This is a genomic window from Ideonella flava (assembly GCF_051857595.1).
GTDB lineage: Bacteria > Pseudomonadota > Gammaproteobacteria > Burkholderiales > Burkholderiaceae_C > Ideonella.
The window spans coordinates 166788-394188 of record NZ_JBPZHD010000002.1; the positions used below are offsets into that span (position 1 = coordinate 166788).

At 69.6% G+C, this 227401-nt stretch carries 196 protein-coding genes and 1 tRNA gene (2 of these 197 only partly in view); 136 read left to right on the forward strand and 61 right to left on the reverse strand.

Translation table 11 applies throughout. The annotated features are described in order from the left end of the window. The 17 genes from ACS5PM_RS04520 to ACS5PM_RS04600 form a co-directional block, all read left to right on the forward strand. Nucleotides 1–500: the 3' portion of a MotA/TolQ/ExbB proton channel family protein gene (locus ACS5PM_RS04520; RefSeq protein WP_439385915.1), read on the forward strand. 208 nt of this gene lie to the left of the window's left edge; 500 of the gene's 708 nt are visible here — the last part of the coding sequence; its start codon lies beyond the left edge, outside the window; the stop codon is at nucleotides 498–500. Further along, entirely contained in the window at nucleotides 490–912 is a 423-nt protein-coding gene (locus ACS5PM_RS04525; RefSeq protein WP_439385917.1) for an ExbD/TolR family protein, read from the forward strand. Before ACS5PM_RS04520 ends, ACS5PM_RS04525 begins: the two co-directional genes overlap by 11 nt. Before the next feature lie 8 nt (nucleotides 913–920). After that, a complete protein-coding gene (locus ACS5PM_RS04530; protein ID WP_439385919.1) occupies nucleotides 921–2411 on the forward strand; it encodes a hypothetical protein in 1491 nt (496 codons plus the stop codon). 128 nt (nucleotides 2412–2539) lie between these two features. Next, on the forward strand, nucleotides 2540–4600 hold the full coding sequence (locus tag ACS5PM_RS04535) for a beta-galactosidase (RefSeq protein WP_439385921.1): 2061 nt from the start codon (nucleotides 2540–2542) through the stop codon (nucleotides 4598–4600). Between the two features lie 17 nt (nucleotides 4601–4617). Beyond that, nucleotides 4618–7596, forward strand: coding sequence for a glycoside hydrolase family 31 protein (locus ACS5PM_RS04540; protein WP_439385923.1), 2979 nt, complete (start codon nucleotides 4618–4620; stop codon nucleotides 7594–7596). A gap of 26 nt (nucleotides 7597–7622) precedes the next feature. Continuing rightward, nucleotides 7623–8648, forward strand: coding sequence for a D-xylose ABC transporter substrate-binding protein (gene xylF, locus ACS5PM_RS04545; protein ID WP_439385925.1), 1026 nt, complete (start codon nucleotides 7623–7625; stop codon nucleotides 8646–8648). Nucleotides 8649–8652: 4 nt separating this feature from the next. After that, nucleotides 8653–9834, forward strand: a complete 1182-nt coding sequence (locus tag ACS5PM_RS04550) for a sugar ABC transporter permease (protein WP_439385927.1) — start codon at nucleotides 8653–8655, stop codon at nucleotides 9832–9834. After that, nucleotides 9831–10601, forward strand: a complete 771-nt coding sequence (locus ACS5PM_RS04555; protein ID WP_439385930.1) for an ATP-binding cassette domain-containing protein — start codon at nucleotides 9831–9833, stop codon at nucleotides 10599–10601. Before ACS5PM_RS04550 ends, ACS5PM_RS04555 begins: the two co-directional genes overlap by 4 nt. 95 nt (nucleotides 10602–10696) lie before the next feature. Next, nucleotides 10697–12682 carry an alpha-L-arabinofuranosidase family protein gene (locus tag ACS5PM_RS04560; protein WP_439385931.1) on the forward strand — a complete coding sequence of 662 codons (1986 nt, stop codon included), beginning with the start codon at nucleotides 10697–10699 and terminating at the stop codon, nucleotides 12680–12682. Between the two features lie 284 nt (nucleotides 12683–12966). Next, on the forward strand, nucleotides 12967–14769 hold the full coding sequence (locus ACS5PM_RS04565; protein ID WP_439385933.1) for a GDSL-type esterase/lipase family protein: 1803 nt from the start codon (nucleotides 12967–12969) through the stop codon (nucleotides 14767–14769). 99 nt (nucleotides 14770–14868) lie between these two features. Further along, complete coding sequence (locus ACS5PM_RS04570; RefSeq protein WP_439385935.1) at nucleotides 14869–17619, forward strand: family 78 glycoside hydrolase catalytic domain; 2751 nt, start codon at nucleotides 14869–14871, stop codon at nucleotides 17617–17619. A 404-nt stretch (nucleotides 17620–18023) separates the two neighbouring features. Continuing rightward, complete coding sequence (locus tag ACS5PM_RS04575) at nucleotides 18024–18656, forward strand: RHS repeat-associated core domain-containing protein (RefSeq protein ID WP_439385937.1); 633 nt, start codon at nucleotides 18024–18026, stop codon at nucleotides 18654–18656. A gap of 928 nt (nucleotides 18657–19584) precedes the next feature. Next, nucleotides 19585–22092 carry a glycoside hydrolase family 2 protein gene (locus tag ACS5PM_RS04580; RefSeq protein ID WP_439385939.1) on the forward strand — a complete coding sequence of 836 codons (2508 nt, stop codon included), beginning with the start codon at nucleotides 19585–19587 and terminating at the stop codon, nucleotides 22090–22092. Between the two features lie 166 nt (nucleotides 22093–22258). Beyond that, on the forward strand, nucleotides 22259–22570 hold the full coding sequence (locus tag ACS5PM_RS04585; RefSeq protein WP_439385941.1) for a hypothetical protein: 312 nt from the start codon (nucleotides 22259–22261) through the stop codon (nucleotides 22568–22570). A 20-nt stretch (nucleotides 22571–22590) separates the two neighbouring features. Then, the gene (locus ACS5PM_RS04590; protein ID WP_439385943.1) at nucleotides 22591–23151 is read left to right on the forward strand and encodes a GTP-binding protein; all 561 of its coding nucleotides are present in this window, start codon (nucleotides 22591–22593) and stop codon (nucleotides 23149–23151) included. Nucleotides 23152–23196: 45 nt separating this feature from the next. After that, entirely contained in the window at nucleotides 23197–23607 is a 411-nt protein-coding gene (locus ACS5PM_RS04595; RefSeq protein WP_439385945.1) for a hypothetical protein, read from the forward strand. A gap of 1 nt (nucleotide 23608) precedes the next feature. Further along, the gene (locus ACS5PM_RS04600; protein ID WP_439385947.1) at nucleotides 23609–23998 is read left to right on the forward strand and encodes a roadblock/LC7 domain-containing protein; all 390 of its coding nucleotides are present in this window, start codon (nucleotides 23609–23611) and stop codon (nucleotides 23996–23998) included. Between the two features lie 52 nt (nucleotides 23999–24050). Here the strand turns inward: ACS5PM_RS04600 and ACS5PM_RS04605 are convergent, their stop codons facing one another. The 6 genes from ACS5PM_RS04605 to ACS5PM_RS04630 all read right to left on the reverse strand — a co-directional run bounded on the left by ACS5PM_RS04605 (nucleotide 24051) and on the right by ACS5PM_RS04630 (nucleotide 30865). Further along, nucleotides 24051–24992 carry a winged helix-turn-helix domain-containing protein gene (locus ACS5PM_RS04605; RefSeq protein WP_439385949.1) on the reverse strand — a complete coding sequence of 314 codons (942 nt, stop codon included), beginning with the start codon at nucleotides 24990–24992 and terminating at the stop codon, nucleotides 24051–24053. 9 nt (nucleotides 24993–25001) lie between these two features. After that, the gene (locus tag ACS5PM_RS04610; protein ID WP_439385951.1) at nucleotides 25002–27338 is read right to left on the reverse strand and encodes a winged helix-turn-helix domain-containing protein; all 2337 of its coding nucleotides are present in this window, start codon (nucleotides 27336–27338) and stop codon (nucleotides 25002–25004) included. A 204-nt stretch (nucleotides 27339–27542) separates the two neighbouring features. Further along, on the reverse strand, nucleotides 27543–29048 hold the full coding sequence (locus tag ACS5PM_RS04615) for a nucleoside hydrolase-like domain-containing protein (protein ID WP_439385953.1): 1506 nt from the start codon (nucleotides 29046–29048) through the stop codon (nucleotides 27543–27545). After that, the gene (locus ACS5PM_RS04620) at nucleotides 29045–29206 is read right to left on the reverse strand and encodes a hypothetical protein (RefSeq protein WP_439385955.1); all 162 of its coding nucleotides are present in this window, start codon (nucleotides 29204–29206) and stop codon (nucleotides 29045–29047) included. The genes ACS5PM_RS04615 and ACS5PM_RS04620 overlap by 4 nt, the downstream gene beginning before the upstream one ends. A 78-nt stretch (nucleotides 29207–29284) precedes the next feature. Continuing rightward, nucleotides 29285–29713, reverse strand: coding sequence for a winged helix-turn-helix domain-containing protein (locus ACS5PM_RS04625; protein WP_439385957.1), 429 nt, complete (start codon nucleotides 29711–29713; stop codon nucleotides 29285–29287). Between the two features lie 63 nt (nucleotides 29714–29776). Continuing rightward, nucleotides 29777–30865, reverse strand: coding sequence for a LacI family DNA-binding transcriptional regulator (locus tag ACS5PM_RS04630; RefSeq protein WP_439385959.1), 1089 nt, complete (start codon nucleotides 30863–30865; stop codon nucleotides 29777–29779). A gap of 292 nt (nucleotides 30866–31157) precedes the next feature. Here ACS5PM_RS04630 and ACS5PM_RS04635 point away from each other — a divergent pair, with 292 nt between their 5' ends. The 5 genes from ACS5PM_RS04635 to ACS5PM_RS04655 all read left to right on the forward strand — a co-directional run bounded on the left by ACS5PM_RS04635 (nucleotide 31158) and on the right by ACS5PM_RS04655 (nucleotide 41761). Then, on the forward strand, nucleotides 31158–35033 hold the full coding sequence (locus ACS5PM_RS04635) for a response regulator (RefSeq protein WP_439385961.1): 3876 nt from the start codon (nucleotides 31158–31160) through the stop codon (nucleotides 35031–35033). Nucleotides 35034–35222: 189 nt separating this feature from the next. Then, the gene (locus tag ACS5PM_RS04640; protein ID WP_439385963.1) at nucleotides 35223–36620 is read left to right on the forward strand and encodes an RtcB family protein; all 1398 of its coding nucleotides are present in this window, start codon (nucleotides 35223–35225) and stop codon (nucleotides 36618–36620) included. A gap of 393 nt (nucleotides 36621–37013) precedes the next feature. Then, nucleotides 37014–39047 carry an elongation factor G gene (gene fusA / locus ACS5PM_RS04645; RefSeq protein ID WP_439385965.1) on the forward strand — a complete coding sequence of 678 codons (2034 nt, stop codon included), beginning with the start codon at nucleotides 37014–37016 and terminating at the stop codon, nucleotides 39045–39047. A gap of 37 nt (nucleotides 39048–39084) precedes the next feature. Beyond that, nucleotides 39085–39918, forward strand: coding sequence for a nucleotidyltransferase domain-containing protein (locus ACS5PM_RS04650; RefSeq protein WP_439385968.1), 834 nt, complete (start codon nucleotides 39085–39087; stop codon nucleotides 39916–39918). 142 nt (nucleotides 39919–40060) lie between these two features. After that, nucleotides 40061–41761 (forward strand): NAD+ synthase, encoded by a 1701-nt coding sequence (locus tag ACS5PM_RS04655; protein WP_439386842.1) that lies wholly within the window; start codon nucleotides 40061–40063, stop codon nucleotides 41759–41761. 34 nt (nucleotides 41762–41795) lie between these two features. Here ACS5PM_RS04655 and ACS5PM_RS04660 read toward each other — a convergent pair whose 3' ends face one another. Further along, nucleotides 41796–42926 (reverse strand): ABC transporter substrate-binding protein, encoded by a 1131-nt coding sequence (locus ACS5PM_RS04660; RefSeq protein WP_439385970.1) that lies wholly within the window; start codon nucleotides 42924–42926, stop codon nucleotides 41796–41798. 232 nt (nucleotides 42927–43158) lie between these two features. Between ACS5PM_RS04660 and ACS5PM_RS04665 the strand changes: the two genes are divergently transcribed. Then, nucleotides 43159–45369, forward strand: coding sequence for a winged helix-turn-helix domain-containing protein (locus ACS5PM_RS04665; protein ID WP_439385972.1), 2211 nt, complete (start codon nucleotides 43159–43161; stop codon nucleotides 45367–45369). Between the two features lie 13 nt (nucleotides 45370–45382). Here ACS5PM_RS04665 and ACS5PM_RS04670 read toward each other — a convergent pair whose 3' ends face one another. The 3 genes from ACS5PM_RS04670 to pdxR form a co-directional block, all read right to left on the reverse strand. Then, nucleotides 45383–46027: an HD-GYP domain-containing protein gene (locus ACS5PM_RS04670; RefSeq protein ID WP_439385974.1), complete on the reverse strand. Its 645-nt coding sequence runs from the start codon at nucleotides 46025–46027 to the stop codon at nucleotides 45383–45385. Nucleotides 46028–46286: 259 nt separating this feature from the next. Further along, complete coding sequence (locus tag ACS5PM_RS04675; RefSeq protein WP_439385976.1) at nucleotides 46287–46655, reverse strand: thioredoxin family protein; 369 nt, start codon at nucleotides 46653–46655, stop codon at nucleotides 46287–46289. A gap of 9 nt (nucleotides 46656–46664) precedes the next feature. Next, complete coding sequence (pdxR, locus tag ACS5PM_RS04680) at nucleotides 46665–48128, reverse strand: MocR-like pyridoxine biosynthesis transcription factor PdxR (RefSeq protein ID WP_439385978.1); 1464 nt, start codon at nucleotides 48126–48128, stop codon at nucleotides 46665–46667. 75 nt (nucleotides 48129–48203) lie between these two features. Here pdxR and ACS5PM_RS04685 point away from each other — a divergent pair, with 75 nt between their 5' ends. Next, complete coding sequence (locus ACS5PM_RS04685; protein WP_439385980.1) at nucleotides 48204–49037, forward strand: MBL fold metallo-hydrolase; 834 nt, start codon at nucleotides 48204–48206, stop codon at nucleotides 49035–49037. Between the two features lie 56 nt (nucleotides 49038–49093). Next, on the forward strand, nucleotides 49094–50080 hold the full coding sequence (locus ACS5PM_RS04690; protein ID WP_439385982.1) for a 2-dehydropantoate 2-reductase: 987 nt from the start codon (nucleotides 49094–49096) through the stop codon (nucleotides 50078–50080). Nucleotides 50081–50096: 16 nt separating this feature from the next. On the opposite strand, the gene ACS5PM_RS04695 is transcribed toward ACS5PM_RS04690, so the two are convergent. Continuing rightward, nucleotides 50097–51122, reverse strand: a complete 1026-nt coding sequence (locus ACS5PM_RS04695) for a cytochrome-c peroxidase (RefSeq protein ID WP_439385984.1) — start codon at nucleotides 51120–51122, stop codon at nucleotides 50097–50099. Between the two features lie 185 nt (nucleotides 51123–51307). Between ACS5PM_RS04695 and ACS5PM_RS04700 the strand changes: the two genes are divergently transcribed. After that, a complete protein-coding gene (locus ACS5PM_RS04700) occupies nucleotides 51308–52198 on the forward strand; it encodes an extracellular catalytic domain type 1 short-chain-length polyhydroxyalkanoate depolymerase (protein WP_439385986.1) in 891 nt (296 codons plus the stop codon). 3 nt (nucleotides 52199–52201) lie between these two features. Here the strand turns inward: ACS5PM_RS04700 and ACS5PM_RS04705 are convergent, their stop codons facing one another. Further along, nucleotides 52202–52606, reverse strand: coding sequence for a GFA family protein (locus tag ACS5PM_RS04705; protein ID WP_439385988.1), 405 nt, complete (start codon nucleotides 52604–52606; stop codon nucleotides 52202–52204). A 167-nt stretch (nucleotides 52607–52773) separates the two neighbouring features. On the opposite strand from ACS5PM_RS04705, the gene ACS5PM_RS04710 reads away from it, so the two are divergent. Beyond that, complete coding sequence (locus ACS5PM_RS04710; protein ID WP_439385990.1) at nucleotides 52774–53445, forward strand: histidine phosphatase family protein; 672 nt, start codon at nucleotides 52774–52776, stop codon at nucleotides 53443–53445. Here the strand turns inward: ACS5PM_RS04710 and ACS5PM_RS04715 are convergent, their stop codons facing one another. Then, nucleotides 53446–54330 (reverse strand): FkbM family methyltransferase, encoded by an 885-nt coding sequence (locus ACS5PM_RS04715; RefSeq protein WP_439385992.1) that lies wholly within the window; start codon nucleotides 54328–54330, stop codon nucleotides 53446–53448. 41 nt (nucleotides 54331–54371) lie between these two features. After that, nucleotides 54372–55508, reverse strand: coding sequence for a hypothetical protein (locus tag ACS5PM_RS04720; RefSeq protein WP_439385994.1), 1137 nt, complete (start codon nucleotides 55506–55508; stop codon nucleotides 54372–54374). A gap of 156 nt (nucleotides 55509–55664) precedes the next feature. Here ACS5PM_RS04720 and ACS5PM_RS04725 point away from each other — a divergent pair, with 156 nt between their 5' ends. The 3 genes from ACS5PM_RS04725 to ACS5PM_RS04735 all read left to right on the forward strand — a co-directional run bounded on the left by ACS5PM_RS04725 (nucleotide 55665) and on the right by ACS5PM_RS04735 (nucleotide 59231). Then, on the forward strand, nucleotides 55665–56687 hold the full coding sequence (locus tag ACS5PM_RS04725; protein ID WP_439385996.1) for a helix-turn-helix transcriptional regulator: 1023 nt from the start codon (nucleotides 55665–55667) through the stop codon (nucleotides 56685–56687). A 93-nt stretch (nucleotides 56688–56780) separates the two neighbouring features. Further along, complete coding sequence (locus ACS5PM_RS04730; protein ID WP_439385998.1) at nucleotides 56781–57950, forward strand: FG-GAP repeat domain-containing protein; 1170 nt, start codon at nucleotides 56781–56783, stop codon at nucleotides 57948–57950. Nucleotides 57951–58082: 132 nt separating this feature from the next. After that, a complete protein-coding gene (locus ACS5PM_RS04735; protein WP_439386000.1) occupies nucleotides 58083–59231 on the forward strand; it encodes an FG-GAP repeat domain-containing protein in 1149 nt (382 codons plus the stop codon). Between the two features lie 6 nt (nucleotides 59232–59237). Here ACS5PM_RS04735 and ACS5PM_RS04740 read toward each other — a convergent pair whose 3' ends face one another. Both ACS5PM_RS04740 and ACS5PM_RS04745 read right to left on the reverse strand, forming a co-directional pair. Then, nucleotides 59238–59573 carry a c-type cytochrome gene (locus ACS5PM_RS04740; protein ID WP_439386002.1) on the reverse strand — a complete coding sequence of 112 codons (336 nt, stop codon included), beginning with the start codon at nucleotides 59571–59573 and terminating at the stop codon, nucleotides 59238–59240. Next, nucleotides 59570–60859, reverse strand: a complete 1290-nt coding sequence (locus ACS5PM_RS04745; protein WP_439386004.1) for a PQQ-dependent sugar dehydrogenase — start codon at nucleotides 60857–60859, stop codon at nucleotides 59570–59572. The genes ACS5PM_RS04740 and ACS5PM_RS04745 overlap by 4 nt, the downstream gene beginning before the upstream one ends. A 231-nt stretch (nucleotides 60860–61090) precedes the next feature. Here ACS5PM_RS04745 and ACS5PM_RS04750 point away from each other — a divergent pair, with 231 nt between their 5' ends. The 5 genes from ACS5PM_RS04750 (at nucleotide 61091) to ACS5PM_RS04770 (ending at nucleotide 68394) form a co-directional block, all read left to right on the forward strand. After that, entirely contained in the window at nucleotides 61091–62974 is a 1884-nt protein-coding gene (locus ACS5PM_RS04750) for a sigma-54-dependent Fis family transcriptional regulator (RefSeq protein ID WP_439386006.1), read from the forward strand. Next, nucleotides 62974–64122, forward strand: coding sequence for an FG-GAP repeat domain-containing protein (locus ACS5PM_RS04755; RefSeq protein WP_439386008.1), 1149 nt, complete (start codon nucleotides 62974–62976; stop codon nucleotides 64120–64122). The genes ACS5PM_RS04750 and ACS5PM_RS04755 overlap by 1 nt, the downstream gene beginning before the upstream one ends. A 127-nt stretch (nucleotides 64123–64249) precedes the next feature. After that, a complete protein-coding gene (locus tag ACS5PM_RS04760; protein WP_439386010.1) occupies nucleotides 64250–65929 on the forward strand; it encodes a sensor domain-containing diguanylate cyclase in 1680 nt (559 codons plus the stop codon). 153 nt (nucleotides 65930–66082) lie between these two features. Next, a complete protein-coding gene (locus ACS5PM_RS04765; protein ID WP_439386012.1) occupies nucleotides 66083–67231 on the forward strand; it encodes an FG-GAP repeat domain-containing protein in 1149 nt (382 codons plus the stop codon). 11 nt (nucleotides 67232–67242) lie between these two features. Beyond that, a complete protein-coding gene (locus tag ACS5PM_RS04770; protein WP_439386015.1) occupies nucleotides 67243–68394 on the forward strand; it encodes an FG-GAP repeat domain-containing protein in 1152 nt (383 codons plus the stop codon). A 42-nt stretch (nucleotides 68395–68436) separates the two neighbouring features. On the opposite strand, the gene ACS5PM_RS04775 is transcribed toward ACS5PM_RS04770, so the two are convergent. From ACS5PM_RS04775 to ACS5PM_RS04785, 3 genes are read right to left on the reverse strand one after another with little or no spacing between them, the layout of a single operon-like run. Then, a complete protein-coding gene (locus ACS5PM_RS04775) occupies nucleotides 68437–69405 on the reverse strand; it encodes a Bug family tripartite tricarboxylate transporter substrate binding protein (RefSeq protein WP_439386017.1) in 969 nt (322 codons plus the stop codon). Next, complete coding sequence (locus ACS5PM_RS04780; RefSeq protein WP_439386019.1) at nucleotides 69402–69788, reverse strand: AtuA-related protein; 387 nt, start codon at nucleotides 69786–69788, stop codon at nucleotides 69402–69404. Before ACS5PM_RS04780 ends, ACS5PM_RS04775 begins: the two co-directional genes overlap by 4 nt. Further along, nucleotides 69785–71170 (reverse strand): acyclic terpene utilization AtuA family protein, encoded by a 1386-nt coding sequence (locus tag ACS5PM_RS04785; RefSeq protein WP_439386021.1) that lies wholly within the window; start codon nucleotides 71168–71170, stop codon nucleotides 69785–69787. The genes ACS5PM_RS04780 and ACS5PM_RS04785 overlap by 4 nt, the downstream gene beginning before the upstream one ends. Before the next feature lie 88 nt (nucleotides 71171–71258). Here ACS5PM_RS04785 and ACS5PM_RS04790 point away from each other — a divergent pair, with 88 nt between their 5' ends. Both ACS5PM_RS04790 and ACS5PM_RS04795 read left to right on the forward strand, forming a co-directional pair. After that, nucleotides 71259–72161: a LysR family transcriptional regulator gene (locus tag ACS5PM_RS04790; protein ID WP_439386023.1), complete on the forward strand. Its 903-nt coding sequence runs from the start codon at nucleotides 71259–71261 to the stop codon at nucleotides 72159–72161. 50 nt (nucleotides 72162–72211) lie between these two features. Next, nucleotides 72212–72772, forward strand: a complete 561-nt coding sequence (locus tag ACS5PM_RS04795; protein ID WP_439386025.1) for a GNAT family N-acetyltransferase — start codon at nucleotides 72212–72214, stop codon at nucleotides 72770–72772. 52 nt (nucleotides 72773–72824) lie between these two features. On the opposite strand, the gene ACS5PM_RS04800 is transcribed toward ACS5PM_RS04795, so the two are convergent. Continuing rightward, nucleotides 72825–73313 (reverse strand): VOC family protein, encoded by a 489-nt coding sequence (locus ACS5PM_RS04800; protein ID WP_439386028.1) that lies wholly within the window; start codon nucleotides 73311–73313, stop codon nucleotides 72825–72827. On the opposite strand from ACS5PM_RS04800, the gene ACS5PM_RS04805 reads away from it, so the two are divergent. The 5 genes from ACS5PM_RS04805 to ACS5PM_RS04825 all read left to right on the forward strand — a co-directional run bounded on the left by ACS5PM_RS04805 (nucleotide 73300) and on the right by ACS5PM_RS04825 (nucleotide 75916). After that, nucleotides 73300–73809, forward strand: a complete 510-nt coding sequence (locus ACS5PM_RS04805) for a GNAT family N-acetyltransferase (protein ID WP_439386030.1) — start codon at nucleotides 73300–73302, stop codon at nucleotides 73807–73809. The two genes, ACS5PM_RS04800 and ACS5PM_RS04805, sit on opposite strands and share 14 nt — an antisense overlap. A gap of 29 nt (nucleotides 73810–73838) precedes the next feature. Beyond that, on the forward strand, nucleotides 73839–74243 hold the full coding sequence (locus ACS5PM_RS04810) for a YciI family protein (protein WP_439386032.1): 405 nt from the start codon (nucleotides 73839–73841) through the stop codon (nucleotides 74241–74243). A gap of 56 nt (nucleotides 74244–74299) precedes the next feature. Beyond that, entirely contained in the window at nucleotides 74300–74710 is a 411-nt protein-coding gene (locus ACS5PM_RS04815; RefSeq protein ID WP_439386034.1) for a hypothetical protein, read from the forward strand. A gap of 92 nt (nucleotides 74711–74802) precedes the next feature. Next, nucleotides 74803–75336: a GNAT family N-acetyltransferase gene (locus ACS5PM_RS04820; protein WP_439386036.1), complete on the forward strand. Its 534-nt coding sequence runs from the start codon at nucleotides 74803–74805 to the stop codon at nucleotides 75334–75336. A 94-nt stretch (nucleotides 75337–75430) separates the two neighbouring features. Next, the gene (locus ACS5PM_RS04825; protein WP_439386038.1) at nucleotides 75431–75916 is read left to right on the forward strand and encodes an energy transducer TonB; all 486 of its coding nucleotides are present in this window, start codon (nucleotides 75431–75433) and stop codon (nucleotides 75914–75916) included. A 45-nt stretch (nucleotides 75917–75961) separates the two neighbouring features. On the opposite strand, the gene ACS5PM_RS04830 is transcribed toward ACS5PM_RS04825, so the two are convergent. The 3 genes from ACS5PM_RS04830 to ACS5PM_RS04840 all read right to left on the reverse strand — a co-directional run bounded on the left by ACS5PM_RS04830 (nucleotide 75962) and on the right by ACS5PM_RS04840 (nucleotide 81965). Then, entirely contained in the window at nucleotides 75962–77674 is a 1713-nt protein-coding gene (locus tag ACS5PM_RS04830; protein ID WP_439386040.1) for an RICIN domain-containing protein, read from the reverse strand. 174 nt (nucleotides 77675–77848) lie between these two features. Then, entirely contained in the window at nucleotides 77849–78598 is a 750-nt protein-coding gene (locus ACS5PM_RS04835; RefSeq protein ID WP_439386042.1) for a DsbC family protein, read from the reverse strand. Between the two features lie 319 nt (nucleotides 78599–78917). Next, the gene (locus ACS5PM_RS04840; RefSeq protein WP_439386044.1) at nucleotides 78918–81965 is read right to left on the reverse strand and encodes a hypothetical protein; all 3048 of its coding nucleotides are present in this window, start codon (nucleotides 81963–81965) and stop codon (nucleotides 78918–78920) included. Between the two features lie 185 nt (nucleotides 81966–82150). Between ACS5PM_RS04840 and ACS5PM_RS04845 the strand changes: the two genes are divergently transcribed. The 8 genes from ACS5PM_RS04845 to ACS5PM_RS04880 all read left to right on the forward strand — a co-directional run bounded on the left by ACS5PM_RS04845 (nucleotide 82151) and on the right by ACS5PM_RS04880 (nucleotide 88043). Further along, on the forward strand, nucleotides 82151–82645 hold the full coding sequence (locus ACS5PM_RS04845) for a nuclear transport factor 2 family protein (RefSeq protein ID WP_439386046.1): 495 nt from the start codon (nucleotides 82151–82153) through the stop codon (nucleotides 82643–82645). A gap of 65 nt (nucleotides 82646–82710) precedes the next feature. Then, nucleotides 82711–83337 carry a hypothetical protein gene (locus ACS5PM_RS04850; protein WP_439386048.1) on the forward strand — a complete coding sequence of 209 codons (627 nt, stop codon included), beginning with the start codon at nucleotides 82711–82713 and terminating at the stop codon, nucleotides 83335–83337. 1 nt (nucleotide 83338) lies between these two features. Continuing rightward, nucleotides 83339–84085 (forward strand): ubiquinone/menaquinone biosynthesis methyltransferase, encoded by a 747-nt coding sequence (locus ACS5PM_RS04855; protein WP_439386050.1) that lies wholly within the window; start codon nucleotides 83339–83341, stop codon nucleotides 84083–84085. Nucleotides 84086–84098: 13 nt separating this feature from the next. Beyond that, complete coding sequence (gene dapB / locus ACS5PM_RS04860) at nucleotides 84099–84914, forward strand: 4-hydroxy-tetrahydrodipicolinate reductase (RefSeq protein WP_439386051.1); 816 nt, start codon at nucleotides 84099–84101, stop codon at nucleotides 84912–84914. A gap of 116 nt (nucleotides 84915–85030) precedes the next feature. Then, the gene (locus tag ACS5PM_RS04865) at nucleotides 85031–85564 is read left to right on the forward strand and encodes a GbsR/MarR family transcriptional regulator (RefSeq protein WP_439386053.1); all 534 of its coding nucleotides are present in this window, start codon (nucleotides 85031–85033) and stop codon (nucleotides 85562–85564) included. A 52-nt stretch (nucleotides 85565–85616) separates the two neighbouring features. Then, complete coding sequence (locus ACS5PM_RS04870; RefSeq protein WP_439386055.1) at nucleotides 85617–86078, forward strand: thiol-disulfide oxidoreductase DCC family protein; 462 nt, start codon at nucleotides 85617–85619, stop codon at nucleotides 86076–86078. After that, nucleotides 86078–86506, forward strand: coding sequence for a hypothetical protein (locus ACS5PM_RS04875; protein WP_439386057.1), 429 nt, complete (start codon nucleotides 86078–86080; stop codon nucleotides 86504–86506). Before ACS5PM_RS04870 ends, ACS5PM_RS04875 begins: the two co-directional genes overlap by 1 nt. Continuing rightward, nucleotides 86499–88043, forward strand: a complete 1545-nt coding sequence (locus tag ACS5PM_RS04880; RefSeq protein ID WP_439386059.1) for a phytoene desaturase family protein — start codon at nucleotides 86499–86501, stop codon at nucleotides 88041–88043. The genes ACS5PM_RS04875 and ACS5PM_RS04880 overlap by 8 nt, the downstream gene beginning before the upstream one ends. Before the next feature lie 77 nt (nucleotides 88044–88120). On the opposite strand, the gene ACS5PM_RS04885 is transcribed toward ACS5PM_RS04880, so the two are convergent. The 3 genes from ACS5PM_RS04885 to ACS5PM_RS04895 form a co-directional block, all read right to left on the reverse strand. Next, nucleotides 88121–90052 carry an amidohydrolase gene (locus tag ACS5PM_RS04885; protein ID WP_439386062.1) on the reverse strand — a complete coding sequence of 644 codons (1932 nt, stop codon included), beginning with the start codon at nucleotides 90050–90052 and terminating at the stop codon, nucleotides 88121–88123. A gap of 136 nt (nucleotides 90053–90188) precedes the next feature. Next, nucleotides 90189–91166, reverse strand: coding sequence for a helix-turn-helix transcriptional regulator (locus ACS5PM_RS04890; protein ID WP_439386064.1), 978 nt, complete (start codon nucleotides 91164–91166; stop codon nucleotides 90189–90191). Then, nucleotides 91163–91393 carry a nucleotidyl cyclase domain-containing protein gene (locus ACS5PM_RS04895; protein WP_439386066.1) on the reverse strand — a complete coding sequence of 77 codons (231 nt, stop codon included), beginning with the start codon at nucleotides 91391–91393 and terminating at the stop codon, nucleotides 91163–91165. The genes ACS5PM_RS04890 and ACS5PM_RS04895 overlap by 4 nt, the downstream gene beginning before the upstream one ends. 179 nt (nucleotides 91394–91572) lie before the next feature. Here ACS5PM_RS04895 and ACS5PM_RS04900 point away from each other — a divergent pair, with 179 nt between their 5' ends. Together ACS5PM_RS04900 and ACS5PM_RS04905 are read left to right on the forward strand one after the other, a co-directional pair. Then, nucleotides 91573–91986 carry a hypothetical protein gene (locus ACS5PM_RS04900; protein WP_439386068.1) on the forward strand — a complete coding sequence of 138 codons (414 nt, stop codon included), beginning with the start codon at nucleotides 91573–91575 and terminating at the stop codon, nucleotides 91984–91986. A gap of 10 nt (nucleotides 91987–91996) precedes the next feature. Then, a complete protein-coding gene (locus tag ACS5PM_RS04905; protein ID WP_439386070.1) occupies nucleotides 91997–92404 on the forward strand; it encodes a hypothetical protein in 408 nt (135 codons plus the stop codon). Here ACS5PM_RS04905 and ACS5PM_RS04910 read toward each other — a convergent pair whose 3' ends face one another. Then, a complete protein-coding gene (locus tag ACS5PM_RS04910; RefSeq protein WP_439386072.1) occupies nucleotides 92405–94225 on the reverse strand; it encodes a sigma 54-interacting transcriptional regulator in 1821 nt (606 codons plus the stop codon). Nucleotides 94226–94489: 264 nt separating this feature from the next. On the opposite strand from ACS5PM_RS04910, the gene ACS5PM_RS04915 reads away from it, so the two are divergent. From ACS5PM_RS04915 to ACS5PM_RS04950, 8 genes are all read left to right on the forward strand, one after another. Further along, nucleotides 94490–95962, forward strand: a complete 1473-nt coding sequence (locus ACS5PM_RS04915; RefSeq protein WP_439386074.1) for a benzaldehyde dehydrogenase — start codon at nucleotides 94490–94492, stop codon at nucleotides 95960–95962. A 23-nt stretch (nucleotides 95963–95985) separates the two neighbouring features. After that, a complete protein-coding gene (locus ACS5PM_RS04920) occupies nucleotides 95986–96753 on the forward strand; it encodes a coniferyl-alcohol dehydrogenase (protein ID WP_439386076.1) in 768 nt (255 codons plus the stop codon). A 111-nt stretch (nucleotides 96754–96864) separates the two neighbouring features. Beyond that, the gene (locus tag ACS5PM_RS04925) at nucleotides 96865–98604 is read left to right on the forward strand and encodes a DUF1302 domain-containing protein (RefSeq protein ID WP_439386078.1); all 1740 of its coding nucleotides are present in this window, start codon (nucleotides 96865–96867) and stop codon (nucleotides 98602–98604) included. A 13-nt stretch (nucleotides 98605–98617) separates the two neighbouring features. Then, a complete protein-coding gene (locus tag ACS5PM_RS04930) occupies nucleotides 98618–99973 on the forward strand; it encodes a DUF1329 domain-containing protein (protein WP_439386080.1) in 1356 nt (451 codons plus the stop codon). Beyond that, entirely contained in the window at nucleotides 99973–100995 is a 1023-nt protein-coding gene (locus ACS5PM_RS04935) for a WD40/YVTN/BNR-like repeat-containing protein (protein ID WP_439386082.1), read from the forward strand. Before ACS5PM_RS04930 ends, ACS5PM_RS04935 begins: the two co-directional genes overlap by 1 nt. Before the next feature lie 14 nt (nucleotides 100996–101009). Beyond that, nucleotides 101010–103421 (forward strand): efflux RND transporter permease subunit, encoded by a 2412-nt coding sequence (locus ACS5PM_RS04940; RefSeq protein ID WP_439386085.1) that lies wholly within the window; start codon nucleotides 101010–101012, stop codon nucleotides 103419–103421. A 7-nt stretch (nucleotides 103422–103428) separates the two neighbouring features. Further along, on the forward strand, nucleotides 103429–104538 hold the full coding sequence (locus ACS5PM_RS04945) for an ABC transporter substrate-binding protein (protein ID WP_439386087.1): 1110 nt from the start codon (nucleotides 103429–103431) through the stop codon (nucleotides 104536–104538). Between the two features lie 18 nt (nucleotides 104539–104556). Further along, entirely contained in the window at nucleotides 104557–105540 is a 984-nt protein-coding gene (locus ACS5PM_RS04950) for an alpha/beta hydrolase (protein ID WP_439386089.1), read from the forward strand. Here the strand turns inward: ACS5PM_RS04950 and ACS5PM_RS04955 are convergent. Next, the gene (locus ACS5PM_RS04955; protein WP_439386092.1) at nucleotides 105512–106636 is read right to left on the reverse strand and encodes an ABC transporter substrate-binding protein; all 1125 of its coding nucleotides are present in this window, start codon (nucleotides 106634–106636) and stop codon (nucleotides 105512–105514) included. The two genes, ACS5PM_RS04950 and ACS5PM_RS04955, sit on opposite strands and share 29 nt — an antisense overlap. A gap of 237 nt (nucleotides 106637–106873) precedes the next feature. Here ACS5PM_RS04955 and ACS5PM_RS04960 point away from each other — a divergent pair, with 237 nt between their 5' ends. The 7 genes from ACS5PM_RS04960 to ACS5PM_RS04990 all read left to right on the forward strand — a co-directional run bounded on the left by ACS5PM_RS04960 (nucleotide 106874) and on the right by ACS5PM_RS04990 (nucleotide 111929). Beyond that, on the forward strand, nucleotides 106874–108547 hold the full coding sequence (locus ACS5PM_RS04960; protein ID WP_439386094.1) for an OFA family MFS transporter: 1674 nt from the start codon (nucleotides 106874–106876) through the stop codon (nucleotides 108545–108547). A 94-nt stretch (nucleotides 108548–108641) separates the two neighbouring features. After that, nucleotides 108642–109196 (forward strand): hypothetical protein, encoded by a 555-nt coding sequence (locus tag ACS5PM_RS04965; RefSeq protein ID WP_439386096.1) that lies wholly within the window; start codon nucleotides 108642–108644, stop codon nucleotides 109194–109196. Between the two features lie 97 nt (nucleotides 109197–109293). Then, the gene (locus ACS5PM_RS04970) at nucleotides 109294–109776 is read left to right on the forward strand and encodes an NUDIX hydrolase (RefSeq protein ID WP_439386098.1); all 483 of its coding nucleotides are present in this window, start codon (nucleotides 109294–109296) and stop codon (nucleotides 109774–109776) included. Between the two features lie 125 nt (nucleotides 109777–109901). Beyond that, the gene (locus tag ACS5PM_RS04975) at nucleotides 109902–110123 is read left to right on the forward strand and encodes a hypothetical protein (RefSeq protein WP_439386100.1); all 222 of its coding nucleotides are present in this window, start codon (nucleotides 109902–109904) and stop codon (nucleotides 110121–110123) included. Nucleotides 110124–110150: 27 nt separating this feature from the next. Continuing rightward, nucleotides 110151–110594: a hypothetical protein gene (locus ACS5PM_RS04980; RefSeq protein WP_439386102.1), complete on the forward strand. Its 444-nt coding sequence runs from the start codon at nucleotides 110151–110153 to the stop codon at nucleotides 110592–110594. Nucleotides 110595–110631: 37 nt separating this feature from the next. Then, nucleotides 110632–111069, forward strand: coding sequence for a hypothetical protein (locus ACS5PM_RS04985; protein WP_439386104.1), 438 nt, complete (start codon nucleotides 110632–110634; stop codon nucleotides 111067–111069). A 56-nt stretch (nucleotides 111070–111125) separates the two neighbouring features. Beyond that, the gene (locus tag ACS5PM_RS04990; RefSeq protein ID WP_439386106.1) at nucleotides 111126–111929 is read left to right on the forward strand and encodes a hypothetical protein; all 804 of its coding nucleotides are present in this window, start codon (nucleotides 111126–111128) and stop codon (nucleotides 111927–111929) included. A 59-nt stretch (nucleotides 111930–111988) separates the two neighbouring features. On the opposite strand, the gene ACS5PM_RS04995 is transcribed toward ACS5PM_RS04990, so the two are convergent. After that, entirely contained in the window at nucleotides 111989–112852 is an 864-nt protein-coding gene (locus tag ACS5PM_RS04995; RefSeq protein ID WP_439386108.1) for an amidohydrolase family protein, read from the reverse strand. 168 nt (nucleotides 112853–113020) lie between these two features. Here ACS5PM_RS04995 and ACS5PM_RS05000 point away from each other — a divergent pair, with 168 nt between their 5' ends. From ACS5PM_RS05000 to greB, 10 genes are all read left to right on the forward strand, one after another. Then, a complete protein-coding gene (locus ACS5PM_RS05000; RefSeq protein ID WP_439386110.1) occupies nucleotides 113021–113842 on the forward strand; it encodes a crotonase/enoyl-CoA hydratase family protein in 822 nt (273 codons plus the stop codon). Between the two features lie 76 nt (nucleotides 113843–113918). After that, nucleotides 113919–115796 carry a feruloyl-CoA synthase gene (locus ACS5PM_RS05005; RefSeq protein WP_439386112.1) on the forward strand — a complete coding sequence of 626 codons (1878 nt, stop codon included), beginning with the start codon at nucleotides 113919–113921 and terminating at the stop codon, nucleotides 115794–115796. After that, a complete protein-coding gene (locus ACS5PM_RS05010; protein WP_439386114.1) occupies nucleotides 115793–116563 on the forward strand; it encodes an SDR family NAD(P)-dependent oxidoreductase in 771 nt (256 codons plus the stop codon). The genes ACS5PM_RS05005 and ACS5PM_RS05010 overlap by 4 nt, the downstream gene beginning before the upstream one ends. 116 nt (nucleotides 116564–116679) lie before the next feature. Beyond that, nucleotides 116680–117840 (forward strand): ABC transporter substrate-binding protein, encoded by a 1161-nt coding sequence (locus tag ACS5PM_RS05015; RefSeq protein ID WP_439386116.1) that lies wholly within the window; start codon nucleotides 116680–116682, stop codon nucleotides 117838–117840. A 147-nt stretch (nucleotides 117841–117987) separates the two neighbouring features. Continuing rightward, nucleotides 117988–119025 (forward strand): branched-chain amino acid ABC transporter permease, encoded by a 1038-nt coding sequence (locus ACS5PM_RS05020; protein WP_439386118.1) that lies wholly within the window; start codon nucleotides 117988–117990, stop codon nucleotides 119023–119025. 1 nt (nucleotide 119026) lies between these two features. Then, complete coding sequence (locus ACS5PM_RS05025) at nucleotides 119027–120793, forward strand: branched-chain amino acid ABC transporter ATP-binding protein/permease (RefSeq protein ID WP_439386120.1); 1767 nt, start codon at nucleotides 119027–119029, stop codon at nucleotides 120791–120793. A gap of 139 nt (nucleotides 120794–120932) precedes the next feature. Continuing rightward, entirely contained in the window at nucleotides 120933–121661 is a 729-nt protein-coding gene (locus tag ACS5PM_RS05030; RefSeq protein ID WP_439386123.1) for an ABC transporter ATP-binding protein, read from the forward strand. 8 nt (nucleotides 121662–121669) lie between these two features. Continuing rightward, nucleotides 121670–123424 carry an acyl-CoA dehydrogenase family protein gene (locus ACS5PM_RS05035; RefSeq protein ID WP_439386125.1) on the forward strand — a complete coding sequence of 585 codons (1755 nt, stop codon included), beginning with the start codon at nucleotides 121670–121672 and terminating at the stop codon, nucleotides 123422–123424. Next, nucleotides 123421–123936, forward strand: coding sequence for a MarR family winged helix-turn-helix transcriptional regulator (locus tag ACS5PM_RS05040; RefSeq protein WP_439386127.1), 516 nt, complete (start codon nucleotides 123421–123423; stop codon nucleotides 123934–123936). The genes ACS5PM_RS05035 and ACS5PM_RS05040 overlap by 4 nt, the downstream gene beginning before the upstream one ends. 51 nt (nucleotides 123937–123987) lie before the next feature. After that, a complete protein-coding gene (gene greB, locus ACS5PM_RS05045; protein ID WP_439386129.1) occupies nucleotides 123988–124551 on the forward strand; it encodes a transcription elongation factor GreB in 564 nt (187 codons plus the stop codon). 24 nt (nucleotides 124552–124575) lie between these two features. Here greB and ACS5PM_RS05050 read toward each other — a convergent pair whose 3' ends face one another. Further along, the gene (locus ACS5PM_RS05050; protein ID WP_439386131.1) at nucleotides 124576–125487 is read right to left on the reverse strand and encodes a hypothetical protein; all 912 of its coding nucleotides are present in this window, start codon (nucleotides 125485–125487) and stop codon (nucleotides 124576–124578) included. A gap of 497 nt (nucleotides 125488–125984) precedes the next feature. Here ACS5PM_RS05050 and ACS5PM_RS05055 point away from each other — a divergent pair, with 497 nt between their 5' ends. The 4 genes from ACS5PM_RS05055 to ACS5PM_RS05070 are packed head-to-tail and all read left to right on the forward strand — an operon-like array spanning nucleotide 125985 to nucleotide 129531. Next, on the forward strand, nucleotides 125985–127343 hold the full coding sequence (locus ACS5PM_RS05055) for a serine/threonine-protein kinase (RefSeq protein ID WP_439386132.1): 1359 nt from the start codon (nucleotides 125985–125987) through the stop codon (nucleotides 127341–127343). Nucleotides 127344–127362: 19 nt separating this feature from the next. Next, nucleotides 127363–127992: a MotA/TolQ/ExbB proton channel family protein gene (locus tag ACS5PM_RS05060; protein WP_439386134.1), complete on the forward strand. Its 630-nt coding sequence runs from the start codon at nucleotides 127363–127365 to the stop codon at nucleotides 127990–127992. After that, nucleotides 127992–128420: an ExbD/TolR family protein gene (locus ACS5PM_RS05065; protein ID WP_439386135.1), complete on the forward strand. Its 429-nt coding sequence runs from the start codon at nucleotides 127992–127994 to the stop codon at nucleotides 128418–128420. The genes ACS5PM_RS05060 and ACS5PM_RS05065 overlap by 1 nt, the downstream gene beginning before the upstream one ends. 7 nt (nucleotides 128421–128427) lie before the next feature. Next, the gene (locus ACS5PM_RS05070) at nucleotides 128428–129531 is read left to right on the forward strand and encodes a hypothetical protein (protein WP_439386137.1); all 1104 of its coding nucleotides are present in this window, start codon (nucleotides 128428–128430) and stop codon (nucleotides 129529–129531) included. On the opposite strand, the gene ACS5PM_RS05075 is transcribed toward ACS5PM_RS05070, so the two are convergent. The 4 genes from ACS5PM_RS05075 to ACS5PM_RS05090 form a co-directional block, all read right to left on the reverse strand. Next, entirely contained in the window at nucleotides 129532–131808 is a 2277-nt protein-coding gene (locus tag ACS5PM_RS05075) for a RelA/SpoT family protein (protein ID WP_439386139.1), read from the reverse strand. A 125-nt stretch (nucleotides 131809–131933) separates the two neighbouring features. Beyond that, entirely contained in the window at nucleotides 131934–132137 is a 204-nt protein-coding gene (rpoZ, locus tag ACS5PM_RS05080; protein WP_439386142.1) for a DNA-directed RNA polymerase subunit omega, read from the reverse strand. A 53-nt stretch (nucleotides 132138–132190) separates the two neighbouring features. Beyond that, nucleotides 132191–132811, reverse strand: a complete 621-nt coding sequence (gmk, locus tag ACS5PM_RS05085; RefSeq protein WP_439386144.1) for a guanylate kinase — start codon at nucleotides 132809–132811, stop codon at nucleotides 132191–132193. Between the two features lie 7 nt (nucleotides 132812–132818). Then, nucleotides 132819–133748: a YicC/YloC family endoribonuclease gene (locus tag ACS5PM_RS05090; protein ID WP_439386146.1), complete on the reverse strand. Its 930-nt coding sequence runs from the start codon at nucleotides 133746–133748 to the stop codon at nucleotides 132819–132821. A 30-nt stretch (nucleotides 133749–133778) separates the two neighbouring features. Between ACS5PM_RS05090 and ACS5PM_RS05095 the strand changes: the two genes are divergently transcribed. The 6 genes from ACS5PM_RS05095 (at nucleotide 133779) to ACS5PM_RS05120 (ending at nucleotide 139762) form a co-directional block, all read left to right on the forward strand. After that, nucleotides 133779–134744, forward strand: coding sequence for a serine/threonine protein kinase (locus ACS5PM_RS05095; protein ID WP_439386148.1), 966 nt, complete (start codon nucleotides 133779–133781; stop codon nucleotides 134742–134744). Further along, complete coding sequence (locus tag ACS5PM_RS05100) at nucleotides 134741–135652, forward strand: PP2C family protein-serine/threonine phosphatase (protein ID WP_439386150.1); 912 nt, start codon at nucleotides 134741–134743, stop codon at nucleotides 135650–135652. Before ACS5PM_RS05095 ends, ACS5PM_RS05100 begins: the two co-directional genes overlap by 4 nt. A 154-nt stretch (nucleotides 135653–135806) precedes the next feature. Continuing rightward, a complete protein-coding gene (gene rph / locus ACS5PM_RS05105; protein WP_439386152.1) occupies nucleotides 135807–136544 on the forward strand; it encodes a ribonuclease PH in 738 nt (245 codons plus the stop codon). Nucleotides 136545–136549: 5 nt separating this feature from the next. Then, nucleotides 136550–137179 carry a non-canonical purine NTP pyrophosphatase gene (locus ACS5PM_RS05110; protein ID WP_439386157.1) on the forward strand — a complete coding sequence of 210 codons (630 nt, stop codon included), beginning with the start codon at nucleotides 136550–136552 and terminating at the stop codon, nucleotides 137177–137179. Continuing rightward, nucleotides 137179–138390 (forward strand): radical SAM family heme chaperone HemW, encoded by a 1212-nt coding sequence (gene hemW / locus ACS5PM_RS05115; RefSeq protein WP_439386159.1) that lies wholly within the window; start codon nucleotides 137179–137181, stop codon nucleotides 138388–138390. Before ACS5PM_RS05110 ends, hemW begins: the two co-directional genes overlap by 1 nt. A gap of 31 nt (nucleotides 138391–138421) precedes the next feature. Next, a complete protein-coding gene (locus tag ACS5PM_RS05120; protein ID WP_439386161.1) occupies nucleotides 138422–139762 on the forward strand; it encodes an energy transducer TonB in 1341 nt (446 codons plus the stop codon). Nucleotides 139763–139951: 189 nt separating this feature from the next. Here ACS5PM_RS05120 and metE read toward each other — a convergent pair whose 3' ends face one another. Next, nucleotides 139952–142273 (reverse strand): 5-methyltetrahydropteroyltriglutamate--homocysteine S-methyltransferase, encoded by a 2322-nt coding sequence (metE, locus tag ACS5PM_RS05125; RefSeq protein ID WP_439386163.1) that lies wholly within the window; start codon nucleotides 142271–142273, stop codon nucleotides 139952–139954. A 96-nt stretch (nucleotides 142274–142369) separates the two neighbouring features. On the opposite strand from metE, the gene ACS5PM_RS05130 reads away from it, so the two are divergent. Beyond that, complete coding sequence (locus ACS5PM_RS05130; RefSeq protein WP_439386165.1) at nucleotides 142370–143296, forward strand: LysR family transcriptional regulator; 927 nt, start codon at nucleotides 142370–142372, stop codon at nucleotides 143294–143296. A 4-nt stretch (nucleotides 143297–143300) separates the two neighbouring features. Here the strand turns inward: ACS5PM_RS05130 and ACS5PM_RS05135 are convergent, their stop codons facing one another. From ACS5PM_RS05135 to ACS5PM_RS05145, 3 genes are read right to left on the reverse strand one after another with little or no spacing between them, the layout of a single operon-like run. Further along, nucleotides 143301–144404 carry a protein-glutamate methylesterase/protein-glutamine glutaminase gene (locus ACS5PM_RS05135; RefSeq protein WP_439386168.1) on the reverse strand — a complete coding sequence of 368 codons (1104 nt, stop codon included), beginning with the start codon at nucleotides 144402–144404 and terminating at the stop codon, nucleotides 143301–143303. A gap of 49 nt (nucleotides 144405–144453) precedes the next feature. Beyond that, on the reverse strand, nucleotides 144454–145143 hold the full coding sequence (gene cheD, locus ACS5PM_RS05140) for a chemoreceptor glutamine deamidase CheD (RefSeq protein WP_439386170.1): 690 nt from the start codon (nucleotides 145141–145143) through the stop codon (nucleotides 144454–144456). A gap of 55 nt (nucleotides 145144–145198) precedes the next feature. Next, nucleotides 145199–146062 carry a CheR family methyltransferase gene (locus ACS5PM_RS05145; RefSeq protein ID WP_439386172.1) on the reverse strand — a complete coding sequence of 288 codons (864 nt, stop codon included), beginning with the start codon at nucleotides 146060–146062 and terminating at the stop codon, nucleotides 145199–145201. 313 nt (nucleotides 146063–146375) lie between these two features. Here ACS5PM_RS05145 and ACS5PM_RS05150 point away from each other — a divergent pair, with 313 nt between their 5' ends. From ACS5PM_RS05150 to ACS5PM_RS05170, 5 genes are all read left to right on the forward strand, one after another. Further along, nucleotides 146376–147011 carry a GGDEF domain-containing protein gene (locus tag ACS5PM_RS05150; RefSeq protein WP_439386843.1) on the forward strand — a complete coding sequence of 212 codons (636 nt, stop codon included), beginning with the start codon at nucleotides 146376–146378 and terminating at the stop codon, nucleotides 147009–147011. Beyond that, nucleotides 147008–147787 (forward strand): MinD/ParA family protein, encoded by a 780-nt coding sequence (locus ACS5PM_RS05155; RefSeq protein ID WP_439386174.1) that lies wholly within the window; start codon nucleotides 147008–147010, stop codon nucleotides 147785–147787. The genes ACS5PM_RS05150 and ACS5PM_RS05155 overlap by 4 nt, the downstream gene beginning before the upstream one ends. Next, a complete protein-coding gene (locus ACS5PM_RS05160; protein WP_439386176.1) occupies nucleotides 147787–148212 on the forward strand; it encodes a group II truncated hemoglobin in 426 nt (141 codons plus the stop codon). Before ACS5PM_RS05155 ends, ACS5PM_RS05160 begins: the two co-directional genes overlap by 1 nt. Nucleotides 148213–148387: 175 nt before the next feature. Beyond that, the gene (locus ACS5PM_RS05165) at nucleotides 148388–148603 is read left to right on the forward strand and encodes a hypothetical protein (RefSeq protein WP_439386179.1); all 216 of its coding nucleotides are present in this window, start codon (nucleotides 148388–148390) and stop codon (nucleotides 148601–148603) included. Nucleotides 148604–148624: 21 nt separating this feature from the next. Beyond that, nucleotides 148625–148792 carry a hypothetical protein gene (locus ACS5PM_RS05170; RefSeq protein WP_439386181.1) on the forward strand — a complete coding sequence of 56 codons (168 nt, stop codon included), beginning with the start codon at nucleotides 148625–148627 and terminating at the stop codon, nucleotides 148790–148792. Between the two features lie 33 nt (nucleotides 148793–148825). On the opposite strand, the gene ACS5PM_RS05175 is transcribed toward ACS5PM_RS05170, so the two are convergent. The 5 genes from ACS5PM_RS05175 to ACS5PM_RS05195 form a co-directional block, all read right to left on the reverse strand. Beyond that, nucleotides 148826–149755, reverse strand: a complete 930-nt coding sequence (locus ACS5PM_RS05175; RefSeq protein ID WP_439386183.1) for a hypothetical protein — start codon at nucleotides 149753–149755, stop codon at nucleotides 148826–148828. Nucleotides 149756–149833: 78 nt separating this feature from the next. Further along, complete coding sequence (locus ACS5PM_RS05180; RefSeq protein ID WP_439386184.1) at nucleotides 149834–151207, reverse strand: HD-GYP domain-containing protein; 1374 nt, start codon at nucleotides 151205–151207, stop codon at nucleotides 149834–149836. A 134-nt stretch (nucleotides 151208–151341) separates the two neighbouring features. After that, complete coding sequence (locus tag ACS5PM_RS05185) at nucleotides 151342–152196, reverse strand: ParB N-terminal domain-containing protein (protein ID WP_439386186.1); 855 nt, start codon at nucleotides 152194–152196, stop codon at nucleotides 151342–151344. 80 nt (nucleotides 152197–152276) lie between these two features. After that, nucleotides 152277–153605: a DUF2325 domain-containing protein gene (locus ACS5PM_RS05190; RefSeq protein ID WP_439386188.1), complete on the reverse strand. Its 1329-nt coding sequence runs from the start codon at nucleotides 153603–153605 to the stop codon at nucleotides 152277–152279. 183 nt (nucleotides 153606–153788) lie between these two features. Then, complete coding sequence (locus ACS5PM_RS05195) at nucleotides 153789–157883, reverse strand: sensor domain-containing protein (protein WP_439386190.1); 4095 nt, start codon at nucleotides 157881–157883, stop codon at nucleotides 153789–153791. Between the two features lie 206 nt (nucleotides 157884–158089). On the opposite strand from ACS5PM_RS05195, the gene ACS5PM_RS05200 reads away from it, so the two are divergent. The 5 genes from ACS5PM_RS05200 to ACS5PM_RS05220 all read left to right on the forward strand — a co-directional run bounded on the left by ACS5PM_RS05200 (nucleotide 158090) and on the right by ACS5PM_RS05220 (nucleotide 166480). Then, entirely contained in the window at nucleotides 158090–159214 is a 1125-nt protein-coding gene (locus ACS5PM_RS05200) for an HD-GYP domain-containing protein (RefSeq protein WP_439386192.1), read from the forward strand. 30 nt (nucleotides 159215–159244) lie between these two features. Then, nucleotides 159245–162619, forward strand: coding sequence for a PAS domain-containing protein (locus tag ACS5PM_RS05205; protein WP_439386194.1), 3375 nt, complete (start codon nucleotides 159245–159247; stop codon nucleotides 162617–162619). 94 nt (nucleotides 162620–162713) lie between these two features. Continuing rightward, nucleotides 162714–164270, forward strand: a complete 1557-nt coding sequence (locus ACS5PM_RS05210) for a methyl-accepting chemotaxis protein (RefSeq protein ID WP_439386196.1) — start codon at nucleotides 162714–162716, stop codon at nucleotides 164268–164270. 121 nt (nucleotides 164271–164391) lie between these two features. Then, nucleotides 164392–166035 (forward strand): ATP-binding protein, encoded by a 1644-nt coding sequence (locus ACS5PM_RS05215; RefSeq protein WP_439386844.1) that lies wholly within the window; start codon nucleotides 164392–164394, stop codon nucleotides 166033–166035. A 16-nt stretch (nucleotides 166036–166051) separates the two neighbouring features. Next, nucleotides 166052–166480 (forward strand): response regulator transcription factor, encoded by a 429-nt coding sequence (locus ACS5PM_RS05220; RefSeq protein WP_439386198.1) that lies wholly within the window; start codon nucleotides 166052–166054, stop codon nucleotides 166478–166480. 18 nt (nucleotides 166481–166498) lie between these two features. On the opposite strand, the gene ACS5PM_RS05225 is transcribed toward ACS5PM_RS05220, so the two are convergent. Genes ACS5PM_RS05225 through ACS5PM_RS05235 form a run of 3 tightly spaced genes read right to left on the reverse strand, consistent with a single transcriptional unit; the run spans nucleotide 166499 to nucleotide 169901 of the window. Further along, on the reverse strand, nucleotides 166499–167743 hold the full coding sequence (locus ACS5PM_RS05225; protein WP_439386200.1) for an EAL domain-containing protein: 1245 nt from the start codon (nucleotides 167741–167743) through the stop codon (nucleotides 166499–166501). Next, nucleotides 167740–168123 carry a response regulator gene (locus ACS5PM_RS05230; protein WP_439386202.1) on the reverse strand — a complete coding sequence of 128 codons (384 nt, stop codon included), beginning with the start codon at nucleotides 168121–168123 and terminating at the stop codon, nucleotides 167740–167742. Before ACS5PM_RS05230 ends, ACS5PM_RS05225 begins: the two co-directional genes overlap by 4 nt. Further along, nucleotides 168099–169901 (reverse strand): sensor histidine kinase, encoded by a 1803-nt coding sequence (locus tag ACS5PM_RS05235; RefSeq protein ID WP_439386204.1) that lies wholly within the window; start codon nucleotides 169899–169901, stop codon nucleotides 168099–168101. Before ACS5PM_RS05235 ends, ACS5PM_RS05230 begins: the two co-directional genes overlap by 25 nt. A gap of 270 nt (nucleotides 169902–170171) precedes the next feature. Here ACS5PM_RS05235 and ACS5PM_RS05240 point away from each other — a divergent pair, with 270 nt between their 5' ends. From ACS5PM_RS05240 to ACS5PM_RS05250, 3 genes are read left to right on the forward strand one after another with little or no spacing between them, the layout of a single operon-like run. After that, nucleotides 170172–170669 carry a VOC family protein gene (locus tag ACS5PM_RS05240; RefSeq protein WP_439386206.1) on the forward strand — a complete coding sequence of 166 codons (498 nt, stop codon included), beginning with the start codon at nucleotides 170172–170174 and terminating at the stop codon, nucleotides 170667–170669. A 43-nt stretch (nucleotides 170670–170712) separates the two neighbouring features. Further along, nucleotides 170713–172212: a glycine betaine ABC transporter substrate-binding protein gene (locus ACS5PM_RS05245; protein ID WP_439386208.1), complete on the forward strand. Its 1500-nt coding sequence runs from the start codon at nucleotides 170713–170715 to the stop codon at nucleotides 172210–172212. Then, the gene (locus tag ACS5PM_RS05250; RefSeq protein ID WP_439386210.1) at nucleotides 172209–173477 is read left to right on the forward strand and encodes a tetratricopeptide repeat protein; all 1269 of its coding nucleotides are present in this window, start codon (nucleotides 172209–172211) and stop codon (nucleotides 173475–173477) included. Before ACS5PM_RS05245 ends, ACS5PM_RS05250 begins: the two co-directional genes overlap by 4 nt. On the opposite strand, the gene ACS5PM_RS05255 is transcribed toward ACS5PM_RS05250, so the two are convergent. Further along, nucleotides 173478–173855 (reverse strand): PilZ domain-containing protein, encoded by a 378-nt coding sequence (locus ACS5PM_RS05255; protein ID WP_439386212.1) that lies wholly within the window; start codon nucleotides 173853–173855, stop codon nucleotides 173478–173480. Nucleotides 173856–173954: 99 nt separating this feature from the next. Between ACS5PM_RS05255 and ACS5PM_RS05260 the strand changes: the two genes are divergently transcribed. The 6 genes from ACS5PM_RS05260 to ACS5PM_RS05285 all read left to right on the forward strand — a co-directional run bounded on the left by ACS5PM_RS05260 (nucleotide 173955) and on the right by ACS5PM_RS05285 (nucleotide 182289). Beyond that, the gene (locus tag ACS5PM_RS05260) at nucleotides 173955–174320 is read left to right on the forward strand and encodes a response regulator (RefSeq protein WP_439386214.1); all 366 of its coding nucleotides are present in this window, start codon (nucleotides 173955–173957) and stop codon (nucleotides 174318–174320) included. 103 nt (nucleotides 174321–174423) lie between these two features. After that, nucleotides 174424–176268, forward strand: coding sequence for an ABC transporter ATP-binding protein/permease (locus ACS5PM_RS05265; RefSeq protein ID WP_500684343.1), 1845 nt, complete (start codon nucleotides 174424–174426; stop codon nucleotides 176266–176268). A 141-nt stretch (nucleotides 176269–176409) separates the two neighbouring features. Next, a complete protein-coding gene (locus ACS5PM_RS05270) occupies nucleotides 176410–178599 on the forward strand; it encodes a hybrid sensor histidine kinase/response regulator (RefSeq protein WP_439386216.1) in 2190 nt (729 codons plus the stop codon). Nucleotides 178600–178657: 58 nt separating this feature from the next. After that, nucleotides 178658–179989, forward strand: a complete 1332-nt coding sequence (locus tag ACS5PM_RS05275) for a GDSL-type esterase/lipase family protein (RefSeq protein ID WP_439386219.1) — start codon at nucleotides 178658–178660, stop codon at nucleotides 179987–179989. 224 nt (nucleotides 179990–180213) lie between these two features. Next, nucleotides 180214–181590 carry an NHL repeat-containing protein gene (locus ACS5PM_RS05280; RefSeq protein ID WP_439386221.1) on the forward strand — a complete coding sequence of 459 codons (1377 nt, stop codon included), beginning with the start codon at nucleotides 180214–180216 and terminating at the stop codon, nucleotides 181588–181590. A 78-nt stretch (nucleotides 181591–181668) separates the two neighbouring features. Then, a complete protein-coding gene (locus ACS5PM_RS05285) occupies nucleotides 181669–182289 on the forward strand; it encodes a UdgX family uracil-DNA binding protein (protein ID WP_439386223.1) in 621 nt (206 codons plus the stop codon). A gap of 3 nt (nucleotides 182290–182292) precedes the next feature. Here ACS5PM_RS05285 and ACS5PM_RS05290 read toward each other — a convergent pair whose 3' ends face one another. Both ACS5PM_RS05290 and ACS5PM_RS05295 read right to left on the reverse strand, forming a co-directional pair. After that, a complete protein-coding gene (locus ACS5PM_RS05290) occupies nucleotides 182293–183861 on the reverse strand; it encodes a class I adenylate-forming enzyme family protein (protein ID WP_439386225.1) in 1569 nt (522 codons plus the stop codon). Nucleotides 183862–183888: 27 nt separating this feature from the next. Beyond that, the gene (locus ACS5PM_RS05295) at nucleotides 183889–185604 is read right to left on the reverse strand and encodes a 2-hydroxyacyl-CoA lyase (protein WP_439386227.1); all 1716 of its coding nucleotides are present in this window, start codon (nucleotides 185602–185604) and stop codon (nucleotides 183889–183891) included. A gap of 183 nt (nucleotides 185605–185787) precedes the next feature. Here ACS5PM_RS05295 and ACS5PM_RS05300 point away from each other — a divergent pair, with 183 nt between their 5' ends. Continuing rightward, complete coding sequence (locus tag ACS5PM_RS05300) at nucleotides 185788–186927, forward strand: FAD-dependent oxidoreductase (protein ID WP_439386230.1); 1140 nt, start codon at nucleotides 185788–185790, stop codon at nucleotides 186925–186927. Here ACS5PM_RS05300 and ACS5PM_RS05305 read toward each other — a convergent pair. Further along, nucleotides 186920–188770 carry an AAA family ATPase gene (locus ACS5PM_RS05305; RefSeq protein ID WP_439386232.1) on the reverse strand — a complete coding sequence of 617 codons (1851 nt, stop codon included), beginning with the start codon at nucleotides 188768–188770 and terminating at the stop codon, nucleotides 186920–186922. The genes ACS5PM_RS05300 and ACS5PM_RS05305 overlap by 8 nt on opposite strands. Nucleotides 188771–189063: 293 nt before the next feature. On the opposite strand from ACS5PM_RS05305, the gene ACS5PM_RS05310 reads away from it, so the two are divergent. The 7 genes from ACS5PM_RS05310 (at nucleotide 189064) to ACS5PM_RS05340 (ending at nucleotide 198273) form a co-directional block, all read left to right on the forward strand. Beyond that, nucleotides 189064–190389: an NAD(P)/FAD-dependent oxidoreductase gene (locus ACS5PM_RS05310; RefSeq protein ID WP_439386234.1), complete on the forward strand. Its 1326-nt coding sequence runs from the start codon at nucleotides 189064–189066 to the stop codon at nucleotides 190387–190389. Between the two features lie 45 nt (nucleotides 190390–190434). Continuing rightward, a complete protein-coding gene (locus tag ACS5PM_RS05315) occupies nucleotides 190435–192129 on the forward strand; it encodes an outer membrane protein assembly factor BamB family protein (protein ID WP_439386236.1) in 1695 nt (564 codons plus the stop codon). 134 nt (nucleotides 192130–192263) lie between these two features. Further along, nucleotides 192264–193916 (forward strand): outer membrane protein assembly factor BamB family protein, encoded by a 1653-nt coding sequence (locus tag ACS5PM_RS05320; protein WP_439386239.1) that lies wholly within the window; start codon nucleotides 192264–192266, stop codon nucleotides 193914–193916. Next, complete coding sequence (locus ACS5PM_RS05325) at nucleotides 193906–194664, forward strand: MBL fold metallo-hydrolase (protein WP_439386241.1); 759 nt, start codon at nucleotides 193906–193908, stop codon at nucleotides 194662–194664. The genes ACS5PM_RS05320 and ACS5PM_RS05325 overlap by 11 nt, the downstream gene beginning before the upstream one ends. Before the next feature lie 115 nt (nucleotides 194665–194779). Then, nucleotides 194780–196648 (forward strand): ATP-binding protein, encoded by a 1869-nt coding sequence (locus tag ACS5PM_RS05330; protein WP_439386243.1) that lies wholly within the window; start codon nucleotides 194780–194782, stop codon nucleotides 196646–196648. A 217-nt stretch (nucleotides 196649–196865) separates the two neighbouring features. Further along, nucleotides 196866–197234 carry a hypothetical protein gene (locus tag ACS5PM_RS05335; protein WP_439386245.1) on the forward strand — a complete coding sequence of 123 codons (369 nt, stop codon included), beginning with the start codon at nucleotides 196866–196868 and terminating at the stop codon, nucleotides 197232–197234. 16 nt (nucleotides 197235–197250) lie between these two features. Then, the gene (locus tag ACS5PM_RS05340; protein ID WP_439386247.1) at nucleotides 197251–198273 is read left to right on the forward strand and encodes a ribonuclease Z; all 1023 of its coding nucleotides are present in this window, start codon (nucleotides 197251–197253) and stop codon (nucleotides 198271–198273) included. On the opposite strand, the gene ACS5PM_RS05345 is transcribed toward ACS5PM_RS05340, so the two are convergent. After that, nucleotides 198264–198524, reverse strand: coding sequence for a DUF3297 family protein (locus ACS5PM_RS05345; protein WP_439386249.1), 261 nt, complete (start codon nucleotides 198522–198524; stop codon nucleotides 198264–198266). The genes ACS5PM_RS05340 and ACS5PM_RS05345 overlap by 10 nt on opposite strands. 51 nt (nucleotides 198525–198575) lie before the next feature. Here ACS5PM_RS05345 and ACS5PM_RS05350 point away from each other — a divergent pair, with 51 nt between their 5' ends. Beyond that, nucleotides 198576–199577, forward strand: coding sequence for an LLM class flavin-dependent oxidoreductase (locus ACS5PM_RS05350; protein WP_439386252.1), 1002 nt, complete (start codon nucleotides 198576–198578; stop codon nucleotides 199575–199577). Here the strand turns inward: ACS5PM_RS05350 and atpE are convergent. After that, nucleotides 199570–199794 carry a F0F1 ATP synthase subunit C gene (gene atpE / locus ACS5PM_RS05355; protein WP_439386846.1) on the reverse strand — a complete coding sequence of 75 codons (225 nt, stop codon included), beginning with the start codon at nucleotides 199792–199794 and terminating at the stop codon, nucleotides 199570–199572. The two genes, ACS5PM_RS05350 and atpE, sit on opposite strands and share 8 nt — an antisense overlap. An 88-nt stretch (nucleotides 199795–199882) precedes the next feature. Then, the gene (locus tag ACS5PM_RS05360; protein ID WP_439386254.1) at nucleotides 199883–200587 is read right to left on the reverse strand and encodes a GntR family transcriptional regulator; all 705 of its coding nucleotides are present in this window, start codon (nucleotides 200585–200587) and stop codon (nucleotides 199883–199885) included. A gap of 114 nt (nucleotides 200588–200701) precedes the next feature. On the opposite strand from ACS5PM_RS05360, the gene ACS5PM_RS05365 reads away from it, so the two are divergent. From ACS5PM_RS05365 to ACS5PM_RS05375, 3 genes are read left to right on the forward strand one after another with little or no spacing between them, the layout of a single operon-like run. Next, the gene (locus ACS5PM_RS05365) at nucleotides 200702–201754 is read left to right on the forward strand and encodes an aromatic ring-hydroxylating dioxygenase subunit alpha (RefSeq protein WP_439386256.1); all 1053 of its coding nucleotides are present in this window, start codon (nucleotides 200702–200704) and stop codon (nucleotides 201752–201754) included. Continuing rightward, on the forward strand, nucleotides 201751–202701 hold the full coding sequence (locus ACS5PM_RS05370) for a PDR/VanB family oxidoreductase (RefSeq protein WP_439386258.1): 951 nt from the start codon (nucleotides 201751–201753) through the stop codon (nucleotides 202699–202701). Before ACS5PM_RS05365 ends, ACS5PM_RS05370 begins: the two co-directional genes overlap by 4 nt. 43 nt (nucleotides 202702–202744) lie before the next feature. Next, a complete protein-coding gene (locus tag ACS5PM_RS05375; RefSeq protein WP_439386260.1) occupies nucleotides 202745–203689 on the forward strand; it encodes a hypothetical protein in 945 nt (314 codons plus the stop codon). Here ACS5PM_RS05375 and ACS5PM_RS05380 read toward each other — a convergent pair. Genes ACS5PM_RS05380 through ACS5PM_RS05390 form a run of 3 tightly spaced genes read right to left on the reverse strand, consistent with a single transcriptional unit; the run spans nucleotide 203686 to nucleotide 206784 of the window. Next, on the reverse strand, nucleotides 203686–204687 hold the full coding sequence (locus ACS5PM_RS05380) for a DUF1839 family protein (protein ID WP_439386262.1): 1002 nt from the start codon (nucleotides 204685–204687) through the stop codon (nucleotides 203686–203688). The genes ACS5PM_RS05375 and ACS5PM_RS05380 overlap by 4 nt on opposite strands. Before the next feature lie 4 nt (nucleotides 204688–204691). Continuing rightward, entirely contained in the window at nucleotides 204692–205603 is a 912-nt protein-coding gene (locus ACS5PM_RS05385; protein WP_439386264.1) for an amino acid--[acyl-carrier-protein] ligase, read from the reverse strand. Nucleotides 205604–205608: 5 nt separating this feature from the next. After that, entirely contained in the window at nucleotides 205609–206784 is a 1176-nt protein-coding gene (locus tag ACS5PM_RS05390) for an acyl-CoA dehydrogenase family protein (protein WP_439386266.1), read from the reverse strand. Nucleotides 206785–206915: 131 nt separating this feature from the next. Between ACS5PM_RS05390 and ACS5PM_RS05395 the strand changes: the two genes are divergently transcribed. The 5 genes from ACS5PM_RS05395 to ACS5PM_RS05415 all read left to right on the forward strand — a co-directional run bounded on the left by ACS5PM_RS05395 (nucleotide 206916) and on the right by ACS5PM_RS05415 (nucleotide 211350). Next, nucleotides 206916–207590: an alpha/beta hydrolase gene (locus tag ACS5PM_RS05395; RefSeq protein ID WP_439386268.1), complete on the forward strand. Its 675-nt coding sequence runs from the start codon at nucleotides 206916–206918 to the stop codon at nucleotides 207588–207590. Nucleotides 207591–207659: 69 nt separating this feature from the next. Continuing rightward, entirely contained in the window at nucleotides 207660–208136 is a 477-nt protein-coding gene (acpS, locus tag ACS5PM_RS05400) for a holo-ACP synthase (protein ID WP_439386271.1), read from the forward strand. Between the two features lie 7 nt (nucleotides 208137–208143). Continuing rightward, entirely contained in the window at nucleotides 208144–208395 is a 252-nt protein-coding gene (locus ACS5PM_RS05405) for an acyl carrier protein (protein WP_439386272.1), read from the forward strand. 4 nt (nucleotides 208396–208399) lie between these two features. Next, nucleotides 208400–210916 (forward strand): glycoside hydrolase family 2 protein, encoded by a 2517-nt coding sequence (locus ACS5PM_RS05410; protein WP_439386274.1) that lies wholly within the window; start codon nucleotides 208400–208402, stop codon nucleotides 210914–210916. A 152-nt stretch (nucleotides 210917–211068) separates the two neighbouring features. Beyond that, nucleotides 211069–211350, forward strand: coding sequence for an EF-hand domain-containing protein (locus ACS5PM_RS05415; protein ID WP_439386277.1), 282 nt, complete (start codon nucleotides 211069–211071; stop codon nucleotides 211348–211350). A gap of 155 nt (nucleotides 211351–211505) precedes the next feature. Here the strand turns inward: ACS5PM_RS05415 and ACS5PM_RS05420 are convergent, their stop codons facing one another. Further along, on the reverse strand, nucleotides 211506–212141 hold the full coding sequence (locus tag ACS5PM_RS05420; RefSeq protein ID WP_439386279.1) for a Smr/MutS family protein: 636 nt from the start codon (nucleotides 212139–212141) through the stop codon (nucleotides 211506–211508). A gap of 150 nt (nucleotides 212142–212291) precedes the next feature. Here ACS5PM_RS05420 and ACS5PM_RS05425 point away from each other — a divergent pair, with 150 nt between their 5' ends. Continuing rightward, nucleotides 212292–212813, forward strand: coding sequence for a hypothetical protein (locus ACS5PM_RS05425; protein WP_439386281.1), 522 nt, complete (start codon nucleotides 212292–212294; stop codon nucleotides 212811–212813). Nucleotides 212814–212832: 19 nt separating this feature from the next. On the opposite strand, the gene radC is transcribed toward ACS5PM_RS05425, so the two are convergent. Both radC and ACS5PM_RS05435 read right to left on the reverse strand, forming a co-directional pair. Then, the gene (gene radC / locus ACS5PM_RS05430) at nucleotides 212833–213507 is read right to left on the reverse strand and encodes a RadC family protein (RefSeq protein ID WP_439386283.1); all 675 of its coding nucleotides are present in this window, start codon (nucleotides 213505–213507) and stop codon (nucleotides 212833–212835) included. 109 nt (nucleotides 213508–213616) lie between these two features. Beyond that, on the reverse strand, nucleotides 213617–214651 hold the full coding sequence (locus ACS5PM_RS05435) for a DUF3466 family protein (RefSeq protein WP_439386285.1): 1035 nt from the start codon (nucleotides 214649–214651) through the stop codon (nucleotides 213617–213619). A 249-nt stretch (nucleotides 214652–214900) separates the two neighbouring features. Here ACS5PM_RS05435 and ACS5PM_RS05440 point away from each other — a divergent pair, with 249 nt between their 5' ends. From ACS5PM_RS05440 to ACS5PM_RS05465, 6 genes are all read left to right on the forward strand, one after another. Further along, nucleotides 214901–215344 (forward strand): FKBP-type peptidyl-prolyl cis-trans isomerase, encoded by a 444-nt coding sequence (locus tag ACS5PM_RS05440; RefSeq protein WP_439386287.1) that lies wholly within the window; start codon nucleotides 214901–214903, stop codon nucleotides 215342–215344. Further along, complete coding sequence (ispH, locus tag ACS5PM_RS05445) at nucleotides 215344–216315, forward strand: 4-hydroxy-3-methylbut-2-enyl diphosphate reductase (RefSeq protein ID WP_439386289.1); 972 nt, start codon at nucleotides 215344–215346, stop codon at nucleotides 216313–216315. The genes ACS5PM_RS05440 and ispH overlap by 1 nt, the downstream gene beginning before the upstream one ends. Before the next feature lie 170 nt (nucleotides 216316–216485). Beyond that, entirely contained in the window at nucleotides 216486–217781 is a 1296-nt protein-coding gene (serS, locus tag ACS5PM_RS05450) for a serine--tRNA ligase (protein WP_439386291.1), read from the forward strand. Between the two features lie 2 nt (nucleotides 217782–217783). Then, nucleotides 217784–218317, forward strand: coding sequence for a hypothetical protein (locus ACS5PM_RS05455; RefSeq protein ID WP_439386293.1), 534 nt, complete (start codon nucleotides 217784–217786; stop codon nucleotides 218315–218317). Further along, entirely contained in the window at nucleotides 218311–222096 is a 3786-nt protein-coding gene (locus ACS5PM_RS05460) for a DEAD/DEAH box helicase (RefSeq protein WP_439386295.1), read from the forward strand. The genes ACS5PM_RS05455 and ACS5PM_RS05460 overlap by 7 nt, the downstream gene beginning before the upstream one ends. A gap of 62 nt (nucleotides 222097–222158) precedes the next feature. After that, nucleotides 222159–222250: transfer RNA gene (locus ACS5PM_RS05465), tRNA-Ser, on the forward strand. A 222-nt stretch (nucleotides 222251–222472) separates the two neighbouring features. On the opposite strand, the gene ACS5PM_RS05470 is transcribed toward ACS5PM_RS05465, so the two are convergent. Continuing rightward, nucleotides 222473–223924: a sulfatase-like hydrolase/transferase gene (locus tag ACS5PM_RS05470; RefSeq protein WP_439386297.1), complete on the reverse strand. Its 1452-nt coding sequence runs from the start codon at nucleotides 223922–223924 to the stop codon at nucleotides 222473–222475. Nucleotides 223925–224510: 586 nt separating this feature from the next. On the opposite strand from ACS5PM_RS05470, the gene ACS5PM_RS05475 reads away from it, so the two are divergent. After that, nucleotides 224511–224795, forward strand: a complete 285-nt coding sequence (locus tag ACS5PM_RS05475; protein ID WP_439386299.1) for a hypothetical protein — start codon at nucleotides 224511–224513, stop codon at nucleotides 224793–224795. A 132-nt stretch (nucleotides 224796–224927) separates the two neighbouring features. Beyond that, nucleotides 224928–225215, forward strand: coding sequence for a hypothetical protein (locus ACS5PM_RS05480; protein ID WP_439386301.1), 288 nt, complete (start codon nucleotides 224928–224930; stop codon nucleotides 225213–225215). A gap of 15 nt (nucleotides 225216–225230) precedes the next feature. Here ACS5PM_RS05480 and ACS5PM_RS05485 read toward each other — a convergent pair whose 3' ends face one another. Continuing rightward, a complete protein-coding gene (locus ACS5PM_RS05485; protein ID WP_439386303.1) occupies nucleotides 225231–226358 on the reverse strand; it encodes a polyamine ABC transporter substrate-binding protein in 1128 nt (375 codons plus the stop codon). Nucleotides 226359–226531: 173 nt separating this feature from the next. Between ACS5PM_RS05485 and ACS5PM_RS05490 the strand changes: the two genes are divergently transcribed. The 3 genes from ACS5PM_RS05490 to ACS5PM_RS05500 all read left to right on the forward strand — a co-directional run. Beyond that, on the forward strand, nucleotides 226532–226915 hold the full coding sequence (locus tag ACS5PM_RS05490) for a hypothetical protein (RefSeq protein ID WP_439386305.1): 384 nt from the start codon (nucleotides 226532–226534) through the stop codon (nucleotides 226913–226915). Nucleotides 226916–226967: 52 nt separating this feature from the next. After that, nucleotides 226968–227204, forward strand: a complete 237-nt coding sequence (locus ACS5PM_RS05495; protein ID WP_439386847.1) for a hypothetical protein — start codon at nucleotides 226968–226970, stop codon at nucleotides 227202–227204. Nucleotides 227205–227312: 108 nt separating this feature from the next. After that, on the forward strand, nucleotides 227313–227401 hold the 5' portion of the coding sequence (locus ACS5PM_RS05500) for a Spy/CpxP family protein refolding chaperone (protein WP_439386307.1). 475 nt of this gene lie beyond the right edge of the window; 89 of the gene's 564 nt are visible here — the first part of the coding sequence; the start codon lies at nucleotides 227313–227315; the stop codon falls past the right edge of the window.

A 227401-nucleotide genomic window follows, 5' to 3' on the forward strand; every position in this document is an offset into this window, starting at 1 on the left:
TGTGGACGGCGCATCAGTTCGCCGAGCTCGAGAAGCTGCTGGCCGACGACGACAGCACGCTGGCGCGCGTGATCGCGTGGATGGTCGCGCATCGCCATCAGCCGTACGCCGTCATCAGCAGTGCCGCCGCCGACATCGCATCGATGGAGCTGCGCCAGCACCAGCAGAAGGCCTATGCGCTGGCCATCGTCGCCACCGTCGCGCCCATCGTCGGCCTGCTCGGCACGGTGCTGGGCATGATCGACGCCTTCCATGTCATCGCCTACTCTGAGGGCATGGGCAATCCCGCCTTGCTGGCGGGCGGCATCTCGAAGGCGCTGGTCAACACGGCCGCCGGCCTGACGGTGGCCCTGCCCGCGCTGGGCATGCACCACTTCTTCAAGCACCGCCTGGCGACGCTGGGCCTGGCGCTGGAAAGGCAGGTCAATGCGCTGATCAACCAACGCTTCCTGCCCCAGCCGGAAACGCCGGCCCTGAGGGTGGTCCAGCATGCGCATTGACCTGGGCGAGGACGAGCAGCCGGAGATCGGCCTGATCGCGTTGATCGACTGCATCTTCTTCCTGCTGATGTTCTTCATGGTGGCGACCTCGTTCAAGCAGCCGGTCGGCGAGAAGCCGCAGAAGGAACTGCCGGTCACCTTGCCCGCCGCGCAGATGAGCCTGGATCGCGTGGGTGCGGGCGCGCCGCCCCTGACGGTGGGCGTCGACAAGCACGGGAAGCTGTATGTGGACGGCAGCAGGGTTTCGGTGCAGGAGCTGCACGATCGCCTCAAGCAGGAGGCGGCCAGCCATCCCGGCCGCCCGATCCGCATCGATGGCGATGAGATGGCGCGCTACCAGGACATCGTGCATGTGCTGGACCTGTGCCAGTTCGAGGGCTTCACCAAGATCTCCATGCACACCCGCCAATGAAGCCGCCCGTGCCAGGCTTTCCGCTGCTGATGCCGATCGCGGCGGCGGCCACGCAGGTCGCGCGTCGGCCTTACTTGTCGGCATCCGTGCTCGTCCATGCCGCGCTGCTGGCGCTGCTCTACTACTTCGGCAGCTACCAGCTCGAGCTGCGCGAGCAGGAGGAGGAAGTCGCTTCCAGCCTGCGTGCCACCAGCCAGGCCAGCGCGGCCAAGCGCCTGCAGGACCTGCAGACCATCAAGCAGTTGCTGCAGAAATCGGCCGACCGGGTCGATCCCCAGCACGAGCCCGGCCCGGCCCCTGCTGCGGTGCCGCAGACGCCCGAGCAGATGCTCGAGCAGGCGCGCGAGCTGTCCAGGGAGATCGACGCGCTCGACCAGGAGATCCGGGCCGAGGAACTGACCCGGCTGACGGGCGTGCCCCAGCCGCCGCCGGCGGCCGATCCACCGCCGGCCGCGGTGCCACGGGCGCCCGTGGCGGAAGCAGGGGCGGCGAGCGCCAACGCCGCCCCGCAGGCGAATGGGCCGCAAGCGCAGGCCCAGGCCGAGGAGAGGGCGGCCAGCGAGATGGCCGAGCTCGAAGCCAAGGCGCGGGCCACGCTGGCGAAGCGGCAGCAGCGCCTGGAGGCCAAGGCGAACGGGGTCCAGGTCGAGGGTGACAAGACTGGCACGGGCGGGGAAGGCGCCGGGAACCGTACGGGGGCCCAGGCCGACGGAAGCCGAACGGGGGCCCAGGCCGACGGAAGCCGAACGGGGGCCCAGGCCGACGGAAGCCGAACGGCGGCCCAGGCCGCCGAGGGCCGCCAAGCGGGCTCGACAGTGAGCGCCGAGATCGCCGACTTCATGGGTGCCGGCGACGGTGCCGAACGGACCTCGTCGTCGAAGAATTACTCCGGCTCCGACTTCTTCGACCGCGGCAGGAGCCAGATTCCACCGGTGGATGCCAAGAGCCTGGTGCTCGGGCGCGGACGCATGCTCGGCGCGGGCGGGGAGTATGCCAACCGCGTCTACCTGAACAGCTGGTACCTCATCGGGCCCTTCGCCGGCCGCCATGAGGCGGGCCTGTTCGACAACCCCTCGTACCCGCCCGAGAAGGCCGTGCTGCTGGACGCGGTGTACTACGGCAAGGACAAGCGCCTGGTCAAGTGGCGCTACGTGACCTCGCAGAGCTATCCGTTGGTCCCGCCCGACATGGTCGAGGATTCGGTCTACTACGGCTACACCGAGGTGCTGGTCGACGAGGCTTGCGACCTGACCGCCTGGATAGGCGCGGACGACGACGTCCAGGTCTACCTGAACGACCGCCTCGTCTGGAAGGGCGGCAACGTCAACAAGCAGTCCTACTTCGATGCCGTCTTCAACAGCGGGGCGGCCTATCTGCGCGACTACAACCGGACCGAGGGCCGGCGCGTCCTGCACTTCGACAAGGGTCGCAACAGGATCTTCTTCAAGCTGTCCAACGGACCCAACGCCGCCTACTTGTCGATGGTGCTGACGCGCTAGATCCGACCGCCGCCGGTTGACCATCCGCCGTGGACAGCGGCTCGTAGCGGGTCTTCGCTGATGGCATTGGTCTGACCGCTTGGCAAAATAGCTGATATTGGCCTGACCAAAAATCCATCAAGAGCCCGATGAAACTCAAGCGAACCCTCCTGTCACTCGCGCTGGTGCTCGCCGCGCTGAGCCCGCTCGCCGCCCGCGCCCAGAGCGCCGACGGCCGCACCGACTGGCCCGGCGCGGGCCAGCTCTTCGTCGGCACGAACTACCAGCCCTTCGACCGCACGCGGGAGCAGGTCCCGCGCGACATCGAGCGCATGAAGCAGGCCGGGATGAAGGTCGTGCGCATGGGCGACCTGGCGTGGGACGCGTTCGAGCCGGCCGAGGGCAAGTTCGACTTCAAGACCTTCGACTGGGTCATGGACCAGATGGCCGCCGCGGGCCTGAAGGTCATCATGGACATCCCGGGCCAGCCGGCGCCGATCTGGTTGCACAAGAAGTACCCGGGCGTCGACATCGTCAACGAGAAGGGCAACCGGCTCGAGCCGGTCGAGCGCTACATGGACGACACCAGCGACCCGGACTACCGGCGCCTGCTGGTGCGCCTGGCCGACACGATGACCAGGCGCTATGCGAAGCACCCCGCGCTGTTCGCCATCGGCTACAACAACGAGAGCGGCAACGGCATGGTCTCGTACTCCGAGGCCGACCGGCTGCGCTTCATCGGCTGGCTGAAGAAGAAGTACGGCACGGTCGAGGCGCTGAACAAGGCCTGGGCCACGCAACGCTGGTCGCGCCACCTGAACACCTGGGACGAGGTGCGCCTGCCCAACATCGAAGGCCCCGGTCCCTACGAGCGCTACCTCGACATGCGCCGCTTCTGGTCGGCGCAGACCATCGAGGTGCTGGATTCGCTGGAGGCGGTGCGCAGGAAGAACGTGCCCGACAAGCCTGCCATCTCCAACCTGTGGGACAGCGCCTGGCGCAAGGGCTTCGACTACCTGGCCACCTACCGCCAGTACACGAGCTACGGCGCGATGGGCTTCTATCCCGGCGACCCGCTGGGCGCGGCCTTCGAATCGACCATGATGCGCGCCGGCATGAACGCGCCGATCTGGTTCAACGAGTTCACCGCCGGCGGTCCCGGCTACTACGGCAGCAAGGGCCGCTCGCGCATGTGGGCCCACTTCGGGCTGCTGATGGGCGCCCAGGCGGTGATGCCCTGGACCTGGCACAGCCACCACGGCGGGGAGGAGCAGGCTCTGTTCGGCCTCATCGACCATGACGACCGCGCCTCGTGGAAGCTCGACGAGTTCGCGACCGTCGCGAAGGAGTTCGCGACGCTGGAGAAGCTGGGCTTCCCGCGCTTGCAGAAACCGCAGGTGGCCATCGCGTACGCGTTCGACAACGTCATCGCGACCAACCTGCCCAAGGAGGGCATCTCCAACACGGTCCGGCCCTACATCAACCCGGGCTACATGAAGCAGGCCCACAACGCCTACCAGCCGCTGTTCACTGACAACATCGACGTCGCGGTGATCCACATCGGCCACGAGGACCTGAGCCGCTACAAGCTGGTGATCGTGCCTGGCATGTACCTGCTCGATTCGGCCTCGACGGCCAACCTGCGCAAGTTCGTCGCCGAGGGCGGCACGGCCATCATGACCGCGCAGTCGGCCAAGGTGAACGACCACAACCAATGGCATGACACGCCGCTGCCCGGCGGCCTGACGGACGTCTTCGGGCTGCGCACCAACGCCTTCTACGACGCGGGCAAGCTGCAGACGACGATCGCCGGCGAGGCGGTCCAGGCCGAGCTGGGCCAGTTCGAGGTGCTGGAGCCTTCCACCGCCGAGGTGCTGGCGCGCTTCACCAATGTCGATGGCCAGTCGCCCGCCATCACGGTCAACCGCTTCGGCAAGGGCCGGGCGATCTACGTCGCGACGCCTGCGCAGCCCCAGGTGATGCGGCCGCTGTACAAGCAGCTCTATGCGAGCCTCGGCCTGGAGCCGGGGCCCAGGACGCCGGAGGGCGTCTACGCCAGAGTCGTCGACGGTCGCGTGCTCTACGTGAACACCACGGGCGACGCCAAGGACGTGGCGATCGAAGGCGCGATGAAGGGCGTCCTCTCCGGCAAGACCTGGACGGGCACGCTGCGGCTGGACCCGCTGGGGGCCGACCTGCTGCAACGATGAACCGGCTCCAACCCACCATGAAAAACGCAGACTTCCCTTCCCGCGATGTCCCGGCCGACTCGGGCCGACGAGAGTGGCTCTCGTCCGGCCTGGCCCTGGCAGGCAGCACTCTTGTCACATCCTCCGCCTGGGCCCAGGCTTCGCCCACTTCGCCGTCGGCCGGCGAGGTGCTGCCCAGCGGCCTGGATGCCGCGGGTCAGCTTCAGACGCTGCCCGTCCCGCTCGCTGAAGGCTTCGGCTGGCAGCGCGTGGCGGGCGGCGTGCAGTTCCGGGCCGGCGCCATCACCAAGAGCGTGATCTTCTACGGCGCGGCCGTGGCCCGCGTCTGCGCCCATAGGGGACGCAGCCACACCAGCCAGCCCAGCCTGGTCGTGGTCGCGAAGCCGCAAGCGCTTGCGCTGCAGGTGAGCGAAGCCGCCGACCAGCTGACGATCCAGAGCCCGGCGCTGCGCATCGTGGTGGACAAGCGCTCCGGCGCGCTGGCCTTCCATCGCCTCGACGGTGCGGTGCTGCTGCGCGAACGCGAGGCGGCCGGGATCGAGGAAGTGCAGATGGCCGGCGAACCCACCTACGCCATCGACCAGTCCTTTGCGCTCTCGCCCGACGAATCGCTCTACGGCCTGGGCCAGTACGACGACAAGTACATGGACTACCGCGGCCGCGACGTGCTGATGGTGCAGACCAACATCGGCATCGTCGTGCCCTTCATGATGTCCACGCGGCGCTGGGGCCTGCTGTGGGACGTGTATTCCAAGGGCACCTTCGCCGACCGGCCCGAAGGCGCCCGCTTCCGCTTCGAGAGCGCACCCGCCGGGGTGGATTACTACTTCGTCGCCGGCGGGTCGATGGACGAAGTGGCCGCCGGCTACCGCCACCTCACCGGCGCGGCGCCCATGCTGCCGCGCTCGGCCTTCGGCCTGTTCATGAGCAAGGAGCGCTACCCCACGCAGCAGCGGCTGCTGGAGGTGGTGCGGCGCTTCCGCGAGGAGCGCTTCCCGCTCGACTGGATAGTGCAGGACTGGCAGTACTGGGGCGGTGACAAGGACGGCACCTGGAGCGGCATGGTCTGGAACCGCGAGCGTTTCCCCGACCCCGTCGCCCTGACCCGCACCCTGCACGAAGACCTGCACGCCAAGCTGCTGATCTCGATCTGGCCCTCGGTGGGCAACGACACCGCCCTTGCCCATGAGCTCGACGCCAAGGGCCTGCGCTTCGAGCCGCTGCACTGGATCTCGGGCCGCGCCCGCATCTACGACGCCTTCAGCGAAGAAGGCCGCGCGATCTACTTCAAGCACGTCAAGAAGGGCCTGCTCGACGCGGGTGTCGACGGCCTGTGGATGGACGGCACCGAGGTCGAGGTGGGCGGTGCGTGCCACGACCCGGCGCAGGTGGAGGCCGACATCAAGCGCCTGGGCCGCAACGCCATGGGCGACTTCTCGCGCTACCTCAACGTCTACAGCCTGCTGACGACGCGCGGCGTGTACGAGGGCCAGCGCGCCAGCTCCGACAAGCGGGTGTTCACGCTCACCCGCTCGGCCTGGGCGGGCCAGCAGCGCTACGCCGCGCTCCCGTGGTCAGGCGACACCACTGCGAGCTGGGCCACGCTGCGCATGCAGATCGCCGGCGGCTTGAACGTGGCGATGGCCGGGCTGCCCTACTGGACGCAGGACACCGGCGGCTTCTTCGTCAACGCCCCCGGTGGCGAGCGCGACCCGGCCTGGCGCGAGCTGTTCGCGCGCTGGAACCAGTTCGCGGTGTTCAACCCGGTCTATCGCATCCACGGCACCTCGGTCGAGCGCGAGCCCTACGTCTTCAAGACCCTGGACCCGCCCATGTACCGCTCGCTGCTGCGGGCCGCCCGCTTGCGCTACCAGCTGCTGCCCTATGTCTACAGCCTGGGCTGGCGAACCACGCACGAGGGCTACACGATGATGCGTGGCCTGGCGATGGACTTCCCCGACCAGTTGGCGCTGCGCCGGGTCGATGACACCTACATGTTCGGCCCGGCCTTCCTGGTGCAGCCGATCACGCGGCCTATGCTGCATGCCGAGTTGCCGCCGGCTTCCACCGTGCCCACCTCGCAGCTGCGCACGCCCGAGGGCCAGCCGGGACTGGCGCTCGAGTACTTCGACGGCGTGAAATTCGACAAGCCCGCCAGCCGCACGGTGGACACCGTGGTCGATCACCGCTGGCCGGGCCCGCCGCTGGCCAACCCGCCGCCGGGGCTGGACCAGCTGGAGCGCTTCTCGGCGCGCTGGCAGGGCGAGCTGGTGGCCATCGAGAGCGGCGAGCATGAGATCGGCGTCGAGGGCGACGATGGCTTCCGCCTCTGGCTGGACGACCGGCTGGTGGTCGAGGACTGGGCTGAAGCCGGCGCACGCTGGCGCAGCACGCGCATCACGCTGCGCGCCGGCCAGGCGGTGCGCCTGCGCATCGACTACTTCCAGGCCGGCGGCGGCCGGGTGCTGCGGCTGGGCTGGCGCCCGCCCTCCGAGCTGCGCACGCTCGCCGCCCGCAAGCTGGACCCGCGCCAGGCCACGCTGCTGCCGGCCGGCAGCGACTGGTACGACTTCTGGACCGGCCGGCGCCACGCCGGCGGCCGCAGCGTCGCGCGCGCCTACGCGATCGATGAATTCCCGTTGTTCGTTCGCGCCGGATCCGTCGTGCCCTTCGGCCCGGTGGTCCAGTTCACGGACGAGCAGCCGGACGCGCCGTACGAGATCCGCATCTACCCCGGCGCCGACGCCCGCTTCACGCTCTACGAGGACGACGGTGCGACCTACCGCTACGAAGCCGGCGAACACGCGACCGTCGAGCTCGCCTGGGACCAGGGCCGTCGCACGCTGCGCATTGCTGCGCGCGAGGGCCGCTTTCCCGGCATGACGGTGCAGCGCACGCTGCGCGTCCGCTTGATGGCAGCATCGCCAGGCGGCCGAGACACAGACAAGATGGTGCGCTACACCGGCGCACCGGTGGACGTGCGATTCGAGCCCTGAAACCCGAGACACCCCAGGAGACCTGCATGAAGAACCATCCCCTGCATTTGCTGGCCGCCGCGATCGTCGGCCTGTCGTCGTTCGCGGCGCAGGCCCAGGTGGTCGGCGTGAGCTGGTCGAACTTCCAGGAAGAGCGCTGGAAGACCGACGAGAAGGCCATCAAGGACCAGCTGGCCAAGGCCGGCGCGAGCTACGTCAGCGCCGATGCCGGCGGCTCGCCCGAGAAGCAGATCGGCGACATCGACAGCCTGATCGCCAAGGGCGCGAAGGCGCTGATCGTGCTGGCGATGGACAAGGACGCGATCCTGCCGGCGCTGGCCAAGGCCAAGGCGCGCAACATCCCGGTCATCGCCTACGACCGCCTGATCGAGGCCCCCGGCGTCTTCTACATCACCTTCGACAACAAGGAGGTGGGCCGCATGCAGGCGCGCGGCGTCTTCGCGGTGAAGCCCAAGGGCAACTACGTGATGATCAAGGGCTCCCCGACCGACCCCAACGCCGATTTCCTGCGCGCAGGGCAGCAGGAGGTGCTCGACGCCGCGATCAAGAAAGGCGACATCAAGATCGTCGGCGAGGAGTACACCGATGGCTGGAAGCCTGAAGTCGCGCAGCGCAACATGGAGCAGATCCTCACCCGCAACGGCGGCAAGGTCGACGCGGTGGTCGCCTCCAACGACGGCACCGCCGGCGGCGTGATCGCGGCGCTGTCGGCGCGTGGCCTGAAGGGCGTGCCGGTGTCGGGCCAGGACGGCGACCATGCCGCGCTCAACCGCGTCGCGCTGGGCACACAGACGGTCTCTGTCTGGAAGGATGCGCGCGACCTCGGCCGGGAGGCGGCATCGGCCGCGCTGGCCATGGCGGGCGGCAAGCCGGTGCCGGGCGCGGTGAAGTGGTCGGGCGGCGAGAAGAAGCTGACGCTGGACGCCATGTTCCTCAAGGCCGTGCCCATCACCCGGGCCAACCTCGATGTGGTGATCAACGCCGGCCACATCACCAAGGCCGAAGCCTGCAAGGGCGTGAACCCGGCGGACGCGCCACCGGCCTGCAAGTGAAGCAATGCTGAAGCAATTTCAAATCAGTTCGCTGGACTTGCGCCTGTCGATCATGGCGGGCGTGTTGCTGGTCATGGCCCTGGTGTTCCACCTGGCCAGCGGCCAGTTCATCACGGCCGAGAACCTCTACAACATCGCCCAGCAGACGGCGGTCGTCGGCATCATCGCGGCCGCGATGGCGCTGGTGATCGTGGCGCGGCAGATCGACCTGTCGGTGGGTTCCGCGCTCGGCCTGGTGGGCGTGCTGATCGCCTGGCTGATGTACACCAAGGGCTGGCACTGGGTGCCGGCCAGCCTGGCCGGGCTGGCCGTCGCGCTGGCGGTGGGGCTGTACCAGGGCTGGCTGATCGCGGGGCTCGGCGTCGCCTCCTTCGTGGTCACCCTGGGCGGGCTGATGTCGCTGCGCGGGGCGGCCTTCCTGGTCGCCTCCGGCAAGACCCAGCCGGTCACCGACCCGCTGTTCCTGATGCTGGGCGGCGGCCTGGACGGAGCCATCGGCCCGCTCCCGAGCCTGGTGCTGGCGCTGGCGCTGTCGGCATGGCTCACCTTCCGTATGCTGCTGCGAAGAGGGCAGCAACGCACGCACGGGCTCACGCCGCGGGCCCTCTGGTTCGACGTGGCGGTGACGTTCGCGCTGTGTGCAGCAGCGATGGGTTTCGCGCTGGCGATGAACGCCTACCGCATAGGCGACAAGCCCGAGGGGCAGGGCATCCCGGTGCCCGTGCTGGTGTGGGCGGTGGTGGTGATGGTGGTGTCGTTCATCGTGAATCGGACGCGGTTCGGCCGCTATGTCTACGCCATAGGCGGCAACCCGGAGGCCGCGCTGCTGGTCGGCATCCCGGTGCGGCGGGTGATGCTGCAGCTGTTCCTGCTGCTGTCCGCGCTGGTCACAGTGGCGGCCATCGTTGCGGTGGCGCGGTTGAATGCGGGCACCAACTCGCTGGGCACCAACCAGGAGCTGTACGTCATCGCCGCGGCGGTGATCGGCGGCGTGGCGTTGTCCGGCGGCAGCGGCACGGTGCTCGGCACCGTGCTGGGCGCCCTGGTGATCCAGTTCCTCGAAAGCGGGCTGCTGCTGCTGGACGTGGACATCGGCTGGCGAATGGTCATCGTGGGCCAGGTGCTGATCGCGGCGGTCGTCTTCGACGTGCTGTATCGGCGCGCGACCGGGGAGCGTGTGGCATGAATGCGCTCGTGTCCATGAAGGGTGTGTCCAAAGCGTTCGGCGGCGTGCACGCCGTGGAGAACGCCAGCCTGGCCGTCCATCCCGGCGAAGTGCTGGCGCTGCTGGGCCACAACGGCGCCGGCAAGTCGACGCTGATGAAGGTGCTGGCCGGCGCGTTCGCGCACGACGCGGGCGAGATCCGCATCGACGGCCGCCCGGTGGAGATGCGCTCGCCGGTGGATTCGCAGGCACTCGGCATCGAGACCATCTACCAGACGCTCGCGCTGGCCGACAACCTCGACGCAGTGAGCAACCTGTTCCTCGGCCGCGAGCTGCTCACGCGCTACGGCACGCTGGACGACTACGCGATGGAGACGGCAGCGCGCGCCGTGTTCAAGCGCCTCAATCCGAACTTCCAGAACATCCGCGTGCCGGTGCGATCGCTCTCGGGCGGCCAGCGGCAGGTGGTGGCGATCTCTCGTGCCCTGTACTTCAACGCCCGCGTGCTGATCATGGACGAGCCCTGCGCAGCCCTCGGCCCGGAGGAGACGCGCATGGTGCACGACCTGGTGAGGACGCTGAAGGCCCAGGGCGTCGGCATCATCCTCATCTCGCACGACATGCCGGATGTGTTCGCGCTCAGCGACCGCCTTTGCGTGATGAAGAACGGCCGCACCATCGGCACCTACCGCACCGGTGACGTGGACGAGGAGGCGGTGCTGGGGATGATCATCGCCGGCCGGCTGCCGCCGGGCGTGGCGCCTTGCGCGCGGATGGAAGCAGCGTAGGCCGAACTGGCCTGGTGCCCTTGCGAGGGCTCCAGGCCGCTTGCCCGGTGAGCCCTGCGCCGTCGGGCCAACCACCAACGGAAAAGAAGGACGAGATGAAGAGCATCGTTGTGCGCGGCACCGCCGTGGTCATGGCACTGGCCTGTTCACCGCTTGGGGCGCTGGCGCAGGTCCAGCCCGCTGACGGACCGCGCATCAGCATCGCCGCGGATCAGGTCAAGGCCCGCATCAGCCCCATGCTCTACGGCCTGATGACCGAAGAGATCAACTTCGCCTATGAAGGCGGCCTCTACGGTGAACTGATCCGCAACCGCAGCTTCAAGGCCGAGGGGGGCTACGCCTACCGGATCGAAGAGCCGGTGTACTGGTCTGCCCTGGGCGATGCGCGGATCGCGCTGGACAGGAACGTCAAGCTCAACGACGCCCTGGACCTGAGCCTGCTGGTCGACGCCAGCAGCGCTTCGGCGCAGCATCCGGCCGGCGTTTCGAACCCCGGCTACTGGGGCATCCCGGTGATGCCGGAGACGACCTACACCGCGTCCTTCTATGCCCGCGCCGAGGGCGAGGCCGGACCCATCACGGTCGCATTGGCCGGAAAGGAGGGCCGTGTCATCACCTCCGCGACGGTCAACGGGGTGGGTCGGGAGTGGAAGAAGTTCGAGCTGAAGCTCGTGACCGGCCGGCTCGAAGCGTCGAAGGACAACGTCTTCACGCTCACGACGACGCGGCCGGGCAAGCTTTGGCTGCAGCAGGTGTCGCTGTTCCGCCCGACCTACAAGAACCGCCCCAACGGCAACCGGTCCGACCTGATGGAGATGCTGGCCGCGCTGAAGCCGAGGTTCCTGCGCTTCCCGGGCGGCAACTACGTCGAAGGCGATACCTTCGACCAGCGCTTCCAGTGGAAGAAGACCATAGGCGACGTCGCCCAGCGCCCCGGCCACCGCAGCCCCTGGAACTACTGGTCCACCGACGGTTTCGGCATGCTGGAGTTCCTGCTCTGGTGCGAGGAGCTGAACATGGAGCCGCTGCTCGGCGTCTTCGCCGGCTATGCCCTGCAGGGCGAGCGCCTGTCCTCGCCCGAGGACCTGGCGCCCTACGTCCAGGAGGCTCTGGACCAGATCGAGTACATCGTCGGCGACACCAGCACGAAGTGGGGCGCGCAGCGTGCGAAGGATGGCCACCCGGCACCCTTCGCGCTGCGCTACGTGGAGATCGGCAACGAGGACTTCTTCGACAAGAGCGGCTCCTACGACCAGCGCTTCGCGATCTTCTACCGGGCCATCAAGGCCAGGTACCCGCAGCTGCAGCTCATCTCCACGATGGGCAGGGAATCCACGCCTTCGCAACGGCCCGAGCTGGTCGACGAGCACACCTACGCCTGGGGCGAGGCGCAGATGTACGAGCACCTGAACGACTACGACAAGCGCCCGCGCACGGACCCGAAGATCTTCGTCGGCGAGTGGGCCACCCACCAGGGGTGGCCGATGCCCAACATGAAGGCCGCGATCGCCGATGCGGCCTACCTGGCCAGCCTGGAGCGCAATGCCGACCATGTGGTGATGGCGGCCTATGCGCCGCTGCTGGCCAACCTCAGCCACGTCGGCGGCCCCAGCCGCGACAACTCCTTGCAGTGGGCCACCAACCTGATCGGCTACGACGCGCTCAAGGCCTACGGCACGCCGTCGTACTACGTGCAGAAGATGTTCGTCGAGGCGCTCGGCGACGTGGTGCTCGACAGCCGAGGCACGGGCGTGCCGGACTGGACGAGCAACGACAACAAGACCTTCCCCGCGCTGCACTGGGTGGCGACGCGCACCGAGAAGACCGGCCGCATCCAGCTCAAGCTCGCGAGCCGCGCCAGCACGCCGCAGGACGTGCGCATCTCGCTGACGGGCCTGAAGAGCGTGGCGCCGACCGGCAAGCTCACAACGCTCTCGTCGCCCGACGGCGATGCCGGCAACAGCCTCGACAACCCGACGCGCATCGTGCCGCAGGCACGTGAGGTCAAGGGCCTGGGGCGCGAGTTCACCCTCACCGTGCCGGCGTACTCGGTGTCGGTGCTCGAGCTGGACGCGAAGTAGGGCGGCCGTGAATAGTGCGCGGCCGACGCCGTTGCCACGCTTGCGTCATCGATTCGTGACTTTGCGGTAACTACTTGAAGAAGGCCCCCCTCCTAGCATGGCTCGTCACCGATCGCGAGAGCGTCGGTTCGAACCAGGGAGTGTGGTTCTTGAGTATCAAGGCGTCGCCTTTGAAGGGTTGCTGCACCATGACAGACCGAGCTCGTTCATCCAGAACGTGTATCTCCCGGCCTTTGATGTTCGCTCTGTCGAGCGCCATCCTTTCCCTGGCAGGCTCAGCTGCCTTGGCGGCCGTCGGTGACGGCGGCCTGGCCGACCCCAACATCACGTTCGTGGGGCGCTGGGATCAGAGCAGCAGCACCCAGTACACGAGCCACTGGGACGGGGCCTACCTGACGACCCGGTTCACGGGCCGGAACGTGGCGGTCAAGCTGGCTGCGGGGACGGGTTTCAGGGCCGTGATCGATGGCGGGCCGGCGGTGAAGGTCTGGGGCTGGACCGGCAGTGCGGTCCCGCTGACTTCCACGGCGCTGGCGAACGACGGCCCGCACACGCTTCAGATCATCGCCGACTACGACACCACCGAAGTGCAGTTCCAGGGGCTGGTGCTGGACCCGGGCGCGACCACCCTGCCGATGACCGGGTCCCGGCCGTTGGTCGAGTTCATCGGGGACTCCATCACCGCCGGGCAAGGGTCGAGCGAATGGGCCACCACCGACTATGCATGGCTCACGGGCGAGGCATTGGGTGCCCTGCATACGCAGATCGCGAGGGCGGGCATCACGCTGACCGACGGGTTCCACTATTCGAACAACACCTGGCCCGGCATGGAGTCGATGTACTTCAGGGCCTGGGTCCCCGACCGTTGCGGCAACCCCCAGTGCATCCCTGACGCCACCCACCCTGCCGTGCCGGCGTGGGACTTCTCGAAGTACAGCCCCAAGCTGGTTGTCGTCAACCTGGGCACCAACGACTGGAATCTCGGCGTGCCCAACAGCCAGTTCCAGAGCGAGTACACCAGCTTCCTCGCCAACGTGCGCGCCAAGCATCCTGGCGCGGAGATCTTCGTGCTGCGCACGTTCAACGGCTACCTCGTCCCGGAGACGCAGGCCGCGGTGACTGCGCGGGTCAATGCCGGTGACACCAAGCTGCACTACGTCGACACCTCGGGCTGGCTGCTCCCGCACCCGTCCTCGGATTTCACCGATGGTTTCCATCCGAACGACACCGGCTACCGGAAGGTCAAGGACCGGCTCGTTCCCATCCTGCAGCCGTACCTCAGCACGGCGGTGTCGGTCAACGACCCGCAGTTCCGATACGACAACACGGCGAACTGGCCCTACGGTTCGCAGGGCGGCGCTTACCAGGGCGACAACCACTGGTCGAACGTCCCCAACGCGGCCTACGAGGTGCCGTTCAGTGGAACGCAGATCAAGCTCCATGGGGGACGCGCACCGCAGCACGGCATCGCGGCCGTCTCCATCGACGGAGGGGCTGAGACGAACGTCGACACCTACTCCGCCACCCGAGCCGACGGCGTCTTGCTGTGGAGCAGCCCGGTGCTCGCGGCCGGCATCCATTCGCTGAAGGTGCGGGTCACGGGCATGAAGAACCCCAGCGCCGCGGGAACGTATGTCACGGCGGATCGGGTCGACATCGTCAACGGCGGCCTGAACCTGCTGAAGAACCCGGGCTTCGAAAGCGGCCTGACGGGTTGGTCCACCTGGCCGGTGTCGGCCCCGCAGGCCTATAGCGATGTCTGGGGCCCGCGGTCCGGCGCGACCAACCTGGTGCACTGGAGCGCCAGCCCCTACCAGGTCGCCAGCTATCAAACCTTCACCGGCCTGGCCAATGGCCTGTACACCGCCCGAGCGTGGGTGAAAGGCAGCGGGGGGCAGCAGTTGTACGTCAAGAACTTCGGCGGCGCCCAGCAGACCGCCACGCTCGCCCCTTTGGACAGCTATACCGAGCTCGTCATCCGCAACGTGAATGTCACCAACGGCTACGCCGAGGTCGGTCTCTGGACCGACGACCCGTCGGGCGGCCAATGGATGATTGCGGACGACGTATCGTTCTATAAGCAATAGCCCGCTGCACCGGCGACAAGGCCGCGGCGCATCCCGCCGCGGCCTTGTCGCGCGCGATTTGCTCATGACAGGTCCGCCTTGCTTGCTGCCAAGTTGCCCATGACCAGATGCCGTCGCGCCCTCGTGGTGGCGCTGATCGTCGCCGCCCACGCCCTCGCGCACGCCGCCGGCGCGGGCCCGCTCACGATCACCGGCGCGACCACCAATGCGCGCACCCGCCCGCTGGGCATCGATGCCGAAGACATCTCCCTCGGCTGGACGCTCGGAGCGGCCGGCCGCGGCGCGCGGCAACAGGCCTACCAGGTACGCGTCGGCGTGGAGCCCGGCAGCGCGAAGGTCTGGGATTCGGGCCGCGTCCGGTCCGACCGGCAAGTCGACGTGCGCCTGCCCGCGTCGCTGGCGCTGCAGCCGGCCACCCGCTACCACTGGCAGGTGCGAGCCTGGGACGGGCAGGGCCGGCCGGGGCCCTGGAGCGAGCCGAGCTGGTTCGAGACCGGGCTGCTCTCGGCCGCCGATTGGCAGGGCACGCAGTGGATAGGCGCGCCGTTCGATGCGGCGGACCAGCCGCGCCCCTTGCTGCGCGGCACGCTGCGCCTGAGCCAGCCCGTGCGCAGCGCGCGGCTGTATGCGACCGCCCGCGGCGTCTACCAGCTCTGGCTCAACGGCCGGCCGGTCGGAGACCAGTTCCTGGCGCCCGGCTGGACGGATTACCCGCAGCGGATGCAGGTGCAGACCTACGACGTGACCGGCCTGCTGCGCAGCGGGGCCAACGTCGTCGGGGCGGCGCTGGCGGACGGCTGGTACCGCGGCAAGGTGGGCATGGGCTGGCAGGCCGTCTACGGCCAGCAACTCGCCCTCAAGGCCAAGCTGCGCGTCACCTATGCCGATGGCAGGACGCAGGACTTCGGCACCGATGCGTCGTGGCGCAGCCTGCCTGGCCCTTACGTGCGGGCCGACCTGCAGGACGGTGAGCAGTACGACGCGCGCCGCCTTCCGGATGGATGGGCCGAGCCCGGCTTCGACGATGCGGCCTGGCAGCCGGTGACATGGCAGGCCGACACCGCCGCACGCCTGGTGCCGCAACCCGACGAGCCGGTGCGCCCCACCGAAGTGCGCACGGCCCAGGCGCGCCTGCCGGCGCCGGCCGGCGCCTTCCTCTACGACGTCGGGCAGAACGTGGTCGGCGTGGCTCGCGTCAAGCTCACCGGCCGTCCCGGCCAGACGGTGCGCCTTCGGTATGCCGAGGAGGTCTACCGGCGGGGCGCGCGCCAGGGTCAGCTCTACACCGACAACTTCCGCAGCGCCGCCGTCACCGACACCTACACCTTCGCCCGCGACGAGACGGTGACCTGGCAGCCGCGCTTCACCCAGCACGGCTTTCGCTACGTCGAGATCACCGGCGTCGATGCCGAGCCCGCGCTCGCCGACGTGCAGGCCGTCGTGCTGGGTTCGGACCTGCCCGGCATCGGCGAGCTGCGCCTGTCGCACCCCATGCTCGACCAGCTGGTGCGCAACATCCGCTGGGGCCAGCGCGGCAACTTCCTTTCCATTCCCACCGACACGCCGGCACGCGACGAGCGGCTGGGCTGGACCGGAGACATCAACGTGTTCGCGCCGACCGCCAGCCGGCTGCAGGACACGCGGGCCTTTCTTTCGAAGTGGATGGACGACCTGGCAGACGCCCAGAAGCCCGACGGCAACATCCCGGCCATCGTCCCGTTCCCCGGCAGGCAGTTCGGCGAGACCGGCGTCGGCTGGTCGGACGCCTTCATCACCGTGCCCTACGCCGTCTGGCGAGCAACCGGCGATGCCCGCATCGTGCGGAGCCACTGGGCCGCGATGCGCCGCTTCTACGACTTCGTGAAGGCCAGCGCCACGGTCGACGGCAACCTGCTGGAAGAAGGCCGCGCCTCCTGGTTCTCGGGCGACTGGCTGAGCCTGGAAGGCGTGGACAGGCTGCGCGAGCACCCCACCATCGCCACCGCCTACTTCGCCGAGGACACCCGAATGATGGCCGAGATGGCGGCCGCGCTCGGCGACGAGGAAGGGGCTCGCTCGGGCCAGGTGCTCGCCGAGCGCATACGCCGCTCCTTCGCTCGTGCCTACGTCCAGGCCGATGGCCGCGTCGAGCCCGGCACCCAGACCGTCCATGCGATGGCGCTGGGCATGGGCCTGCTCGCACCGGGCGCCGAACGCGATGAGGCCGCGGCCCGGTTCGTGGACAAGCTGGCCGCCGACGACCACCACCTCAAGACCGGCTTCCTCGGCACGCCGTGGCTGCTGCCGGCGCTTTCCAGCATCGGCCGCGACGACCTCGCGATGCGCCTGCTGCTGAATGACGACTACCCGTCCTGGGGCCACGAGATCCGCATGGGCGCCACCACGGTCTGGGAGCGCTGGAACGGCATCGCCCCGGACGGCGAGTTCGGCCCCGCCGACATGAACTCCTTCAATCACTACGCCAACGGCGCGGTGGGCGACTGGATGTTCCAGCACCTCGGCGGGCTGCAGATGCTCGAGCCCGGCTACAAGCGGGCGCGGATCGCACCGCTGACGACGCACCCAGCCTTGAGCCACGCGAATGCCAGCCTGCGCACGCCCTACGGCCTGCTGGCGTGCGACTGGCAGCGCGCGGACGATCGCCTGTCGCTGATCGCGGACGTCCCTGTCGGCACCGAAGCCGAGATCATCCTGCCGGCGGCCAACCCGAGACTCGTTCGCGAGGGTCTGCATGCCGCGTCGCTTGCGCCAGGCGTGCGTCAGGCCCGCTGGACGGCGGGCGTGTTGACCTTGCTTGTCGGATCGGGGCACTACGAGTTCCTGGTGCCGGCGGGGATTCCGGAACCGTAGCGCCGCAGGACCGCGGGTCGCAGGGCCAAACGGCACCGGCTGGGGTGCCGATCCGTCGGGCTGAGCTTGCTCATGCCATTTGTTCGTCAGCTGTCGGTTAGGACATGAAACTGGCAAGCCGGGGACACTGGCGGCAGTGTCGACCTGTCCGCACGGCATTGCTCCGGGAGGGCGCGATGAATCCGGCGAGGCCTTTCGTCCGCGCGCGCGCGGCGATCCTTGTCCACGAATAACGAATGGCAGGGAGAAGAGGATGGGAAGAATCGTGCTGGGGCGCTGCTTCTTGATGGTGGCGCTTGCTGTCGTGGGCGGCGCATTTCACGTGCCCGCGCGAGCGCAAGATTCGTCAGGGTCCGAGACAGTCGTCGTGACCGGGACCCGGTTGCCGCGCGAGTCCTCGGACGATGCCAGCCGCGATTCCGCAAGTGGTCTGGCGCGCAGCGAATGACGCCTTTGGGCGAAACGTCGTGGTCAACAGCATGGGCGGGCTGAACGTCGGCTTTCCCGGCCAGTACTACGATGCAGAGGGCGGGCTTTGGTTCAACTGGCATCGGTATTACGACGCGAGCATTGGGCGGTACCTTCAATCCGATCCAATCGGGCTGACGGGGGGCATCAATACCTACACCTATGTCGGTGGGAATCCGCTGAGTCGAGTTGATCCGATGGGGTTGACGCAGTGCGACATTGATGCTGCGTGGGCTTTTGCCCAACAAACACAGAAGGATCTGAACTTCTTCGGGCTGTCTCAGCCGACGACGGCAATGCCTTCGGGCGGCTATTCGTCAGGCGGCACGCAACCGCGTGCTCAGGTCGATACGTACATGGGTGCTGTCGTGGTACATCCTGACTTCCTGAAGCCTTTGGATTTCAGCGGAGCTCGCGATCTGTACACCACGGTGATCCATGAGGTTTTGCACCCCAACTTCCCTGGCCTCAACGAGGGGCAAATCCAGATGGATGCACGGAACCGCGCCGACCGCCAGTGGGGAGGCTTCGACAAGTTCCGGCAATCGTTTTGCTCGTGCGGGAAGTGATGATGGCCTTTGCATCTGCCAATTCGTTCGTCCAATGGAGCCTCACGGGCATTGTTGCCACGTGTTGTGTTGCAGGCATGGGAAGTGCACGGGCTGCCAGTTACTACAGGGACACTGTGTGCATGGGCACGGAGTCCAGGGAGCTTGATGGCGATGCCATTCAGAAGATCGACGCCCTCGTAGAGCGAGCGGCAGCTAACCCATCTGGGGTCGCCGGCACTTTCGTTACTGTGTTCCTTAGAGGTGAGTCACTGGCGGACCTGGGTCGCGGCCTCGCAGCCGCGTCCGCATTGACTAAGAATCTCGAAGACAGAAAGCATGTGCGGACATGGCCAGCTGATCTCAAGTTCTTGGCCCATCAAGAGCAACCGTGCTCTTCGGCGCGCGTTCTGATTGAGGTGTCAGTACTTCTCAACGAAAAGCCTCTGGTCGACCCGAAACGGTAGTCGAGCATAAGGCCTCGGGGTCAGGCTTTGCGTCCTGCAGCGGCTACCCCCTTCTTGCCCTGGTAGTCCTCGTGCGAACACACCCGATCGGCCGCTTGGGCGGCTCGGGCGGCGTCATCAGCTCGCGAAGCGAGTCAAACACCTGCTTGAGCTGGTTGCGGGTGTTGCGGCTGAAGGTGTCGTGGTTGATGGCCAGTGGCTCGGTCTCCGCCTTGAGCTGAGCCAGCCGCTGGACCGGCGCGCCATGCAAGTCAGCTGGCGGCCTGTCTCGACGCCCTAGCCAGTGCCGCAAATGAGCGGCAAAGCCTGCAGACATGCGCCTTGCTGGCGTACCGCCCGATTGGACAGAGGTCCGGGGCGATCCCCGTGATCCTTCCGTTAGGAATCGGTAGGGACCCCGGCGGCGGGCTCGCCTAGAGTCGCCGCGGTCGTGACCAGGACAGACGCGCATCCACGCTCGCACCCTGGTCGAGGAGACGCCGATGAATCAGACGAACCGACGCGGCCTCGGGTGGGCCTTTCTCGCCGTGCTGGCGTTCTGCCTGTTGGCCGGCGCGGCGCGCGCGGCCTACGTGCAGCCGGTGGTCGACCGCGCGAAGCTGCCGTTGAACGGAGCCTGGAAGTTCATCAAGAGCAGCACGCTCACCGGGGCCGGGGCCACCGCCTACGACGACAGCGGGTGGCAAACCGTGACCGTGCCGCACACCTGGAACGTGGTGGCCTCGTACTGGAACAACAACCGCATCGCCGACGCCAGCAACTCCTGGTACCGCACGCACTTCAGCATCCCCTCGGGCGACGCCGGCAAGCAGATCTACGTCAACTTCGAGGGCGCCTTCCAGGTCGCCGACGTCTACGTGAACGGCCAGTACCTGGGCCAGCACCGCGGCGGCTACACGCGCTTCACCTTCGATGCCACCAAGGCCATCGTCTACGGCGGCGACAACGTGCTGGCGGTGATGGTGAGCAACATGGATTGCGCGGACTGCCTGCCCGACCAGAACGTGGGCGGGTGGAAGGGCTACGGAGGCCTGTACCGCAAGGTGTCGCTGATCAAGACCCACCGGTACCAGGTCTCGACGACGAACTACGCGTCCAGCGGCGTCTACGTCACCCAGTCGAACGTCAGCGCGTCCTCGGCCGACGTGTCCATCCGCACGGTGGTCAAGAACAACGACAGCGTCGGCAAGACCTTCCTGGTGAAGAACTTCGTGGCCGATGCCGCGGAGAACGTCGTGCTTTCCCTGCAGCAATGGGTCTGGGTGAATCCCGGCCAGAGCGTCAGCGTCACGCAGACCGGGACCGTCCCGGCGCCGCGCCTGTGGGGGCCTGCGGATCCGTACCTCTACAACGTGCACGCCAACGTCTGGGTCGATGGGGTCATCGCGGATTCGGTCAACGAGCGCATCGGCTTTCGCTCCTACCAGCTCACCACCGAGGACTTCGTCTTCAACGGGGCCTCGATGAAGCTGCGCGGCGTGAGCAAGCACCAGGAGACGGAGACGCGGGCGACGGCCGTCACCGACGCCGACCTGGTCACCGACTGGGACAACCTGCAGGACCTGGGCGTCAACTTCGTGCGCCTCGTGCACTACCCGCACGCCGAGCTGGAATACAAGCTGGCCGACGAACGCGGCCTGCTCGTGTGGGCCGAGAACGGCCACACCGGCAGCGGCGTGCCGACGGCCAACGGCGACACCATCAACAAGGAAATGGTGTACCAGAACTTCAACCACCCCTCGATCGTCTTCTGGAGCGCGGGCAACGAGGCGGACGGCATAGACGCCACCTCGCGCTACGCCACGGTGATCAAGGCGGCCGACGCTTCGCGGCCCGTGGTCTACGCCTCGAACTGGCAGCGGCCGGCCAACATCGATCTCACTTTCGACAACACCTACCCCGGCTGGTACGACGGCCAGGGCACGATCTACGACTGGATCACCGACGGCCGCCGCTGGATCTCGGAATCCGGCGCCGGCATGGTGATCACGAACCAGAACCCGGACTACTTCAACTTCGCGCACACGGTGGACAGGTACGAGCCCGAGCAGTTCGGGCAGCTGGCCAACGAGGTGAAGTTCCAGGACCTGTTCGTCAGCCGGCCGAGCCACGTCCCGGCGTTCTCGAACTGGGTGTTCCGGGACATGGGGTGCAACAAGTACAAGGGGCTCATCAACTCCAAGGGCCTCGTCACCTTCTCGAACTACAAGAAGGACATCTACTACCACTTCAAGTCGTTCGCCAAGAGCAGCCGCGTCATCCACGTCGTGGGCCCGCACTACTTCCTTCGCAGTGCCAATCCTTCGGGGCAGGGCGACGTGAAGGCCTATTCGAACGCGGCGACGCTGACGCTCACCGTCAACGGCGTCAACAAGGGCGCCCTGGGCAACGGCAGCTACAAGCACCCGAACGGGCTGGTCGTCAACAACGCCTTCCTGTGGCGCAACGCGCTCTCGCTCGGCCGCAACGACATCGTCGTGTCCGACGGCAACGGGGCTTCGGAAAGCACGACCATCTACTACAAGGGCAACGGTTCGACGATGCCGGCCGAAGGCAGCGCGAAGATCACGAGCCTGGCCTCCAGCAACTCGGCGAACCCGGCTTTCTACATCCGCACGCCACTGAAGAACCAGTACCCGATCTACCACGACTTCGACGGCACGGCAGACAACACCTTCGATGTCGTTCCTTCGGTGCTGGCCGGTGCGGACGGATGGATAGCCACCAGGCGCCAGAGCGAGCCCACGAAGGCGACCAGCGTGTCGTTCACGATGGCCACCACCGGTGACGTCTACGTGATGTTCTCCAGGCAGGCCGGCGTGCCTTCGTGGCTGACGGCCGCCGGCTTCGTCGACACCGGCGCGAGCGGCAAGTGGCGGGACGACCAGCTGCTGCTGACCGACTACCAGGTCTACAGGAAGACGGTCGGCGGCGGCACCCGCGTGACGCTCGGCGGCACGGCGGTCGACTTCCTGATCGTCGTGAAATAGCGACTCTTCTCAAGGGCCCCGGGGGCAGGCGAACCACGGGAGACGGGCGCCCGTCATCGGGGGCGTTGCTCGGTCATCAGTCCATCATTTCTTGCCCTGACGCGGCGGCTAGATTCCCGCGATGGTCCTCGCGTCGCCTCCCACCGCCGGTTCCCTCGACAGGGCATTGCTTCAACTGAACAGCTGGCCCAGGCTGACGCAACTGCCGGCACAGGCGGATCACGAGATGCTGGCGCGCGTGTGCGCGCTGCTGGCCTGCAAGCCGACGGTCGGCTTCCTGGTGCCACGCATCCTCGATGCCCCCGCGGCGCGTGTGCACGCGGCACTCGAGGCCCTGTACCGCGATGGCCACGTGCGCCTGCTCGCAGGGCCCGCCGGCGTGAGCGCGACCAGCGGCGCGAGCGGTGACCTCATGACGCTGCCCACTCGGCAGGCCTCGTTCCTCCATCGCTTGTGGCAGCGGCTGGCGCAGATCTGAGACGGGGTCGCGGCGTCGGCGTGGAGTGGAGCATCCTGTTCGTGGGGCCGGTGGGCGCGGGCAAGACGCAGCTCATCCGCACCGTCAGCGACATCGACGTGCTCGCCACCGAGGAGATCCCCAGCGACGGCACGGCAGCACGGAAGGCCACCACCACCGTGGCGATGGACGTGGGCGCGATGAGCCTGGGCGGCGCAGACCACGTGCGGCTGTACGGGGCGCCCGGGCAGCTGCGTTTCCGCTTCATGTGGGACGTGCTGCTGGAGCAGGCGAAGGCCGTGGTGGTGCTGGTCGATCACTCCAGCCCCGACTCTTGCGCGGACCTCGTCGAGCACCTGCGGGCCTTGCGGCAACGCATGGGCGGCGAGCGCAGGCCCATCGTCGTGGCAGTGACGCACGCGGACCTTGCGCCCGGGCGGCCGATCGAGATCTACGAGCCGGTGTGGCGTTCGATCTGGCCTTCCTGTCCGCCCGTGTTCGAAGTGGATGCCAGGAATCCCGACCATGTCCGCATCCTGCTGCTGACGGTGGCCGCGCTGCTGGAGATGCGCGCCCGGCTGCCGGCACACCAAGCGCTCTGAGGCGGGCAGCGCCCTTTCACACGACCAAACCAGAAGAAAAGAGGATTGAGCTTGACCGACCTGGACAGTGCATTGAAGAAGGCCGTCAGCACCGTGCCCGACTGCGTGGCCGGGGGCTACGTGGATCTCGACTCCGGGCTGCTGCTGGGCCTCATGAGCGTGGACTCCCATCCCGCGGAGATCATGGAACTGCTGGCCGCGGCCACGGCGGACCTGTTCCAGGGGCCGAACGTGCGGACCATAGAGCAGATGTTCCGCATGGCGCGAGGCCAGACCGAGGACGGCCATCACTACTTCCAGGAAGTCATCGTCAACAGCGACCACTTGATCCACGTGTTCCTGCGCGGGCGGCAGCAGAAGCAGGTCGCCGCCTTCGTCTGCCGCAAGACCGCGAACCTCGGCATGGTGCTCGCCAGGGCCCGATTGGCGATGCCGGCCCTGGAGGCGGCGCTCTGAGATGGTCAAGCCCGATATCCGCCGCGTGCGGGCCATTCTTCGTGGATTGCAGGTCTCGTCCTCCGATGTCGAGGGCTCGGCGCTGGTGTCGTTCGACGGACTGGTCATCGCCTCGGAGCTGGAGCTGCATGTCGATGCCGACCGGTTCGGTGCGATGTGTGCCTCGTTGGTCTCGCTGGCCGTGCGGGCGGCGCGAGAGGTCGATCGAGGGGAGTTGCGCCAATTGATCGTGGACGGCGTCAACGGACCGATGCTGCTGACCCGCGCCGGGGATCGGGGCGTCCTGGCGCTGGCGGCCCGCCCCTCGGCCAGCCTCGGCCGGCTGATCCTGGATTCGCGCAAGGCGGTGCTCTCCATCGAGGAGGCGTTCGTTCCTGCCGACGGCTTCTGAAGCCCCCCTTCGCCAGGCCGATGCAGGGCCGACGCGATAGGCCCGCGGGCCCTCAGCGGTCGGCGGTGTCCAGGTATTCCAGCTCCGCCACGGCCTCGGCGAAATGCGGCTCGTACTCGAGCACGGCGAGGCAGAACTTCCGGGCCAGGGACCGATTCCCCTGCATGCTGGCCTCCACCGCGTGGGCGAACAACTCCAGCACCCAGTGGTCGTCCGCCTGGGCCTGCGGCGTCTCGGCGCCGAGCGGATTCAGGTGCTTGGGCAACTGGCGCGTGAGCTTGCGGCCCAGGCGCAGCGGGTCTTCCGCGCGCAAGGTGAACTGCTGCCGGGGGCCCGCGCCGAAGAGCGAGCAGTCCAGCCGGTACCCGGCCTTCTCCCGCGTCATGCGCGTGTGGATGAGCACGTCCACCTCGTGCCGTGCGCGAAGGGCTTCGGCGATCGCCGCGGGCTCGCTGAAGGCCGGCAGGGACTGCAGCACCGCCCTCAGGCTGCGCAGGGGAAACGGCCACGCGCAGCCCAGGGCGGCCAGGCCGTGGCCGACCGTGGCGGCCAGGCCCGCGGCGCTCCAGCCGCTCTCCGATTCGCCGGTGGCGTCCTCGGGCGGAAGCAGCGCGACCACGGGAGGCGCGCTCCCGGGCCGGGGATGGGCCGCCGGTCTCGACTCATGGACAGGGCCGACGAAGCGGAAGCCCACGCGATGAAGCGTCTGGACCATGGGTTCAGGCCCTTCGTCGATGGCCTTTCGCAGGCAGCACACCGCGCGGGCGAGGGCGCCTACGCTCACGATCCGGTCCGGCCAGATCTCGTCGATCAGCTCGTCCTTGCGCACGACGCGGTGCCTTTCGCGCAGCAGGTAGACGAGCAGGGAGAAAGGCCTGGGCTCCAGCGCCCTGAGGCGCCCATCGACCCGCAGCTCCCGGGTATCGACATCCAGTTCGCATCGGCCGAATCGGTAGACAAGGTTGCCCATGGTGAACTCGCTGGTGCCTGGCATCACGCTCGTTCAGAGCAGGCTGGGCAGAGGCCAATGGGCCGTATCGACCGCGCGGGCCGGCGTGCCCGGCGATTCGCAAAGCGCGAGCAGCTCCAGGTGGCGGGGCGGGGGAGGGCCCTGGAGCAGCGCCAGGCATTGGCGCTGGCTTCGCAGCGCCTCTTCGGACTGCCCTGCCGCCAGGTGGACGCGGGCGCGCGTCGCCCAGGCGAGGGGGTGGTCCTTCAAGGGGGCGGGAACCGAGCGCAGCCTTTGCTGCGCGCCCGTGAGGTCGCCGGCCTCCGACAGCAGCCATGCGGAGTCTATGCAGGCCCAGAAGCGGGACAAGGCCGAGGCGCTCTTGGCCAGCGCCGAATCGAGCCGCTCCAGCGCTTCACGAGAGTGGCCGCGCGCACGTGCGAGCCGGGCCTGTGCCAGCAGCGCCTGCATCCTCAACTCCGCGGTGTTCAGGCGCGCGCTGGTGGCGACTCGAAGCTCCGACTCGGCTTCGTCGAGCAGCCCGGCGAGGATCAGGGCGTCGATGAACCAGGGCAGGGCCTGCTCTTCGAGGTATCCGTCCTGCGCTTCCCGGTGGGCGAGGACGGCGCGGCGCAGGTGCTGCGCGGCCAGGGCGGCGTCGGCCCGGGCGAGCGCGACGAGGCCCAGGCAGCGCCATGCATGAGGCGCCTCCGGATCGGCCGACTCGAAGCCAGGTTGCTGGGCCGCGTGGACGGCGAAGCGATGGTCGCGTGCGAGGTGGCGAACCCAGTACAAGGTGGAAAGCATTTCCAGGCTCGCAGGCCCTGCCCTGTGGATCCTCGCCGCGGCATAGGCGTCTTCGGCGTGCATCGCCGCCTCCTCCAGTCGACCCAGCCGCGACAGGATCCAGGCGCCGTTGTCGGCGGAATCGATGCCGAAGCAGCTGGCACGCAGGCCGCGGCACTGGCGAAGGGCCTCCTCGATGAGGACCAGGGCCTGGTCGAGATCGCCGTGGGCCATCGCGGCGATGGCCTGCATGTTCAAGCCGGCGATGGGCAGCATGCGGTTTCCGCTCGCCTCGCACACCTGGACCATCTGCTCCAGCACGTGGGCCATGCCGCGGTGATCGATACGCGAGATGCGCACCGAGGCCTGGAGCATGAGCGTACGCGCGACCAGATCGAGGTCGTTCTCCTGCGACGCCAGTTCCAGCGACCGGGACAGCCAGACGTCCCCCCGTTCCGGCTGCAGCCGATTCAGGTACATGCGTCCCACGTGCTGGGACACGCGCGCGGCCGTCAGGCGATCGTTCTCGCGTCGAGCATGAGCCAGCAATCGGCGTGAACGCCACAGCACGAGGGGGCTGCCCAGGTTGCTGAGGGCGTGCAGCAGGTAGACCTGTGCGGCGACGTTGCCGGGATCGAGTTCCACGGCCAGGTCGAGGAGCTTGGCCGCCTTGGACCACTGCTGCCTGGTGAGCGCCTCCAGCCCGCGCGCCAGGCACTCCATCGGCAGGGAGGCCGCGCGCAATCCGGCGTCGATGGGAGCGGGGCCGAAGTCGAACCTGTCCTTCAGGGCTGAGGCGAGTTCGCGGGCCAGACCCGCGGCGCAGGTCGCGGTCCGCTCAAGCTGTTGCGAGGCACCGCCCGACGACCACGTGATCACCGCCCTCAGTACGGCGTCGCGCAGGTACACCCGCGTGTGCACGATCGTCGTGGCGTTCGTCGCCCCGCGGATCGCCGCTTCACGCCCGGGGCGCGACACGTCCTGCACGCCTTCGAGGGCCTGCAGGACCGTCTGCGGCGACAGGAGTCGACCGCCGGCGGTCCCGCCGAGGAGGTGCACGGTCAGGGCCATCAGACCGAACTCGATCCAGGCCAGGCGGGGGTCCGCAGTGCGGTCCTCGAAGGGAAGGATCGCCAACGGTCCCGGGATCTGCGATTGCGGCTCGGGGCCGGGCGCGGCCTCCTCGGGCCGGTTGACCTCGCCGGTGAACCGGTAGCCGATCCGCGCCACCGTGCGGATGCGGCCGTGCCGGCCGGTTTCCCCGAGGGCCGTCCTTGCCTTCACCACCGCCTGCAATATCGCGTACTTCGAGACCTCGGGACGGTCCTGCCAGACCTGCGTGCGAAGCTCCTCCCACGGCACCGCACGGCGGCGGTGGCGGATCAGGTGCAGGAGAACGCTGAGGGCGCGAGGCTCGATCGTGATGAGCTCGTCGTTGCGAAAGAGGCAGCGGCGCGGGGCATCGAGCAGGAAGTCGTCCCAGATCAGGTAGGCCGGAGCGCCGCTGTCGTCCGAGGTCGCGGCAGGTGATGGAACGTGGCCAGGGCCAGGCGGGCCCGGCTGGACATCGTGGACGGGCGAGGGCTGGACGGCATATCCGTGCATGGGAAGGGCTGCCGGGACGCTTCGGGCAATGCGCGCAATGCTAACGACGGTCCTGCGACGAGCGGCTCGACGCTGTGTGCGAAATGCACGGGACCGGTGTGGGGCGCGGTAGAGCAGGCGTTCAGTGAGGCGATGGTGTCTTGGCGCGCCTGGCGGTTCGGGCCGCCCCGGTGATCACCTGCCCCGAGTCCCCAAGGCGCACGCTCACCGGGCCAGCGGCTCGATATGCAGCAAGACGCGCCGGTAGCGGGTGAGGGCGGGGGTGCCCTTGTCGTTGACCTGGACGATGACGTGGGCCGTGGCCGGGGTTTCCGTCCCGGGCACCTGGAAGCGAACGCGAGCCAGGTTTTCGGTGCCGATCGACAAGGGCGCCTTGAGCGTGCCGGCCTCGGGGTAGGCGAACCAGAGGAAGCTCAGGCTGTCGCCATCGGGGTCGGTGCTGGGGGTGACGTCCAGCGTGACCCAGTCGCCGCTGCGCAGGTGAAGCTCCGCTTCATGGGCCAGCTGCACGACAGGGGCATGGTTGGCCTCGGCCGGCGGGCGGGTCGTCCAGAGCATGCGCGCGGCGAAGTCGTTCTGGATCGCCTCGCGCCAGCGCCACAGCGTCACACCCGCATCGCTGAACTCGCGCTCTCCCGGCCTCACGGGCCGCCCGTAGGCCGCGGGCACATGGGGCCGGTAGCGGTCCACGGCATTCGTCCAGATCGGGCGGGTCTCGGGCTCGATGGGAACGCCGCCGTTGAAGCCTTGCGGATCGGTGTCCTCGCGCCGCGGTGTGTAGAGCTCGTAGCGCCCGCCCCAGCCGCCCCAGTCCGGATGCTCGGGCGCGTTCAGGCCGTTGGGGATGAGGCCGAGGAAGGAAGGGGTGTCGCCTTCCATGCCGTAGGCGACGTCGGGGTAGGCGGCGCCGAGCGGGCCGTGGCCCTGCTGGATGTGGCTGGCGATCCAGGCATTGCTGATCTGAGTGTTGTCCACGCCTTCCACCACGCGGTGGATCGCGCCCCAGGTGGCGTTGCCGTAGCCGCCCGGGCTGACGATGTAGAACAGGTCCGGGAACTCCCGGCGCAGCCAGGCCCCGGTGTCGTCCTGGTCGGAGATGGCGTAGACGCGCAGCCGCGCGACGGCCTCGGCAAGGGCCTGTCTGGAACTGGTACGCCGCAGGCTGTGCAGCGCTTGCGCCAAGGTGTTGGCGCCACCCCAGACGCTGACCCACAGCGGGCGCCGGTCAGGGCGGCGGAGCTCGCGCAGCAGCAGCTCCGAGCCCGGGGTCTCGCGTCCTTCTCCGATGGCTTGCAGGCCATAGCCGGCCTGCCCTTCGGCCACGCGGGTGAGCAGCTGGTTTGCATCGGGGTAGGCCGGGTCGTGCCGGCGAAGCTGGGGCAGGACCTGCGCGTAGCGTTGGATCACCCGCCGGATCGATTCGGCGTGAATGCCCTGCCGCATGTGCACCGAGGTGGTGGCCACCAGGCCGCGCAGCTCGATGTCGTTGGCGTAGAGCAGCAGCCTCACCAGCGACTGCGTGTCGTCCGGTTCGTTCTCGATGTCGGTCAGGACGATCAGGCGCGGCTTGGGCGGCGGTGCTTCGGCCACCGAGGCACCCAGCGCGGCGCCCGAAAGGCAGAGCACCGACAGCCAGGTGCCGAGGCAGGCAGCGAAGGCGCGCAAGCCGTCGCGAACGGGCGTGGCGCGGCGCCTGTCCGCCCGACTCATCGGAACAGGCGCTGCGCGAAGTGGTAGAGGTTCTCGGCCCAGCTCTGGGGGCGGCTGAAGTTGGCGCGGGCCCGCTCCGGCGTGACGGTCTCGGACATCGCCACTGGCTGGTGCGTGGCTCCCAGCACGGGCAGGGCCAGGACGACCAGCAACGACATCCCGAGGTTGCGAAGGCGCCTGATCGCCCTGGCCAGCCCGGAACGGGCCTTGGGGCCTTTAGGGTCGGCGTGCACGGCTCAGGCCGCGGCCTGATGAAGCGGCACCGCGATCGCCACGCGCTCGTCTTCCAGCTCGGCCACGAAGCGGTAGCCCACGCGGTGGTGCGTGCGGATGATCTCGCCGCCTTCGTCGCCCAGCACGCTGCGGATGCGGTTGATGGCCACGGTGAGCGAACTCGGCTGGACGATCTGCCTCCCCCAGATGGCATCGAGCAGCTCGTCGATCGAGAGCACCCTTTCGCGGTGCTCGATCAGGTACACGAGCAGGTCGAAAGGGCGTGGCTGGATCTGCCGGGCCCGCCCGTTGACCAGCACCTCCCGCGACGCGGGGCGGACCTCGCACCGGCCGAAGCGCATGCCGGACCTCGCGGCCTGGCGCGCGGCGGGCAAGGCCACGGCGCGGTCGTACCGGGTTTCATGGGAAGCGGCTTGGAAGATCTCGAACATGGCAACCTCGGGGTGCGACAGCGGGGCGGGGATTCGGGTGCAGGGCGGCGGCCGGCGGCGGGTTCAGCCTATGACCTGGGGGGCGGTGCGCGGCGGGGCCATCGTGGCGCCGGCGACGATCTCGGTGGGCAGCACGAGGTTCGCCGACGTGCTCGTCAAGGCGTTCTCGGCCCGGGTCTCCATGCGTGAGAGCAGGATCTCGGTCGCCTGGCGTCCCAGCTGCTGCAGGGGCTGGCGCACGGTGGCCAGGCGGGACGTGCGGGCGAGCAAGGTGTCGTCGAAGCCGACGACCGAGATGTCGGCCGGCACCCGCAGATCGCGTGCCGCCAGCGCATCGATGCAGCCCAGGGCGATGGCATCGCTGCCGGCGAACACGGCCTGCGGCAGCTCTTCGCCGCGATGAACCTGCAGCCAGGATTCCATCGTGTGGCGGCCGGCCTCGAAGGTGTAGGCATCGCGCACGACCGGGTCCTGCATGAGCGGCACGCCCGCCGCCTCGTGCGCACGGCGGTAGCCCTGGACGCGACGGTCCGCGCCGGTCGATCCGACGGGGCCGCCGACATGCAGGATGCGCCGGTGCCCGAGCTCCAGCAGTCGCGACGTGGCCTGGAAAGCACCGGCCTCGTCGTCCGACTCCAGGTTGACCACGCCCGCGATCTCGCGGTTGGCGTGGATGGAGACCACCGGGGTGTGCCGGGGCAGCCAGGTCGCCGGGTCGTCCTCGAGCATGGGCGCCACCAGGATCAGGCCGTCGATCCGGCCGTCGCAGAAGCGGGCGATGCGCTGGGCGGCGTCGTCCCAGCCGTCGAGCGTGAACACGGTCGTGTTCTGGCCCGCAGCCGCGGCACCGCGGAGCACGCCGTTGAAGAGCTCGAGGAAGTACAGGTTCGGCTCGCTGCCCAGCAGCGTGGCAACGACGCCGATGGTGTTCATGCGACGCGACGTCAGCGCGCGCGCGGCCTCGTCGGGCCGGTAGCGCAGACGTTCGGCGGCTTCGAGCACGCGGCTGCGGGTCTCGTCGGAGATTCGGGCCGTCGTCTTCGAGCCGTTGAGCACTGCTGACGCCGCCATGGCCGACACGCCCGCTTCACGGCCCACATCGGCGAGCGTGGCTGCCTTTTGATGCGAACGGGAGGGAAGGGTTTCGGCCATGGAGGTTGTGGGGGCAGGACAGTGGGGCTACAGGGCGACAGTTCGTGACATTTATCGCTAAATCAAACCGGGCCTGGGCCAGCGGTTGGGACTTGGGCGCATGTTAGTTCGCCCGTCGAACGAACGAATTCGGGGCTTACCCGCGGATCTTCCGTTCAGTTCCGGACCTCTTCCGAGCGGGGGTGAAAAGGTGGGGCTGCCGCGTGCTTGCAAGCACCGGCAGAAGGTTCAAACTCGGCGCAGCGAGCTCCGCATCGGCATATCGCTCCTGTCGTGTGCGCAGACGAGGATGATGAACACGATCACCGCCGCAACGGCGTCGGACTCGGATCCGCCCACCCCGGCGCCCTGGAGGCCGGCCGATCGCGCCGCGCGCGCTGTCATCGAAGCTCATCAATGGCTGCTGCACGCCGAGGGCGAGCAAGCGCTTCTTGCACGCGTGTGCGGCGTCCTGCGCGAGCGGCTCGCCTGCCGCTCGGCCTGGGCAGGGTGTGTCGCCGAAGGCAGCGGTGGCCGCCTCGAGATGCGTGCCTGGGCGGGCGAAGAGGCGGCTCCGCCCGACGGCCATCTGCCCGCGGCCGATCTCGCCGCGCTCGTCCTCTCGGACGGTGTGGCCCGCCACGGCCCTGGCGACTCCAGCCTGTTCGCCTGCTGCGCCTTGCCGCTGAAGGATGAGCAGGCCGGCGTGGTCGGAGTGCTGGTTCTCGAGTCCCCGGCCGCCGAAGCTGTCCGGCCGCACGAACTCGAGCTGCTCGGCGAGTTGTCGCGCCACCTGGCTTTCGGCGTCGTGCAGATGCGAGCACGCCAGCAGCGCGGCCAGGCCCAGGCGGCCCTGCGCGCGCGGGAGGAGCGACTGCGCACGCTGCTGGAGAAGATCCACGCCGCGGTCGTCGTGCACGGGCCGGATACCTCGATCCAGATCTGCAATGCGCATGCGCGGCTGCTGCTCGGGCTGGACGACCTGGCTGTGCAGGGCAAGAAGGCGTCCGATCCGCAGTGGCGCTTCCTTCGCGACGACGGCTCGCCCATGCCGCTGCAGGAGTACCCGGTCGTGCAGGTCGCCTCCCGCCGCGAGGCGGTGCGCAACATGGTGGCCGGCGTCCGCCGCCCTGGGCAGGACGATGTCTGGCTGCTCGTCAGTGCGGACCCGGTGTTCGACGAGGAGGGCCAGATCGCCGAGACCATCGTCACCTTCGTCGACATCACCCAGCGCAAGCAGGCGGAGGATGCGCGGCGGCGCTCGCAGCAGGCCTACGCCTCGCTCGTCAACACCATAGACGGCATCGTCTGGGAAGCCGACGTGCCCAGCCTGTGCTTCAGCTTCGTCAGCCCGCAGGCGGAGCGCCTGCTCGGCTTTCCCATCGAACGCTGGTTCGAGCCGGACTTCTGGAAGGACCACATCCATCCGGACGACCGCGACTGGGGGATCGACTTCCGCGAGGCCTCCATGCGCGAGCTGAGCGCGCAGGAGTTCTTCTACCGCTTCTACGCAGCGGACGGCCGCGTGGTGTGGCTGCACGACCGGGTCACGGTGATCTTCGAGGACGGCCGGGCGACCAAGCTGCGCGGAGTGATGGTGGACATCACCGGCCGCCGCCGCCTGCAGATGATCGAGCGCATGCGGGCCGGCGCGCTGGAGAAGCTCATAGGCGGCGAAGGCCTGAGCGACATCCTCGACTCCATCGTGCGGGCGGTCGAGCAGCTGCAGCCGCCCATGATCGCCTCGGTGATGCTGCTCGATGAAGGACGCAGGCACCTGCGCCCGGCCGCGGGCCCCAGCCTGCCGGCCTTCTACAACGAGGCGCTGCAGGGGCTGGAGATCGGACCGGCTGCCGGCTCGTGCGGCACGGCCGCGCATACCGGGGAGCGCGTGATCGTCGAGGATGTGCGCAAGGATCCCTTGTGGGCGCCCTACCGCGAGCTGGCCGCCCGGGCCGGCCTGGTCTCCTGCTGGACCCAGCCGGTGCTGAATCGCGAGGGGCGCGTGATGGGCACGGTGGCGGTCTATCACCGCGAGCCTCGCGCGCCGAATGCGGATGACATCGAGCTGATGGAGGCCATGGCGGGGCTGGTCGGCGTGGCGGTCGAGTACCGCCGGACGCAGGACGAGATCCGCACGCTGAACGCGGAGCTGGAGCGGCGCGTGCGGCAGCGCACCGCCGACCTGCTGGTCGCCCGCGACGCCGCCGAGGCGGCCAGCCGCGCCAAGGGCGACTTCCTGGCCAACATGAGCCACGAGATCCGCACGCCGATGAATGCGATCCTGGGCCTTTCCCACCTGGCGATGCACAGCGGACTGACGCCCCGCCAGCACAACTACGTGCAGAAGGTGCATGCCTCGGCCGAGTCGCTGCTGGGCATCCTCAACGACATCCTGGACTTCTCCAAGATCGAGGCCGGCAAGCTCGACATCGAGTCGATAGCCTTCGACCTGGCGGACGTGATGGACAACCTGGCCGGCGTCATCGGCCTGAAGGCCGAGGAGAAGGACCTGGAGCTGGTGCTCGAGCAGCCGGCAGACCTTCCGACCGCGCTGGTCGGCGACCCTTCGCGGCTGCGCCAGATCCTGCTCAACCTGTGCAACAACGCGGTGAAGTTCACCGAGCGCGGCGAGGTGGAGGTGGGCATCGAGGTGCTGGAGCATGCGTGGGATGCGGTGCGGCTGCGCTTCGTGGTGCGGGACACCGGCCTGGGCATGTCGCCCGAGCAGTGCGAGCGACTGTTCCAGCCGTTCGAGCAGGCCGACGCGTCGACGAGCCGGCGCTTCGGCGGCACCGGGCTCGGACTCGCCATCAGCCACCGCCTGACGCAACTGATGGGCGGCGACATCGGCGTGCGCAGCGAGGTGGGCCGCGGCAGCGAGTTCCATTTCGACCTGGGCTTCGCGCTCCAGCCGGGCGCTGCGCGCGGTCCCCGGGTGTTGCGCCACGCGGCCTTTGCCACCCTGCGCACGCTGGTCGTCGATGACAACGCCTGCGCGCGCGAGCAGGTGCTGGAGATGCTGGACGCGGCGGGCATGCGCGCTGACGCGGCCGAGGGCGGCGACGAGGCGCTCGAGCGCCTGGTCCTGGCCGACGCCGAGCGCACGCCCTACGACCTGGTGCTGCTCGACTGGAAGATGCCCGGCATGAACGGGCTCGAATGCGCGGAGCGGCTGCGGCGCCTTCCGCTGAGCCGCCGGCGACCGCCTGCCGTGCTGATGCTCAGCGCCTTCAGCCGCGACGAGGTCCTGCAGCGTGCCCAGGAGCGTCGAATCGTGTTCGCCGACCTGCTGACCAAGCCGGTGACGCCTTCGTCGCTGTTCGATGCCTGCTGCAAGGCCCTGGGCCTGGCGCCGGTGTTCATCAGCAGCGTGAACCGCCGGGACGGCCTGCTGAGCCACACCCATGCGGCCTTGCGCGGAGCCCGCCTGCTGCTGGTGGAGGACAACGCCATCAACCGCGAGCTCGCGCTCGACCTGCTGAGCAATGCGGGGGTCGAGGTGCAGGTGGCCGGCGACGGTCGCGAGGCGCTGGACATCCTTTCGCGCGGCAGCTTCGACGGCGTGCTGATGGACTGCCAGATGCCGGTGATGGACGGTTTCGCCGCGGCACGCGCGATCCGCCTGCGGCCGCAGTGGCGCGACCTGCCGGTGATCGCGATGACCGCCAACGCGATGGTCGGCGACCGCGAGAAGGTGATCGCTGCGGGCATGAACGACCACATCGCCAAGCCGATCAAGGTCGACGAGATGTTCGCCACCCTGGCGCGCTGGGTGCGGCCGCGCCGCGGTGGCGAGGCGGACGATCGTCCTGCCGGCACGCCGGGCGGCACCGGCGAGTGGGAACTGCCGGGCATCGTGCCGGAGGCGGCCATCCCCGAGCTCCAGGCCAATCGCCCGCTGTACCGCCGCCTGCTACGTCGCTTCCGGGTCGAACAGACCAGCTTCGAGACCAGCTTCGCCGCCGCCCGCGCGGCGGGCCAACACGACCAGGCGATGCGCCTGGTGCACGATCTCCACGGCCTGGCCGGCACGCTCGGCATTCCGGCCTTGCGTCACCCCGCCAATGCGCTGAAGCAGGCCTGCCAGCGCGCGGCCCCGGATGCCGAGATCGACGCGCTGCTGCGGCAGGTGACGCAGCAACTGGCGCCAGTGCTGGCCGGCCTCGTGGCGTTGGACGGGGATTGAGTGCCTGCAGGCCCGGCCGCGCCGGCCAGTGCTTGGCACGCCCGCTGCGCGCCTATACACTCGCGCCCTTTTTCTCTTTTCGACTGCTGCTGCGGGAAGAGGCCCATGGCTCCGGCGAGACCGCCGGAGATGCCTTTTCGCCTGGCCTGGCCGGGCTTCGGACGTTCGTCCGAAGAAAGCACAGCACTCGTGTCCCACCTTTCGAGACTCCAGCGAGCCTTCGCGCGCTCGCGCATCCGCGTCGACCGTCAGGACGGCGTCTACCATGTCCGCGACGAATCCGCCGACGCTTCCATCCTGCTGCCGGCGTCCCTGCCGCTGGAGGAGAAGGCGGTCCGGCAGCTGCTGGCCTTCGCCGCGGTTCGAACACCGGCAGGCGAACCGGCGGTATGCCGGGCCTGCGCCACGCCGGACTTCCACCCGGGGGCGGTGGCGCCTGTCGGCTCCGTGGTCGCCACCCAGGGCGACGCCGTCATTCCCGCCGCCATCGGCACCGACATCAATTGCGGCATGCGGCTGCTGACGACTGGCCTGTCGCTGGCGGCGCTGGCGCCGCACAAGACAAGGCTGGTCAGCCGCCTGCAGTCGGTCCTGTTGCAGAACGAGCGTGACGTGCCCGTCCCGACGGTGGCCTTCAAGGCACTGTTCGATGCAGGCCCGTTGGCCCTGGTCGACGCGCTGCGGCCGCAAGGCCTGTGGGCCACCGTGGACCGCGCACGGCTCGAGGCCGAAATCGCCGGCGCGATCGGCCTGTCCGAGCTCAGGGCGGACGCACGCCACGCGCCCGAGGCGTTCGTCGGTGCGCGCGAGACGTTTCGCGATCCGTGCCTCGGCACGCCGGGCTCGGGGAATCATTTCGTGGAGCTGCAGGTCGTCGACGAGATCCATGACCGCCATGCCGCCTACGCGGCGGGCCTGAAGGCGGGGGATGTGCTGGTGATGATCCACAGCGGTTCGCGCGATCTGGGCTTTCACGTGGGCACGCGATGGATGGATCGCGCTCGTGCCGCCTGGCCGCATGGAGTGAAGCATCCCGAAAGCAGGCTCTACGCGCTCACGGGCCCCTTGGCCGGGGAGTACCTGGAGGCGATGGGCGTGGCGGCACGCTACGCCTGGCTCAACCGGGTCGTGCTGGCCGAGCTGGTTCGCATGGTGCTGGCCGAGTCGTTCGGTGCGGAGCGCTCGCGGCTGGTGGTCGACGTGCCGCACAACGTCGTGCTGGCCGAGCATGGGATGAACATCCATCGCAAGGGAGCCACGCCTGCGCGCGAAGGCGACCTCGCGCTCATCCCCGGCTCGATGGGCGATCACTCGTTCGTGGTCCAGGGCCTGGGCAACGACGACTGGTTGTGGTCGTGCAGCCATGGTGCGGGGCGGCGCGTGCGACGGCAGGCTCTGAGGTCCCGGTCTTTCCGGCAAGAAGATGGCCGGCTGGCGTGGGAATGCGTGACCACGCGAGAGGAGCGTCGCATCGAAGAGGCGCCCCAGGCCTACAAGCCCATCGGCCCCGTGATCGATGCACAGCGACAAGCTGGATTGATCAGCACGGTGGCGCGGCTTCGGCCGTGGGTCACCTTCAAGGCATGAGCCGGCGCCCTGTCGGCTGCAGGCCACAAGCCCGGCCCTTCCTGTTGCGGGGCCTTCGATGGGGGCGGACAATTCGATCCACCATGAAACTCATTCAAGTGATCAAGGCGAGCTTCGCCCCCTGACATCGCCCTTCGATCACTTCGGAAGGCGGTTCGCCTTCCGGCTGTCCAAGCAGACCCCGGCAGGCGCTCCGTCCTCCCGGGGTTTCGCTTTTTCCGGACCTCTCTCATGCGCACCTACGACAAGCTCATCGCCACGATTCCCGTCCGCCGGGGCGTGGCCCGCGTGCGCCCGTTCCCCGGCCGCTGTCTGCATCTTCGGCGCTAGTCCCTCAGGCGAATCGGCCTGGGGGCAGCGCTCGACTTCCAGGTTCTACACCCCAGATTCGCCATGAACTCCAAACTCGAAAAACTCCGCAACATCGGCGTCATCGCCCACGTGGACGCCGGCAAGACCACGACCACCGAACGCATCCTGTTCTACACGGGCGAGAACCATCGCATCGGCGAAGTGCACACCGGCACGACGCGCATGGACTTCGACCCGCAGGAGCGCGCGCGCGGCATCACGATCAACAGTGCAGCCATCACGGTGCACTGGAAGGACGTGCAGATCAACCTGATCGACACGCCCGGGCACATCGACTTCAACATCGAGGTCAACCGCTCGCTGCGGGTGCTCGATGGGGCGGTGGTCGTGTTCGACGGCGTCGCCGGCGTGGAGCCGCAGACCGAGACGAACTGGCGCCTGGCCGATCGCTACGGCGTGCCGCGCATTGCCTTCGTCAACAAGCTCGACCGAGTCGGCGCGGACTTCCTGCGCGTCGTCGGCACGATGAAGGACAGGCTCGGCGCGACCGTGCTGCCGCTGCAGTTGCCCATCGGATCCGAAGGCGACTTCCGCGGGGTCGTCGATCTGTTGACGATGCGCGCGCTGGTGTGGGAGCACGACGACGCGCGACAGCCTTTCCGCGAGGACGAGGTGCCTGCCGAGCTGATGGACGACGCCATCCGCTGGCGCTCGCGCCTGGTGGAGGCCGTCGTCGAGCAGGACGAACGCGCGCTGCAGGCCTACCTCGATGGCGAGACCATCGAGGTGGATCTGCTGCGGGCCTGCATCCGTCGCGGCACGCTGTCGGGCGCGTTCGTGCCGGCGCTGGCCGGCTCGGCCTTCCGCAACCGCGGCGTGGAGCCGCTGCTGGACGCCGTGGTCGACTACCTGCCGGCACCTGAAGACGTGCAGCGGCCCGAAGGCGTGCCGGCATCCGACCCGCAAGGGCCGTTTGCCGCGCTGGCCTTCAAGGTCGTGGCCGATCAGCACGGCTCGATGGTCTTCGTCCGCGTGTACCGCGGCACGCTGCGTCGCGGCGAGTCGGTGCTCGATGCGAACACCGGCCGCATGGAGCGGGTGGCGCGCATCCTCGAGGTGTACGCCGACGACCATGTCGAGCGCGAGGAGCTGCGGGCGGGCGACATCGCCGCGATCGTCGGCCTCAAGGACACGCTGACCGGGCACACGCTGTGCGACCCGAAGCATCCCCTTCATCTGGAGGAGATCAGCATCCCCGAGGCCGTGATCGACGTGTCGATAGAGCCGCGGACGCGCGAGGACTCGCAAGGCATGGCCAAGGCGCTGCAATCGCTGCTGCGCGAAGACCCGAGCCTGCGCATGCGGCACGACGCCGACTCCGGCCAGACCATCCTGTCCGGCATGGGCGAGCTCCAGCTGGAGGTGTCGGTGGAGAAGTTGCGCGAGCGGCACGGGGTGGAGCTGCTGGTCGGCCGGCCACGGGTGGCCTACCGCGAGACCATCGCGCGAACGGTCGAGGTGCGCCACGTGCTGAAGAAGCAGACGGGCGGGCCGGGGCAGTTCGCCGAGGTGCTGCTGCGCTTCGAGCCGCTGGCGCGTGGCGAGGGCATCCGCTTCGCGCACGAGGTCGTGGGCGGTTCGGTGCCGCGCGAGTTCGTGCCGGCGGTGGAGCAGGGCGTGCGGCGAGCGGCGCAGGCCGGCGTGGTCGGCGGCTATCCGTGCGTGGACTTCCAGGCCACGTTGCTGGACGGCCGCTTCCACGAGCGCGATTCGTCGTCGCTGGCTTTCGAGCTGGCCGCGGCGGCCGCGACGCGGGAGGCCTTCGCCCAGGCCGAGGCGCAGCTGCTGGAGCCGGTGATGGCGGTCGAGGTGCTCACGCCCGTGGAATACCTGGGCGACTGCATCGGCGACCTGCACCGGCGGCGCGGCGTGGTGCGTGGCCAGGAGCCCCGCGGCAACGCCGTGGCGATCGAGGCCCGCGTGCCCCTGCGCGAGATGTTCGGCTACATCGGACGCCTGCGTGCCCTGAGTTCGGGGCGGGCGCAGTTCACGATGCAGTTCGATCACTACGACACGGTGCCGGCGAGCGTAGCGGCCGAGGCCGCTGCCGGCTGAGGTGATGATCAGGATGGAATGACGACAGGAGGATGAGATGGAAGAACCATTCGACGAATCGCGTGGCGATGGGGTCGTGCCCGAGGCGCACCCCATCGACCCGCGCATCCGCGAGGAGGTGCTGTGCAAGCTCCAGGCGGTGGAGCGCGAGCACGATGTGCGCGTGCTCTACGCCTGCGAATCGGGCAGCCGCGGCTGGGGTTTCGCCTCGCCCGACTCGGATTACGACGTGCGCTTCATCTTCGTGCGTCCGGCCCGCGAGTACCTGCGCGTGACGCCGGTGCGCGACGTGATCGAGGAGGTGCCAGGCCCCGTGTTCGACGTCAACGGCTGGGACGTGCGTAAGGCGTTGCAGCTCCTGTCCAAGGGCAATGCCACCCTGGTGGAATGGCTGAGTTCGCCTGTGGTCTACCGGCAGGACGGGCATTTCATCGCCAGGCTGCGCGAAGTCGCCGCCGCCGTGTATCGGCCGGTGCGATCGTTTCATCACTATCACGCGATGGGGCGGGGCAACTTCCGCGAGTACCTCCAGGGCGAACAGGTCCGCGCCAAGAAATACCTCTACGTGCTGCGGCCCTTGCTGGCCGCTCTATGGGTGCTGGCGCGCTCCGATGCGCCCCCCATGGCTTTCGAGGCGCTGGTGAGCGCGATGGTGGACGACCCGCTCGTGCGCCAGGACATCGACGAACTGCTGGCCCTCAAGCGGCGAAGCGGCGAGCAGGAGTGGCTGCCCGCTCGGCCGCGGTTGAACGCCTATCTCGCAGGCCTCATGCAGCGGCTGGAGGGAGCCGACCCGGACGTCGGCCAGGCCGACATGACGCTGCTGGACGATCTGCTGGCGCAGACCGTTCTGGGGGCTCGCGCGGCCTGACGGCGCCCCTGCGGGCTCACTCGCGGATCCAAGCCGTGGACCGAGCACTACAGCGCCGTTCAGGCCGAACAACGTGGCGCGAGACTTGCCACGAGCCAGGAGCTTTCGGTCGAACTCGCGCAGTGAAATGCCCATGAAAGACATGCTGAAACTCACGCTCGCCCAACTCAACCTCACGGTCGGCGACATGGAGGGCAACGTCGCCCGGATGATCGCCGCGGCGCAGCAGGCCCGGGCCGAAGGTTCGCAGCTGATCGTGTTCTCCGAGCTCTCGCTCACCGGCTACTACCCGGGCGACCTGCTGGAGGAGGGGCACTTCCTGCGGCGCGTCGACGAGGGCCTGGAGTCGTTGCGCCAGGCCTCCCGGCAGATGCGCGACCTGTACTGGGTGGTCGGCGCGCCGATGCGCCGAACGGGCCCCGGCAAGCCGCTGCACAACGCGCTGCTGGTGATCAAGGCCGGCGACATCGTCCTGAGCTATGCCAAGCAGCTGCTGCCCACCTACAACATCTTCGACGAGCGGCGGCACTTCGAACCCGGGCCCGACGTGGCGCGAGTGCTTCGCATCGGCGAAGACACCATCGGGCTGCTGGTCTGCGAGGACGGCTGGAACGACGAAGGGCTGGACTACGTGGTCAACCCCTTCGACCGGATGCGCGATGCCGCGCCCGACCTGGTGGTGTCCATCAACGCCAGCCCCTCCAACATCGGAAAACGCGAGCAACGGCAGGCGATCTTCAGCGGCGCGAGCCGCCGGCACGGCCTGCCCATCCTCTACGTGAACCAGGTCGGCGGCCACGACCAGCTCGTCTATGACGGCGGCTCGTTCGCGGTCGAGCCGGAGGCCGGGCCGGTGTTCGAAGCGCGGCGGTTCGCCGAGGACGTGGTGACGCTGCGCTTCGAGAAAGGCCACTTCCTGGCCGCCGATGGCAGCGACCTGGCGCCTGTAGGCACCGAAGGTCTGCCGACGATGGCTTTCTATCGCGCCCAGATCGTGCTGGGTCTGCAGGACTATGCCCGCCGGTGCGGCTTCCGGCAGGCCGTGGTCGGTTCTTCCGGCGGCATCGACAGCGCCTTGACGCTGGCCCTGGCCGCCGAGGCGCTGGGGCCCGCGAATGTGATGGCCATCACCATGCCGTCGAGCTTCTCGTCGGCCGGCTCGGTCGACGACTCGGTGACGCTGTGCCGCAACCTCGGGATCGTGCTGGCGACGCACCCGATAGCGGAACTGGTCGCGGGCTACGCAGGCCAGTTCGAGCGCAGCTTCGGGCCGCCGCTGCGCGGCCTGGCGCTGGAGAACCTGCAAGCCCGCGTCCGGGGCACGATCCTGATGGAGTACTCGAACAGCTTCGGCCACCTGCTGCTGACCACCGGCAACAAGTCGGAGATCTCGGTCGGCTACTGCACGCTGTACGGCGACACCAACGGCGGCCTGGGACTGATCGGCGACCTCTACAAGACGGAGGTCTTCGCGCTGTGCCGCCACTTGAACGAGCAGGCCGGCCGGGAGCTGATCCCCGCCGCCATCATCGACAAGCCCCCGTCCGCCGAACTGGCGCCGGGCCAGAAGGACACAGACAGCCTGCCACCGTATCCGGTGCTGGACGAGGTGCTGAAGGTGCTGGTCGAAGGCGAGCGGCTGGCGCCCGAGGAGCGTGCCCAGGCGCAAGCCTTCGTGGCACGCCTGCAGTCGACGGACGAAGGCCGGGCGCTGGTGGAGCGCGTGCGCCTGATGGTGGCCCGCAACGAGTACAAGCGGCGCCAGGCCCCGCCGATCATCCGCGTGCGTGCGCGGGCCTTCGGCATAGGCCGGCAGATGCCCATCGCGGCAAAACACGTCTGAAGGGCCGCCATGGACCGGATGCGACTCCGGGACCTCAGTGCACGAAGCGGCCGCCCGAGCCGATCATCGTCATTTCGACGAAGTGCGAGCCGTTGTGGTTGTCGGGGCTGAAGGAGATCCTGATCCCGCCGGCATCCCAGCTGGTCATCGATTCCAGCGCGGCGACCAGCTTCGCGCGCGTCACGTCCCGGCCGGCGCGCTGCAGGCCTTCGACCAGCACCTTGGCGGCGAGGAACCCTTCCATCGAGCCGAAGCTGGCACTCGGAACGCTGGCCTTGTGCAGGGCCTTGGTGTAGTCGCGCTGCAGCTGCCCGCTCTCGCCCCAGGGGAAGGGCGTCACCTCTGAAATCATCACGCCGGTGCCCTGGCTGCCCAGCTCGTCGGCTAGCGCCTTGCCGCCGACGTAGGAAACGCTGACGAACTGGCCCGCATAGCCGTCCTTCTTCATCTCCTTGATGAGCGCGGCGCTGGAGCTGTAGGAGCTGATCAGCATGACGGCCTGGGCGTGCATCGCCAGCAAGGCCTTGGCCTGGGCCGCGACGTCGGTGCTGTGCCGCTCTATCGTCGCCGAGCCCAGCAACTGCACATCGCCGCGCTTGCGCTGCGCGGCGGTGAAAGCCTCCAGGCCGGCCTTGCCGTAGGCGTCGTTCTGGTAGAAGACGGCGATGCTCTTGAGGCTGCTCACGGTCAACTGGTCGACGATGTACTGCGCTTCGTCGAGGTAGCTGGCGCGGATGTTGAACACCATGCGGTTGAACGGACGCCGCAAGGCCTCGGCGCCGGTGACCGGGGCGATGAAGGGCACCTGGTTGGCGGTGACCACCGGCAGGGCCGCCAGCGTGGTGGAGGTGCCCACGTACCCGAACAGGGCCAAGGCGTGCTCCTTGTCGAGCAACTCGTTCGTGTTCTTCACGGTCACGCTCGGGTCGTAGCCGTCGTCCAGCGCCTTCAGCTCTATGCGTCGGCCATGGACGCCTCCGCTTTCATTGACCATCTGGAAATAGGTCCGCGCCCCGAGGTTGAACTCGGCGGCCAGTTGCGCCGACGGGCCGGTGAAGGGGGCGGATTGCCCGATCACGATCGGGTCCTCGGCATGGCTGGCCATGCAGAAGACGGCCAGGGTCAGGGCGAGCGCCCGCGTGGCGAACAAACGCATGTGGGTCATGGATTCCGGTGTGTTCCCGCAGGCGGCTGGGTGCCGGCTGCGCATTCATCGCCTGGGCGATGGGCGGGGATTGCCGGGTGCCCCACGATGGGGCGGGCCCGCAATGGCCGCGAATGTAGGTGAACGCTCGAAGAACAATCTTGAGCAATTCACGACGAAACTATGATGCGCCGCGAGGACACTGGGCGGGTGTGACAAGGTCGCGTAAAGCGAAGGTCTGACCTGGAGAAGAATGAGCGAAGTCGTGTTTCGTTTCGGGCGATGCGAGGTCAACGGCGCCCGACGCCAGGTGGTGGTCGATGGTATGGAGCGGCCCCTGGAGCCGCGGCCCTTCGATGCCCTGCTTTACCTGTTGCACAAGCGGCATCGCGTCGTCTCGAAGGACGAACTGCTGGACGCCGTGTGGGGCCAGCGCCATGTCTCCCCAGGGGTCATCTCCCGGGCGGTCTCGCTGATCCGCAAGGCGCTCGGCGATGAGAGCCGGGACGCGCCCCTGGTGCGCACGGTGCACGGCGTCGGCCTGCGTTTCGTGGGGGATGTCACGGTCTTCGGCGAGGAAGAGCCGCCGGATGCGGAGCCCGGTCTCGCGGCCCCGATGGAAGCGATGCATGCCCCTTGGGCCCGCGTGCGAAGAAAGTCACTGCGCCTGGCGGTGCTGCCTTTCGACAACCGCACCGGCGATGCCGCCCTGGACTGGATCGAGTTCGGGCTGTCGTCGCTGACGGCCCGCGCGCTCGAGCGGAATTCGCGGTTCGCAGTGGTGCCGTTGCCCGAGCTGCAAAGGGCCCTGGCGGCGGTTCACGCGGCCGCAGACACGGCGGAGCGGGCCGAGGGCGTTCTGCGCCTGCTGGGCGTCGATGGGGTGCTGCAGGCCGAAGTCCGCCGCGACCCGGCCGGCTTCCGGCTCAACAGCGCGTATGCCTCGTCAGCGCCGGAGCTGGACCGAAGAAGCCTGCGTGGCAGCGACCTCGTCACGCTGAGCGACCAGCTCGCCGCCGCCTTGAGCCTGACCCTGTCTCCGGTGGGCGACACCCGGCAGATCCATTTCGAGCCCATGGATCCCCTCAGCGGCCAGGCCTTCGCACGCGCGCTGCAGGCCGTCGGCGAGCAGCAGTGGAAGCGCGCCAGCCACCTGCTTCGCGTGGCCCTCGATCTGGAGCCTGACAGCACGCTGGTGAGAAAGGAGCTCTTCAGCAGCCTGGCGATGATCGGCGACGAGTCCGCCCTGCCGTTGGGGGAGGACCTGATGAGCGAAGCCGAGGCGCTGGGCCATCCCGAGCAGCTGGCTTTCGTGCACCACATGCTCGGCCGCTGCCATGCCGTCAACAGGAGCTACGAACCCGCGCGGCGGCATCTCGACGAAGCCTTGCTCCTGTCTCAGAGCGAAGGGCCATGGGAGTGGAGCGGGATGGCGATGCAATACCGCTTCCAGCTGGCCATGCACCATGGCGAAGTCGAGCGTACGCGCGACCTGATGGAGGTGATGAAGCAGACCTGGGCGCACAGCGCCAACCATTGCCTGCGGGTCAACTGGCTGTCCAACCTCGCCGCGGTCAGCTGGCGCCAAGGCCACATGACCCAGTCGCTTCACGCCAGCTGGCAGGCGAGGGAGCTGAGCGCGGAGTTCAACCTGGCCGGTGACCATGCGGCCGCTACCTCCGGCCTCGCCGTGCGATGCGGTGAACTGGGCATGTTCGAGTCGGCCGTCGAGTACGGCGAGGCGGCGCTGAAGGCCGGCCTGGCGATGGCGCAACCGATGCTCATCGCGCCGGCCGCATGCTCGCTGTGCTGGATGTATCGCGAGACGCGCTCTCCGCGGGGCGCAGAGGTCGTGGGATCGCTGGATTCGCCGGAGTACAAGGTGGCGGCCGGGCTGCCGGGACTGTGGATGGCGCGCGCCCACCACGCCGCCGTCGAGCGCCGCTTCGAGGATGCGGCAGCCTATTGGCGCGAGGCCGTGGCCCGGGCCCGCCGGCAGGAGGCTTCGCATGCCGAGTACGTGGCGCTGCCTTGGCTGCTGGTGGCCCTGGTCCAGGCCGACTGCCTGGACGAGGCCCACCGGCTCCTGGCCGAGCTGTACCCGCGCCCTGACATCGCAGGCTATCCCCGGATGATGGCGGCGCTGCGCCATGGTGAGGCGCTGGCGCTGCATGCGGCCGGCGAACGCGATGCGGCCCTGGCCTTGCTCGAGCAGGTGGCCCGCGAAGCGCCGCAGAGCCACTGGCGGGCCAGCGCCTGCATGGACGCGGCCTGGCTCAACCTCGATGCCGGGCGGCCAGAGCTGGCTGGACGGCTGGTGCTCGACCTGGGCCCCTGGCTGCAGGAGCATCCGGTGGGCAGGATGCTGGCGGTTCGTTGCCGCCAGGCCGAAGCAGGTCTGTTGCCGGAAGTCCCGCTGGCCCAGGCGGCCGCGTCGCCGCGGTGGCTGCCCAGCCGGTCCTGAACGAATCGGAGGTTCAGGCGTCCTGCGGCCACAGGCCGACGAACTTCGAGGGCGAGGGCGCCACGAGTCGAGGCGATGCCAGGTCCGCCAGCAGGTCGAGCGAAGCGCTTTGCGCATCGGTTCGCCAGGTCGCAGGCAAGTCCCACGCGCAGGCGAGCAGTGCGTCGACGCAGTCCGGCTCGAACTGCGTCCCTGCGCGCTGGGCGATGTAGCCCAGCGTCGCGTCCAGGCTCCAGGCCGACTTGTAGGGCCGTTCGCTCATCAGGGCGTCGAACACGTCCACCACCGCGACGATGCGCGCGCAGCGCGGAATGGCCGAGCCGGCCAGGCCGAACGGATAGCCCAGCCCGTTCCACCACTCGTGATGCGACAGGGCGACGGCGACGGCCACCGTGCTGGAGTCGAGCGTGTCCTCGGCCAGCTCGCCCAGATGCTGCGCCCCGAGCACGCAGTGCTGGCGGACCACCTCGAACTCTTCGGGCGTGAGTGCAGATCGCTTGTTCAGCAGCGCCGGTGGCAACTGGTACTTGCCGACGTCGTGGGTCTGCGCTGCGCGTGCAATGTCGAGGATCTGTCCGCCGGGCATCCCGAGTTCGGCGCAAAGGCGCGCACAAAGCCAGGCACTGCGTTGCCCGTGCAGCGCTATGTCGTCATCCATTCCGGGTTTCGATACAGGGAAGCCATCTGGCCACTCTAGGGGGACCAGCCTGCCGAGACATGATGGTTCCGCTATGGAAACTTGAGGGAATTAGTCTGACGGGGCAACGAATTCACGTCAGGCCTCCTTGCCGTGTGAGGCCGTGAACAAAGTCACGCATCCGGCCGGGCTGGATTCGCAGGCCTTCGCTGCAAGCTTCAGCGACGGCCCATCGCGTCGGCTCGAAGCGCGCGCCGTTGTCCGGCGGCCGCCTGCCCGGTCAAGAGGCTGCAGGAGCGTCCGCCGCACCTTGCGCAGGGGGCGGCTGCACCAGGCGTGCCAGCGCTTCAGCGACCTCGCGCTCGGTCTGGGGGCGCACCAGGCGCTCCTGTTCCTGACCGTCGCGCAGCAGCACCAGGCTCGGCCAGAGCTTGATGCGGTAGGAGCGGCCCAGGGGGCGGCCGGGGCCGTCCTCGATCTTGAGGTGGCGCAGGTCCGGGTGGTTCGCGAAGGCGCTGGCGAACAGCGGCTGCGCGCGAAGGCAGAAGCCGCACCAACCGGTGCCGAACTCCAGCACTGTCACGCCGGGCAGCGCGTCGACCGAGGCGCGGGTCGGTTCGGGCGACTGGAAGTGGGTGGTGAAGGGCATGCGGGGTCCTCAGGACGGCATCGCGCGGCGCAGGCGGCGCAGCGCACGGCCGATCTCGTCGGCGTCGATCACACCATAGCCGAAGGTCAGAGCCCACGGCACGGTGCGGGGATGCATGGCGTACTCGGCGATGGCCTGGGCGCCGGGTGTGTGCTGCCGCATGGCGGCGACGATGGCCGGGCCCTGGCGCGGGTCGCGGATGCGCGCGCTCAGGTGCAGGCCGGCTTCGCAGGGGATGGGCTCCAGCCAGTCGGCCAGCTCCTTCCGCAGGCCGGCCTGCAGCGCCTCCCGGCGCTGCGCATAGACCGGTCGCATGCGCCGCACGTGGCGCGCGAGGTGGCCATCGCCGATGAACGCGGCCAGGGCGTGCTGGGTGATGGTGTCGCAATGCGAATCGGCGCAATGCTTGACGCGCAGCAGCGACTCGCGCGCCCATGACGGCGTCACGACGAAGCCTTTTCGCAGCGAGGGGAACAGGCTCTTCGAGAAGGTGCCGATGTAGAAGACGCGGCCGTCGCGGTCCAGCGTCTGCAACGCGTCCAGCGGCCTCGCGCCGAAGCGGAACTCGCCGTCGTAGTCGTCCTCCAGCACCACCGCGCCGCGCTCGCGGGCGAAGCTCAGCAGGGCCATGCGCCGCCTGAGCGACAAGGCGACGCCGGTGGGCGACTGGTGCGAGGGCGTGACGACGATCACCTTCGCCTCGGCAGGCAGGCGCTCGATGAGCATCCCGTCTTCGTCGACCGGCACAGGCACGAGCCGCGCTCCGGCCGCGACGAAGGCCGCGCGCAGCGGCGGGTAGCCGGGCTCCTCGACGGCGACGACCGTCTGCCCTGGCGTCACCAGCAGCCGCCCGAGCAGGTCGAAGGCCTGCTGCGCGCCGGAGGTCACGACCACGTCGTCGGGCACGCAGGCCACCGCGCGCGCGAAGGCCAGATGCTGCGCGATCGCCTCGCGCAGTGCAGGCACGCCCTGGGTCGGCGGATAGGCAAAGGGCTTGCGCGACCAGTCGCGCAGCGACCTAGCCACCAGGCGGCGCCAGGTCTCGTGCGGGAAGAGCCGGTGCTCGGGGACACCGAGCCGGAAGCATCGTTCGGGCAACTGGCGAGGCGCTTCGCGCTGCAGGGCAGCGTCGGCCCACATCGGGTTGACGAGCTCGGTGGCGTCCACTGCCGCGGCCCGCACAGGCTTCACGGGCCGGGCCGAGCGCCGGGCCGAAGCCAGCTCCGCCACCACCGCCTTGGCGCCGGGGCGCTGCAGCACATAGCCCTCGGCCATCAGCAGGTCGTAGGCATGGACGACGGTGTTGCGCCCGAGGCCGAGGCCGGCGGCGGCCTGGCGGGTGGAGGGCAGGGCGTGGCCGGCAGCGAGCCGGCCGTCGAGGATGGCGGCGCGCAGCTGCTGGTGCAGCGCCTGCATGCGCAAGCCTTCGCCCCGCGCCGGCAGCCCGATGTCGAAGGGAAAGACTGGCTCCATCGAATCTTCCTGTACTGGCGTTCTGGAGGATCCAGATGCTACCTATGCTGGAGCCCATGGACACAGGAGCCTGCCGTGATCGACCTGCACCACCGGACCCCCATGCACTGCCCCGTCTGCGAGACATGCGGCACGCAGTTCGCCTCGAGTTCGCAGCCGCCGCTGCGTTGCCCGATCTGCGAGGACGAGCGCCAGTACGTCGGCTGGGCCGGCCAGCGTTGGACCACGCATGACGAGCTGGCGCGCCGCTTCAGCCTGCGGCTCGAAGAAGACGACGGCCTGTTCGGCATCGGACTGCGGGAGAGCTTTGCCATCCCCCAGCGCGCGCTGTGGCTGCCCACCGATGCCGGCAACATCCTGTGGGAGTGCGTGAGCCTCGTCACGCCGGAGGCTGTCCAGGCGCTGAAGCGGCGCGGCGGCGTCGACCGCATCGTCATCTCGCACCCTCATTTCTACAGCTCGATGGTCGAGTGGAGCGAGGCGCTCGGCGGCGTGCCCATCGTGCTGCACGAGGCCGATCGCGAATGGGTGCAGCGGCCCTCGGATCGCATCGAGTTCTGGCGCGGCGATTCGCTGCGGCTGGCGGATGGCGTCACGCTGATCCGCTGCGGCGGCCACTTCGAAGGCAGCACCGCGCTGCACTGGGCGGGTGGCGCACACGGCCGGGGCGCCCTGTTCCCGGGCGATGCGCTGCAGGTGACCGCGGACAGGCGACACGTCGCCTTCATGTACAGCTATCCCAACTTCATGCCGATGAGGCCCGGCGCCGTGCAACGCATGCGGCAACGCCTGGCCGGCCTGGCCTTCGAAACGGTTCACGGCTACACCTGGGGCCGCAACATCATCGGCGGCGCACGCGAGGCGGTGGAGCGCTCCTTCGACCGCTATCTCGAAGCAGTCGCCGCCTGAGACTTCGCCACGCGCCGCATGCCGGCGCGCGAGGCCGCCGTGGTGGAATGCGGCACATGAAGATCTGCATCATCGGCGCCGGCGCGATCGGCGGTTTCATCGGGGCCCGCCTGGCCGCTGCCGGCCGGGCCGAGGTCAGCGCGCTGGCGCGCAATGCCACGCTGCATTCCCTGCGTGAACACGGCTGGAGGCTGCGACACGGCGGTGAGCTGCTCACAGCGCCCCTGCATGCCGCCAGCGAGAGCGCTGCGGAGCTGGGGCCGCAGGACCTGGTCGTGGTCGCCGTGAAGGGGCCGGCGCTGAGCGTCGTCGCGCGCGGCATCGCGCCTCTGCTCGGCCCCGGCACTCGGGTGCTGCCGGCGATGAACGGCGTGCCCTGGTGGTTCTGCCAGGGCCAGCCCGATTTCGGCGACGAACCCCTCGCCAGCGTCGACCCCGGCGGCACCATTGCTGCGACCATTGCGCGCGAGCGGGTGATCGGCTGCGTGGTGCACATCGCCGCCTCCAGCCCTGAGCCCGGCCTGGTGCAGCACGGCTTCGGCAATGGGCTCATCGTGGGAGAAGCCGCTGGTGGACGCAGCGATGGCGTGCAAGCGATGGTGGAGCTGTTCTCGCACGCCGGCTTCGACGTCACCCACTCGGCCGACGTGCGGCGCGACATCTGGTTCAAGCTGTGGGGCAACCTCACCATGAACCCGGTCTCGGCCATCACCGGCGCCACCGTCGACCGCGTGCTGGCCGATCCGCTGGTGCGGGGTTTCTGCTCGGCCGCCATGAGCGAGGCGGCGCTGGTCGGGGCGCGCATCGGCTGCCCGGTCGAGCAGACGCCCGAGGACCGGCACGCCATCACCACCCGCCTGGGCGCATTCAAGACCTCGATGCTGCAGGACGTGCAGGCCGGCCGGGCCATCGAGCTCGACGGGATCGTGACGGTGGTGCGCGAGATCGCGCAGCGCGTGGGTCTGGCGACGCCGAACATCGACGCGCTGCTGGGACTGACGCGGCTTTTCGCCCGCGTCCACCGGCTCTATCCCGAGGCCTGACGGCCCCGGGACGGATTCAGCGCGGGAGCGCCGGCGCCGAGTAGTGCGCCGGCAGCTCGCCGGTCAGCGAACCCAGGAAGGCGACGATCTCGGCCACCTCGTCTTCGCCCAGTCGAAGCCCCAGTTGCACGTCGGCCATGATGCGCACGGCCTCTTCCAGGCGCTCCACCGAGCCATCGTGGAAATAGGGCGCAGTGCGGGCGATGTTGCGCAGCATGGCGACGCGGAAGACATAGCGGTCCGCCTCCTGCTTGGTCGCGTTGTAGCGGCCGGGGTCGGCGGGCGATGAGCCGGTGGCCAGCCAGTAGTCCTTGCGCTGGCCGAACTTCTGCAGGGAGCCGCCGCCAAGCAAGGGGCCGTTGTGGCAGCTCGCGCAGCCGGTGTCGATGAAGCGCCGCAGGCCGGCCAACTGCCGAGGGGCCAGCGCGCGGTCGTCGCCCTGCAGGAAGGCATCGAACGGCGCCGGCGTGCGCAGCGTCTTCTGGTAGGCCTGCAGCGCGGCCGCGTAGTTCGACGGGGTCATCGCCTCGGCCTGGTCCGGGAACGCCGCGTGGAACAGGGGCTCGTAGCCCAGGGCCTTCAGCAGCGGGTTCACGTCGGCCGCGTTGGCGAAGCCCATCGATCCGGTGAGCGAACGTTCGGCCTGTTGCGCGCCATCGCGCCGGTCGCCGTACCAGCGCAACGCGGACTGTTCCTGGGCCATGAAGATGACCTGCGAGTGCAGCGACGTGGGCTGGCCCTTGGCGGTGATCGAGAAGCGCCGGCGGTCCGCGCCGTGGTCCTCCCTCGCATGGCAGCTGGCGCAGGCCGTCTTGCCGTCGAGCGAGAGGCGGCCGTCCCAGAACAGGGCGCGGCCGAGCACGGCCGCCGGGGCCTGCACCTCCTCCTCGCGGACCGGTGCGACGGTGCCGAACAGCGTGCGCGACTGTGCCCGCAATTCGGCGGGCAGGAGGGCGGCCTCGGCCGAAGCGCTCCGCGCGCCAGCCAGCAGCATCGAGGCGCCGGCCAAGGCCAGCAGCATGGAAGGTAGGGCGTTGCGCATGCAGCCTCCTTGGGAAACCACTGTTCACACTTTTTTGCCGGCGCGGCAGTCCACGCGGCTCGAGCCTCGCACCGATACTCGGCCCCTTCGCGACCCGCGCCGAGGCCGATGTGCTGTTGTTGTGGAAGCTGCTGTTGCGTGGACTGAGCCAGTGTGCGCCCGGAGGGGCCCTGGCCGCATCCCTGATGCTCGTGATGACGTGGCCGGCGGGAGCCGCGACGGCCTCGCCGGCCGGAGGGCGGCAGAGCCTGGTGGTGCAAGGCCAGCAGCGCCACTACGTCGTTCGGCTGCCGCCCGGCGCTCGTGCTCCCGGTGAGCGGCTGCCCCTGGTGCTGGTGCTGCATGGCGGTGGAGGCGACGCCGCCATCGCGGAGAAGACCACCGGCTTCACCGCCAAGGGCCAGCGCGAGGGCTTCATCGTCGTCTATCCCGAAGGCAGCGGCCGCCTCGCCAACCATCTGCTGACCTGGAACGCCGGCCACTGCTGCGGCCTGGCGATGCAGCGCGGTGTCGATGACGTGGGCTTCATCCGCGCCCTGATCGACAAACTGGTGGCCGACTACCCCGTGGATGAGCGACGCCTCTACGCGACCGGGATGTCCAACGGCGGGATGATGGCCCATCGGCTGGGTCGTGAGCTCGGCGACCGGCTCGCCGCCATCGCGCCGGTGGTCGCGACCCTCTTCGGCGACGAAAAGAAGCCCGGCCATCCGGTGTCCGCCCTGATGATCAACGGCGGGCTCGACGCCTCGGTGCCGCCCGAGGGCGGCCGGCCGGGCGGCCGCTTCGCCGATGCCTGGGACGACACGCCGGCCTTGCCCGCCACCGCGCAGGGCCGCTTCTGGGCCGCCGCCAATGGCTGTGCGGCCACGCCCGAAACCCGCACGCAAGGGCCGGTGCAGCGCACCAGCTATCGCTGCCCCGCAGGCCGCGACGTGCAGATGCTGCTGGTGGCCGACAACCCGCATGCATGGCCGGGCGGCGTGGCGGGCAGCCGCCTGGGCGATCCGCCCAGTGTTTCGCTCGATGCGACGGACGAGATCTGGGCCTTCTTCAAGGCCCATCCCAAGCCCTGAGGCTCAGAGGTGGCGCGTCTCGGCGGGCGTGTCCCTCCAGGCGTTGTCGCGACCGTTGCCGATGCGCACCGGGGCTTCGGCCAGTTCCTGCGGCGTGACGTCGTCCAGCGTGCACACCTGCACCGCCACGTAGTCGCCGCCGATGGCCTCGACGTAGCCGCGGCCGAAGGGGCGCACGCCACATCGGCGGCAGAAGAGGTGATGGCCGCTCATGGTGCCGAACTGGTAGTCGCCGAGTTCATCCTCGCCTGCCAGCAGGCGGAACTGCGCCGGCTTGACGATGGCGTTCCAGTTGCGCGTCTTGGTGCAGATCGAGCAATTGCACTTGTTGGTGCCGGCCGCCAGATCGATGTCGGCCTCGTAGCGCACGGCGCCGCAGTGGCAGCTGCCGGTGTAGGTCTTCAGCACAGGGGTCTCCCGTTTTCGACAAGCGCGCGAGCTTGCCAGCGGCCGGGGCGAGCGTCCACCTGCGAGGTGTGACGAAGCGAACCCCTGCTGCTGACAGGCCTGGGGCGCGGGCCGCCTCGTCGCTGCGGCGACAGCATCGGACGGCCGCACGTCGCACAATCGCGGCCATGGGCACCATCTACCTCGTCCGCCATGGGCAGGCCTCGTTCGGCAGCCATGACTACGACCGCCTCAGCGAGCTCGGGCACCGCCAGTGCCGGGCGCTGGGCGAGCACTTCCGCAGCATGCGGCTGTCGTTCGACCTGGTGCTCACCGGCACCTTGCGCCGGCACCACGAAACCTACGACGGCATCGCCGAAGGCCTGGGCGCGCGGCCCGAGCCCGAACGCCTGGCCGGCCTGGACGAGTACGACCCCGAAGCCATCGTGCAGGCGATCCACAGCGACGAGATCGTGCCGCCGGCCACCCCCGAGGCGGTGCGGGCGCACTTCCGCCTGTTGCGCGACGGCCTCATCGAGTGGATGCAGGGCCGCAGCATGCCCGCGGGCATGCCGCGCTATGCCGACTTCGCGGCCGGCGTCTCCGCCGCGCTGGCGCGGGCACGCGAGCGCGCGAACGGCGGGCAGGTGCTGATCGTCTCCAGCGGCGGGCCCATCTCCGCCGCCATCGGCCTGGTGCTGGGACTCGAAGCCGAGGCCATTGCCGACGTGAACCTGCGCATCCGCAACAGCTCCGTCACCGAGTTCGTCTCGACGCCGCGGCGCCTGTCACTGCTGAGCTTCAACCACCTGCCGCACCTGCACAAACCCGAGCTTTCAGACTGGGTCACGTACGCCTGATCAGGCGACGATCCCCAGCAGCGCGCGAGCGCGGTCGCGGATCTCCAGGCGGCGCTCCGCGGGGATGGCGAAGTAGTTGGTGGTGCGCCGCGGGTAGGTGTGGCTCTCGACGAAGCCTTCGAGGCTCAGGCCTTCGTCGTTGTGCGGCACGCGGTTGGGCACGTGCAGGGTGTAGCCCTCGTCGGCGAAGAACTGCCACATCCCCGGCTTGGTGAAGCCCAGGCCCTCGGCATCGCCCGGACCGCTTTCGAACATGATGACCGGGCGGCTGGCGCCTATGAGCCGCCGACTGCCGCGCAGCACGCCGAGTTCGGCCCCCTCGACGTCGATCTTGATCACGTCTATGCCCTCGGGCGCGACCAGGTCGTCCAGGCGGCGGATGGGCACGCGCACTTCCTGGATGCCCTCGTCCCGGCCGTCGCCGTGGCGGGCATCTGCCGCGGGGCGGCCCAGCGAGCTGTAGCCCGACTGGCGGGTGTGGATGAAGAACGAGACTTCGCCTTCCTGGTCACCCACGGCGCAGGCATGCACCGGGACGTTGGGGAACTTGCGGCGCAGGCGTTCGGCCTTGTCGGGGATGGCCTCGACCGCGACGACGCGGATCGACGCGTCGCACTGCGTGACCGCGGTGATGATCGAGCCGATGTGCGCGCCGACGTCGATGAAGACCTTGCCCGACTGCGGCAGCCGCGTCACCAGCAGCGTGGCGAGCTGGTCATTGGCGATGGTGCCGACGCTCTCCGGCGTTCGCAGGGCGGCCCGCACGAGATCGAGAGCGTCACGACCGGACATCAGCAGGCGCCCGATGGCGCTGCCCAGTACCCACTGCTTCGCACTCTGTTCCAGCATCCTGTCCTCGGTCGCCTGCTCGTCGGGCCCCGCCACCACGGCAGGCTCCTCCGGCCCGAGAGCATAGCGGGTGCGGCTCAGGCCGCGATGCGCTCCGGGGCCTGGCCGGCGCGCGCCAGGGCCCACCCCTCGGTGGCGCTCTGGGCCGGGTGCCACTGAGAGCGCCGGGCGCCCGGGATGCCGCTGGCCAGGCCCCTGGCCACCAGCTTCTGCACCAGCGTGTCGGCCTGCTCGGCGCTCAGCTGGCTGGCGAAGCGCTGCCAGCGGCGCAGCACATCGGCGTCGGCCCAGGCGTCTTCCAGGCTGTCGCGCATCGCCTCGGCCGACACCGGGCGGCCGCCGCGCCAGGCCCGCGGCAGCAGGCTGTGGAAGAAGAGATGGAAGTCGCGCCGCAGCTCCATCCCGGGCAGCAGGCTCACGAGCTGTGCGATCCGCACGGCGAAGCCGCTGTGGGTGAGCTGCAGGGTGATCAGCGCCTGCAGGCCCTGGATCGGGTTGATCAGCCGCACGCGGTTGGGCGGCAGCACCCGCAGCGGCAGGCTGGCGGCCAGCTCGTGCGGCAGCGGCGTGGCGAAGCTCATCAGGGTGGCCAGGCGCGTCCATTCGGCACTGCCCAGGCCCTCGACCTGGCCCGCGCCCTCCGCCTGGCGGGCCTCGGCCAGCACGGCCGACAGCCGCGCTTCGTCCCAGCGCTTGCCGGCCATCGCGCCTCGCGCGATCGGGCTCAGGGCGACCAGGTTGCCGGCGGCATGGCCGGCGCGGTGGTTGACGCGCTCGATCACGGCCTCGCCTTCGCCCAGCTCGGCGCGGGTGATGGGGCAGCGGCGGGTGTCGATCTGCGCCAGGAAGTTGGGCGTGACCTGCACGTCCTCGAAGGCCTGGCCCTCGAGCCACGCCGCCAGGCGCAGCGCCAGGCACTGCTGGACGGCGCGGCTGGCCCGCAGGGTGCGGCTGCCGAAGGCGACCCGCCCGGCCTGCCAGCCCTGGCGCAGCGGGTGGCCGGGCAGCAGGTGCTCCGCGGGCGGCACCAGGCCGTGGTGGGCGTAGTCCCAGCCCAGGGCAAAGGCCGGGTCCGGTGCGGTGGCGTCGTCCGCATCCTCCGGCGCGGCGCTGGCGGCCAGGGCCAGCATGGCGGCGCGCCCGGTGCGGGCCAGCGGCAGTCGACGCTGGGGCGGCAGGTCTTCGAAGGCGAGGGCGGCTTGGGCGGTGGCCATGGTCTTGCTCCTGGGCGGAAGGATGGGTTTCGATGACAGCGTGGAAGCCAGTCTCGGGGCCCACAGGCTCATGGAATGAGCCAGCCCGAAGCAAAGTGCGGCGAAGAGAAGTCGGCCCCAGGCTCACGCCATGAGCCCGTGGTAGCGTGCGCCGCCATGGACCGCACCGAACGCTTCTACCGGATCGAACTGCTCATCAAGTCGCGCGGCGGCGTGAACTTCGACGAGCTGCTGGACGAGCTCGAGGTCTCGCGCGCCACCCTCAAGCGCGACCTGCAGTACCTGCGCGACCGGATGGACGCGCCCATCGTCTACGACCGCTTCGACAACGTCTACCGCTTCGAAGGGGCGGCGCCCGGCGCGGCGGCCAGCAGCGCCCCCGCGCACGAGCTGCCCGGCGTCTGGTTCAGCGAAGCCGAGATCCATGCGCTGCTCACCATGCACCAGCTCATCAAGGGGCTCGATTCCGGCGGCCTGCTGGGGCGGCATCTGCAGCCGCTGCTCGACAAGCTGCACGGCATGCTCGGCGCCAGCGAGAGCGAATCCCGGGAGCTGATGCGCCGCGTGAAAATCGCCTCGCCGGCCCGCCGGCCGGTGCCGCCCCGCTGGTTCGAGGTGGCCGGCAGCGCGCTTCTCAAGCGCCAGCGCATCGCGCTCGTGTACTTCACCCGCAAGCGCCAGGCCGAGAGCCGGCGCGAAGTCTCGCCGCAGCGGCTCATCCACTACCGCAATACCTGGTACCTGGATGCCTGGTGCCACGCCAGCGAGGGCCTGCGGCGCTTCGCCCTGGACGCGGTGCGCTCGGCCAAGGCCCTGGAGCAGCGCGCCAAGGACGTCGCGATGAAGACGGTGGAGGCCGAGCTGGACGGCGGCTACGGCATCTTCAGCGGCAACGCCGGGCAGCTTCAATGGGCGACGCTGCTGTTCGATGCGGATGCGGCCCAATGGGTGGCGCAGGAGGAATGGCACCCCCAGCAGCGGCTCGCGCTGCAGCCGGACGGCTCGCTGCGCATGGAGCTGCCCTACGCCGACGCCACCGAGCTGGCGATGGACATCCTGCGCCACGGCCCGCAGGTCAAGGTGCTGGCGCCCGCGGCGCTGGCCCGGATGGTGGCCGGGCGGCTGGCCGACGCGGCGGCGCAGTATCGAAATTCAGGCCGCAGCGACACCCAGAACTAGGGGGGCGCAGCCACCCCGCGTCCCTAGGGTCGCAGCTTTCCGTCCCTCGTCCGATCCCTAGACTGACCTGACCAATACATCAGGAGGGTCAGCATGTCAGCATTCGCCAAGGCCGTGGCGGGGGCAGTCATCGCCGTGCAGTTCGTCGCCGCGCATGCCCAGTACAACGCCCGCTTCATCGAGACGTCGAAGGCCTGGGGGTCGGCGGTGGCCGATTTCAACAACGACGGCCACGACGACATCTTCATCACCGGCCACGACACCGACGACCGCATCTGGTACTGGACAGCGGCCGGCTACAAGCCCTCGGAGCAGGTCCTGGTCTGGGTCGACCGGCACGACTGCGCCCCGGCCGATTTCAACCGCGACGGACGGATGGACCTGTACTGCGCCGTGGGCGCGGTAAAGGGCACCGGCGAAGGGCCGAACGAGGTCTGGCTGCAGGACCAGAACGGCGTCTTCGTCCTGCAGACCGACCACGGCGCGGAAGACCGCTATGGCAGCTCCCGCATCCCCGTGACCCTGGACTTCAACCACGACGGGTATCCCGACATCTACCTGACCAACGAGCGCCGCGACCGGGCCGACGGCAACCTGAGCATCAACCGCCTGTTCATCAACCAGGGCGACGGGGCGCACTTCGTCGAGGCGGCCACGATCGCCACCGGCGAGAAGGGCTCGGCCTGCGCCGTCGCGGGCGACGTCAACGGCGACGGGTGGGACGACCTGCTGGTCTGCGACCTGGAAGGCCCGCCGCACGTCTACCTGAACGACCAGGCCGGCAACTTCACCGAGGCGTATCCGGCGGCGGTGCACAAGAAGTGGCGCCAGGTCCAGCTGGCCGACATGAACGGCGACGGCAAGCTCGACCTGGTCGCGCTGGTCGAAGGCAACGACCTGGAGATCTGGTTCAACACCGGCAACGGGGGCGACTTCCCGGCGGCGGACTACAGCAACCATTTCTCCTTCACCGCCAAGTCGATCACCGTCGGCGACTTCAACCGCGACGGCAAGCCGGACGTCTACGCGGTGCTGATGAACGTCGATTGCCCGCAGACCCTGAGCGACCTGGGAGCGGATGCCCTGTTCCTCGGCCTGGGCAACGGGCAGTGGGTGAAGACCCGCCTGAACCAGTCCTACGCCGGCTGCGGGCACCTGGCGGACACGGTCGACGGCGACAAGGTGCTGCTGATGAACGGCGGCATCAGCTGGGTGGGCCCCAACTACGTCCTCAGCTGGCAGCCCTGGCTCTCGACGCCTTGATCCGACGGCGGCTCGACCGGGGCCTAGCACGCAAAGCAGGTCGGCGCCGGCGCCGACCCCATCAAATTGATGGTTCATGCGCTCCCGACTAACCCGTAGACTGGCCTGACCAAAGCAACAAGAGGGAGCCGCATGTCGGCAATCGTCAGGCTCGTGGCAGGGGCGGCCGTCGCCCTGCACGCCTTCGCGGCGCAGGCCCAGTACACCGCCACCTTCATCGAGAGCTCCAAGGCCTGGGGCTCGGTAGTGGCCGATTTCAACAACGACGGCCACGACGACATCTTCATCACCGGCCACGACACGGACGACCGCATCTGGTATTGGACCGAGGCCGGCTACAAGCCCTCGGACCAGATCCTGGTCTGGGTCGACCGCCACGACTGCGAGGCGGCGGATTTCAACCGCGACGGCCGTATGGACCTGTACTGCGCGGTCGGCGCCGAGCGCGGCACCGGCGAAGGCCCGAACGAGGTCTGGCTGCAGGACGACAAGGGCATCTTCAACCTGCAGGCCAACCATGGCGCGGAGGACCGCTACGGCAGCGCCCGCATCCCCGTGGTGCTGGATTTCAACCACGACGGCTACCCCGACGTCTACATCACCAACGAGCGGCGCACCCGCGCCGACGGCAACCTCAGCATCAACCGGCTGTTCATCAACCAGGGCGACGGCGCCCACTTCGTCGAGGCCACGACCATCGCCACCGGCGAAAAGGGTTCGGCCTGCGCCGTCTCGGGCGACGTCAACGGCGACGGTTGGGATGACCTGCTGGTGTGCGACCTCGAAGGACTGCCGCACCTCTACCTGAACGACCAGGCCGGCAACTTCACCGAGATCTTTCCGCCCGCGGTCGCGAAGAAGTGGCTGCAGGTCAAGCTGGCCGACATGAACGGCGACGGCAAGCTCGACCTGGTCGGCATCGTCGGCGGCAACGACCTGCAGATCTGGTTCAACACCGGCAGCGGCGACTACTTCTCCACGGTCGCCTTCCAGAACCACCTGGCGTACCCGGCCAAGTCCCTGACCATCGGCGACTTCAACCGAGACGGCCGAAAGGACGTCTACGTGGTGCTGATGAACAGCACCTGCCCCAAGGTGCTGAACGACCTGGCACCCGACGTGGTGTTCCAGGGCCAGGCCAAGGGCCAGTGGAAGAAGGTCAAGCAGGTCCAGGCCTACGCCGGCTGCGGCCACCTGGCCGACACCGTCGACGGCGACAAGGTGATGCTGATGAACGGCGGCATCAGCTGGGTCGGGCCCAACTACGTCCTCGGCTGGTAGCCGGCTTCAGCGGCTCGCCTCCACGCGGATGGAGGCGTACCAGCCGGCCAGTGCGGCGATGTCCTCGTCCGACAGCGGCTTGGCGATGACCGACATGACCTCGTGCCGGCGCGTTCCCCCGCGAAAAGCCTTCAGCTGCGCCGCCAGGTAACTGGCGGGCTGGCCCGCCAGGTTCGGCGTCTCGGGCTGCGTCGCGATGCCCAGCGGCCCGTGGCAGACCATGCAGGGCCGGGCCTTGGCCTCGCCGGCCGAGGGGTCCGCGGCGCCGGCATCGGCGGCCGCGGCCAGCGCCAGCAGCGCGGCCACGGCCTGGTGCGGTCGGCCAGGTGCCAGGACCTTCACGGCGCGTAGGTGATGCGGTAGATCGCCCCGGCGAAGTCGTCGCTGACCAGCAGCGAGCCGTCCTTCATCACCGCCACGTCCACCGGGCGGCCGCGGTAGGTGCCGGTTTCGCTGTCCAGCCAGCCGTCGGCGAAGACCTCCGTCTTGTCGGGCAGGCCGTCCGCCTTCAGGTAGGTGACCATCACCCGCGCGCCGATCGGCTTGGTCCGGTTCCACGAGCCGTGCTGCGCCGAGAACAGGGCGCCCTGGTACTTCGCCGGGAAGGCCTTGCCGGTGTAGAAGGCCAGGCCGAGGTCGGCCGCGTGGGCATCCATGTAGACGACCGGGTCGGTGATGTTGGCCGGCAGCGGGTCCTTGTCGTAGCCGAACTCGGTGATGCGCGTCTTGCCCTGGCGCCACGGGTAGCCGAAGAACTGGCCGGGCTTGGTGGCGCGGTTGATCTCGCCGGCGGGGATGTCGTCGCCCATGCCGTCGGTCTGGTTGTCGGTGAACCACAGCGAGCCGTCCTTGGGGTTGAACTCCAGCCCGACGGAGTTGCGCACGCCGGTGGCATAGACCTCGCGCTTGGAGCCGTCGAACGCGTTCATGCGCACGATGCCGCCAATGCCGACCTTGTTGTAGAGCGCCAGCTTCTCGCGCGCCGGCACGTTGAAGGGCTGGCCCAGCGTGATGTAGAGCATGCCGTCCGGCCCGATGCGGCAGGTCCGGGCGCCGTGGTTGAAGCTCTCTTCCTCGGGCGGGATCAGCTCGCCGCGGTTGACCACCGGGATGACGGCCACGTCCGGCCCCTCGTAGAAGAACTCGGCGGCCGGGAAGTTGAGCACGCGGTTGTGCTCGACCACGACGAGGAAGCCGTCCTTGGTCCAGCACACCCCGTTGGGGTTGACGAACTTCAGGCTGGGCGCGAAGGACTTGACCTCGTCGGCCACGCCGTCGCTGTTGCGATCGGTGACCGCCCAGACCGTGGTCTTGCGGGTGCCGACGAACAGCATGTTGGTGGAGGGCGCGACGGCCATGTGCCGGGCATCGGGCACCACCGCGAACAACTCGATCTTGAAGCCGGGCGGCAGCTTGACCCGCTTGAGGTTGGCCTTGATGGCGTCGGCGTTGCGGCCCTCCTGCGCGACCACCGGGATGTTGAGGTCGGTGGTGGCGACCTTGAACTGCTTGAGCTTGTCGATGTTCTCGGCCGGTGCTGGAGTGGGCTGCTGCGCGCGGGCCACGCTCAGGGCCAGGCAGACGAGGGTGGCGGCGAGCTGGCAGGCGGTTCGGGCGGTCGTCTTCATCGTGTCTCCTCTGGGGTGGGTGAGGCGTCGAGGCCGAGAGCGTGCGCCTCGCAACCGACATGCCACTCGGGGAATACCCGTTGGCCTCGTCGCATGAGCTCGCCCCCCCTGCTGTCCACCTGCGGCGACACGGTGCAACCCCTGTCCAGAAACGATGCAGTGCGACCGGTTGCCAGTGCTCTTCGCCGCTGCTACTGTCGACGCCCACCCGCCCAGAGGGAGGAGACGCCGATGAGCCCCAGCGACGCGCGACAGCTCGCCTATGCCAAAGCAGTCCAGGCCCGCGCGGGCGCCATGCCGCCCGGTGGCGAGCCGCCGCTCGACATCATGGACAGCTGGGCCCGTTGCATGGACGTCGGCCTCGATTGCCACGGCCACGCGCCCATCGCCGTGGTCGACGGCGCCGACCTCGCCCGCCGCCGCGAGAGGGCCGAGCTGACGCGGCGTCTCGCGCAAGCGGAATTGGAGACGCTGGCCCAGCAGATCGCCGGCTCCAACTACCTGCTCGCCTTCGCCGACGACGACGGGGTGATCCTCGATCTGTTCTTCGACCACCGCTTCTCGACCAGCGGCGCGGATTCGCCCATCCTGCCCGGCAGCTGCTGGAGCGAGGCGCTGTGCGGCACCAACGGCCTGGGCACCGCGCTGGCCACCGCGCAGCCCGTGGCGGTGACGGGGCTGGAGCACTACTTCCTGCACCTGCGGGACCTGTCCTGCACCGCGTCGCCGGTGCACGATGCCCACGGCGCGGTGGTCGGCGTGCTGGATGCCTCCTCGTACTTCGAGGCGCGCCAGCGCCATACCCAGGCCTTGGTGCGCATGGCCGCGGCCCACATGGAGAACCGCCTGTTCATCCACCAGATGCGGTCCCAGGTGGTGCTCGCCGTGCATCCCCGGCCCGAGTTCCTCGCCACCTTGAGCGCCGGCCTGCTGGCCTTCGACGAGGGCGGCCGTCTGGTCGCGCTCAATGCCAGCGGCCGCCAATTGCTGCAGGGCCAGGCGGGAGCGCTGGGCACCTCGTTCGAGGAGCTGTTCGGCGAATCCTTCGACGGGGTGTTGCTGCGCTCGCGCCGAGGTGCGGAGCTGCGCTTGCGCGATGCCTTCGGAAGTGCGCTGGCGGCGACCTGCGTACAGCGGCCCGCCGAGGCGCCGCGGTCGGTTCGCACAGCGGCCGTGCGGCGAGAAGTGCCTGTCGCCGACACGATCGACGGCTTGCCACCCGAGGTGGTCGCCGACGACCCGGCGGTGCGCGAGGCCTTCCGCCTGGTCGAGGCGGCCGTGCGCCTGGCCGCGCCGCTGCTCATCCAGGGCGAGACCGGCACCGGCAAGGAGCTGCTGGCCCGCCACGCCCACCGCGCGAGCGGCCGCGAAGGCGCCTTCGTCGCCGTCAACTGCGGCGCGCTGCCGGGCGAGCTGTTCGAGGCCGAGCTCTTCGGCTACGTCGGCGGAGCCTTCACCGGTGCGCAACGCAGCGGCAGCGCCGGCCTCATCGCCGGTGCGGACGGCGGCACGCTGCTGCTGGACGAGGTGCGCGAGCTGCCCCTTCATCTGCAGGCCGCGCTGCTGCGCTTCCTCGACGACCAGCTCGTGCGCCCCGTGGGCGGCACGGCCGCGCGCCGAGTCGATGTGCAGGTGCTCGCTGCGAGCAACACCGACCTGGCCGACGAGGTGGCGGCGGGCCGCTTCCGCGCCGACCTGCTGTACCGGCTGAACACCGTCTGCGTGGCGTTGCCGCCGCTGCGCAGCCGGCAGGATTTCGCCACGGCGGCGCGCCACGTGCTCGCGGCACTCGATCGGTCGGCCCGCCTGGACGAGGAAGCGATCGAGCGCTTGGCGAATCACGATTGGCCCGGCAACTTTCGCGAGCTGCGGGCAGTGCTGACGCGCGCCTTGATCGCCTGCCCGGGCGGCCGGCTGCGGCGCCGGGATGTCGAGCCCCTGCTGCCGGCGGCCAAGCCCGCCGCGCCGGCCACGGGATCCGCCCTTCAACGCGGGGCCGACGAGTCGGTGCGCCGCGAGTACGAACGCACCGACCGCAACATCAGCCAGACCGCGCGCAACCTCGGCATCTCGCGCACCACCGTCTATCGACACCTGCGGACGGGGAGGGCGTGATGAGACGCCTCGCCGCCGTGGCGGCGCTGGCCTTGCTCGTCGGGGCTGCTTCGCCGCCGCTGCAATACGAAGCGCAGTTCCTCGAGAGCTCGCGCGACTGGGGCATGGCCGTCGCCGACTACGACCACGACGGCCACCAGGACCTGTTCGTCACGGGCCACGACCCGAACGACCGCATCTGGTACTGGACCCCCGCGGGTTACGTGCCCTCGGCTTTCGTCTTCCCCAATTCGGATCGCCACGACTGCGACGCGGCGGATGTCGACGGCGACGGCCTGCTCGACCTGTACTGTGCCGTCGGCGCACTCGAGGGGCGCGGCCGGGGCCGCAAGGAGCTGTGGATCCAGGATCCCGGCGGCAGTTTCCACGAGGCCACGAAGTTCGGCGCCGAAGATCCCTACGGCCGCGGCCGCCTCCCGCTGTTCTTCGACCTCGACCACGACGGCCACCCCGACCTCTACCTCAGCAACGATTCGAGCCCGCGCTACGCCAGCGACCAGATCAACATCAACCACGTCTACCGCAACCGGGGCGACGGCACCTTCAAGGAGGTGCAGACGCTGGCCACCGGCGCGCGCGGCTTCCGCTGCGTGGCCAAGGGCGACGTCGATGGCGACGGCTGGGAGGACCTGATCGTCTGCAACGAGCAGAAGAACGCCCACGTCTACCTCAACAACCGGGCCCGGGACTTCACGGAACTCGCCGCGCCGGCCATCGCCAGCTGGCGCGAGGCGCAGCTGGTGGACATGGACGGCGACGGCCGGCAGGACCTGGTGGTGCTGACCAACCTCAACCACCTGCAGGTCTGGCTCAACACCGGCAGCCCGCCGTACTTCACCACCGCCGTGGTGGACGATGCCCAGCCCGCGGCAGGCAAGGGCCTCGCGGTGGGCGACTTCGACCGCAACGGCCGTCCCGACGTCTACGTCGTGCTGGCCCGGCTGGATTGCCTGGACACCCTGCACGACCTCGCGCCCGACTGGGTCTACTGGGGCCAGGCCGGCGGCGGCTGGGTGAAGCAGAAACTGGTGCAGGACTACGACGGCTGCGGCCACCAGGCCGCCGCGGTGGACGACGACAAGGTGCTGCTGGCCAATGGGGGCACCGGCTACGAAGGCCCCAGCTACCTGATCCGCTGGCTGCCCTGAGAGATTTGCCCGGGCAGCGTGCGCGATGCCACGCTGCATCCGCGGGTGCCGGTGCTACGCTGCGGCGGCGCCGCATGAGCACGGCGTCGGCCCTGCACGCCGCCTGTCCTCTGCCTCCCGCTTCCCGATGTCGTCCGCTGTGATTCGCCGCCTGGCGCGGCTGCTTGTGCTTTTCCTCATGTTCGCCGGCGCGCTGTCGGGTGGGGCGCGGGCCGCCGGGTTGCGGGTGGAGCTGCTGCCCGACGACCTGCCGGCCTCGGCCGTCCTCGAGGCGGCGCGCGCCAGCCAGGCGCCGCTGTGGCAGGCGCAGGGCGAGCGCATCCAACGGATGCTTCCCTACCGCGACGAGGGCAGCTGGCTGCGCATCGTGCCGGGGCCCTTGCCCCCCGAGGCCCTGCTCGTCATCGAAAGCCAGCTGGCCGACACGGTGGAGCTGCACCTGCCGGGCGGTCGGGTCATCACCCGCAGCAAGGTGCGCCCGGACGAGCCCGGGTCCTCCGCGCTGGCTCTCGTCTTCCCGTTGCCGGCCGACCTCGCACCCGATGCCGTGCTGCTGCTGCACGCGGCGCACCACCACCGGGTCAACGTCGACTTCTCGATCGTGCCGGCCACGCAATGGCGCGACTACGAACGCACCCGCCTCATCACCTCGGCCGCGCTTTACACCGCGATGGCGGCCTTCGCGATCTTCGCCGCCTGCTACTGGGTCGCCCTGCGCGAGACGATGTTCGCGGACTACACCGGCTACCTGCTGCTGCTGACGGTCTTCATGACCAGCAGCAGCGGGCTGCTCTACGCCCTGCCGGGCGGCGAGTGGTTCGGCCAGCTGGGCATCCATGGGCAGTGGGCGGCGGCTTGCGGGGCCATCGGCTGTGCCGTGGGCTTCTCGCGAGGCTTTCTCGACCTGACACGACATGCGCCGCGCGCGGTGCCGGTGACCCGCTTCCTGCGCCTCGCCCTGCTGGCCGCTGCCGCCGCCATCGCCGTGTGGCCCTGGCCCGCGGCGGGCTTCGGCATGCTGCTGGTCGCGGTCCTGCAGGTCGTGAACCTGTGGCTCATCGTGCTGGGCGTCATGGTGGCCCGCGCCGGCAACCGCTACGGCTGGTACTTCCTGGCCGGCTGGGTGCCGCTGAACATCGCCACCTCGATGCGCGGCCTGCAGGCGGCCGGCCTCCTGACGGCCCCGGCGAGCAGCGTCTACCTTTACGCGCTGGGCGCCGTGTGGGAGGCGCTGGTGCTCACGATGGGCATCGCCGACCGCGTGCTGTCGTTCCGCCGCGAACGCGACCAGGCCCGCAAGCTGGCCGAGCGCGACGGCCTGACCGGCGTGCTCAACCGCCGCGCCGTCGAGCGCCAGCTGCGGGCGATGACGAGCGAGGCCCGCGCCGGCGGCAACGGCGTGGGCGTGCTCTTCGTCGACGTCGACCACTTCAAGTCGATCAACGACCACCACGGCCATCACGCGGGCGACGCCTGCCTCGTGGCCGTGGCGCAGCGCCTGCAGGCCGAGCTGCGCGACAGCGACCAGCTCGGCCGCTGGGGCGGCGAGGAGTTCGTCGTCCTGCTGCCCGGCGCGAGCCTGGAGAACGCGCACCACACCTCCGATCGCATCCTGCGCCGCGTGGCCGCCGAGCCGGTGCGGGTGCAGGATGCCGGCGTCTCGATGACGGTGAGCATAGGCATCGCCGTGTTCGACCCGCTGCACGACGAGGCCGAGACGGTGCTGCAGCGCGCCGACGCCGCGCTCTACCGCGCCAAGGCCAACGGGCGCAATCGCGTGGAGCGCGAGGCATACGGCGCGGGCTGACCATCGGAATCCACCGCTTCGTTGACGAAACGCAAGCCCTCTGCACGCGACACGCGCGGGGCTTGATCTGGCTCCGCCGGCGTCGGGGGCCTTCTTCCTAGATTGGGCGCACCGGGCCATCGGGGCTCGGCGACATCCCATCAAGGAGGGCCCATGAGGCGAACGATTCAGATGATGGCGGGGCTGCTCGTGGCCCTTTCGGCGGCGGCTGCGCAGGCGCAGTACAGCGCGCAGTTCCTGGAGACGTCACGGGCCTGGGGCACCATGGTCGGCGACTTCAACGGCGACGGCCACGACGACTTCCTGCTCAGCGGACACGACACCGACGACCGCCTCTGGTACTGGACCCCCACCGGCTACGCGCCGGGGGTGCAGGTGCTGGAATGGGTCGACCGCCACGACTGCGACGCGGCCGACTTCAACCGCGACGGGCGGCTGGACTTCTACTGCACCGTGGGCGCCGAAAAGGGCATGGGCGAGGGCTACAACGAGCTCTGGCTGCAGGACGCCTCGGGCGTCTTCCACAAGTCCACCGACCACGGCGCGGCCGACCCCTACGGCCGCGGGCGCATCCCCGTCTTCTTCGACTTCAACCACGACGGCTGGCCGGACGTCTACGTCACCAACGAGGCGACCGATCGCCCCGACGGCCAGATCAACATCAACCACGTCTTCCTCAACCAGGCCGGCGCGGGCTTCGTCGAGGTGCCGACGCTGGCCACCGGCAAGCGCGGCTTCCAGTGCGCCTCCAAGGGCGACGTGGATGGCGACGGCTGGGACGACCTGGTGCTGTGCAACGGCCAGAACCCCGGGCATGTCTACATCAACAACCGCGCGGGCGACTTCACCGAGCTGGCCTCGCCGGCGATCGGCGGCTGGCGCGACGCCCGGCTGGTCGACATGAACCACGATGGCCGCCAGGACCTGCTGGTGCTGACCAACGCCAACGACTTCCAGATCTGGCTCAACACCGGCGCCAGCCCGTACTTCAGCGCGCCCGCCTTCAGCAGCCACCTGCTCGTCGTGTCGCGTTCGCTGTCGGTCGTGGATGCCAACGGCGACGGCGTGCCGGATGTCTACGTCGTGCTGTCGAAGACCGGCTGCGCGCAGGTCCTGCACGACGTGACGCCCGACGTGCTCTTCCAGGGCCGCAAGAACGGCACCTGGTTCAAGGTCAAGCAGCCGCAGGACTACGACGGCTGCGGCCACCAGGCCGCGACGCTGGACGGCCGGCGCATCCTGCTGGCCAACGGGGGCGTCGAGTACAGCGGCCCCAACTACGTCATCGGGTGGCAGCCATGAGCGGGGCGACGATGACGAGGCTCGCCCGCCGGCTGGCCGCGATCGCCCTGGCCATCTGCGGCTCCACGGCGCTGGCGCAGTACACCGAAACGCTGCTCGAGGTCTCGCGTGCCTGGGGCATGGTGGTGGCCGACTTCAACGGCGACGGCCACGACGATCTGTTCATCAGCGGCCACGACCCGAACGACCGCATCTGGTACTGGACGCCGTCGGGCTACGCGCCCTCGGCCTTCGTGTTCGCCATGTCGGACCGGCACGATTGCGATGCCGCCGACGTCAACGGCGACGGCCTGCTGGATATGTACTGCGCCGTTGGTGCGCTCGAGGGCCGCGGCAAGGGCTACAACGAGCTGTGGCTGCAGGGGCCCATGAGTACCTTCCACAAGGCGGGCAACTTCGGCGCCTACGACATCTACGGCCGCGGCCGCATCCCGCTGTTCTTCGACTTCAACCACGACGGCTGGCCCGACATCTACCTGAGCAACCAGGCGACCCCGCGCGTGGCCAGCGACCAGATCAACCTCAACCACGTCTACCTCAACCAGGGCGACGGCCACTTCGTCGAGGTGCAGACGCGGGCGAGCGGCGTGCGCGGCCACAGCTGCGTGGTCAAGGGCGACGTCGACGGCGATGGCTGGGACGACCTCGTCGTCTGCAACGACCGCCAGCCTTCTCACGTCTACCTCAACGACCGCGCCGGCGATTTCATCGAGCTGGCGACACCGGCGATCGGCAGCTGGCGCGACGCCCGGCTGACCGACGTCGACGGCGACGGCCGGGACGACCTGGTGGTGGTGACCAGCACCAACCGCTTGCAGATCTGGCACAACACCGGGACCGCGCCCTACTTCGAAGGCGCCACGCTCGATGAACTCCAGGCGGCGCCGCCCAGGAGCCTGACCATCGGCGACTTCGACCACAACGGCTGGCCGGACATCTACGTCGTGCTGGCGCGCGCCGATTGCCCCAACCTCCTGCACGACCTGGCGCCGGACGTCGTCTACTGGGGCTACTCCGCGGGCAACCTCGAACGCCAGACGCTGGCTCAGGACGACCCGGGCTGCGGCCGCCAGGCCATGACGGTGGACGGCGACAAGGTGCTGCTCACCAACGGCGGCTACGACTACGAGGGCCCGAGCTACGTCCTGAGCTGGGGACCCTGAAGGCCGATCCGGCGCGCCCCCGGCAGGGGGTGTGGGGATCATTCATTCAGGCTCGATGCCGGCGGCCTTGATCACCTTGCCCCACTTCTGCGACTCCTCGACCTGGAACTTGGCCAGGCCGTCGGGCGTGGTGGTGAAGGCCTCGGAGCCGCCGGATTCGAAGAAGGACTTGGCGGCCGGGCTGGCGGTGCCGGCCACGAGCAGGTCGTGCAGCCTGTTCACCACCTCCGGCGGCGTGTGCGCGGGCAGGTAGGCGGCGAACCAGTAGCTCATCTCGTAGCCTTTCACGCCCGCCTCGGCGATGGGCGGCACGCCGGGCAGCAAGGCCAGCGGCTTGGTCGAGGTGACGCCCAGCGCGCGCAGCTTGCCGGACTTGACCTGCGGCACGCCGGTGGCGGTGTCGGGGATCATCATGTCGATCTGCCCGCCCAGCAGGTCGGTGATGGCCAGCGGGTTGCTCTTGTAGGGCACGTGCAGCATCTGGATGCCGGCCATCTGGGTGAAGAGTTCGCCGGCCACTCGGCTGGAGGCGCTGCCGCTGCCGAAGGTGAGCTTGCCCGGCGTCTTCTTCGCCGCGGCGAGCAGCTCGCCCACCGTCTTGTAGGGCGAATTCGGATGCACCACCAGCACCTGGTAGCCCTTGGCCAGCGCGGTGACGGGCGAGAAGTCCTTCACCGGGTCGTAGCCGATCTTCTTGTACAGGTGCTCGTTGGCTGCGTGGGTGGTGTTGGTGGAGATCAGCACCGTGTAGCCATCCGGCGCGGCGCGGGCCACGAACTGCGCGGCCAGCATGCCGCTCGCGCCGGCCTTGTTGTCCACGACGACCGGCTGCTTCGTCTCGGCCGTGATCGACTGGCCCAGCGCGCGGGCCAGCGAATCGGTGGCGCTCCCGGCGGCGAAGGGCACGACGAACGTGATGGGCTTGGACGGATAGGCATCGGCCGCGCGGACGGCAGGCGCCCAGGGCAGGGCGGCGATCAGGGCGGCCAGCGCAATGCGGCGGGTGGTCATCGGTTGTCTCCTTGCAAGGGGGTGGATTCTCGGGGCGGCCAGTTGACCAGGTGCGGTGCCAGCTCGGCGGGCACGCGCAAGGGCAGGTCCAGCAGCAGGTACGACAGGGCCTTGCCGTGGCTGTCGAGGTTCAGCGCGTCGTTCACGCCGCCATCCAGCACGCCGTCGAGCACGAAGTTCATCGCATGCAGGTTCGGCAGCAGGTGGCGCGTGACGCGCGTGGGCTGGCGGTGGGCGAACTGCGCCGCGACGGCCGCTTCGGTGATCTGCTCCACCAGCAGCGGCCACAGCGCAGGGTGCCAGGCGATGACGCTGATGTTCGAGCGGTCGCCCTTGTCGCCGGTGCGGCCATGGGCGGCGTGGTGCAGGGGCAGGGTGATCATGCTTGGGCCTCGATGAAGCGGTGGATCGTGGGCACTCGCTCACGCGGCACCAGACAGGAGACGGTGCCCAGCTGCGCCCGCAGGCCGGTGCGCACACCGCCTCCGCCGGCGGGGCCACAGGTGTAGAGCGCGGTCACTTCGCGCGCCAGTCGCTCGGCTTGCGTGCGCTCGGCGTGGCGCAGGGCCACACGCAGGCGCACGTCGCGGGCGTGGCCCTGGGGTTGGGCGGCGAGCCAGCGGCCGGTGTCGTCGGCGAACAGGCTCGTCACGCCGATGAGATCGACCCGCAGCGGGCCGAGGCCGGCCAGGCGCTCGCGCAGCACGTCGGCGGCCAGGCGGGCGCGGGCCTCGGCGCGGGCGCCGGCGTAGGAGATCTCGCCCTCGGCCAGCCAGCCGTTCTCGTGGCAGACGTTGACCTTCAGCGTCGCGGGCCGCGCGTGGCCGCGCACGCCGGCGAGTTGCACGCGATCCACGCCCAGCTCGGTGACGCGGGCCTGCGAGATGTCGGCCACCACGTCCGGCGTCAGGTAGGCGGCGGGGTCGTGCAGCTCGTACAGCAGCTGCTCCTTCACGGTGTGCGCATCGATGCGTCCACCCGTGCCGGCGGGCTTGGTGATCACGCAGGAGCCGTCGTGGTGGAGCTCGGCGATCGGGTAGCCCAGCGTGGCGAGACCAGGGACGTCCTTGAAGCCCGGGTCTGCGTAGTAGCCACCGCTCACTTGCGCGCCGCATTCGAGCAGGTGGCCGGCCATGGTGGCGCCGGCGAGGCGATCCCCATCGTCCAGGGACCAGCCGAAATGCGCGAGGGCCGGGCCGACGGTGAGCGACGGGTCGGCCACGCGGCCGCAGACGACGATCTCGGCGCCTTCGCGCAGCGCGTCGGCGATGGCCTCGGCACCGATGTAGGCGTTGGCGCTCACGACGGCGAGGCGATCGAGCGTGACGGCGCCGATGGCCTCGCGCAGCATCGGCCGCGCGGCCTCGCCGCCCAGGTTGTCGCCCTCGACCACCGCGATGCGCGGCGGCTTCAATCCGAGCTCTGCGGCCAGCGCATGGATGCGCCGCGCCGCGCCCGCCGGGTGGGCCGCGCCGAAGTTGCTGACGATGCGGATGCCGTGGGCGAGGCACTCCGCCAGCACCGGTCGCAGCAGATCGACCAGCAGCGGCTCATAGCCGGCATCCGGATCCTGCCGCCGGGCCAGCTGGGCCAGGGCCAGTGTGCGCTCGGCCAGGGTCTCGAAGATCAGCACGGCAGGGCCGCCGGCGGCGATCAGTGCCTTGACCACGGGCGCCGCGGCATCCGTGCGGTCACCCGAGAAGCCTGCAGCGCTGCCGACGCGCAGGATGCCGGGCGGGGAGTGGGGTGACGAGGTAGAAGCCATGGCCGGACTGTAGGCAGCGCCCGCTCATCTGTGAATTCGAAAATTGAAATGGCTTGATTCGTGATACAGATGAATCCAAGATGGGGCCATGGACCTCTCGACCCGCCAGCTGCGCGCCTTCATAGCCCTGGCCGAGCAGCGCAGCTTCACCCGCGCCGCGGCGCAGTGCCATCTCTCGCAGCCCGCCTACAGCGCGCTCATCAAGCAGCTCGAAGATCAACTCAACCAGCGCCTCTTCGACCGCAGCACCCGCCACGTCGAGCTGACCACCGAGGGCCGCGCCTTCGAACCCGCCGCGCGCCGCGTGCTGGCCGAATTCGACACGGCCATCGCCGGCGCCGCCGACTACGCCACCAAACGCCGCGGCAGGGTCTCCATCGCACTGCTGCCTTCACTCGCCGCCGGCTGGCTGCCGGCAGTGCTCGCCGACTTTCGCGCCCGCTATCCCGGCATCGAGCTCGACGTGGCCGACGTGCTGAGCGAAGCCTGCATAGAGCGCGTGAAAACAGGCCAGGCCGATCTCGCCATCGCCGCCATCCGCGCCGACACGCCGGAGCTGAAAGCCGAACTCTTCTGCACCGACCGCTTCCACCTCGTCTGCCCCGCCGGGCATCCGCTGGCGACGATGAAGGCGACCCCCAAACCCAAGGACCTGCTTCCGCATCCCTTCATCCATCTGTCTCGCACGAGCAGCGTTCGGCAATACCTCGATGCGGCCCTGAGGCCGCTGCGGCTCAATGCGGTGATGGAGGTGGATCAGCTGGCGACCGTTATGGGCATGGTCCGCGCGGGGCTGGGGATCAGCATCGTTCCGGAGCTGGCGCTCTTTCACTTTCAGCATCCGGGGCTGGTGACGCGGGCGCTGGGGTGGAAGGGGTTGATGAGGAGGTTGTATTTCGTGAGGCGGAGGGGGCGGGGGTTGTCGGTGGCGGCGGAGGGGTTCCATGAGTTGGTCCTCCAGACGACGCTGGCGAATGCGACACCGGCGTAGCTGGTACCGCACCGGATCGATCGTTGGGCAACAGGAAGTGGAGGCATCGCATGACGGCATTCGGTCAACCCGAGATTCAAACCCAGCGCTTGCTCCTCAGGCCCTTGGCCGAAGCAGATGCGGAAGCACTGCTTGCCATCCACTCAGACACGAAGGTGATGCGGTACTCGAACTCGCCAGCGTGGACTGGCATCGAGCAGGCACATGACCTCATCAGGCAAAGCCGCGGCTGGCTGTCCTCAGGGAGGCACCTGTGCCTGGGCATCGCTCGGAAGGACGAGGGCGTCGTCATGGGGACGTGCACCTTGTTCGACATCCATCGCGACAGCCGCAGGGCTGAACTCGGCTTCGTGCTCGCCTCGCCGGCCTGGGGCCAGGGGTACATGACGGAAGCGCTCGTCGCGTTCCTGAACCATGGCTTCAGCGGCCTCGGCCTCAACCGCGTGGAGGCGGATACCGATCCTCGCAACCTCGCGACGATCAAGCTTCTCGGGAGACTGGGGTTCGTGCGGGAGGGTCTGCTTCGAGAACGCTGGATCAGCAGCGGCGAGAAATCGGATACCGCCCTGTACGGCCTGCTGGAGAGTGACTGGACCGCCGGCTCGGCGTGAGGTGCTGGCGCCCTGAAGGATGATTTCCGGCCAGGGGCCGGAACGCCCGGCTCTAGCTTCCAGCGGCCGCGGCGGGCTCGAAGAGCTCCACCAGGTTCCCCGACGGATCCTCGATGAGGATCTGGCGGCCGCCGGGCCCGGCGACGATGTCGTTGCGGAACTTGACGCCAGCCTTCTTCAGCGCGGCGATGTCGCCCTCCAGGTCGCTGCTCTTCACGATCATCCGGTTCCATCCGCCCGGCTCCGGCCGCCGGCCGTCGGGCATCGGTTGCGAGCCGCCTCCCGGGCCTTTGGTGGGGCTCAAGACGAGCTGCAGGTTCTCCCGCGCCAGCAGCGCGAAATCCGGGCCCGGCGGGAGTGAGGCGCTGAAGTTCAGGTGACGGGTGTAGAAGGCAACGGCCGCTTCGACGTCGTCCACGATGTAGCGGACCATGAGTGCATTCAGCTTCATGACGACCCTTTCTCCGACAAGGTTCATGACAAGCTGAAACGGCGGCAATACTCGTACCTTCGCGAAGTGGGGACCCATGTCACCGAACATCACTTTTCGCCAGGCCCGATGGCACGACCGGCCGGTCCTGTCGCGAATGCTGGAGCTGTATCAGTACGACCTGTCCGAGGTCTGGCCGCAGACGCTGAACGTGCATGGCGAGTACGGCTTCGCAGTGGATCGCTATCTGCGCAATCCCAGGCTGAGCGCGTACTTCTTTCTGGTCGATGGCGACTATGCGGGGTTCGGCCTCGTCGACCCGGACGTCACCTTCCCCGAGAACGAGTACTGGATGGGCCAGTTCTTCGTCATGAAGCGCTACCGGAGGATGGGGATCGGGGCGGCCGGGGCCCGGTTCCTCTTCGATCAGTTCCGGGGGCGGTGGGAGGTGGGGCAGATGCCTCTCAACCTGCCGGCCCAGGCCTTCTGGAGGCGCACCATCGCGGATTACACCGGCGGCCACTACGTCGAGCATGAGCTGCACGACGAGCGGTGGGATGGCTTCATCCAGTGCTTCGACAACACCCAAGTCGAGCGGGCCGCCTGAACCCAAGCGATGAACCCGAAGGAAGCCGCATGCCCAGCAGCCCACCCCCATCCGAGTTCCTGGTGATCTCCAGAGGCCAGTGGGATGGCGACAAGTCGCCCGAGCAGATCCAGGCCGCGATCGATGCCTTCTACGAGTGGCACGACCAGCTGGTGCGTGAGGGCAAGCTGAAGCCCGGCCAGCGGCTGGCGCGGGAGCGTCGGCTGGTGTCGCGCAGCGGCGTCACCGATGGCCCGTTCACCGAGGCCAAGGAGGTCATCGGCGGCTACTGGTTCTTCCTCGCGGGCAGTCTCGACGAGGCCGCGGCGCTGGCCGCGCAGAATCCGTGCCTGGCTTGCGGCTTGATGTTCGAGGTTCGCCCTGTCGAGAGGGAGCGGGCCAGTGCCTTCCGGCCGAGCAATGAATCGCCCGAAGCACCGCCGGCTGCGTCTTGAGGGCGGGCCCCCGCGAGCAAATGCGGAACGATCATTCACGTCGAACGGAGCTCCCGATGCACCACGCCGCTGACCTCGAACCACTCACCCTCGCGCGCCATCCGCGCCACCGGCGTCTCGCTGCCTTCGGTGCGGTGCTGCTGGCCCTCTGCGCAGGGTCGGCGGCCGCATCGAATGCCGCATGGCCTGTCGCCGGGCAGCAGGGCCTCGTGCGCTTCGTCATCGTGCCGGCCGAACTGGTCGCCGACCAGGCCGCGTACGAGGAGCAGGTGGTCCGGCTGTGCGAGCCGGATCGCACCTGCTTCCTCAACTTCTACTCCAACTCATCGGGCGCGGCGGTTGCGGTCCCGCTGCCGGAGGCCATCGCGAACGAGGCCACGGCCACCTACCGGCGGTCGATGAAAAACGGCGTCCAGCTCTTCAGCTGGAGCTGCCGCCTGAAGCTGCCCGGCAAGGACTGCTTCTAGCCAAGGGTGGAGATGGCGGGCCGCCTCGCAGCCGTGCGCGAGCGGGTCCGCTAACCTGCGGCCTTCCTCTCCATCCGCGACCCTCGATGCCCATGCTCAGCTCCGGCCGCTACACCTTTCGCCCCTTCACCGACGCCGACATCTTCACCTTCGTCGACGCCGTCCGGGAGTCCGGCCACACGGTCGGGCGATGGATGAGCTGGGCGCACGAGGGCTACCGGCCCGCCGATGCGGCGGCCTGGTTCGCGCATTGCGACGAGGAGAGGGCCAGCGGCGCCAGCCACGAGTTCGGCATCTTCGACACGGCGTCCGGCACGCTGGTCGGCGGATGCGGCCTGAACCAGTTCAACACGGCCAATGGCTTCTGCAACCTGGGCTACTGGGTGAGGCAGTCCTGGCAGCGCCGGGGTGCCGCGCTGGCGGCCGTCGAGGCCTTGGCGCCACTGGCCTTCGGTGAGTTGGGCCAGGGCCGGGTGGAGATCGTGGTGGCGCAGGGCAACCTGCCGAGCCTCGGCGTGGCCGAGCGGGCCGGCGCCGTGCGCGAATGCCTGGCCCGCAACCGGCTCAAGCTGCATGGGCGGTTCGTCGACGCCTGGGTCTTCTCGATCATTCCGCCCGGCGCTTGAACGGCCTATGCTGCGGGCTTCACAGCCGGTGATGCCGCACTGAACTGCTCTATCCATCCGGCCGCGGCACGCCTCTCTTTGACAGGAGGTCCTCATGCTCAAGGCACTGATTCCCGTCCTGGCGCTGGCCCTGCTGCCGCAGGGTGCGGCGGTCGCCCAGGATGCCGGTTCGACCGCGGCCTACGCGCCGCGCACCGAGGATGCGCTGCCGCCCGGGGCGGCCTACCCGACGAAGAAGAAGTTCGACAGCCTGACCCCCGCCGAGCGGGCCGGATTGCGGGCCCTGTACGACGGCATGCCCGAGCGGGACGAGCCGCCGTTCCCCAAGGCCGGCATGGCGCCCATCATGAGCGACGTGGCGGAGCTGGCCGGTGTCGCCAAGGTCACCGGCCTGGTGTCCATCTTCGTGAACGTCGACGCGGCGGGCAACGCCACCGGCGTGCGCATCATGAAGGCGCCCAACATCGATGTGGCCAAGGCCATTTCCTTCATCCTCGTGCAGGCGAAGTACAAGCCGGCGATGTGCAACGGCGCGCCCTGCGCGATGGAGTTCCCGTTCCGGTTCAACCTCACGCTGTAGGGCGCCCGGCCATGCCGGGATAGGCATGGCCGGTGAGTCAGCGCGTCACTTCATGAACACGCCGCCCTTGCCGTAATAGTCGCGCGCCTTCATGACGAGGTAGCCGTCGTCCGTCCGCGTGCTGGTCTGCTGCCAGTGGCCGGCACCGAACTGCAGCGCCACCACGTGCACCTTGGCCAGGTCCTCGATGCGGTCGAACATGTACCGCACCTTGTTGTCCTGCCAGTTGTTGTCCGTGTTGTTCTGCCACTCGTTGCCCAGCGGGATCTGCCAGATGATCATCGGCTTGCCCACGCTTTCGGTCAGCGTCTTGGTGAGGTACAGGTACTGGGCGAAGACGCTGTCGTTCCACCAGTAGTAGGACCCGCCCGGGATGTTGCGTGTGGCCCATTCGGCATCACGGTCGGCTGCGTCGGCGACGATGAAGTCGCCCTTGCCGGCCCCGAGCTCGCGGTAGTACGAAGCACAAGCCTTCGGCCCCTCCGTGGCGGTGTCCGCGTGCATCCAGTCCCAGCACGAGGCATGCACGCCCACCGTGGACTTGGGTGCGTAGCGGCGAGCCATGTTGATCATGCAGCTCGCGAGGCCGGCGGCGCTGTCTTCCTCGTTGCTGCAGTCGGTCGGGTTGGCGGCCCGCACCTGGGCCGGCATGTAGTGCGGATCGTTGGGGTGAGCCCCGCCCGTGTCCCGCAGGAAGCCCCAGAAATCGGGTTCCAGGTGGATGATGTTGCGGTTCGTCGTGCCGATCTTGTTGAGCAGGAAGCGGTAGTCGTCCAGGTAGCCTTTCAGCAGCCCGGCGTTGTTGATGGCGCCCCGGTAGTCAGGGCTGCCGTCGCCGCCGCTGTACTGCTTCTTCAAGTTGCCGGCGGTGATCCCCATGTCCTGCGCCGAGTACCACGTCCACTGCTGGATGCGCGGGTGGCCCGGGTTGTTGTTGTCCGGGTGGGCGTTGTTCCAGGTGATGGTGATGCCGGAGGAGTTGTCCCATTGGCTCGAACCCCAGCAGCCCCACCAGCCGCCCTGGTCGCAGCCGCCCCAGCACTTCTCGTAGCACTGGGCGTACGGCGCCGGGTTGCTGTGGATGTACTGGTAGCGCAGGTCCCACGGCAGCACCTTGGCGGTGTCTTCGTCGATGTCGCCGCCGATCAGGATCTTGTTGAATCCCATGAAGCTGCCGAAGGCCCCGCCCGTGGCGTTGCTGCACTTGCCATCCACCGGATTGAAGTACCAGCGCTGCAGACCGGATCCCTGCTGGTCGGAGCGCTGCTTCAAGGCCGTGCCGGCCGTCTTGTCGGCGACGCTCAGCAGCTTCTTCGAATAGTTCGAAGAGATGGTGTACGCGCCATTGCTGGAGGAGGTCACCACCCATTGCTGGTTCGGGTTGCCGGTGTAGGCGTACTGCTTGACCGAGGCGCTCTCGGCCGTGTTGTACGACTCCAGGTCCATCGCCTGCCCGCTGTGCGCCGCGCGGATCGTCCAGATGCCGCGGTACAGCTCCGTCAGGGTCCAGCGCTGGTTGGCCTGCGTGTTGGCGGGCCACTCGATGATGGACGCGCCGGTGTTCTGCGAAGCGCCCGACACGTCGAGCTGCAGGCCGCTGTCCTTGTTGACGATGTAGTAGCTGCGGCCGCTGACGGGAGCGTCGGTGCAATTGGCCGCCTGGGCGGCCCAGGCGACGGACATGCCTGCGGCGAACACGGCGATGCGCCCTGCGGATGCGGCGCTCTTCGGCACGCCTGAGTACGAACTGTGTTTCAAGATAACTACCTCGAGGATTGTTGGATCGGTATCAGCGGTGACTGCCCTCATCCCGCCTGACTCGCCAAACGCGAGGCCTCAAAGCTACCAACGACGCTTCCCCGAGGCATGACCAAAGCCTGATGCTTGCGGAACCAACTCCTGTCGCCGGTTCGCTGCCTCGGCTCCTGGCCGTCAGGGCGCGACTTTCTGACGATCCGTGGTCGCCAGCCGGTGCTGCGCCAGCTGGCCCTCCAGCTGGACCGCGGAGGGCGCGCCGCCTACCCGGGTGCCATCCTCGTAGACGAGCGCGGGCGTGGCCTTGATCGCGTGCTTGCTGGCCAGTGCGAGATTGCGCTCCAGTGCGCTCGTGTCGCAATCGGGCTGCGCGGTGGGCGCCTGGCTCTTTTGCATCCAGGCGCGCCAGGCCGCGTCCCGGTCCCTGGAGCACCAGATGGCCTTGGCCTTGTCGAGGGAGCCCGGCCCCAGCACTGGCAACAGGAAGGTGTAGACGGTGATGTCGTCTCTCTGCTCGAGCATGCTCTCCAGCTGCTTGCAGTAGGGGCAGTCGGGGTCGGCGAACACCGCCAGCTGGCGCGTGCCCTGGCCGCGCCTGGAGACGATGGCATCCTGCAACGGCAGCTTGGAGAAATCGAGGGAGGACAGCTTGGCCAGGCGGGCCTGGCTCAGGTTCGTCTGGCGGCGCGTGTCCAGCATGTCGCCGCGGATCACGTAGTCGCCGTTCGGGTCCGTGTAGAAGATAGACATCCCGGATCGCACTTCATACAGCCCAGGGATGGGCGAGGGCGTGACCTCGTCGATCGCGACCGACGATGGCAGCCGCGCGGACAGGGCCTTGCGGATCTGTTCTTCCTGCGCCATGGCGCCCTGCATCAGGGTGATGAGTCCAAGGGCGATGAACCCTAGCCGACGAATGTGTGGCATCAACTTCTCCGTGGTGACTGATGGGCGAGTGCCTTCGGGGCACCTCGGCCCGCCGAGCTCGGGGTGTGCTCGGCGATGTCGGCGACCCGCGCTGCCGTGAACGCGGGTGCTGGCGATGCGTGGATCACGCCTGCGGCGCTGGACCTGTTCAGGCCACGGTCTTCAGGCGACCCAGGATGACGCATTGGGCAAGGTATCAGCCCCCGGATCGCAAATCATGAGGAAAGACTCACGAGGGCCTTGCCTCGCATCCGGTCACATCTCCTACCGAGATATTTCCGGGATCTAACCGGTCGATGCTTCATCGGTCCGCTTGATCTCAGGCCGCATCCAGCCGGTTGTCGATGTGGCTCGCCTCGGCCAGGTGCTGCGTGGCGAACTGCGCCACGAGGTTCAGGCCGGTGGTGCCCTGGGTCGTCAGGCGTTCGTAGGAGCGCAGCGAGTAGGGCTGCAGGGATTCGGGCTTCGCCCATTCGGCCTCGGCCGCGTCGACCATCGCATCGACGGTCGCGGGGGCCGTGGGGTGGATTGCCGGACCCGCGGCGTTGTCCTGCGCGATTTGCCGCTGGGCCAGCTGGGCAGCCGAGCGGAAGGCATCGACGCGCGCCGCGGCCTCGGGGCGGATGGTCGAGCGCACGGCGTAGGTGTGCGTCGGCGTCGCCTGCTGCGAAACCTCGTCGAGGAACTCCTGCAGCTTCAGGTGCTCGCCCTCGTTCGTGCGCGCGGTGCCGGCTGAAGCGAGCCTCGCCTGCACCCAGTCTTCGCGCTGGCCGTTCATGCGGTCCAGGAAACTGCCGAGGTTCAGGTACTCGGTCTCCTTGAACGAGATGGGGTGCAGCTGCCCGTCCTGGTAGACGACCTCGCGGCGCTCGCTGCTGCCGGCGACGATCAGGTCGGCGCTCGCGCCGATCAGCATGTTGTCGGTGTTGCCCGAGGTCAGGTTCACGCGGCCCGCGTCGACCGTGCCCCCGGCCGTCAGGCGCGCGCCGACGCCGCCGCGGGCGTTCCAGGCTTCGATCCGGCGCTCGATTCGCATGTGGCCGGTCTCGTCCTCGTAGTGGCGGATGACGCCGTGCTGGAACTCGGCGGCCACGCCCGCGCTGGCGGAGGCGCGCACGCCCATGAACGATGCCGACGCCTGGCCCTCGACGGTGGCGCCATGGCGCTTGCGTTCGTCGCCCGCGTGGCCCACGCGGTTGACGGTGAGCTCGGGGAACTCCTGCAGCAGATGCTTGAGCAGCGGCTCGCCGCCCTCGGCTTGGGTACCCGCGGTGCCATCCAGCAGCCTGTCGACCAGGTTCGAGAATTCGGTCCGCAGCTCGCTCACCGGCCGCCCGATGCGAGGCAACCGCAACGTCACGCCCTTGAGCGACGACGACTCGCTGCCATAGAGCAGGAAGTCGGCGTTGCCGCCCGCCTTGGCGACGCCGAGGTCCGCGCCCGCGAAAGCCCCGACGCCGAACTGCTTGGCGTCTTGCCGCTGGGTGGCGACCATGATCTCCATGTCGTAGGGAGGCATGGCGATCTCGAACACCGCATGCCGGCCCCATTGCTTGCGTGCGTCGATCTTGCCGCGCAAGACGAAGCCGGTGAGCAGGCCCGAGACGGCGGCCGACAGCTGCTTCAGGCCGACGGCGAGGATGCCGCCACTGCTCAGCCGCAGGCGCGACGAGCCCTCGATGTTGTTCACGATGTGCTTGAGCAAGCCGCGCAGGCCCTCGCGGGTGACCTGCGGCAGGCGGGTGTCGTGGCCCTGTACCTCACGCAGGGCTGCCTGCAACTCGGCAGTGATGCCCTCGGCCCATGAGGCACTGGACGCGGCGGCGGCCGTGGGAACCGCGGCATGGTCGGCCACGGCGTCGGCGAGCCACTCGTCGAGCCGCTCCATGCTCATCGGCTCGCGGGACAGCGCTTCGAGCTCGGGCTGCTGGCGCAGTCGCGGTGCCAGCTCGGCGGCCATGCCCTCGTCGCCTGCGGCGATCTGCAGGGCCAGGCGGTGGGCGATGTCGTCGAGGGCGGTCGCATCGAAGGACTTGCCGTCGAGCATCGCGGAGGCCGGCGCCGCGACGCAATGATCGAGCACGGCGGCGCGCAGCAGCGAGGTCGGCACCTGCGCCGGCCCGCCGGCTCTCGCAAAGGGCGCTTGCTGCACGAGCTGGTCTCGCAGCTGCGTGGCCGCCCGCCGCAGCGAAGCATCGAAGGCCTTGCGGTGTTTGGAGACGGCCGGCCCGCGGTCCACCTGCTGCGCACCGTAGCGCAGGGCCCTGAACGCCGACTTGCCGGTCATCGGATTGCGCAGGGCGAAGCGGCCCTCGCCGGCCGTCACGTCGATCCAGCGGCCCAGCTTCATGAGGCGCGCATTGGCCGCGGCAAAGGTCGATCCGGGGCCGGTCTCGAACATGTCGTTTCGCACCGAATTCAGCGCCCACGCGTGGGGCTCCGCGGCCTGCACCTCACCGGCCAGGCGGGCCGATGCGCAGGTCAGTGCCTCGGCCAGCAGTGTGGTGGGCGGGGTCTGCGCAGCCAGCATGGCCGAAGGCGTGGCCTGCAATGCCGGCTCCCGGGCCGACAGGGTGGACAAGGTCTTCAGCAGCAGCGCGAAGTCCTTCTCCTGGGCCGGCATCACGGGCCGGCTCACGAGGGTCTGCAGCAGGCGCATGCCGCTGGGCGTGGCGCCCAGCTCCATCGCCACGCGCCAGGCATCGGCTTCTTCGGGCGGCGTGTGGGGTGCCGCCTCGCCCTGCGCGGCGCGCCGCCAGGCGGCACCGATGTCGGCCACAGGATCCATCTGCCGAAGGGCCGCCAGCGCGGCCGTGGCGCGCGAAGCGTCGGCGCCTGTCGCCAGGGCCAGGGTCTGCGTCAACAGCACCGCGGGCATGCCCGGCAGGCCCACCGGCGCCGCGGGGGACATCGCCGGTGCGAGCGACTGCAAGGACTGGCGCAAGGCCGACTTGGCGAACAGCGTCTGGCCGACGTGCCCGAACTGCTGCTCGATGAGACTCGGCAAGCCTGCCTGGCCTTGTTGCATGGCATCGATGAGCGGGTGCGGCAGGGGGGTGTCGGCAGCGGAGGCCGAATCCAGCGGCATCGTCACGAGGGCCGTCTCGGATCGCGCCGGGCTGGGCGAGAGCACCGACAGCGGGCTGGCACCCGGGCTGGCCCCGGCGGCCGAGAGGGCGGGCGCCTGGCCCTGCCGGCGCGGCGCCATCTCGGTGGCGCTGGCCGGCGCGTGGGTGCGCCGGCGAGCCTTGGGCCGCACGCCCAGGTCGCTCTTGTTCGCGGACTGCTGGCGTTGCGAGTCCGGGGTGTCGATCGTGTAGCGGTTCAGGCCGGTCTTGTCGAGCAGGCGGTGCAGTCGGGAGAGCATGGGCGGGTGTCCTTGTTGCACCGCATCATCCCGAGCGCCGCGCTGCCGTTTGATGGCTGCCCCCGAACGGGCGGTCGCGGAGGCGAAGCGCCTGATGCGCCCGTTTCGCAGATCCATATCTGGTTTTCGTTCTTGGAGTGGACACAGCGGCTACCCTTGCGCACCTCCGCTTTGCCCCGACGCCCATGAACCTGCACCGCCTCGTCCTGCTCCTGTCGATCGCCGCCTGCTCCTGGGCTGGCTCCGCCCGGGCGCAGTTGCCCGTCACGCCCGCCCCCGACCATGCGGCGCTGCTGTCCAGCCCGGACCCGCGCCTTGAGCAGAACAAGCGTCTGGTCTACGACTTCTGGCGCGAGGTCTTCGAGGCCGGCCATCTGGAGCTGGCCGACAAGTACATGACCGAGGACTACCTGCAGCACAACCCGAACGTGCCCACCGGCCGCGCGGCCTTCGTCGAGTTCTTCGGCCGGTTCAAGAAGCCCGGGCCCATCCAGCCCAAGGTGAGCGCGCCGCTCGTCTCCATCACCGCCGATGGCGATCTCGTGGTGCTTGCCTTCGTGCGCCAGCTGCCCGATCCGAAAGACCCGGCGAAGAAGTACACGACCACCTGGTTCGACATGTTCAGGATCGCCAACGGCAAGATCGCCGAGCATTGGGATCCGGCCGAGAAACAGCCCTGAAGAGCCCGCCGGTGCCACGGGCGCCGGCCACATCCACAATGAATCCGATGCGCACGGGAGGCGCCATGATCCGACTCAGAGAGCTGACGCTCGCACTGCCCTTGTCGGTGCTCTGCCAGGGGGTCCTTGCCGGAGATATCGCGGTGATTCCGCCGCAGGAGCCGCTGGCCGGCGCCTCGCAGCTGGAGTGGTCCCAGCGCTGGTGGCAGTGGGCCTTCTCCTTCGAGCGCGCACGCAGCCCCGTAGCCGACCGCACGGGCCAGTTCTGCGCCAGCCGGCAGAGCGGGTCGGTGTGGTTCCTGGCGGGCACGTATGGGACGCATCGCACCGAGCGGACCTGCCACGTGCCCCAGGGCAAGGTCCTGTTCTTCCCGCTCATCAACTACGTCACTTACCAGGGCTCCGGTGATGCGCGGCCATGCAAGGCATTGGTCGACGAGGCGGCGGCCCTGACGAACGAGCCGTCCGCCCTGGTGCTGGAGATCGACGGGCGCCGTGTCGAGGGCCTGCAAGCCCATCGGCAGGCGAGCAGGAACTGCTTCAGCCTGGTCCGGGACGAGCGTCCGGATGCCGCTGCCGACGGCTACTACGTTGCCTTGAAGCCTATGGCGCCCGGAGTGCACACCGTCAACTTCGGCGGCATCCTGCCCAGCCTGGCGCAGGCCGTGACCTACACCCTCGTCGTCGAGTGATATGAACTCCTCCGCGCCGAAGAGCCTGGACAACGCCGCCGAATTCGCCTGGCAGCACGACGACGTCTTCGGGCGCATCGCTTCCCGCTACGACCTGCTGTGCGACGTCTTCAGCCTGGGCATCCACCGCCTGTGGAAGCGTCGCGTGGCCCGCCGCATCGCCGACGAGCCGTGGACCACGCTGCTCGACGGAGCCACCGGAACGGGCCACATCGTCCTGAGCATCCTGGCGCATGAAGCCACGCGGGGGCGGCGCGTCATCGCGTCGGACATCAGTCCGAAGATGCTCGCCGTGGCCCAGCGCCGGCTCGCCGGCTACCGCGAACGGGTGGAGCTGTGCCTGCTCGATGCGGAGGGCATGCCCTCGATGCCCGACGGGAGCGTCGATGCGTATTCCATCTCGCTGGGGCTGAAGATCTGCCATCGGCGGCGAGCGTTGGACGAGGCCTTTCGCGTGCTCAAGCCGGGCGGCCGGCTGATCGTCCTCGAGGCGTCCAACATCAGGTGGGCGCCGCTGCACCGGCTGTACCTGGCTTACATGGCGCTCTGCATGCCGGTCCTGGGCTGGCTGGCGACAGGGGGCGACGCTTCGGCGTACAAGTACCTCCTGCAAGGCGTTCGCGAGTTCCCGTCGGCGGAGGACCTGGCCCTCGAGATCGGCCGGCACGGGTTCGTCGACGTCCAGTTCGAGCGCCACTCGCTCGGGATCGTGGCCATCCACGTCGGCCGCAAGCCGACAGGACATTAGACAAGGAGCAAGCATGAGCGACATCCGCGTGTGCCTGGCCGGTGCCACCGGCTGGGCCGGATCCGAGCTGGCGCGTGGCATCGGCGCGGCGCCAGGCCTTTCGCTGGTGGCCGCCGTGTCGCGCACGCATGCCGGCAAGACCCTGGGCGCGGTGCTGGGCGAGGCGGGGCTCGGCGCGCCCGTGTTCGCCTCCGCCGCCGAGGCGCTTGCGGGCCCGGCGTGCGACGTCTTCGTCGAGTTCACCAAGCCTGCATCTGCCAAGGCGAACATCCTCGCCGCGCTGGCGGCCGGCGCCCACGTGGTGGTGGGCACGTCGGGCCTGACCGACACCGACTATGCCGAGATCGACGTCGAGGCCCAGAAGCACCAGCGCGGCGTGCTGGCCTGCGGCAACTTCGCGCTCACCGCGGTGCTGCTGCAGCAGTTCGCGCTGATGGCGGCCAAGGTGCTGACCCACTGGGAGATCATCGACTACGGGAGCGCGACCAAGGTCGACGTGCCCAGCGGCACCGTGCGCGAGCTGGCCTCGCGGATGCAGTCGCAGGCGCGGTCGGCGCAGGAGACGGTGACACCGGACAAGGTGATCGGCCCGCCGCAGGCCAGGGGCGCCACGGTGGCCGGCACGCAGGTCCACTCCGTCCGCCTGCCCGGCCATGTGCTCGGCGTGGACGTGATCTTCGGCATGCCCGACCAGACGCTGGTCCTGCGCCACCAGGCCGGCACGAGCGCCAAGCCCTATGTCGACGGCGCGGTGCTGGCGATCCGCAAGGTAAGCGGGCTGGTGGGGCTGCACCGGGGGCTGGACAGGGTGCTCTCCTTGAGCGCTTGAGGTCAGGGTCTTGCGGCTGTTGTTTCTGTATTGACAGAAATTGATGGCCGTCTATAGTCGCTGCCATGGATGACGTCCAAGCTTCAGCAGACCCCGGGCAGGCGGCCTCGCCGGCGATGGCATCGCTCACTCCGGTGGCGCAGCGCTTCGTGCTGCACTGGGGCGAGATGGGCAGCCGCTGGGGGGTCAACCGGACGGTGGCACAGATCCATGCACTGCTGTTCCTGATGGGCCGCCCCATGCACGCCGAGGAACTCACCTCGACGCTGGGCGTGGCCCGCTCCAACGTCAGCAACAGCCTCAAGGAGTTGCAGAACTGGAACCTCGTCCGCGTCGTCCACCTGCTGGGCGACCGGCGCGACCACTTCGAGACCCTGGGCGACGTCTGGGAGCTTTTCCGGGTCGTCGTCCAGGAGCGCAAGGCGCGCGAGTTCGATCCGACCATCCAGGCCCTGCGCGATTGCCTGTCCAGCCCCGATATCGCACGCGAACACAGCCTTAGCCGGCAGCGCATCGGCGAGACGCTGGCGCTGATGCAGACGCTGTCGTCCTGGGGTGATGAGATGCTGCGGCTGGACCCCACGACCCTGATGAAGATCATGAAGCTGGGTGCGCGCATCCAGTCCTTCGTGCGCGGCAAGGGCGAGTGATTTTTTTTGCCGATTGATTTCTGTCTCGACTGAAATAAGAGAAGGAGAAGATATGACCAGCCCGCTGTTGACTGTGTTCTACGACGGTTCTTGCCGTCTGTGCAGCACCGAGATGAAGGCCTTGAAAGCCGTGGACGACGAGGGCCGGCTGACGCTGGTCGATTGCTCGGCGCCGGACTTCGACGACGCGCCTTACCAGAGGGTCGGCGCGACACGCGAGGCGATGATGTCCTCGATCCACGTGCGCGACGAACAGGGCAGTTGGCACCGTGGGGTGGACGCGCTCGGTGTCGTCTATGGCGCGCTGGGATTCACCGCGGTGGCGCGTTGGTGGACCAACCGCCAGTGGCGGCCGTTCACCGCGGCCTTCTATGCCTGGGTCGTCAGGCACCGTTACACCCTTTCGCGCCTTCGGCTGCATCGGCTCACGCCGCTGGTGATGCGCGGGATCGCGTGGCGCGAGGCTCGGCAGCCACGGTGTCGCGACGGCGCCTGTACCGCGAGGAGGGTGTGATGGACGACCGCTCGGGATGGAGGGTGGTCGCCTCGTCGACGATGTTCTTCGGCTTCTGGGGGCCGCTGATCGGCGTCGTTCCTTACGTGTGGATGGTGATCTCCGTGCCCTTTGCCTATGTCCTGGGTGGCGTGCCAGCGCTGGTCTGCGGACTGCTCTTCGGCCTGTGGCAGTGGAAGACTCGCCGGAACGATGTGGGCCCCTGGGCCCGGGCTGCCCGCGGGGCCCTGTGCGGGCTGGCCGGTTGCGCGGTGTTCGGCCTTGCGATCTCGCATGCTCAGCCCAGCCTGTCCCTCATGAGCGTGTTGGCGCTGCATGGCGTGCCGGCGGGCGCGATCCTCGGCGCGTGCCGCCGCACGGGGCGGCCGGTGAAGCATTCCTCGCTGGTGTGTCTGACTCCGCAGCATGGGAGTGCCCGCCATGCATGACGTCGTCGTCGTCGGTGCCGGGCTGGCTGGCCTCGCCACCGCTATGCGCTTGCAGGCACGCGGCCTGAGGACTCTGGTGCTCGAGGCGCACAGCCGCGTCGGAGGTTGCGCCGGGTTCTATGCGCGAAGCGGCTTCAGCTTCGACGTGGGTGCGACCACGCTGGTGGATTTCGAGCCCGGTGGCGTGGGCGGCTGCTTCCTGGATGAAGTGGGCCTGCCACCGCTCGAAGGCGACTTCCTGCCGGGCTACCAGGCCTGGCTGCCCGACCGTTGCGTGAAACTGCATCGCGATCCCGGGGCCTGGGCGACGGAGCGGCTGGCCACCTTGGGCAACAGCGCTGGCCACCGCGCGTTCTGGTCGCTCATGGATCGCCTCGGCGATGCCTTCTGGCCCGCGGCCAGGCGAGGCGTGAAGATGCCGATGCGCTCGGTGGGCGACGTGCTGGGCAACGCACGAGCCTTTCGCTGGCGCGATGCGCCGCTGCTGCGTGCCCTGGGGTGGTCGATGGGCGAGGCGCTCGATCGCCACCACCTGGCGGACTGCCGGCCACTGGTCGGCTTGCTGTCGATGATGGTGGAGGACACCGTGCATGCGCAACTGCGCAGCGCCCCGCTTGTCAACGCCGCGCTCGGCATCGGCATCCGGGGGGCGGGGCTGGCGCGCATGGCCGGCGGCATGCGCGGCTTCGTGCGGATGCTGCTGCAGCGCTATGTGCAACTGGGCGGTGCGGTCCGACTGTCCCAGCCGGTGGGCCGCGTGGAGGGGCGCGTTGGCGATTACCGCGTGCACACCCTGTCCGGTCAGCAGTGGGCGGCGCGTCAGGTGGTGCTGGCGGTGCCGGCCCAAGCCGCCGTCCAGCTGGCCGCACCCTTGCTCGAGCAGAGCCTGCAGCCCTATCTGCAACGCGACGAGCCGGCGCTGGGAGGCGGGCTGGTGCTGTTCATGGGGGTGCCGGACCAAGAGGTCATGGGCCAGCCCTTCACGCACCACCAGTTGCTGCAGGACTATGCCGCCCCGCTGGGCAACGGCAACAACATGTTCATCTCGGTGTCCGCCCCGGGCGACACGCTCAGCGCGCCCGCCGGGCATCGGGCTGTGATGGTGTCCACTCACTGCGAGTTGCGAGACTGGGAGTTTCTGAACGAGGCCGACTACGCCGCGGCCAAGCGCCAGTCGGCCGAACGGCTCCTCGGCCATGCGCGCCGCGTCTACCCTAGGCTCGGCGGCTCGGCCCGGGTCATGGAGATGGCGACGCCCCGCAGCTACCAGCGCTTCACGCTGCGCCCGCGCGGCGCGGTCGGTGGAGCGCGGCTGACACTGGCCAACAGCAACCAGCACGCCATTCCCTATGACATCGGCCCGAGCGGCCTGTGGCTGGTGGGCGACACCACCTGGCCCGGCCTGGGCACGGTGGCCTGCGTGCTGGCGAGCCGGCATGTGGCCGAGGGCGCTGCGTCGATCCATCGCAGGAGCTCACGCGCTCGGTGCCGACTGGCCGCGGCTCGGGGCGGAGACCTTGCGCCGCAACGCCCTTGAGCTCGTGGTCGCGGTCGCCTCGTCGTCGGACAGCAGGGTGACCCGCCTTCACACTGTGCGCGCGGCGTCCAGCCCCTTCAGTGGTTATGCCCGTCGCCGTGCGGGTGGTTCCCGCCGGGCATGACGGCATGGCCGCTGGAGGCGCGAAGGTTGAGCGCGCGTGAGCGCCCGCTCGCCACCCTCACCGCCGCCACGGTGCCGACGTCGCCGAAGGGGGCCTTGGCCATCACCACCTGGCCGCCCACCATGGTCAGCAGCACCTGGTTGCGGGCGAGTTCCTCCGCCGGTTGCTGCAGGAAGTTCTTGTCCAGCACGATGAAGTCGGCGAACTTGCCGACCTCGATCGAGCCGACCTCGTTTTCCATGCGCAGCTGCCAGGCCGAGTTCATCGTGATGGCGCGCAGGGCGTCGGCGCGGCCGAGGGCCGGGTCGGCGTTGATGGGGCCGGCGAAATCGGGCCCGAAGCTGTTGGGGCTCTCGGGGTCGCCGGAGCGGGTGACGCCGATCTTCAGCGCCAGCATCTCGTCGAAGGGGTCGATCGGCCAGTCGCTGCCGTAGCCCACGCGCGCGCCCGCATTGCGCAGGCTGCCGAAGGGCTCCATGCGGGCAAAGCGGTCGGGGCCCAGGTGGTGCTCGGTCTCGCCGACGGAGTAGGGCGCCTGCTGGGCCCACTGGAACGAGAAGCTCGCCATCACGCCCAGCGACTGGTAGCGCGGGTAGTCGGCCACGGCCACGGTCTCGTTGTGCGCGATCACCGGGCGGAACGTCGTCGCAGGCACCTGCTGGCGTGCGAACTCGACCGCATCCAGCGTCTGGCGGACCGTGCGCTCGCCGGTGGCGTGCACGTGCGGGTCCAGGCCCGACCTGGCGATCTCGGCCATCAGCGGCTTGAGCACTTCGGGCGCGAAGTACACGCTGCCGAGGTTGGTCCCCGGCACCCAGTTCGGCGCGCTGTCGGTGCCGGTGTTGGTGAAGTAGGGCGTGAGCACGCCGCCGGTGTCGGCGGGCGCGTTCACCACGCCGTCGCCGAACAGCTTGACGTGGCGAAAGCTGATCGTCGGGACCGGAGCGTGCGTGCCCTGGTCGTACTGCGCGGCCAGTGCCTTGACGGCGGCCACGGCCTGGACCGGATCCGCCGTGGCTTCCTCGACCGAGATCGTCGGCGCGAAGAAGCCGCGTGCCGTCAGCTCGCCCGCCTTCTGCAAGGCGGTGAAGGCCGCACCCTGGTCGGCGCCCGCGGCGGCGTCCATGAACGTGGTCACGCCTTGCAGCCGCATGGCGGCCAGGGCGGCGCGCGCCTGGTTCAGGCGGTCCTCGTCGGTGTCCGGCGGGATGACGGACGAGACGGCCCAGCCGGCGGCGTCTTCGCAGATGCCGGTCGGGTTGCCGCCGGCATCGCGAGCGAAGCTGCCGCCGGGCGGGTCGACCGTGTCCTTGGTGACGCCGGCCAGCACCAGGCCGCGGCTGTTCGTCAGCACGGTGTGGAAGTCGGACGAGCGCACGAGGATGGGCCGCGAGGTCGTCAGCGCGTCGAGCGTGGATTTGTCAGGATCCGCATCCACCCCCTGCGTGGCCTGGCGGACCCAGTTCACCACCTCCAGCCAGGTGTCGGGTTCCTTGTCGGCGCTGCTGTCCAGGCAGCCCTGGATGGCCGACTGCAGCTGGGCTCGCGTCAGCGTGGCGTACTGCAGGTTGCACAGCAGCAGCGCGCGGCCGCCGGCCAGCGGGTGCAGGTGGCCATCGACGAAGCCGGGCATGAGCATGCGCCCTCCCAGGTCGACCACCTGCGTGCGGCCGCCGATGTAGGCCGCGGCGCCCTCGTCGCTGCCGACATAGACGATGCGGCCGTCGCGCACGGCCACGGCCTGGCTGACCGAGTCCTTGGAGTCCACCGTGTAGACGTAGCCATGGTTCAGCACCGTGTCCGCCGGCGTCGTGCCGGACCCTCCGCAGCCCAGCACCACCAAGCCCGCGCCGCCGAGCGCACCGGCCCACTTCATCCACCTCATGCGAAGCCCCTGTCGTCGAGCGCCCGGCGCTTCGCCTCCAGGGCGCTGCGCGCGCGGCATCGGGCAGACCAGGACAGCCGCGCCGTCGCAGGCTAAGGGGCACCGCCTCTGCACGGCCCTCCGCAAATGCAGGGGTTCAGCCGTTCGACAGGCGCGCGCCCAGCTCGACCTTGTTGCGCACTCCCAGCTGCAGGTAGGCGTCCCTGAGGTAGGTGCGAACGGTGGCGGGGCTCAGGCCCAGCCTGGCGGCGATGGCCTTGTACGAGTGGCCCTCGGCATACAGCAGCGCGGCGGCCCGCTCGCGCGGCGTGAGCTCGCCCGGCGCGGCCCGGCCGGCCAGGGTCACCGCCACCAGCTCGCCGCAGGTGGCCAGGGCCAGCGGCAGCTTGCCCAGCCGCAGGCTCAACGGGCGCTCGCCGAACCGGGCGACGAGGGGGGCGGGCATGGTGGTGCCCTGCCAGTCGACCAGCGTGCGGCGGATCGCCTCGGCGAGCGTGCGCCCCAGGTAGAGCACCTGCCCCGAAGGCTCGCATAACGCGAGCGTGTCGCTGGCCGCGGCCTGGGTACTGCGCAGGCGCTGCCGCAGCCGCGAATGCCAGCAGCGAGCGAGGTGGGCGCCGTATTCGCCGAACAGCAGGGCATCGAAATCGCTGAAGGCCTGCGCCCGCTCGCCGCGGTAGAGCGAGACGAAGAACATCAGGCCGCTGCCCGGCAGCTCCAGCGTGATGGCCATGGCGTGGAAGAGATCGTGGCGGCGCGAGAAAGCCTCGATGCCCGCGCCGGGCGACTCGTGGCCGCTGGATCGGCAGACCTTGCCGAGCTCGCCCATGGAGGCACCGGCGAACTCGTCCGCTGCGCTGATGGCGTTCCATTCCTCGGCGAAGCCGGCGGCCAGGCCGACGCTGCCATGCAGCCAGTTCAGGGGCGGATCGGCACCCTCGGCCGCCGAGCATTCGCCCCACCAGGCGCGCTCGTGGTCGACGAGCGCACGCAACTCGCGCAGGCGCTTGTCCATCCAGCCCAGGCCGATCGGCTCGGCCTCGCTGCCGTACAGGGCGTGCAGGCTGCGGCTCAGGCGAGCGACGCCTTCGCTGGGGTCGGGCGGAGCGGTCACGGCTGGCCGACCACCACGCGGTTGCGGCCTTGAGACTTGGCGCGGTAGAGCGCCTTGTCGTTGATGCGCTTGAAGTGATCGATGTCGACCATGATCAGGGCGATTCCGGTGCCGGCGCCGGCGCGCTGGCCCAGGTTCGGACGAAGGATGCCTTGAAGGCTGCTGAACGCAGCCCTGCCTCCTGGCAGACCACGCGGTACGCTGTGCCGGCCGTCCTTGTGCTGCATGAGTGGGCCCCACGGTAACGCGCATGCCGCCCGGGCGCTGTGACCGATTGCCGCGCCGGGAGACATCGATAGTCCGAGGCGGCACTTCGCCCGCCCGCCCTCGACTTCGCTTGCTGCCGCAGGCCCTTCGCCGCACCGCCGGGATACTGGGCTGCACAAAAATTTGCAGGGCCGGACACGTGTTTCCAGACAGTCCCCCATTCAGTCGACCCGACATTCCCGTCATCGACGTCTTCCCTCCGGTCGGCGGCGCGTCGGGGGGCGGCGTGCGCCCGGACGATGGGCAAGGCGGCTCGGCGGCCCCTCCCAAGGCATCGGCCCCCAAGGGCCTGAGCCCGGAGCTGGTCCGCCGCTTTCACGCGCTGATCGAGGAGGTCACCGGCGAGCTGATGCAGGACCCTCAGCAGGACCACGACACCTGCCGGGCAGATGCGATCGCGCTGCTGATCGCCACCTGCGAGCACGTCGAGAGCGCACCCGAACCCGGCGAGAGCCCGCTGCAGTACCTGTTGCTCGAAGAGCAGCGCAAGGCGGTCGCCGCCCTGGGCCGGCTCGAGAGGTCCGAGGACGCGTCCACCTTCCTGAGAGCATGAGGAGATCGCCATGACCATCAATGGCATGAGATTGCCGCCGGGCGTGCCGCCCTTCCTGCCGCCGGCCGCCCAGGGCGATGCCGACGCCGAGAAGGTGCGGGCTGCGGCACCGGCCCCGGGCGCGGCCGCGGGCGATCCGGCGCAGAGCGAGCTGGCCGAACGCTCGCCGCCGCGGACCCGCGAAGGCGCCATCCCGCCCCGCGCGGCGCTGGCGATGCTGGCATCGGTCCAGGCCGCCGCGGGTGGCACGCCGGCCACGCCGCAAGCGATTGCGGCCAAGGTGCGCGGGCAGGTGACTGCGGGCAAGGTGAAGCTTCGCGGCGCGCATGCCGATGCCATCCTGCGCGCGGCCCTGCTGGCCGCGGCGCGCGGCCTGACGGTGCTCAGCAAGGAATCCCTGCACCCGACGGGCGAGTGATCACGAAGGGGCCGCGGGGCCCGCGGCCTTCTCCAGCCGATAGGCGAACTGTGCGCGGGTCAGGCCCAGGCGCCGCGCGGCTGCGGCGAGGTTGCCCTTCTCGGCCTGCTCGGCCTCCTTCAGCAGGCGGCGCTCGAGCTCGTCCAGCGAAAGGCTGTCGCCGCCGGCGCTGCCGTTGAGGGCGCCGCTCAGCATCTCCAGCAGGCGCTTGGGTTCGCCGGCGCCGTCCCTGGGGGCCGTCAGCGTGCCGCCCGCACCTATGGCCAACAGGGCTTCGTCGCTCAACTGTTCACGGCGGAACATGTGGGCCACGTCGATCGCCGCCCCGTCCTCGGCCGAGATGACGCCGCGCTCGATGAGGTTCTGCAGCTCGCGGATGTTGCCCGGGAAGGCGTAGTGCAGCATCGCCCGCACCGCGCGCGGCGTGAAGCCCGTGGGGCGGCGGCCGTGGCGATCGGCCTCGCGGCGCAGGAAGTGGTTCATCAGCAGCGGCACGTCGTCGCGCCGCTCGCGCAGCGGTGGCAGGTGGATGGGGTAGACGTTGAGGCGGTAGTACAGGTCCTCGCGAAAGCGCCCGGCACGCACCTCGGCCTGCAGGTCCACGTTGGTCGCGGCGACCACGCGCACGTCGACACGCAGGATGCGCGTGCCGCCGACGCGCTCGACCTCGCCCTCCTGCAGCGCGCGCAGCAGCTTGCCCTGGCTCACCAGGCTGAGGGTGCCGATCTCGTCGAGGAACAGGGTACCGCCGTCGGCCCGTTCGAAGCGGCCGGGACGCGACTGGCTGGCGCCGGTGAAGGCGCCGCGCTCCACGCCGAAGAGCTCGCTTTCGATCAGCGTCTCGGGGATGGCCGCGCAGTTCACCGCGATGAAAGGCTGCTGGCTGCGCGCGCTGATGCGGTGCAGCCGGCGCGCGAAGGCCTCCTTGCCGACGCCGGATTCGCCGGTGAAGAGCACCGTGGCGCGGGTGCCGGCCACGCGGGCCAGCTGATGGCAGGCGGAGTTGAAGGCGGAGGAGGCGCCGACGATCTCGTGGCGGTCTTCGCCGGCGGCCTCGGCTGCCGGCACCGCAGCCGGCACGACTTCGGTCAGTGCGGTTTCGGGGTCAGGTGAGGTCGGGGAAAGGCGGCGGAAGTCCTTGGCCTCCAGGTAGCGCAGGTCCTCGCTGACGTCGCCCCAGCCGGCGGCATGGCGGCCGATCACCCGGCACACGCTCGCGCCCATCGACCGGCACTCGATCTCCCTGAAGATCACCAGCTGGCCGAACAGGCTGGTCACGTAGCCGGTGGCATACCCCATCTGCGACCAGCAGGCCGGCTCGGTGCCTATGCCGTAGGCGCTGATGTGCTCGTCGTCCTCGCTCGAGTGCTCCCACAGGAACTCGCCCTCGTAGGTGCCGCGGTCGATGTCGAAGTCGAAGCTGATCGGCGTGACCTTCACCACGCCCTCCAGCGCGTGCAGCCGCGTGCCGGCCATGAAGACGTTGGCCGCGTCGCCGTGGGGCCAGCGCTCGCGCACGAGCTGCGCATCGCGCGCGCCGGCCACGTAGCCCGCGCGGGTGAGCAGGCCGCGCGCCCGGTCCACGCCCAGCGTGTCGATCAGCTCGCGCCGCAGGTGGCCGATGGCCGAGCTGTGCAGCAGCAGCATGCGCTGATCGTTCAGCCAGATGCGGCCGTCGCCGGGCGAGAAGAACAGCGACTCGGTCAGGTCCGCCATGGTCGGCGCCTGGCCGTCCACGAAGTGACCGCTGTCGCCGCGGCGCAGCATGGTGCCGGTCTGTCGGGCCACTTCCGCCAGGGAAATGCGAGGAGGCTTGGCCATCTGGGAGTCGCTTGCTGAATTGATGAATCGTGTCAGGACCGGTTGGTCCAAATTGTTTTCAATTCATAAACATATCGGCCCCGAGAAAACCCTGTGATGCGGCGCAGCACCTGGGATCCGGGTAAGTCCCAGGGCGGCACGATGGTTTCACTCTGAAAACGAATGCGCCGGCGCGGGGCGCCAGGCCCCGTCAAAGTGCGGCGGGCACGCCGGCGGCACGGGCGTTGCGAAAGAGGCAGGCAAGCGAACTTCAGGAGCCTGCCCATGACGACCCCCGCTCTCCCTGCCTTTCTCGACCACGCGCTGTGGCGTGAACATGTGTACAGCGACGGCTGGCGCGCTGCCTCCTCCGCGGCCGAGGTGATCGAGCCCGCGACCGGCGAGGTGCTCACGCGCTGCGGACGTGCCGTGGCCGCCGACGTGGCCAGCGCCGCCGAAGCCGCGGCGACCGCGCAGAAGGCCTGGGCCGCGATGGGCCCACGCGACCGCGCCGCCGTCTTCCACCGCGCTGCCGCGCTCTTCCAGCAGCACTTCGACGAGCTTGCGCTGTACGTGACGCGTGAAACGGGTGCCATCCTTCCGAAGGGCCAGCACGAGATCCGCGAGGCGGTGGCGTTCTGCCAGATCGCTGCCTCGATGCCGATGCAGGCGCAGGGCCAGGTGCTGCCCAGCGCAGGCGGCAAGCTTTCGATCGCGCGCCGCGTGCCGCACGGCGTGGTGGGCGTGATCTCGCCCTTCAACTTCCCGCTCATCCTCACGCTGCGCGTTGTCGCGCCGGCGCTGGCCGCGGGCAATGCCGTGATCATCAAGCCGGATCCGCGCACGCCGGTGAGCGGCGGTTTGCTGATCGCGCAACTCTTCGAGCAGGCCGGGCTGCCAGCCGGTGTGCTGCACGTGCTGCCCGGTGGGGCGGACGTGGGCGAGGCGCTGGTCACCGAGCCGAAGGTCGCGATGATCTCCTTCACCGGCTCGGCCGGCGTCGGCCGCCGCATCGGGGAGCTGGCGGGCAAGCACCTGAAGAAGGTCTCGCTCGAACTCGGCGGCAGCAACGCGCTGATCGTGCTGGACGACGCGGATGCGGACGTCGCCGCCAGCAACATCGCCTGGGGCGCCTGGCTGCACCAGGGCCAGATCTGCATGGCCAGCAACCGCGTGCTGGTGCACGAGGCCATCGCGCCCGCCATCATCGAGCGGCTGGTGGGCAAGGCCACGCATCTGCCGGTGGGCAACGGCGCGACAGGGCAGGTGGCCCTCGGACCCTTGATCGACGAACGCCAGCGCGACCGCGTGCACGCCACGGTGCAGGCCAGCGTGAAGGCCGGTGCGCAACTGCTGGCCGGCGGCAGCTACGACGGGCTCTTCTACAAGCCGACCGTGCTGGGCGGCGTGAAGCCCGGCATGCCCAGCTTCGACGAAGAGACCTTCGGCCCGGTGGTCAACCTGGCCACCTTCAAGACCGACGAGGAAGCGGTCGCGCTCGCGAACACCAGCCATGGCGGCCTGGCGGCCGGCGTCATCTCGGCCTCGGTGGGCCGCGCGCTCGCCATCGGCCAGCAGCTCAAGGCCGGCATGGTCCACGTCAACGACCAGACGGTGAACGACGACGCGGTGAATCCCTTCGGCGGCCCGGGCATCGCTGGCAACGGCAACTCGCACGGCGGGCCTGGCGACTGGGAGCAGTTCACCACCTGGCAATGGCTGACGGTGAAGGCAACCGCCACGCCGTTCCCCTTCTGAAGAACACGAGGAGACACCAACCCATGAACGTCCAAGGCAAGACCATCGTCATCACCGGCGTCAGCTCGGGCATAGGCGCCGAGACCGCGCGGCTGCTGCGCTTCAACGGCGCCCGCGTGATCGGCATGGACCGCAACGACCCGACCATCACCATCGACGGTTTCGTGAAGGCGGACCTGTCGGAGCAGTCCGCGATCGACGCGGCATTCCGCCAATTGCCTGAGCGCTTCGACGCGCTGTGCAACGTGGCCGGCGTGCCCGGCACCGCGCCGGTCGACCTGGTGGCCCGCGTCAACTACCTCGGCCTGCGACACCTCAGTGCCCGAGCGCTCGAGCGTCTGCCGCAGGGGGGATCCATCGTCAACATCTCCTCCATCCTGGGCGCCGAATGGCCGGCCCGGCTGGACCTGCACAAGGCCCTCGGCGAGACGCCGAGCTTCGAGGCAGGCCTGGCCTTTCTGGCGAAGAACCCGGTGCCGCACGAGACCTGCTACCAGTACTTCAAGGAAGCGCTGATCGTCTGGACCGTCACGCAATCGCAGAAGTGGTTCCTCTCGCACGGCGTGCGCATGAACTGCGTGGCGCCCGGCCCGGTCTTCACGCCGATCCTGGGCGACTTCGTCCAGATGCTCGGCGAAGAGCGCGTGCAGAAGGACGCGCACCGCATGAAGCGCCCCGCGCTGGCCGACGAGGTGGCGCCGGTGGTGGCCTTCTTCTGCGCCGATGAATCGCGCTGGGTCAGTGGCGTCAACCTGCCGGTCGATGGCGGCCTGGCGTCGACCTACCTGTGAACGCTTGAGTGAGGGATGGGAGGTGGCGGGCCGGAGCGGGCCTTCCACCTCCTGCTGGAGCAAGCAAGCGGACACGAGAAGCCGTCTTTTTAAGCAAACAACGGAGACACCATGAAACCCACCCGCCATGCGCTGGCAGTCGCGGCCGCCCTTGCGCTGCCCGCCGCCGTGCACGCCTTCGACATCGCCCTGCCGGCCGACAGCGACCTGAAGCTGCGCCTGGACCTGACGCCCAAGTACAGCGCCGGCTACCGGCTCAACGACCCCTCGGCGGCGCTGACGCGTTTCGACGTGGCGGTGGACCCGGGCACCGTCAACGAAGACGACGGCGACCACAATTTCAAGAAGGGCCTGATCTCCAGCCGCTTCGACCTGCTCGGCGAGATGGACCTGACCGGCCCGAACTTCGGCGCCCGCGTGTCGGGCAGCGCCTGGCGCGACAGCGTCTACCTGCGCCACAGCAGCTACCAGGGCACGCCCATCTACGCCGGCGGCACGCCCATCGGCGTGACGACTTCGACCTCCAACAACTTCAGCGACCAGGCACCCAACGAGTTCCTGCCCGACACCGAGCGCCAGCACGGCCGCGGCGGCGAGCTGCTCGATGCCTTCGTCTACGCCAAGGGCGACATCGGCGGCATGAAGGGCACGGTGCGCATCGGCCGCCACACGCTGCAGTGGGGCGAGAGCCTGTTCTTCGGCCAGAACGGCATCGCCAACGCGCAAGGGCCGGTGGACGTGGCCAAGATCGTCTCGGTGCCCGGCTGGCAGTTCAAGGAAGTGCTGCTGCCGGTGGAGCAGGCCTCGGGCTCGCTGCAGATTGCCGAGGGCGTTTCGGTCGGCGCCTACTACCAGTTCAAGTGGCGGCCCAGCAAGATCCCCGGCGTCGGCAGCTACTTCTCGAACCAGGACTACGTCGGCACCGGCACGGTGAACTTCGGGCTGGACCCCAACGGCAACCCCATCCTCCTGACCTACGACAAGAGCAAGGACCTGGAGCCCAAGGATTCGGGCCAGGGCGGCCTTCAGGTGCGCTGGAGCCCGACCGGCAGCGACTACGAGTTCGGCTTCTACGCCGCGCAGTACCACGACAAGACGCCCGCCGCGCCGGTGTTCGATTTCGTCAACGGCAACGTGCACCTGGCCTACGCCGAGAACATCCGCACCATTGGCGCCAGCGTCACCTCCTCGGTCGGCCAGTTGAACTGGGCGGTCGAAGGCTCGCTGCGCTGGAACGCGCCCTTGACCAGCGACCCGGCGGTGCTGGGCCTCGGCCCCGTGCTCACCTGCGGCGACTCGAACGCCGACCCCTGCTACGCCGTGGGCCGCACCGCGCACCTGCAGGCCTCGGGCATCTACGTGCTGCAGCCGGGCGACCTGTGGGGCGGCGGCGCGGTGGTGGCCGAGCTGTCCTACAACCGCACGCTCGAGGTCACCAAGGACATCTTCGCCGCGGCCGACGGTTCCAGCCAAGGCATAGGCGGCCTGGACCCGAACACCACCAAGGGCGCATTCGCCTTCCGCGCGATCTTCGAGCCGCAGTACTTCCAGGTGCTGCCGGGGCTGGACCTCTCGATCCCGGTGGGCGTGGGCTACAACTTCGGCGGCCGCTCCTCGGCCATCTTCAACTTCGCCGGCGGCGCCTCGAATGCAGGCGACTACACGATCGGCGTCAAGGGCACCTACCAGAACGACTGGAAGCTGGCCCTGACCTACACCGACTATTTCGGCAAGGCCAAGACCTTCACCGAGACCCTGGTGCCCGGCAGCGGCTCGCCGCGACAGCTGACTTTCGGCCAATCGCTGAGAGACCGCGCCTACGTGGCTTTCAACCTCGCCCGCACCTTCTGACCCGGAGTTCCTCATGCACCGCAAGCATTTCATCGCCCTGGTGGTGGCTTCAGCGTTCGCCGCCCCCCTGGTCCACGCAGCCGTCTCCGCCGACGAGGCCGCCAAGCTCAAGACCACGCTCACGCCCCTGGGCGCCGAGCGCGCCGCCAACAAGGACGGCAGCATTCCCGCCTGGGACGGCGGCATGACCAAGGCCGCGGCCGGCTACAAGAGCGGCGACGCCCGGCCCGACCCGTTCCCCGGCGAGAAGCCGCTCTACTCGATCAGCGCCAAGAACATGGCGCAGTACGACGCCAGGCTCAGCGACGGCGTCAAGGCGCTGATGAAGAAGTACCCCGACTTCCACATCGACGTCTACCCGACGCACCGCACCGCGGCCGCGCCGCAATGGGTCTACGACAACACCTTCAAGAATGCGACCCGCGCCAAGCTGGTCGACAACGGCCACGGCACCGAAGGCGCCTACGGCGGCATCCCGTTCCCGCTGCCCAAGGACGGCGACGAGGTGTTCCAGAACCACCGCCTCGCCTGGACGGGCACCTACGTGCAGGCGCCCGTGCGCGTGTGGGTGGTGACGTCGGACGGCAAGCGGGCGATGGCCTCGGGCGGCACCCAGAGCTTCCGTCGCCAGTACTACGACCCCGAGGGCAGCCTGGAGAAGTTCGATGGCTACTACGCGCTCGGCAAGTTCGCCGTGAGCGAGCCGGGCTCCAAGACGGGCGAGGCCATCCTGGCGCACGACAACCTCAACGCGAGCAACCCGCGCGGCTTGTGGCAATACCTCGTCGGCCAGCGCCGCGTGCGCAAGGCGCCCTCGGTGGCCTACGACACGCCGGACTCGGTGACCTCGGGCATCGGCCTGTTCGACGAGGCCTTCATGCTCTTCGGCCCGATCGACAAGCACAACCTCAAGCTGGTCGGCAAGCGCGAGCTCTACATCCCCTACAACAACAACCGCGCCGCTTCGGCCAAGGTGGCCGACCTGGTGACGCCGCACACGCTGAACCCCGATCTCGTGCGCTGGGAGCTGCACCGGGTGTGGGAGGTGGAGGCCACGCTCGCCGAAGGCAAGCGCCACGTCGTGCCCAAGCGCAAGTACTACATCGACGAGGACAGCTGGCAGATCATCCTGTTCGACGGCTGGGACGCGAAGGGCGAGCTCTTGCGCACCAACTACACGCTCACGCTGCTGGCGCCGGACATTCCCGCGCTGGTGGGCAACATGTTCTGGGGCGGCTACGACCTGCAGACGGGGGCCTACTACCTGAACATGGCGAGCAACGAGCTGCCGTCGCAGTACAAGGTCGTGCCGCCGCTGCCGCGTTCCTTCTTCAGCCCTGAAGAGCTCGCCAACGAAGGGGCAAGGTGATGAAACGACGCTGGCTGGCCTTGCTGCTGGCGTCGTGCGGTGCGGTGGCGCAGGCCGCTGTGCCGTCGGCGCTCACCGAGGCGGCGCTGGTCACGCCCAAGGCGTTGGGCGCCGCCACGCTCGCGGTCGCGAGGGCCGGCGAGCGCCTGGTGGCGGTGGGCGAGCGCGGCACGGTGCTGTGGTCCGACGATGGCGGCACGCGTTGGCAGCAGGCCAAGGTGCCGGTGCAGGCGGGTCTCACGGCCGTGCGCTTCGCCGACGAGCGCGTGGGCTGGGCTGCGGGCCACCTGGGCGTGATCCTGAAGACCGAGGACGGCGGGCGCAGCTGGACCAGGCAGCTCGACGGTGTTCAAGCCGCCGCGGCCTTGCAAGCAGCCGCTGGCACCGACGAGCGTGCTCGGCGACAGGCTCAACGCATGGTGGAGGAGGGGCCCGACAAGCCCTTCTTCGACCTGGAAGTGATCGACGCGCAGCATGCGGTGGCCGTGGGCGCCTACGGCCTGGCCTTCGCCACGTCGGATGGCGGCGCGCACTGGGCGCCGCTGCCCACCGCGTCCGCGAACCCCAAGAGCCTGCACCTGTATGGCGTGCGGGTGCAGGGCGAGCGCTGGTTCGTCGCCGGCGAGCAGGGCCTGCTCCTGCGCTCCACCGACAACGGCGCGAGCTTCTCCGCCTTGCCGTCACCGTACAAGGGCAGCTTCTTCGGCCTGCTTGCGGCGCGCTCGGGCACCCTGATCGCCTACGGCCTGCGCGGCAGCGCCTTCCGCTCATCCGACGCCGGCGCAAGCTGGGACAAGGTGGAGCTCGGCACCCCCATCACGCTGCAAGCCGGCCTGGAACGCGCGCCGGGCGAACTCGTGCTGCTCGGCCAGACCGGCGAGCTCTTCGCCAGCCACGACGACGGCCGCAGCTTCACCTCCCAGAAGACCCCGGCCGGCCCGTTGCCCGCCGCCGGCCTGGCCCCCACGCCCGACGGCGCCTGGGTCATCGCCAGCCTGCGCGGCACGCGCCGCACCCCCTGAACGGATTCGTCCCCATGCACGCCCCCGACACGCTGGCCGCCCAACCCGTGGTGGCCCGGCTCGAAGACTTCGACACCGCCTCCGGCTCGTGGCCCGAGCGCCTGCTGTTCAACCACCGGCCGTGGGTGATGCTGCTGTGCCTCCTGGCCACGCTGGTCTTCGGCTGGCAGGCCACGAGGCTCACCCTCAACGCCAGCTTCGAGAAGACCATCCCGACGCTGCACCCGTACATCGCCAACTACCTCGCGCACCAGGCCGACCTGGGCGGGCAGGGCAACGCGGTGCGCATCGTGGTCGAAGCGAAGAAGGGCTCGATCTACGACCGGCACTACCTCGAGGTGCTGCAGAAGATCAGCGACGAGGTCTACCTGATGCCGGGCGTGGACCGGCCGTTCATGAAGTCGCTGTGGACCGCCAACACCCGCTGGGTGGCGGTGACCGAAGAGGGGTTGGACGGCAACACCGTGATGGGCGACAGCTACGACGGCTCGCCCGAAGCCCTGGCCGAGGTGCGTGCCAACGTCGAGCGCTCGGGCGAGATCGGCCAGATCGTGGCGGGCGACGCCAAGTCCAGCATCGTCTTCGTGCCGCTGCTGAGCGTGAATCCGCAGACGCACCAGGCGCTGGACTACGGCCAGCTCGGGCGTCAACTCGAAGCCTTGCGCGTCAAGTACGACAGCGACGTCGTCGGCATCCATGTCATCGGCTTCGCCAAGGTGATGGGCGACCTGATCGAGGGGCTGCAGCAGGTGCTGATGTTCTTTGCCGTGGCGCTGGTGATCTGCGCTGTGGTGCTGTACGGCTACACGCGCTGCGCTCGAAGCACGGCGCTGGTGGTGGCCTGTTCGCTGGTCGCGGTGGTCTGGCAGGCCGGCCTGCTGGCGCTGCTCGGCTATGCGCTGGATCCGTACTCGGTGCTCGTGCCCTTCCTCGTCTTCGCCATCGGCATGAGCCACGGCGCGCAGAAGATGAACGGCATCATGCAGGACGTGGGCCGCGGCACGCACCGGGTGGTGGCCGCGCGCTACACCTTCCGGCGTCTGTTCGTCGCAGGCCTGACGGCGCTGCTGTGCGATGCGGTGGGTTTCGCGGTGCTGGCGCTGATCCGCATCCAGGCGATCCAGGAGCTGGCGCTGGTGGCCAGCATCGGCGTGGCCGTGCTGATCTTCACCAACCTGGTGTTGCTGCCCATCCTGCTGTCGTACATCGGCGTGAGTCCGGCGGCGGCCAGGCGCAGCCTGCGTGACGATCCCCAAGCCGGCGCCGAGACCGGCCGGCTGTGGCGGCTGCTCGATCGCTTCACCCAGCGCGGCCCGGCCATTGCCGCTATCGCCGTCGCGACGACCATGGCGCTGATCGGCTATGCCATCAGCACGCGGCTGAACGTGGGAGATCTCGATCCCGGTGCGCCCGAGCTGAGGGCGGACTCGCGCTACAACCGCGACAACGACTACGTCACGGCGCACTACGCGGCCTCCAGCGACATCCTCGTGGTGATGGTCTCCACGCCCGAAGACCAATGCACCCGCTACGGCACCCTGGCCAAGGTGGACCGACTGGCGTGGCAGCTGGAGCAGCTGCCCGGCGTGGAGTCGACCAACTCGATGGCGGCGCTGTCGAAGCTCGCGATGGTGGGCTACAACGAAGGGCAGTTGAAGTGGTTCGAGCTGATCCCCAACGACAGCGCGCTGGGGGGTGTGCAGACGCGTGCTCCGCGCGAGCTGTTCAACCAGGGCTGCTCGTTCCTTTCGCTCTACGTCTACCTGAAGGACCACAAGGCGGAGACGCTCGCCAGCGTGGTCGAGACCGCCGAGGCCTTCATTTCGAAGGAGTCGACGGCCGATGAGCGCTTCATGCTCGCCGCCGGCTCCGCGGGCATCGCGGCGGCCACCAACATCGTGGTCAAGCAGGCGATGCGCGAGATGCTGTGGTGGGTCTACGGCGCGGTGCTGCTGCTGTGCTGGGTGACCTTCCGATCGTGGCGCGCCGTCGTCGTCGCGGTGCTGCCGCTGGTGCTCACCTCCATCCTGTGCGAGGCGCTGATGGTGGCCCTGGGCATGGGGGTGAAGGTCGCCACGCTGCCGGTGATCGCGCTGGGCGTGGGCATCGGGGTGGACTACGCGCTGTACGTGCTCAGCGTGATGCTCGCGCGGCTGCGGGCCGGTGAATCGCTGTCGGCCGCCTACCTGCATGCGCTGCAGTTCACCGGCCGGGTCGTGATGCTGACCGGCATCACGCTCGCGCTGGCCGTGGGCACCTGGGCGCTGTCGCCGATCAAGTTCCAGGCCGACATGGGCATCCTGCTGGCCTTCATGTTCGTGTGGAACATGGTCGGCGCGCTGGTGCTGCTCCCGGCCCTGGCGCACTTCCTCTTGCGGCCGGCAACGCCTCGCACGGCGCTGCAGGCTGCTGGCGCAGCGGCCTGAGAACGCGATGGCGACGCTGCGGCGCATGGTCTGGGTGCTGATGCTGGCGGCGCCGGCCGCGTTCGGCGCGCCGCCGCCCATCGTCATCGGCCAGTCCTTGCCCCTGACCGGGCCGGCCTTTCCCATCGCCAACCGCGTGCAGGCCGGCGCCAAGGCGCTGGTCGATAGGCTCAATGCCGCCGGCGGCATCAACGGCCGGCGGCTGGAGTTGCGCACGCTGGACGATGGCGGCGATGCCAGGCGCCTGGCGATCAACCTCGGCACGCTGGTGCGGGAGCACTCGGCCGTCGCGATCGTGAACTGCCTCGGCGAGCGCGCCTGCGCGCAGGCCGCGGCCACGACACGCGAGCTGGGCACCCTGCTGATCGGCCCCCTGTCGGGCGCCGTCGCTTTGCGGGCTCCGGCGATGCGCCATGTCTTCACTTTCCGGCCCGACGATCGCCACGAGGCCGACGCGCTGGTGCAGCAGTTGCGGGCCACGGGCATCTCGCACGCGGTGTTGCTCATCGACGGTGACGAGCCGGCGCGCGAACTGGCTTTGGGCGAAGCGCTGAAGGCGGCGGGCATCACGAGCATCCGATTGCAGACCAGGCCCGAACGCCAGTCGGCGCTGGCCGCCTTGCACGAGATCGCCAAGGCGGCTCCCCAGGCGCTGGTCCTGAACCTGGGACCCGAGTCGCTCGACCTGCTGGCGCGCGTGGGCACGGCCTGGCAGAACGACGTGCCGGCCACGGTGGCGGCGATGTCATCGCCCGGGTTGACTCAGCTCACCCGGCTGCTGCGTGACCGGGTCATCGGCTTCAGCAGCGTCGTGCCCACGCCGGAGCTTTCCCAGCTGCCGCTGGCGCGCGAGTTCGAGCGCGATGCCGACACCTACGTCGGCCCCGAGGCCTTCAGCTTCGAGGGCCTGGCGGCCTACCTCCACCTGCGCGTGCTCGCCGAGGCGCTACGCCGTGCGGGCTCGCGCACGGACGCCGCGCACCTGGCCGAGACGATCGAGTCGCTCGGCAGCTTCGACCTGGGCGGCTGGCCGCTGCGCTTCGGCGCCGGCCGGCACCAGGGATCCGACCGTGTCGAGATCGGCCTGCGCGGCCGTGACGGCAAATTGAGACGTTAGCCCCCGCAAGGAAATGACATGCTCGACAAGCAACTTGAAGCGATGATGGCCCAGGCGCAAGCCGCCGGCGTGCCCGATCTGTGCGACCTGCCACCGGTGGCCGCGAGAGGCCTGTACCGCCAGATCCTGGCCGCCGCGGATGTGCCGCCGGCCGACGTGGAGGTGGGCGAGCACCGCGGCCAGGTCGGCGACTCGGCGGTGCAGGTCCGCGCGTACACGCCGCGCAACGCTGCAGGTCCGCTGCCGATCATCGTTTATTGGCACGGTGGCGGCTATGCGCTGGGCGACCTGGATGGCTACGACAACGTCTGCCGCCAGCTCTGCCACGACACGGGCGCCATCGTTGCGTCGGCCGCCTATCGCCTGGCGCCGGAGCACCCCTTCCCCGCGGCGCCCGAGGATGCCTGGGCGGCGCTGCAATGGGTGGCCGAGCATGCGAGGCGCCTGGGGGGCGACCCGGCGCGGCTGGCCGTGGCGGGCGACAGTGCCGGCGCCGTGCTGGCCACCGTGGCAGCGATTTGCGCTCGGGATGCGGGCGGGCCGGCCGTCCGCTTCCAGGCGCTGGTCTATCCCGCCGCAGCCGGCGGCCACGAGGGCGACTACCCGTCGCGCCGCGAGCACGCCCATGGCCCCACGCTGACGGCGCGCACCATCGAGTACTTCAACCACCACTGCTTCGGCGCGGCCGGCAAGGCGCCTGACTGGCGCGGTGCCCCGCTGTTCGCGCCCAGCCTGGCGGGCCTGCCGCCGACGCTGCTACAACTGGCCGCGCACGATCCGCTGCGCGACGAGGCCAAGGCCTATGGCGAGGCCCTGCTGGCCGCCGGCAACGCAGTGACCATCGTCGAGTACCACGGCCTGGCCCACGGCTACATCAGCATGGGCGGCGTCATAGGCGCGGCGCGGCTCGCACAAGTGCAGATGGCCGCTGCCTTGCGGCAGGCCCTGGGCGAAAGCCGGCGGCGCCTGGCGGTCAGTGGCGAACCTTGCCATCTTCTGTGAGCATCGACAGGTCGACGAAGTTCGAGGCGACGTGGCTGCGCGGGCCGAAGTTGACGTTGAAGCCGCCGAAGTTCGCGTTCTGGAGCGACTCCAGGCCGGTGATGAGGCCGTCGCGGCTGGGGCTGGCGCCGGCGCGCTTGAAGCCCTCGGCGAACACCTTGGCGGCGATGTAGCCCTCCATGCTCGAGTAGTTGGGCTTGGCGTCCTTGCCGGACTTGCGCATGGCTTCGAGGTACTCGCGCGAGATGACGGTCGTGGTCGAGAAGGGGAAGGGCATCACCTGGCTCACGACCACGCCGTTGCCCTGCGCGCCGAGTTCGTCGGCCAGGGCCTGGGTGCCGACGAAGGACACGTTGTAGAAGGTGCCTCCATAGCCGGCCTTGCGCGCCTGGCGGATGAAGGCGGCGCAGGACTTGTAGGCGCTGATCTGCACCACCGCATCCGGCCGGATCGGCACGATGCTCTTGACCGCCTGCGCCACGTCCACCGAGTTGCGCACGACGGTGCCGGTGGCGACCGGCTCGAGCGAGCGCGCCTTCAGCGCCCTGCGCACGCCCTCGAACCCTGCCTTGCCGTAGGCGTCGTCCTGGTGGAAGACCGCGATCTTGCGCAGGCCCAGGGAGACGAGCTGGTTGACGATCAGCGCGGTCTCCTGGAAGTAGGAGGCCCGCACGTGAAAGATGTAGCGGTTGAACGGGTCGCGCAGCGCCTCCGCACCGGTGAAGGGCGCGAAGAAGGGGATCTTCGCCTCGGTGACCAGCGGCAGTGCGGCCAGCGAGGTCGGCGTGCCGACGTAGCCGAAGAGCGCGAAGACCTTGTCCTTGATCAGTCGATCAGTGTTGCTTTTGCATCGATCCGGCTCGTACCCGTCGTCGAGCGTCACCAGCTCGATGCGATGTCCATTGACTCCCCCGGCCGCATTCAGGGCTTCGAAGTACAGGTTGGCACCGGCGCGCATCTGGATGCCCAGCTGGGCGGCCGGCCCGGTCAAGGCGGCTGACTGGCCCAGGACGATGGTCTTGTCCTGCGCCATGGCCGGCAGGGCGAAGGTGGCGGTCGCGGCGGCGAGCCGCTTGAGGGACTGGCGTCTGTTCACGTTGCCTTCCGGAGGGTGTGGCGTGGCCGCTGGACACGTGCGGGTGCGGCCACGGCCGATTGTCCTGGCGTGGGGCTTGCATGACGAGGGGATGGCACGCCGCGGACCGCCAACCCATGAAATGGTTTGCAGATGCGGCGGCCCCGTCCGCTTTACTTCGGCGGCCTTGGCGAATCGGTCGCCACCCCATTACATTGGCCGCCGTCACCTCATTTTCCACGTTAGCAAGGAGTACGAATGTCGGCTGTGATCGGCGTCGGCGGCATCCAGTCGCCAGGCTCACCCGGGTTGCTGGACAAGGAGCGCACCATCGCGGGGCCTGGGTTCAACCGATGGCTGGTGCCACCGTGTGCGCTGGCGATCCACCTGTGCATCGGCATGGCCTACGGCTTCTCGGTGTTCTGGCTGCCGCTGTCCAAGGCGCTGGGCGTGAAGCAGGCGCTGGCCTGCCCGGCGGGCACCACGTTCTGGATGGAGCTGTTCACCACCACCTGCGACTGGAGGATCTCGACGCTCGGCTGGATGTACACGCTGTTCTTCGTCTTCCTCGGTTCGGCGGCTGCCCTGTGGGGCGGCTGGCTGGAGCACGTGGGCCCGCGCAAGGCCGGCGTGGTCAGTGCCTTGTGCTGGTGCGGCGGCATGGTGCTTTCGGCGCTGGGCATCCACCTGCACCAGTTCTGGCTGATGATCATCGGCTCCGGTGTCATAGGTGGCATCGGGCTGGGCCTGGGCTACATCAGCCCGGTGAGCACCTTGATCAAGTGGTTCCCCGACCGGCGCGGCATGGCCACCGGCATGGCGATCATGGGCTTCGGCGGCGGCGCGATGATCGGCTCGCCGCTGGCGGCCGAGCTGATGAAGATCTTCGCCACGCCCACCGACGTCGGCGTGATGCCCACCTTCCTCGTGATGGCTGCGGTCTACCTCGTGTTCATGCTCGGCGGCGCCTTCGGCTACCGCGTGCCGCCCTCCGGCTGGAAGCCCGAAGGCTGGGTGCCCAAGGCGGCCGACGCCGGCAACGCCATGATCACCAAGGGCCACGTGCACGTGAAGAATGTCTGGTCCATCCCCCAGTTCTGGCTGGTGTGGATGGTGCTGTGCATGAACGTGAGCGCGGGCATCGGCGTGCTGGGCATGGCGAGCCCCATGCTGCAGGAGGTGTTCGGTGGCAGCCTGATCGGGGTGGGGCAGAAGTTCGCGGAGCTGGACAAGACGCAGCTCTCGGCCATTGCCGGCGTCGCGGCGGGCTTCACCGCGTTGCTGAGCCTGTTCAACATCGCCGGCCGGTTCTTCTGGGCCAGCCTGTCCGACAAGCTCGGCCGCAAGCTGACCTACGTGGTCTTCTTCGTGCTCGGCGGCGCGCTCTATGCGAGCGTGCCGGGCAGCGCCTCGGCCGGCTCCAAGCTGCTGTTCGTGAGCGCCTTCTGCATCATCCTCAGCATGTACGGCGGTGGCTTCGCCACGGTGCCCGCCTACCTGGCCGACCTTTTCGGCACCCAGATGGTCGGGGCGATCCACGGCCGCCTGCTCACCGCCTGGGCCACCGCCGGCATCCTGGGTCCGGTGGTCGTGAACTACATGCGCGACTACCAGCTCGGCCTGGGCATCCCGCGCGAGCAGGTCTACAACCAGACGATGTACATCCTCGTGGGCATGCTGGTCGTCGGCCTCGTTTGCAACTTGCTGGTGCGCCCGGTGGCCGACAAGTGGTTCATGAGCGACGCCGAGCTGGCCGAGGAGAAGCGCCTGGCGCACGAGCGCGCGCAGGCCACCGAGGTGCGCGGCCATGGGGCCTCGTCGGCAGCCAGCACCAGCCCGCTGATGGTGGCCGCGGCCTGGGCGATGGTCGGCGTGCCGCTGGCCTGGGGCGTCTACCGGACGCTGCTGAGCGCGGGCAAGTTCTTCCACTGAAGGCCGACGAAAGAGGCGGAACGCGCTGCACGCGGTGATGGAGCGGTCGAGGCCCCGGGTGTACAAGGCGGGCTCCCCGCACGAAGGAGTCCGGATGGAGCCCGACGATCGCCCGCCCCACGCCCTACGGCCCCCGGCTTCGTCCGGCGTCGTGGAGCACCCGCTGCCTGCCCATGCCTTGCTGAGCCGCTACGGCGGCGACCAGGGCTATGCCGACTGCTACGTTGCCACGGTGGCGCGCCGGGTGACGCAGGCCGAGTACGTCGAGGCCTTCTACACGACGGGCCTGTTCAAGCTGGAGCGCCGGATCCTGGGCGTCTTGGCAGGTCGGCCATCGAGCGATGAGCAGGCGGGCGAACTCGCGCGAGCCGAGCGCGACCGCTTCTCGGCGTGGACGGTCGAGGACCGGGCCGCCGGGCAATTGCTGCTCGCCGACGCGGTGGGCGGCACCCGCTCCTGGCTCATGACCGAGCCGGCGGAGGACGGCGGAACGCGGCTGTACTTCGGCTCCGCCGTCGTGCCTCGCCGGCGTGGCGGGTCGGCGAAACCGCGCATGGGCTTTCTGTTCCACGCGCTGCTCGGGTTTCACAAGCGGTATTCGAGGGCGCTGTTGAGCGCGGCCTGTCGCCGGCTGGGTCCCGCGGCCTGACGCTTGGCGAAGCCAAAATGGTGGCGGGCAGCCGTGCGCGGCCCTGCGTGACGACCGACTGGCTCGTCAGTGAAGTTTCCAGAACACATCGGATCCCATGATTTCCTTCGATGCCGGGACGCATCAGTTCCATTACCGTGCCGCCGCCGTCATCCTGCGAGGCCGCGACGTCCTGCTTCATCAGCTCGAGGGCGACGAGTTCTGGGCCCTTCCCGGGGGCAGGGTCGAGGCGGGCGAAACCGCTGCACAGGCCCTCGTGCGGGAGTTCACCGAAGAGCTGGGCGTCGCCGTCCGGTGCGGCGAGTTCCTCGGCGTCGCCGAAAACTTCTTCGCTCATGCCGGCAAGCCGCACCACGAGCTCGGTCTGTACTTTGCGGTCACTCCCGACCCTTCGACTCCCCTCGTGACGTCCGAGGGGCCTTACCTTGGAGTCGAAGGCGATCGCCCGCTGCGATTCGCCTGGTTCGACCGCTCGAGCCTTCATTCGATCGACCTGCGGCCGAGGTTCCTCGTCGAGGCGCTCGCGTGCGCAGAGGTCAGCATCGGCCATGCGGTCCAGTGCGACCTGGCGGCACCTTGAGCCGTTTGCCGGGACGCGCCGGCGCCGGTCTGCCAGCGCAGAATGCCTGCATGCCGTGCACCTCTTCGTCCCGGGCATTCCGTCCGGGCGGGTGCCCTGGCGAGCCGTCTGAAGAGGAAGCCGACATGAATCCCATCAAGCTCGTCGCCATCGCCCTGATCGTGGCCGGTGCACTCGGGTTGCTTTACGGAGGCTTCAGCTACACGAAGGAAAGCCACGATCTGAAGATCGGTCCCGTGGAGCTGTCGGTCAAGGAGAAGCAGGACGTCAACATCCCGGTGTGGGCCGGTATCGCCGCCATCGTGGCCGGGGGCCTTCTCCTGGTCTTCGGCGGCCGGAAGGGTTGAGCCCGAATGCTCCAGACGTCCCCTGGCATGCGCCGCATGAGAATGGCCGACCGGCCCGGACGAACGCCGGTCGCCGCCCGCTCCTGGCTCCTTGTCGCCGTTTCACTCGTGGCGGCGGCGCTGGCTCCATCGGCATTCGCCGAACCCGCTGCGGCCGAGACCTGCAGCCTGCGCGAAGTCCCCGCGCAGGCCGTCACCCTGGCCCGGCGCGGACTCGACCTGCGCATCTTCCCCGGCGCCCAGGCCATCGATCGCAAGTTCTCCGGATGCCAGAGCGTGTGGATGGCCAATGGATTCCTGCTGGCGCAGGCGACCTATCGGCAGGGCGTGGTGACCAAGTACGTGGGCAGCAGCCCGGATGGTTCTCGCACGGTCAGCTGCCTGTACGAGGCCGGCCGCCTGGCCGCGTCGGCCGGAGACTGCCCTGCATTCGAAGAGTTCCCGCTCAACAAGTCGGCCTCTGCCCGCTGAGAGCGGCGACTTTGTCCAGCTCCCTTCCGAGGTGCCCATGAGTTACGACCTGGCCGTCTTCGACCCCCGTGCGGAACTGCGCCGCCGCGAAGCCTTCGAGGATTGGTACGACGAGCGCACCGAATGGGAGGACGAGCTGGACTACAACGATCCTGCCAACGCTTCGCCGGCATTGCAGGACTGGTTCGACGAGATGAGGCAGCTCTTCACCCCGCTCAACGGTCCGTTCGCCGCGAGCGACGCCGGCGAAGGTCCGCTCGACAAGGTTGCGGACTACGGCATCGGGCCGGACATCATCTACGTGGCCTTCTCATGGTCCTGCGCCGAAGAAGCGTACGAGCACTGCAAGCGCCTGGCCGAGAAGCACGGCGTCGGCTTTCTCGATGCCAGCGGCGCGGAAGGCGCAGCCTGGTTCCCGTCCGCCGAAGGCAGGCTGCAGGTCGTGCATGTCGCCCCGTCGGGTGAGGGGGAATGAGTCTGCGAGCGGGGCGACGAGCCGCGCGACCCACCGTCCTGACCCTTGCCGATGACATGCTCGCTTTGCGCTTCTTGCTGATCTCCCTGTGGATGCTGCTCTTGGCGGGCTGCGATCAGCAGGCCTGGTTCGACAGGTTCGTCCCGAAGGAAGAGTCCGAAGTCGCGAAGCAGGTCATCGCCGCCTTCGGCTCGGCGGACTTCGCCACCATCGAGCGGCAGCTCGATCCATCGCTTGCCAAGGCTGACACGCGGGCCCGGCTGCAGCAGATCGCGGACCAGTTCCCCGCCGGGCCGCCCAAGTCCATCCAGGTCGTCGGCGCGCACACCATGACCAGGCAGGAGCGGATCACCTACGACCTGACGTTCCAGTACGAGTACCCCGACCGCTGGCTGTTGGCCAACGTGGTGCTGCAGCGCGAGAACGGTCAACTGCGGGTGGCGGGGATCCACGTCAACCGGCTGGCGGACTCGCTGCAGAACCAGAACCGCTTCACCTTCGCCGGCAAGGGCGTGGTGCACTGGGTGTTCTTCGCGCTGGCCATCGCGATCCCGCTGTTCATCGTGGTCGTGCTCGTGCTGTGCGCCCGTACCGCCATGGCGCGCCGGAAATGGCTCTGGCTGCTGTTCGTGGCGCTGGGGCTGGTCCAGATCTCGCTGAACTGGTCGACCGGCGAATGGAGCGTCAGCCCGGTCGCCTTCATGCTGCTGGGTGCCGGCTTCCACCGGGCCGGGCCCGGTTCTCCGTACATCCTGACCATCGCGCTGCCGGTGGGCGCGCTGCTTTTCCTGCTCAAGCGCCGCGAGTGGCTGTCAGCCGGATCGAACCCGCCGGTCGCGCAGGCCGCGCATCCCGAATGAACCGACGCGAAGGGTGGAGCAGCGGGGCATCGCCGCGTCCCGCATGTCGCTGAAGCGCGCTACGCCAAGCCCAGCAGCCTCTTTGCGTTCTCCTTCAGGATCAGCGGCTTCACCGCATCCTTGAAGCCCGCCTCCTCGAAATCCGCCATCCAGCGGTCGGGGGTGATGAGGGGGAAGTCGCTGCCGAAGAGGATGCGGTCCTTCAGCAGCGTGTTGGCGTACTGGACGAGCTGGGCCGGGAAGTACTTCGGGCTCCAGCCGGAGAGGTCGATCCAGATGTTGGGCTTGTGCAGCGCCAGGCTCAGGGCCTCGTCCTGCCACGGCCAGCTGGGATGGGCGACGACGATCTGCATGTCGGGAAAGGCCATCGCCACGTCCTCCAGCATCATCGGGTTGGAGTTCTGCAGGCGCAGGCCGCCGCCGCAGCGCATGCCCGAGCCTATGCCCGAGTGGCCGCTGTGGAAGATGGCGGGCAGCTTGTACTCGTTGATGACTTCGTAGATGGGCCAGGCCATCCTGTCGGCCGGCTCGAAGCCCTGCACCGTCGGGTGGAACTTGAAGCCCTTGACGCCGTACTCCTCGACCAGCTTGCGCGCCTCGCGAGCGCCGAACTTGCCTTTGTGCGGGTCGATGCTGCCGAAGGCGATCATGATGTCCGGGTTGGCCAGGGCAGCTTCGGCGATCTCCTCGTTCGGGATGCGGCGCCGGCCCAGCTGCGTCTCGGCATCGACCGTGAAATTGACGAAGCCGATCTTCTTCTCCCGGTAGAAGTCGATCGTCTCCTGCATCGTCGGCCGCTTGCTCGAGCGGAAGTACTTGTCCGCCGCGCGGTCGTACTCCTCGCCGTAGTTGTCGAAGGGGTTGCGGCAGGACACCTCCAGGTGGGTGTGGGTGTCGATGGCGATCAGTTCGGCGGTGTTCATGGCGGATCCTTGTTCGCAGGCCAGTTAGTTCATTGTCATAAACAAATCGATGGGGTGCAAGCGCGGCATGGGCTGGCCTTCTCTCGTGGAGGAAGATGCGTAAGGGTTAGTACCAAGTGGCGGTTGCTCCGGCAATTTAGTTAAATTGCATAAACATTCGGAGCGTCCATGAGCATCCCTGAAGGCCTCGTCTTCCAACCCGCCGGCGGTCTGCTGGCCCAGCTGGACCTGCTTCGCATCGAACTGGCCGGCCCCATCGCCCACCTGCGGCTGAACCGCCCGGCCAAGCGCAACGCGATCAGCGACACGCTCATCACGCAGCTGCACACGGCCTTCGTGAACCTGCCGGAGGACATCCGCGTGGCCATCCTCACCGGCGAGGGGGAGCATTTCTGCGCCGGGCTGGATCTGTCGGAGCTGGTGGAGCGGGACGTGCGCGAGGGCGTCCTTCACTCGCGCATGTGGCATGCGGCCTTCGACCAGATCCAGTTCGGCCGCGTGCCGGTGATCGCCGTGCTGCATGGCGCGGTGGTGGGCGGCGGCCTCGAGCTGGCCTCCAGCTGCCACGTGCGAGTCGCGGAACACTCGGCCTATTTCGGCCTGCCTGAGGGCCAGCGCGGCCTGTTCGTCGGCGGCGGCGGTTCGGTGCGGGTGCCGCGCCTGATGGGCGTGGCCCGCATGACCGACATGATGCTCACTGGCCGCGTCTACGACCGCGACGAGGGCGTGCACGCCGGCCTGGCGCAATACGCAGTGGCCGACGGCGCGGGCTTCGCCAAGGCGCTGGAGCTGGCGCGGCGCATCGCCAGCAACGCGCCCATGTCGAACTTCGCCGTGATGCACGCGCTGCCGCGCATCGCCGACCAGTCGCAGGACCAGGGCCTGTTCACCGAATCGCTGATGGCCGCGGTGGCCGAAAGCACGCCGGATGCGAAGGACCGCCTGCGCGCCTTCCTCGAAGGGCGTTCCAACAAGGTCGTCAAGTCATGAGCGGCGCCGCTGGGCCGCTCCCGAGGCGCCAGCTCCCCCTTGGGGGGACCGGTGCGCAGCGCCGTTGGGGGCAGGCATGAGTCCGCGTTACCGTGCCGCCACGGTGGGCGGCTGCGTCGAGGCCACGCTGGAAACGCGAGCCGACGGCACGCAGATCCTGCGTTCGACCGAGGCGTTGCGCTGGTATCCGGACCGGCTGACCGACGCGCTGGAACAGTGGGCTGCCGAGGCTCCTGACCGCGCGTTCGTGGCCAAGCGAGACCGCGGTGGTGACTGGCGCCGCGTCAGCTACGCGCAGATGCTTGGCCGCGTCCAGGCCATCGGCCAGGCGCTGGTCGACCTGAAGCTGTCGGCCGAGCGGCCGGTGGCCATCCTGTCGGACAACGACATCGAGCACCTCAGCCTGGCGCTGGGCGCCATGTGGGCGGGCGTGCCGTACGTGCCGATCTCGCCGGCCTATTCGCTGGTCTCGCAGGACTACGGCAAGCTGCGCCACATCCTGGCGACCACCACGCCGGGCCTGGTCTTCGCCTCGTCGGCGGCCTACGCCAAGGCCATCGCCGCCACCGTGCCCGCCGACGTGGCCGTGGTGCTGACGGAAGGTCAGGTCGAGGGCCGCGAGACGATTGCCTTCGACACGCTGCTGGCCACCCAGCCGGGCGAGCGCATCCGTGCCGCGCATGCCGCGGTCGGCCCCGACACCATCGCCAAGTTCCTCTTCACCTCGGGCTCCACCAAGCAGCCCAAGGGCGTGATCAACACCCACCGGATGATCTGCGCCAACCAGCAGATGCTGCGCCAGTGCATGGCCTTCCTGGCCGAGGAGCCGCCGGTGCTGCTGGACTGGCTGCCGTGGAACCACACCTTCGGCGGCAACCACAACGTCGGCATCGTGCTCTACAACGGCGGCACGCTCTACATCGACGAAGGCAAGCCCACGCCCAAGGGCATCGCCGAGACCTTGCGCAACCTGCGCGAGATCTCGCCGACGGTCTACTTCAACGTGCCCAAGGGCTTCGAGGAGATCGCCACCGCGATGGACACCGACAAGGTGCTGCGCGACAAGCTCTTCGCCAAGGTCAAGGCTTTCATGTTCGCCGGCGCAGGCCTGAGCCAGGCCGTGTGGGACAAGCTCGATCGCCACGCCGAGGCGGCGGTGGGCGAGCGCATTCGCATCATCACCGGCCTGGGCATGACGGAGACGGCGCCTTCGTGCACCTTCGCTGTCGGCACCGACGTGGCTTCGGGCCATATCGGCCTGCCGGTGCCGGGGGTCGAGGTGAAGCTGGTGCCTGATTCCAGCGGCGATCCCATGGGCAAGACCGAGATCCGCTTTCGCGGCCCCAACGTGATGCCGGGCTACTGGCGCGCCCAGGAGCAGACCGACGAAGCCTTCGACGAGGAAGGCTTCTACCGCACCGGCGACGCCGTCAAGTTCATCGACCCCGCCCACCCCACGCGCGGGCTGCTGTTCGACGGTCGCACGGCCGAGGACTTCAAGCTCTCGACCGGCACCTTCGTCAGCGTCGGCCCGCTGCGGGCCAGGGTCATCGTCGCCGGCGACCCGTGCGTGCAGGACGCGGTGGTCACGGGCCTGAACCGCGACGAGATCGGCCTGCTGGTCTTCCCCCGCGCCGACGAATGCCGCAAGCTCGCCGCCTTGCCGGAAAGCACGCCGCTGCCCGAGGTGCTGCACCACGCCGCCGTGCGCGGCTTCTTCCAGGGCCTGGCCGACCGCCTGTGGCGCGAGGGCACCGGCAGCGCCAACCGCGTCGCGCGGCTGCACGTGCTGGCCGAGCCGCCGTCCATCGACAAGGGCGAGGTGACGGACAAGGGCTCGATCAACCAACGCGCCGTGCTGGCGCATCGCGCGGCGCTGGTCGAGGCGCTGTACGAAGGGCAGGGCAGCGATCCCTACGTGATCCTGCCGAACCGAAAGGACGCATCCGCATGAAGATCGAAGGACAAGCCGCCCTGGTCACCGGCGGTGGCTCGGGCCTCGGCGAAGCCGTGGCCAGGGAACTGGCGCGCCTGGGCGCCAAGGTGGCCGTGCTCGACGTGAACGCCGCCGGCGCCGAACGCGTGGCCGGCGAGATCGGCGGCCTGGCCTGCCGCTGCGACATCACCGACACCGCTTCGGTCACCGCCGCGCTGGATGCCGCCGAGGCCGCCCACGGCCCGGCCCGCATCGTGATGAACATCGCCGGCATCGGCACCGCCAAGCGCGTGGTGCAGAAGGACGGCTCGCCGGCGCCGCTGGAGGATTTCGAGCGGGTGGTGCGCATCAACCTGATCGGCACCTACAACGTCATCCGCCTGGCCGCGGCGCGCATCGTCAAGCTGGCGCCGGTCGAAGGCACCAGCGGCGAACGCGGCGTGATGGTCAACACCGCTTCGGTCGCGGCCTTCGACGGCCAGGTCGGCCAGGAGGCCTACTCGGCATCGAAGGGCGGCATCGTCGGCATGACGCTGCCGCTGGCGCGCGACCTGTCGCAGTTCGGCGTGCGGGTGTGCACCATCGCGCCGGGCCTGTTCGCGACGCCGCTGATGAAGGAGCTGCCCGAAGAAGTGCAGGCCAACCTAGCGGCCAGCATCCCCTTCCCCAAGCGCCTGGGCCAGCCCGAGGAGTTCGCCTCGCTGGCCGCGCACATCGTGGCCAACGGTCACCTCAACGGCGAGGTGATCCGCCTCGACGGCGCGCTGCGGATGGCGCCGCGCTGAACACGTCATTCACGCGAGCCCTCGCAAAACAACACACGGGTTCTCGCGGGCGCGGGCCGATGACCGGCGCTGTTATGGTTTCGACAACGATCCACCAACGACCACTGGAGACTGGCATGCAACGCTCCCTTGCTGCTTTCACCCGCCCCCTTCGCATCGCCGCGGCCGTGCTCGCGGCCCTCGCAGCCGGCGCCGCGCAGGCCGATGTCACCATCGGCATCAGCCTGCCGCTGACCGGCCCGGCTTCGGGCCTGGGCATCCCCATGGCGAACTACATCAAGCTGTGGCCGAAGGAGATCGCGGGCGAGAAGCTCAACGTGATCGTGCTGGACGACGCGACCGACCCGACCAAGGGCGTGAACAACGCGCGCCGCTTCGTCACCGAGGACAAGGTCGACATCGTCATGGGCTCGGCCGCGACGCCGGTGGCCGTGGCCATGGCGCCGGTGGTGTCCGAGGCCAAGACCGTGCAGTTCTCTTTCTCGCCGGCCGTGCTGCCGCCCGGCGCGGACGGCTGGATGTTCCGCCTGCCGCAGGGCAACGCCGTGATGGCCCACGCCATGATCGAGCACATGAAGAAGCAGGGCGTGAAGACGGTCGGCTTCCTCGGCTACACCGATGCCTACGGCGAGAGCTGGCTGAAGGATTTCCAGGACCAGTCCTCGCTGCTGGGCGGCCCCAAGATCATCGCCACCGAGCGCTTCGCCCGCAGCGACACCAGCGTCACCGCGCAGGCGCTGAAGCTCGTGTCCGCCAACCCCGACGCGATGCTCGTCGTCGCCTCCGGCTCCGGCGCGGCGATGCCGGAGAAGGCGCTGGTCGAGCGCAACTACAAGGGCAAGATCTACCAGACCCATGCCGCGGCCACGCGTGACCTGATGCGCATCGGCGGCAAGGATGTCGAAGGCACCTTCGTCGTCTCCGGGCCCGCCGTGATTCCGGAGCAGCTGGCCGCGGACCACCCCTCCAAGGCCCTGGCGACCGACTTCGTCGCCAAGTACGAGAAGGTCTACGGCGCGGGCAACCGCAACCAGTTCGCCGGCCATGCCTACGACGCGATCGTGGTGCTCGAGAAGATCCTCCCGGTGGCGCTCAAGGCGGGCAAGCCCGGCACGTCGGAGTTCCGCGCGGCCATCCGTTCGGCCACCGAAGCCATGGGCCGCACCCCGGTGGCGCACGGGGTGCTGAACTACACCAAGGCCAACCACTGGGGCTTCACGACCGAGACCGGCCTGGTGCTCAAGGTGGTGAACAGCGACTGGAAGGTGGAACAGTAGACCCCCACGCCCCCTTCCGGGGGCTGCCCCCCGAGGGGGCTCTTGCAGCGGACCGGCAGAGCCGGATCCGCGCAAGGCACTTGGTTTCGCGAGTTGGCGTGCCATCGGATCCATTGCCCTCTGACCTGAGTCGTAGCTCCCCCCTGTATGGACTTCACCATTGCCAGCATCCTCGCGCTGGACGGCGTCACCAACGGCGCTGTCTATGCCTTGCTGGCGTTGGCCACGGTGCTGCTGTTCGCCGTGACCCGCGTCATCTTCATCCCGCAGGGCGAGTTCGTCGCCTTCGGGGCGCTCACCCTCGCCACGCTGCAGCTCGGCCAGATCCCCGGCACCGTCTGGTTCCTGCTCGTGCTCGCCGGCCTGGCCGCACTGACGGAAGCCGGCGAGGGCTGGCGCGCCAAGCGCCCGCCCGCCCGCATCGCCAGGGAGGTGCTGGCGACGCTGGCTTACCCCGTGGCGATTTCGCTCGTCGCCATCTGGGCCGCGCCCAGGCAGTGGCCGCTGTTGGCGCAGGCCGCGCTGACGCTCGCCTTGGTGACGCCCTTCGGCGGCCTGATCTACCGCCTGGCCTACGAGTCCCTGGCCGATGCCAGCGTGCTGGTGCTGCTGATCGTCTCGGTCGGCGTGCACTTCGCGCTCACCGGGCTGGGGCTGTACTTCTTCGGCGCCGAAGGCTTTCGCAACCCGAGCTTCTGGGACGAGCGCTTCACGCTCGGGCCCTTGAGCCTGACGGGGCAGACGCTGATCGTCTTCGCGGTCTCCATCGCGCTGATCGTGATGCTGTGGCTGTTTTTCGAGAAGTCGCTCTGGGGCAAGGCGCTGCGGGCGACCGCGGTCAACCGGCTCGGCGCGCGCCTCATGGGCATCTCGTCGACCAGCGCCGGGCGGCTGTCGTTCACCATGGCGGCCTTCATCGGGGCGCTGTCGGGACTGCTGATCGGGCCCACGACGACGGTGTTCTACGACTCGGGCTTCCTGATCGGCCTGAAGGGCTTCGTGGCGGCGGTGTTCGCGGGGTTGTCGAGCTACCCGCTCGCGCTCGTCGGCGCGATCGGCGTCGGCCTGCTGGAAAGCTTCGGCTCCTTCTGGGCCAGCGCCTTCAAGGAGGTGATCGTCTTCTCGGCCATCCTGCCGGTGTTGCTGTGGCGTTCGCTGCGTGACCCACACAGCGAGGAGCACTGACATGCTGCCGCGCAAGTTCTGGCTCCCGCTGTTCACGCTGCTGATGCTCGCGGTGCCGCTGTTGCCGGTGCCGGAGTTCTGGGTCACTCAGCTCAACTACATCGGGCTGTACGCCATCGTCTCGCTCGGCCTGGTGCTGCTGACGGGTGTCGCCGGCCTGACGTCGTTCGGCCAGGCGGCCTTCGTCGGCGTGGGGGCGTACACGACGGCCTACCTCAGCACGACGATGGCGGTCTCGCCGTGGATAGCGCTCTTCGTCGGCCTGGCGCTGGCGGTGGTGGTGGCGGTGGTGCTGGGCGCGCTCACGCTGCGCATGTCCGGCCACTACCTGCCGCTGGCGACCATCTGCTGGGGCCTGGCGCTGTACTACACCATGTCCAACATGGAGTTCCTCGGCAAGTACGACGGCATCCTGGGCGTGCCGGCGCTGAACTTCTTCGGCATCAGCCTGGCCGGCGCACGCGAGATCTACTTCCTGATCTGGCTGGTCGCGCTGGCGGCGGCGGTGGGGGTGACGCGCCTGCTGGATTCACGCCCCGGCCGCGCCATCCGTGCGCTCAAGAGCGGCTCGACCATGGCCGAGGCCATGGGCATCTCCACCCTGCGCTACAAGCTCACCGCCTTCGTGCTGGCGGCCATCCTGGCGGCGATGTCGGGCTGGCTGTTCGCGCACCTGCAGCGCACGGTGAACCCTTCGCCGTTCAGCCTGGGCAAGGGCATCGAGTTCCTGTTCATGGCGGTGCTGGGCGGCGTCGGCCACGTCTGGGGTGCCTTCGCCGGCGCCGCGGTCGTCAAGCTGGTGGAGGACGAACTGCAGGTGCTGCTGCCCAAGCTCATCGGCACCAGCGGCAACTTCGAGATCATCGTCTTCGGCCTGATCCTGGTGCTGGTGCTGAAGTACGCGCCTGAAGGGCTGTGGAGCTTCGTGCAGCGCTGGCTGCCGGCGCCGAAGCGGGTCAAGGATTGGGACGGCGCGGCGGCACTGCCCACCCGCTCCAAGCCCGAGCCGGGCTCGCTGCTGCTGGACGTGAAGGCGGTGCGCAAGCAGTTCGGCGGCCTGGTGGCGGTCAACGACGTGAGCTTCACCATCCACGCCGGTGACATCATGGGCCTGATCGGCCCCAACGGCGCCGGCAAGTCGACTACCTTCAACCTCGTCTCCGGCGTGCTGTCGCTGACCTCGGGCGAGGTGGTCTTCCGCGGGCAGAACGTGGCCGGCCTGTCTTCGCGCGCCATCGCCCGGCTGGGCATGAGCCGCACCTTCCAGCACGTCAAGATGATCCCCGAAATGACCGTGCTGGAGAACGTCGCGCTGGGCGGCTATTTGCGCAGCTCGTCCGGGGTCGCCAAGGCCATGCTCCGGCTCGACAGGGATGAAGAGCGGCGCCTGTTCGCCGAGGCCGAGAAGCAACTCGCGCGCATCGGCATGACCGGCCAGATGCACGAGCTGGCGGGCAACCTGGCGCTCGGCCCTCAGCGCCTGATGGAGATTGCCCGCGCCCTGTGCACCGATCCTTCGCTGCTGCTGCTGGACGAACCCGCCGCGGGCCTGCGCCTGAAGGAGAAGCAGGCTCTCGCCGAGGTGCTGCGCCAGCTCAAGAGCGAGGGCCTGTCGATCCTGCTGGTCGAGCACGACATGGACTTCGTGATGGGCCTGGTGGACCACATCGTCGTGATGGAGTTCGGCACCCGCCTCATCGCCGGCACGCCGGCCGAGGTGCAGGCCAGCCCGGTCGTTCGCGCGGCCTATCTCGGAACGGAACACTGATGATGGCCCACCCCCGAAGCGCCTTCGGCGCTCCCCCTCAAGGGGGCGCCGCCAGCGGCCCGGCAAAGCCGGCTCCGCGGCGTCCGCTTGGTCTGCGTAGTGACATGCCGTCGGATGGCGCGGCAAGGCAAGAGTTGGTATGACGCAACCCATTCTCCAGGTCAGCGACCTGCACGCCGGCTACGGCAAGGCCGAGGTGCTCTCGGGCCTGAACCTCACGCTGCCGCGCGGCGCGGTGGTCACTGTCATCGGCCCCAACGGCGCGGGCAAGTCCACCACGCTCAATGCGTTGATGGGTGTGCTTCCGTCGCGTGGCCGCATCGAGTTCGAAGGCCTCGATGTCTCCAACGCCACGCTCGAGGAGCGCGTGATGGCCGGCCTCGCGCTGGTGCCCGAGCGGCGCGAGCTCTTCGGCACCATGCCGGTGGAAGACAACCTCATCCTCGGCGGCTTCCGGCCCATGAAGCAGCGCGTGGCCAACTGGCGTTCGACGCTGGACGAGGTCTACACGCTGTTCCCGAGGCTGAAGGAGCGGCGCACGCAACTGGCCGGCACGCTGTCGGGCGGCGAACGCCAGATGCTGGCGGTGGGTCGCGCGCTGATGAGCCGGCCCAAGGTGCTGATGCTCGACGAGCCCAGCCTCGGCCTCGCGCCGCTGGTGGTGCGCGAGATCTTCCGCACCATCACCGCGCTGCGGTCCACCGGCGTGAGCATCCTGCTCATCGAGCAGAACGCGCGTGCCGCCCTCGAGGTCGCGGACCACGGCTACGTGCTGGAGACCGGCTCGATCGCTCTCGAGGGGCCGGCCTCCGAGCTGGCGCACGACCCGCGCGTGATCGAGACCTACCTCGGCGCCAAGAAGGCCTGAGGTCGGCCATGTGGCACTACGAACCTCCCTTGCGCGACATGCGCTTCGTCGTCGACGAAGTGCTTGCCGCGCCCGCGGCCTGGGCCCGCATGCCGGCCTTCGAAGGCCTGGACAGCGACACCGCGGCCGAGGTGCTCGCCCAGGCCGGCAAGTTTGCCGCGGAGGTGCTGGCCCCGCTGAACGGCCCCGGCGACCTGGCCGGTTGCCAGTGGCGTGATGGCGAGGTCACGACACCGCCCGGCTACCGCGCGGCGTACCAGGCCTTCGTCGAGGGCGGCTGGCCTGCGTTGGCCTGCGACCCCGAGTGCGGCGGCCAGGGCCTGCCGCAGCTGCTGAACGCCGCGCTGTACGAGATGCTCGCCGCCGCCAACCACGGCTGGACGATGTATCCCGGCCTGCTGCACGGCGCGTACGAGTGCCTGCACGCCCATGCGACGCCCGAGCTGCGCGAGCGCTACCTGGCCAAGGTGACCAGCGGCGAGTGGCTGTCCACCATGTGCCTGACCGAAGCCCACGCCGGCAGCGACCTGGGCCTGCTGCGCACCAAGGCCGAGCCGCAAGCCGATGGTTCGTTCGCCGTCACTGGCAGCAAGATCTTCATCTCCGGCGGCGAGCACGACCTGAGCGACAACATCGTCCACTTGGTGCTGGCCCGCCTGGCCGGCGCCCCGATGGGCACCAAGGGCCTTTCGCTGCTGCTCGTGCCCAAGGTGATGCCGGATGGCAGCCGCAATGCGGTGCACTGCGACGCCATCGAGAAGAAGATGGGCCTGAAGGGCAGCGCCACCTGCGCGATGCGATTCGAAGGCGCCACCGGCTGGCTGGTCGGCGAGCCCAATCGGGGCCTGGCGGCGATGTTCCTGATGATGAACGCGGCCCGCCTGCACGTCGGGCTGCAGGGCCTGGGGCACCTGGAGGTGTCCGGCCAGAACGCGCTGCGCTACGCGGCCGAGCGGGCCCAGTCGCGCGCGCCGCGGCGGCCCGAAGGCGCGGAGGCTGCCGTCGCCGATCCCATCGTCCTGCACCCGGCCATCCGCCGCACGCTGTGGACGCTGCAGGCGCGAGCCGAAGGCGGCCGCGTGCTGGCCTACTGGGCCGCGCAGGCGCTGGACGAGGCGGCCTGCGATCCGGACGAGGCCGTGCGCCGCGCGGCCGAAGACCGTGCCGCACTGCTGACGCCCGTGGTCAAGGCCCTGCTGACCGAGCTGGGCCACGAAGGTGCGGACCAGGCGCTCGGCGTCTGGGGCGGCCACGGCTACATCCACGAGACCGGCATCGAGCAGGTCGTGCGCGACAGCCGGGTGGCGATGATCTACGAGGGCAGCAACGAGATCCAGGCGATCGACCTGCTGCTGCGCAAGGTGCTGCCCGACGGCGGCGCGCGCCTGGGGCAGTTGCTGGACTGGGCCGGCGCGCAGGCCGAAGGGGCGTCCAATGCCCAACGACTGCGCCAGGGCCTGCAGGCGCTGCGTGAATGTGTCGATGCGCTCGTCGAGGGCACGGCGAGCGACCCGGAGTGGCCGTACAGGGCGGCAGACGACTTCCTGCATGCGCTCGGCGAGGCGCTGCTGGCCTGTGCCTGGGCGCGCAGCGAAGTCGCAGCGAAGGCCGCCCTGGCCGAAGGCGCCGCCGACACCGCCTTCTACGAGGCCAAGCTGCAACGTGCGCGCTTCCAGGCCGAGTACCTGGGTGGCGAGCTGCCGCGGCGCTTGTCGTCGGTCGAGCGTTCGCGTGCCGAGCTGCCCTTCCTGCCGACGCCATGACGGGCCGCGACGACAAGGCCATGGAGCACGCCGCCAGCGACCCGCCGGAGACGGGCCTTGGGCCCCACGACGGCAGCCTGAACCAGGGCGCCCTGACGCACCTGGTGGGCTATGCCGCGACGCGTGCCTCGGTCGAGCTGAAGAAAAGCTTCCAGCGTCACATGGGCCCGCTCAGGCTCAAGGCAGTCGAGTTCTCCATCCTGGTGCTGGTCGACACCAACCCGGAGGTCAACCAGAAGCAGCTGGGCCGCGCGCTCGATGTCTCGGCACCCAACCTGGCCGTGACGCTGGACCGGATGGTCAAGCAAGGCTGGGTGCGCCGGGAACGCAGCGAGCGCGACCGACGCGCGCAGCTCGTCCGCCTCACGCCGGCCGGCCAGTCGCTCGTCACGCGGGCCCGCAAGATCGCGCTGACCATGGAGCAGGATGCGTTGAAGGTGCTCTCGCCGGCCGAGCAGGCGCTGCTGATCGAGCTGCTGCACCGCGTGGCACAGCGGTTGCCGGGACGCTGAGCAGGCCAGGCCCGCCCACCGGGCCGGCGCCGGCGAGACAATCGAGCCCGCATGAACAAGGCCTTCACCAAGGAATCCGACGCCGCCGATGACGACGACGACGGCCCCAGCCTGCCGCCCTTGCCCGCGGGCAGCAAGAACTACATCACCCCGGCCGGTTACGCGCGGCTGCGCGGCGAACTGCTCAGTCTGATCGACGTCGAGCGGCCCAAGGTGGTGGAGGTGGTCCACTGGGCCGCCTCCAACGGCGACCGCTCCGAGAACGGCGACTACATCTACGGCAAGAAGCGCCTGCGCGAGATCGACCGCCGCATCCGCTTTCTGACCAAGCGGCTGGACATCGCCGAGGTGGCCGACCCTTCGCTGCACCACGGCAGCGACCAGATCTTCTTTGGCGCCACCGTCACCTACGCCAACGCCAAGGGCGAGGAGCGCACCATCACCATCAAGGGCATAGACGAGGCCGACCACCTGCACGGCGAGGTGAGCTGGGTCTCGCCCATCGCCCGCGCGCTGCTCAAGGCGCGCGAGGGCGACGAGGTGTCGCTGATGACGCCGGGCGGCGTCGAGACGGTCGAGGTGATCGAGGTGCGCTACCCCCGGCCCGAGCATTGATCCCGGCGGGCGCGGCCCGTCGCATCATCTGTTGCCGGCTGGGGCAGGCTCCACGAGGTCGTGGGCTTGCTTGACGATCCTGGCCGCGTCCGCGCTCAGGTTCTGCACGCCTTGAGCGCCGAATGACATGGCCTGGCCGACCGCCTGGAGTTCGGTCAACAACTGCTGGCGCGGATCGGAGGAATCCAGGCGTTCGCGGACCCGGCCGGCGAACGCTTCGTCGAGCAGGGGCGGCGGAACCGGGTGGTTCCTGGGAGGCATTTCGCTCAGGAGGTCCTCGGCCCGGTCGAGGCGGTCGAAGGTGGAGGACTTGAACCCGCGCGAGAACTCGTCCGCCCACTCGTGGTTTTCGGCCGCGCTTTCGAGGCTGAAGGTGGCCTGGGTCGCGGTCTGGTCGGCGTCATTGACGAGCTGGCTGTCAGGCGCGAAGACGGCCGGTCCGTCCCGCCACGGGTCGATCACGATGGCCGGCTCTTCCTCCCCGGATGTGTTCACTTCGGCCCAGGCATGGCTGCTGGCCTCGTGCGAGACCAGCCGGACCTGTTCTTCCGGCGGCCGGCCGGCGGCTTGCGCCTTGTCGCCATACGACAGCGCCGCAATGGCGGCCATGTTGGTGCAAACCCCGGCGCCGAAGGCCCTGGCCGTCATCGCGGCGGTGGCGTAGACGCTCGCCGCGGGGTCGGGGCCGTGCTGGAAGCCCATCTCTACCAGCTCCTGGTGCAGCATCTGCGCCGCGGCGGCGCGAACCTCGCTCTCGCCTTTGCTGGCGCGGATGTCCGCTTCGACGTTGCCTCGTCCGAAAGGCAGGGCCGTCCTGGCGCTGCGTAGCGCCGCGTCAGCGAGCTCCAACCGTTCGACACCGGATTCATCCACCGGTCGCCCGTCGAGCTGCCGGGCCAGGAGATAGCCTGCCAGCGGCACGGCTTCGTCAGGCATCGAGCTTGTCCGGCGGGTATCGCCCTCGGTCGCGTGCCGCTGGCGGCGGGCCGGCAGGTCTGCAAGCGGCCCGCTGCCTGCAGCCACGGCAGCGGCGTGCGATGGCGCCTGCGACGTCGAGGGCTCCGCGGGGGCGGTGGCGGACGTCGGCCGGTTCGACTGGCTTGACGAAATGGGATTCATGCTGGCTTGCGTGGCGCGTCCGGGAACTCGGAGCGCCGAGCCTGCCCGCGCTGCGTGAGGGGGGGCGCCAGCGCAGGAAGCGCAGGCCTGAAACGCGAACCGAATGCACAAGCACGACGGACGGCGCGACCGGCTCGCCAAGGTGTCGTCCGATTCCGGACACCCGGGCTGACCGGGTCCGGAGCGCTGTCTATGCTGGTGCCTCGCCAGGAGGGTCGCCCATCCATCGCATAGAAAGCTTCGTCGCCAGCGATCGCCTGCTCGAACGCCTCAGGCGTCGGGTCAGGGCTCATCCCTATCTCGCCGGTTCGCTGGTGCTGCATGCGCTGATCGCTTCGGCGCTGGCGAGCATGCCTGGCCTGGGCGAAGGCGAGCGCGCCCATGCCGAGGCCACTGCCGAACGGCTGGTGCAAGCCGGCCTCGCGCAGACCGAGGAACGCCTGCTTCGCGCGCGCGTCGAGCGCATGGCGGAGATCCACCGCCTGCTGGCCGAGGCCGCGGGACGGCCGGCTGGCCGGGCCGCCGACCTCGAAGGGGCATCGTCCCAGGCGCTCGCCGAGCGGGCTCAAGCACTGGCGGCCGACATCGAGGCGCTGCAGCGCAGGCTGCAGGCCCAGGCGCTGGCACGCCTGGCCGGCATCCCGCTGGAGCAGGCCCGTCGCGAGCTGGAAGCCCGCGTCACCGCCCGGGCGCCCGAAGTCCCCGCCTCCACACCAGCCGACACCATCGAACGACTGGAACGCCGCGCCCGCGAGGCCCTGGAGGCCCAACGGGCGCAACTGCAAGCGCGCCGCGAAGGCATGCCGGTGTCGACGGGCCAGCTGCGCCCCGCCGACGGCATCCCGCGTTCTCTGGCGGTGCAACTGGCGGCGGAATTTCGCAGTGGCCCACCGCAGGGCAAGGTGGGCGAGCCGGGCGTCGAAGGCGGGCGCTCCATCAACCCGTGGAAAGTCGAAGGCACGGCGGGTGGTCGCGATGCGCGCGACGGCGACGCGCTCCGCACAGGCGCCACCAGCGTCATGGGCATGGCGGCGCCCGTGCGCGTGCCGGGGGGCCGCCTGGACCTGACGGGCCCTGCAGCGCAGGGCGAGGCGGCGGTCGCACCGCCTGCCTCTGTCGATCTCGCCGCGGTGCGCACGGGGGCAGGCCGCGTCATCGGCCCGGGCGGGGCCTTCGCCAACCGCATCTACCTCGACAGCTGGTACCTCATCGGCCCTTTCGAAGCCGCAGGGGCAGACCCGCTGGACGCCGTGCATCCGCCGGAGGAAAGCATAGACCTCGAAGGCAGCTACCGCGGCCTGGGCGGCCAGGTGCTGGGCTGGCGCTACGCCAGCCGCGGCTTCTACCCCTTCATCCCGCCCGACCGCGCCGAGGGCGCCGTCTACTACGCCTACACGGAGCTGCGTGTCGATGAAGACCGCGACCTGTGGCTGAGCCTGGCGGCCGACGACGACTCCATGCTCTGGCTCGACGGCCGCCTCATCTGGCGCAGCGAGCGCCGCGACAAGCCCTGGTACCGCCCGCCCTACTACCTGCCGGACGAGCAGGTGGCCAGCCTCGCGCTGAGCGAGGGCGAGCGCAAGGTCCACCTGCAGGCTGGCGTGCACCGCCTGCTGTTCAAGCTCTACAACGACCACGACCGCACGTTCTTCTCGGTCGTGGCCGCGCCCTGACTATTCACCGGGAGACCAGATGCAGTTCAACTTCCTCCAGCAACTGGCCGCCGGCGGTGCCGGCATCTGGGTCATCGCCGCGCTGTCGGTGCTGGCCATCGCGGTGGCGCTCGAACGCTTGCATCGCTTCCGGCCCTCGGCGGTGGTCCCGCCGGGGCTCGTGGACGAAGTGCTTCCGCTGTGGCGGACCGGACGCTTCGACGAGTTGGAGGCCGTGCTGGCGGCCGACGGCAGCGTGCTGGCCCGCACCCTGCGGTTCGCGCTGGCCCACCGTTCGCGCTGGCCGGCCGAGACGCTGGCGCAGAGGGCCGGTGAGGTGGCCTCGCGCGCCTTGCGAGGCCAGCAGCAGCGGGCCTATCCGCTGGCGGTGGTGGCCACGGTGGCGCCCATCGTCGGGCTGCTGGGCACGGTGGTCGGCATGATCGAAGCCTTCCACGTCATCGCCTTCACCGGCGGGGTCGGCGATGCCTCGCTGCTGGCCGGCGGCATCTCCAAGGCGCTGGTCAACACCGCGGCGGGCCTGGCGGTGGCGCTGCCCTCGCTGGCCATGCACCACTTCTTCCGTCACCGGCTGGTCACCAGCGGCCTGGCGCTCGAGGAGCAGCTGGAGCGCGTGCTCGACGGCAGCCCTCCCGCAGAGGCTGCCTGATGCGCATTGACCTCGGCCACGACGACGAGCCGGAGATCAGCCTCATCGCGCTGATCGACTGCATCTTCTTCCTGCTCATGTTCTTCATGGTGGCGACCTCCTTCAAGCACCAGGCCGAGGGCCAACCGCTGAAGGAGCTGCCGATCACGCTGCCGCAGTCGGCGGTGTCGCTGGACCCGTCGATGGCAGCGCCCGAGGCGGTGGTGATCGGCGTGGATGCCAAGGGCGGCCTCTACTGGGGCCGCGAGCGGGTGACGCCGGTGGACCTGCGCCGCCGCCTGCATGAGGTGGCGACGCGCCATCCCGGGCAGCCTGTGCGCATCGATGGCGACGTCCTGGCTCCGTACCAGGAGGTGATCCACCTGCTGGACCTGTGCCAGTTCGAGGGGCTGACCCGCATCTCGATGCGGGCGAGGGATGGCGCCTGACCGGTGAATGCAATACAAGAAGACATCCAGTGCAATCGACGGAGGACTGATGCCTAAGGCGCTCCGATCGTCTGCGGTCAGCGCAGTTCTGGCGCTGGCATGTCACCAGGTCTCTGCCGCGCCCGCGTACGCGGTGGCGGAGGCGTATTCCAACTTGAATGCCTACGCACCCGTCGATCTGAACGAACGGGAGCATGTGGCTTTTCAGGCTGCCCGGCTCGACGGGTCGACGACCGGCGTCGTCTGCAAGAAGAAGTGCCGCGACGTCCCGCCGTTGGTGAATGACGATTCGGCCTATGCGAGGCTGGCCGCCATCGACAGCCATGGGCGCGCTGTGGGGCAGTCTCCCGCGCAGCACACGTACCTGCATGCGATCCTGTTCGACGGGAAGTCGACCGTGGATCTGGGTGCGTTTGCCGAAGACGACTGCGGCGGCTGCAGCCTGGCCAGCTGGGCCAACGACATCAACGACAAGGGTCAGGTGGTCGGCCTGGGCTTGACGGCCGATGGTTGGGCACGGGGTGCGCTTTGGGAAGAGGGTGTGATCCAGAAGCTGCCAACTTTGGGTGGCGATGTCAGCGAGGCCTACGCCATCAACGACCACGGCGTGATCGTAGGGCGTGCGGAGACGGGCGGACCGACGAAACAGGGCCGGGCGTTCGTCTATCGACGAGGACAGATGTTCGATCTCGGCGTACTCGGGACCGGCACTGGCTCCATCGCCTTCGATATCAACCGCTCGAACCAGATCGTGGGCGACTCCTCGACGGACGGCGCCGACGCGATTCGCCCGTTTCTATTCGCCGATGGAATCATGAGGGAGATCCCGCTGCCCCTTGCAGCGATCACCGGTACGGCTTGGCGGATCAATGATGCGGGCTGGGTGATTGGCACTTACCTGCCCGTCGGCTCGCCGCGGGCCACTCCGCATGGTTTCGTCTACAACGGTGAAGGGACCTTCGACCTCAACGACGTGATCAGCCCGGAAGATCAGGCCAAGTGGCTGATCCGGAGCGCCAGCGCCATCAACGAGTCCGGGCAGATACTGGTCAGCGCGACACAGCGGTCGAACGAAACCATCCACGTCCTGCTGCTGACGCCCGGACCCTGATCAAGGCCTCACGCGCTGCACGCGCAAGACCGCCGGCGTGCGCTTCAGGGTGCGCAGCACGTCGGCCAGGTGCAGGCGGTCGCGCACGCTGACGAGCAGCTTCATGTCGGCGGTCTCGCCCGGGCGCTCGTCGCCCATGTCGATGTGGGTGATGTCGGCTTCGGCCCGGCTCACCGCCTGGGCCACTTGCGCCAGGGCGCCCTTGCCGTTGTGCAGCAGCACCTGCAGCTGGCTCTCGAACGGGCGGGTCGGCTCCTCCGCCCATTCGACCTGCATCCAGCGCTCGCGGTCGCGGTCGTACAGGCGCTGGCCGACCTGGCAGTCCGAGGTGTGCACGACCAGGCCCTCGCCGCGGCCGAGGTAGCCGACGATGCCGTCGCCGGGGATGGGGCGGCAGCAGGGCGCCATCGTCACGCTGGCGCCCTCGGCGCCGTCGATGACCACCAGGCCCTGGACCGCTTCGCCCTCCGGCATGGCGTAGCGGTTCAGGCTCAGCGTCACTGCGTCCGGCCGGTAGCCTTGTTCGCGCAGGTCCTGCGCGATGCGCTTGGCGACGATGGTGGCGATCTTCTTGCCCAGGCCGATGTCGGTCAGCAGTTCGGCCGGGCTGCGGTTGCCGCTCCATCGCAGCACGCCTGACCAGATGGTGTCGGGGCCCGCCGGATCGACCGGCGGCAGGGCCAGGCCTTCCAGCCGCAGCGCCTGCGCCAGCATCTTCTCGCCCAGGGCCTGCGACTCCTCCTGCTCGAGGTTCTTCAGGTAGTGGCGGATCTTGGAGCGGGCGCGGCCGGTGCGCACGAAGTTGAGCCAGGCCGGGTTGGGCCGGGCATTGGGGGCGGTGATCACCTCGACCACGTCGCCGGAGCGCAGCTCGGCGCGCAACGTGGCCGGCTCGCCGTTGATCTTGGCGGCCACGCAATGGTCGCCCACGTCCGAGTGGATGGCGTAGGCAAAGTCCACCGGCGTCGCCCCGCGCGGCAGGGCGAGGATCTTGCTCATCGGCGTGAAGACGTAGACCGCGTCGGGGACGAGGTCGATCTTCACGTGCTCGAGGAACTCGCCGGCGTCGCGCGTCTCGTCCTGGATGTCGATCAGAGACTTCAGCCACAGCGCGCCCAGGCGCTGCGCCACATCCGACGGGTTGCCACCCTTGGTGCCGACCTTGTAGAGCCAGTGCGCCGCGATGCCGGCCTCGGCCACGGCATGCATGGCCTCGGTGCGGATCTGGAACTCCACCGCCGTGCCCAGCGGGCTCACCAGCGTCGTGTGCAGCGACTGGTAGCCATTCGCCTTGGGGATCGCGATGTAGTCCTTGAAGCGGCCCGGGACAGGCTTGTAGAGCTGGTGCAGCACACCCAGCGCCAGGTAGCAATCCTGCAGGGTCTGCACCACGATGCGAAAGCCGAAGATGTCGCTCACCGAGGCGAAGCCGGCGTGCTTCTCGCGCATCTTGCGGTAGATGGAGTAGACCGTCTTCTCGCGGCCGCTCACCTCGGCCTTCATGCGCGATTCGGCGAAGCTCTGGGCCACGTCCTTCTGCACGCGCGAGACGATGTCGCGCCGGTAGCCGCGCGAGCGCTGGACCGCCTTCTCCAGCGCCGCATGGCGCCAGGGATTCAGGTGGGTGAAGGACAGCTCCTGCAGCTCGCGGTAGACCTGGTTCAGGCCGAGCCTGTGGGCGATGGGCGCGTAGATGTCGAGCGTCTCGCGGGCGATGCGCTGGCGCTTGTCCGGCTTCATGGCGCTCATCGTGCGCATGTTGTGCAGCCGGTCGGCCAGCTTGACCAGGATGACGCGCACATCGCGCGACATGGCCAGCAGCATCTTGCGGAAGGACTCCGCCTGGCCCTCCTCGCGGGTGGAGAAGTTCAGCTTGTCGAGCTTGGTGAGGCCATCGACCAGCTCGGCCGTCGTCGCGCCGAAGCGCTCGATCAGCTCGGTCTTGGTGATGCCGCAATCCTCCATCGCGTCGTGCATCAGCGCGGCCTGGATGGCCTGGGAGTCGAGCTTCCAGTCGGCCACGAGGCCGGCGACGGCGATGGGATGGGTGATGTAGGGTTCGCCGCTGGCCCGGAACTGGCCCAGGTGGGCCTCGTCGGCGAACTTGTAGGCGTCGCGGATGGCCTTGAGCTCGCCCTTGGGCAGGTGGCCCAGCTTGGCGGCCAGGCCGTCGAAGGTGTTGACCTCGGCGCTGGGCGGCGAAACCGCGGCCGGCACGCGCGTGCGCCCCTGCAGCGCGGTTGGCAGCAGCTCGGCAGCGAACGAGCGAATACCCATCCTTGGAATTTAGCCGAGATTCCCCGGGTGCCCGGCCCCAAGGGCATCGACGCCAGCCCGCGGGGTCGCCAAAGCAAAACGGGCGCCGTGGAAGGCGCCCGTTTCGGGGTGGGAGAGGTCCGGGCTCAGGTCGGGACCTTGCGCAGCATCTCGATGCCGACTTCGCCGGCGGCGATCTCGCGCAGGGCGGTGACGCCCGGCTTGTTCTTCGACTCGACCTTGGGCGCGTGGCCCTGGCTCAGCATGCGGGCCCGGTAGGTGGCCGCCAGGACGAGCTGGAAGCGGTTGGGGATCCTGGACAGGCAGTCTTCGACGGTGATGCGGGCCATGGTGTGGTGCTCTCTCGGACTTCGGGTGGGGCTGCGTTGTGGATCCGGGCTTGTCAGCTCAGGTCCAGCGCGGCGAAGACGGTGGATTTCGCCCGGCGCTGCGCGGCGTATTTCAGCCTTTGCGAATGGACGACCGTTTTCAGGTCGAAAAGCGCCGTCTCGAATAAAGCGTTGATTATAACGTAGTCGAAATGGCGGGCCTGGGCCACCTCGATGCGGGCGTTGCCCATGCGGGTGGTGATCACGTCGTGGTGGTCCTCGCCGCGACGCTTCAGGCGCTGCTCCAGCTCGTCCCAGCTCGGCGGCAGGATGAAGATCAGCACGGCATACGGGAACAGCTGCTTGATCTGCAGCGCGCCCTGCCAGTCGATTTCCAGCACGACGTCCTCGCCGGCCATGAGGCGCGCCTCGATGCCGGTGCGCGAGGTGCCGTAGCGGTTGCCGTGCACCTCGGCCCATTCGAAGAACTCGCCTCGGCGGACCATGCCTTCGAACTCCTCCGGGCTGACGAACCAGTATTCCCGGCCGTTCTGCTCCTGTCCTCGCGGCGGGCGCGTGGTGTGCGAGATGGAGACGGTCAGGTGCGAATCGAGCTCCAGCAGGGCCTTGACCAGGCTGGACTTGCCGGCCCCGCTCGGGGCCGCGACGACGAAGAGGTTGCCGGGCGTTTCCATCAGTCGCTCACTCGATGTTCTGGACCTGCTCGCGCATCTGCTCGATGTTGACCTTCATGTCGACCGAGATGCCGGTCAGCTCGAGCGCGGAGGATTTGGAGCCCAGCGTGTTGGCCTCGCGGTGAAGCTCCTGGATGAGGAAGTCGAGCCGCTTGCCGACCTCGCCGCCCTTCTTCAGCAGGCGCTCGATCTCGTCGAGGTGCGAGACCAGGCGCGATAGTTCCTCGGCCACGTCGATGCGGATGGCGAAGGCCGCGGCTTCGTTCAGTGCACGGTCGCGCGCGGCTTCGGCCGACACGGCGCCCGCTGCGTTGGCGGCACCGCTGGCTCCGGCCGCATTCAGCGCCTCGCTCCAGCGCTCCATGAAGCGTTGCTGCTGCTTCTGCACGACGGCGGGCACGAGCGGCGCTGCTTGCGCAGCGAGCGCGCGCAGCGTGGCGATGCGTTCGGACAGGATCTGCACGAGGCGCGCTCCCTCGCGCTCGCGGGCGTCCTTGAGTGCCTCGATCGCGCTGCGCGCGGCCTGCACCGCGAGCTCGTCGAGGCCTGCGGTGGAAGAGGCGCCACCGCCTCCGCGACACCACTGCATCACTTCATGCACCGACAGCCCTGCCGCGCTGGGCAGCCAGCCCTGTACCGTGCTCTGTAGCCGGGCGAGTCGGTTGAGCTGCTCGGTGCTGGGCTGGGGCACGCCTTCGTCCGCGCCGCGGCCGAGCTGGGCCCGCACTTCGACCTTTCCGCGACGCAGTTGCGCGGTCAGCAGCTCGCGCATGCTGGGCTCGACCTGCCGAAGTTCGTCGGGCAGCCGGAAGGCGATGTCGAGGAAGCGGCTGTTGACCGTGCGCATTTCCACGGTCACGCCGATGGGGTGGCTCTCACCCTCGGCGACCGGGGCCGCGCTGGCGCTCGCGAACCCGGTCATGCTGTAAACTGGCATGAAGCTTTTGCACCGAGCAAAAACCCGATTATGTCAAAGCCAAAACCCGCCCCGTTGCCCGCGGGCACCGTGGTCGGTGGCTACCAGATCATCAAGAAACTGGCGGCCGGCGGCTTTGGCGTGGTCTACCTCGCCGAAGACGAGGAACGCCATCTCGTTGCCCTGAAGGAATACCTGCCTGCTTCGCTGGCCGATCGCTCGGTGGGCGAACTGGTGCCGCGCGTCAAGCCCGAGAAGCTGCCGCTGTACCGCCTGGGATTGAAGAGTTTCTTCGAAGAGGGTCGCTCGCTCGCCCAGATCTCGCACCCCAGCGTCGTCTCGGTGCTGAACTTCTTCCGCGAGAACGAAACCGTCTACATGGTGATGAACTACCTGCAGGGCGACACCCTGCAGGATTTCATCGTCACGGCGCGCGATCTCAAGCAGGAAAAGGTCTTCCGCGAATCGACCATCCGGTCGCTGTTCGACGAGATCCTCAAGGGCCTGCGCATCGTCCACCAGCACAAGATGCTGCACCTGGACATCAAGCCGGCCAACATCTTCATCACCAACGACAACAAGGCAGTGCTGCTGGACTTCGGCGCGGCGCGCGAGGTGCTGTCCAAGGAAGGCAACTTCATCCGCCCGATGTACACGCCGGGCTTCGCCGCGCCGGAGATGTACCGCCGCGATGGTTCGCTCGGCCCCTGGACCGACATCTACGCCATCGGGGCCTGCATCTATGCCTGCATGCAGGGCTACCCGCCCACCGATGCGCCACAACGCATCGACAAGGACCGGCTCTCGCTGTCCATGTCCCGCATGCGGAACACCTACTCGGACAACCTGATCGAAGTAACCGAGTGGTGCATGTCGCTGGATCCGCTGTCCCGACCGCAAAGCGTTTTCGCTTTGCAAAAAGAGTTGTCACGCGAGACCGAACGGCGCTATACCTCGCTCAGCTTCACCGAGCGCCTGAAACTGCAGATCGAGAACCTGAAGACCGGGGCACGATGAGATTTTCCGTCTACCAGGTCAGCCGAAAGGGTGGCCGCGAGAAGAACGAAGACCGCATGGGCTATTGCTACACGCGGGATTCGGGCCTGTTCGCGTTGGCCGATGGCATGGGGGGCCACCCCGAGGGCGAGGTCGCCTCTCAGCTCGCGCTGCAGACGCTGGCCGCCGCCTTCCAGCGCGAGGCCAAGTCCAGCCTGAAGAGCCCGCTGCGCTTCCTGCAGGATGCCATCCTGGCCGGCCACCACCAGCTGCTGCGCTACGCCACCGAGAAGGGGCTGGTCGACACGCCCCGTACAACAGTCGTCGCCTGCGTTCTGCAAGGGCGCGCGGCCTTCTGGGCGCACTGCGGTGATTCGCGGCTGTACCTGGTGCGCGGTGGCAAGCTGATCGCCCGCACCCGCGACCACTCCTACACCGAGTTGCAACAGACGCTGTCGCAGGTCGTGCCCATCGACGCCAAGTTCAACCGCTCGGTGCTCTTCACCTGCCTGGGCAGCCCGGGCAAGCCGGTGGTCGACACGGTCGGCCCGGTCACGCTGCAAAGCGGTGATCGCCTCATCGTCTGCTCGGATGGGCTGTGGAGCCAGCTGGATGACGACGCGATCGTCGAGCTGCTGTCCACCCGCTCGCTGTCCGATGCGGTGCCCGAGATGGTCGAGCGTGCGTTGCGCAATGGTGGCGCCCACGGCGACAACGTCACCGTGCTGGCGGTCGAGTGGGAGGCGGTCGAAGACAGCGATTCGATCGCCGGCGTCTCCACCCGCAGCCTGGGCGAAGATGTCTTCGCCTCCACGATCCAGGCCAGCCTCGCCGAGACGGGGCATGGCGATCTCGACGAGGCAGAGATCGAACGCTCCATCCGCGAGATCAACGAAGCGATCCAGCGCTCCTCGAAGAAGAAGAGCTGAGGCGCATCAACACCAGTCGCGGCTCCACGCCGGCGCAGATCAGCCGAGCGACGGGCCGCTTTCAGCCGGCTGAGGCCCCTCGGGCCGTGGGGGCGGTACACCGCCCCCGGATGCTCCAATGGCGCGCCGGTTTTGCTCCAGAAAGAATCCTCCCATGACCTTCCAGCGTACCCAGGGCCGCGCGCCCGAGTCTCTGCGGCCCTTGCGCATCACCCGCGGCTTCACCAAACACGCCGAGGGCTCGGTACTGATCGAGTTCGGCGAGACGCGCGTGCTGTGCACGGCCTCGGTCGAGGAGCGCGTGCCGCCCCACAAGAGAGGCAGTGGCGAGGGCTGGGTGACGGCCGAGTACGGCATGCTGCCGCGCTCCACCCACACCCGCAGCGACCGCGAGGCCGCGCGCGGAAAGCAAAGCGGCCGCACGCAGGAGATCCAGCGCCTGATCGGCCGCTCGCTGCGCGCCGTGTTCGACCTCAAGCGCCTGGGCGAGCGCACCATCACGCTCGACTGCGACGTGCTGCAGGCCGACGGCGGCACCCGCACCGCGGCCATCACCGGCGCTTTCGTCGCCGCCCAGGATGCGGTCAACGTGCTGATGGCTCGCGAGGTGCTCGCGGCCTCGCCCATCCTCGACGCGGTGGCCGCGGTGTCGGTCGGCATCGTCGAGGGCACGCCGCTGCTGGACCTGGAATACATCGAGGACGTCAACTGCGACACCGACATGAACGTCGTCATGACGGGGATCGGCGGCTTCGTCGAGGTGCAGGGCACCGCCGAGGGCGTGCCTTTCAGCCGCGCCGAGATGGACGTGCTGCTGGCCCTGGCGGCCAAGGGCATCGGCGAGCTGGTGCAGGCCCAGTCCGCCGCGCTTGCACAACCACTGATTCGCTGACGACCATGCGGCTCGTCCTGGCCTCCAACAACGCCAAGAAGCTGGGCGAACTCGGCCAGCTCTTCGCCCCGCTGGCCATCGAGCTGGTCACGCAGGGCTCGCTCGGCGTGGCGGAAGCCGAGGAGCCGCACCACACCTTCGTCGAGAACGCGCTGGCCAAGGCGCGCCACGCGGCGGCGGCCACCGGGCTTCCCGCGATCGCCGATGACTCGGGGCTGTGCGTCGATGCGCTCGGCGGCGATCCCGGCGTTCAATCGGCCGTCTATGCGGCGTTCACACCCGAGCCGGGCCAGGACCGAGAGTCCCATCGCCGCGCGCAGGATGCGGCCAACAACGCGCTGCTGCTGCAAAGGCTGAGCGGCGTGGCCGACCGCCGGGCCAGCTTCGTCTGCGCCTTGATCGCCTTGCGTTCGGCCGATGACCCGCAGCCGCTGGTCGCCTTCGGCCGCTGGCACGGCGAGGTCCTGCAAGCGCCCGCGGGCGAGGGCGGCTTCGGCTATGACCCGCTCATGTTCATCCCGGCGCTCGGCACGACGGTCGCTGCACTGCCGGCGGCCACCAAGAACGCGCACAGCCATCGGGCGATCGCCGCCGCGCAGATGCTTTCGCTCATGCGCGACGCCTGGCATCTGTGATGGACACGAGCGCCGCCGACCGCTACCTGCGCCCCGGCACGCTGAACCTCGGCGCGCCGCCGCCGCTGTCGGTCTACGTGCACCTGCCGTGGTGCCTGAAGAAGTGCCCGTACTGCGACTTCAATTCGCATGAGATCGGCGCATCGCGCAACAACCGCGACCTCCCCGAGAAGCAGTACCTGGACGCGCTCCGTGCCGACCTGGAAGCCAGCCTGCCCCTGGTCTGGGGCCGTACGGTTCAGACCGTCTTCATCGGCGGCGGCACGCCCAGCCTGTTCTCGCCCGAAGGCATCGCGCGGCTGCTGTCCGACCTGCGCCTGCTGCTGCCGATGGCACCGGGTTGCGAGATCACGCTGGAGGCCAATCCCGGAACCTTCGAGCGGGAACGCTTCAAGGCATTTCGCCAGGCAGGCGTCACGCGCCTGTCGATAGGTGTGCAAAGCTTCGACGACACCAAGCTCAAGGCGCTGGGCCGCGTGCACGACCGCGCGCAGGCTCTGGCCGCGATCGAGGAGGCAGCCGCGAGCTTCGACACTTTCAACCTCGACCTGATGTACGCGTTGCCGGGCCAGACGCTGGCGGAGCTCGAGACCGACGTCCGCACCGCGCTGGCATTCAATCCGCCGCACCTGAGCCTGTACCACCTCACGCTGGAGCCGAACACCGCGTTCGCCCTGAAGCCGCCGGTGCTGCCCGACGAAGACACGAGCGCGCAGATGCTGGACCACCTGGTCGAGCTCACGGCCGAGGCCGGCCTGGAGCGCTATGAGGTCTCGGCCTACGCACGGCCGGGCCATCGCAGCGCGCACAACCTGAACTACTGGCAGTTCGGTGACTACCTGGGCCTGGGCGCCGGCGCGCACGGCAAGCTGAGCTTCCCGCACCGCGTGCTGCGCACGGTGAAGTGGCGCGAGCCGGCGCGCTACATGGCCGAAGCCCTGGCAGGCAAGGCAGCGTCCAACGAGGATGAAGTCACGCGCAAGGCGCTGCCCTTCGAGTTCATGCTCAACACGCTGCGCCTGCGCGAAGGCTTCGAGGAGGCCCTGTTCACCGAGCGCACCGGCCTGCCGCCCTCCGCCATCGCTCAAAGCCTGAAGGCGGCGCAGGCGCGCGGCCTGCTGGAAGCCATCGATGGACCGACCGGCCGTGTGATCCGCCCGACCGCGCGCGGCTTCGACTTCCTCAGCGACCTGCAGGCGATCTTCCTGTAGCACGCCACGACATCCAAGAAACGAGGAGGCCATGGATTCATTCATCACCGCTTGCCGCGCCGCCGACCGACTCCGCCGCACCAGCGTCATCGGCGCATTGGCGCTGCTGGCCTTGTCGCAGCCGCTGACCGTCCTGGCCCAGGGCAGCCCCGCTCCAGCGCCCGCCCCCCCGGCGATGCCGCAGAACAGCCCGGCGCAGGACGATGTGCAGAAGCTGCGCGAAATGAGGGAGGAAACCCGTCGCGTGTCCGAATACGACCGCTTGCGCAGCGATGCCATGGCGGCCAAGAAGAAGGCGCGCGACGAGCTCCAGCAGAAGGACCAGGCGACGCTGGCCCAGTCGCGCCAGTTGCTCGACCGGCTGCTCCAACTGCCGGACACCCTCAAGCTCTCCGCCGAGGGGCGCGCGCTCGCCGAAGCCACGCTGCAGCCGCACCGCGAACGCATCGCGGCGGCGTGGCCGGCCCTGCAGGACCAGGCGATCAGCCGCGTCAGCGACCCGTCCGGCAAGCGCAAGGTCGACTTCGAGCAAGCGGCATTGGACCTGTCGGCCCGCGTCGTCAACGAGGCCGCGCTGTGGTTTGCCGACGCGGAACCCCACGCCAGCGACGCGGTCTGGATCGAGGCGCTGCGGCGCGACGGACTGTGCCAGGGCCTTGCGGGCGACGAGCCCGCCGCGCGGATGGCCGTGCTGATCGATGCGCTGCCGGCCGAGCAGCGCGCGTCGGCCTGGGCCGGTGAGGCGGCCCGCCTGGCGCGCTGGGGCCAGGCGACGCGCACCGTGCTGCCGCCTCCCGAGCGCGCGCTCGAGGACGGCCTGGTGCCGGCCCTCGCGCCGCCCGCTCTCGCCAAGACGCTCGCCGCCCTGCCCGAGGCGCTGCGCGTGGCCGTGCAGGCGCCGGGCTGGACGCTGGCGGCACAAGCCCCGGCGCAACGCTGCGAAATGCTGCGCTGGTGGAGCCAGGAGCAGGTCCGGCTCAAGCGAATGAGCCCGCGCCAGGCCATGCTGGCGTGGCGTACCGCGCTGGCGGTCCGCTCGGCCGACTTCCTGCTGGCTGGCGTGCCGCGCGAGGGGGCCGAGGCCATCGACAAGGGCGGCTACCCCATCGTGGCCCGCCGCCTGGGCCTCAGTGGCCGGGTGGTCGTGGAGCAGGACGTCGATGCCGCGGGCAGGCCGCTGCAACGATTCGTCCAGCGTCGCGAGCTGCGTGCGGCCGGCCTGGGCGAGCTGCCGCCGGTGGGGCTGGAGCGCGAGCTGGATGCCGCCACGCTGGCGCGCGTCGCCTCGGCACCGGTCACGCCGCCGGCCGCATCGACGCTGCAAGGCGGGGTCGCGACCCAGCGCATGGGCATCGAGTGGGCAACGGAGTGAACAGCTCGCGCTGGGCGACGGCCATCGCGACCAGGAACAAGGGTGCCGTCAGCGGTCAGGCCGGCGCCGGCACGGTTCGCCAGACCGGCAGCCTGGTTCCCAAACTTGTCTTTCAGCGGGCGCCACATCCGGCCGGCCCGGGCTTCCAGCCTAGGGCTGGGAGTCGAAGCGGCTCTGCCGCGCAGACTCCTAAAGCGCCAGCTCGTCGCGCAGCTGCTTCGCGGCCAGCACCATCTCCCGCAATGCCGCGGTGGTCTCGGGCCAGGCACGGGTCTTCAATCCGCAGTCGGGGTTGACCCACAGTCGATCGGCGGGCACCACCTCGGCCGCCTTTCGCAGCAGCCGCAGCATCTCGGCGCGACCGGGCACGCGCGGCGAGTGGATGTCGTAGACGCCGGGGCCGATCTCGTTCGGATAACGGAAGTCGCCGAAACCACGCAGCAGCTCCATGTCCGAGCGGCTGGTCTCGATGGTGATCACGTCGGCGTCCAGCGAGGCGATGGCGGGCAGGATGTCGTTGAATTCGGCGTAGCACATGTGGGTGTGGATCTGCGTGTCGTCGCGCACGCCGCTGGTCGCCACGCGAAAGGCCCGCGAGGCCCACGCGAGGTATGCCGGCCATTCGGCGCGACGCAGCGGCAGGCCCTCGCGCAACGCCGGCTCGTCGACCTGGATGATCGCGATGCCGGCCGCCTCCAGGTCCTGCACCTCGTCGCGCACGGCCAATGCAAGCTGCAGTGCGGTGTCGGCGCGCGGCTGGTCGTCGCGCACGAAGGACCATTGCAGCATGGTGATGGGGCCGGTCAGCATGCCTTTCATCGGCCGCTTCGTGAGACTCTGGGCATGCCTCGCCCAGCCGACGGTCATCGGCGCCGGGCGCGAGACGTCCCCGAACAGCAGCGGTGGTTTCACGCAGCGCGAGCCGTAGGACTGCACCCAGCCGTTGGCACTGAAGGCATAGCCTTGGAGCAGCTCGGCGAAGTACTCGACCATGTCGTTGCGCTCGGCTTCGCCGTGCACCAGCACATCCAGGCCGAGCGCCTCCTGCGCGGCGACGGCGCGGGCGATCTCCTGCTGCATCGCCTCGCGGTAACCCTCGGCTGAGAGTTCGCCGCGCTTGTGCGCCGCACGGGCCGCGCGGATCGAGGGCGTCTGCGGGAACGAGCCGATGGTCGTCGCCGGCAGCGGGGGCAACTTCAGGCGATCACGTTGCAAGCGCTGGCGCTGCGGGAAGGCACCGGCGCGGTGATCTGCATTCGAGGGCAGTCGCGCGAGGCGCTGCGCCACGGCAGCGTTCTTCACGCATGGACTGCCACGCCGCGCGGCGAGGGCGGCGCGCGCATGGGCGAGTTCGCCGGCCACTGCGGCATCGCCTTTCAGCAGCGCCTGCTTGAGCACCTGCAATTCGGCCAGCTTCTCGGTGGCCCCGGCCACCCAGCTTCGCAGATCAGGATCGAGCGCCGCGTCTTCGCGCAGGCTCAGCGGCACGTGCAACAGCGAGCAGGACGGCGCGAGCCAGAGGCGGCCCGAGCGGCGTTCCAGGGCCGGTCGCACAGCGGCCAGTGCGGCGTCGAGATCGGCCCGCCAGATGTTGCGGCCGTCCAGGATGCCGACCGAGAGTTCACGGTCCGGCGGCAGCGCGTCCAGCACGGCAGGCAGTTCGTCCGGCGCGCGCACCGCATCCACGTGCAGCCCGGCCACCGGCAGGCGGCAGGCCAGCGACAGGTGGTCTCGAAGCGGCGCGAAGTAGGTCGTCAGCAGGATAGACACATCGACCGCCGCCAGGCACTGGTAGGCGGGCTCGAAGGCTCGAGCCCATTCCGGCGGCAGGTCGAGGCCGAGGATGGGCTCGTCCAGCTGCACCCATTGAACGCCCGCCGCGGCCAGGCGCGTCAGCAGGTCGACGTACAGCGGCAACAGCTCATCGAGCAAGGCTAGGCGGTCGAAGCCTTCCGCCTTGGCCTTGCCCAGCCACAGGAAGGTCAGCGGCCCGACGAGGACCGGCTTGACGGGTCGACCCATGGCCTGCGCCTCGCCCAGCTCGCCCAGCAGGCGCTCGGGCGCCAGCGCGAAGCGGGTGCCCGGTTCGAATTCCGGCACGAGGTAGTGGTAGTTCGTGTCGAACCACTTGGTCATCTCCAGGGCGTGGGTGCCGGTGGAGCTGCAGCCGCACGCTTCGTCATGTGGGTGGGCGCTGGCCGGGGCCACGCCACGCGCCATCGTGAAGTAGCGCTCCAGCGACGGCTCGCTGCCCTGGAAGCCGAAGCGCGACGGCTCGCATCCGAAGAGCTGGATGTGGTGGGCGACCTGATCGTAGTAGGCGAAGTCGCCGACGGTGAGGAAACCCAGGCCGGCGTCGCGTTGCTGCTCCCAATGGCGGCGGCGCAGCGCGCGGCCAGTGGCTTCCAGCTCCTCGGCGCCCAACTCGCCGCGCCAGTGCCGCTCCAGGGCGAACTTCAGCTCGCGCTGCAAGCCCACCCGCGGGAAGCCGAGAATATGAGTCTGAATCATGATCGGTGACGTTTTGAATGAATTCACCGAAGATGATCGACCGCCTGCGACTATGATTCAAGCGAAAGTTTTCCAGAACCAACCTGAATTTGGCTCATGAACCAATCGGCCTTGGAACTCCGCCATCTCAGGACGCTACAGGCCTTGCGAGAGGCGGGCAACCTGTCGCGCGCAGCGCAGCTGCTGAACCTGACCCAGTCGGCGCTGTCGCACCAGATGAAGGGCCTGGAAGAGGTCTACGGCGCCGCGCTGTTCGAACGCAAGTCGAGCCCGGTGCAGTTTTCGGCCGCGGGCCAGCGGCTCTTGCGCCTCGCCGACGCGGTGCTGCCGCAGGTCGGCGAGGCCGAGCGCGACGTGGCGCGGCTGGTGGGCGGCGCGGCGGGCACGCTGCGCATCGCCGTGGAGTGCCACACCTGCTTCGACTGGCTGATGCCGGCGATGGACGCCCTGCGTGCGCGCTGGCCCGAGGTGGAGCTGGACATTGTCTCGGGATTCCATGCCGACCCGGTGGGCCTGCTGCACCAGGACCGGGCCGAGCTGGCCATCGTGTCGGAGGTCGCCGAGGACGAGGCCGGCGTCGTCCACAGCCCGCTGTTCAGCTTCGAGATCGTCGCGCTGCTGCCGCAAGGCCATGCGCTGCTCGCCAAGCCCTGGCTCGAGGCGGAAGACTTCGCCCCGCACACCCTCATCACCTACCCGGTGCCGGACGACATGCTGGACCTGGTGAGCCGGGTGCTGCGCCCGGCGGGCGTGACGCCGCCACGCCGCACGAGCGAGCTGACGGTCGCGATGCTGCAACTCGTGGCCAGCGGCCGCGGGCTGGCCGCGTTGCCGCTGTGGGCGGTGAAAGGCTATCTGGATCGCGGCTATGTCGCCCATCAACGCATAGGCCGCGAAGGCCTAACGGGGCGCCTGTACGCCGCCACGCCGGCGCGCCTGGCCGACCGGCCCTACCTCGCCGAGTTCGTGCGCATCATGCGAGAGACCTCGCTGCTGAGCCTGCCCGGCGTGACCTTGCTCTGAGCCTTCAGACTCGGTGGAGCAGCGCGCCGTGCGTCGAGCGCAGCTTCTCCATGAGGTGTGGCGCTATGTCCTGCAACGGCAGCACCTCGTGCGCGGCGCCGTGCTGGATGGCCTCGCGCGGCATGCCGAAGACGACGCAGGTCGATTCGTTCTGAGCGTAGTTGTAGCTGCCGGCGTCGCGCATGGCCTTCATCGCGCGGGCACCGTCGGCGCCCATGCCGGTGAGCATGATGCCGAAGGCGTTCTGCCCCACGACGCGGGCAGCGGATTCGAACAGCACCTCGACCGAAGGCTTGTGGCGGTTCACCGGCTCGCCGTCGCGGACGCGGGCGATGTAGTTGGCGCCCGAGCGCTCGACCGAAAGATGCAGGCCGCCGGGCGCGATGTACGCATGGCCCGGCAGGATGCGCTCGCCGTCGGTCGCCTCCTTCACGCGGATCTTGCACAGCGTGTCCAGCCGCGCCGCGTAGGAGCGGGTGAAGCCGGGCGGCATGTGCTGCGTGATGACGACCGCCGGCGAATCCGGCGGCAGGTGCAGCAGCACTTCCTTGGTGGCTTCGGTGCCGCCGGTGGAGGCGCCGATGAAGATGATCTTCTCGGTCGACAGCCGGCCCAGCGGGCTGGCCGCGACGGCGGGCTTGGCGGCCGCCTGGGTGCCCGGCGTGCCGGCCGCGGGTGCCGGCGGGGCGGCCGGGGCGCGCTTCACATGCGCCTTGGAGGCGATGCGGATCTTCTCGGTGATCTCCTCGGCCAGTTGCTTCAGGCCGTCGGCCACGCCGATCTTGGGCTTGGCCACGAAATCCAGCGCGCCCAGCTCGAGCGCGCGCATCGTCACTTCGGCGCCGCGCTCGGTCAGCGTGGACACCATCAGCACCGGCATGGGCCGCAGGCGCATCAGCTTGGACAGGAAGTCGATGCCGTCCATGCGCGGCATCTCGACATCCAGCGTGATGACGTCGGGGTTGAGGTTGCGGATCATCTCGCGGGCTGCGAACGGATCGGCCGCGGCGCCTACGCATTCCATGTCGGGCTGGCGGTTGATGATCTCGGCGAGGAGGCTGCGCACCAGCGCCGAATCGTCCACCACCACCACGCGGGTCTTGGGCATCTGCTGTTCCTCTGGGGGGATTGCTTGTTGTTCGTGGGTTGTCGACCGATCAGAACAGGTCGATAGACCCGCCGCCGGTGACGGCCGGCGCGGCCTTCTGTGCGGCGGCGCGGTCCTGGGCGATCAGGGCCTCGGCGTTGGTCGGCGCCAGCCGCTTGACCATCGCCTTGCCGCTGGCCGGCAGGAAGCAGACCTTGCGCGGATAGACGTCGAGCACGTCCTTGGAGACCACCGGGATGCGCTCGGTCGCCAGGAACTCCAGCACGAACTGCGTGTTGCGCTCGCCGACGTTGATCGAGTTCATGCCGCTGATCACCGCGCCGCCGCCGAAGACCTTGGCCTCCATCGTCAGGCGGGAGGCACCGCGCTTCATCATCTCGTTGATCAGCAGTTCCATCGCGTACGAGCCGTAGCGGCCCGAATCACCCGTGCCCTCGGGCAGCATGAAGTGGTTCATGCCGCCGATGCGGGCCTGGCGGTCCCACAGGCAGGCGGCGATGCATGAGCCCAGCGTGGTCATCACCAGCAGGTCCTCGGTGTCGCAGTAGTACTCGCCCGGCAGCACCTTCACCGCCTCGTTCTTGAAATGCGCGTCGTAGAAGAAGAACGAGGCCTCGCCCGGCTTGCGCGGTTGCGCCTTGAGCCTGTCCAGCCGCGGCGTGCGGCCTATGCCGGCGGACGCCATGGGCAGCGGGGGCGGCGGGCGCGTGGTGGCGGAGGCGGAGGGCAAGGTGGCCATGGGTGGGATCCGGGTCGCGTGGAACGTGTGTGTCGGTGGCGCTGGTCGGTGCCAGCTACACGCGCTTGTAGATGGTCTTGCCCTGCAGGTGGAACAGGTCGCGCGAGTCGGTGAAGTTCTCGGAGTGGCCGACGAACAGCAGCCCGCCCGGCTTGAGCACGCCGTGGATGCGCTCCAGCACCTTGCGCTGCGTGTCGTGGTCGAAATAGATCATCACGTTGCGGCAGAACACCATGTCGAAGGGCTCGCCGAGCGACCAGTGGGTGCCCATCAGGTTGAAGGGCCGGAAGTCGATGGTCTTGGCCAGCTCCGGCTTGACGCGGATGAAGCCTGCGTTGCTGCCGGTGCCGCGCATGAAATGCTTCTTCAGCCTTTCGGGCGAGAGGCCACGCGAATCGGCCGGATAGACGCCGCGCTGGGCCGTGGCCAGCACCTTGGTGTCGATGTCGGTAGCCAGCACCTTGGCGGCCGAGCCGGTGCCCAGCACCTCGGCCAGCACCATCGCGATCGAGTACGGCTCTTCGCCGGTCGAAGCCGCGTTGCACCAGATGCGCGGGCTGCGCGAAGGCGAGTGCCGCAGTGCGTCGGCCAGCGCGTGGAAGTGATGGTCCTCGCGGAAGAAGGAGGTGAGGTTGGTGGTCAGCGAGTTGATGAACTCCTGCCACTCCTGCTCGCCGGCGGCTGCGCTGGCGCCTTCGAGCCACTGCAGGTAGTCCTTGAAGTTGCGGTGGCCCGTCTCGCGCAGGCGTCGCGACAGCCGGCTGTAGACCATCGCCCGCTTGCCCTCGTGCAGGCTGATGCCGGCGCGCTGGTAGATGAGCTTGCGCACGCGCTCGAAGTCGGCGGTGGCGAAGCTGAACTCCTGTTCGATGGTGTCGAGCTCGCCGGGGCGGCTGGGGGCGTCTAGCAAGGAGCTCATCGTGTTCGTGTGGCTGATCGCGTGGCGTCCGTGGGGGCCGTGTCCGGGAGGCGGCCGTCCGGACCGGGCGTGATGGGGCATGGAGGAGTCTGCCTGCCGCTCCTGCAGTCCGCGGGCGGAGTTGGGCCGCGTTCCCCCTGCTTATTCGGCACCAGCCGCACGAAGGTCCACTGCTAGACTGCATCGAAACCTCCCGCCCCTCGTCAAAATTCACGCCCCGGTGAGCGCCTCGCCCAGCCCTCCGCCACCCCAGCCCACCAACGTGGTGCGGGTGGAGCAGGCGTTGCAGCTGCTGCAGCAGTCGGGGCATCCCATGCCGCCCGGCGCACCGGGCAGCGCGGCCTGGATGCAGGGCCTGATCGACGCGCTGTGCGACCTGTCCAGCCGCGACGCCCTGACCGGCCTGGCCAACCGCCGCAGCTTCGAATCCGGCCTGGCCCGGGAGATCGACCGGGTCGCCCGCTCCGGCGAGCCGGCCCTGCTGCTGCTGCTGGACATCGACCATTTCAAGCGCGTGAACGACACCCACGGCCACGCCGTCGGCGACCTGGTCATCCAGGCCGTGGCCGAGAGCCTGCGCGAGACGGTGCGGCCGATGGACCTGCCGGCCCGCATAGGCGGCGAGGAGTTCGCCATCATCCTGCCCAACTGCCCGCCCGCCTTCGGGCTGACGGTGGCCGAGCGGCTGCGCATCCACATCGAGGAGCGCGTCATCCGGGTGGGGCCTTCGCAGACGCTGGGCGTCACCGTCAGCGTCGGGGGGGCCTACGCGCCGCAATGGGTGCGCTCCACGGCCAATCTGTGGATGGAGCGCGCCGACCTGCAGCTCTACCGCGCCAAGGCCGAAGGCCGCAACCGCACCTGCCTGGAGCCGACACCGGTCTCCATCGTCAGCGCCGAAGAAAAAGGTCTGCTGTTCGGCACATCCAACTTCGGGGAGTTCGAATGAACACCGCGGCCGCGCCCGGCAAGCAGGCTCGCATCACCGCCATCACCAGCGGCAAGGGCGGCGTCGGCAAGACCTTCATCTCGGCCAACCTGGCCGCGGCGCTGGCGCGCCAGGGCGAACGCGTGCTGGTGCTGGACGCTGACCTGGGCCTCGCCAACCTCGACGTCGTGCTGAACCTGTTTCCCAAGATCACGCTGCACGACGTGTTCACCGGCAAGAACACGCTCGAACAGGCCATCGTGCCGGCGCCGGGCGGCTTCCACGTGCTGCTGGCCGGCTCGGGCATGGTCGAGTACTCGCGGCTGACGCCCGAGGTGAGGGAGCGGCTGGTCGACGTGGTGGCCCAGGTGCGGCCGCTGTTCGACCGCATCCTGCTCGACACCGGCGCCGGCATCTCCGACGTGGTGCTCTACACCGTCTCGCTGGCCGACGAGGTGCTGGTGGTCACCACGCCCGAGCCGACGGCGCTGACCGATGCCTATGCGACCATCAAGGTCCTGGCCGCCACCCAGGGCCGGCGCGACCTGCGCCTGCTGGTCAACCAGGTCACCCGGCCGGGCGACGGCCGCATCATCCGCGGCCAGCTCCAGCAGGTGGTGGATCGCTACGTGACGCCCAGCCTGGAGTCGCCCGTCAAGCTCGAGTTCCTGGGCGAGGTCGGCACCGACAAGACCGTGCGCGAGGCGGTGACACGCCGCCAGCTGCTGCTGGAGGCCTTCCCCGGCTGCCTGGCCGCCCAGGGCGTGGTGGCGGCCGCCACCCGATTGACTGCCTGATGACCCCCGACCCAGACGACGACGCCGACCACCGCCCCGCGCCCGGCACGACCCCTTTCGAGATGCTCGGCGGCGAGGCCGGCGTGCAGGCCCTCGTCGACCGCTTCTATGACCTGATGGACCTGGAGCCGGCTTACGCCGTGCTGCGCGGCGTCCATGGCTCCGACCTGCACCCGGCGCGCCAGAAGCTGTTCTGGTTCCTGTGCGGCTGGCTGGGCGGCCCCAGCCACTACATCGAGCGCTTCGGCCACCCCCGCCTGAGGGCGCGCCACCTGCCGTTCTCCATCGGCCAGATCGAGCGCGACCAATGGCTGGCCTGCATGTACCAGGCGATGGCGGAATGCAACGTGCCCGAGGCCCTGCGCGAGCGGCTGGAGAAGTCGCTCTTCGACACCGCCGACTGGATGCGCAACCGCGCGGGCTGAGGGCCGTCCGGCGGCCGGGCTGTCGAAATCGGCGGCCTTTTTTCGTCTTGAAGGGTAAGGGCGCGCCACCGAAACCCGACCGATAGACGACGGATCCGCCACGACTTTGACGGCATCCGCGACCAGACTGTCTTCCATGTCGCAGCGCCTGCGACGCCCGACAGGAGAGCCCGCCATGAACGCCTGCACCGCCCACCGCCACGAGCAATTCGAGCTGCGCTTCGCCTCCCTGTTCAACGAGGGCCGTGGGCTGACCTTCCCCTGCGACCCGGCTGGCCAGGTCGACCTCGACGGCCTGAGCGACCGGGCCCGGGCCAACTACTACTACGCCCGCTCCACCATCGGCCGCGACTTCGCCTGCCCGGCGGTGACCCGCGCGGCGGTGCATTGAGCCCGTCAAGGAGGACCCGCCATGACCCACCTTCGTTCGGGCAGCGACTGGCGACGCCGCCTGGGCTCGCTGTCGGTCGCACGGCATGCGCTGGCCGTTGCGGCAGCGGCTGCGGCCGCAGCGGTCCACATCGCCACCGGGGGCACGGCCGACACGGCGGCCATCGGCTGGTTGCTGGCGCTGGCCTGAAGCCGCGCGGCCCGGCAGCCCTGCGATCCCGGATCAGGACCAGGCCGCCAGCTGACGGCGTGCGATGTCGATCGCCGGACAGGCGAGGGCGCCATCGCCCAGGCGGGCCATCACGCTCGCCAGCCGCTCGATCGCCTGCGCCTTCTCGCCCGAGGCCGCCAACGCTCGGCCCAGCACCAGCTCCGTCTGCAGCTCGCACAGCAACGCACCGGCAGCACCGTCCAGCGCCAGCGCCTGATCCCAGTCGCGCCTGGCCGCGGCCAGGCCTTCGCCCGCGGCCCAGCGCAGGTTGCCGCGAACGCGCCAGGCGGCTCCCTGCATGAAGCCAAGCCCTGCCGTTGCGGCCGCATGGGCGGCTTCGATGTCGCGCCTGGCGTCCTGCGTCGAGCCGGCCGCCAGCCGCGCCTCGGCGCAGACGGTCAGCATCCAGGGCAGGCTCAGCACCGAGCCGTGGCGCCGGTGCTGGATCGCGGCGGCTTCCAGTTCGTCGAGGCCCTCGTCCACTTCGCCCTCCATCACGAGTGCCCAGCCGAGCAAGGCGTGGTGCGCAGCGGCGGCGGCCGACGCCTGCTGCTGCTCCACGACAGGCCGGCCCCTTTCTCCGAGCCAAAGCATGGCCGTCACGTCGCCTCGCAGCTGCGCCGCGCAACTCATGAGCGACAGGGCGACGGCGTGGCCCAGGGGATCCGTGCCTTCGGCGAGGCTCCGCTCCAGTGCCTGGCGAGCTTGCTCTGCCGTGGCCAGGCCGGCGCAGGCGTCCAGGGCCAGGCTCAGCCACGCCAGTGTCTCTGTCCGCAGGGCCCGCACGGCCGGTGCGCTGCCGTCGTGGGCCTCCAGGCGATCCAGGGTCTTCAGGCAGCTGCGCAGGGGCTCGACGGATGCCGCGACCCAGTGGCCGAGCAGCACGCGCTTGCCTTCGACCGCGAGCGCGGCCGCGAATTCGATGCTGGCCCTGTCCGTCATGGTGGCACGGTAGCCGCATCGGCACCGCGAGGCAACGCCGTCGCGCCTGCGTCGGCCCGTCGTGGACGGGATCCGACGTCAGGGTTCGCTGGGCGCGGGGCCGGAGGACCCTGCCGGCGCGACAGGCGGCGCGGCAGCATCGCTGAGGCGGCCGGTCAGGCGCGAGACGAGCTCGCGCATCACCGCTTCGCTCTGCCCTCCGACCAGCCCCGTGCGCAGCAGCGATTCGCGCTCCAGCGAGCGCAGCCGCCATTCGATCTCGCCCACGATGGTGATCACCTCCAGGTGCACCTGCGGGTCCTGCAGGGCGGCGAACTGGCGCAGCAGCACCTCGGGATCGGCGGCGTCCAGGCCGGTGCTCGAGAACGCGGTCTGCAGGCGCAGCATGCGCTCCATGCCGGACGACAGCGTGTTCTTCAGCTCGCCGCGGGCTGCCGCGATTCGCTCCTCTATCCAGGCCCGTTGCTGGCGAAAGCGCCTCATCGTGGCCGCGATCCGGGCCACCCGGGGCACCGCGTCCTCCAGCGGCGTGGGCTGCGTCCAGCCGGCCAGCAACTCCTCGCTTTGAACGGCGGCGGCCGCGATGGTGCGGATCAGTTCGTCGCAGAACTCGCCGGGCATGATGCGCATGGCGACGCTCGCCCGGGCCAGCGGCGTGAGGCCGGATTCGACCAGCGCCATGAGCCACTCGGCCGCGCCCAGGATCTGGCCGTTCAGCGTGAGGGCGGCGCCGCTCACGCCGCGCGGATAGCCGAAGCCGTCCAGCCGCTCGTGGTGCAGCAGCACGATCTCGGCAATCGCCGGACCGGCACCCTCCATCCCGCGCAGCACGCGATCGGCGATGAGCGGATGGCTCACGATGTGGCGCCATTGTTCGGCTTCGAGCCGGGTGCCGCGCTGCAGGTGCTTCGGGTCGATGTAGAGCTCTCCCACGTCGTGCAGCAGGCCGGCCAGCGCCAGCAGCCGGTGGCGCTCGATGTCGCCCGGCACGAGGCGGCGGCCCAGCGACATCGCGAACATGGCGACGCCCACCGAATGCTCTAGCCGGTCGCCCTGCCAGTCGGCATAGACCGTCAGCAGCGATTGCACAGGCGCCGACAACTTCAGGCGCGCCAAGGATTGCGGGATGGGCTGCGCCCCGCCCTGGGCGGCGCAAAGCGCGGCGATCAGTGGGTGGGTCGTGAGCAGGGCCTCGGCGATCGGGCCGAAGCGCTCGGGCATCACGCCTCCCACGACCTGCACGCAGTCCTCCAGCGGTTTCTGCAGCTTGTGCTGCAGCAGGCGCTCGCGCACCGCGGGTTCGATCCTCGCCCCCTTGGCCAGCAGCTTGATGCCGCTGCCGCTGACGATGTCCTGCGTCACCTCGACCACGTGGTGGGCCGTGGCCTGAACCACGTGGTTCAGGTAATGCGGGTTGACCTGGTTCGGATCGTCTGGCGGGTGGTCGTTCACGTGGCAGGCTCGAGCGACTGCCACGGCGGCAGGTCTTGCCACCTTATCGGCTGTTCAGTGCGCGATTTGAGGCCTGCCTGATTCCGGGGCCTCTCCCGGTCGATTTCTTGTCGATCCGGAAGGCGCCTGCCGGGCTAGAAGGGGGCCGAGGCGTCCTGCGGCTCTTCAACGGCGATGCCTCGGCTGCGCAGCCGGTCCAGCAGGTTCGCCACCTGCTGGCGCAGGCTGGTGTTCTCGCTGGTCAGCGCCGCGACGCGCTTGCGCAACGAGTCCACGGTGTCCTCGGCCTGCGGCGTTTGCGTGCCCTCGGCGGAGTCTTCACGCGGCTTGCGCTTGGACTCGCGCGCGCGTTTCGCGGCCTGCTTCAGCTCGTCCTTGCCGGCGGTGGCCGCGGCGACCTGCTCCTCGGCGGGCAGGGTGGCCACGGCCGCCGCGGCGTTGATCGAGATGGTGCCGGCCTTGACCGCGGCCACCACCTCGGGCGCGGCCTGCTTGTGGATCTTCTCGATCATCACGACCTGGCTGTTGCTCAGGCGCGCCGCCTTGGCGATGGCTTCGCGGGTGTCGAGCTTCTCCAGCGGCGCCGGCGCCGGGCCGGGGGCCGCTTCGGGGGCATCGGGCGCCGGATCGGGCGTCGCCGGGCGGGGCGCGGCTTCCTGTGCGCGTCGGGCCGCGACGATCTCGCGCTTGCGCAAGGCCAGCACGCCGCGCTGGAAATCCGAGATGCTGCGCCGGCCGAGGTGCTGGTCGATCATCCACAGGTACACATCTTCGATGGACTGGAAGCGCGTGCTCTGCACCGTCTGGAACGGCAGGCCGTGCTTGCGGCAGATGCCGTAGCGGTTGTGGCCGTCGACCAGCACGTCGCCCCACAGCACGAGCGCATCCCGGCAGCCCTCGGCCAGGATGCTGCGCTCCAGGGCTTCGTACTCGTCGGTCGTCAGCGGGTCGATGTAGGCCTTGAGTTCTTCGTTGACGACGATGTCCATGGGTCGCGGCGTTCCGGCGGGTGAAAGGGCGCGCATTGTAGGGACCCGGCCATCCGCGCTGCCCGTAGCCGGTCCGGGCCTCACGGCGGGCGGGCCGCCTCCTCGTCCTGCGGCTGCGGCGCCGCCGGGGCCAGGGCAGCGAGCGCGCGGCGCAGGCTGGCACTGCTGGGGTTGTCCACGAAAAGGCAGCGCTTGCCGGTGCGCTTGCAATGGTCCTTGACGCGCCAGTAGGCGTCGTGGCTGATGCAGCCCGTCTGGCAGATCACGACGTCGGCGCTGTCCAGCGTGCTCGCCAACCGCGTGACCTTGTCCTCCTCGCCGCCGTCGTGGTGCAGGAAGCGGCCGCCGACCCGTTCGACCAGGCGGCGGTAGGCGGGCAGGCTGGCCGGGCGACCGCCGACGCAGAGCACGGCGCGGTCGGCCAGGGCTTCCTCGGGCTCGGTGGTCGCCGGGGCCTCGGACGAGGTCGGGCGGCCGGCCTGCGAGCGCAGGGCTTCGACGGCCTGGACCGCCTCGTTCGCGCGCTGCCGCTCCCGCTCCAGCTCGTGGCGGGTGCGAAGCAGCGCCCGCTCCAGGTCCTGGAGGCGCTCGATCTGCGAGGCCACCTGGCGGGTCAGCTCGTCGCGCGCGCGCAGCGCAGGCACCGATGCTTCGAGCGCGGCGAGGTCTTCTTGCAGCGAGGCGATCAGCGTGTCGCGGCCCAGCAGTTCGGCTCGAAGGCGCAGCAGTTGAGCGCTCTGGGCCTCGGCGAGCCGCGCGTGGTCGGCCGACTGCTGCGTCCAGCGCCGTTGTGCTGCGCCCAACTCGCGCGCCAGCACCTCGTTCTCCTGCTGCAGCGCGTCGAGCCGTGCCAGATCGGCCCGGTCCGCGGCGCCGCACTGGTGCTGGATCATGTGGATGTCGGACAGCACCGTCTCTTCGAGCACGACGTCGCAGCGCGGGTGGCTCAAGGTGGCCCAGAGCGCGCCGGGAACGTCGCGGCCGCCGGTCTGTTCACGCCACCAGGCGGCCAGGGCGTCGGTGCTCTTCAGGGACCGGGCCTGGCGCAGGGTCGGTGCGTAGCGGCGGTCGAGCTCCTTCTCGACCGCCTCGGCGATGCGGCCGCGCTGGCGGCATTCGTTGTTGATGCCGCAGTGCAGGTCGTAATCGGTGGCCAGTGTCTTGCCTCCCAGCACCTTGTCGACCAGGCGGCGCAGCGCCGCCATGGGCAGGCACACCCCGACGACGGGACAGTGCGCGTGCCGGCTCAGCTCCCACAGGCGCCGGCGGCGGGAGCCCCGCGCCTGGGCCAGCGGAAGGCTCGGAGTGCAGCCGCAGGCGGCGACGATGCGGCCGGCCGGCGGGATGTCGTTGTCTTGCGAGGTGTCAGCGGACGTCGGGTTCGACGTGACCAGCGGGGCTGGGAGCATGCAGGGCCTCCTGTGTCGGGGCGTGCACGGGCTGGCCGGGTCTGCTGGCTGGTGCGGGCGGGTTTGATCAATGTGCCGCCATCTTAATGCGATCGATTCGCATTTGCGTTTGAGTCGATCCCTGGGCAGGGACTTTTCCACCGCCGTGCGGCAGGTGGAAACCGACTCCGTCAGGCCGGCTCGTCAAACAAGCTGGAGTCCTCCTCTTGAAGGACGGCAGGGAGGAGCCGCCGAACCTGCTGGAGCCCCTTCGGGGAGGGGGCTTGCGGGAGCCGAATGTTCGCCCCCGGGGGCGGGGCCCGAGCGGCCAGGCCCCTCGGGCTCCAACCCCAGCGTCATCTGGACGTTGTTGCGGCCCGCTTCCTTGGCGCGGTAGAGCATCACGTCGGCCTGCTTGACCAGCGCCTCGACGGTCGTCGCGTCGCCCTGGAAGAAGCTCAGGCCGATGCTGGTGGTGATGCGCACCGTCTGCTGTCCGAGCGTGAAAGGCGTGTTCATCGCCTGCACGATCTTGTTGGCCACCGTGGCTGCGACCTCGGGCCTGGGTACGCCTTCCATGATCACCGTGAACTCGTCGCCTCCCAGCCGGGCGATGGTATCGGTGGAGCGCAGCGTCTGCGACAGGCGGGCGGCGAAGGCCCGGAGCAGGGCGTCGCCCATGTCGTGCCCGAAGCGGTCGTTGATCTGCTTGAACTTGTCGATGTCCAGGTACATGAGGGCCATGGGCGAGCCCGTGACGCGGCAGTGTTGCATGGCCTCGGCCACGCGCAGCTCGAAGCCCGTGCGGTTGACCAGGCCGGTCAGGGGGTCGACGCGCGAGAGTTCGATCAGGCGCCGCTCCTCGACCTTCTGGCGCGTGATGTCGGTAATGACCGCATGGAAGCCGAGCACCGTGCGGCCGTCCGCAGCCAGCTGCGGGATGTAGTGGGCCTCGTAGCAGACGGTGTGGCCGGCGCCGCCGGCCATCTCGCTCTCGAAGGTGACCGATTCGCCTCGCAGGGCCCGCCGGATGTGCGGCTCGACCACCTGGTAGGCGGAGTCGCCCAGCAGCTCACGCACCGACTTGCCGATCAGCTCGTCGCGCGGGCGGCCGAAGCCGCGTTCGTAGGCGAGGTTGTTGAAGCGATAGCGCTCTTCGGCATCGATGTAGGCCACGCGCATGGGCAAGGCGTCGGCGACGGTGCGCAGCCGCGCTTCGCTCTCCTGCAGCGCGCCCTGCGCCTGGCGGTAGGAGGTGACGTCGCCCGTCAGGGTGTAGAGCCCCTCGATCTCGCCGGTCTCGTTGCGGTCGGGCACGACCGAGACATGGACATGCCGGCGGCCATAGGGCGTCACCATCTCGCGGTCGAAGGCCACCTGCTGCCCGGCCAGCGCGGCCTGCAGCAGGGGCTCGACCTCGGCCCACGCCCTCTCGCCGTGGAACTCGCGCACCGTGGTCCCCACTTGCGGCGCCGACTCGGGCCCGAACCACTCCCGGTAGGTCTGGTTGACGAAGCGGAAGCGCAGGTCGCGGTCCAGGTAGGAGATCAGCACCGGCAGGTTGTCGGTCACCATGCGCAGGCGGTGCTCGCTGTGGCGCAAGGCCTGCTCCGCGGCCTTGGCGGCGGAGATGTCGCGCATCAGGGCCGAGAAGGATTCGATCCGGCCTTCCTTGTTCCGGTGGGCGATGACGATGTGGCTGACCGGGAACTCGCGCCGGCTCTCGTCCCACACGAGCGATTCGCCCACCCACACGCCCTTGCTCAGCGTGGCCGGCCACACTTCAGACATGAAGCGCTCCAGCGTCTGCTCGGGGTTGAGGTCGGCCAGCGTCAGCCCTTCGATGGACTCTTCCCGCGCTCGGCCGGTGCGGCGGCGGGCCGCGGGGTTCATGTAGGTGATGCGGCCCATCGTGTCGAGCTGCACCACATAGTCGGTCGTCGCATCGAAGATGGCGGTGAGCGCGCGCATCGCCTGTTCGGCCAGCATGCGCTCAGTCACGTCCTGGATGGACCCGACCAGCCGCACGGGGCGGCCGTCCTCGGTCTCCACTTCGCCTTGGGCATGGACCCAGATGCTGCGGCCGGTGGCGGTGACCATGGGCAGCTCGAGGTCCCAGTGCGTGCCTTGCTCGATGCCCCGCTTGACCGCCGCATCCACGGCTTGCCTCGCTTCGGGCGTGTAGAAGGCCAGGGCGCCGTCCATCGTGGGCACGTAGTCCGGGCCGACATCGTGGATGCGCCGGGTCTCTTCGGTCCAGCTGTGGATCCCCGTCACGAGATCGACTTCCCAGCCGCCCACGCCGGCCACGCGGCCCATGCGGGCCAGCAGGGCCTGGCTCGCGCTCAAGGCCTGCTCGGCGGACTTGCGCTCGGTCACGTCGCGCCCGACGGAATGCAGCCGGGGCTCGCCGGACGTGTCGTATTGGACGCTGTTGGTCCAGGAGACCCAGCGGACGCTGCCGTCCGTTGCCAGCGTGCGGTTCTCTATCGTGGCCGTGGTGCCCGTCGCGAGCCGCTCGGCGATGGCCTGGCGGACGCTTTCGCGATCGGCCGGCGCCACGTGGTCAAAGAGGTTCTGGCCCACCATGGCGGCCGGCGTGAGGCCGTAGTGCCTGGCGTAGGCCGGGTTGACGTAGAGCAGCTCGCCGTCGGTGCGCGCCAGCGACACGAGTTCCGACTGGTCTTCCAGGATGGCCTTGAGCTGCTTCTCGCTGGCCACCAGTTGCCTGAGCACCGGCCGGACCTGGCTGTGCTGGGCATACAGCGCGAGGGCGACGATGCCCAGCAGCGCCAGCGCCAGCAGGTTCAGGCGCGACTTCAGCGGCGAATACAGCAGGTCCACGTCGGTCCGCACGGCCAGCCCGAGCCCGAAATCCTTGATCGGCGTGTAGGCCGACAGGACGTTGGTGCCGCGCCTGTCCTTCAGGAACTGCACCCCCTGCTCGCCCAGCAGCGCCTTGGCGGCCGGCAGGCTGGGCTGGCCCGCCGCGTCGAACATCGGCAGCTCGAAACCCGCGGGCCGATAGCGATTCGGAGCGCAGACCAGCCGGTCGTTCGCGCGGCCGCAGATGGCCACGTCGGAGGTCGCGGCCGAGGCCCGGATGTCGGCGAGCAGGCGATCGAACAGCGGCATGCGCTGCTCGGTGTGCACCCGGCCAACGAGTCGCCCGTCGACCCGCACGTCGGTGTCCGCCAGGAGAAGATAGCCGTCGCTCCAGGCGAGCACCGAGGGCTGATCCGTGTGGGCCAGGCGCTGGATGACGTGCAGGTTCGCCGGCGTCTTCGATCCGGCCTGGGCGACGAGTTCGCCGTTGGCCGCGTAGATCTCCACGCCGGTCAGGTCGGCCGTCAGGAAGCTGTCCGCGACCTTCTGCAGGAAGTCCATGGCCGCCTCGTCGCCGGGGGCCTTGCTCAGCTTGTCCAGCGCCTGGCGCGCCGCCGGCCGGCTGGTCACGGTCCGCGGGAACCACAGGCTCACGTCTATGGTGTGGGCCAGCGATGTCGCGTTGGTCGTCGCGACGAGCAGCATGTCCTTGGCGACCGAGCGTTCGAAGGTGTCGCGCATGACGGCGAAGCCGGCGATGCCGCCGGCCACGGCCACCAGCGTGATGACGGCCACCGAGCGTCGCTTGATGCGCTGCTCGATGGTCTGCAGCTGCTTCGCATCGAAGGCCAGCGAGGCCTCGCGAAGCATCCACAGGCCCACGCCGAGGAGCGAAAGCCCGAACGCGGTCGAGGGCAGCATCCGGTTGAAGCTGGCGACGTGGTAGAGCGTTTCCAGCCCCAGCAGATGGCCCGCCAGGCCGGCCAGGCCGAGCGCCGAAACGGCCAGGGTCAGGACCAGGTAGGCGAACTGGCGCCGCGGCGTGGGGCGGCGGCCCTCGATCCAGAAGGCGATTCCGGCGAGCAGGAAGGCCAGGCTGGCGTTGGGAGAGATGCGGCCGGGGTGCGGATTGCCGGCCGTCGGCAGCGTGCCGGCGCGGACGAAGTCGATGCCGAGCGAGACGTCGAAGACGTTCTCGACCAGGTAGCCCAGCGGAAGCACGACGAGCGCCGCCGCGCAGGCCGCCGACAGCCGGGCCGGCCACCCCGGCGGACGAGAGGGCCGGCAGGCGAGGCAGAGGCAGACTGCCGCGGCGATGAACAGCAGCGGGTTGACGATGCCCAGGTGCTCCGAGCCCGGAACGAGCCGCGTGATGGCTTCGATCTGAAACACCCACCGCAGCGCCAGGGTCGCACCCAGCAGGGCGACCAGAAGGCCGACAGCCCGCGCGGTGGACAGGGAGGACGTACGCATGCGAATGGGGGACAGGAGGTGCTCGCCTGGCCGACCGATACCCGCGGGGACAGACGGGCGCAGAGTACGACCAGGCGCAGGGCCGGGAACGCCGGAAAAGAGGGCGATGAGCGGCCAGTTGCGCCCCGGCTCGATTGATATCGGTCAAGCATGGCGGCGGACCGGCTCCCTACGATGCCGCTCTTCGAAGCCACAGGGAGGGGCGCATGGAGCCACGGCAGACGGTCCTGATCGTCGACGACACCGCCGAAAACCTTTCGTTCCTGGGTGAGCTGCTGCGCGCCGAGTACGCGGTCCGGGCCGCCAGTTCGGGCGCCAGGGCGCTCGACCTGGCAGCGCGGTCCCCGCGGCCCGACCTCATCCTGCTGGACATCATGATGCCGGGCCTGAGCGGCTTCGACGTCCTGCAACGGCTGAAGCAGTCGCCCGCAACCAGCGACATCCCGGTGATCTTCGCCACCGCGATGGATTCGAAGGACGACGAACGCAAGGGCCTGGTGCTGGGCGCGGTCGACTACGTGACCAAGCCGCTGCATCCCAGTGTCGTGCTGGCCCGCGTTCGCACGCATCTGCGCCTGAAGCAGGAGCGCGACGGGCTGGTCCGGCAGAACGATTCGCTGCAGGCCGTGGTGACCCGCGGGACGCGCGAGAAGCAGATCGCGCAGGACGTCACGATCCGGGCGCTCGCGCGGCTGGCCGAAACGCGGGACAACGAGACCGGCGCCCACATCCTCAGGACGCAGCAGATGGTGCTGGAGCTGGCCCGGCGGGCCAGCGCGCATCCACGTTTCGCCTGCGAGCTGGACCCGCACACCATCGAGCTCATCGGCAAGTCCGCGCCCCTGCACGACATCGGCAAGGTCGGGGTGCCCGACCGGGTGCTGCTCAAGCCCGATCGCCTCACCGACGAGGAGCGCGCCGTGATGATGACCCACGCCCGGCTCGGCGCGGATGTCATCGCCCGCGCCGAGCAGGACATCGACGAGCCGGCGGACTTCCTGAAGTTCGCGCGGCAGATCGCCCTGCATCACCACGAGCGGTGGGACGGAGGCGGCTATCCCGACCACCTGGCCGGCACCGACATCCCGCTCGCGGCGCGCCTGATGGCGATCGCCGACGTCTTCGATGCCCTGATCTCGCGGCGCGCGTACAAGCCGGCGCTGGCACTGGAAGAGGTGCTGCGCAGGATGCGCGACGAGCGCGGCCGCCATTTCGATCCCGACCTGCTGGACGTGTTCCTCGAGGACGTCGACGCCTTCGTCGAGATCGCCCGGCGCCTGCCGGAGCGGCCGCCCCAGGCCCATGCGGCCGGCGCTGCCACCCCGCATTGAAAAGCGCAGCACGCACAGGAAGGCCAGCTCATGGACGCACGGACAGCCATCGCAGGCGACAGACGCTACGCCCTTCGTGTGGCCGTGGCCTATGCCATTGCCGCGGCCTTGTGGATCTTCGCCTCCGACGCCGTCCTGGACCACCTGCTCCAGGACGTCCGGCAGGTGGAGTTCTGGCAGACCGTCAAGGGCTGGGGCTTCGTCCTGGTCACCGCGGTGGGCCTGCACATGCTGATGCTGGAACGCAGCCGGCAGCGCAGGCTGCGTGCGGAGCAGGCACAGCGGGAGCGGCGGCTGAACTACTTCGCGCTCATGCAGAGCATTGCCGATGGCTCCGACGACGCCATCTTCGCCAAGGATCGCTCCGGCCGTTATGTGTTCTGCAACCGCGCAGCCGGTCTCGTGATGCGCAAGTCCGTTAACGACATGCTCGGCCGCGACGACAGCGCCCTGTTCCCCCCGGGCCAGGCGGCGACGATCCGGCGCAAGGACCGCGCGGTGATGGATGACGATCGCGCGAGCACCTACGAGGAGTTCCTGGATACCCCCGCGGGACCGGTGGTGTACCTGACGGTGAAGGGGCCGATGCGCGACCAGGATGGCCGCGTGATGGGGGTGTTCGGCATCTCGCGCGACATCACCGAGCGCAAGCGGGCGGAAGCCGCGCTGCAGGCTTCCGCCCGGCTGGTTCAGGCGGTCGAGGATTCGGTGCTCGACCACCTGGCCGTGCTCGACCGCCACGGCGTGATCGTCACCGTCAACAAGGCGTGGCGCGACTTCGCGGCCCAGCCGTGCCGGCGGGGGAGCGGGTCTTCCCGTCCCGACCCGGGGGCGGACTACCTCGCGGTGTGCCGCGAAACGGCCTTTGCCGACGATCGAGAAGGCTCTGAAGCCGCGGCGGGCATCGCCGAAGTCCTCGCCTGCCGGCGCAGGCTGTTCACGATGGAATACCCGTGCGGCATGAGTGAATGCACGAGGTGGTTCCAGCTGAGCGTGACGCCGCTGGAGGTGCCCGAAGGCGGCGCCGTGGTCGTGCACACGGATGTCACCCAGCGCCGCCAGGCGGAAGAGGCCGTCCGGGCCAGCGAAGCGCAGTACCGCTCGATGGTGGAGGCGCTGGAAGAAGGCATCCTCGTCCACGACGCGGCCGGCGGACTGGTGGCCTGCAACGCCCAGGCCGAGCGATTCTTCGGTGGCGACCTGGCGCAACTGCGCGACCCCTCGTTCTTCAGGACCTGGCGCAGCGTGCATCCCGACGGCCGGACGATGCCGCGCGCCGAGCGTCCCATGGAGCGGGCGCTGGCCACGGGGCGCCCCTTGAGGAATGAACTGGTCGGCGTTCACGCGCCGGACGGCTCGCAGAGATGGATCAGCGTGAACGCCGAGCCGGTCTTCGACCGGCCGGGCGGCCGCATCGCCTCGGTCGTGACCTCGTTCAGCGATGTCACCGAACGCCACCTCGCCGAGTTGGAGCTCGACCGCCACCGGCATCACCTCGAAGAGATGATCGGTGCCCGCACCCGCCAGCTGATGCAGGCGAACGCCGCCTTGGGCCAGAGCGAGCGCCAGCTGCAGCAGGCGAATGCCGACCTGATGGTCGCCAAGGAGCGCGCCGAGTCCGCCAGCCAGGCGAAGAGCTCCTTCCTGGCCAACATGAGCCATGAGATCCGCACGCCCCTGAACGCCATCGTCGGCCTGACCCACCTGATGCGCCGGGACGTCCCGCAGGGTGTGGTCGCCGAACGGCTGGACAAGGTCTCGGAAGCGGCAGGGCACCTGCTGCAGGTGATCAACGACATCCTCGACCTGTCCAAGATCGAGGCCGGCCGGCTGGATCTGCAGCCGACCGATTTTTCCCTGCGGGCCCTGGTCTCCCGGGCCGTGGACATGGTGTCCGAACGGGCCCTGGCCAAGCGCCTCCTCATCGGCGTGAAGGTGGACGATGTCCCCGAATGCCTGCACGGCGACGCGACGCGCCTGATGCAGGCCTTGATGAACCTGCTGAGCAACGCGGTCAAGTTCACCCCGAGCGGGCGCATCGACATCGTTGTGACCCCTGAGGGCGTCGACGCGGGCGAGTGGCGCCTGCGGTTCAGCGTGCGCGACACCGGCATCGGCATCGAGCCCCCCGCCTGGGGCCAGTTGTTCGAGCCGTTCACCCAGGCTGACGGGTCGACCACGCGGCGATTCGGTGGCACCGGGCTGGGGCTGGCCATCACCAAGCGCCTGGTCGCCATGATGGGGGGCACTGTCGGCCTCCAGAGCGAGCCGGGGCGCGGCAGCACCTTCTGGTTCACGGTCCGCATGCGGGCGGGCGCGACGGCGGCCGGGCCGGCGGTGCTCTCCGGCGATGCCAGCGCGGCCCTGGCCCTGAAGGCACGCCACTCGACACGGGTGCTCCTGGTGGAGGACAACCCGGTCAATCGCGAGGTGGGGATGGCGCTGCTGAAGGCCGTCGGCGTGGCGGTGGAGATCGCCGCGGACGGCCAGCAGGCGCTGGAGCGCCTGGAAACCGAGGTCTACGACCTGATCCTGATGGACATGCAGATGCCCGGCATGGACGGACTGGAGGCCACGCGTCGCATCCGCCGGATCCCCAGCCTCGACCATGTCCCGGTCATCGCCATGACCGCCAGTGCCTTCGGCGAGGACCGCGAAGCGTGCCTGGCCGCCGGAATGAACGACCACGTCGCCAAGCCGGTGGATCCGCGCGAGCTGTACGGCGCGATCCTGCGCTGGCTGCCGCCGCAGGCCGCGGCGCCCGTCCGCTCTTCGGCGGCCGCGGCCGCGCGGGCGGCGGCTCGGCCCGACGGGGACGGCGGCGAACTGGCCGGCCTCGACATGGCGCGGGCCGTGCAGCAACTGGGAGGCGACGCCTCGGCGGCGCGCCGCGTACTGCGGCAGTTCGCGCGGCACTACGGTGAAGGGCTTGGGGCCGCCGTCGCGGCCGATCCTGCTGGCGATTCGGCAGCGGCTCTGCGCGAGCTGCATGCGCTCAAGGGCGCAGCCGGAGCGATAGGGGCCGACGAGGTCTGCCAGCAGGTCGCGGCGCTGGCCGCGGCCTTGAGGGATGCCGGCGCGCCGGAGCTGAACCAGCAGACGCGCCGCCTCCTGGAACGGGTCGAAGCGTTGACGCAGGCCATCCACCAATCCCTGGGCGAGCAGGACACGCTGCCGGCGCCCCTGCTCGACGACGACCCCTGCGAGCCGGGGCTGGACGCCCTGCAGAGCCTGCTGGAGGCTGGTGATTTCGAGTCGCTGGCACTGACCCGCCGACTCCGCCCGCGGCTGCAGTCCCTCGACGCGCCGCTTGCACTGCGCCTGGAGCACCACATCTGTCGCTTCGACTACGAGGAGTCGCTGGCCTGCCTTCGCGAGCTGCGCCGGCGGGTGAGGGCGGCTTGATCCAGATCATCCGGCGGCGTCTTCATGCTGCATCGGCCGCCGGGCGGGCCGATAGGCAGTCCATCCAATACTCAATACCCAGGGAGAACCTCGCGTGAACATTCTTCGGCGCATGAAGATCGGCCCGCGGCTGACGCTCGCCTTCGGCCTCGTCCTCGCCTTGATGCTGGCGATGTGCGCCACGGCGCTGACGAGCCTGTCGCAGATCGGCGAGGCGACCGGCAGCCTCGTCGACACCGAATGGACCAAGGCCGAGCTGGCCGGGCGGATCGACACGCTGACGCGCGCCAACGCCCGGCGCACGATGGAGTTGTTCTTCGCCGAAAACGCCGAGCACGTCGAGCGCATCCACCAGGCCATCGCCCGCAACAAGGCCGAGATCACCCAGTCCCTGCAGACGCTGGACACGCTGGTGGCGAGCGCGCGCGGCAAGGACCTGCTGGCGCAGGTCAAGGCGGCGCGGGCCACCTACGTGGCCTCGTTCACGCGGGTCGACGAGTGGGTCGGAGCGGGGCGTCGCGACGAAGCCCGTGCCGAGCTGCTCGGCACCACGCTGCCGGCGATCGACGCGCTGCAGAAGCAGGTCGGGGAACTGTCCGTGTTCCAGCGCGAGCTGGCCCGGGAGCGAGGCCAGTCGGTCGAGCGCCACATCGGTCGCGCACGCGCCGTGCTGCTCGCCTGCTCGGCGGCGGCGCTGGTCCTGGGCGCGGTGCTCGGGTGGATCCTGACGCGCTCGATCACGCGGCCGCTGGAGCAGGCGCTGAAGGTGGCGGATGCGGTGGCGGCGGGGGACCTCGGCTCGCGCATCGTGGTCGACGGCCGCGACGAGGCGGCCCGGCTGCTGGCGGCGCTCAAGACCATGAACGAGAACCTGCTGCATACGGTGACCACGGTGCGGCACGGGTCGGAATCGGTCGCCACCGCGTCGGGCCAGATCGCCGCGGGCAACATCGACCTGAGCCAGCGCACCGAGGAGCAGGCCAGCAGCCTGCAGCAGACCGCGGCCTCGATGGAACAGCTCACCGGCACCGTCCGGAACAGCGCCGATGCGGCGCGCATGGCTTCGCAGCTGGCGGCGTCGGCCAGCGAGGTGGCCCGGCAGGGCGCCGGGGTGGTTCAGCGCGTCGAGGCCACCATGCTGGAGATCAGTGCGGCCAGCAGCCGGATCGCCAGCATCACCGAGGTCATCGACGGCATCGCGTTCCAGACCAACATCCTCGCCTTGAACGCCGCGGTGGAGGCCGCGCGGGCCGGCGAGCAAGGGCGCGGCTTCGCGGTGGTCGCCGGCGAGGTGCGCGGCCTGGCCCGGCGCAGTGCCGAGGCCGCGCGCGAGATCAAGTCGCTCATCGGCGACAGCGCGGGCAAGGTGGCCGCCGGTGGCCAGTTCGCGGCCGAGGCCGGCAGCACGATGGCCGAGATCAACACGCGCATCCGGCGCGTCTCGGACCTGCTCGACGAGATCAGCACGGCCACGGCCGAACAGAGCACCGGCATAGGGCAGGTGAGCGTGGCGGTGACCCAGCTCGACAAGGTGACCCAGCAGAACGCCGCCCTCGTCGAGGAAAGCGCCGCGGCCGCCGAGAGCCTGAGCGAGCAGGCCGCGCGGCTGGTGCAGGCCGTCGGGGCATTCCGCTGCGAGGCGGTGGCTTGAGCGTGGCCCTGCAGGCGGCCAGGCAATCCATCACGCGAAGCCGGCCGGCGGGCAGCGCCGCGAAGGCGGTGCTGACAAAAGTCAAGCGGCGTCGACAGGGTGCCACGATAAGGTCGTGCCCATGAACGATCTGGTGCAAGCCCTGGAGCGGCGCCTCGCGATCGAGCGAGCGACTCGCCGCCAGGCGCAGGAGCTGCTCGCCTGCAAGATGCAGGAGCTCGAACAGGTCGCCCTTCGCCAGGACGAGGTGATCCGCGATCGCACGGCGGAGCTGCGCCGCGCCCGCGACGAGGCCATCGCGGCCAGCAGCGCGAAGAGCGCCTTCGTCGCCAACATGAGCCACGAGATCCGCACGCCGCTGACCTCGATCATCGGCTTCGCCGAACTGCTGCTGGAGCCGGGGCAGTCGGAAGGGGACCGGCGCGATGCGGTCCACACCATCATCAGGAACGGCAGGCACCTGCTGGAGGTCATCAACGACATCCTGGACCTGGCCAAGATCGAGACCCAGCAGATGCACCTGGAGCGGGTCGACCTGCCCCTGCCGCTGCTGCTGCGCGACATCTTCGCGCTGGTCAACGGCCGCGCGCAGGAGAAGTCCTTGCAGTTCAACGTCGTGCCGCACCTGCCGCTGCCGGCCACCGTGCGCTGCGACCCGGTGCGCCTGAAGCAGATCCTGCTGAACTTCTGCACCAATGCCGTGAAGTTCACGACCAGGGGCGCCGTGTCCCTGGAGCTGACCTACGTCGAGCAGGAGCGGCGCATGACCTTCACCGTCGCCGACACCGGCATCGGCATGACGGCCGCCCAGCTGGAGCGCCTGTTCCAGCCTTTCGTCCAGGCCGACGTCTCGACCACGCGCAAGTTCGGCGGCACCGGGCTGGGGCTGTACATCTCCCGCCAGCTCGCCGCCATGCTGGGCGGGGCGATCCGGGTCGAGAGCGAGGCCGGCCGCGGCAGCCGCTTCCATCTCGACCTGTTGCTGCCGGCCGATGCGCCCCCGCCCGAGCTGCTGACGATGGAGGGCGACCTGGTGGACTACGGCCGCCCCGACTTCGCCATCACCTCGGTCTCGGTGCCGCACCTGGACGGGCGCGTGCTGCTGGTGGAAGACGGCGCGGACAACCAGCGCCTGATCTCCGCCTACCTGCGCCAGGCGGGCCTGAAGGTGAGCCTGGCCGCCAACGGCGAGGAGGGCGTGGAGTGCGCGCTGCGCGAGGACTTCGACCTGATCCTGATGGACATGCAGATGCCCGTGATGGACGGGCTGACAGCCACGCGGCTGCTGCGTGCCGCCGGCCTGGCGCGGCCCATCCTGGCCCTGACGGCCAACGTGATGCAGTCCGACGTGACGCGATGCCGCGAGTCCGGCTGCGACGACGTGCTGGCCAAGCCGGTGGACCGGGAGCAGTTCTACGAGGCGCTCGCCCGGCACCTGGGCGCCCCGCCGCCGCCGCTGGAGGAGCTCGAGGATCCGGAGTTCCTGCGCGAGATGGAGGAGCTCAGGCAGGAGTTCCGCGCCGGCCTGCCGGCGCAGCTCGATGCCATCCGTGCCGCGCTGCGCCAGTCGGACTGGGAAGCCCTCGGCCTGGTGATCCACAACATCAAGGGCACGGGGGGCTCGTACGGCTATCCGCGCCTGACCGAACTGGCCGCCAACATCGAGAGCGAACTCGCCGCCCGGCGACACGCCCGCGCAGCGTTGCTGTGCGAGGGTCTCATCCTCGAGACCATGAACGCGTTGCAGGCCTGGGCGCCCGCCTGACGAGAGCCGATCCCCGATGCTCGAACGCCTGAACGAATTCGACGCCTCCAGACCGCTGAAGGTGCTGGCGGCCGACGACAACTTCGCCAGCCGGCAATGGCTGGCCCGGTTGCTGCGCCAGCTCGCGCCGGTCGAGCTGCGCGAGGTGCGCGACGGCCGCGAGGCCCTGGAGGCCTTTCACCTGGCGCGGCCGGACGTCGTCTTCCTGGACATCGACATGCCGGAGCTCGACGGCATGCAGGTCCTGAAGGAGATCCGCCAGGCCGACCCGCAGGCGTTCGTCGTGATGGTGTCGGCGCTCAGCTCCGCGGCCAAGGTCCAGCAGGCGCTGGAGCTGGGCGTCAGCGGGTTCATCGTCAAGCCCTACAGCGCGCAGCGCGTGGTGGACATCCTCCACAGGCTCGCGTCGCGCCAGCGGGACGCATCGTCGGCCCCGGCGGACTGAGCGCGCCGCCTCGGGCTTTCAGTCGGGCAGGGTGACCCGCAGGTCGTCGAGCCCGCGCAGCCATTCATAGGCCTCCGCCGGCGGCATGGGACGCGAGATGAGGTAGCCCTGCACCTGCGTGCAGCCGCAGCGGCGCACCCACTCCAGCTCCGCCGGCGTCTCGACGCCCTCGGCCACGACGTGCAGGCCGAGCGAGGCGCCCAGCTGGGCGCATGCGCGCACGATCGCCTGGTGGCCGGCATCCTGCTGCAGTCCCTTGGTGAAGGCGCGCTCGATCTTGAGCTCGGAGAAGGGGATGCGCGACAGCTGGAAGAAGCTGGAGTAGGCCGTGCCGAAGTCGTCGATGGCCAGGTTGAAGCCCAGCATGCGGATGCGGCCGGTGTTCTCGATCACCTGGGCCAGGTCGGACATGGCGTCGGTCTCGGTGATCTCGATGGTGATCCAGCTGGGATCCAGGTCGATCGCCTGCGCCGTGCGGGCCAGCTCCTGGCACAGCGCCAGGTTCGTCAGCGACTGCATCGCCACGTTGATCGACGCACTGATGGCCAGCCCCTCGGACAGGCAGTTGCCGACGAAGTCGACCGTCTGGCGCGCCATGTGCATGGTGGCCTGGTCCAGCAGGCCGTGGGCCGACAGGCTGGAGATGAGCCGGTCGGGCAGGATCAGTTCGCCGGCTTCGTCGCGCGCACGCATGAGGGCCTCGAAGCCGACCACCTCGTGGGTGTCCACCCGCACTTTCGGCTGAAGCCAGGGCGAGAGGGCGCCACGGTCGAAGATGGACAGCAGTTCTTCGCGGTCCAGCGGCGGCGCGACGGCGGCGATGCGGCTTCTCGGGCGCGGCGGCTCGAAGCCGGCGAGCGCATCCACCACCGAGGCGGCATCGGCCGGCTGCTCCGCGACCCCCGCCACCGGCACGCCGCAGGCCTGGGCCAGGGCGGTGGCGGCCTTGATGACCGCCCGCTGCTGGTGGCTCGCAAAGAACAGGGCCGGCGCATTGGGCCGCACCGCCAGCGCACGGATGAGCTGGAAGCCGTCCCCGTCGTCGAAGCGCAGCCCGCAGACGATCAGCTCGGGCAGGCGCTGCGACGACCGCAGCAGGTCGTGGGCACCCTTGAGCCCCGTGGAGACGCCGCACAGCCGCCAGCCCGCGTCCTGCAGGGCCTGCGCGATGCTCCAGGCATGGTGGGCGTCGTTGATCACCACCCAGGCGCTGTGCCCGGCCCGCGCGTCGCCCGCGGCGAAGGCATGCGTGCTTGCGCTCATCGTTCGCCCCGCGTCTCGAAGACGGTGCACAGGGCCTTCACGTCGGCGAAGGAGATGGGCTTGATGAGCAGGTCGTCGAAGCCGGCGCTGAGCATGCGGTGGCGTTCCTCGGGCATGCCGTGCGCGGTGTAGGCCACGACGTGCAGCGAATCCAGCCCCAGCTCGTCGCGGATCCGCCGGCAGACCTGCTCGCCGCTGAGATGGGGCATGCGCAGGTCCAGCAGCACCATGTCGAAGGGCTGGGCCTGCAGCCACCGCAGGGCGTCGTCACCCGTGTTCACGATGCAGGCCTGCCAGCCCAGGCGCTTCAGGAATGCGGCCACCAGGTTGCTGTTGAGCTGGTTGTCGTCGACGATCAGGGCGTTCTTGGGTGTGCACATGGGCGGGCGTCTTCGGAGGGGGGTGGACCGGCGGGCGCCGCGTCCAGGGGCAGTTGGATTTCGACGGTGGTTCCGCATCCGGGCCGGGAGTCGATCCGGATGCTGCCGCCAAGCATCCGCATCAGCTCGTGGGACAGCGGCAGCCCGAGGCCGGCACCCTGCTGCGCATGGGTGACCTCGGCCGTCGTGGAGTGAAAGCGGGTCAGCAGCGCAGGGATCCGGTGGCCCGCGATGCCGCAGCCGCGGTCCTGGATGAGCACCACCAGATGACCGTCCCGGGCGCTCGCCGTGACGTCGATGTCGCCTTCGCTGGAGAACCTGATCGCGTTGTCCACGAGGTGGTGGAGGACCTTCTCCAGCTTGGCCGCGTCGGTCCTGATGCCGTGAGGGCACGAGGGGTCGAAGTGCAGCCTGAGCGACAGCGCGCGGGCCCGGGCCGGGCCGTCGTGCCGCCGCCAGACGCCGGCCAGCAGCCGCCGCAGGTCGACGTCTCCGAGCTGCACCTGCATCCGCCCCGATTCGATCCGGGCCAGGTCCAGGATGTCGTTGACCATGCCATGGAGGCGGCTCGCGCTCTGGTGGATGGCCCGGGCGTGGTCGCGGGTCTCCTCGTCGCCGGCGCCGTCGCGGACGAGCTCCGCGTAGCCGAGGATGCCGTTCAACGGGGTGCGCAGCTCATGGGAAACGCTTGCCAGGAAGCGCGTCTTCATCACGTTGGCGGCGTTGGCGCGCTCATTGCTGAGCGCCAATTCGTCGAGCAGCGCCTGCTGTGCCCGCGCGCGGCGCACCAGGCCGGCCGCGAAGCCGACGATGACCACGCTCAGGACCGAGGCCACCGCGAAATAGCCGGAGCGGCGCTGGCGTGCTTCCGCCATGATGTCGTCGACGCCCTTGCCGGTGACCACGAGCAGCCCGTAGGCATCGAGACCACGGAACGCCCACAGGCGTTCCACGCCGTCGATGCTGCTGACGGCGCGCCAGGTCCCGATCTTGCGTTGCATGGCCTGCCGGAACAGAGGAGCCTGGGACAGATCCTGCGAAGCACGCTTGTCGTCATGGGTGGCGCGCGCGCGGACGACGCCGTCGTAGCCGACCAGGGTGATGGCGCCCTGGGCGCCGAGGTCGACGCCGCTGTAGAAGCGCGTGAGGTATTCGGGCGCCAGCGAGAGCACCACGACGCCGGCGAACTGGCCCTGCGGCGTGTCGACGCGACGCGTCAGCTGGATGGACCACTTGCCCGATACACGGCCGAGCACCGGCTTGCTGATGAAGAGTGCGTCGCCCGCGGCCCCCGTGGTGTGCACCTTGAAGTGCTCCCGGTCGCGCAGGTCCACGCGCTGGAAGAGCTGGGAGGAGTGCGAGATGTAGCCATCGGTCCCGATCACCGAAATCAGGTGAAAGTCCGAGTCGATGATCCGCTTGTCCTGCAGGTAGCCGGCGATGTCCAGGTCCTTGCCGTGTTCGAGGTACTCGTTGCGGACGAAACGGATCGCCTGGTCAGCGCTTTCGAGCGTCTTGGCGCTGTGCTCGGCAAAGGCCCGGGTCAGGTTGGTGAGCTCGACCTCGGCGTTGTGCACCGCCTCGGTCTGCTCCCGATGGGTCTGCCAGGCCACGGCGCCCCACAGGGCCGCCAGCACGAGAATCGACAGGGTCACGAGCAGGGACGAGCCGGCCAGCGCCCGGCGCCAGCCGCTGCCCAGGTTCGAGCCCGCATCCGGGCTCGCGGCCGGCGGCGACGCAGGAGGCAGAACGGGCGAAGGGATCGTCGTGGACGACATGGGCGCCGAGTCTGGGCGGCGCCTCGGGGCGGCTGCTTGATGCGCGTCAAACTCGCCATCGCGCCCGGCCCGCGTTCGTGTCCGAAGTCTCGGATGCGCGCGTCGCGCGGGACGCGGCCCAGTCCGGACGTGGCCTTCGGCGGGTCGGGCCGTGCCGTGTTTCGGGCTTTTGTCGGCGCCCGGACAGGCTTTGTCGAAATCCCGGCTCCCGCTTCGTCGTGGTGATGAGGCGCCTCGCGCTTCATCCATCCCGACTCCAAGGAGCAAGTCATGCCCGAAGTGAACCCCGTGCCCGCGCCGATCGGCGCCATCCCCTACCTGACGATCCGCGGCGCTGCCGATGCCATCGCCTTTTACCGGCGCGTCTTCGGCGCCGAGGTGGTGGTGCGGCTGGACGCGCCCAACGGCGAGGTGGTGCATTGCCAGCTGCAGGTCGGCCCGCAGAGCTTCATGCTGACCGAGGAGCGCCCGCAGATGGGCGCCCTGAGCCCGCTGGCCATAGGCGGCTCGGCCACCACCGTGACCTTCTATGTCGACGACTGCGACCAGGTCGTGCAGAAGGCGCTGCAGGCCGGCGCCAAGCCGGAGATGCCCTTGATGGACCAGTTCTGGGGTGACCGCGCCGGCGGCATCGTCGACCCCTTCGGCCACAAGTGGCTGATCGCGACGCACAAGGAGGACGTGCCGACCGGGCAGCTGCAGCAGCGCTTCGAGGCCGCCATGGCGGCGCACGGCGGGGGCCCGGACTGCGGCAGCGGGCCGACCTGACCCGCGCCTTGACCCCGCGGCCGGCTTGGCCGAAGCTGGCCGCATGCTTCGCCTCCTGCTCGCCTTGCTGCTGCTGTTCGCGTTGCCGGCGCCTGCGCAGGCCGAGGCGCCGCTGCGCATAGGCTCCAAGCGCTTCACCGAGTCGTACATCCTCGCGCAGGTGCTCGCCCAGGCGGCCGGGCGCGAGACGGCGGTGGAGGTCAAGGCCGGTCTGGGCAACACGGCCATCGTCTACGAGGCGCTGCGCGCCGGCGGCATCGACGTCTATCCCGAGTACACCGGCACCATCGCGCTCGAGGTCCTCAAGGCGCCGTCGTCGCTGACGCTGGAGCAGATGCGCGAGCGCCTGGCTCCACTCGGGCTGGGCGTGGCCTTGCCGCTGGGCTTCAACGACGGCTACGCACTGGCGATGCGGGCCGACACCGCGAGCCGGCTCGGCGTTCGCGCGGTGAGCGACCTGGCGCGTCAGCCGCAGCTGCACCTGGCCTTCAGCAACGAGTTCATCGGCCGCGCCGACGGCTGGCCCGGGCTGGCCGCGCGCTACGCCCTGCCGCAACGCCCGAGCGGCCTGGACCATGGCCTGGCCTACGACGCACTCGCCGGCGGCCACGTCGACGTGATCGACATCTACACGACCGACGCCAAGATCGAGCACCTGGGTCTCACGGTGCTGGCCGACGATGCGGGCTACTTCCCCCGCTACGACGCCGTGCTGCTGTACCGGCTGGACGTGCCGCAGCGCTTCCCGGCCGCCTGGGCGGCCTGGCAGAAGCTGCAGGGCCGCATCGGCGAGCCGCAGATGATCGCGATGAATGCTCGGGCCGAGCTGCAGGGCGTGGCCTTCGAGACGATCGCCCGCGACTTCCTCGCGGCCACGCCCACGGCGGCCGCAGTGCCGCCACCAGCCGGCGAGACGCCCGGCGTGTGGGCCCGCGTGTTCGGCCCGGACCTGGGCCGCCTGACCGCCCAGCACCTGGGCCTGGTGGCGGTCTCGGTCGCGCTGGCTGTGCTGGCCGGCGTGCCTCTCGCGCTGTGGGCCGCCGACCATGCCGGCGCCCGAGCACTGCTGCTGGGCGCGACCGGCTTGCTGCAGACCGTGCCGTCGCTCGCCCTGCTGGCGGTGCTGATCTCGCTGCTGGGCCGCATCGGGACCGCGCCCGCGCTGCTGGCCCTGACGCTGTACGCGCTGCTGCCCATCATGCGCAACACCTGCACCGGCCTGGCCGAGGTGCCGGCGGGGCTGAAGCTCGCCGGGCAGGCGCTGGGCCTGAAGCGCGGGCAGAGATTGCGATCCATCGAGCTGCCGCTGGCGCTGCCGGTCATCGTGGCCGGCGTGCGCACCGCGACCGCCATCTCGGTCGGCACCGCCACCATCGCCGCCTTCATCGGCGCCGGCGGCTATGGCGAGCGCATCGTCACCGGCCTGGCGCTGAACGACCAGGCGCTGCTGCTGGCGGGCGCCCTGCCGGCCGCGGCGCTGGCCTTGCTGTTCGAAGCCGGCTTCGGGCTGCTGGAGCGGCGCCTCCAGCGAGGGCGGTCATGAGGACCTGGCAGGCGCTGATGGCCGGGCTGGCGCTGGCGGCTGCCGGTTGCGCCACCTCGCCGCTCGACAGGGCGACGCACGACACCTTGTTCCTCGACGCCGCCTTCCGCCCGACCATCGCCCAGCCGGAGGCGGCCCAGGTCTTCGCCCTCAGCCCGGCCATGCGGGCCTACCTCGACGACGAGATCGAGCCCCGCCTGGCGACCCACAGCCCGCAGCGGGCGCTGCTCGACAGGCTGTACGACGGCCAGCAACTGTTCATCGACTACGACGCCGAGTTCACCCGCAACGCCGCCGAGACCTTCGAAGCGCGGGCCGGCAACTGCCTGTCGCTGGTCATCGTGACCGGCGCCCTGGCCAAGGCGGCGGGGCTGGCGGTGCGTTACCAGTCGGTCGAGGTGGACCACAGCTGGGCCCGCGAAGGCGACCTGGCGCTGTACCTGGGCCACGTCAACATCGCGGTCGGACGGCGGGTGCCGACGGTGCGGATGATGGAGGACAGCCCCGACTGGTGGACGGTGGATTTCATCTCGCCGCCGCAGGCGCGCCGCCTCCGCTCCCGGCCCATCACCGAGCAGCGGGTCGTGGCGATGTACTTCAACAACAAGGCGGCCGAGGCGATGATTCAAGGGCGCCCCGAGGCCGACGGAATACGTCGTCCGCCCCCCGAGGGGGCCGAGTCAAGTGGCAAAGCCACATCGACTCGGGAGGGCCTGGACAACGCCTACACCTGGGCTCGCGCGGCCATCGAGGCCGACCCGCTCTACATCGACGCCTACAACACGCTGGGCGTGGTCTATCTTCGCCATGGCCTGCTGGCGCAGGCCGAGCGCGTGCTGCAGGCCGCGCTGGCGCGGCGAAGCGACCATCCGCAGGTGTTGGCCAACCTGGCCATCGTCTGGCGGCGCGAGGGCCGCGAGGCCGAGGCGCGGGCCGTGGAGGAAAGGCTGGCGCGCATGCGGGCCCTGTCGCCTTTCGCCACCTTCGAGCGCGGCCGCCAGGCCTATGAATCAGGCGACTATGGCCAGGCACGCGATCTGTTCCGCCGCGCGCTGGCGGTGTCCAACGACTATCACGAATTCCACTTCTGGCTCGCCCTCGCGAACTGGCGCCTGGGCGACGACGCGCAGGCCATGCGCCACCTTCACCTGGCCGAATCCAACAGCCTCACCCGCCGCCAGCAGTCGATGTATGCGCTCAAGCAGCGCTGGCTGCAGGGCCACGCCGGCCAGGGGGCAAGTGCGAACGCCGCACCCGCGCACTGATCAGGAGCTGGCCAGGCACTCCAGGAGGTCGTTGGCGCGCGGTGTCGCCGCCGACAGCAGCAGGCCGATGCGGTAGCCGCTGCCTTCGCGGCGGCTGCGCACGACGCAGGCGTGGGCCCGGACGACCTGCGGCTGCAGGCCCGCGGTGGAGGTGAAGCGCAGGCGGCACGTGGTGGCGGGCCGCAGGTCGACGAGGCAGATCAGCTCGACACCGTGCTTGCTGAGATTGACGATGGTGGCGCGGATGGCCCGGCCGCCGCGCGGCTGCACGACGGCGCTCAGCTGCACGGCCTTGCGCGGTTCCAGCCGCTGCTCGCGGCGGCGCGGGGGCTGGGATGCAGCGAGTCTTTGGGCGGTCGGAAAGTCGAGGTCGGTCATGGCATGGACGAGTGGGCACCCGTCGCTGGCAAGATGCATGCCCGTACCGGTATGCGGCGACTGTGATCGAATGGCCGGGTGGTTTCGAGAGGGATGGCCATGGCGCAAGCCGATACCCGGGTGATCGTGATCGACGACGACGCTGACGCGCGGCAGACGCTGTCGAGCGTGCTGCAGGACGTGGGATGCGAAGTGCGCAGCGCCGCCGACGGCCTGGCGGCCCTGGGGATGATCGGCGAGTTCGATCCTCACTGCGTCATCCTCGACGTCGAGATGCCGGGCCTGGACGGCCTGGCCCTCAGCCGCCAGCTGCGCGAGGCGCACGGCCATGACATCGTGCTGATAGGGATCACCGGCCATCAGCTCGGTGATTCCAAGGTTGATGCCACCTTCCAGCTCGTCGACCATTGGTTCACCAAGCCCATAGAGCTCGACAAGCTCGTCAAGTTGATTCGCGCCATGTAAGGCCTGGCGCCGACGCCGCGGACCGGCTTCGTCCGACACCACGGCGCGGCGCACGGCCCTACCGTGGCTTCGGCCTTCCACCCCTGCCCAGCGAGCCCGCACCATGCCCGGCAGCGCCGACACCGGCCCCCCAGTGAACCCTCCAGAAACCGCCAAGCCGACCACCCGGGCGCGGCGGGCAGCCGCGGCGGCCGCGGCCGCGTTGGCGGCGCGCCGCCCGCACATCCGCCCGCCCAAGCTCTCGATGGCCGCCTGGCGCCAGTTCTATGGCATGGCCAAGCCCTATTGGCAAGGCGACGAACGCGGCAAGGCGTGGCTCCTGCTGGCCCTGCTGATCGGCCTCATGCTGGCCGAGACCAAGTTCGCCGTGATGCTCAACGACCAGACCGGCGAGATGGCCTCGGCGCTGGCGGCGCACGAGGGGCCCCGCTTCTGGGCGTCGGTGCGCGCGGCCCTGTGGGTGCTGGCCGGCGCCGTGCCGGTCTACGCCTTCTACTACTACATGCGGGACGCCTTCGGCAACCACTGGCGGCGCTGGCTCACGCGGCGTTTCCTCGACGGCTACCTCGGCGAGCGCCGCTACTACGAGCTGCAGAAGAACTCCGACATCGACAACCCGGACCAGCGCATCAGCGAAGACATCAACACCTTCACCGGGCGCTCCATCCACTTCCTGCTGATCTTCCTCGGCTCGGTGATGCAGCTGGTCGCCTTCAGTGCGGTGCTGTGGGCGATCTCCCACCTGCTGGTGGCGATCCTGGCGGTCTATGCGACCCTGGGCACCGCCATCGCGCTGTGGGTGTTCGGCGCGCCGCTCATCTCGCTGAACTTCTGGCAGCTCAGGCGCGAGGCCGACTTCCGCTTCGGCCTCATGCGGGTGCGCGAGAACGCCGAGTCCATCGCCTTCTATCGGGGCGAAGGCCAGGAGCGCAAGCGCATCGAGAAGCTGTTCGATGCGGCGTTCACCAACTTCGCGCGCCTGATCCGCCGGCAGCGCTCGCTCAACCTGTACCAGCGCGGCTTCAGCCAGCTCACGCTGGTCGTGCCGAGCGTGGTGCTGGCCGGCAGCGTGCTGTCGGGCGAACTCGAGGTGGGCCGGGCGGTACAGGCCGGCGGCGCCTTCGCGGCCGTGCTGAGCGCGGTCTCGCTCATCGTGGACAACTTCGAAAGCCTGTCGCGTTTCGTCGCCGGCATCGGCCGGCTCGACGCGCTGGGGCAGCGGGTGATGCCGCGCGCCGACCAGGCCTCGCCCGTGCCGCAGGAGCCCCAGCCTTCGCAGATCGCGCTGGACCCGTGTGACCGGCTGGCGCTGGAGGACCTGACGCTGTACACGCCGCAGTTCGACCGGCTGCTGGTCGAGAAGCTGAGCGTGGCCGTCGAGCGGGGCGAAGGCCTGCTGATCACCGGGGTTTCCGGCTGCGGCAAGAGCTCGTTGCTGCGCGCCGTGGCCGGGCTGTGGCGCACCGGCTCGGGCACGGTCCACCATCCGCCGGTCGAACAGATGTTCTTCCTGCCCCAGCGTCCCTACCTGCAGGCGGGCACCTTGCGCAGCCAGCTCGTCTACCCGGCCGCGGACACCGATCTCGCGGACGAGCGGCTGCTCGAGATCCTCGGCGAGGTGCAGCTGGCGGATCTCGCCGCCCAGGTCGGCGGCCTGGACGCGGAGCACGATTGGGAGAAGCTGCTGTCGGTCGGCGAGCAGCAGCGCCTGGCCTTTGCGCGCGTGCTGGTGCACGAGCCGCAGGTGGTCATGCTCGACGAGGCCACCAGCGCGCTGGACAGCCGCAACGAGGCGGCGCTGTACGAGCGCCTTTGCCGCACCGGCGCCACGCTCGTCAGCGTGGCCCACCGCCCGGGCGTGCTGCGCTTTCACACCCAGGTGCTGCAGCTGGCCGGCGGCGGCCCCTGGCGGCTGCTGCCCGCCGACGGTTTCGAATTCGATGCCTGACCTGGCCTTCGCTCCAACGGGCGCTCCGCAGGAGCCGCCCCATGCAAGCGGCGTGGGCGGCTCCGGATTTGGGGGGCCGCTGCGAGAGCCCCCTCGGGGCGCGGCCTGCCAGGCGTCCCCCGGCAGGGGCCGTGGGGGCCTATGAACATTCGCCCGCAGCTGGCGTGGATGATGGCCGTGGTGGTGGCGCCGCTGGCCCTGGTGGCCGCGCTGTCCAGCTATGCGCTGTACCAGACGCAGCGCGAGGTGCACTCCCAGCGCTACCTCGAGCGCGTGCGCGCCCTCAGGCTGGCGCTCGACACCGAGCTGTCGGGCACCATCCGTCTGCTCAAGGCTGTCTCGGGGGGAAAGGCGGTCGCCCTGTCCGACGCGGGCAGTGGCGACGCCGGCGGCCCGCTGGCCTCGCTGCTGGCGCAGAACCCGATGTGGGCCTCGGTGGCCGTCACGGCGGCGGATGGTCGGCTGCAGGTGCAGGTCAAGCGGCGCGGTGCGGAAGCCGTGCCGGCGCTGGACGAAGAGACCCGGCTGACCGTGCTGGCCGGCCGCCAGCCCGCGGTCTCCGGCCTGGTGGCGGCCCGGCAGGGCGGGGGCTACTACACCTTCGTCGCGGTGCCGGAGGTCGTGGGCGAACAGGTGGTCCGCGTGGCGGCCATCGGCATCGACCAGCGCGACTGGCTGGCCTTTCTGCAGCGGCACGACATTGCACAAGGCGCGACGCTCACGCTGAACGACCAGCACGGCACGGTGATCGCCCGCACGCTCAACAACGAGCAGTGGGTCGGCAAGAAGTCGCGTCGCGAATACCTGGACCTGATCGCCACCCAGCAGGAGGGCTCCGCGCGCAACGAGGGCCTGGAGGGGCAGGCCTTCTACACGGCCTTCAGCCGCCTGTCGGTGGCCCCCTGGACGCTGGGCACCGGCGTGCCGGCGGAACTCGTGGAAGCCGCGCTGCGCCGGCAGACCCTGCTGATGGTCGGCGGGCTGCTGCTGGCCTCGCTGGTGGCCGCGGGCGTGGCGATGCTGCTGGGCGGCCGGGTCATCCGCTCGCTGCAGAGCCTGGCCGCGGTGGCAGGCACGAAGGCGGGTGCGGCGGAGACGGACGACGAGCCCCTGCCCATCAGCGAGGCCGAGGCCGTGCGGCGCCAGCTGCGCGACAACCTGATCAACGAGAGCCGGGCCCGTGCCGAGGCCGAACAGGCCCGCGAGCAGGCCGAACGCGCCAGCCGCGGCAAGGATGAGTTCCTCGGCATGCTGGCGCATGAATTGCGCAATCCCTTGAGCGCCATCGCGGCCTCGGTGGCGCTGCTGGAGGCGAAGAACGCCACGCCCCAGACCGACCAGCGCGCGCAGGAGGTGCTCAAGCGGCAGGTGCGCCAGATGTCGATGCTGGTCAACGACCTGCTGGACGCGGCGCGGGCCAGCAGCGGCAAGCTCACGCTGCGCGAGGCGGACGTCGAGCTGGCGCAAGTGGTCGGCTCGGTGGTGCAGGCTTTCAAGAATTCGGGCCGCACGCGGCACCTGTCCGTCAGCTCCTCGCTGCAGCCGGTGCGCGTACGCGGCGATGCCATGCGGCTGGAGCAGGTGGTCGCCAACCTGGTCGACAACGCCGCCAAGTTCACGCCGCAGGGCGGGCAGGTCCACATCACCCTGGCGGCCACGCAGGACAGGGCCACGCTGACCGTGACGGACAGCGGCGCCGGCATCCCGCCGGAGCTGCTGCGCGACCTGTTCGATCCGTTCACGCAGGCCCAGGCCGGCCTGGACCGGGCCCGCGGCGGCCTGGGCCTGGGCCTGCACGTGGTCAAGGGCCTGGTCGAGCTGCATGGGGGCAGCGTGGAGGCGCGCAGCGAAGGGGCCGGACGTGGCGCGAGCTTCATCGTTCGACTGCCTGCGCTCGCTGCAGCATCGCCCGAAGGGGCGAGCCTGCCCGGCGCGGGGCCCACGGCCCTGGCGCCGATGCGCATCGCGTTGATCGAGGACAACGCCGACGTCAACGACGCCACCTCGACGCTGCTGCGATCGGCGGGGCACGAGGTGCACAACGCCTTCGACGGCCACAGCGGCCTGCAGTTGCTGCTCGACGCCCCGCCGGACGTCGCGCTCATCGATGTGGGCCTGCCCGGCCTGAGCGGGCTGGAGGTGGCGCGCCGCCTGCCGACCAACGGCACCATCATGCTGGCCCTGACCGCCTACGGCGACGAAGCCATGCGCGAGCAGGCACGCCAGGCCGGCTTCGATGGATTCCTGCAGAAGCCGTTCGACCTCCAGGCCTTCGAGCAGGCGGTGCACGAGGCACGGCAGCGGCGCAGGGTCCCGCCTGACGAAGCTTGAAGAATCGGCCGCCGCGGCGCCCTAGACTCCCAGCCACTTTCCTGGCGGAGACGTCTCGATGCACTCCAAGGCCTGGCCCGCGCTGACGCTGGCCCTCGCACTGCTCGGTTCCCATGCGTGGGCGCAGAAGACCCAGGCCGCACCGCTGCGCATCATGCCTATCGGTGACTCGATCACCGAGGGCGGCGACGGAACCGGAGGCTTTCGTCGCCCGTTGTTCGACAAGCTCACGGCGGTCTGGGGCATGCCGAACTTCGTCGGGTCGCGCAACATGCGCCAGAGCGACCCGGCCGATTTCCTGGATCACGACGAGGACGGCTACTCGGCCTACCGCATCGAGCAGATCACGACCGGCAAGGGCTTCTGGAACGCGTTGCCCATCGAGCAGCGGCTCAGGGCGTGGGATCCGGCCATCGTCACCCTCCACGCCGGCACCAACGATGCGCAGCAGGCCTATCGCTATGCCGGCGTGATCGACCGGCTGGACCAGCTCGTTTCGCGGATCGTGGCGTTCAACCCCGAGATTCACATCTTCCTGGCGCAGATCATCCCGGCCAACCCGCCCGCCAGCGAGACGACGCAGGCCTACGTCCGCGGATTGAATGCGCAGATCCCGGCGCTCGTCGATCGGCATCGCGCGCAGGGCCACCGCGTCCACCTGGTCGATCTGTACACGCCCATGCTCGACCACCCCAACCCGGACGGCATCCATCCCGACGCCGCCGGCTACGCGGTGATGGCCGAGGGGTGGTTCCAGGCCATGATGGCCGCGCTCGCGGCTCCGCCGCCCAACCCCGATCCGGGCCGCTTCTGGGGCCTGCACCAGGTCGATCGCTTCAGCACCGTGACCTCCACCCCGTGGACGCTGCAGCCCAACCTCATCCGTGCCGGCTCGGTGACGCTCGCCGGCGTCCAGACGAGCGGCTACCAGGGCAGCCATCCTCCGGCCCTGCTGAACGACGGCTCGCAGGCGGCCTACAGCAATGACCGCGACTACGCGTCCACGACCACCTTCAGCCTGAACACCGAGGCCGCCCCCCAGGGCTACGACATCACGGCCATCCGCAGCGATGCCGGCCTTCCGACCGCGCCCAACGGCGACGAACGTTCGCACCAGGCCTACGAGCTGTGGTGGTCCTCGGTGGAGTCGCCGGACACCTTCCTCCAACTGGCCGATGCTCACCACATCCTGGTCAACACGTCCGAGCGCGCCTCGCAGGTCACGCTCAGCCGGCCCGACGGCGGCCCAATGGCGCAGCGCGTCGCGAAGCTGCAGTTCCGCTTCGTTCAACCGCCGGCGCGCCAGTACGGCTTCATCGGGATCGAGACGCCCACCCGCTACCGCGAGCTGGAAGCCTTCGGAGCGCCGAGCGCCACGGACGTCCGCTGAGCGTTCGGCGCGGGGTCGGTCTCCGGTTGATGCGGGCCCGACGGGGCGAGGGCTGCTTCATCCCCGTCGCGGGGCCCGAGGTCGTGGGTGAACCATGGCCGGGCGCATGTATCAGCAGGGCGCGCGCGCCGTCTGTTGGTCACCGATGCGAGTCCTGGATTCGCTGTGGCGTACGCATCGGCATCCGCCACCGCAGACGCTGCCGCACAGGCAAGGGAAACACGATGACCCACACCTACAGTCCGCTCCCGGCACGGCCGCGAGCGGCCGGAACGACACTGCGGGCAGGCCTGGGCGTGGCCTGGCTGACCCTGACGCTCATGCAAGGCCCGGCGCACGGGCAGATCCTGCTCACCGAGTCGACCTGGGGCGGGGCCGGAGCCGAGGTCGCCACCGCCGTCGCCACCGGTGCCGACGGCAGCACGTACCTCGTCGGCTCGACGGACAGCTTTGCCGTCGACCCCTTCGGCCAGCCGGCGACGCGGATGTTCATCGTCAAGCGGTGGAATGGCGAGCTCGCCTGGCAGCGGATCTGGAACGGGCCGACCATCGTCGGAGTGACGGATCCGTCAGCGACCGTCGCTGCCGACGGTTCGGTCTACGTGGCCGGCGTCACGGCCGACGGTGGCGGCGACGCGGTGCTGCTGAAGTTCGATCCGGACGGCAACCTGCTGTGGACGCGGGCCTGGGGCGGTGCCGAGTTCGACAGCGCCGGCGCGGTGGCGGCGCACAGTGACGGCTCCGTCTACATCGCCGGTCGTGCGACGAGCTTCGGCCCCAGCTCCGCGGGCGTGTTCGTCGTGAAGTTCGATTCGCTGGGCAACCTGGTCTGGCAACGTCTCTGGGACGATGCCGCCGGCTTCGAGGCCCTGGCGGTCTCGCCGGACGGCAGCGTCTACGCCGCCAGCTCGAAGCTGCGGCCCGACAGCGACTTCTCGCAGTTCGACGTGATGGTGCTGAAGCTGACGCCGGCGGGCGACCTGGCCTGGGCACGGACGTACGGTGCCGGCGAAGTCGTCGACGCGCGCGGCGGAATGGTCGCCGCGGCGGACGGATCCATCTACACGGCCGGCGCCATCCAGGTGGCCAAGGGGGGCAGTGTCGGCATCTCCGCGCTGGTGCTGAAGATCGCGGCCGACGGCAGCCTGCTGTTCGGCAAGCGATGCTGCACCAGGGGCAACGACACGGGCGAAGGCATCGCCATGGCGCCGGACGGCTCGGTCCTCCTGGCCGGAACGACGACGTCGCTGGGTGCCGGCTTCCAGGATGCGTTCGTCGCACGCCTGGATCCGGCAGGCAAGAAGGTCAAGGCCGCGGCCACCTGGGGTGGCACCGGCTTCGAGACCGCGGGTGGCGTCGCCGCCACGCCCGACAACGCGGTCTGGCTGGCGGCGACGACGAACCAGGGCCCGCCGTATTCGCTGGGGGCGGTCCGCCTGAAGCTGTCCTCGCCCAAGTTCACCGTCACGGCGCCGGCCGGCCAGCTCGTGGATCCTTCCGGGACGGTTTCGATTCCGCCGTATGGGACGTCCGTGCCGGCAGGCAGCACGACCTACAGCGGCAACCTCGAGGCAGCCCTCATCGGGCTCACGCTGCCCTAGCGGCCCTGCTTGGAAGAGGGGGCGACGGCCGGCACGCAGGCTCGGCGTTCCGAGGCATGGGGATTGCCGAACCGCGGCATGCCCGTCGCCGCTTCACCGGCCCCCGCCCAGCTCGAACTCCTTGCCGAGGAGGCGATGCACTGCCGCGAGTGCCCGCTCTGGCAGGGCGCCACGCAGACGGTGTGGGGCGAGGGCCCGGCCCGGGCGCGCCTGATGCTCGTCGGCGAGCAGCCCGGCGACAAGGAGGACCTGGCAGGCCGGCCGTTCGTCGGCCCGGCGGGGCAGCTGCTGGACAAGGCCTTGCAGCGACTGGGCTGGCCGCGCGAGCAGCTCTACGTCACCAATGCGGTCAAGCATTTCAAGTACGTGCTGCGCGGCAAGCGCCGCATGCACAAGACGCCGGCCCAGCGCGAGGCCGAGGCCTGCCTGCACTGGCTGGAAAGCGAGATCGGCATCGTGCGACCGCAAGCCGTGGTGGCACTGGGCGCGACGGCAGCCCGCTCGCTGCTCGGCCAGGCCGTGCCGGTGCTCGCCAACCGCGGCCTGTGGCTGCAGCGGGCCGACGGCCTGCCGGTGCTCGTCACCCTGCACCCTTCGGCCTTGCTGCGCCTTCGCGGCGAGGACAGGGAGCAAGCCTTCCTGCGCTGGATCGCCGACCTGCGCGTGGCGCAGGAGCGCGTGCGCCTGGCGACGGCGTGAGGCTCAACGGCGCAGGGCCTGCACGCGGTCGCGCAGCAACCGGTGCTGGATCTTGCCGGTGGCCGTGCGGGGCATGTCTTCGTCGGCGATGAACAGGACCGAGCGCGGCCGCTTGTAGCCGGCCATGCGTTCGCGGCACCAGGCGAGCAGTTGCGCCTCGTCCGCCGCCTGGCCCGCGCGGCGCACCACGACGGCGAGCACCGCTTCGCCCCATTTGTCGTCGGGCACGCCGACGACCGCCACGTCCTGCACGCCGGGATGCGCGCCCAGGACGGCCTCGACCTCCGATGGGTAGATGTTCTCGCCGCCGCTGATGATCATGTTGCTCTTGCGGTCGACCAGTTCGATGAAGCCCTCGGCGTTGCGCCGGGCCAGGTCGCCCACCGAGCACCATTCGCCGCGGAAGGCCTCGGCGGTCTTCTCGGGGTTCTTCCAGTAGCCGTCGAACACGTAGGCGGTGCGTGAGTAGAGCTCCCCGACGTCGCCATCCGGCACTTCGTGGCCTTCGCCGTCGAGCAGCCGGATCGCACCCGAGCCGGCCCATTCGCGGCCCACGGTGCCCAGGCGCTCCAGCTGCTCGTGCGGCCGCAGCAGGGTGACCCAGCCGGCCTCGGTGGAGCCGTAGAGCTCGAACAGTTTCGCGTTGGGGAACAGGCCCAGGATCGCGCGCTTGGTGTCGGGCCGCGCGGGGGCCGACGAGATGAGCAGCTTGCCCACGGCGCCGAGGTCGCGCCTGGCCTTCTCCTCCTCGGGCAGGGCCAGCATCATGATGTAGTGCGTCGGCACCAGCGAGGTGAAGGTGATGCGCGATTCGGCCAGCGTGGCCAGCAGCGCGGCCGGGTCGAAATGCGGGCGGTCGTCGATGACGATGGTCGCGCCCAGCATGGCGAAGGTGAGGGCGAAGTACAGCGAGTTGGCGTGGCACAGCGGCATCACCAGCAGGGCGGTGTCTTCGGCCGAGAGCCCGAACTCCAGCGCGGTGGCGAAAGCCAGCAGGGCGTTGCCCTCGTGGCTGCGCATGGCGCCCTTGGGCTTGCCGGTCGTGCCGGAGGTGTACATCAGCGCAAACAGGTCGGCCGGGGCCACGGCCACCTGGGGCGGCGTAGGCGAGGCGCCGGCCAGCATCGCCTCGTAGCCTTGCCAGCCGGCGGGCACCGGGCCATCGGCGCCGCCGAAGACGATGCAGCACGAGGGCGCGATGGCCCACTCGCTGCGCAGGGGCTCGACCGTGGCGCGCAGATCCTCCTGCACCACGATCGCCCGAGCCTCGCTGTGCTCGAGGATGTAGCCGATCTCCGGCGGGCGAAGCCGGAAGTTGACCGGCACGGCCGCCAGGCCGGCCCGCGCCAGGCCGACGTACAGCTCCATCCACTCGACGGCGTTGTAGCCGAGCAGGGCGACCCGGTCGCCTTGGCTCAAGCCTCGCGCGAGCAGCGCATTCGCCAGGCGGCTGGCCCGCTCGTCCCATTGCGCGTAGGTGAGCGAGCGGCGGGAGTCCCGCGCGCCCGGCTTGGCCGGGTGCAGGCGGGCCTGGGTGGCGACCGAATCCGACAGGTTCAGCAGGTGGCTCATTCGCGGCCTCCTCTCTTCGTGAGGGCCTCAGGCCCGGCGCGCCTGCTCGGCCTCGTCCCAGGCGGTCAGCGCCTGGCGATCTGGCACCCAGCCCAGGCCCTTGCCGGCGTCGGAGCTCAGGGCATCGCGGGTGGTGACCACGTCGATCAGGGCCGGCGCCTGGGCGAAGGCCTCTTCGATCGCGCCTTGCAGGCGGACCGGGTCGGTGACGCGCTCGGCATGCAGGCCGAAGGCGCGCGCCATGCCGGCGTAGTCGCTCCAGGCCAGCGTGGTGCCGACGACCCGGCCACCGTAGTTCATCTCCTGGTCCAGCCGCTCGATGTTCCAGGCGGCGTTGTTCGACACGATGAAGACGACCTTGGCGCCGTGGCGCTGGGCGCTGTCGATCTCCATCGCGTTGATGCCGAAGGCGCCGTCACCGGTGACGACGACCACCTGCCTGTCGGGGTGCAGCAGGGCCGCGGCGACGCCATAGGGCGTGCCGACGCCGAGGCAGCCGAAGGCGCCGGCATCGAGGTACTCGCGCGACTCCAGGCCCATGCGGGCGAAGCTCAGCAGGTCGCCGCCATCGGCGATGGTGATGGCGTCGGGTCGCAGCACCTTTCGCAGCGCGCCGAAGATACGGTTGGGATGCATGTGGCCGTCCTTGCCCGGCTCGGCACGCGACAGGTTCTCGGCATGCTTGAGGGCGCGCCGGAGGTGCTCCGCGCGCAGGGTCTGCGTCCAGCTCAGGTCGAGCGCCGCCGAAGGCCGGGCGAGGGACTCGGCCAGCGCGTCGAGCGCGAGGGCGGGATCGGCCAGCAGCTCCACCTCGCCGCGCCGGTTGTCGCGCAGTTCATCGGCGTGGTCCGCGATGCGCACGAAGCGCGCGGCCTTGAACACGGCCGGCGAGCCGTAGGCCATCTGGTAGTCGAGCTTGCGGCCGACCACCAGGACCAGGTCGGCCTCCTGCATGGCCTTGGCCCGCACCGCGCCCACGACCGAGACGTGCCCGGGATCGACCAGGCCGCGGCTTTCCTGGGTGTCGAGGTAGACGGCTCCGGTCGCCTCGAGCAGGCGCTTGAGCGCGGCGCCGCTGCCACGCGCGCCTCGCCCACTGACCACGAGCGGCCGGCGCGCCTGCTGCAGGAGGGCGGCGGCACGCTGCAGCTCGGCCGGATCCGGCAGCAGCCGGCGGCGGGTTCGGGGCGCGAGGTGCTCTTCCAGCACCATCGCGGCCGGCACGGTCTCGCGCAGCACGTCGGTCGGGATCTCGATGTAGACCGGGCCGGGCGGGTTGCCGTCGCCCTCGGCCATGGCCCAGGCCTTGTCCAGGTCACGCGCGATTTGGTCGGCCACCCGCAGTGTGCGGGACCAGCGGGTGATGGGGGCCATGATCGCTGCGTGGTCTATGCCCTGCAGCGGCCCCAGGTCGTCCTGCGGGCGGGGCGGGCAGCCCCCGATGAGCAGCACCGGAACGCGCTCGAGGTGGGCGTTGGTCATGGCCGTCACGCAGTTGGTGACGCCGGGCCCGGCCGTCGCCATGGCGACCCCGACCCGGCCGGACAGGGCCGAATGGGCATGCGCCATGTGCACCGCCGCGCCCTCGTCGCGCACGTCCACGATGCGCACGCCCAGTTGCGCCAGGTGATCCCAGATCGGCTGGATGTGGCCCCCCTGCAGGCCGAAGATCCGGTCGACTCCGCGGGCGACCAGGAAGCGGGCGACGAGTTCGGCGACGGAACGGGCGGCAGGGCTGGGCATGGCGGCTCCTTCGGGCGCAGGGCAAGGTGCCCATGATGAAACCGCGGCTGGAGGGCGCGAACAGGGTTTCTCCGCGGGTTGGACGGCTCGCCTGGGAGAGTGACGCGCTAACCTTTTAAATCAGCGTACTCGAGGTGACGGCCGTTCATAATTCGCGCCCTCACACACCAGCCGTCCCCCACCATGAACCGCCGCGACCTCCTCGGCAGTGCCCTTGCCTTGTCCCCGCTGGCGGCGATCGCCGACGGCCCCACGGCCTTTGCCTCCCCCCAGCCCCTGGCGCCCATCCGCGCGCAGCCCGACCGCATCATCGACATTTCGGCCTGCACCCGCCCGTTCCGGCCGCAGGGCCCGCGCATCGAGGCCGAGCGGCGGCACGGCAAGGCCATCGTCCACCACTATGGCCACGGGGGCAGCGGCTGGTCCCTGTCATGGGGCTCGGCGCAGCGGGCGCTCGCGCTGATCCAGGCGACACGCGAGAAGGAGATCGCCATCGTCGGCTGCGGGGCCATCGGCATGACCACGGCGCGGGTGGCACAAAGGGCCGGCCTGAAGGTGCGGATCTACTGCAAGGACCGGCCGCCCGAGGTCCGCTCGTCGGCCGCCACCGGCGTGTGGTCGCCCGACTCGCGCCTGGTGCTGCAGGAGCACGCGACGCCGGCTTTCGGCGACGCCTGGGAGGCCATGGCGCGCCACTCGTTCAAGACCTGGCAGAGCCTGCTCGGCCTGGCCGGCGAGCCGGTGGCCTGGCACGACGGCTACGTCCTGTCCGACGTGCCGTTCGACCAGCCGATCGCCGGCTGGGAGGACCGGGAGCCGGAGTACGCCGAGCTCGAATCGCGCATCCGCGAGCTGTGGCCCCGCTCGCAGGCCCTGGGGCCGGGTGAGCATCCGTTCGCCGGCAAGGCGCCCCACGCTCGGCGCTACACCCAGATGATGTTCAACCTCGCCAGCTACTCGCGGCTGCTGCTGGAGGATTTCTTCCGCGAGGGCGGGCGGCTGGTCCAGCGCGAGTTCGAAAGCCCGCGCCAGCTGGCCGGGCTGCCCGAGCGCACCATCGTCAACTGCACGGGGTATGGGGCGCGGGCGCTGTTCGGCGACGATTCCATCGTGCCAGTGCGCGGCCAGACGGCCCGGCTCATCCCCCAGCCGGAGGTGAACTACGGCATCGCCTGGCGCGGCCACAACGTGGTGGCGGTGCCGCGCCGCGACGGGATCATCGTTCAGGCGCAGGGGGAGAACGACTACGGAAACGAAGACGCGCGGCCGGACCGCGCGTCTTCGGAGGCCGCCGTGACGCGGCTGGCAGCGCTGTTCAGCTGACGGCTTCTTCCGGGGCCGGCAGGGCCGGCGCCGCTTCGGCAGGGTTGCCGAGCAGGGCCTTCAGCGGCTCGCCCGAGAGCACCTCGGTGTTGAGCAGCGCCTCGGCCATCGCGTCCAGGCGAGCGCGCTGCTCGGTCAGCAGGCGGCGGCAGGTCGCCTGGGCCTCTTCGAGCAAGGTCCGGGCTTCGGTCAGCAGCGCGGCCTGCAGGTGCGGACCCATCAGCTCCTTGGGGATGCCGGAGATGCTGAGCAGGCCGAAGCTCTCGGAGAAGCCGAGCTGGCCCACCATCTGGATGGCGAGTTCGGAAGCGCGCTTGAGGTCGTCCGACGCGCCGGAGGACACGGTGCCCAGCACCATCAGCTCGGCCTCGCGGCCGGCCAGCAGCATGGCGATTCGGCCGACCAGCTCGCCCTGGGCGTACAGCGGATCCTCCGTCTCGCGGGTCATGTAGGTCACGCCGAGGCCGGGGCCGCGCGGCTCGATGGTGACGCGCTCGATGCGGCCGGCGCCCGTCCAGTGGCCCACCAGCGCGTGGCCGGCCTCGTGGTAGGCCAGGCGATCGCGCGTGCCGGCGGTCAGCAGGTCCTTGATGGGCGAGACTTCGCCGCCCAGCAGCTGCGTCTCGACCGCGCCTATGAGGTGCGCGGCGGTGACGCTCTCGGCGCCCGCCTCGGCTGCGGTGGAGGCGGCCTTGTTGACCACGTTGGCGATCTCGGCCGGGGACAGTCCGGAGGACATGCGCGCCAGCGCCGCCGAATCGGCCGAGCCGTCGTACTTGACCTTGCCGAGGTACAGGTCGAACAGGGCGGCGCGCTCGGGCAGGGTGGGCTTGTTCAGGCGCACCAGCATGTCGAAGCGACCGGGGCGGCGCATCGCCTCGTCGATGTTGTCCTCGTGGTTGGTGGCCGCGACCACCACCACGTTGTCCATCGGGTCGAAGCCGTCCATCTCGACCAGGACGCGGTTGATGATCCGGTTCATCTCCGACTCGGCACCGCCGCCCGGGCCGCCTTGCGCGCGCTTGCCGATGCCATCGACCTCGTCGATGAACAGCACGCAGGGCGCCTGCTTGCGGGCCAGCTTGAACAGGGCCTTGACCTTGGCCACGCCGGCGCCGTAGTACGTGGCGGTGAAGTAGGAGCCGTCGACGGCGATGAAGTTGGCCTTGCTCTCGCCGGCCAGGGCCTTGGCCAGCAGCGTCTTGCCGGTGCCGGGCGGGCCGACGAGCAGCACGCCTCGCGGCGCCGAGGCGCCCAGCTTGGCGTACTGGGCCGGGTCGTGCAGGAAGGCTTTCACGCGCTTGAGCGCGGACTTGGCCTCGTCGTTGCCGATCGCGTCGGCAAAGCGGATGTCGGGTCGCACCGCGACGGTGGTGGCGTTGTTGCCGGCGCTGGTCTGCAGGCGCGCCAGCATCATCAGGCCGTAGCCGACGACCAGCATCAGCAGCACCGGCGGGATGACCGACTCCACCGCGTTGAGCGCCCGCTGGCTGCGGGTGCGGCCGTCGATGTCCACGCCCACCAGCGAGAAGCCGGCGGCGGCGCTGCGCTCGCCCAGCTTGTCGAGCACGGTGCCGGTGCAGCCCAGCGACGAGCAACCGGGCACGTTGGTGCTGGCCTTCTCGCCGTTCTTCAAGGTGTAGAGCACCAGCCCGGGCCGGCCGTTGGCCAGGGCCACTTCGGCGACCTGGCCGGCGTTGACGGCCTGGGCGAATTCGGAGGCCGACCGCGGGCGGGCCAGCCAGTCGTCGGTGCCCTGCTCGAACTTCAGGGCCTGCGGGTTCTTGTAAGCCTCGGCATCCGCATGAGCGTGCTGCCACAGCCAGGCGAAGGCGCTGATCATGACCAACGACACCAGCACGGCCATCGTTGCACGGGGGTGGGCACGGCAGTGCCCGAGAAACTTCTGCCAGAGATCAGTCATGGAGGAGGGCGGGTAGCTGGGCCGGGGGGAGGGGACGCCCCGCCAGTGTGACGGCGATCACGGGGCTGGATCGCTCGAATTGACGGGAATGAGTCTTCCTTACGGCAAGAGTTCCAGCATCTTTGGGCACGCCGCCTGCCAGGGTCACCTTTTGCGCCCGATCACCCTGGTTGCGCCATGGTGTCGGGCGGTGGCCCTCGCAGAATCCAGCCATGCGCGCACCACCCGGTGACTACCCGCCCAGCTGGTATGCCCTGACCCGTATGCCCGCCGAGCCGCGGGCGGGGCTCGCCGGCCTGGCGAAGGCCGACGTGGCCATCGTCGGCGGCGGCTTTGCCGGCCTGCACCTCGCGCGCCTGCTCGCCCTGCGCGGACGCCGGGTCGCCGTGCTGGAGCGGCAGCGAATAGGCTGGGGGGCGTCCGGGCGCAACGGGGGCTTCGTCAGCCCGGGCTTCGCGGAGAGCTCCGCCTCGCTGGTGCAGCGTCTGGGAGCCCAGCGGGCACGCGCCCTGTTCGCCCACAGCCAGGCCGGCGTGCGGCTCGTCGAGCAGGCGATTGCCGAGCTGGGGCGCCCCGAGCTGCTGATGGGGCGCGGTCAGCTCACCTGCTGCCGCAGTGCCCGCGGCCGCGGCTTTGGCGACGAAGTGCGGGCCCTGGCGGAGACGCTGGGCGCGGCCTTCGAGCCGTGGACCGCGGAGCAAGTGCAGGGCGCCCTCGCGACCTCGCGCTACCACCAGGCCATCCACGATCCGCAGGCCTTCCAGATCCATCCGCTGAATCTCGCCCTGGCCCTGGCGGCGGACGTCGTCGCGCGCGGTGGCCAGGTGTTCGAAGGCACGGGTGTCGACACCATCGCGCGCGAGAGGGGTGCCTGGGTGGCGCGCACGGCGCAAGGCCGGGTCGAGGCGGCCGAGCTGGTCCTGGCCGGCAATGCCGACCTGGGCCCGCTGCACCGGACGCTGGTGCGCTCGGTGCTGCCGGTCGCGACCTATGTGGCGGTCACCGAGCCGCTGGGCCGTGCCCTGGGCGATAGCGTGCGCTGGGGCGGCGCGGTGACCGACACCCGCCGCGCCTGCGACTACTTCCGCGTCGTCGATGGCGACCGGCTGCTCTGGGGTGGCCGCATCACCACCGACACCCGCGAGCCGCCGGGCCTGCGCGAGCTGATGCGCCGCCACATCGTGGCCGTGTTCCCCCAGCTCTCGGCGGTGAAGATCGCTCATGCCTGGCCGGGCGTGATGGGTTATGCCCGCCACAAGATGCCCTTCATCGGCCAGCTGGAGCCGGGGTTGTGGATGTCTTCCGCCTATGGCGGCCATGGTGTGGGGCAGACCGCCGCCGGGGCCCTGCTGCTGGCCGACGCCATCACCGAAGGCGACGACGAGTGGCGGCGCTACCAGGCCTTCCCTCTGCGCTGGGCGGGCGGCGCCGCCGGCCGCATGGCCACGCAGGTGGTGTATTGGTGGATGCAGGCGCGCGACCTTTGGGACGAGTGGCGCGCGCCACCGAAGCTGGGGGGTGGTCGCCGCTCCGGTTGATCACTAGGATTTCCCCCGCTCGGTCGGTGGCCTTGGGGGGAATACATGACACGCACGCATCAACGGCGGCTGCTGGGCGCCGCACAAGCATTTCTATGGGCCGCAGGCCTTTCACTGGCGCTTCCGGCGGCCGCCGCCGACTGGCCGATGGCCGGGCAGAACGCCCGCAACAGCGCGGTCCAGCCGGCCGAGACGGCGATCTCCGCCGTCACGGCATCGCAGCTGGTCGCGAAATGGGTCTACACCACGCAGGGCGACGTCTCGGCCCGCGCCGCGGTCGTCGACGGCATCGTCTTCTTCCCCGATTGGGGCGGCTACGTGCATGCGGTCGATGCGGCGACCGGTCAGGCGATCTGGCAGGCTGACCTGGCGTCCTACGGGCTCACCGGCAGCGGCGACGGGCGCTATCGATCGCGCACCACGCCCGCAGTGTCCGGCGGCGTGCTCTATCTCGGCACGCAGGAGGGAGCCTGGCTCCTGGCCCTCGAAGCGGCCACCGGCAGGCTGGTGTGGAAGTCGCAGCTGGAGTCGCCCGCGAACGATCCGTACGCTCGCATCACATCGTCCCCGACCATCGTTGGCGACATGATCTACCTGGGCCTCACCTCCGGCGAGGAGGGCGTCGCCGGCTCGGCCGACTATCCCTGCTGCAAGGCCCGCGGCAGCGTGGTCGCCGTGCATGCCGCCAAGGGAAAGATCAAGTGGAAGACCTACACGACGCCGGTCGGCTACAGCGGTGCCGGCGTGTGGGGCAGCAACCTGGCCGTGGACGCCGAACGCGGCCTCGTCTACGCGAGCACCGGCAACAACTACGGCCACCCGGCCGATGGCGCGCCTTCCGGCACGCCGGGCGTCACCTACGGCCAGTGCATGGCGGCCGGCGGCACGCAGGCGAGCTGCAACAGTCCGGACAACCACTTCGATGCCGTCCTCGCGCTGGAGGCCCGCACGGGCGCCGTGCGCTGGAGCCGCCACCTGGTCACCTGGCAGCAGGAGGGCGTCATGGACGGCCTGGACGACTGGAACGTCGGCTGCCTCTTCCCGCCCTTCCAGAACTGCCCGAGCGGCGCCGGGCCCGACTACGACTTCGCCTCGGCTCCCCAGCTCATCACCTACACCAACGCCAAGGGCATCGCCAGGACGATCGTCGGCGCCGGGCAGAAGAGCGGCATCTACTACGCGCTGGATCCGAAGACCGGCGCCACGCTGTGGCAGACCCAGGCGGGGCCGGGCTCGTCGATGGGCGGCATGCAGTGGGGCTCGGCCTCCGACGGCAAGCGCATCTACGTTCAGATCACCAACTTCTACGGCCAGCCCACGCCGCTGGGCACGCGTGCGGGCTACTGGGCGGCGCTGGACCCGGCCTCCGGCGCCGTGCTGTGGCGCGCCGCGGATCCGAACGGCTCTTTCGCCATGGGGGCCGTGACAGCCGCCAACGGCGTGGTGTTCGCGCCTTCGATGGCGGCCAACAGCCCGGCCGACCCGACCATGCTCGCACTCGACGCCGCCACCGGCCAAAGCCTGTGGAGCTTCGCCGCAGGCGCTTCGGTGGTGGCCGGGGCCAGCATCGTGGACGGCGTCGTCTACTGGGGCTCGGGCTACGGCCGATTGGGCGGATTCACCTCGGGCAACCGGTTCTACGCGTTCTCGCTGGGGACCCGCGCCGCCACACGCGAGGGACACGACCGCGAATCCGATTGCTGCGGGCAGTTGCAATCGTTACGATCCGCCCGACCTTGAGCCTGCAGCCCGCGGCGAGCTGATCCCCGCGACCGGCTGCGCGCCATCCCCTTGACGCCCGGCGCAAGCGCCATTTGTCGATCAGCACAGGCGCCGGCCCGTTGGTCCGGCATGTGAGTGGGCTTGGAGGGATCATGAAAAACACGCAGGGTCTGCGGCTGCGCGCCGCTGCATGGGCGCACGCGCGCCTGGCCAGGGTGGCGTGGGCGATGGTGGCGGCTGGCGCCAGTCTGGCTCTGCCGGCCCATGGCGCCGATTGGCCGATGTTCGGCCAGAACCTGAGCAACACCGGGGCGCAGCCCGGCGAGACGCTGGTCTCGACGGCCAACGTCGCCCAGCTGGCGCCGAAGTGGACCTACATCACCGAAGGCGACGTGTCCGCACGCGCCGCGGTGGTCGCCGGTGTCGTCTACTTCCCCGACTGGGGCGGCTACCTGCATGCGGTGCGGGCCGACACCGGCCTGCCGGTGTGGAAGGTCGATCTCGCGACTTACGGCCTGACCGGCAGCGCCGACGGGCGCTACCACTCGCGCACCACGCCGGCGGTCGTCAAGGGCGTGCTCTACCTCGGCACGCAGGAGGGCGCCTGGCTGCTGGCCGTCAGCGCCACCACCGGCGCGCTGCTGTGGAAGACGCAGCTCGAATCGGCGGCCTCCGATCCCTTCGCCCTCATCACGGGTTCGCCGACGGTGGTCGGCGACACGGTCTATGTCGGTGTCGCTTCGCTCGAGGAGGGCATCGCCGGCTTCGTCCCGAGCTATCCCTGCTGCAAGGCACGCGGCAGCGTCGTCGCCGTCCAGACCAACAAGGGCAAGGTCAAGTGGAAGACCTACACCACGCCCGCCGGCTACAGCGGCGCCGGGGTTTGGGGAAGCAACCTGCCGGTCGATCTCGATCGTGGCCTGGTCTACGTCAGCACCGGCAACAACTACAGCCACCCCAAGGACGACGCGCCGTCCAGCCAGGCGGGTGTCACGTATGGCGCCTGCATAGCCGCCGGCGGCACGGCCGCCACCTGCAACAGCGCCGACGACCACGTCGACTCGGTGCTGGCGCTGGACATGGGCAATGGCGCCATCCGCTGGAACCGCAAACTGGTGACGTGGCAGCAGCCGGGCGTGATCGACGGCTCCGACGACTGGAACGTGGCCTGCTTCATTCCGCCGTTCACCAACTGCCCGAGCAACCCGGGACCCGACTACGACTTCGCCTCGGCGCCCAACTTGATCACCTATCCGACGTTGAAAGGGTCGCGGACCATCCTCGGCGCCGGGCAGAAGAGCGGCATCTACTTCGCGCTGGACCCGAAGACGGGCGCGACGCTGTGGCAGACCCAGGTCGGCCCCGGCTCTTCGCTGGGCGGCATGGAATGGGGCTCGGCCTTCGACGGCCGCCGCATCTACGTGCAGGTGGCGAACTTCTACGGCATCCCGACGCCCATCGGCACCTACGCCGGACTGTGGGCCGCGCTCGACCCGGCCACCGGCGCGGTGCTCTGGCGCACCGCCGATCCCAACGGCTCCATCGCCCTGGGCGCGGTGACGGCCGCCAATGGCGTCGTCTACGCGCCCTCGATGTCGGGCAACACCGCCAACGACCCGACGATGCTGGCGCTGGACGGCGCGACCGGGCTGCCGCTGTGGACCTACGCCTCGGGCTCTTCGGTGGTGGCTTCGGCCGCGGTGGTCGATGGGGTCGTCTACTGGGGCTCGGGCTACACCCACCTGGGCATCCCGGGCTACACGGGCAACAACCGGTTCTACGCCTTCTCCCTGAATGGCCAATAGGACCGGCCGGCGCGAGGTGCTGCGCCTGGCCGCGGCGGGGGCCTGGCTGCCCGCTGCGGTCTGGGGTGCTGTCGAATCCACGCCGGAGGACTTGCGGACCGATCTGCTGCGCACCGGGCTCTTCATGGTCACGGGCGGCGGGGCGAACACGCTCGTGCGCCTGACGCTGCAAGGCCTGGTCGTGGTCGACGCCAAGCGCGAAGAAAGCTTCAAGCCGCTGATGGGCCAGATCCGTCGGGTCAATCGCCTGGCCGACCTGCCCGTGCGCCTGCTGGTGTTGACGAGCGGCGAGGAGAGCCACAGCGGGGCTGCCGGGCGATTCGTGTCGGCAGGGGTGACGCTGATGGCGGCATCGATCGTCGCGGGTCGCTTCACGGCGGAGACACCGGAGCCAGCCTCTGCCGCGTCCAGTGGGCACAAGGCGGCGGGCGCCGTGGTGGGCTTCGATGGTCTGCGCGAGTTCGAGCTCCATGGTGCCCGTCTCGCGCTGATGCAGGTCGGCCCGGCGCGAGGCGCCGGCGACGCGGTGGTCCACTTTCCCGACCTCCGGGTGACCGCCGTGGGGCCGCTCCATGCCGAGGGCGAGCCACGGTCGCTGCTGCGCGAAGGAGGCAGCCTGTCGGGTTGGGCGAAGGCCCTGGACGAGGTGCTGAAGCTGGATCTCGGCCTTGTCGTGCCGGCGCAAGGGCCGCCCATCGGGCGTGCGGAACTGGTGGCCTTGCGTGCGCGTCTGCCACCTGTGGCTTAGTGCGTCCAGCTGGCCCGTTAGCCGGGATACGTCGAGTAACCGGGTGAGCGGCGAAGCTGACGGGCGACGCAGCAAACGGCGTACCATCCGCTCGCCACTCTCGCCCTGAGTCGACTTGGACGCACCCGAAGCCGCCCCCTTCGAGTCCAGCTTCACGCTCGATGCAGCGCTGCTGGCCGATCGCAAGGCTGCGGACGCCCGCCGGTTGTACACCGCGCAGATCCCGGTGGTGCGGGTCTGCGGCTTCCTCATCCTGAGCCTGATCGCCGCGGTCCAGCACCTGCGCAATCCGGGGGCACTGCCTCTGCTGCAGCTGTCGCTGCTCGTGGCCTGCAACTTGCTGTACTCGGTCCTGGCATGGGCCGCGCTGCGCTACGGGCACGGTCGGGTCCGCGGGCTCGACCTGAGCCACTGGCTGTTCCACCTGGACGTGCTGGTCTGGCTGCCCAACCTGTACTACCTCGAGACCTCGAATCTCTTTTTCGCCTACTTCCTGCTGATCCGCGTGGCGGACCAGGTCGGCTTCGGCTTCCGGCGCGCGCTGTACTTCAACCATGTGGTCTGCGGCGTCTATGGGCTGTATTCGGTCGGGACGCTGGTGCGCGAGCCGGCCGCGGCCACCTGGTCCGATCGCCTGGCGATCACCGGGACGATGTACCTGCTCGGCCTTTACCTGGCCCTCACGGGCCTGGTGATAGAGCGCCTGAGGGACAGGTTGCGCACCGCAGTGCATGCCGCGCGCGACCTGGTCGAGAGGCTGGAGCACGAGACGCGGATGCTGGAGGCGCAGGCGGTTGAGCTCGACCTCGCGCGCCACCAGGCCGAGCAGGCCAACCAGGCGAAGTCCCAGTTCCTCGCGGTGGTGAGTCACGAGATCCGCACGCCGATGAACGGCATTCTCGGCACCACCGAACTGCTGCTGGGTTCGTCCCTCGCGCCCGACCAGCGCCGCTACGCCAAGACGGCCCATCGCTCCGCCATGGTGCTGCTGGCCCTCATAGACGACGTGCTGGACCTGTCCCGCATCGAGGCCCGCAAGCTGGTGCTGCATCCAAGCACGCTCGACCTGCGTCCCCTGGCGCACGAGGCGGTCGAGCTCATGACGGTGGCCGCGCGCGAGAAGCCGGTCAAGCTGAGCTGCCACGTCCCGCCTCAGGTGCCCGCCCACGTCGAGGCAGATCCGATCCGACTGCGCCAGCTGCTGGTGAACCTGCTGCACAACGCCGTCAAGTTCACCGAGCGCGGCACGGTGACCCTGGAGATCAGCCTCCTGCACGAGACGCCCGAGTGGGTCAAGCTGCGCTTCGCCGTGCGCGACAGCGGCATAGGCATTGCGCCAGACCAGCTGGAGCGGGTCTTCGAATCCTTCACCCAGGCCGATACCTCGAGCACCCGCCGCTTCGGCGGATCGGGCCTGGGGCTGGCGATCGTCAAGCAGCTGGTCGAGCTGATGCAGGGCCAGGTGGGCGTGACGAGCGTCGAGGGCGAGGGCTCCACCTTCTGGTTCGACCTCACGCTGCGCAAATCCGCCGCGCCGGCCCCGGAGCCGGCCCACCTGCCGGCCGCCGCCGATCTGCACGTGGGCGCGGACACCCGGGTGCTGCTGGTGGAGGATGACGCCGTGAACCAGCTGGTGGTGGAGAACATGCTCGCCAAACTGGGCTGCACGGTGGAGATCGCCAGCGATGGCGCCGCGGCCTGCGAGGCGACCGATCGTGCCCGCTACGACCTGATCCTGATGGACCTGCACATGCCCGGCATGGATGGCTACGAAGCCACCCGCCGCATCCGCCAGGCCGGCGTGCTCAAGGGCTACTACACGCCCATCGTGGCGCTCACGGCCGACGCCCTGGCCGGCGACCGCGACCGCTGCATCGAATCCGGCATGGACGACTTCGTCACCAAGCCGATCAGCACGGCGCTGCTGGCCGCGGTGGTGGAGCGCTGGACGGGCCACGGCACGCCTTCGCCGACGACCTGGTAGGGGCTGTCGTGCAGCCCTGGCCGCCGGCGCGGCGCCGTCCTACGCCGGCTTGCGCCCTCCGCCGCCACCACGCCCTGGGTGCGAAGCCTAGGCTGGAGCCCATCTTCAACGACTGGAGGCCATCATGGGCAAGTACTTCCTGGCCTGGTTGCTCGGCGTGCCGGGCGTCCTGCTGGTGTTGCTCTACCTCTTCTTCCACTGACCATCGGGGCGCGCTGTGATCAGACCGGCGCGACTGCTGCTGTTCGCCGCCCTGGCGATCGGGGGCAGCGCGCTGGCCGCGCCCCTGCATCTCGCGGCCCCCCAGCCGGGGCAGGTCATCCACGAGAGCGACGGCCACGTCGGCGTTGTCGTGGCTGATCTGCCCGCCGGCGCGCGCCTGCAGGCCCTGCTGGATGGTGCGCCCATCGGCCAGGTCCAGGAAGCGCCCGCCTTCGAACTCGCGGACGTTCCGCGCGGCGTCCACCGCCTGCGCGTGATCCTGCTCGATGACCAGGGCAGGGAACTCGCTTCCAGCGAGGACGTGGAGTTCACGCTCTGGCGCGCTTCCGTGCGCCTGCGTCCGCGGGCACCCCCCAGGCCCTGAGCAGCCCGCCGCTGCGGTGCGAACCACGCTGGACCTGCACCTCGTCGACCCGAGCGCCAACGAGCCGGGCCTGGTGGTCGATGTGCGCGACGAACGCCGGGCGCTGTTGTTCGATCTGGGCGACATCGCCGCGCTCGCGCCGCGCTTGCTGCTTCGCGTGACCCACGCCTTCGTCACGCACACCCACATGGATCACTTCGCCGGCTTCGACCACCTGCTCGCGCTGGGGCTGGGCCGATTGCCGCAGTGGACGGTCTGGGGTGGGCCCGGCTTCGTCGACCAGGTGGAGCACAAGCTGCGCGCCTACACCTGGAACGTGGTCCACCGGTATGCGGTGCCCATGCTCATCGAGGCTCGTTCGCTGGAATTCGACGGCTCGCGAAGGCAGGCGCGGTTCGACAGCAGGGCGCTCTTCGCGCGCGAGGACGGGCTGGCCCTGCCTGCGGATCCGCAGGACGTGCTGCTCGACGACCCGCTGTTCCGCGTCCGAGCCCGCATCGTCGACCACGAGATGCCGGTGCTGGCCTTCGCGATCGAGGAGAAGGCGCAGTTGCGCGTGCGCGCCGAGCGAATCGCCGAGATGGGCCTGGCCACCGGCGCCTGGCTGAGCGAGCTCAAGGCCGCCGTGCTGGCAGGCGCGCCGGACGACATGCCCATCGACGTGGTCTGGCAGGACCGGGAGGGCGCGCATCGGCAGGTGCGGCCGGTGGCCGAGTTGCGCGCGCTGGTGCTGGACACCGTGCCCGGCCGGCGCATCGGCTACGTGACGGACCTGCGCTTCACCGAGGCCAACATCGAGCAGCTGGAAGAGCTGCTGGCTGACGCCGACCTGCTCCACATCGAGTCGGTCTTTCTCGAAGCCGACAAGGACCATGCGCTGCGCAAGAACCACCTCACCGCTCGACAGGCCGGCGAGATCGCGCGGCGGGTGCGTGCGAAGAAGGTCGTGCCCTTCCACTTCTCTCCGCGCTATCGGGGCCGCGAGCATGAGCTGCGGGCCGAGGTGGCCGCAGCGATGGGGGATTCAGCTCAGCGGTAGAACGCCTCCACCTGCCCCTTGAGCTTGATCATCAGCGGGTTGCCCTTGCGGTCGCGCGACTTGCCGGCGGGCACGCGGACCCAGCCTTCGCTGATGCAGTACTCCTCCACGTCGTGCCGCTCCTTGCCGTTGAAGCGGATGCCCACCTCGTGCTCGAACACCGCGGCGACGTAGAACGGGCTGGTCGGCTCGACCGACAGGTGGTCGGGCAGTGGGGGCGGTGCAGGCTTGGCGGCGTCCGTGTCGCTCATCGAATCCTCTGAAGTCATGGGGTTGGAGGGATTGGGCCAACATTCTCCGCCATGCCACCCCTGTCCCTGCTCGACCTGGTCCCTGTGACCCTCGGCTCCACGCCCGCCGATGCCCTGCACCGCAGCCTCGATCTCGCCCGCGCCGCGGATCACCTCGGCTACACCCGCTACTGGGTGGCCGAGCACCACAACATGACCGGGATCGCCAGTGCGGCCACATCGGTCGTCATCGGCTACCTCGCGCAGGGCACGTCCGCCATCCGCGTGGGCGCGGGTGGCGTGATGCTGCCCAACCATTCGCCCCTCGTGATCGCAGAGCAGTTCGGCACGCTCGAGTCGCTCTATCCGGGCCGCATCGACCTGGGCCTCGGCCGCGCGCCGGGCACCGACTCGCTGACCGCCCTGGCGCTGCGCACCGATCCCCGCGCGGCCGATCGTTTCGCGCAGGACGTGCAGGAGCTGCAGGCCCTGTTCGAGCCGGCGCAGGAGGGCCAGAAGATCCGTGCGGTGCCGGGCGCCGGCTTGCGTGTCCCGCTGTGGATCCTCGGCTCCAGCCTTTACGGCGCGCAGCTCGGCGCCGCACTCGGCCTGCCCTATGCCTTCGCTTCGCACTTCGCGCCTCAGGCGCTGCATTCGGCGCTGCAGGTCTACCGCAGCACCTTCAGGCCGTCCGCCCAGTGCTCGAAGCCGCATGCGATGGTCGGCCTGAACGTGATCGCCGCCGAGACCGATGACGAGGCGAGACACCTGTTCACCTCGCAACAGCAGGCCTTCACCAACATGGTCCGCAACCGCCGGGGCCTGTTCCCGCCGCCCATCGACGACATCGAGGCCTACTGGACACCGGAAGAGAAGCACCATGCACAAGGCATGCTGGCCTGCTCCATCGTCGGCTCGCTCCAGTCGGTGCGGGCGGGCCTGCAGCGCTTCATCGAAGAGACGCAGGCCGACGAGCTGATGATCGTCTCGGCGGTCTTCGACCCGGCGGAACGCCGGCGCTCCATCGAGCTGATCGCCGAAGCCGCGGGGCTCGAGCCCCGCACGCTCACTTGAAAGGGTTGGCCGTCACCAGCCACAGGCCGATGCCGGTGGCGATGATGAACGCCCCGTCGGTGACGCCCACGCCGAGGAAGTAGCGCGTCTGCAGTTGGGGGATCAGCTCCGGCTGGCGCGCGGCGCCCTCGAGGAACTTCATCGTCGCCAGGCCGATGCCGATGCAGGACCCGAAGGCGGGGATGCCGATCAGCAGGGCGACGGCGAGGGGAAGCATGACGTCGGCGGACACGGAGAGCTCCTTGAGTTGTTGACGATGGAGCCAGTGTCTGCCTCTTGCTTCGTGCCGGCGATGACCCGGGAGGTCATGCCGCTGCCGAACTCGTCAAGCCGAACAGCGTGCCGTAGCGCAGCCCGATGTAGGCGTGTTCGCGCATCAGCATCTCGACGCGGGCGGACTCGCGCCTTTGCAGGGCCTCGACCACGAGCTGGTGCTGGGCCTGCGCGAAACGCAGCTTCTGGTACTCGCGGTCCAGCGCGGCCAGGTCGAGCGTGATGGAGTCGGCCGAGGCGAAGGGCAGGTGGTTGTTGCGGGCGATCGCGTCGGCGATGACCGGGCTGCCGGCCGCGCCGACGATGGCCGAGTGGAAGCGGTGGTTCAGCGCGCCCCAGGCGCCTACGTCGTCCGCCACCAGATGCCCCTTGCCCAGCACCTGCTCGCCATCGGCCAGGCATTGGAGCAGGGCGGCCTCGACATCGGGCGGCAAGCCGCGCTCGGCGAGCCGGCGGGCGGCCAGGCCCTCGAGGGCGCCGCGGACCTCCACCGCGCACTGCACGTCGGCTTCGGAGAATTCCCGCACGACGAACCCGCGCTTGCCATGCGGTTGCAGCAGCCCCTCCTGCGCCAGCGTGCGGAAGGCCAGGCGCACGGGGGTGCGCGAGACGCCCAGTGCCTCGGCCACCGGGATCTCGGCCAGCCGGGTGCCCGCGGGATAGCGGCCCTCGTCGATCAGGCGGCGCAAGCGGGCGACGACGCTGCTGCTGTCGCCTGGGACGGGGGTGGGAGACATGGGCTTCGCGTCGCTATGCTGGATCCAATATAGCCGCTATTCTGGCATTGAATGGGAGATCCAAGCCATAATTGGATCCAATCAGAGCCCCAACCGATCCCACAGGAGACTCCCATGTTCCCCAAGAACGCCTGGTACGTGGCCTGCACGCCCGACGAGATCGCTGGCAAGCCGCTCGGCCGCCGCATCTGCAACGAAGCCATCGTCTTCTTTCGCGGCCCCGAGGGCCGGGTCGCGGCGCTGGAGGATTTCTGCCCCCACCGTGGAGCGCCGCTTTCGCTGGGCCGGGTCTGTGAAGGCAAGCTGGTCTGCGGCTACCACGGCCTGGAGATGGGCTGCGACGGCAAGACGGTCGCCATGCCGGGGCAGCGGGTGCGGGGCTTTCCGGCCATCCGCAGCTACCCCGTGGTCGAGCGCTACGGCTTCATCTGGGTCTGGCCCGGCGACGCGGCCCTGGCCGACCCGGCCACCATCCACCACCTGCCCTGGGCCGAGGACCCGGCCTGGGCTCATGGCGGCGGCCTGTACCACATCGCTTGCGACTACCGCCTCATGGTCGACAACCTGATGGACCTCACGCACGAGACCTACGTGCACGCCAACAGCATCGGCCAGAAGGAGATCGACGAGGCGCCGGTCGCCACGCGCGTCGAGGGCGACCACGTCATCACCAGCCGCTTCATGAACGGCATCATGGCGCCGCCGTTCTGGCAGATGGCCCTTCGCGGCAACGGCCTGCCGGACGACCAGCCGGTGGACCGCTGGCAGATCTGCCACTTCACGCCCCCCAGCCACGTGATGATCGAGGTGGGCGTGGCGCTGGCCGGCCGCGGCGGCTACGACGCCGACCCGAGCGTGAAGGCCTCCAGCATCGTGGTCGACTTCATCACGCCCGAGACCGAGACCTCGATCTGGTACTTCTGGGGCATGGCCCGCAACTTCCAGGCGCATGACCAGGCGCTGACCGACAAGATCCGCGAAGGCCAGGGCAAGATCTTCGCGGAGGACCTGCAGATGCTGGAGCAGCAACAGAAGAACCTGCTGGCCTGGCCCGACCGGCCGCTGCTCAAGCTCAACATCGATGCCGGCGGCGTGCAATCGCGCAAGGTGATCGACCGGCTGCTCGCCGCCGAGCGCGGTGCGGTGGCGGTGGAGATGACCCCATGATCCAGGTTCGCGTATCCGCCCGCGCGGTCGAGGCGGAGGGCATCTGCAGCTTCGAGCTGGTGGCGGTCGATGGCCAGCCGCTGCCCGGCTTCTCGGCCGGCTCGCACGTCGATGTGACGGTGGGCGGGCACACGCGGCAGTACTCGCTGTGCAACGATCCCAAGGAGACCCACCGCTACCTGATCGCGGTGTTGCGCGAGCCCACCAGCCGCGGGGGCTCCGAGGCCATGCATGCGCAGGTGCAGGTCGGCGACGTGGTCACCATCAGCCCGCCGAAGAACCACTTCACGCTCGCGCACGATGCGCGCCGCCACCTCCTGCTGGCCGGGGGCATCGGCATCACGCCCATCCTGTGCATGGCCGAGCGCCTGGCGGCCACGGGCGCGGATTTCGAGCTGCACTACTGCACCCGGTCGCGCGACCGGATGGCCTTCCACGACCGCATCGCGAACGCGGCCTTCGCCTCGAAGGCGCAGTTCCATTTCGACGACGGCCCGCCGTCGCAGCGTTTCGACATCGCCGCCCGGCTTGCCACGCCCGGCGAGGGCGAGCACCTGTACGTTTGCGGGCCCAAGGGCTTCATGGACGCGGTCCTGAACACGGCCCGCGAAAAAGGCTGGCCCGAGGCGCAGCTGCATTGCGAGTACTTCGCCGCCGACCCGGCGCCGGCCAGTGAAGGGGATGCTTTCGAGGTGCAGATCGCGAGCTCCGGCCGCATCGTCATGGTGCCTGCCGGCAAGACGGTGGTGCAGGCCCTGGCCGATGCTGGAGTCGACGTCCAGACCTCCTGCGAGCAGGGGGTGTGCGGCACCTGCATCACGCGGGTGCTGTCCGGCACGCCGGATCACCGCGACCTGTACTTCACGCCCGAGGAGCACGCGGCTAACGACCAGTTCACACCCTGCTGCTCGCGCTCGAAGTCGCCCCGGCTGGTGCTGGATCTGTAGGGGCCAGCCCACCGCTGGCCCGGAAGGTGCTATGCCCTGCGACATGGGCAAGACCTTCATTCGCGTGGCGGAAGTGTGGGTGCCGAGCGCCGACGGCCACCTGCTCGAACTGTCGGGCGGCCTCTTCGACGAGGCGCCGGCCTTCGGTGCGATCAGCCGCACCATGTGCTTCGGCCGCGCCGAAGGGCTGCCCGGGCACGCCTGGGAGGAAGCCCGGCCCATCCTGCTGCGGAGCTTCGAGGGCTCGTACTTCCGGCGCACCGCCGCGGCCCGTGCCGCGGGACTGAGCTGCGCCGTGGCCTGGCCGATCTTCCGCGACGAGGCCCTCACCTCGGTGGTGGTGCTGCTGTGCGGAGACAGCGAACAGCACGTCGGGGCCGTCGAGCTCTGGCGCAACGATCCACGGGTGACCGGCGACCTGAGCCTGGCCGAGGGCTACTTCGGCTCCACGTCGCCCGAGATGGAAGCCCTCAGCCGCGATGGTTCGCTGTCTCGCGGGGCGGGGGTGCCCGGGCTGGCGTGGCAGCGCGAGTCCGCGGTGTTCGTGGACAACGTCGGGGCCTCGGCGCGCTTCGTCCGGGCGCAGGTCGCGGCCAGTGCGGGCATCCTCCGGGCCCTGGCGCTGCCCTGCAGCGTGCCGGGTCGCGACGCCTGGGTCCTCAGCCTGCTTTCATCGGCCGGCACGCCAATCGCGCGCCGCGTGGAGAGCTGGCTGCCGGACGAGAAGGATGCGATGCGCCTGCAGCGCGCTTTCGGCTTCAGCGAGGCTCAGGGCCGGCTGACACCCAACGGCTTCAGCGCGCGCCCGGCCCAGACGCTTGGCCCCATCGGGCAGGCCTGGGCCAGCGGGGTGGCGCAGGCGGCGTCAGGCGGCGCGGCCCTGGCGGCGCAGGCGGAGGCCGCCGAGGTGGGCCTGCGCTCGGTGCTCGCGATCCCGGTCATCGGCGATTCAGGCCGTGTCAGCGAGGTCGTGGCGCTGCACTTCTAGACGACTTCGGCCAGGGCAGCCATGCCCTCGTCCCAGGCCTGCACCATGCCGCCGAAGAGTGCGCTCAGGTCGGCCGGCTTGCTCGACGAGACCAGACGCGCGCCCTTGAGGATGAAGGTCTTGGCGCTGGCGGAGAGGCGGTCGAAGGCTTCGATGGCGCGCTGTTCGCCAGAGCTCGGCGCCCCGGCGCTCATCCACTCCAGCCAGCGCGCGGTGAGCTCGGCGGCGGCCCCCAGTTGCCGGGTGCCGGCGAAGGCCCAGGCGTGGTAGTGCTCCAGCCCGCGCTCGCGCATCAGCGGCAGGTCGCGCTCGAAAGCTTCGGCGAAGCGGCGCACCGGGTTGCTGGCCGGCCGGCGGGCGAGCTGTTCCACCAGGTCCTCACGGGCCATGGCACGCAGCTGCGCCGTGGGCCGCACGATGCGGCGGTCGCTTCTGATCACCTCGGCGAACAGCGGCAGGTAGGCCGGGTCTTCGCCGCGGTCGAGGCGGAAGGTCTCGGCGAAGTCCTCGCCCTGCAGCGCGAAGCAGCCGGCGTTGTGGAAGTAGACGAGCCGACGCGCCTCGAGATCGATGTCGGCCAGCACGATGGTGGTCTTGGTGTGCTTCTGCCGGTAGTCGGTGCCGGCGGTGTCGGGCAGCCAGAACGAATCGGCCTCGACGCTCACCAGCTTGCCCGCGGACAGGTGCTCCAGCGCGTGGTCGGCCAGCGGCCGCCAGATGGTCAGCTCCTGCACGTCGATGCCGTACAGCCGCCTGAGCTGGTCGTGCGAGGGCTTGAAGAAGGTCCACTGGTCGCCTTCGAAATCGATCGGCAGGGTGTGGCCCAGCATGGCGTGCGGGTCGCAGCCCAGCGCGTGGACCAGCTCGATCCAGAGGTCGATGTAGCAGTTCTTCTCGGGCCACTGCGCGCCTTCGCCGTGAAGCTCGTGGCGCCGGTAGCTCGCCGGATCCAGGCCGGGCAGGGCGGCCGCGCGGTGGCGGATGTCGCTCAGGGCCATGGCTTCAAGGCCAGAGTTGGGCCCGCACTTCGGCGGGCCATTGCTTCGGGTCCAGGCCGTGGGTCTTGAGCAGGGCCAGGGTGCAGCGCTCCAGGCCGAAGCCCAGGCAGGCGGTGTGGGCCGTCGCGCCGCTGTTCTGGCGGATGCCGTACTTGCCGGTGAAATGCTCCTGGTGCCAGTTGAACGAGCAGATCGCCGTGGGATTCTCCAGCGAGATCACCGGCACCATGATCTCGAACTTCAGCCGCTGCTCGCGCTGGCTGGTGGCCATCATCTTGCCGACGCGGCCGAAGAAGGGATCGTTGGCGACGTCGCTTTGCACCGGCAGGCCGAGGCCCTGCAGGAGGACGAAGGCGCGGTCGCGCCAGCCGTCGCGCCAGGCCTCCACCGCTTCAGGCGCGCCGACGCGGATGAACTCGCGCATGCGGAAGGACTGCAACCGCGTAGGTTCGTCCGAAGGCTCGTGGCGATAGCACCAGTTCTTCACCGTGACCAGTCGCCCACCTTCGGGCAGCAGGCCGCTGAACATCGGGTACACCGGGTAGCACGCGGCGGGCAGCAGCATGACCTCGGTGATGTCGAGCAGGTCCTCCCAGCGCTCGCCGCTGGCGACCCGCTCGGAAAGTTCCCGTGCCCGGCGCTCATCGCCGAAGAAGCTGTGGACGCTGCCGGCGAGCTGCGGGAAGTTGTCGAGGTAACCCAGCTTCTCGATCATCTGCCGGGCCACGATGGGAGGGAAGGTGACGTGCTCGGCACCGTCGCCGGCGGCGTTGCGCATCACCAGCGCATCGAAGCGCTCCAGGATGTCCTCGAACACCGCGCCGCGGCCGTAGCCGCCCTTGATCGTCGTCGGCACGATCAGCCCGGCGGCGATCAGCTCGGCATTGAAGCCCTCGATGTCGTAGGTCTGGCTCATGCGTTTCATTCGTCCTTGAAGACCAGCAGCATCGAGGCGCTCTTGGCGGCGATGCGGTCGTTGGAGATCATGAGCGACGCCGACAGCGCGTCGCGGTACGGCCGCCCCATGGCGAAGGGGCTGTCGTTCTTGTAGCCGAGGATGCCCACGATCTGCAGCGCGCGGTGGACGATGCGCGGCGCGGTCTCGGAGCAGGCCGTCTTCAGGCTGTTCATCTTCAGGGCCCAGCCGATCTTGGCAAGCTCGACCGAGTCGGTGCCGGCGGCCACCAGCGTGTCGAACTCGTCGGCCAGGGCCTGCCAGTGGTGGCGCATGGTCTGCAGCTGCACGGTCAGCTCGGCCAGCGCGACGGCGGTGGGCGGCGTGGTGCCGGGGTTCTTGCGCGCCACGCCGCGCACGTAGTTGGCCGCCTTGCCATGGGCGCCGGCACCGATGCCCCACCACAGCGACGACCACAGGATGTGCGAGTACGGCACCATGGTCAGCGCCGAGATGTCGCCGAAGGGCACGGGCAGGATCTGCGCCACCGGCCCGCCCGAAGTGAGCTTGAAGCCGGGGCTCACCGTGCCGCGCATGCCCATGGTGTCCCAGGTGGACGTCTGCTCCAGCGAGTAGTCGCCTTCACGGACCATGACCAGGACCTGGTCGCTGGCGCCCGCATCGGGTGCGCGCCGGGCGGTGACGAGGATCACGTCGGCATGCGCGCAGTAGGAGCCGGTCGTGGCCTCCTTCAGCAGCGTGAAGCGCTCGCCCTCGACCTGCACGGCGCAGATGCTGGAGCGGGTATCGCCGAAGGTGCCGACCTCGGAGGTGATCGAGGCCATGACCCACTGCTGATCCACCATGTCGCGCAGGAACTGCAGCAGCTGGGCATGGCCGCCGTGGTGCCGGGCGACACAGGCCAGCTGGATGTAGTGCATCGCCAGCACCATCGCGCTGGAGCCGCAGGCCTGTGAAAGGGCACTGACCAGCGCCCCGGCCTCGCGCATCCCCAGGCCACTGCCGCCCTGTTCCTTCGGCACGAGCGCCGACAGCACCTTGGCCTCGCGCAGCGCAGCCACCGTCTCCTGCGGGAAGCGCGCCTTGGCATCGACATCGTCGGCGTGCCTGGCCGCCACCTCCTGGCTGATGCGGCGCACGGCCTCGTGCAGGGTCGCGAAACTCGGGGCGGTCTGGCTCATGGTGGCGGTCGTCCGTGGAGGAGGGGAGCCGGCGCCTCGTTCAGGTTATTGTGGGCGGGCCGGACTGCAAGAAAGTGTCTCATAGCCCCATCGGAATCCGACCCGTGCCCCATCCCCAAAAACGATTGGTCTTGATCTTGCTCCATGGCTTGACGATGCGGCCGCAGGTCCTGCAGCCGATGGTGCAGGCGCTGGGCCTCGGCCTGCCCGTCTACCTCCCGTCCGGGCCGGTGCAGCACGAAGACGGCAGTTGCTCCTGGTGGGCCGTGGATCCCGGGCATCGCGCGGCCCGGCTGGCAGCGGGCCCGAGCGACCTGTTCGACCGCCACCCGCAGGAGCGGCCGGCGGCGCGGGCTGTGCTGGCGGCCACGCTGGCCCAGGCCAGGCGCGAACATCCCGGCGCGCGGCTCGTGCTGGCCGGCTATTCGCAAGGCGGCATGCTGCTGATGGATCACCTGCTCACCCAGGACGAGTACCGCGATGACATAGCCGGGCTGGCGCTGCTTTCCTCCACCTGCATCGCGCTGGACGAGTGGTTGCCCCACGTGGCGCGGCTGCGCGGCCTGCCGGCGCTGGTCACCCACGGCCATCATGACGGCGACCTCTCCTTCAGCGCCGGAGAGCGCCTGCGGGACCTGCTGGTGAAGGGCGGTGCCGAGGTCACCTGGCTGCCTTTCGACGGCGGCCACGAGATGCCGCTGGTGGTCTGGCGGGCGCTGCGCCGCTTCGTCACGAAGCTGCAGGGCGAGCCATCTGCCGCCATCGCCCCCCCCACGACCAAGGGGGGCGACGGGCCGCGGGCGTGAACTATGCCCGAGCGCGGCACGTTGGGTCGGAGGTGCCCGCTATGATTTGCGGCACACCTCCTGCCCGACATGCCGCACGCCCACGACCTCGCCGATCAGCTCACGCTGGCACTGCCACGCCGAGCGACTGGCGTGCACCTCGGCATCGACACGGTCAGCGTGCCGGCGATTGCCGACTCGCTGGCGCAGTTCGGCGATCGCTTCGCCCAGCGGCTTTTCACCTCCCACGAGATCGCCGACGCCCGCGCGGTGCAGGGCGAGTCGGCCTGGCACGAGCGCCTGGCGGCCCGCTTTGCCGTCAAGGAGGCGGTGATCAAGGCGCTGGACCTGACCGAGGCCGGCATCGGCTGGCGAGACATCGAACTCATCCGCGCTGCCCATGGCCGGCCCTCGCTCGCCCTGCATGGCCGCGCGGCGGCCGCATCGGCGCGGGCCGGCGTGCGCGAATGGGCCGTCTCGATCAGCCACGACGCCGACCAGGCCTGCGCGGTGGTGGTGGGCCTGACCACGCCGGCGACCCTCCATTCCGAACCAGAGTCCCCCTGACCCGACCATGAGCGACACCGCCACCCGTATCCGCGCCATCCTGGCCCAGCATGCCCGCCTCGCGAAGGACGCGGCCACGCTGGGCGAGGACGCCGACCTCTATCAGGCCGGCATGAGCTCGCACGCCAGCGTCAACGTGATGCTGGCGCTCGAAGGCGCCTTCGACATCGAGTTCCCCGATCACATGCTCACGCGCAGCGTGTTCTCCAGCGTGGGCGCGATCCGCTCGGCCGTCGAAGAACTCACGGCCAACGCCTGACCGCATGGTCGCCTTGCCGGCCCGCATGCGCCTGGCCGGCACCTGGGCGCTGACCCCCGGCGAGCCGGGGCAGGAACAGCCGCCACCGCAGTCCCCATGGCTGCCCATCGACGGCCCCGTGCCCGTGGCCGCGGCCCTCGCGGCGGCTGGGCGCTGGAGCCTCGACGGGCCGGCCCGCGACTTCGATGCCGAATGCTGGTGGTACCGCTGCTGCTTTGACTCGCCGCCCGGCGCAGGACCGGACGCGATCCTGGGCCTGGACGGCCTGGCGACGCTGGCGGCGGTGTGGCTCAACGGCGAGCGCCTGCTCGACAGCCGCAGCATGTTCCGCCGCCACCGGGTGCCGCTGGGCGCCCGCTTGCGCGAGCAGGGCAACGAGCTGCTGATCCGCTTCGACCCCTTGAATGTCGAGCTGGCCCGGCGCCGGCCGCGGCCGCGCTGGCGCACGCCGATGCTGGCGCAGCAGCAGCTGCGATGGTTCCGCACCACGTTGCTGGGGCGGACGCCAGGCTGGTCGCCGCCGGCCGCCGTGGTCGGCCCGTGGAGGGACATCTGGCTGGCACCGCCTGCTGAGCTGGCCGACATCGATTGCCGGCCGCGGCTGGTGGGGCAGGCTGGCGAGCTGGAGGTCCGCTGCCGGCTGCCGGCATCTGTCGATGCCGTGAGGGTCCGGCTGGATCACGACGGCGAACCCCGGGCGTTGGACCTGCGGCCCGTGGCCCGCGAGGACGGCAGCACCGAATGGAGCGGCACGTTGCGAATCGAGCACGTCGCGCCCTGGTGGCCCGCCACGCATGGCACGCCGGCCACGCATCCGGTGACGCTGCAGCTGCGCCATGCCGACGGCAGCGAACAGGTGCTGCAGGCCGGGCGGGTCGGCTTCCGTACCGTCTCGATCGACACGTCCCGGGGCGGCTTCGGGCTGGTGATCAACGGTGAGCCGGTCTTCGCCCGCGGCGTGTGCTGGGTACCGCTGGACACGCTGCGCCTGCATGCCGAGCGCGAGCAGTACCGCGAGGTTCTCACCCGCTGGCGCGACGCCGGCGTGAATCTCATCCGTGTCGGCGGCACGATGGCCTACGAGCACGAGGCTTTCTTCGAGCTGTGCGACGAGCTGGGGCTGATGGTCTGGCAAGAGCTCATGTTCGCCAACATGGACCATCCCGGCGACGATCCGGCCTTCGCGGCCGAGGTCGACGCGGAGCTGGCCGGCGAGCTGCCGCGCTGGCGGCGCCATGCCAGCGTGGTCGTCGTCTGCGGCAACTCCGAAGTCGAGCAACAGGCGGCCATGTGGGGCGCCGGGCGCGAGCATTGGCAGCCGGCGCTGTTCCATGAGCGCATCGCCTCGGCGGTGAAGGCCACGCTGCCCGACGTCGCCTGGTGGCCTTCGAGCGCGCACGGCGGGGCCTTCCCCTTCCAGGCCGACAGCGGTACGACCTCGTACTACGGCGTCGGCGCATACCGGCGCGATCTGGCCGATGCGCGGGCCAGCGGCCTTCGGTTCGCCACCGAGTGCCTCGCGTTCGCCCAGGTGCCGTCCGACCAGGTGCTCGGGCGACTGCGGGGGCTGAACCATGACCTGCCGGTGCGAAGCCACAGCGCCCTGTGGAAGACCCGCTCCCCGCGCGATCTGGGCGCCGGCTGGGATTTCGACGAGGTGCGCGACCACTATGTGCGGCAGCTCTTCGGCGAAGACCCGGAGCGGCTGCGGCAAGCCGATCCGGCCCGCCACCTGGTGCTCGGCAGGGCCGCGGCGGGCGAGGCGATCGCGAGTGCCTTCAGCCAGTGGCGCGCCGCAGGATCTGCCTGCCGCGGTGCCCTGGTCTGGTTTGCACGGGACCTGTGGGCCGGCGCCGGCTGGGGCCTGCTGGATGACCTGGGCCAGCCCAAGGCAGCCTTCCATGCGCTGTCGCGTGTCTGCCAGCCCCTGCACCTGGGCATCACCGACGAGGGCCTCAACGGCCTCGCGCTGCATGCGGTGAACGAGCATGGGCGCGCCTTCGAGGGTCGCCTGACATTGCGGCTGTACCGCGAGGGCGAATGGCCGGTGGCGGAGACGACGCGCGAGCTGGAGCTGCCGGCCCGTTCCTGCCAGGGCTGGAACGTGTGCGAATGGCTGGATGGCTTCATCGACCTTTCGTGGGCCTACCGCTTCGGCCCTGCGCCGGCCGATCTGTTGCTGGCGCGCTGGGAAGGCGAGGAGGCGAGCGCCGAGCGTGTGTACTTCATCGACGTTCCCGGCGCTACGCTGCGCCGCGCGGACCTCGGTCTGGTGGCCTCGGCGGTGGAGTGCGAGCCAGGCGTGATCGAGGTCCGGCTCGGCACGCGCGCCGCAGCACGCGCGGTGCACTTCGAGGCCGAAGGCTGGTTGCCCGCCGACGAGTATTTCGATCTCGCGCCAGGCGCCGAACGACACGTTCGCTTCACCCCGTGGCCGGATCATCCGCGCCGGCCTTGGAGGGCCACCGTGACGGCGATCAATGCCCTGGCCGCGGTGGCGGTGCCGCTGCAGCCGGATTGATCGCGAACCCCTGCTTACGCTGTTCCAATCGGCAAGCAGCCGCAAGCAAGCCCACCTCGCGGTAAGCCAGGCAACGCTGGGCAAAAGTGCTGGGTCCTCGACCACGGGATCGCTAGATTGGGCGCTCCTATCACTGCACGAGGAGCTTGCTGATGCAAAGCCGCCAACGGTTCTCCCTCATGACTGCCTGCCTGGCGCTGTGCGCGCTGACCGCCACCGCCCAGGCGCAGACCGCTGCACCGAGTCCCGCCCCGACCCCGGCCCCGAGCGCCACCGATCTGTTCTCCAAGGCCGACAAGAACCACGACGGCAAGCTGTCCCGCGAAGAGTCCAAGGCCTTGCCGGCCATCTCGGAGAAGTTCGACCTGCTCGACAAGGACAAGGACGGTTCGCTCAACATGGACGAGTTCGGCACGGCGGTGCAGGCCAAATAGTCCGGGGGACTATCCAGCCTTTGGCTGACGGTCAATGGAAATTGACCGTTAGCCTTCGGCCGAATGTTGAGCTCCCCCCAGCCCCCTCCAGGAGAGGGGCTCCGGCATGCAGCGGGCTCCCTCCCGACCTCCCTCCGAGAGGGAGGCTCCAGCTCTCAGCGCGAGCCCAGCAGCACTACCAGGGCCCCGGCGCCGCCCTGCGGGCCGGGCGCCTGCGCAAACGCGATCACCTCGCGGCGCTGTGCCAACCAGCGCTGCACCTTGGACTTGAGCACCGGCATCTTGCCGGGCGAGCCATGGCCCTTGCCGTGCACCACGCGCACGCAGCGTCGACCCTGCTGGTGCGCCTGGCGGATGAAGCCGCCCAGGGCTTCCCGCGCTTCGTCTCGCCTGAGGCCGTGCAGGTCCAGCTGGCCCTGGATGGCCCATTGGCCGCGCCGCAGGCGGTTGACGACGTCGATGCTGATGTCCGGGCGGCGATAGCTCAGCCCATCGTCGGTCAGCAACAGCGACTCGACATCGACCTCGTCCGACAACGCCTCGCGCAGGGCCGCCTGCTCATCGAGCTCGCGCTGGCGTGGCTCGGGCGGCGGCAAGGGGCGCGACGAGGGGGCTTTGTGGGTCACTCGTATCGGCTTGACCGGCCCGACGGCGTGGGCGAAGGCATGCCGCTCCCGCTCCCGCCGGGCTGCCTCGGCGGCCTCCTTCGCGCGCAGGGCGGCGGCTTCGGCCTGGGCCTGGCGCATCGCATCGCGCAGGGGGCCCAGGTCCTTCAGGCTGTTGGACTTCACGATGGCCCGATTGTCGCCGCCAGCCGCGGCGGGCCATCCGCCCCGGCGGGCGCTCCGTCGGCCGCTCGTGCACTGCGTCGCGCGGCGGTGGCTTCGGGCGCCCGGGGCCGCGATGCTGGCGGCCATCCCTTGCTTTCGCGGACTTTTGCCATGCGTCCCACTTCGCTGTACCTTTCGACGCTCATCCTCGCTGCCGCCGCGGCCCTTTCCGCACCGGCGGTGCAGGCGGCGGGGGCCGGCCTGGAGGTCGGCACGACTCCCAACGCCGGCGATCTTGATCTGCCGCTGTATGCCGGCGCTGCGGCGCGCCGCGATGCAGGTGAAGATGGCAACGGGATCAAGCTTTCGCTGTGGGGCGGCACGCTGGGCTTCAAGCTGGCCGTGGCGAAGTACCACAGCACGGATACGGTGGATTCGGTGGCCACCTTCTACCGCGATGCGCTGGCGCGTTTCGGCCCCGTGCTGGATTGCAGTGCGCCACGCGCGCGAGCCGCTGCGGCGTCATCGGAAGGCAAGACCCTGAGCTGCAACGCCGACGACAAGGCCGAGCCCGGCGGCAGGCTCTACAAGGCCGGCACCAAGGACAACCAGCGCGTCGTTCATGTCAAGCCCGGCGCCGACGGCGCGCGCGGTGCCGACTTCGATCTGGTGCGGCTGGAGGCGAGTCGCTGAAGCGCACGCACCCAGGCGGCTACAGCAGTCCGCGCTCCGCGAAGCTGACGACCTGGCCGGTGCCGACGACGAGGTGGTCCAGCACCCGAACATCCACCAGTGCCAGCGCGTTCTTGAGCGACTGGGTGAGGAACTCGTCGGCCCGCGACGGCTCGGCCACGCCCGAGGGATGGTTGTGCGCCAGGATCACCGCCCCGGCGTTCAGGTCCATCGCGTGGCGGACGACTTCGCGCGGGTAGACGCTGGTCTGGGTCAGCGTGCCGCGGAAGAGCTCGCGCCATTCGAGCAGGCGGTGCTGGCTGTCGAGGAACAGCACGGCGAACACCTCGTGGCCCAGGCCGCCAAGCTTCAGCGCCGCGAATTCCTTGACCTTGGCCGGCGAGTCGAACACTGGCGCGTGGCGCAGCTGTTGCGAAAGCGCCCGGCGCGCGAGCTCCATCACCGCCGACAGCTCGGCCCGCTTGGCCGGCCCCAGGCCCTTCACGCGCTTGAAGTCCTCGGCCGTCGAATGCAGCAGGCCCGCCATCCCCTTGAAACCTTCCAGCAGGTCATGGGCCAGGGCGAGGACGCCCTTGCCCTTCAGGCCGGTACGCAGCAGCAGGGCGACCAGCTCGGCATCCGCCAGCGCCGCCGGCCCGTGGGCCAGCAGCTTCTCGCGCGGCCGCAGCGCGGCCGGCAGGTCTTTGATCGTCATGAAGGGCCGCTCCCTCGCCGGCTCGTCAGGTTGGAACCCGAAGGCTAGCAAGCTTGCTGCCTCCGGCGCGACCCCCCATTGGCGGGATGGGCCCGCTGGCCAGGGTCCTTCAGGGCCGGCTGGCGGGAGGGGTCAGGCGATAGGCGTGCGTGCGGCCTGTCACGGTGTTCTTGGCGTCGCCGGTGATCTGGCCCGCGTCGTTGATGCCGTTGGCGCTGCGCAAGACCCAGGTCGCGCGCGTCGCGTCGTCGAGCAGCGTGTTCAGGTCGATGATCTTCCGGTCGATCCAGATGACGGCGCGGCTGTTCCTGTCGTGCGGGTGGCCCGGCACATAGCTCTTGCCGACGATGGTGCCTGCGTTGTTGATGTCCAGGGCGTAGCTCTGGTCGCCCGCCAGCGAGCCGAGGTCGATGACCTTGCCGCCGTCCCACAGCGCGGCGCGCACCCGGTAGCGCACTGTCCGGGCGTGGCCAACGACCAGGCCGGCATTGTTGATCGCCGTCGCCCAACTGTCCCGGCCGCCGAGCGTGCCGAGGTCCCTGGCGCGCGTTCCGTGCCACAAGGTGGCGCGCATGTCGCCCTGGCTGTTCATGCTTTCGCCGACGACCTTGCCGGCCGCGTTGATGTCGTAGGCCGCGCTGTAGTTGCCACCGGGCAGGGTGCCCAGGTCGGTGGCCTGGTCGCCGATCCAGAGCATGGCGTGCGTGGCGGCAAGCGTCGGCAGGTAGCTCGCGCCGACGACCGCGTCGTGATCATTGATGCCCTGCGCCCGGCTCTCGGTGGTGGCCAGCTCGGTGACGACGCCGGCTGACCAGCGCACGGCGCGCTGTTCGCCGCCGCCCACGGGCGTGCAATGGCCGACCGCGACCTCCCGCCTGCTGAGCCCGAGGGCTTGGCAGTTGTAGCCGTCCGGGCCCAGATCCACTGGGCGATTGCGCCGCCACAGCGTCGGGCTCCAGCCGTTGTTGACGCCGCTGAAGCCCGCCACCCGGCCTTGCGGATTGATCGCAAAGCCGAAGCTGTAGAAGTTACCGAGGCTGCCGAGATCGGTGAAGGCGTAGGTCTGGGCTCGGGCGGCGCCGCCGAGGGTCGCGAGCAACGCGGCAACCAGCACGGCCGCCGTCAGCGGAGCGCTCTTGTTCATGGTTGGATTCCTTGGTCAGAGCTTGAGGCAGTCGGATGCGAGGACGACCGTTCATCGTGCCCCGTGGCATGCACCTGGCCATCGGCCGTGTCGCTCGGGCCGGCGACGGATGTGGGGAAGTCAATATGCGGCAAGCGTGCGGGCGTGCCTTGCGCCTGCGCAAACGCCAGGCCGAAGCCGTGCGAGTGGGGCCTGGGCAGGTCGGCCGCGCCGTAAAATCGAATCAAAGCGCTTCCTGTCTGCCCTCCCGTGAACACTGTCCGACCGGGGTCTCACCTGACCCTGCACTACCGACTCGCCGGCCCCGATGGGGCGGACGTGGTCAGCACCTTCAAAGACCAGCCCGCCACCCTGTCGCTCGGCGCAGGGCAGTTGGCTCCGGCGATCGAGAACAAGCTCATCGGCCTGGAAGAGGGCGCCGAAGCCACCTTCCACCTCGCCCCGGGCGAGGCCTTCGGCGAGCGCAACCCCGAGATGCTGCAGAAGGTCCGCCGCAGCCTGCTGGCCGAGCATGGCGACCCGCAGGCGGAATACCACGTGGGCGATGTCGTGGAGTTCCCGACGCCCGATGGCACGGGGCGCTTCGCCGGGGTGGTGCGCGAATGCGGCCAGGACTGGCTGCTGTTCGACTTCAATCACCCGCTGGCGGGGCAGGCCGTGACCTTCCAGGTCCGCCTGATCGGAGTCCTCTGATGGCGATCCAACCCCATGAAGTCCTGCTGGCCGAGCCGCGCGGCTTCTGCGCCGGCGTCGACCGGGCGATCGAGATCGTCGAGCGGGCGCTGAAGAAGTTCGGTGCGCCCATCTACGTTCGCCACGAGATCGTCCACAACACCTACGTCGTCAACGACCTGAAGGCCAAGGGCGCGATCTTCATCGAGGACCTGGCCGACGTGCCGCCCGGCGCGACGCTGGTCTTCTCGGCCCATGGCGTGCCCAAGGCGGTGAGGTCGGAGGCCGCGCAGCGCGGCTTCCAGGTCTTCGACGCCACCTGCCCGCTGGTCACCAAGGTCCACGTCGAGGTTGCCAAGCTCGCCAAGGAAGGCTACGAGTTCATCATGATTGGCCACAAGGGGCACCCCGAGGTCGAGGGCACGATGGGCCAGCTGCACGAGGGCATCTACCTGGTCGAGGACGTGGCGGACGTGGCGACGGCGCCCGTCACCCGGCCCGAACGCCTGGCCGTGGTGACGCAGACCACGCTCAGCGTGGACGACGCGGCCGAGATCCTCGCCGCGGTGAAGGCCCGGTTCCCGCAGGTGCGCGAGCCGAAGCAGCAGGACATCTGCTACGCCACCCAGAACCGCCAGGACGCGGTGAAGTTCATGGCCCCGCAGGTCGACGTGGTCATCGTGGTGGGCAGCCCCACCAGCTCCAATAGCAACCGCCTGCGCGAGCTGGCCCAGCGCCTGGGGACGCCGGCCTACATGGTCGACGCTGCCGACGACCTGCAGGAGGCCTGGCTCGACAACCGGCCTCGCGTGGGCCTGACCGCCGGCGCCTCGGCGCCCGAAGTGCTGGTCAATGCCATCGTCGACAGGCTGCGCGCGCTCGGCGCCCTCTCGGTGCGCAAGCTGGCCGGGGTGCAGGAGACCATCGAGTTCCCGCTGCCCAAGGGCCTGGGCGACAAGTCGATGGGGGCGGTTTCCGCGTCCCGATCCTGAAGTCCCTCGGGCTGCACTGCGCCCGACCCATGCTCGACCACAAGGTCGCAAGAACGGCTCGCTGCGTGCGCTGACGTTGCCGTCGACAGGGTCCTGGCGCCCGTGAGTCTCCTGCGGCGGCTTCGCTCCCGCGCCTTCCTACAATCGCCCTTCGCTCCAAATCACCCGCCATGCTCGACATCAACCTGCTGCGCAAGGACCTCGAAGCCGTTGTCGCGCGCCTCGAGACCCGCAAGACTCCGCAACCCTTCCTGGACGTGCCCGCCTTCACCTCGCTGGAGGCCGAACGCAAGCGCCTGCAGGTCAGGACCGAGGAGCTCCAGGCCCGGCGCAACAGCCTGTCCAAGCAGGTGGGCCAGGCCAAGGGCAAAGGCGAGGACGCCTCGGGCCTGATGGCCGAGGTGGCGAGCACCGCCGAAGAGCTCAAGGCCGGCGCCGAGCGGCTCGAAGCCCTGCAGGCCGAGATGGCGCAGATGCTGATGAGCATCCCCAACCTGCCGCACGAGAGCGTGCCGGTGGGGGACGACGAGCACGGCAATGCCGAGGTGCGCCGCTGGGGCACGCCGCGGCCGTTCGACTTCCCGGTCAAGGACCATGTCGACCTCGGCGCGCCACTGGGCCTCGATTTCGAGACCGGCGCCAAGCTCAGCGGCTCGCGCTTCACGTTCATGAAGGGGCAGGTGGCCCGGCTGCACCGCGCGCTTGCCCAGTTCATGCTCGACGTGCAGACGCAGGAGCACGGGTACACCGAGTGCTACACGCCCTACATCGTCAACCGCGAGGTGCTGGAGGGCACCGGCCAGTTGCCCAAGTTCAAGGAGGACATGTTCTGGGTGCTTCGCGGCGGCAGCGAAGAGCAGGCCGAGCAGTACCTGATCTCGACCTCGGAGATCTCGCTGACCAACACCGTGCGGGGCGAGATGCTGCAGGCGGCCCACCTGCCGATCCGGCTCACGGCACACAGCCCCTGCTTCCGCTCGGAGGCCGGGTCGGCGGGGCGCGACACGCGCGGCATGATCCGCCAGCACCAGTTCGACAAGGTCGAGATGGTGCAGATCGTGCATCCCGACAAGAGCTACGAGGTGCTGGAGCAGATGACGGGCCACGCCGAGGCCATCCTGCAGAAGCTGGAGCTGCCGTACCGCGTGATGCTGCTGTGCACCGGCGACATGGGCTTCGGCTCGACCAAGACCTATGACCTCGAGGTCTGGTTGCCCGCGCAGGAGACGTACCGCGAGATCAGCTCCTGCTCGAACTGCGAAGCCTTCCAGGCCCGCCGAATGGGCACGCGCTTCAAGAACGCCCAGGGCAAGCCCGAGCTCGTGCACACGCTCAACGGCTCCGGCCTGGCGGTCGGACGCACGCTGGTCGCCGTGCTCGAGAACTACCAGAACGCCGACGGCTCGGTCAGCGTGCCGGCCGCGCTGCGGCCCTACCTCGGCGGGCAGACGCGCCTGGTGGCGTGACGGTGTCGGGCTCGCTGTTCGACGACGGATCGGATGGCGAGCTGCAAGCCATCGAGCGCGATGTGCTGGTGGCGCTGGCCCTTGGCGCGGCGCCGCGGCCGCGCGCCTGGGTGGTCGAGTTCCTCGCCCAGCCCGGGGTGCGCGAGGGCGGGGCCCGCCGGGCGACGATCGACGAGGTGCGCGCCGCCATCGCCCAATTGGACGCACGCGGCTGCATCGAGCAGCACGAGCGCAAGCCGGGCTTCTGGGGTGTCGCGAATGGGTATCTGCCGGGGGTGATGGAGAGCGTTCTCGCGCGGGTGCCGCTGCCGGCGCTGCGCGAGGCGCTGGGCCGGGCCGACGGATACCGGGCCGTGACTTTCGCGGCCGGGCGCCTGACGGGCGACCGCGTGCCCACGATCGAAGCAGCCTTTGCGCTGGTGCGGCTGGAGATCCTCGGCGGCACATCGGTGGCGGCAGTGGAGGCGCTAGACGCGCGCCTGCCGTGGGGCGTGCAGGCCCAGGCGTTGTCCGACACGGCGCTGGACGGGTGCTGAACGATGCGCTCTACGCCCGCCTGCATCCGGGCTGGCAGTTGCAGGCCCTCATCGTGGCCTGGCACGCCTGGGCCGCGGCATGGGAGCCTCCACAGGGGTGGTCGGTGCGCGAGCACACGAGGCGCTGGCTGATGTCATGGTCGGACGACCCGGAGCTTGTGCTGCAGCTGGTGGCCCTGCGCGGCCTGGCGGGCGAGGCGGCGCTGTGCATCGGCGAGGAGGAGTTCCTGCTCCATGCCACCCAGGAGAGGGCCGGCGACGAGCCGCCGCCGGGGCTTGCTCTGCGCACCGCCTTCGTCGCCGCCAGGGCCGCGCTCCAGGGGCGCTGGCCGGAGGCGGAGCAAGGCTTCGAAGATGCGCTGGCGGCCTTGCGGGCGGGCACGAAGAAGCGCCAGCATCTGTTGTCGCCCCGCTTGGGCTGGCTCTATGTCATGAGCCTTCTCGCGCGCCGACAGCCCGCGGCTGATGCCAAGGCGCTCAAGTTTTGCCTGGCCGAGGGCGGCAAGCGCGAGCCGGTGCTCGATTCGCCCTTCGGCTTCGCCGCACTGGCCCTGCAGATGAACCTCGGGGAGGTGCCCCGCACCGCCGGCCCTTTCGTGCCGCCGCGCTACAGCATGGAGGGCTTCCCCTCGCCACTGGATCTGGCCCGCTGGCAGATGCGCGCCTGGCTGAAGACCGGCCCGCAAGCCGAGCCGCTTTCGGCTGGAGAGGCCGCCGCCGCGGCGGCCCTGAAGCAGCGGCTGCAGGAGACTGGTTTCACGCGCCTGGAGGCCGAACTCGACGCGGCCATGCTGGTGCTGGGCGGCGAGCCGGCGCCATCCTGGTTCTTCGTTCCTGGCCCCGAGTCACCATGGCAGGCCGCGTTGACGGCGCTGGGGGCCGTCGCCCTGACGGGCAGTGGCGGATCCGGGCCGGCCGCCGAGCGCGAAGCTGCGCCCACGCGCCTGCTCTGGCTGCTCGAGATCGATGACCACGGCCGCGTGCTCGACCTCGTGCCGCACGAGCAGAAGCACGGTGCGCGCGGCTGGGGCAAGCCGAAGGAGGTGCCGCTGTCCCGCCTGCAACGCGGCGCCGGCGCGCTGGCACCGCACGACGCGGCCATGGCCGCAGCCATCCGCCATGAAAGCTACGGGCGCGACTGGCGGCTCGATGTGGCGAGCGCCGTCGTGGCGCTGGCCGGACATCCAGCGGTGGCCTTCACCGACGCGCCTGACCAGCTGATCGAGCTGGTCGAGACCGGCCCCGAGCTCGACGTCACCGAAGAGGGCGACAAGCTGCGCGTGCGCATGCTGCCCGCCATGAACGTCGGCCACGACGCCGCCGCGCCGCGCTGGGGCGGCAGTGCCACCGAGCAGAAAGAGCTGGATGCGTTGCGGCTCGTGTGCATCGTGCGCGAGACGCCCAAGCGTGCACGGCTCGTGCGTCTGACGCCGGCCCAGAAACGCGTGGCGCAACTCCTCGGCCCGCAAGGGTTGGAAATCCCGCGCGAAGGCGCGGCCCAGCTGCAGCAGGTGCTTTCGGGGCTGGGAAGCCACTTCCGCATCCATGCCGACGAGGGGGCCAGTGCCCAGGCCGCGCGCGAGCTGCCGGCCGCGACGCGCCTGCGTGCCGAGCTGACGCCCGCGGGCCAGGGGCTCATCGTGCGCCTCGTCGCCGCTCCCTTCGGCGACGAGTTCCGCGCCGAAGGCCCTCGCCTGGTCCCCGGCCACGGCCGGCGCCGTGTCGTCGCCACGCTGCGCGGCGAGATGCTCGGTGTGCAACGCGACCTCGCCGCCGAGCAGGCGTATCTCGAGGCGGTGCTCGATGGCTGCGACTGGCTGCCGCCGCGCGACCCGGGCGCGCCCTGCGAGTGGCATCTGGACGATCCCGAGCAGGTGCTGGCCACGGTCGAGGCGTTGCATCGCTTGGCCGGTGCGGTGCAGATGGACTGGCCGCAGGGGCGGCCCTTGCGGGTGGACAGTGCCGGCCTCGGCCAGCTCGCGTTGCGAGTGCACACGCGCCAGGAGTGGCTGGCGGTCCAGGGCGAGATCCGCTTCGACGAAGACCTGGTGCTCGGCCTGCAGCAACTCATTGGCGCGGCCGGCGGCGCCAGCCGCTTCATCCCCCTCGGCGAGGGCCGCTATGCCGCGCTGACGCAGGAGCTGCGAGAGCGTCTGGCCGATCTGGCGGCGGTCGCCGAAAGCCAGCGGGCCAAGGGCGACGACCTCGCCACGCTGCGCATTCCGACCGTCGCGGCGCCTTGGCTCGAGCAGGCGGTGCAGGGCACGCAGGTCGAGATCGACCCCGCCTTCGCGGAACGCCTGAATCGCCTGGACGAGGCGCGCCGCGTGGTGCCGAAGCTGCCTGCCACCCTGCAGGCCGGCCTGCGTCCGTACCAGGAGGAAGGCTTCGAATGGGCGATGCGCCTGGCGCATGCGGGCCTGGGCGCCTGCCTGGCCGACGACATGGGCCTGGGCAAGACGCTGCAGGCGTTGGGCGTGCTGCTGGCCCGGGCAGGTGCCGGGCCCGCGCTGGTCGTGGCGCCGACCTCGCTGATGGGCAACTGGCGGGCGGAGGCACGCCGCTTCGCGCCTTCGCTTTCGGTGCATGTCTATGCCGAAGGCGGTGCGCCCGCGGAGCGGCGCCTGGCGATCGACGTGGCCGCCGCCGGGCAGGTGCTGCTGGTGTCCTACCCGATGCTGCAGATCGACGCCGAGGCCTTCGCCAGCCGGGACTGGGCCACGCTCGTGCTGGACGAGGCGCAGGCCATCAAGAACGCCGCGGCCAAGCGCAGCCAGGCCGTTTTCGCGCTGCGCGCGGGCTTCCGCCTCGCGCTCTCCGGCACCCCGATCGAGAACCGCCTGGGCGAGCTGTGGTCCATCATGCGGGCCGTCAACCCGGGGCTGCTCGGCTCGGCGGCGCGCTTCGCCGAGCGCTTCGCCGGTCCCATCGAGCGGCAGGGCGACAAGCATGCGCAGAAGCAGCTCAAGCGCCTGATCGCGCCTTTCGTGCTGCGCCGGACCAAGGCCCAGGTGCTGGACGACCTGCCGCCGCGCACCGAGCTCGTCCTGCGCGTGCAACCCGACGAAGCCGAGGCGGCTCACTACGAGGCGCTACGACGCGACGCGCTGATCGCTGCCGAGCGTGCCCTCGAGGGCGACGCCCCCGGACAGGCGCACCTGAACGTGCTCGCCGGCCTCACGCGCCTGCGCCGCGCCGCCTGCGATCCGCGCCTGGTCAGCCCGCACCTCAGCACCCAGGGCGCCAAGGTCCAGGCCTTCGCCGAACTCGCGGCCGAGTTGGTGGCCAACGGCCACAAGGCGCTGGTGTTCAGCCAGTTCGTCGACTTCCTGGCGTTGCTGCGCGCGCCGCTGGACGCGGCCGGCATCGCCTACCAGTACCTTGATGGCTCGACGCCCACGGCCGAGCGCACACGCCGCGTCGACGCCTTCCAGGCCGGCGAGGGCGAGCTGTTCCTCATCAGCCTGAAGGCCGGAGGTTTCGGCCTGAACCTGACGGTGGCCGACTACGTGGTGATCGCCGATCCCTGGTGGAACCCGGCGGTCGAAGACCAGGCCAGCGGCCGCGCCCACCGCATCGGCCAGCAGCGCCCGGTCACCGTCTACCGCCTGGTCAACCAGGGGACGCTGGAGGAGAAGATCCTCACCCTGCACCGCGACAAGCGCGAGCTGGCCGAAGCCCTGCTCGACAGCGCCGACGGCTCGGCCCGCGTCCCTCCGGCCGACGAACTGCTCGCCCTGATGCGCGCCGACGACGAGGCGGCCGGACTGTACGAGTGAGGTGCAGGATCTGGGCTAGAATCCGCGGCTTCACTCGTTGACCACGGGTGTCACGGAAAGCAGGAAAGGTGGCAGAGTGGTCGAATGCACCGGATTCGAAATCCGGCATACGGGTCCTCCCGTATCGGGGGTTCGAATCCCCCCCTTTCCGCCAGGACAATCCCTCACCAAGGTGCACGACAGTGCAAGACAGTGAGGGATTTTTCTTTGTAAGTCATTGATTTGAAGGCTGTTTTTCGCCCTCTCACACTTCGCTCCGTGCAGATCCTCACGACGCGTGAGGAGCAATCCGCCCGGGAGGGCGACCACTCGGATGGCGGCGGCCTAATCCTGCGGGTCAGAGGCACATCGGCAAGCTGGGTGCCGCCGGGGCCGTTCAAGCGCCGCCGCCGTCCCAGAGGCCGTCGGGGTTCCAGCCCGCCAGTGCCCGTCTGCGCAGGTTCTGGACGATCGTCGCGTAGGCCGGATCGGCGACGAGGTTGGTGCCTTCGATGTCGCGGTCCGGGCCGTGCATGTCGTAGAGCTGCTCGATGCCGTCGGCGTACCAGCAGTACTTGAAGCGCCGAGTACGGATCATCCGGGCCGGGATCCCGCACCGGTTGTTCTCGGAAAAGGCGACCCGGTCCGAGCCGGCGTCCTGGCCGGTCATCAGGGGAATCAGGCTGCGCCCCTCCAGCGTGGCGGGTGGTGGCAGGCCGCAGAGCTCGCACAGCGTGGGGAACAGGTCGATCGTGCTGATCGGCGCGTTCACCGAGCGCAGCTGCGCGCCGAGCGCGGACGGCAGCGAAACGATCACCGGCACACGGGCCGAGCCTTCGAGGAAGGTATTCTTGTACCAGATGCCATGCTGGCCCAGCATCTCGCCGTGGTCGGACATGTACAGCACGATGGTCTGCTCGCGCAGGCCCAGGGCGTCCAGGCGTGCCAGCACGCGGCCCACCTGGTCGTCCATGTAGCTGACCATGCCGTAGTAGCTCCGGCGGGCGTAGTCCTCCTGCGCCGCGCTCAGCTTGTCGATCTCGTACAGCGAGCGGTCGTTCTTCATCGCGGTGCTGAGGTCGTCCAGCATGGCCTGGGTCACGCGTGGCCGGCGGATCTGGACGTCGGCATAGCGCGCGAAGTACTCGGGCTGGATGCAGAACGGGAAGTGCGGCTTGACGTAGGACACGCCGAGGAAGAATCGCTGGCTTCCGATGGCATCGAGGAAGCCGAGGGCCTGCTCGGTGGCCACGGTGTCTTCATTCAGGTCCGTGCCCCAGTAGGCGACCGTGGCGTCCCGGACCAGGCGGGTCTGCTGCGGATATTGCAGGCCGGCGTCGATGAAGCGCTGGCGCACCACCTTGTCGCAGTCTTCGCCCACCTCGTCGAAGGGATTGACCAGGTTGTCCCAGTGCTGCTTGCCGAACCATCCGGTGTGGTAGCCCATGCGGCCGAAGTAGGGCCCGAGCGCCTCGTAGTTGGGTTGCTCGCTGTTGATGTTGGAAGCCATCCGCCCGGAGCAGAACGCCCGCCGCGCCGACTCGCAGATCGGATCGGGCGTGTAGGCGGAGCTGAAGACCGTTCCCCTGCGCGCCAGGGCATCGAGGGCTGGTGTCTGCACAACGCGGTCGCCCGCGAAGCCTGCGACGAAGGGGTTGTGCTCGTCGGCCATCAACCACAGGATGTTGTAGTTGACGGCTGGGCGCATGCGGGCATGGCTGGGCGAGCCGGCCGTCCCTGCGAGGCCGGCGAGACCACTCAGACCGACGGTGCCGAGGGTCTTGAGGGCATCGCGCCGCGAGGTGCGCAGGGAAGTGGCGGCGCGCGGGGCGCCAGGGGTCCTGCTCATGCGAGCACTCCATCGAAGGTCGGAGGAAGGCAAAGCCAGGCCTTGCCTCGGCCGTCGTGGCCGAGAGCGGGTTGCCTGGGGGTGGGTCGCCCGAGAGGGCGTCGGGGGGCGAGGTGGCGGGCCTGCGCGGCCAGGGTCGCGCAGGCGAGGAAAGCCGCGGTGGTCGCGGCGCGAAGAAGGGCTGACATGCCGAGGCTCTCTGTTCGAAACACAAGGGGTTCATCGGCAACGTGTTGCCTCGGTCGCGAGGCGCCGCACGGGCAAGTCGTTACCGTGCAGCCCGAGCTGTCAGCAATTGATTCGAGTCGACGGCGCGGCTCAGGCCGGCAGGTTGGTGGTGTCGAACGCCTCGTCCGCGCCCGGCGGGAAGATGCGGTACGGCCCCTTGGCGGCTCGCGCAATGCACTTGATAAGTGGCAGGATTTCGTTGTCCCTGCTAGGCCCGCATCCGCTCCCGGCTCAGCCGAACATCATCCGCGCCTGGCTCGCGCTCCCAGAAGGCACAGGCGCGCTCAGGTGTCTCCGTCACGCGGCTTGCGCCGGGCCTGGCGCAAAGAGCTGCGGTACCCTGGGCCGCCATGCCGTCATGGAAGCCATGGAAGCGTCCAGCGACCCATCGCAGCTGACCCGCATCGACGCCTTGCTCGCCGAGGCGCATCACCGCAAGCAGGCACTGAAGTCGCTCTGCGCCCAGATGGAATCCAAGGGCCAGGATGTGAGCGTCGAGCAGCGGGTGCTGCGCGCGGCCACGGTCTCGGTGTTGCTCTACTACGAGTGGCGTCGCATCGTCCTGGAGCGGATCGTGCAGGATCGCCTCAGCGAGCGCAAAGCGCGCGAGAAGCAGCGGGCGGCGTCCTCCGTGGGCGATTGAGGCTTCGGAGCGGCAGTCGCATTCGAGCGCCGCACGACATCCCCAGTTCGTTGCGCGCCGGCCCCTGTTCACGGGAGATACAGGCCCTGCGGCGAGACCAACAATGGTCCGGTCACAAGTCATCGGCCCGTCATGCGCCTGCTGTTCCTGGATCGACCCACCAGCCGAATCACGGCCCGTCAATGGCTGATGATCGCGCTCGCGCTGGCATTGGTGGAGGCTGCCGGTTTCGCCGTCTACGTCATGCGGCCGGCCGAACGGGGCCTGTCGGTGGGACTGTCGACGCCGCACGAGCAGTGCGTCGCGCGGGGCATCGGGCAGTACGAAGTTCGGCGCGAGTGGCCCCGCACGATGGATGGGCGCGACGCCGGCACCTTGATCGAATCGCGTTGCACGCTCGATCCGGCGTCGTTCCAGTAGCCCACCTCGGCTGACTCAACGCCCTGCCTTGAAGGCGGTGAAGATGCGGGTCTGCACGCGGCGGATGTCCTGCGGCACCGAGTCCGGTGCGGTCATGCCGGCCATCTCCTGCGGCGTCAGGAAAATCGTCTTGTTGGCCGCGACATCGGGCTTCACGAAAGGCAGCGAGGCCTTGTTGGGGTTGGCGTAGAAGACCTTGTTGGTCAGGCTCGCGTGCACCTGCGGCCGCAGGATGTAGTCGATGAACAGGTGGGCGTTGCGCGGGTGCTTGGCATCGGCGGGGATCGCCATCGTGTCGAAGAACAGCGTGGCGCCGTGCGGCGGCACCAGCGCCTCTATCGTCTCGCCCGTCTTGCTCTCGATCGCTCGGGCCCGGGCGATGTTGATGTCACCGGAGTACCCCATCACCGCGCAGAGCGAGCCGTTGGCCAGGTCGTTGATGTAGCCCGATGAAGAGAAGCGCGTCACGTAGGGGCGCACCTTCTTCAGCACCGCTGCGGCGGCCTCGTAATCCGCCGGGACGCGGCTATAGCCTGGCTTGCCGGCGTAGAGCATCGCCACCGGCAGCACCTCGGACGGAGAGTCCAGGAAGTTGATGCCGCAAGTCTTGAGCTTGCCGGCGTACTTCGGATCGAAGATGAGGTCCCAGGGGTTCGCGGGCAAGGGGCCGCCCAGCGCCTTCTCCACCTTGGGCCGGTTGATGCCCACCGTCACGTAGCCCCACAGCCAGTCCACGAGGTACTGGTTGCCCGGGTCCACCTTGGCCAGTTGGGCCAGCAGGGCCGGGTCGAGGTTGCCCCAGTTGCCGAGCAGCGTGCGGTCCAGCTTGCGGAACAGGCCCGCCTCGATCTGCTGCTTGGCGAAGTGGGCACTGGGCACGACGATGTCATAGCCGCTGCGGCCGGCCACCAGCTTGGCGTGCAGGATCTCGTTGGCGTCGTAGTTGTCGTAGTGGACGACGATGCCGGTCTCGCGCTCGAAGTTCCTGAGGGTGTCGTCGGCGATGTAGTCCGACCAGTTGTACACGTTGAGCACCTTGGGCTCGGGCGCGTCGGCCCCGTGCGCAGGCGGGGTGTGCAGGTACAGCAGGATGCCGACGATGGCGGCCACGATGGCCGCCGAGAGCGTGCGGGCGTATCGCATGACGGTGTCCTTTCGAGGCAGCCGCTGGTGCAGTTTGGGGATGACACCGGCCGGAAAAGTTCCGGCCCGGATGCAGCCGGTGCCGCCAGGGCGACGGCCCGTCGCACGCCGGATGACATCGGTAGGCCGGTGGCCAGACTGGCGGCTTCGTCCCTCAACGCAAGGAGTTCGACATGCCCCGCATGACCGTGGCCATGACCGCCGCTGCCTGTCTGTTCGTCTCGGCCCTGCCGCTCACCGCCGGCGCCGCCGACGCCTCGTCGCAGCAGGTCGACATCGTTGGCCGTGGCGCCACGCTGTTGCGAAGCGACCAGTACGAGGCCATGAGAGGCGAATACCTGATGTCCGACGGCAGCCGGGTCTGGATCGAAGGCGGTCGCACCCGTCCGGCGGTCGTGATCGACGATCGGGAGCCGGTGCTGCTGGTGGGCGCCGGCGTGAACCGCTTCTCCAGCGTCGATGGGCGCATGCAACTGCAGTTTCACGCCCACGACAACGGCAGCATCGACGGGCTCACGCTGACAGAAGGAGGCACGATGAAGGTGTCGCGCCGCTGAACCTGCGGGGCGTGCCCCGGCATTCGCCTTCGCCTACCGAAAATCGGGCCAGCTGGACGCCGCCTTCGACCACTGCGGCAAGGCCCTGGCCATAGACCCGGACCATCGCGGAGCGCACGAGTACATCGGCGAGGCCTACCTGATGGTCGGCAATCTGCCGAAGGCCGAAAAACACCTGCACATCCTCGATCGGCTGTGCTTTTTCCCCTGCGAGGAGCACAGCGACTTGAAAAAGGCGGTGGCGGCCTACAAGGCGAGCACCAGCGTGGCCACGGCACCCGCGAAATGAGGGGCTTCGCCCGCCCTTTTACCGATCTTTACCTGGCCGGAAAACGCTTCTGACACGCCCAGCCGAGCATCGCCTTCGTCCCTTCTTCCGGGGATGAAAGGATCTCGAATGAAGCGCTCTTCCATCCCGACCAGCTGGCGCTACGTGGCCGCCGGCCTGGCCATCTCGGTCGCCGGAGCGTTCGGCGTGATCGACCT

Coding starts and splice junctions, on each gene's coding strand:
- ACS5PM_RS05415 (WP_439386277.1), top strand. CDS start 211,069: ATGCAAAGCCGCCAACGGTTCTCCCTCATGACTGCCTGCCTGGCGCTG.
- ACS5PM_RS05475 (WP_439386299.1), top strand. CDS start 224,511: ATGGAAGCCATGGAAGCGTCCAGCGACCCATCGCAGCTGACCCGCATC.
- ACS5PM_RS04940 (WP_439386085.1), top strand. CDS start 101,010: ATGCACGCCCCCGACACGCTGGCCGCCCAACCCGTGGTGGCCCGGCTC.
- ACS5PM_RS04670 (WP_439385974.1), bottom strand. CDS start 46,027: ATGGATGACGACATAGCGCTGCACGGGCAACGCAGTGCCTGGCTTTGT.
- ACS5PM_RS05260 (WP_439386214.1), top strand. CDS start 173,955: ATGGCGCAAGCCGATACCCGGGTGATCGTGATCGACGACGACGCTGAC.
- ACS5PM_RS05365 (WP_439386256.1), top strand. CDS start 200,702: ATGTTCCCCAAGAACGCCTGGTACGTGGCCTGCACGCCCGACGAGATC.
- ACS5PM_RS05485 (WP_439386303.1), bottom strand. CDS start 226,358: ATGCGATACGCCCGCACGCTCTCGGCGGCCATCGTGGCCGCCATCGTC.
- ACS5PM_RS04700 (WP_439385986.1), top strand. CDS start 51,308: ATGCTCGTGATGACGTGGCCGGCGGGAGCCGCGACGGCCTCGCCGGCC.
- ACS5PM_RS04730 (WP_439385998.1), top strand. CDS start 56,781: ATGTCAGCATTCGCCAAGGCCGTGGCGGGGGCAGTCATCGCCGTGCAG.
- ACS5PM_RS05280 (WP_439386221.1), top strand. CDS start 180,214: ATGACCCACACCTACAGTCCGCTCCCGGCACGGCCGCGAGCGGCCGGA.
- ACS5PM_RS05410 (WP_439386274.1), top strand. CDS start 208,400: ATGGTCGCCTTGCCGGCCCGCATGCGCCTGGCCGGCACCTGGGCGCTG.
- ACS5PM_RS04675 (WP_439385976.1), bottom strand. CDS start 46,655: ATGCCCTTCACCACCCACTTCCAGTCGCCCGAACCGACCCGCGCCTCG.
- ACS5PM_RS05370 (WP_439386258.1), top strand. CDS start 201,751: ATGATCCAGGTTCGCGTATCCGCCCGCGCGGTCGAGGCGGAGGGCATC.
- acpS (WP_439386271.1), top strand. CDS start 207,660: ATGCCGCACGCCCACGACCTCGCCGATCAGCTCACGCTGGCACTGCCA.
- ACS5PM_RS05200 (WP_439386192.1), top strand. CDS start 158,090: ATGGAGCCACGGCAGACGGTCCTGATCGTCGACGACACCGCCGAAAAC.
- ACS5PM_RS05290 (WP_439386225.1), bottom strand. CDS start 183,861: ATGAGCCACCTGCTGAACCTGTCGGATTCGGTCGCCACCCAGGCCCGC.
- ACS5PM_RS04610 (WP_439385951.1), bottom strand. CDS start 27,338: ATGCACGGATATGCCGTCCAGCCCTCGCCCGTCCACGATGTCCAGCCG.
- ACS5PM_RS04550 (WP_439385927.1), top strand. CDS start 8,653: ATGCTGAAGCAATTTCAAATCAGTTCGCTGGACTTGCGCCTGTCGATC.
- ACS5PM_RS04690 (WP_439385982.1), top strand. CDS start 49,094: ATGAAGATCTGCATCATCGGCGCCGGCGCGATCGGCGGTTTCATCGGG.
- ACS5PM_RS04630 (WP_439385959.1), bottom strand. CDS start 30,865: ATGGCCGAAACCCTTCCCTCCCGTTCGCATCAAAAGGCAGCCACGCTC.
- ACS5PM_RS04855 (WP_439386050.1), top strand. CDS start 83,339: ATGAACTCCTCCGCGCCGAAGAGCCTGGACAACGCCGCCGAATTCGCC.
- ACS5PM_RS04935 (WP_439386082.1), top strand. CDS start 99,973: ATGAAACGACGCTGGCTGGCCTTGCTGCTGGCGTCGTGCGGTGCGGTG.
- ACS5PM_RS04905 (WP_439386070.1), top strand. CDS start 91,997: ATGACCATCAATGGCATGAGATTGCCGCCGGGCGTGCCGCCCTTCCTG.
- ACS5PM_RS05310 (WP_439386234.1), top strand. CDS start 189,064: ATGCGCGCACCACCCGGTGACTACCCGCCCAGCTGGTATGCCCTGACC.
- ACS5PM_RS04780 (WP_439386019.1), bottom strand. CDS start 69,788: ATGATCACCCTGCCCCTGCACCACGCCGCCCATGGCCGCACCGGCGAC.
- ACS5PM_RS04980 (WP_439386102.1), top strand. CDS start 110,151: ATGCGCCGCATGAGAATGGCCGACCGGCCCGGACGAACGCCGGTCGCC.
- ACS5PM_RS05240 (WP_439386206.1), top strand. CDS start 170,172: ATGCCCGAAGTGAACCCCGTGCCCGCGCCGATCGGCGCCATCCCCTAC.
- ACS5PM_RS05190 (WP_439386188.1), bottom strand. CDS start 153,605: ATGCTCCCAGCCCCGCTGGTCACGTCGAACCCGACGTCCGCTGACACC.
- ACS5PM_RS05270 (WP_439386216.1), top strand. CDS start 176,410: ATGAACATTCGCCCGCAGCTGGCGTGGATGATGGCCGTGGTGGTGGCG.
- ACS5PM_RS05320 (WP_439386239.1), top strand. CDS start 192,264: ATGAAAAACACGCAGGGTCTGCGGCTGCGCGCCGCTGCATGGGCGCAC.
- ACS5PM_RS05175 (WP_439386183.1), bottom strand. CDS start 149,755: ATGACGGACAGGGCCAGCATCGAATTCGCGGCCGCGCTCGCGGTCGAA.
- ACS5PM_RS05385 (WP_439386264.1), bottom strand. CDS start 205,603: ATGAGCCAGACCTACGACATCGAGGGCTTCAATGCCGAGCTGATCGCC.
- ACS5PM_RS04870 (WP_439386055.1), top strand. CDS start 85,617: ATGACCAGCCCGCTGTTGACTGTGTTCTACGACGGTTCTTGCCGTCTG.
- metE (WP_439386163.1), bottom strand. CDS start 142,273: ATGATTCAGACTCATATTCTCGGCTTCCCGCGGGTGGGCTTGCAGCGC.
- ACS5PM_RS04535 (WP_439385921.1), top strand. CDS start 2,540: ATGAAACTCAAGCGAACCCTCCTGTCACTCGCGCTGGTGCTCGCCGCG.
- ACS5PM_RS04750 (WP_439386006.1), top strand. CDS start 61,091: ATGAGCCCCAGCGACGCGCGACAGCTCGCCTATGCCAAAGCAGTCCAG.
- ACS5PM_RS05030 (WP_439386123.1), top strand. CDS start 120,933: ATGACGCAACCCATTCTCCAGGTCAGCGACCTGCACGCCGGCTACGGC.
- ACS5PM_RS04865 (WP_439386053.1), top strand. CDS start 85,031: ATGGCATCGCTCACTCCGGTGGCGCAGCGCTTCGTGCTGCACTGGGGC.
- ACS5PM_RS04615 (WP_439385953.1), bottom strand. CDS start 29,048: ATGAGTCGGGCGGACAGGCGCCGCGCCACGCCCGTTCGCGACGGCTTG.
- xylF (WP_439385925.1), top strand. CDS start 7,623: ATGAAGAACCATCCCCTGCATTTGCTGGCCGCCGCGATCGTCGGCCTG.
- ACS5PM_RS05375 (WP_439386260.1), top strand. CDS start 202,745: ATGGGCAAGACCTTCATTCGCGTGGCGGAAGTGTGGGTGCCGAGCGCC.
- ACS5PM_RS04925 (WP_439386078.1), top strand. CDS start 96,865: ATGAAACCCACCCGCCATGCGCTGGCAGTCGCGGCCGCCCTTGCGCTG.
- ACS5PM_RS04910 (WP_439386072.1), bottom strand. CDS start 94,225: ATGGCCAAGCCTCCTCGCATTTCCCTGGCGGAAGTGGCCCGACAGACC.
- ACS5PM_RS05215 (WP_439386844.1), top strand. CDS start 164,392: ATGAACGATCTGGTGCAAGCCCTGGAGCGGCGCCTCGCGATCGAGCGA.
- ACS5PM_RS04770 (WP_439386015.1), top strand. CDS start 67,243: ATGACGAGGCTCGCCCGCCGGCTGGCCGCGATCGCCCTGGCCATCTGC.
- ACS5PM_RS04735 (WP_439386000.1), top strand. CDS start 58,083: ATGTCGGCAATCGTCAGGCTCGTGGCAGGGGCGGCCGTCGCCCTGCAC.
- ACS5PM_RS05345 (WP_439386249.1), bottom strand. CDS start 198,524: ATGAGCGACACGGACGCCGCCAAGCCTGCACCGCCCCCACTGCCCGAC.
- ACS5PM_RS04805 (WP_439386030.1), top strand. CDS start 73,300: ATGTCACCGAACATCACTTTTCGCCAGGCCCGATGGCACGACCGGCCG.
- ACS5PM_RS04655 (WP_439386842.1), top strand. CDS start 40,061: ATGCTGAAACTCACGCTCGCCCAACTCAACCTCACGGTCGGCGACATG.
- ACS5PM_RS04800 (WP_439386028.1), bottom strand. CDS start 73,313: ATGTTCGGTGACATGGGTCCCCACTTCGCGAAGGTACGAGTATTGCCG.
- ACS5PM_RS04825 (WP_439386038.1), top strand. CDS start 75,431: ATGCTCAAGGCACTGATTCCCGTCCTGGCGCTGGCCCTGCTGCCGCAG.
- ACS5PM_RS04720 (WP_439385994.1), bottom strand. CDS start 55,508: ATGGCCACCGCCCAAGCCGCCCTCGCCTTCGAAGACCTGCCGCCCCAG.
- ACS5PM_RS04605 (WP_439385949.1), bottom strand. CDS start 24,992: ATGCCAGGCACCAGCGAGTTCACCATGGGCAACCTTGTCTACCGATTC.
- ACS5PM_RS05150 (WP_439386843.1), top strand. CDS start 146,376: ATGCCGCCCGGCGCACCGGGCAGCGCGGCCTGGATGCAGGGCCTGATC.
- ACS5PM_RS04560 (WP_439385931.1), top strand. CDS start 10,697: ATGAAGAGCATCGTTGTGCGCGGCACCGCCGTGGTCATGGCACTGGCC.
- ACS5PM_RS04525 (WP_439385917.1), top strand. CDS start 490: ATGCGCATTGACCTGGGCGAGGACGAGCAGCCGGAGATCGGCCTGATC.
- ACS5PM_RS05070 (WP_439386137.1), top strand. CDS start 128,428: ATGCAATACAAGAAGACATCCAGTGCAATCGACGGAGGACTGATGCCT.
- ACS5PM_RS05000 (WP_439386110.1), top strand. CDS start 113,021: ATGAGCATCCCTGAAGGCCTCGTCTTCCAACCCGCCGGCGGTCTGCTG.
- ispH (WP_439386289.1), top strand. CDS start 215,344: ATGGCGATCCAACCCCATGAAGTCCTGCTGGCCGAGCCGCGCGGCTTC.
- ACS5PM_RS05205 (WP_439386194.1), top strand. CDS start 159,245: ATGGACGCACGGACAGCCATCGCAGGCGACAGACGCTACGCCCTTCGT.
- ACS5PM_RS04625 (WP_439385957.1), bottom strand. CDS start 29,713: ATGTTCGAGATCTTCCAAGCCGCTTCCCATGAAACCCGGTACGACCGC.
- ACS5PM_RS05265 (WP_500684343.1), top strand. CDS start 174,424: ATGCCCGGCAGCGCCGACACCGGCCCCCCAGTGAACCCTCCAGAAACC.
- ACS5PM_RS05010 (WP_439386114.1), top strand. CDS start 115,793: ATGAAGATCGAAGGACAAGCCGCCCTGGTCACCGGCGGTGGCTCGGGC.
- ACS5PM_RS05095 (WP_439386148.1), top strand. CDS start 133,779: ATGTCAAAGCCAAAACCCGCCCCGTTGCCCGCGGGCACCGTGGTCGGT.
- ACS5PM_RS04760 (WP_439386010.1), top strand. CDS start 64,250: ATGTCGTCCGCTGTGATTCGCCGCCTGGCGCGGCTGCTTGTGCTTTTC.
- ACS5PM_RS05295 (WP_439386227.1), bottom strand. CDS start 185,604: ATGCCCAGCCCTGCCGCCCGTTCCGTCGCCGAACTCGTCGCCCGCTTC.
- ACS5PM_RS04810 (WP_439386032.1), top strand. CDS start 73,839: ATGCCCAGCAGCCCACCCCCATCCGAGTTCCTGGTGATCTCCAGAGGC.
- ACS5PM_RS05075 (WP_439386139.1), bottom strand. CDS start 131,808: ATGGGTATTCGCTCGTTCGCTGCCGAGCTGCTGCCAACCGCGCTGCAG.
- ACS5PM_RS05305 (WP_439386232.1), bottom strand. CDS start 188,770: ATGATCAGCGCCTTCGCCTGGCTGTGGCAGCACGCTCATGCGGATGCC.
- ACS5PM_RS05110 (WP_439386157.1), top strand. CDS start 136,550: ATGCGGCTCGTCCTGGCCTCCAACAACGCCAAGAAGCTGGGCGAACTC.
- radC (WP_439386283.1), bottom strand. CDS start 213,507: ATGACGATCAAAGACCTGCCGGCCGCGCTGCGGCCGCGCGAGAAGCTG.
- ACS5PM_RS05120 (WP_439386161.1), top strand. CDS start 138,422: ATGGATTCATTCATCACCGCTTGCCGCGCCGCCGACCGACTCCGCCGC.
- ACS5PM_RS05015 (WP_439386116.1), top strand. CDS start 116,680: ATGCAACGCTCCCTTGCTGCTTTCACCCGCCCCCTTCGCATCGCCGCG.
- ACS5PM_RS04575 (WP_439385937.1), top strand. CDS start 18,024: ATGCCAGCCGCGATTCCGCAAGTGGTCTGGCGCGCAGCGAATGACGCC.
- ACS5PM_RS05040 (WP_439386127.1), top strand. CDS start 123,421: ATGACGGGCCGCGACGACAAGGCCATGGAGCACGCCGCCAGCGACCCG.
- ACS5PM_RS05285 (WP_439386223.1), top strand. CDS start 181,669: ATGCCCGTCGCCGCTTCACCGGCCCCCGCCCAGCTCGAACTCCTTGCC.
- ACS5PM_RS04695 (WP_439385984.1), bottom strand. CDS start 51,122: ATGCGCAACGCCCTACCTTCCATGCTGCTGGCCTTGGCCGGCGCCTCG.
- ACS5PM_RS05250 (WP_439386210.1), top strand. CDS start 172,209: ATGAGGACCTGGCAGGCGCTGATGGCCGGGCTGGCGCTGGCGGCTGCC.
- ACS5PM_RS04775 (WP_439386017.1), bottom strand. CDS start 69,405: ATGACCACCCGCCGCATTGCGCTGGCCGCCCTGATCGCCGCCCTGCCC.
- ACS5PM_RS04765 (WP_439386012.1), top strand. CDS start 66,083: ATGAGGCGAACGATTCAGATGATGGCGGGGCTGCTCGTGGCCCTTTCG.
- ACS5PM_RS04820 (WP_439386036.1), top strand. CDS start 74,803: ATGCTCAGCTCCGGCCGCTACACCTTTCGCCCCTTCACCGACGCCGAC.
- ACS5PM_RS04815 (WP_439386034.1), top strand. CDS start 74,300: ATGCACCACGCCGCTGACCTCGAACCACTCACCCTCGCGCGCCATCCG.
- greB (WP_439386129.1), top strand. CDS start 123,988: ATGAACAAGGCCTTCACCAAGGAATCCGACGCCGCCGATGACGACGAC.
- cheD (WP_439386170.1), bottom strand. CDS start 145,143: ATGGCCACCTTGCCCTCCGCCTCCGCCACCACGCGCCCGCCGCCCCCG.
- ACS5PM_RS05165 (WP_439386179.1), top strand. CDS start 148,388: ATGAACGCCTGCACCGCCCACCGCCACGAGCAATTCGAGCTGCGCTTC.
- ACS5PM_RS05225 (WP_439386200.1), bottom strand. CDS start 167,743: ATGAGCGCAAGCACGCATGCCTTCGCCGCGGGCGACGCGCGGGCCGGG.
- rph (WP_439386152.1), top strand. CDS start 135,807: ATGACCTTCCAGCGTACCCAGGGCCGCGCGCCCGAGTCTCTGCGGCCC.
- ACS5PM_RS04570 (WP_439385935.1), top strand. CDS start 14,869: ATGACCAGATGCCGTCGCGCCCTCGTGGTGGCGCTGATCGTCGCCGCC.
- ACS5PM_RS04635 (WP_439385961.1), top strand. CDS start 31,158: ATGAACACGATCACCGCCGCAACGGCGTCGGACTCGGATCCGCCCACC.
- ACS5PM_RS05325 (WP_439386241.1), top strand. CDS start 193,906: ATGGCCAATAGGACCGGCCGGCGCGAGGTGCTGCGCCTGGCCGCGGCG.
- ACS5PM_RS04745 (WP_439386004.1), bottom strand. CDS start 60,859: ATGAAGACGACCGCCCGAACCGCCTGCCAGCTCGCCGCCACCCTCGTC.
- dapB (WP_439386051.1), top strand. CDS start 84,099: ATGAGCGACATCCGCGTGTGCCTGGCCGGTGCCACCGGCTGGGCCGGA.
- ACS5PM_RS04835 (WP_439386042.1), bottom strand. CDS start 78,598: ATGCCACACATTCGTCGGCTAGGGTTCATCGCCCTTGGACTCATCACC.
- ACS5PM_RS04965 (WP_439386096.1), top strand. CDS start 108,642: ATGGAGCCCGACGATCGCCCGCCCCACGCCCTACGGCCCCCGGCTTCG.
- ACS5PM_RS05300 (WP_439386230.1), top strand. CDS start 185,788: ATGAACCGCCGCGACCTCCTCGGCAGTGCCCTTGCCTTGTCCCCGCTG.
- ACS5PM_RS05090 (WP_439386146.1), bottom strand. CDS start 133,748: ATGCCAGTTTACAGCATGACCGGGTTCGCGAGCGCCAGCGCGGCCCCG.
- ACS5PM_RS04795 (WP_439386025.1), top strand. CDS start 72,212: ATGACGGCATTCGGTCAACCCGAGATTCAAACCCAGCGCTTGCTCCTC.
- ACS5PM_RS05135 (WP_439386168.1), bottom strand. CDS start 144,404: ATGCCCAAGACCCGCGTGGTGGTGGTGGACGATTCGGCGCTGGTGCGC.
- ACS5PM_RS05390 (WP_439386266.1), bottom strand. CDS start 206,784: ATGAGCCAGACCGCCCCGAGTTTCGCGACCCTGCACGAGGCCGTGCGC.
- ACS5PM_RS05230 (WP_439386202.1), bottom strand. CDS start 168,123: ATGTGCACACCCAAGAACGCCCTGATCGTCGACGACAACCAGCTCAAC.
- ACS5PM_RS05380 (WP_439386262.1), bottom strand. CDS start 204,687: ATGGCCCTGAGCGACATCCGCCACCGCGCGGCCGCCCTGCCCGGCCTG.
- pdxR (WP_439385978.1), bottom strand. CDS start 48,128: ATGGAGCCAGTCTTTCCCTTCGACATCGGGCTGCCGGCGCGGGGCGAA.
- ACS5PM_RS04790 (WP_439386023.1), top strand. CDS start 71,259: ATGGACCTCTCGACCCGCCAGCTGCGCGCCTTCATAGCCCTGGCCGAG.
- ACS5PM_RS05050 (WP_439386131.1), bottom strand. CDS start 125,487: ATGCCTGACGAAGCCGTGCCGCTGGCAGGCTATCTCCTGGCCCGGCAG.
- ACS5PM_RS04960 (WP_439386094.1), top strand. CDS start 106,874: ATGTCGGCTGTGATCGGCGTCGGCGGCATCCAGTCGCCAGGCTCACCC.
- ACS5PM_RS05185 (WP_439386186.1), bottom strand. CDS start 152,196: ATGGACATCGTCGTCAACGAAGAACTCAAGGCCTACATCGACCCGCTG.
- ACS5PM_RS04755 (WP_439386008.1), top strand. CDS start 62,974: ATGAGACGCCTCGCCGCCGTGGCGGCGCTGGCCTTGCTCGTCGGGGCT.
- ACS5PM_RS05220 (WP_439386198.1), top strand. CDS start 166,052: ATGCTCGAACGCCTGAACGAATTCGACGCCTCCAGACCGCTGAAGGTG.
- ACS5PM_RS04785 (WP_439386021.1), bottom strand. CDS start 71,170: ATGGCTTCTACCTCGTCACCCCACTCCCCGCCCGGCATCCTGCGCGTC.
- ACS5PM_RS05020 (WP_439386118.1), top strand. CDS start 117,988: ATGGACTTCACCATTGCCAGCATCCTCGCGCTGGACGGCGTCACCAAC.
- ACS5PM_RS04660 (WP_439385970.1), bottom strand. CDS start 42,926: ATGACCCACATGCGTTTGTTCGCCACGCGGGCGCTCGCCCTGACCCTG.
- ACS5PM_RS04920 (WP_439386076.1), top strand. CDS start 95,986: ATGAACGTCCAAGGCAAGACCATCGTCATCACCGGCGTCAGCTCGGGC.
- ACS5PM_RS05195 (WP_439386190.1), bottom strand. CDS start 157,883: ATGCGTACGTCCTCCCTGTCCACCGCGCGGGCTGTCGGCCTTCTGGTC.
- rpoZ (WP_439386142.1), bottom strand. CDS start 132,137: ATGGCCCGCATCACCGTCGAAGACTGCCTGTCCAGGATCCCCAACCGC.
- ACS5PM_RS04995 (WP_439386108.1), bottom strand. CDS start 112,852: ATGAACACCGCCGAACTGATCGCCATCGACACCCACACCCACCTGGAG.
- ACS5PM_RS05490 (WP_439386305.1), top strand. CDS start 226,532: ATGCCCCGCATGACCGTGGCCATGACCGCCGCTGCCTGTCTGTTCGTC.
- ACS5PM_RS04665 (WP_439385972.1), top strand. CDS start 43,159: ATGAGCGAAGTCGTGTTTCGTTTCGGGCGATGCGAGGTCAACGGCGCC.
- ACS5PM_RS04895 (WP_439386066.1), bottom strand. CDS start 91,393: ATGCAGCACAAGGACGGCCGGCACAGCGTACCGCGTGGTCTGCCAGGA.
- ACS5PM_RS04845 (WP_439386046.1), top strand. CDS start 82,151: ATGAACCTGCACCGCCTCGTCCTGCTCCTGTCGATCGCCGCCTGCTCC.
- ACS5PM_RS05060 (WP_439386134.1), top strand. CDS start 127,363: ATGCAGTTCAACTTCCTCCAGCAACTGGCCGCCGGCGGTGCCGGCATC.
- ACS5PM_RS05470 (WP_439386297.1), bottom strand. CDS start 223,924: ATGAGCAGGACCCCTGGCGCCCCGCGCGCCGCCACTTCCCTGCGCACC.
- ACS5PM_RS04710 (WP_439385990.1), top strand. CDS start 52,774: ATGGGCACCATCTACCTCGTCCGCCATGGGCAGGCCTCGTTCGGCAGC.
- ACS5PM_RS04970 (WP_439386098.1), top strand. CDS start 109,294: ATGATTTCCTTCGATGCCGGGACGCATCAGTTCCATTACCGTGCCGCC.
- ACS5PM_RS04540 (WP_439385923.1), top strand. CDS start 4,618: ATGAAAAACGCAGACTTCCCTTCCCGCGATGTCCCGGCCGACTCGGGC.
- hemW (WP_439386159.1), top strand. CDS start 137,179: ATGGACACGAGCGCCGCCGACCGCTACCTGCGCCCCGGCACGCTGAAC.
- ACS5PM_RS04850 (WP_439386048.1), top strand. CDS start 82,711: ATGATCCGACTCAGAGAGCTGACGCTCGCACTGCCCTTGTCGGTGCTC.
- ACS5PM_RS05145 (WP_439386172.1), bottom strand. CDS start 146,062: ATGAGCTCCTTGCTAGACGCCCCCAGCCGCCCCGGCGAGCTCGACACC.
- ACS5PM_RS04950 (WP_439386089.1), top strand. CDS start 104,557: ATGCTCGACAAGCAACTTGAAGCGATGATGGCCCAGGCGCAAGCCGCC.
- fusA (WP_439385965.1), top strand. CDS start 37,014: ATGAACTCCAAACTCGAAAAACTCCGCAACATCGGCGTCATCGCCCAC.
- ACS5PM_RS04725 (WP_439385996.1), top strand. CDS start 55,665: ATGGACCGCACCGAACGCTTCTACCGGATCGAACTGCTCATCAAGTCG.
- ACS5PM_RS05425 (WP_439386281.1), top strand. CDS start 212,292: ATGCGTCCCACTTCGCTGTACCTTTCGACGCTCATCCTCGCTGCCGCC.
- ACS5PM_RS05155 (WP_439386174.1), top strand. CDS start 147,008: ATGAACACCGCGGCCGCGCCCGGCAAGCAGGCTCGCATCACCGCCATC.
- ACS5PM_RS05255 (WP_439386212.1), bottom strand. CDS start 173,855: ATGACCGACCTCGACTTTCCGACCGCCCAAAGACTCGCTGCATCCCAG.
- ACS5PM_RS04840 (WP_439386044.1), bottom strand. CDS start 81,965: ATGCTCTCCCGACTGCACCGCCTGCTCGACAAGACCGGCCTGAACCGC.
- ACS5PM_RS05275 (WP_439386219.1), top strand. CDS start 178,658: ATGCACTCCAAGGCCTGGCCCGCGCTGACGCTGGCCCTCGCACTGCTC.
- ACS5PM_RS04990 (WP_439386106.1), top strand. CDS start 111,126: ATGCTCGCTTTGCGCTTCTTGCTGATCTCCCTGTGGATGCTGCTCTTG.
- ACS5PM_RS05405 (WP_439386272.1), top strand. CDS start 208,144: ATGAGCGACACCGCCACCCGTATCCGCGCCATCCTGGCCCAGCATGCC.
- ACS5PM_RS04985 (WP_439386104.1), top strand. CDS start 110,632: ATGAGTTACGACCTGGCCGTCTTCGACCCCCGTGCGGAACTGCGCCGC.
- ACS5PM_RS04555 (WP_439385930.1), top strand. CDS start 9,831: ATGAATGCGCTCGTGTCCATGAAGGGTGTGTCCAAAGCGTTCGGCGGC.
- ACS5PM_RS04580 (WP_439385939.1), top strand. CDS start 19,585: ATGAATCAGACGAACCGACGCGGCCTCGGGTGGGCCTTTCTCGCCGTG.
- ACS5PM_RS04650 (WP_439385968.1), top strand. CDS start 39,085: ATGGAAGAACCATTCGACGAATCGCGTGGCGATGGGGTCGTGCCCGAG.
- ACS5PM_RS04930 (WP_439386080.1), top strand. CDS start 98,618: ATGCACCGCAAGCATTTCATCGCCCTGGTGGTGGCTTCAGCGTTCGCC.
- gmk (WP_439386144.1), bottom strand. CDS start 132,811: ATGGAAACGCCCGGCAACCTCTTCGTCGTCGCGGCCCCGAGCGGGGCC.
- serS (WP_439386291.1), top strand. CDS start 216,486: ATGCTCGACATCAACCTGCTGCGCAAGGACCTCGAAGCCGTTGTCGCG.
- atpE (WP_439386846.1), bottom strand. CDS start 199,794: ATGCTTCCCCTCGCCGTCGCCCTGCTGATCGGCATCCCCGCCTTCGGG.
- ACS5PM_RS05435 (WP_439386285.1), bottom strand. CDS start 214,651: ATGAACAAGAGCGCTCCGCTGACGGCGGCCGTGCTGGTTGCCGCGTTG.
- ACS5PM_RS04600 (WP_439385947.1), top strand. CDS start 23,609: ATGGTCAAGCCCGATATCCGCCGCGTGCGGGCCATTCTTCGTGGATTG.
- ACS5PM_RS05480 (WP_439386301.1), top strand. CDS start 224,928: ATGCGCCTGCTGTTCCTGGATCGACCCACCAGCCGAATCACGGCCCGT.
- ACS5PM_RS04975 (WP_439386100.1), top strand. CDS start 109,902: ATGAATCCCATCAAGCTCGTCGCCATCGCCCTGATCGTGGCCGGTGCA.
- ACS5PM_RS04885 (WP_439386062.1), bottom strand. CDS start 90,052: ATGAGGTGGATGAAGTGGGCCGGTGCGCTCGGCGGCGCGGGCTTGGTG.
- ACS5PM_RS05315 (WP_439386236.1), top strand. CDS start 190,435: ATGACACGCACGCATCAACGGCGGCTGCTGGGCGCCGCACAAGCATTT.
- ACS5PM_RS05350 (WP_439386252.1), top strand. CDS start 198,576: ATGCCACCCCTGTCCCTGCTCGACCTGGTCCCTGTGACCCTCGGCTCC.
- ACS5PM_RS05025 (WP_439386120.1), top strand. CDS start 119,027: ATGCTGCCGCGCAAGTTCTGGCTCCCGCTGTTCACGCTGCTGATGCTC.
- ACS5PM_RS05005 (WP_439386112.1), top strand. CDS start 113,919: ATGAGTCCGCGTTACCGTGCCGCCACGGTGGGCGGCTGCGTCGAGGCC.
- ACS5PM_RS04880 (WP_439386059.1), top strand. CDS start 86,499: ATGCATGACGTCGTCGTCGTCGGTGCCGGGCTGGCTGGCCTCGCCACC.
- ACS5PM_RS05160 (WP_439386176.1), top strand. CDS start 147,787: ATGACCCCCGACCCAGACGACGACGCCGACCACCGCCCCGCGCCCGGC.
- ACS5PM_RS05245 (WP_439386208.1), top strand. CDS start 170,713: ATGCTTCGCCTCCTGCTCGCCTTGCTGCTGCTGTTCGCGTTGCCGGCG.
- ACS5PM_RS04875 (WP_439386057.1), top strand. CDS start 86,078: ATGGACGACCGCTCGGGATGGAGGGTGGTCGCCTCGTCGACGATGTTC.
- ACS5PM_RS05100 (WP_439386150.1), top strand. CDS start 134,741: ATGAGATTTTCCGTCTACCAGGTCAGCCGAAAGGGTGGCCGCGAGAAG.
- ACS5PM_RS05035 (WP_439386125.1), top strand. CDS start 121,670: ATGTGGCACTACGAACCTCCCTTGCGCGACATGCGCTTCGTCGTCGAC.
- ACS5PM_RS04620 (WP_439385955.1), bottom strand. CDS start 29,206: ATGTCGTTGCTGGTCGTCCTGGCCCTGCCCGTGCTGGGAGCCACGCAC.
- ACS5PM_RS05360 (WP_439386254.1), bottom strand. CDS start 200,587: ATGTCTCCCACCCCCGTCCCAGGCGACAGCAGCAGCGTCGTCGCCCGC.
- ACS5PM_RS04915 (WP_439386074.1), top strand. CDS start 94,490: ATGACGACCCCCGCTCTCCCTGCCTTTCTCGACCACGCGCTGTGGCGT.
- ACS5PM_RS04945 (WP_439386087.1), top strand. CDS start 103,429: ATGGCGACGCTGCGGCGCATGGTCTGGGTGCTGATGCTGGCGGCGCCG.
- ACS5PM_RS05130 (WP_439386165.1), top strand. CDS start 142,370: ATGAACCAATCGGCCTTGGAACTCCGCCATCTCAGGACGCTACAGGCC.
- ACS5PM_RS05235 (WP_439386204.1), bottom strand. CDS start 169,901: ATGTCGTCCACGACGATCCCTTCGCCCGTTCTGCCTCCTGCGTCGCCG.
- ACS5PM_RS05065 (WP_439386135.1), top strand. CDS start 127,992: ATGCGCATTGACCTCGGCCACGACGACGAGCCGGAGATCAGCCTCATC.
- ACS5PM_RS05170 (WP_439386181.1), top strand. CDS start 148,625: ATGACCCACCTTCGTTCGGGCAGCGACTGGCGACGCCGCCTGGGCTCG.